We start from the raw sequence: 161,698 nt of genomic DNA on the forward strand, positions 1-161,698 counted from the left end.
CGCGCAAATGCTTAAATTGGAAAACCCCATACGAGGTTTATCATTCAGTAGAGTTGCATTTGACTTGACAATTCAAGAGGCAAAAAAACAGGTGTATTATTCACTTTAGTTTACAATATAAGTAATAAAACGAATGAAAAAGGACTGAGCACAATCTTGTGTTCAGTCCTTTTTTGCAGTGTAATATATCTACTAAGTCTATATTATCATCACAATATTTATGTAGACTATCTTATTTTAGACAACTAGATTACAATAGTCTGCTGATAATACGTTGGTAGCCTATATTGTATAGAGTTGTACTATAAAATATTACGAGTATACTCTGCATATAATACTTCTAATTCAATCACTTTTTCATTCATTTCTACTTGTAATGTAGATGCTGTATCATAATCACCTTTTGCTAATGCATCAGTAATACGTGTAAATAAAGATTTGCTATCTACACTATCTTTTGCCAAGTATAAACGCAATGTATTGACTTTATTCCAGTTTGCACTATCAAATGCATCTGCTGTATCATGAACAGCTTGTAAAGAACGCACTAATTGAATATTAGCTGGCACAATGCGGTTTGCTAGTTCCAATGTCCAACGTTTTAAAATACCCGCCATAAAGGAATCCATTAAATCTTGTTCAAAAGCACCACCCAAAGTTAAAGATGCTACTTTTTCTGGATTGTTTGTATAGCCTTGGATATTTTCCCATACAGTAGCAGGGGCTTTACCAAATTTACGATCACGCTCTTCTGCTGTGAAATCATCAAATACGTCCACTTCTGAGCGATATTCACGGGATGTTTCTAGATAGTCAGCTACTTCCCCTTCTTTTTTGGATAATTCCGCCAAAATCGCTTCTGGTGCTTTACCCGATGTAATAACATATTTCATGCCATCGAAAGCAGATAAATAAATCAATGCTAATGCAGTATATGTATTCGTATATGGGTTTGGTGAACGCAATTCAAAACGAGTTGCCATCGGTGTATCCACATCGCGAATCAAGCCACAAAGGATCGTACGATTACGACTTGGCAATGCAGGATCTGTACCCAAGGATGTAACGATACATACAGGTGCTTCAAAGCCTGGTTTTAAGCGATTCAAGGAGTCTGTTGTGGAGGAAATAAATGGGTTGATAGCTTCGTAGTGTTTTAATAGACCCATAATAGCACCATATGCCAATGGGCTAGCATGTTCTTTGCGTAAATCCGCTGGGGAGAACAAGTTGTACACTTTGCCATTTTTCATTTTCACCATTACACCAAAATGTGTATGCTCCCCAGAACCTGCTACACCGATGATTGGTTTCGCGTTAAAAGTAACATCTAAACCATTTTCACGGAACACTTCACGAACAATGATACGGGCTTGTAATTCATTATCTGCTGTTTGCAATGGATTATTTGTATATTTCCAGTCAATTTCTAATTGTTCTAATACCCAGTCCACATTACCTTCGTCATCAAGTTTTGCTTTTACGCCACCTACTTCTTTATGGCCCATTTCTGCATGTAAACCATATTTATCTAGTAAGGATACGGCTTTTTCTAAGGCTGTGCGAACAGAACCATGTGTACGTTGCCAGTATTGCTCTTGTAATTTTTGAGATACGGATAATGCTTTCGCATCTACATTTTTAGATGGTGTTTTAACCCAGAATTCTAATTCTGTGGCGGATGTAAAAATAACATCTGCAATTTCATTAGCATCGATGAATTCCAAGCCTTTTACTTGGTTCGCTTGTAATAATTTCATCAATTCTGTTTTTACGTACTCACAACTACGTTTTAAGATAGAGCGAGAATCTACGTAGCGATCACAGTGCTTTAAGAATGCTGGAATACGAAGTGTACCTGTTGGTTTACCTGTAGCTTCATCAATGTGTTCATAGTTGTAGTCCACAAACCAGTTTACACTTGGGTCACCCCACATATCTACACGTGCATTGTTCAATGTTGCAATATTTGTCAATACAACAGAAGAACCATCTGTTTGTACTGCACGACCTTCAAAGAAAGATTCATAATCATCAAAGAATTGCTCCATTGGAATTTTTTCGTCAGTATCATTACCCGCTAAATCAACACCGACTAAAGATACAAAACGAATTTCTGGATGTTGTTCTAGTAAGGCAAGAACACCTTCTTTACCATATTGGCCTGCTGGAATGTAATATAATAATTCTTTGCTCATGATAAACCTCCTCATAATAAACAAAAAGACTCCAAGAAACTATGTTTCTTAGAGTCCTCATTGACTTAGTATTATATTATGCGATTATAGTAACATAATCAATTAAGTCTGTCAACACATTAGTTGACTTTTGCAAGTTCATCTTTGACAATCGCATTGACTAACTTGCCATCTGCACAACCCTTAGTCTTTGGCATAACCAACGGCATAAGGTCACCCATCTTAATTGGTGCAGTTAGGGTGGAAATCGCTTCTACCACAATGTGACGAATCTCATCTTCACTTAATTGGGCAGGCAAATATTTTGCTAATACTTCCATCTCAGCTTTTACTTGAGCAATTAGGTCATCACGATGACCTTTCTCAAATTCAGCTAACGAATCTTGACGAATTTTCATCTCTTTCGCTAAAATAGCGATAACATCTGAATCTTCTAATTCAATTTTCTTATCGATTTCTGTATTTTTTATGGCGCTATTTACCATGCGAATGACTGAAAGAGCAACTTTACCCGCTTCGCGAGCTTTCATAGCTTCTTTCATATCTGTTTTAAGCTGATCTTTTAAGGACATGTTGTACCTCCAAGATTGACTTACGCTTTGAATTTGCGTTTTCTTGCTGCTTCAGATTTTTTCTTTCTTTTTACGCTTGGTTTTTCGTAATGTTCGCGTTTGCGTACTTCAGATAAAACACCTGCTTTTTGGCAGGAGCGTTTAAAACGACGAAGTGCACTTTCAAGCGATTCATTTTTACCGACTTTAATTTCTGACATCTATATCCCCCCCTCCAAAACGTATAATGGAAGTGCAGGTAATTTATATACGCACATACAGATATTATAAGCAGTTGACATATATTTGTCAAGCCTAGTCCCCTATAGTTTCTAGGATTTTATCTTATAATTTCATTTCCATGCCAATTCGATACATACGACCATCAATATATAAATCATGTACTTCACGGTTTAATAGATTATCAATTCCTACATAGGCAGATAATCCATTATTCCATTTTTTATTGACACTGAAATTCAATGTATTAAAAGAGTATTCATTATAACTACTAGCACCGCGATTTCGCGCTTCTTCAAAACCATATTTATGTGTAAAACTATTCCATAATACAGCACTATATCCATTGGATTTATGGTCATCATAAATTAGCTGTAACGTACTAATAGAACGCGGACGATTACTTAAGCGTTCATGAGTACTCATATCTTTGGCATCCACTAAATTATAAGTACCTTTTACTATCAATCGATCGGTTAATTTATGACCTAAAGTGACTTCAAAACCTTGTATTTTTGCTTTACCTACATTGTAATATTGATGACGTTGTGATACACCTGGCACATCAGATTGTATCCGATGACTATCAATTAGATTACTTACACGTGTATGGTAATAGGATGCTTTACCAAATGTTTTACCCCGTTCTGCTTCCAATGCAATATCAAAAGAGGTAGAAGTTTCAGGTTTCAAATTTGGATTTCCAATAATATTCAATACTCCAATTGGTGTTGTATGGAACATATTTAAGTATAATTCTGAAATACTTGGGGCTTTGTATCCTTTACCAAAGTTAATTTTCATTCGTGTATGTGTATCTATTCCATAGACAACACCCACTTTTGGTGTTACATTATGTCCAAATTGACTATTGTGTTCATAACGAATAGCTGGTGTAAAAGAAAGTTTTGCATTGACTTGCCACAAATCTTCTAAGTATGTTGCCCAAGAATCATAATGAAACTTTTTAGTTTGTTTCATTTTATGTGCATCCAACCCACCTAGACGAGTTCCTTCATAGATAACACGTCGGTACTCACCACCGAAAGTTACATTATGATGATCCCCTACATACATAGTGTTCTTTCCTTCGAGGACAATATTTTTGTACTTAGCCGCATCATAATCACTAGCAGGATATAAAGATTGATAATCAAACTTCAATGATGTTGGTGGTGTTGGTGGTTTACTTGGCATCATCACATTGATAACACCTTCAGGTAAGGTCCGACTATCTGTCATACGGTAAGATTTGTCTAATTGACTATAATAAGTAGAAATTTCATAGGCATTTCTTGCTGTCTTACCTGTATAGGTAATTCCAGTTTGAATACTTTTATTATCAAACTGTTCTTGCTTATTTAAATTCACAGGAATCATTTTTGCCCCTGCCATAAATACCATTCCACTTTTATGGAATACAGTCGCATACTTATCAGCATTATCAGTTTGTAGTTTTTCTTTAAAATAACTGAAATCCACTTTAATTTTATTTTGGTTAGCATTTTTTAAATCATAAACAACACTACTATTATAGGATTGCTTATGTCCATACATGATACGACGATATCCTTCTGTATAGCCTGTTAATTGTTTTGTTCTTTCATTGAAAGTCTGATCTGACATATGTCGATTAATAGGTCTTTCTTTCGTCACATTCACATTGAAACTTGTATTCCAACGATCTTGAGTCCCACTATTAAACGTATAATGTGCTTGCTCATGTTTAGTACCGCTAGATATACCAAAAGATTGTGACATATCGGTAGGCTGCTTCGTAATAATGTTAATGATACCGCCCATGGCATCTGAGCCATATAAAGCAGAGGATGATCCACGGACAATTTCAATGCGATCCACTTGGTCTAAATTAATACGGCGCAAAGTGTACACATTCGTCGTATTGGATGCATCTTCACCAGCTAAACGACGACCATTGACAAGCACAAGGGAATGGCGTGATTCCATACCACGAATCATCACCTGATTACCAGTCATCCCTGCTTCTGATAAATTAATATTATCAGCTAATTGTAATGCACTTTCTACTGTATCTGCCCCTAACCGTTTCATATCTGCTTGTGTAATAACTTGCACCGCAGCAGGACTATTTTTAATAGTTTCTGCTCGTTTTGATGCCGTAACAACTACTATATTATTTTCACTGGCATCCATTGCATGTGTTACATATGTAGGTGCTAATAAAGTACTGAAAATAGCTCCATATAAGGATACTTTTACTAGTTTATTCATGATACAACCTCCTAAAAATTATTCATATAATGCGTTATACATTAATTCCAATGTTTTTGTTATTCTTGTGCCAGGGTTCAAAGCAAACAAACCACCCGGTACATAGTGAATCTGCCCCGTTTCTACGGCTTTGATATGTTGCCAAGCTGGATTCGATTGCATTTCTTTCAAAAAGGATTCCTTAATCGATGGATCTGGATACATAACTACAAAAATAATTCGCTCAGGATTTTGTTCCTGTATAAATTCTAAACTCAGTGGCATATAAGGCGCTTCACTCTTCATATATTTACCAATGTTGTCGGCACCTAATGTATCTAATAATTTACCGCTGAAAGAATGATTTGTACTGACGTTTAGATTACCTGGTGTACCCAGTAACAACAATGTTTTAGGATGTGGCTTATCCTTTATTTTCCCTTGATAGTCTGCAAATACAGTATTGATTTTCTCTATTTGCATCTTGCTTATGTCTGGATGATTCGTTAGCTCACCGAATAGTTGCAAGGATCTATTCACATCTTCAAAGGAGTCCAAATCATTAATGTATAAAGGAATATTGGCAGCCTGTAAAGCCTCTCTTAGTTTTATATGATTGGCTATATTCATACCAATAACCAAATCAGGATGTAAACTAATAATCTTTTCCACATCTGGATTATATGTATTCCCTACAGAAGGGATATCCTTCACCTTATCTTTTAATTCTCCCGATAAGGAAGCCGCATCCATACGGCCCACAATGGTTCCTTCTACGGCCAAATACATATCAATATTGGCTGTATTTAAGATCACAACCCGTTTGGGATGACTTGGCATGGTCACAGAAGTTCCCGTCCTGTCAATTTCCGTTCTTGTTGCCGCCTCTTGTGTTACTGCTGTTGGCGTATCAGTAGTCCAAGAACACCCTGATAGTGCCATCAAACCACATAGAACAGAGGTACAAGCTACTGCATTCCACAATCGCATTAGTTTCCTCCTAATAAAAAAATCCATTTTCCCTATGGAAAATGAAACTTATCCGAACACTATATATTGAGCACTTGCTCACTTGTTACTTAAATTTACAAACTGTTAAATCAATTTATTCTATAGTAATATAAATGAAAATTTTTGTCAATTAAAAGAGAGGCCATAGAGACCTCTCTTTTATTTCAAATATACATAGCTAATTAAAATTAACTTCGGACAAGCTAGACTAGTTTTATCTAATCGATTCATATCTATTGATAATACTATACGTTAGATCTTATAGTGTATACTAATTGCTTTTACCAACAAATACTTGTATAGACTCATACTTTGGCTCAATAATAGTGTTTCCTGTAAAATCTAAAACACCATATTTACCATGTTGTTTATAAACTACGCTTTCTAAAGTAGCAGTATCCACCTTAGATGTGTCCGATGGTAATTGCAATAGACTTTCCCCTGTTAATGGATTGACAAGGTATGTATTATTTCCTCGTTTACCAATTAATCCACTATACACACCATAGAATGGTTTAGGCGCCGTGATGGAATCATAACTTTCACCAATTTCACGGAATGTATCTAAGGAAATCATTCGATAAGAGGATCCAGATTTACCAACCAAAACCGTAGGAGCTACTACTTCTAATTTTGAATACGCAAATGGAAGCACAGTACTATTATCTTGACGTTTTACACCCCAACGCCCTTCTTCATCTTGTAAGAGAAAGGCTCCTAGTTCTGGCATATATGTAATATTTTTATAGACCATTGGGAATACTTCAATCCCCTCTTTGGTATACAACCCAAAACGACCATCTTTGTAGGTCATAATCCCGGCTTCAGTTAATGGACTAACCATCTGATTTTTAGAAGAAATAACTTCTTTACCTGTTTTGTCAATATACCCTCGTTTTAATTTAGAGGTTGTCCAAGCATAGTCAGTTTCACCATAGGTTGCCTGATGATAGAATGCACCTTTCACCAAAGCAGCCGCCAATGTATTAAAAATTCCACCAAAATTTAACCCATGAGCTTTTCGTGTTACACGAGCTATCCCATTTAGGTAGGGTTCAATTTCATCATACTCTTTCACAGAAAATAGTATTTTTCCACTTTCATCAATAGCTACCTTTTGTTTATTGCCTAATAATACAAAGGCAATTCCTTCACTGAAAGGAGCTAATACGCGTTGAATCCGCTCACCCTCAACTTGTTGTGGCATTTGTATTTTACGGGGTTGAGTACCTTCCGTTTGTGAGATAATTTTCAAAGCTGTAGCTGACTCTACATGATTACCTTCATCATCAAAATATAAAATAGATCCATCTCTTTGATAACCGGAAATAAGACCTGTATTTTGATTCCAACTTAGAGAGGTAAATATCTCATCCGATTTATATTCTCCAGTTCGAGCATTGAATATAGCTACTAATTTATTCGTTGTGCCTACGCTATGCAAGTCACCATACAATTCGTTATCAAGTTTAAATGGTTTATGATGTAACATTTGCCCTTGCAGATTATAATAGGTGGTTGCCTCTCCTTTCATGGAATAGATTAATCCAGTAGAGGATACCTCAACATGCTTTGTTGGCATCACAATGGAAGAACCAGTGTTCACTGTTTCTAATACTGTTTTACCTGCCTCTTCATACAGTACAACGTCTAACTTTCCTGTAGTATCTAGTCTACCTATATGTAACTCTTTTTTAGGCCCCATGACAGGTTTCCCATCCGATGATAGGATCACATTACCCTCTTTGGATTTACCAATGTAATAGTATGGCGCATGGCTAAGTTGTTTCATTTGCGATTGTACATGACTTACACTGTTTGCTTGTTCTGCCACTGTATACGTTTTGTCAGGATACTCAATATGCTTGCTGAAAGCGCCTAATACAAAGCCCCTTCCTTCATAGTATCCACGCATATATTCCATCCCCCGATAGTAGCCTACCCCGTGATAACCAACACCTCCAGATACATGCGTTTCTGCTTGTACTATAAACGGTGTCATCATAGTAGATACACTTGCTAAAGCAAGTCCTAGTGCTATTTTCTTACATACTTTCATTAGAGCACCTACTACGCTTGAAATACAGCTTGTGCCTGTGCAATTTCATAACGCAATTTTTCTTCATCAATGGTTAGTAGTTCCTTATCTTTCATTACTACTTTACCACCCACAATAACAGTGTTTGCATCTGATGAATTAGCCGCATACACTAGGGATGCTACATCATTATACCGCGGTTGCCAATGTAATCCTGATGTATCATAGAGCACAATATCTGCACGATATCCCACATCTAATACACCCAAATCATGATAATCTAATGCTTTAGCACCCATAACGGTACCTAGTTCCCAAGCTGTTTGAGCAGGTATAGCTAATGGATCATATAGACGAGCTTTATGTAACATAGCTGCCAAACGCACTTCTTCTAACATATCTGCATTATTGTTGCTAGCAGAACCATCTGTACCTAAACCTACCACAATTCCTTTAGCAAGCATTTCTGGCACTGGTGCAATGCCACTAGCTAACTTTAAGTTAGATTGTGGATTATGTGCCACGCGAACGGATTTTTCTTTCATAATATCCATATCTTCATCTGTTATATGCACACAATGGGCGGCTAAACAACCTAAATCAAATAAACCTAAGTCATTCATATGTGCAATTGGAGTTTTACCAGTAGCTTTTATAACATTTTCTACTTCTCCTTTGGTTTCGCTTAAATGCATATGAACTTGCGCCCCTAAATCATGACCTAATTGAATTACTCGTTCTAAATACGCATCAGGGCATGTATATGGTGCATGAGGTCCTAGCATCACCTTGATTTGATCTTGGTTGTAACCGTGATACGCTTCAAACAATTCTTTACTTTCTACTAACGCTTGTTCTGCCGTAGGCGCCACACCAGCCATACCACGAGATAAAACGGCACGAATACCTGTTTCTTTAATAGCTTCAGCAGTTTGATCCATAAAGAAATACATATCACTAAAACAAGTGGTACCTGAACGGAACATTTCTGCAATGCCTAACTGTGTACCCCAATAAACTAAGTGATTATTCAATTTAGCTTCTGCTGGCCAAATAGCAGTTTGTAACCAATCCATTAACTCTAAATCATCTGCGTAATTACGTAATAATCCCATAGCAATGTGAGTATGCGTATTTACCATTCCTGGTGCTGCCAGCATACCTTTACCATCAATAACTTCTTTTGCTTGAGGTACAGCATCATTGGAAACAAATTCTTTAATGTATCCATTTTCAACAACAATAGCAGTATCTTTTAGAATTGTATTTCCTTGTAACACATCTACATGTGCAATAACAACATCAACCATGTTCAACTCCTATTTCATTTTCTTTTCTTGTAAATCACGAATACTATTTTTGAAAGGAGGTCGTAAAACCCCTTCTTCTGTAATGATAGCTGTCACTAAATCATGAGGTGTGACATCAAAAGCTGGATTCAATACTTCAATATCTTGTGGTGCAGAAGGTACACCTTGGAATTGCAATACCTCTAGGGGATTACGCATTTCAATAGGAATATGTGCTCCTTCTTCCATGGAGAAATCAAAAGTACTATACGGCGCTGCTACATAGAAAGGAATATTATGATGTTTTGCCAATACGGCTACACTATAGGTGCCGATTTTATTCGCCACATCACCTGCTAGGGTAATACGGTCAGCTCCTACAATGACTGCATCAATAAGGCCTTGTTGCATAGCGTAACCAGCCATATTGTCAGTTTGCAATGTCACAGGAATACCGTCTTCATGTAGTTCAAAGGCCGTTAACCGAGAGCCTTGCAATAATGGTCTTGTTTCATCTGCATAGACACGATCTAGCTTACCTTGTGCGTGAACTTCACGGATCACGCCTAAGGCAGTACCTATTCCTGCTGTAGCCAAAGCTCCTGCATTACAATGTGTCAAAATGCGATAGGATTCTTTATCTTGGAATAAGGTAGCCCCATGTTTTGCCATACTTTCATTTAAGGCTACATCTTCTGTATCGATGGCGATAGCTTCCTTTACAAGCACCGCATCTAATTCGCTAATATCGCCTTTGAAAGTATCTACCACACGTAATACTCGATCGATAGCCCACATTAAATTAACAGCTGTCGGTCTAGTTTGACGTAACGTTTCCGCAAAGGCTCTAAATTCAGACAAAATCTCTGCACTAGCACCACCACGATGATAGCTTTCACGGAAGGCAAGAATTAATCCATAGGCAGCGGATACACCGATCGCAGGGGCCCCACGAACACGAAGCATTTTAATAGCTTCAGCCACTTGACGCCAATCAGTACAACGTACATATTCCACAGATGTAGGTAATTTCGTTTGATCTAAGATAATAACTTCTGATCCATTCCATTCAATACTTTTCATACCGCTCCCTCCATAGAAACAAGTAGTATTAATGTGTTTCTTCGATTAATAAAGTTTGCATATCTTCCTTAGAAAAATGATAATTCTCATTGCAATAATGACAGGTTAATTCTGTCACTTCATCTTGGGCTAGTTCTTGTTTATCATGCATTGGTAAACTTGCTAAGCGATCAAAAAAACGTTCTCGACTACAAGGACATGCAAAATGAATACGCTCACTATAGACCTCTTGTACAGTAAATCCATCCAAAATACGTTCCATCAAGTGTTCCGCATTAGGATTTGCTTTCAAGTAATTAGTCACAGGTCCAATGGTTTTCAGATTTGCTTCAATTTTATCAAATGCATCATTCGTTACATCTGGCAAAGCTTGCACTAAAAAACCACCTGCTACTATGGTGTGGTAACCAGGATCTACTAGTACCCCCAAACTAAGAACGGAACCTACTTGTTCAGACATAGCTAGATAATACGCTAAGTCTTCCGCTACTTCGCCTGTTTGGATAGGACTTTGAGAGGTATAGTTCTGACGAAGTTTCGTAAACCGTGTCACTTGTACTTCCCCATTACGACCTACTGCGGCCCCTACATCGAGTTTCCCTTCTCGCAATAGAGGTACATCTACATGCGGATGATCCACATAGCCACGTACAGTATTATTACTAAATGCATCCACATGAACTATACCTAACGGTCCATCGCCACGCAATCGGATACTTACATTTTCATCATTTTTAAAATCACTAGCCATTAACATAGCCCCAGTCATAGTGCGACCAAGAGCAGCTGTTGCTACGGGCCACAAATCATGGCGAACTCTCGCCTCTTCTACGGTATCAGTGGTTACGGCAATAGATAGACGCAACCCTTCTGCTGTTGTATAACGTTTAATAAAATCCACGGATATCCTTCTTTCTACATAGATTCCAATAGATTAATCATTTCGATAGCACCCATAGCACAATCAAAGCCTTTATTACCAGCTTTTGTACCAGCACGTTCGATAGCTTGTTCAATGTTTTCTGTTGTTACTACACCGAACATAACAGGTACGCCAGAATCTAAAGACACATGAGCAATACCTTTTGCTACTTCATTACACACATAATCATAATGGGTTGTGGCACCACGAATAACAGCACCTAAACAAATAACAGCATCATATTTGCCACTTTTTGCCGCTTTTTGAGCAATCAAAGGAATTTCAAACGCACCTGGTACCCAAATAGTAGTAATGTCGCTATCTTGTACATCATGACGTAATAATGCATCTTTTGCACCGCTAATTAATTTAGATGTGATAAACTCATTAAAACGGGAACCAATAATAGCAAATTTCTTACCTGTACCTATTAATTTACCTTCTTGAATCATTGTAATTCTCCTCTATTTATAGTAGACATATTTAGACCTGAGCGCTCCATACGCTAAGTATTACTTTCATACATTATATTACAGCATATGACGCATTTTTTCTTTTTTTGTATTTAAATATTTTGCATTAATGCTATTTGCTTTGATAACGATAGGAACACGCTTAGATACAGTAATGCCCCAACGTTCTAAATCCTCTTTCTTTTCAGGATTGTTTGTTAATAGCTTAACACTTTTTACATCTAATTCGCGCAACATTTGTGCTGCTAAAGAGTATTCACGCATATCAGGAGGGAATCCTAACTTCACATTAGCTTCTACTGTATCATAGCCTTGATCCTGTAGTGTATAGGCTTTAATTTTATTCGTTAATCCAATACCACGGCCTTCTTGACGCATGTAGATAACGATGCCTTCTCCTTGCTCTTCAATGCATCGCAACGCATTTTCCAATTGTTCCCCACAGTCACAACGATGAGAACCGAACACATCGCCGGTCAAACATTCAGAGTGAATGCGCATTAACACGTCAGATTTACCACGCACATCACCTTTTACAATCATAAGATGTTCTTTATGGTCCACTTCATTTTTAAATATAATGATGCGGAAATCACCGTATTTCGTAGGCAATTTTGTTTCTGCTGCAATACTCACCAATTTATCATGACGTTTTCTGTATTCTATCAAGGATTCCACAGAGGCAATCTTTAAATTATGTTTTTTACTGAAAGCCAATAAATCATCCATACGTGACATGTATCCTTCATCATTGGTGATTTCACAGATAGCTGCCGCAGGATATAATCCAGCTAGTTTACAAAGGTCAATAGACGCTTCTGTATGGCCTTGGCGCACTAATACTCCACCCTCTTTATAACGCAATGGAAATACGTGTCCAGGACGTCTAAAATCTTCTGGTTTTGACTTTGGATCAATAAGTTTTTGCATTGTTACAGCACGTTCTTCTGGAGAAATACCTGTGGTAGTATCCACATGGTCTACTGACACAGTGAACGCTGTTTCATGATTATCCGTATTTTTTTCTACCATTTGAGAAATGCCAAGTCGTAGCAAATCACGCTCCAACATCGGTGTACACAATAAACCTCGAGCCTCTTTGATAATAAAATTAATGCTTTCACGAGTAGCAAATTCAGCCGCCAATACTAAATCACCTTCGTTTTCGCGACTTTCATCATCTACAATAATCACAGGCTTACCTGCTTTTAAGTCTTCAATTACTTCTTCAATAGAGTTTAATGTATAGGACATGAGTATCATCCTTTCTATAAAAAGCCGTTACGCACCAAAGTATCCATCGTTACTGTACTAGTATTACTAGATTCCTGATGAGTTCCTTTCATAAAGTGCTCTATATAACGACCAAAAATATCTGTTTCTAAGTTCACTGTAGTGCCAATCGTAGCATATTGCAAAATAGTGTTTCCAATTGTATGAGGAATAATTGAAATTTCAAACCATCCAGTTCCCACCTTGGAAACAGTCAAACTAGCTCCATCCACAGTGATAGATCCTTTGTATATGACATAGTGTAGAATAGCATCATCTGTAGCAATACGAAACACAATGGAGTTACCCACATGATCCTTACCGATAATCTTACCTTGACCGTCTACATGGCCTGCCACTACGTGGCCACCGAAACGACCATTGGCAGCCATAGCTCGTTCTAAGTTGACTTTACTTCCTGTCGAAAGATTGAGCAATGTTGTCATTTTCACAGACTCTGGCATCACATCAGCTGTGAACCGTTCAGCTCCAATGGTAGTTGCTGTTAAGCACACACCATTGACTGCTACAGAATCACCAATTCTTAAGTCATCGAAAATGACAGTTCCTGCAATTTCAAGGGTAAGTGAGCTTTGGGAACGTTTTACACTCTGTATGGTCCCTATTTCTTCAATGATCCCCGTAAACATAAACGCCTTCTCTTCCTTTTCGATAACTAATTATCTTCATATTATCACCAACAGCCATCACTTCATCAATGTCTAGTTGCACTGCTTCGTCCAAGCTAGAGAAACCTAAGCCACCCACAGCTGGTGTGGCGCCAATACCACCAATAATACGATTTCCAATATAGGTTACCAGTTTATCAAAAGATTTTGTCTCTACAAAACTAGCCACCACTTGGCTACCGCCCTCAATAAGCAAGCTCATACATTGACGAGCTCCTAGTTCTTCTAAAATAAAAGAAATAGCTAAGCCTCTTTCATTTGATGGTGTCACAATGACTTCTGCGCCTTTATCACTGAAAGCGCCCATTTGTTCTAGTCCACACTCTTCGCCAACAAATATTGTTATATTGCGATTAGGTACTGTCCAAATAGTCGCATCTAATGGCGTTCGACCTTGAGAATCTAGAATAAATAGATGTGGTTGCTTTTCTATTGTTTCTTGTGGAAGACGACAACTAAGCAATGGGTCATCCGCTATTATTGTGCCTACTCCCACTAACATACCATCTACTTCTTTGCGAATGCGATGACCGTCGATTCTCGCTTCCTCGTTGGTAATCCATTTTGATTCGCCACTAGCGGTAGCAATCTTTCCATCCATAGACATGGCGGATTTTAAAATAACGAAAGGCTTACTTGTTTTGATGTATGTAATAAATGCTTCATTCATTTCCACACATTGCCGTTCTAAGACGCCAATCTCCACTTCTATACCAGCTTCTCGTAGCATCTCTAATCCTTTACCCGCTACTAATGGATTGGGATCAATCATACCGATGACAACACGAGTAATACCAGCGGCAATAACCCGCTTCGCACAGGGCGGTGTCTTTCCATAATGTGAACATGGTTCAAGCGTTACATACAAGGTAGCTCCTCTGGCATCCATGCCAGCCTGATGCAAAGCATATACCTCTGCATGAGGTTCCCCTGCTTTTTGATGATATCCTTCACCAATGATGCGACCATCTTTTACAATGATAGCCCCTACCATCGGATTCGGAGATGTATATCCTCTTGCTTTTTCTGCTAATTCAATCGCTTTTGCCATATATTTTTCATCAGTTGTCATATGTGTCATGGCTCACCTCTACACAAAAAAGGGACTATATACATAGTCCCTTTAGCATTCCAAATATTTGATAGCATACACAATAGCTATCAATATACTGTCTTTTCCCATCCAGACTTTACTGTCGGTTCCGGAATATTACCGGATCTGCTCTCAAGAGCTTGCGGACTATTATACCGCCGGTCAGGAATTGAGGTTCCCCTCGCACCTTGCCTCAAAGACTTATGTATTTAATTGTAGTTCTTATCTCTATAAGATGAGTTTATTGTATCATAGATTACTTGATATAGCAATGAAAGTTGCCATTCACCCTAACTATATTACAGATTTTCGATGATAGCTAGTCACATCAGTGCCAATTTTTTCGTACAATTCTTTTTCAGTAATCTTTCGGTTCCTAATCGCTTGTAACTCTTTTTTTGTAATACCAATCAGTGCAATAAAGTCAACTCGACCATATGGTGTGTCAAGAGATTGTAAGTCCTTATCGGGAACTGTAATAAATGCAACAATGTTAGATCTACCTGCAATATCTATACCGGTATTTTTACTTGAATGAATACCTTTTACTAAATAAGTATCCTCATAAGGCTCTACTTTACTATTTTCTTGTATAATATATTTTGCAAAATTCTGCAAAAGCTTAATTATATTAAACTGTTCTCTTCTTTCCTCAGCTTGATCTTTATACTCTCCAGTTTTTAATTTAAATGTTAATTCCATACCAAATCCACTTTTAGTTTGGTCTTTACTTTCTTTATTATACAGTTCTGTTAATCCATATGTGATGAAGTGAAAATAATCTTCTTCTTTATGTATGCTAATTTGCTCTAAAGGTTCAGTTCCACCTGATTCCCAAGCTATTTTCGGTGTGTAGTATCTTGCATTCTCCCACAAGGGATGTATACGTTTCACTTCGTTTTCTATAGCATCCATCCCATAGCGGTGCGTTTCTTTTGCAACAGGAGTTCCTTCATCCTCTTTTTGTTCCCTAGGGGCAATATTAGCAAATTTGCTATTAGGATAGTTTGACTTAAAATCAAAGAAAGAAAGTCTACTTACACCAGCATTGAGTGTTTCTTCTCCCTCTTCAGTACCATATGCACTAACAGAAGAACTTGTACCTGTAGCACTATGAACTGTTTCAGATGCTATATCATCCATAGCAAAAGTCCATAAGCAGATTTGTCCCATCACAGCTGCTGATACAAATATTTTTGTACTTATTTTCATAGTATCTCCTTTTTTAATATTTTAGAAAAACCTTCTATTTATCTAATATATAGCTATTACGATCTTCTCACACTATCGTCTAATCATTCTATTCGTTGCAGTAAAACTTCTTCGATTGCTTTCATACGTTCTGATGTGACTAACTCATATTGTGAGTATACTTTATAAATTAATTCTAACCCATTTTTGTGTATTAATACATGTTATTTCTCTATCCTAATATTCTTCTATATCTTCTGTCATTTTTAACTTAAGTATACGTTGTTTACTAGAAAAAATCTATCTATTTCATATATATCTACAACTAGAAATGACTTTTATCACATTTTAGAATTCTATGTATTACAATTTGGTATAATAAGTGTTTGTATATTTATGTCTTTTATCTATACGGACATTTACAACGTTATCATTATACCTTCATTAATTGATAAAAACTTGACATTTTAGGTATACTTTAACTATTTCGTATATTTCGCCCTGTTTACCGAATATAAATTCAAAAATACTTAATTAAGTATCTTATAAACCACGATAAAATGATTAATTGATATGCGTAATACCTAAGGATATATGCTATGATGAGCATATAGTAAAGGTCTACTATCAACATCATTGTGAAAGGAGTGTATTTTTATGAACACCAGTCCAACTATTGGTAGTAACAACAGTTTTTGGGATCGTAAATGTAATGTAACGGAGCGCGGTTCCACCATTAAGCGAGAAATCTTTGCAGGTATTACAAGTTTTCTCTGTGTCTCTTATGTATTAGCAGTTAATCCTATCATTTTAGGTGCTAGCGGTATGAATGAGGGAGCTGTGTTTACAGCTACTGCTATCTGCGGTATTATCATTACTTTATTATTAGGTTTTTACACGAATATGCCCTATATTGGCATTTCAGGGATGGGGATTAATGCGTATTTTTCCTACACCGTCGTTATCCAAATGCACCACTCATTTATGTTTGCTTTGACTGCTGAACTAATTGCGGGTCTATTGATTTTACTCATTGCACTTACACCTATTAAGGATTACATTTTTGAGGCTATTCCCCACAATTTAAAATTAGCAGTAACCGCCGGTATCGGTTTATTCATCGCCTTAATCGGTCTTAGTAGCGTTGGCATTGTTGTTGCGAATCAAGGCACGATTGTGGGATTAGGTAGCTTTACAGATTCAAATGTCATCATCGCCATGATTGGTGTCATTTTAATTACAGCAATGACCGCTCGTGGCATAAAAGGAACCATGTTCATCGCTATCATTGTCTGTGCCATTTTAGGTGTTTTTTTAGGTATCACTAAGATTCCAGATAGTATTCTATCATTGCCACCTAGTATGGCTCCTGTTTTTATGAAGTTTGACTTTTCTGAATTAGTAACAGCAGACATGTTCTTCGTGGTTTTCACCTTCTTATTTGTTAACTTATTTAACATCGTAGGTGTATTGATTGGTCTCAGTGAACAAGCTGAAGTTCCAGAAGCAAATCGTCAACGAGTGAATGGTAATTGCATGAAAGTAGCTGCTTTAGGTACAACTATTGCTGGTATGTTTGGAGCCTCTCCACATATTGTAGCTGTAGAATCTGCCGCTGGTATTGCTGAAGGTGGACGTACTGGTATTGCTGCCATTACCTCTGCTATCTTATTTGTAATTGCTTTATTCTTTGCTCCTTTATTAATGGTAATTCCAGCAGCAGCCACTGCACCAGTCTTAATTGTTGTAGGCTTATTCATGCTTATGTGTATTAAAACAATTAATTTTGAAGATATCACAGAAGGGATTCCCGCATTTCTAACGATTATCATGATGCCTTTCACCTACTCCATCGGTGTTGGTATTGAATGGGGTCTTGTAAGTTATGTGGTGGTTAAATTACTAGCAGGTCAACAAAAAGATATTTCCGCCATTATGTATGTACTAGCACTTATTTTTATCGTAAAAGAAGTTATGCCATTTATTATTTAGTGGGTAAAGGAGCCTTTTTATGATTAACTATAATTCTTACAGTCAAATGTCCAGTGTAGCATTGGGCAAAGAAAAAGCAAGTTTAGTATTAAAGCATGGCACAGTGTTAGATGTATTTAGCGAAAAGTGGGTTCAAACAGATGTGGCTATTGAAAATGGTGTCATTGTTGGTCTTGGATCCTATGAAGGTAAAGAAGAATTAGACTTACAAGGAAAATATATCGTACCAGGCTTCGTAGACAGTCATCTTCATTTAGAATCCACACTAGTTAATCCATCTGAGTTAATTCATCAAGCTGTACAATTTGGTACTACTACTTTCATTGTAGACCCACATGAGGCTGGTAATGTAGCTGGGCTTGAAGGGATTCAATTTATCATTGATGAAACTAACGATGTAGAGGGACATGTGTATGTAATGGCACCATCTTGTGTTCCTGCCATCGATGGTGAAGAAACTGGTTGCATATTAGAAGCGCCAAAATTGAGCGAGCTTAAACAAAACCCTCGCATCTTAGGATTAGGTGAAGTGATGGATATTCCTCGTGTCATCAATGGAAATATTCCTATGCTGAAAAAGTTAGAAGTCTATGAGGACCGTGTTATCGATGGTCATATCATTGGTGTAAGTGACAAGGAACTACAAGCCTTTGTATTGGCAGGTGTACGTACGAATCATGAAGCCGGATCTTATGAAGAAGCAAAAGCTCAAGTCATGGCTGGTGTGCAAGTGTTAATCCGTGAAGGTAGCGCTGCTCATAATCTAGAAGCCATCGTAAAAGGCATCATTGAAGATGGTGTTTGTTGTGATAAATACTCTTTCTGTACTGACGATAAACATATTGAGGATATTATTGCTAAAGGACATATTAGTTACAATGTAAAACGCTCCATAGAACTTGGTCTAGACCCAATTCAAACTTATAAAATGGCCTCTTATAATTCCTGTGTAGCCTATCACCTTCGTGATCAAGGCGCCATTGCTCCTGGTTATAAAGCTGACCTTATTATACTAGATGACTATAAGGAAGTAACAATTCACGATATATTAATAGGTGGTAAAAAAATTTCTCGTACCTATACACATGAGAAGAAAACACCTACTCACCTATTACATACTATTAACATTGGTGAATTTAAACCATCTCAACTAGATTTACCTGTCACTGGTCCAATGCCAATCATTAATTTAATTCCTGGCACGTTGTTAACCAAGATGACACACGAAGAAGTTCCTGTATCCAATGACCTTTTCATAGAAAATGGCACATTTAATAAGATCACATGCATTGAACGTCATCATGCAACAGGACACAATGGTGTAGGGATTATCAAAGGCTATGATATTAAAAATGGTGCTATTGGTACTTCAGTAGCGCACGATGCACATAATGTCATCGTAGTTGGAGACAATGACCACGATATGCTAGTTGTTATTGAGCGTTTGAAAGAAATTGGTGGTGGCTATGTCATTGCTAGTGAAGGTAAAGTGATCGCTGAGCTTCCACTAGAAATTATGGGGCTGATTACGAATGAAAGCCATGAAGTTGTGGATGCAAAAGTTGCGGAAATGAAAGAAATTGCCTATTCTATGGGGGTAAACCGTGGATTAGATCCTTTTATTAATTTAAGCTTCCTATGCTTAACAGTGATTCCAGAGATTAAAATCACTACAAGAGGAATTGCTATTTTTGGTGAGTAATACATATTTTTATATACACCCCTTATACCTAGGAGGGACTTCGGTCCCTCCTTCCTTTTTTACAGTATCTACTTGTACAGCAGTAATCCACATACTTATTATAGAAACAATATGTTTCCCATGGTATTTAATCGTTCAATATATTATGATATGCAGAAAAGCAGCCCCCAAAAGGGCTGCTTTTTTCATTGTATACGGTTGTAATAGATAGTTATTTAGAACATGCATCTAATAGGTAAGCAATACCAATAAATGGAATACCTGCACGTTCGCCTAAGCCGATTTCACATGTGGAGCTGGAGCTTACTCCTAGTGTTGCACCATACTCTTTCACTTCATCTCCCAAATCGCGTGTAGCGGAATGGTTCAATTCTGGTGTGAAGAAACCTTTTTGCCCTGCGAAACCACAGCATGCAAAGGATTTAATATTGAATACTTCATCAGTACATGCTCGTGCAATAAGTTCAATATATTTTTCCTTACCAGCTTTTTTGATTTTACATTGTTTATGAACGATAACTCGTTCTTTGCATTTCACAATATCTAATTTAGGCACGATATGAGTATATAAAAATTCAGATACATCAAGAATCGTAACAGATTTGATATGTTTAAAAGCATGAGAGAAACATGCAGAATGGTCAATCACAACTGGATATACACCACCACAGCTTGCTTCTAATAAAGCATTTTCTAAATCCCGCAACGCCCGTTTATCAATGTCTTCATAGTTTTCAAAGCTCAAACCACAACATAAGTTTTCAATATGGCGTGGATAGATCACATTATACCCTGCTTTTTTACATAAGTTTTCCATTACTTGTTGTAAGCTACGTGTATCTTTTTGTCCTTGATTTGGTTTGAATGCACGATTTACACAAGTACTGAAGTACACAACATTATCATTGCCTACAGTATTACGTTGGCTTTTCAATGTGTGGCGGTTAGCTTTTGGCAATGTAGTTGGAGCATATGGTGTCACACCTGTTAGTTTGTGAGCACCTTTTGTAATTTTAGAGATTAACTTATTCGTAATTACTTTACCTGCTGCACCACCTAATGTTACACCCATGCGAGCTGCTGCTAAAGTAGCTGGGAAGTTATCATAAATCGCTTCTGCAATGCCATGACCTTTTGCCGTCACTTTACGAACAGATAAGGCAATTTGTGCAGTATCAATACCTAACGGACATAGCATGGAACACATGGAACATGCTGCACATGTATCCACACCATAATACTGGTATCCCTCAGCTAATGCATCAGCTTCAGCATGTTTACCTTCTTGGCGAAGACGAGTCTCTTCACGCACTAAAGAAATACGTTGGCGAGGTGTTAATGTTAAGTTTTTAGATGGACAGTTCTTTTCACAGAAACCACATTCAATACACATATTGAACAATGGATCGATAGCTGCCATGGCTTTTAAATTCTTTTTATATACATCTGGATCATCAGTAATGATAACATCCGGATTGATCAAATACGTAGGGTCAAATAATTCTTTGATGCGGCGGTTAACTTGGTAAGCTTTAACACCCCACTCTAGTTCTACAAATGGCGCTACCATACGACCTGTACCATGTTCAGCTTTAATACTACCTTCTACAGCTGCTACACGCTCTGCCATTTCTTTCACAAGACCACTGAAATTATCACGTTCTCTAGGGTCATTCAAATCTGGGGTGATAATAAAGTGAACATTACCACTTAAGGCATGTCCAAAGATAATGCCGTTATCCATAAAGTCATAGGTACGGAATAATTCTGTAATAATTCCAATACCTTTAACGAAATCTTCAATTTTTAAGCATACGTCCTCTGTGATTACAGTAGAACCAGATTTACGTTGTCCTGCAGCAATTGGTAATAAGCCTTTGCGGATATACCACCATGAATTATATTCTGCTGGATCTGTAGAATATAAGCTTGGAATAATCGTAGGAATATCTTTTAATTGGTCTTTAATATATTCCACTTGTTCCGCCAATTCTTGTTCGTTATTACTTTCAGATTGGAATAGAATACAGCTAGTACCCTCTGGTACACCACGTACAAAATCAGGTACTTGCTCTAATTTTTGTACACTTTTTAAGCTTAGATAGTCCATCATTTCAGCAGATACTACATATTTACGTCCCATATTCGCTAATGTTACAACAGCTCTAGATGCATCAGATAACTCTTTATAGAACACTAGGCCACAGGCTTTGAATTTTTTATCTTCTACTGTGTTGTACACCACTTCAGATACAAAACCTAATGTGCCTTCAGAACCGATAAAGATATGATTTAAAATATCCACAATATCTTCAAAGTCAACTAAGGTATTAATGGAATAGCCTGTTGTATTTTTAATTTTAAATTTACGTTGAATTAACTCTACTAATTCTGGATCATCAAAAATCCATTTACGTAAATCCAATAATCCTTTCACAAGATCAGCACGAGAGGTCATGAAAGCTTGTACACTAGCTGGATCGCTAGTATCTAAAATCGTACCATCCACCAATACAACACGAACAGATTTTACTGTTTGATAAGAGTTTTCTACAGTCCCACAGCACATACCAGAAGAGTTATTATTGAAAATCCCCCCTACTAAAGCACTCGCAATAGTAGCTGGATCTGGACCAATTTTGCGTCCATAAGGAGCTAACTTTTCATTCGCATCGGCCCCAATAACGCCACAATCGCAACGTAATGCTTTGCCTCCGTCTAATACTTCCATTCGTTTAAAGCCATCATTAGCAACCACTAATACATGTTCACTAGAACATTGTCCAGATAAAGATGTACCTGCTGCTCTAAAAGTAACCGGTGTACCATATTGATTTGCTAAAGCTAAAATACGAATCACTTCTGATTCATTATTAACTTTCACTACCACTTGTGGTACATAGGAATAACAAGAAGCATCTACACCATAGGCATAGCGGTGTAAAAAATCTGTAAATACTCGTTCAGGGCATACAGCCTGCGCTTCCGTAGAAAAAGAAGCAAAATCGTAACGTAACGGTGCTTTCATAATAGGACCTCCTAGCATTACCTTATGTAGTATCATTTACAAATTTGAACAACTCGTTCAAAAGGGCATAGCTCTCTATGTCTTATCTATAGCTTACCATAGTAGTAGAGTTTAGTAAATTCTATAATTAATTTTTATAATTAGTGCTATTACAAAAAAGTATAACAAATTTACAAAATTAAAATAATCTTATATAATAGACTATGAATGAAAGTAGGTGAAAACATGCACGTTTTAGGTGAGCACGTATTAATTGATTTATATTCTTGTATTGATGAAAAAATAGAATCTCCTGCTGTCTTACAAGATGCTATTGTAAATGCCTTAGCAATTACTAATCAATGTGTTGAGGAAATTGATTGCCAAATATTAGAAGATGAAATCTTCTTGGTAGCCGTATCTCATCATTGCCATGTAATTCTTCATGCGTATCCACAATTAGGCTATGTAGCAGCAGATGTATATACATTTGAAAAATCTGTAGAACCAAAAGTAATTATGAAAGAATTGCAACGATCTGTGGGTTCTGAAAAAGTAAAAGCCACAAGTATTCGTCGTGGTGACTTCGGTAATGAAAGAGATATGAAGCCTCGTAAACAGTCTTCTCTAACTGCTATGGGTAGAGTAACACGTACTCGTACACGATTGACAAAAACTGGTAAAAACATTACTTCCAAGGGCGTAAAAGCCATCAAAAAAGTAATGGGTAATAACAATTAAACATCGAACATATAAACGGCTAGTCCCTAATAGGAGCTAGCCGTTCTTTTGTTCGATATTATACTAAACACATATAAAAAGCTGAACCTAGGAATCAATTCCACAAGTTCAGCCTTATTATATACATATGTAGTCAAATTAATTACAGTTGTAAGGATAATTGTCTACCGCTTGGTTCATAAGCCGTAATCGTTACTCCCGCAGTTTGAAACAATCGCTTTGATGCTTGCACTTCTCGGGTATCTTTATAATCATCACGCCAATAAATGACTTCTTTAATCCCACTTTGAATAATGGCTTTGGCACATTCATTACAAGGGAATAAAGTGACATAGATTTTACTTCCCTCTAAAGAACCACCACGATAATTTAATATGGCATTCAATTCACTATGAACAATATAAAAGTATTTATTGTCTTCTTCTCGATTGCGATTCCAAGAGAAATCATCATCATCACAACCTAAGGGCATACCATTGTATCCGATAGATAAAATTTTATTATCATCACTTACAATGCAAGCTCCTACTTGGGTATTAGGATCTTTAGAGCGTTGCCCTGCTAACATGGCAACACCCATAAAGTATTCATCCCAGCTAATATAGTCCTTACGTTTTTCCATAGGAACCTCGTTTTATTTGACTACAATATTAATTAATTTTTTAGGTACTACAATTACTTTCACAACAGTTTTACCTTCTGTAAACTCTTGTACACGTGGTAATGCTTTTGCAGCGGCTTCTAGTTCTTCTTTAGATAAAGAAACGGATACTGTCAATTTATCGCGTACTTTACCATTTACTTGCACTGCCACTTCTACCTCATCTACTACCAAAGCAGATTCTTCATACGTCGGCCAAGATGCAGCATGTACAGAACCTTCAAATCCACATTCATGCCAGATTTCTTCTGTAATATGTGGTACAAATGGAGCAAGCAATAATGTTAACTTTTCAACTAGTTCTTTCGCTAACTCACTTTGTACTGTATCATGACTATCTTTAAATTGGTACATTGCATTTACCAATTCCATAACAGTACTGATGGCAGTGTTAAAATTGAATTTACCATCTAAGTCTTCTGTTACTTTTTTGATGGCACGGTGCAATTCACGGCGTAATGCAGTTTCATCTTTAGATAAGCTATCATGATGTCCAGATGCACCTAATTGTTGGTATGTATCGATAATGCGCCATACACGACCTAAGAAACGATAGGAACCTTCTACCCCTTGGTCGCTCCAGTCAAGGTCACGATCCACTGGTGCGGCGAATAAAATGAATAAACGAGCTGTATCTGCACCGTATTTGGCAATGATTTCTTCTGGAGATACTACATTGCCTTTGGATTTAGACATTTTAGAACCTTCTTTTAACACCATACCTTGTGTTAACAAAGCTTTGAAAGGTTCATTTACTTCTACTAATCCAATATCATGTAATACTTTAACAAAGAAACGTGCATATAATAAGTGCAAGATGGCATGTTCAATACCGCCGATGTATTGGTCAACATTCATCCAGTATTTCGCGATTTCTTTGTTGAACACTTCTTTGTCATTGCGAGCGTCAGTATAGCGTAAGAAATACCAAGAAGAATCAATAAATGTATCCATCGTATCGATTTCACGACGAGCAGGACCACCACAGCATGGGCAAGTAGTGTTTAAGAAACTTTCAGAAGTTGCCAATGGAGAAATAGCACCACCATCAAAGGATACATCTTCTGGAAGTTTTACAGGCAATTGATCCTCTGGTACTAGCTGTTCTCCACATTTTTCACAGTACACAACTGGAATTGGACATCCCCAGTAACGTTGACGAGAAATCAACCAGTCACGAAGACGGAAGTTTACAGTCTTACGACCAGTGCCTTGTTCTGTAAAGTAATCTCCCAATGCTTGGCGTGCTTCTTCTGATGTTTTACCACTGAAGTCACCAGAGTTCACCAATACACCATCTTCTGTAAAGGCTTCGTCTAATGTTTGGAAATCTAAATCTTGGGCATTATTTTGAATTACCCAATTCACAGGTAAATCATATTTTTTTGCAAATGCATAGTCTCTTTCATCATGAGCCGGTACGCCCATAACAGCGCCTGTACCATAATCTGCAAGTACATAGTTAGCAATCCAAATTGGCACTTCTTTGCCCGTAATAGAATGTGTTGCATAAGAACCTGTGAACATACCTACTTTTTCTGCTTCTGTAGAAGTACGTTCAATATCACTTTGGTTGCGTAATGTTTCGATGAAAGCTTCTAATTCTGCTTTATTAGCAGCATCTTGAATCAATTCTTTTACATATGGATGCTCAGGTGCCAATACCACATAAGACACACCAAACAAAGTATCCACACGTGTTGTATACACTTCAAAAGTTTTATCAATTTTAGGCACATGGAATGCAAATTGTGTACCTTCACTACGACCAATCCAGTTGCGTTGCATTGCTTTTACACGGTCTGGCCATTGATCTAATGTATCTAAATCTTCTAGTAAGCGATCTGCATAATCAGTGATTTTTAAGAACCATTGTTTCAAGTCCTTTTTTACCACATCATTGTCACAGCGCCAACATTTCCCATCGATAACTTGTTCATTCGCCAATACTGTATGGTCATGTTCACACCAGTTTACTTTCGCTTCTTTTTTATAAGCTAAGCCTTGTTTATAGAATTGTTGGAATAACCATTGTGTCCAGCGATAGTAATCTTCTTTACAAGTCGCAACTTCACGTCCCCAATCATAGGATAAGCCCAACTCTTTTTGTTGACGTGTCATATTGGCAATATTATCCAATGTCCAATCTTTTGGAGACACACCATGTTTAATCGCTGCATTTTCCGCAGGCATACCGAAAGCATCCCATCCCATTGGATGTAATACGTTAAATCCACGCATCTTTTTGAAACGCGCCACTACATCACCGATAGAATAGTTACGCACATGCCCCATATGTAAGTTACCAGATGGGTATGGGAACATTTCTAATACATAATATTTTTCTTTACTTGGGTCATATTCTGTTTTAAATACTCCAGACTCTTCCCAATATGTTTGCCATTTCTTTTCAATATCTTGCGCCACGTATTTTTCGTACATGCTATGCCTCCTCATTCGTATGTATTAATACTTTTAAGTATACTCCAAACTTTACTCTTTAGGCAAAGACTTTTTTTCTTTCGTAACCTTTACAATGCCTGTTTCATCAGACTGTTTATGTGGTTTCTTAAATTTTAACACCACTTCTTTACCATCTTTAGAAATTTTTGTCACTTCTGAAGTATCTATATGTTTAGACTTTTTCTTCTTATCTTTCTTTTTTTCTTGTTTTTTTACTTCTTTTTTATGATCTTTTTTATCTGAATCCGCTTTCCCTTTTTCAGTGCTATTTGTAGTAGCACTATCTAGAGCAAAACTCAACACTGGCCACACATCACTAGCTTCAAAACCTTTACGCCACGCCGCTACTCCTGCAAGTTGTAATTCTTTTACAAGACCTACTTTATAGCTTAAAGACTGTGGATCTTCAAACCAAATTTTTGTGAGTGTTCCCTTATATGGTTTCTTTTCATCATAGATACCATAGACGCCATTTTTATTCGTTAATGTTAAATAATTACCTTTTAAACGATCATCCCAACGCAACGCATCTCTGTATTCACGTTCTAAATCTAGAGCCTTGGTCATAGCAAGGGTTTTACTTTTTGCTTTTCCTTCCCAAGAACCTTTCACTGGTACAGACCATTCACGCATATAAAATGGAATACCCAGTACGAGTTTTGACGCTGGCACTTCTGAAAGCATTTGCTCTGTATGCTTTCTCACCCATGGATAAGAGGCGACTGGTCCCGCTGTAACACTGGATGCCCACGTTTCATCGTATGCCATAAGCACCACATAATCCACTGCATCAGCATAGGCCTTACGGTCATACACTAAGGACCAGTTTTCACTATTGGAATATCCCGTTACATCAATAGAGCTATGGATATTATACGTTCGTAATCCTTTCGCTAAAAAATCTACAAACTTAGTTAGCTGTGCTTTATCTTTGTAATGAACATTTTCAAAATCAAAATTATATCCATCATAACCATACTCTGTAGCATAATTAATAAGACCTTGTTTGTATCGTTCCCACATCGATTCACTCGCAAGGATTTTACTAGTCATGTCTGGATCGAATTGGTTGGTGATTAAAGGCCACACACGATAGCCCTTTTCCTTATAATGATTCACATAGTCATAAGATAGTTTAGGACTTGCTTTTAGACCAGTCGTAGTCAATTCAAACCAACTTGGAGATATGATTGACGTGCCATTCTGCACATACTTTGTATCATACGCCGTTTCTGATACGATGGGATCAAATACCATAGTAATCGGCAATGTAACTTCTTGTTTCTCTGGGACATGTAACATAGGACCTACGTATTGTGTAGGTGCTACTGCTGTTGTTGTATTGGAAAGTGCTGGAAAAGGAATATGGATTGTTGCCTCTGCCACTTGATAGGAAGCAAACAAACTCAAGGTTGATATTCCTAGCACCATATGTTTCATAAATTGTAAGTGTTTCATAAGCGCTCCTTTAATCTTTATATTATACCACATTCAGTCTATATATTGGGAACACTATACTATTTCTCTAAAATTTATGGTACACTACAAAGGTAGGAATATTAAAAATATATTTAGTAAAATATCAGGAGGTACTATGTATCAATATTTATTTTTCATCGGAGGCTTTCCTGTCAGAGCCTACGGATTACTACTTGCTTTAGGTATTATTAGTGCTGCTATTGTGGGCTACTTTATTATGAAAAAAGATGGCCGTGGTTGGGAAAAGCATATGGTGGATTTCACCATTACTGTCGCTATCGCTGGCATCATTGGTGCTCGACTATGGGATGTATTCTTCTTCGACTGGGGATACTACCACAATCACTTATTGGAAATCCCTTATGTGTGGCAAGGTGGTATGGCTATCCAAGGTGGCGTATTGTTAGGAGCTATTGCAGGGATTTATTATTTAAAGAAACAACAGGTAGATCCTTGGGCATTTGCTGATTTATTTGCACCAGCCCTTATGGTAGGTCAATCTGTAGGACGTATGGCGAATGTTATGAATGGTGATGCCTTTGGTCACCCTACTGGAGGGAACTTCGGTATTCTCTATCCAGAAACAACTTTGGCATACCGTACCTATGGTAATCAGCCATTATGGCCTGCTGAAATTTGGGAAGGTCAAGTAGATATTATTTTGTTTGTTATCCTACTATTGGCTAACGTGTTCCCTCATAAAAAAGGGCAAATCTTCTGCTTATATGCATTCTTGTATTCTAGCTTACGATTCTTCTTAGAATTTTTACGTGGAGATTATGTAAATCTAACATTAGGATTTAAATCTGCACAAGTTACCAGCTTAATAGTAATGGCTGTATCCTTTGGTATCTGGCTATACCTTCATTATAAAGGAACAACAGATACACATGTATTCCCTACTGAAAAAAGCAAAAAAGTAAAATAATAGATTCTATTATCTTCCAACACGTCGTGATAGACGCAACATCAATATAATAACATATCTATTATAAATACAAAGAGGAAAGAATGTCATGACGACTTCTTTCCTCTTTTTCATATTTATAAGACTTCAATTATTACAAGGTTCTATTTCCTTTGTACATCTATAGTACTATACCTATTGGGTACCAATTCATGAATTAAGATAGTAACTCTTCTTCTACAATTAATGCATCTAATTCATCTAAAGCACGTTGCGCAATTAATGCATTTTTTTCTTTTTTCTTACGTACTTTAGCTCCCCAAGGTTCCATGATACCGAAATTTATATTCATTGGTTGGAAGTTAGAACCTTCATAGGCACTGATATAATGACTTAACCCACCAAGAGCCGTTGTTTTCGGGAATGTAACAAATTCTTTATCCTGTAACATACGTGCCACTTGGATGGCTGCCATCATACCCGCAGCTGCTGATTCTAAATAACCTTCCACACCTGTCATTTGACCAGCAAAGAATAATCGTGGATTAGACTTTAGTTGGAATGCTTGGTTTAACAGTTCTGGAGAGTTAATATACGTGTTACGATGCATCACGCCATAGCGAATAAATTCTGCATTCTCTAAACCTGGAATCATTTGGAATACTCGCTTTTGTTCGCCCCATTTTAAATGTGTTTGAAAGCCCACCAAATTGTACATAGTAGCTTCTTTGTTTTCCTTGCGTAACTGCACTACTGCATGCCACTCAATATTGTTCCGAGGATCTACGAGACCAACTGGTTTTAAAGGTCCATAACGCAATGTATCTACCCCACGGGATGCCATAATTTCTACAGGCATACAACCTTCAAAATAAATTTCTTTTTCAAAATCTTTGGGTTGTACCACATCAGCTGTAGTCAGAGCTTCATAGAAAGCATCGTATTCTTCTTTCGTCATAGGGCAGTTTAAATAGTCTGCATCCCCTTTATCATACCGTGAGGCAGCAAATACTTTATCGTAATTCAAAGAATCTGCTGTTACTATAGGGGCTGCTGCATCATAGAAATAAAAATCTTTAGAGCCAGTTAACTCCTTAATCTTAGTTCCTAATGCTTCTGATGTAAGTGGACCACTTGCAAAAATAACAATACCTTCTGCCGGAATCTCAGTCACTTCTTCATGAATCACCGTAATTAAGGGGTGTTCTTTAATACGTTCTGTGACCCTTTTGCTAAAAGCATGACGATCTACGGCCAAGGCACCACCTGCTGGAACTTGAGTAGCATCGGCAGATTCCATAATTAAGGAATCTAAGCGACGCATTTCTTCTTTCAAAAGACCCACTGCATTTTCTATGGTATTTGCACGCAAAGAGTTAGAGCATACTAACTCCGCAAATTGATCTGTATGATGAGCCGGTGAAGACACCTTTGGGCGCATTTCATATAGGTGTACAGGAATACCACGTTTAGCCAATTGATAGGCTGCCTCAGAGCCAGCAAGACCAGCTCCAATAATAGTTACAAACTCTTTCATTCTTTATCTTCTTTCTTTGTTCTAGGTTTACGTTTTGGCCTTGTTTCACAATCAGGATTGGAACAAAACTCTTTCTTATTGCCGTTTTTATATACTTTTTCAGCCATTAAGCTGCCACAAACGGGACAGGTTTTATCAATAGGTTTATCCCACATAGTAAAATCACAAGATGGATACCCTTCGCAACCATAAAAGATACGACCTCTCTTAGATTTACGTTCTAAAATTTCATGAGATTTACATTTCGGACAGGTTACCCCTGTGCTAACTGTAATGGACTTAATATTTCGACAATCTGGAAAGTTAGAGCATGCTAAATATTTACCATAAGGCCCTAGTTTATAGACCATATCATGTCCACATTTTTCACAAAGGATACCACTCTTCTCTGCCTCCAGTTCTATCTTCTCAGCCGATTCAGCTGTGTGTAATTCCTTCTCAAAACTATCATAAAATGAATGGATAACAGCTTCGTAGAAATTAGTCCCTTGTGCAATATGGTCTAAATCTTCCTCCATAGAGGCAGTAAATTTCATATTAATAAACTTTTCAAAATGAGTTGTTAAAAATTCCACCACAGCAAATCCTAAATCAGTAGGAATAAATTGTTTATCCTTACGTTCCACATAATTCCGTTTTAAGATCGTATCAATAGTAGCTGCATACGTACTTGGTCGACCAATTCCCTGTTCTTCTAATACCTTGATAAGACCTGCCTCAGAATAACGGCTTGGAGGTTGCGTAAAATGCTGTATACCATCCATAGAGATAGGCATAATAGCTTGCCCTTCTTCTAGGGCTGGCAAAATATGGTCATCTTCTTTTTTTGCGTCTTCATAGACTTCTGTAAAGCCTTTAAATACTACACGATTCCCAGAAGCCTTCAATGTATACTCATCTACATGAAAGTGCATAGTTACTGTTTCACTTTTCTGTGGAGCCATTTGACTCGCTAAAAATCGATTCCAAATCAAGGTATATAATTTTAGCTCATCACTAGTTAAATAGGACGCTACTGCTTTAGGTGGTAATTCCAACATAGTAGGGCGAATTGCTTCATGCGCATCTTGTGCGTTCGCCTTCGCTCCAAATACATTTGGTTTACTCGGATAAAACTCCTTTCCAAAATTCTTAAGAATATAGGCTTTAGCCGCTTCTTGCATTTCCTTCGATATTCGAGTGGAATCCGTACGCATATAGGTAATCAAACCTACATGACCATAGCCACCAATTTCTTTACCTTCATATAAATGTTGCGCAGCAGACATAATACGCTTTGCATTCATGTTCAGTTTGCGTACACCTTCTTGTTGCATCGTAGACGTCGTAAAAGGAGCAGGTGCTTTACGACTACGTTGCCGTGATTCTACAGAACTAACTACACTTTCACGGCCACGAATAACGCTTAATACGGCATCACTTTCTGTTTCATTAGAAATCGTTAACTTTTCATTATCTTTGTGAGTCACTACCACATCAAATTGTTCATTCTTAGCGGTTTGATACACACCTTCGATAGTCCAGTATTCTTCTGGAATAAAGGCTTGGATCTCACGTTCCCGATCACAGATAATGCGTACGGCTACGGATTGAACACGTCCAGCACTAAGGCCTTTGCAAATCTTTTTCCAAAGCAAAGGGCTTAATTTATAACCTACAATACGGTCCAATACACGACGAGCCTGCTGAGCATCTACCATATGCATATCAATCGGTCTAGGTGTTGAAATCGCCTCTTGAATAGCATGCTTAGTAATCTCATTGAAAGTCACCCGACATGGCGTAGTACCATCTATATTTAAAATATGAGCTAAATGCCAAGAGATGGCCTCTCCTTCACGGTCAGGGTCAGTTGCCAAATACACAGCTTTTGCCTTATCTGCTTCTTTACGTAACTCTTCGATAACAGCCTTTCTACCTGGTACATTCAAATATCTAGGTAAAAATCCATTAGTAATGGATACACCCATTTGCATTTTAGGTAAATCTCTCAAATGTCCCATGCTAGCTTTTACCACATAGTCATCTCCTAAAAATTTTTCAATAGTCTTTGACTTTGCTGGAGATTCCACGATGATTAAAGTTTTTCCATCTTTTTTGAAAGTCCGTTTATGTTCCATTGTAATCGGTTCTGGACGCATAACCAAAGGTCTAGACTCTGGTGCTTTGGCGCTTGATTTGACAGCTTCTTTTGTTTCTTTGTCTTTTTTTTTCTCCCCTGTAACGAAGGATCTAGTAATGGCCAAAAATCTTCCTCCTCTAAGTATGTAGTACATACCCCTGAGAGGTATGTGTAATCATTTGTTTTAGTTCTAATTGTAACAGCAGTGTATGAAGATTTGTTAACGGCAATTGAGTAGTATGTACTAATTCTTCTATCGTCGTATTTCCACCAGGATTCATAGCCTCTAGTACACGTTGTTCCTCTTCATTCACTGTGTTTACTTGTTCACTATTCATGTTACTATACTTTGCGACTTTTTGCCAACCATATTCATGCAATACTTGTTCAGGATCTGTTAAGACAGTAGCCCCTTGCTGAATAAGCCAATGATTTCCATCACAAGTATGTGTCAATACATTCCCTGGTATAGTAAACACATCTCTTCCTTCATTTATCGCCATATCAGCAGTAATCAAAGAACCACTGCTAGCTTTTGCCTCCACAACAATGGTGCCTCTCGTCATACCACTAATAATTCGATTTCGAGAAGGAAAGTGATGGCTCTTAGCTTGCATATGCGGTCCATATTCAGATAGTAATAATCCATCTTTTTCTAAAATTTCTAAAAATAAATTCCGATTTGTTCTTGGATAGGTTACATTTAAACCACAGCCCATGACGGCAATCGTTGGAGTTTGTCCTTGCAAAGCTCCTTCATGGCTAGCACGATCGATGCCCATAGCGCCGCCACTAACAACGATAATACCTAAGTTAGATAAAGCACGGCCAAAGTATCTAGCTACTTGTACACCATAAGAAGAGCATTTTCTAGCGCCTACCATTGCTAACGAACGATCCATATGCTGCAACACTTCTATATTTCCACGCCCATACAACACTCGAGGACTATTATAAATCTCTAGTAACGATTTAGGATAGTAAGGAGATTCCCAAGTAATCACATGCATATGAAAGCGCTCTAAATCTTCTTCTAATTGTAATAGAAAGCTTTCATTGATAGGTCGACGAATTTCATCAAACAATTCATATTTACAACCTAACGATGGTTCTACATTATGATGTAACACATGATGCCAAGCTTCCTTTGCACTTTCGTAATAAGTAAATAAATTACCTAAACTAGCATTACCTAATCCTACCACATGTTGGAGAGCACTCGCATAGATTTCCTCTTTCATTTACAATCCCTCCTGTACTTGCCGATAACTTAAGGCCTCTGCCACATGCTCTGCCAAAATCTCTTCAGATTCTGCCAAATCAGCAATCGTTCTTGCTACCTTGATGATGCGGTCATAACTACGTAAACTCAAATGCAACGTGGTAAAAGCTGAATCTAGTAAATTTTTAGCTTCTTCAGAAAGTTTCGCATAGATTTCAATATCACTATGACTTAAATGTGAGTTCACACTGATATTCGTACCCTTGTACCTTTTAGTTTGCATAGCTCTCGCACGAATTACACGGTTCCGTACTTGTTTCGTACTAACTTCATCCTTTGGTGCATATATCTCTGTTAACGTAGGCCGTTCTACGGGAACTACTAAATCAATTCTATCCAAAATAGGACCCGATAAAACCCGTTGATACCGTTGAATTTGCGTAGCTGTACATGTGCATCGATGGTCTTCTTCCGTCCCAAACCATCCACATGGACATGGGTTCATAGCCATGACAACAATACAATCACTGGGATAGGTCGTTGCCATACCAATGCGTGCAATATGTACTTGTCGTTCTTCTAAGGGTTGTCGCAATACCTCTATAACAGGTCTACGAAACTCTGGTGCTTCATCCAAAAATAACACACCTTTATGAGCCAACGTGATTTCCCCTGGTTTCGGTGGTTGTCCCCCTCCTGCCATGGCCACTAAGGTACTCGTATGATGAGGACTCCGAAATGGTCGCTCTTCCATTAATCGACCACTTTTTAATAACCCCATCACACTATAAATACGGCTTACCTCTAGTTGTTCCTCTCGTGAAAGAGGTGGCAATAAAAACGGCAATCGTTTAGCTAACATAGTCTTTCCCGACCCAGGAGGTCCGGTCATCAACAAATGATGCCCACCCGCCGCTGCTATTTCTAAGGCTCGCTTAGCCATCACTTGTCCTTTTACATCTTGTAAATCTAATATTTCCACTCTACGTTTTGACGGCACTATCGATGTCTGTACACACAGCTTTGCTTTCTTTTCAGGATGCTCTACTAATTCTACAACTTCAGATAAAGTAGACAAACCATATACAGGCATAGAGGAACCACTAGTAGCCTCTTCATGATTTCCCAGTGGCACAATAATATCTTCTACCATAGAAGTATAACTATGTTCATTTCCTAACTCCTGATTTGTCACCCCCATCACCATAGATAACATACCCATTACAGGTTGCAAAGAACCATCCAATGATAACTCTCCTATAAATACATGGTGATTCCATTGTATAGACTGTTTTTTCTTATGTTTACCTTCCTCTAGGGCTGCTAAAATACCCATGGCAATGGCTAAATCTAAGGATGATCCATCTTTCCGAATATGTGCAGGCGCCAAATTGACCACGATTCGTTTCATAGGAAACTCAAAGCCCCCATTTTTGATAGCCGATCGGACTCGCTCTTTTGCCTCTTTCACAGAGGTAGCTGGTAAGCCAACAATATCAAAACTTGGTAAGCCTGGGCTAATATCTACTTCTACGGTCACCACATAGCCATCAATACCACTTACACATACTCCATAGGTTTTTGCATACATGGTTCTCCTCCTATCTTATAAATGACATGCTTTCATATGCCGTAATTCAGAATCTCCTGCTTGAGGTACATATACTTCTATCACATCAAATCGTATAGATTCATACTCTATATCACGAGTTGCCAAAAACATAGATATAACATGACGTATGTGTTGTTTCTTTTTCCAATGCACCGCCTCGCAGGGCATTCCATAGGTTTGGGTACGTCTCGTTTTCACTTCTACTACAATAAGTATATTTTCTTTTTTAGCGATAATATCTACTTCACCAAATCGATAGCGTATATTTCGTTCCAGTACATCATACCCTTGTTCTTTCAAATAATTCGTAGCTAGGTCTTCTCCGTATCTTCCTAATTCAATATGGTTCATAGGCACCTCCTTAGCTCTACATTACTTTCATAATGAAAGAATGTAAACCGTAGAACCCACACTGTTAGGAGTGTGCTCCTCTAAGAGTGTTATAATCCATATACAATTATCGATATGCAAAAAGCATTCTCATAGAATCATCTATAAGAATGCTTTTATAAAACGATATACTATTATTTATCACCAATAGAGATGACAGATACGATATTACCTGTAAGCCTATACTAGGCTAATACTCTACCGTTTATATCTCTTCCACAGGCTTACCTGCTACAATGGATTTTATAGGTTCAAAACTATGCCGATGCAATGGAGTAATACCTAAGTCTTTGATAGCCTGCTTGTGTACATCTGTATAGTATCCTTTATGAATAGCAAAACCAAACCCTGGATACTCTTCTTCCATGGATTCCATGAAGCGGTCCCGTGTTACCTTTGCTACAATGGAAGCAGCCGCAATAGATGCACTTTTAGAGTCTCCTTTAATCAAAGATTCTACAGGTACCTCTAAATCTGGTAATTTCATCGCATCCGATAATACAGCCTCTGCCTGTACTGGCAAATTACGAATCGCCTCATACATAGCTTGTCGTGTAGCTTCATAAATATTGAGTGTATCAATGACTTCTGCCTCATAGGACACACAGTGTACCGCCACTGCTACCTCCATGATTTGATCAAATAAGATATCTCGTTTTTCTGGCGTTAGTTTTTTTGAATCGTTCAACCCTACTAGCTTGCAATGAGGTGGTAAAATAACAGCTGCTACTGTTACAGGACCTGCAATAGGACCTCTACCTACTTCATCTACACCAGCGATTAGGTATTTGCCTTCCTCATAAAAGCTTTCTTCATAGGTGTACATAGCTTCCAAACGCTGTTGCTCTTCTAAGACTTTTTTCTGCTTCCGTAAATACACACCAGCTGCGTGTTTCACGGATTCACGAGAATCTTCTAACGCCCATTGTACATAATCAAAAGGGCATTCACCTTGCAGTAGATTTTTAATATCTTTAACTTTAAGTTCCTGAAACTCACTCTTCGTCAACATAGTACGGCTCCTCATCGACGCCATCAAAGGTAATGTATCCTAATTTATTATTTCGGTAATCTGTTAAAATTACACGGCGTACCTTGTCATAATCTACGACACCACCGCTTACCAGACAACCACGACGACGACCAATAGCCTCTAACATAGCATCTACGGATGTACGCTCCTCTTCTGTCAATTTATAGCGTTCATGCAATAATGTCGGTTCATGCTCTTCTAAATATGCCAACAATTGCTTGATAACAGAATCTAAATCATATACATCGTCGGAAATAGCTCCTGTCATAGCTAACCGAGCTGCCGCTCGTTGGTCTTCAAATTTAGGCCATAATACACCAGGCGTATCTAATAATTCTAGATTCTTACCTACTTTAACCCATTGTTGCCCCCGTGTATGACCTGGTTTATTGGCGGTACGTGTAGCAGCAGAACCAGCTAATTTATTAATTAATGTAGATTTTCCTACATTAGGAATACCTAAAATCATAGTGCGCACGGTGCGACCTTTGATACCTTTTTTTAGCCAACGATCGATGATGGGCTGTGCTAAGGATTCTACAGTTTTCACCAACTGTTTATTACCTTTCCCATTTTTGGAATCAATAGCTATGGCATGAATACCTTCGTTTTTGAAAAATTCAATCCATTCTTTTGTAGCTTTTGGATTCGCCAAATCACATTTATTTAAAATCACTACATGTGGCTTATCGCCGATCAATTCACGAATCACTGGGTTAGCACTACTCCGAGGAATACGTGCATCCAGTAATTCGATAACCACATCTACTTTCTTTTTATGTTCCGTAATCATACGAGTGGCTTTTGCCATATGGCCTGGAAACCACTGCACTACGGGAAAAATTTCTTGACTCATACTTCACCTATTCGTCTATTATATGCATTATACAAGTATTGATTCACTATCTTCCTATGCAATTCTTTTATCTATCATGACACTACTATCAAATTACATGATTAATCTGAAAGTATATGACTGATACCATGACAGGATTTGCAAGTAGTAATTACAATGTATGGTTATTGCCATAGGAAATAAAAAAAGGCTAGCCATAGACTTACGTCTCATGGCTAACCCTTTTAAATTAGCGTTTTTCGCGAATACGAGCAGCTTTACCAGTAAGGTTACGTAAGTAGTACAATTTAGCACGACGAACGATACCGCGACGAGTTACTTCGATTTTAGCTAGACGTGGGCTGTGAAGTGGGAATACACGTTCAACACCAACGCCAGAAGCGATACGACGAACTGTGAAAGTTTCACGAACGGAACCACCTTGACGGTTGATTACCAAACCTTCAAAAACCTGAATACGCTCACGGCTACCTTCCACAACTTTAACGTGTACTTTTACAGTATCACCAGCGCGGAACTCAGGAATGTCAGAGCGAAGCTGTTCTTTTTCTAATACATCAATAATATTCACGATTTTTTCCTCCTATTTTGCAGACGTTCATTACTTACACCTTATAAGCAGAGGACCATCTCAAATTAACAGTATTATTCTATCATAAATGAAAGTTTTTATGCAAGAGGGAATTTTAAGAATATAAAAAAGCACTCAGGTCTATTTAGAATTTAATAAATTCAGTTTTCATAGTAAATTTCTCCTTATCTCTTCCACCAAGACTTCTTTTTCTTCTTTTCATAAGAAATCTTTAGTGTGTCCTGATCAGGAAGAGCAACACCTTTACTCCGTGTGATTTGATGGATATCATCTGCAGAAAGTCCTATTGTTTCTCCATCCTTAAATTCCACATCATCTTGCAATACATATGATGAAATTGAAGATATAAACGATAGCAATTTTCCTGCTTCTTCATCGACATCTAAGATTTCAAGCTCTAATTTTCCAAAAGTTTTCATTCCGTAAGTGTAGGTAGATAGCCCATTTTCAGTCCTATATAAGCCGAACCATACCCAGTTAAAAATTGGAAGATCCCCATCTCTAATCATCTCAGCGGATTTCATATAATAACTAGGCTCAAATACTACACCACATGTGAATACGCCAATTGCGTTTTCTTGCTTGCAGCAAGTAGCCATGATTTTCGTATAAAGTATGCCCCTAGCTATTACATCTTCTTCATCCCCCAAAATAGCTACAAAAATGTGAGCCTTATGAGTCTTTGTAACCTCTACAGCCTCTTCCCACATCCAATTATTTTCTGCGTTTATTTCAGCTTCTTCATTTGGTACAGGTGCAGGGAATTTAGTGATTATAATGCTACATTTATCAAAATAGGTGACGATTGTATCTTCATCTTCCGTATCTCCTTTTGATAGTTCAATTTCCCAATCCGCTTTTAAATCGCTGATTAATTTTTCTTTATCCCATGCATCTTCTGAAAGTAAAACACTTCCACAAAACGAGCCTACAGCTTCCTCTTCTGATGTAGAACCTTCTTCATTAGCATAGTCAGAATGTATATTGTTTTTCTCATCTTCTTTTAATGAATTAAATTCGTTATTCGTTACTTCTTTGTTCATAAGTAGGTATCCTCTCTTACACATAACATTCTATTTTTCATTTCTTTTACATATGTTATCTCGATGTCATAGCCCAAAGCTTCCAACATAGAAATGCAAGTGGAAAAATACAAAATTAACTCATAATATCCACCAAGATAAACTATAAATATTTATGTAAGTTCTTCTCTTTGATTAGCTTAATAGCCTCTATTTCTTCAGTTGATAATTCATTCTTATCACTTAAACTATTATCCCATGACTTAAATGTTTTAAGCACTTCATCAATAATTCTTATATTGCGCTCTCTAATTTCTTCTAATTTCCAATCTTTTATATTACCATTACTCATTAGTTTAGTAATTTCTATATTAGATTTTGCATACTGTTCTTGTTTTTTTGAAAAGTATCCATTACTTGCAATAATATTTAATCTCTTTTCAAAAGGAATTTTATTGCCAATTGTCTCTATTAATTCATTTACTTCATCTTCATTTGACTTAAAATAACTTTGTTGCCATTTTACTGGTAGTATATGTTCAATCTCCCAATTATAAGGTAATAATTCTTTTTGTTCTTTTGTATTATACGCAAGTAATTTTAATAACATTCTAACTGCATTTCTATGTAGATGTTTTATGCCATTTTGCAACTCATCATCTGTTACATTTCTAAATTCAAACTTTACCACTCCATCATGTAAAATAGACGAATTTAAGTTCAAAATACTTGTTTTAACTGAGTTAATTGTTGGAGATACTAGATACACTTTAAATAAATTTATAAATAATTTTCTCAAAAAAATCAAAAATATTTCTTCAAATTTTTCTGTATTCTTATTTTTTAAATAGTAAATTATTACTGGGTATTTCCAAAACTCATTTGGATATGAGCTAAGAACATCTAAAATACTTAATATAGAAAAATTTGTTGTCCATGTTGCTTCTTTTGATTCTCTACAATTAACAACTTCCCAAAATTCTAGAATATCTTTAAGATTTTGTAATAAATTATCCTTAAAAAGTCTAGAAAAACTATCTTGTGCAAAATATTTTCTAAGTCCAGGAGTAGTTGTTATTTTGTCATTCTCCATAGCCCTCAGGTAAAACATGTAATAGTAAAACAATTTTTGGATACTTTCACCTGCAATTTCTGATCTTAATGTAAGTTTTTTCCATTCTTCCACAAATTTTGTTTTATTCTCTTCATTAAGTTTATTATATATTTGAACTTTGAAAATATCAGCATCTGATAAAGGTAGTCCTCTATCATTTAAAGTAGAGAATATTGTTAATGCGGTTTCTTGAGTGTCAGCTTTAATTGGTAATACAATTGTCTTATTTAATACATTATTTATGAATCTATAGAAATTTAAAGGTTCATTATTTGCATATTCATCTAATAATTTTATCAGTAAATTGTAATTTTTCGAATATCTATCCTTATTTTTATCTTCAGCTTTTCCAGTTTTTAAAATATTTTCTAGAATCTGATTATATTCTACTTCTAGTACTTTTGACTCAATAAGAACTGAACTATAGTCAGCAACGCTTGTCAATTCATCTATTTTCCATATTGCTGGCTCAATCTGTCTAATAAAATTATCCTTTTCCTTACTATCACTCATTTTTTGAAGTTTTCTATGAATTGCTCTCAATAGCAAAAATAATGTAGTTATTCGTTGCTGACCATCTATTATTTCTTGTTCCTTATTTTCATTACTAAAGGAAACAATACAGCCTAAAAAATATGATGATTCATTTTGATTATTTGTGTATTCCACTAAATCTGAAAAGAGTGTTAAAACTTGATCCTCAGTCCAAGCATAAGGTCTTTGATATTCAGGAATCAAGAATTTTTCTTTTATTCCCGTCATTAATAAGTCTTTAACACTACTTTTATTTACCTCGATTGTAGTTGCCACATTCCCATCTCCTAATTTACATATGGTCAAGCCTATAACGAATTTGAACATTGTAATATAAAGTAAAATTAACTTTTAAGCCATAATCCACAAAAAAGTTAAATTCGTCTAAATGTCCATTAATCATGCTCGTTTACCCTTTAACTGGATAGGCACCTATGAATTAATATATACTATCTATACTTCCCCTCCACATATTGTCGTAATCGTTCGATACGTTTTTCTGTGGCTGGGTGTGTGCTATAGAGTTTACTCATGAGTCCACTTTCACCAGTTTCAACTGTATAATTACGTAACGTAATCAATGCATCATGGAGTTCAGCCCCTAAGCCGATTTCATAAGCATATTTATCAGCACGGTACTCCGCTCGTCTACCTGTGAATAAGTCAATAATGACCAAAGGCGCCTTAATGACCCACTGCATAAATAGAATTTGTAAAACTACGAGAAGATAAAAAATCTGTACAATGAATGTAATTACCGGCAGTCGTAAATATTGAATCCATAATATAACACGTGCAAAGAGTTCGTACACACGAATGCACATTTGTCCTAAATAGTTCATATAGAAACAAGAAAATCCATAGGCCCCATCTTTATGATGAATATGTCCCATTTCATGAGCCACTATGCCCAATAATTCATCATAAGGCAACTGTATGATAGCCCCCGTATTAATACAAATTCGATTATGCCCCATTGCAAAAGCATTGATAGAATCATCATTTTTGATAAACCAATCGAATTGCGACATATCGATACCCGTATGATTTTGTATATCCTTCTGAATCATCTGCAGAATCTCTATCTCTTGCCCTAGAGGACGACGTCCCCCATAGAGCCACATAGTAATGCGATGAAACCAAGGAATTTGCGCTAGTGCCGCCACAAGTAAGACAGAGGTACCTGCTACGGCATAGCTAATATTTTCCAAATTGATACGCACATGAAAGAGGTCCATCGCTTTCATTAAAAAAGGATGATTAATAGGTCCAAAGATGACTTGATACATATATACAATGCTACCAATGATGAATAGATTGGCAAAAAATGTTAATACCGTAACAATCATAAGAACCTACTTCAATTTGCCTAAGTTACTTACTTCATAAGTCATACGCAATAATTGAAGACGATTTTGTTTCACAGCTTCGTCTTTATCCATAACCATAACATGTTCGAAGAATGTTTCAATATATGGCACCAAGGATTCAGCTAAACTCACTGCTTTCACATAGTCCCCAGCTTCCAAGGCATTACGATTTGTTGTATACACAGGTAATGCCGCTTTGTACAAGGCTTGTTCAGAATCTTCTTTCAATAAGGATTCGTCCACACCTGTGAAAATTACATCTTTCACCATGTTAAAGATACGTGTGTAAGCTTGCATTAATGGTTCGTTTTCGTCCAAACGATTCGCTGTTAAAGCTTGTCCTAAACCTTCTGCTAAAGCTACTGTTACAGTATCTTGACTCAATACGATATCGACCACTTGATATGGCATACCTTGTTCTAACAAGATATTTTTCAATCGAAGAATAAAGAAGTTTTCTAGTTGACCTAGTAATTCTTCATGTTTTTCACAATCTACACCCAATAGTTCCATCGCTTTCACCCAGATTGGACGCATGGACAAGGACCATTTGCTATCCATCAAGATGTTGATAATACCGATAGTTTGACGACGCAATGCATATGGATCTTGAGAACCTGTAGGGATTAAACCACGGCTGAAAGTAGCCACAATAGTGTCTACTTTGTCAACGATACTCAAGATACGCCCTGCATCGGTAGTTGGCAAGATATCTCCTGCAAAACGAGGTAAATATTGTTCAAAAATCGCTTCTGCTACCGCAGGTGTTTCACCATCTAGTAAGGCATATTCTTTACCCATAACACCTTGTAATTCAGTAAATTCACTTACCATACCTGTCGTTAAGTCTGTTTTTGCCAAATGTGTAGCACATTCTAACGTAGCTGCATCCGTGAAACCTACTTCTTTAGCCAATACAGAACCTAATTCCACAAGACGTTCAGTTTTATCTTTCAAATTGCCCAAACCTTCTTGGAAGACAATTTTTGTCAATGCTTCATACCGACCAGCTAATGGCGTTTTACGGTCTTCATTAAAGAAGAATTTTGCATCGTCTAAACGAGCACGAAGTACACGTTCATTACCAGCTGCCACTACTTCCAAGGATTTACTATCCCCATTACGAACTGTCAAGAACATAGGAAGTAATTTTCCTTTGCCATCCACCATTGGGAAATAGCGTTGATGGTCTTTCATTGGTGTAATAATACAGTCTGATGGTAACGCTAAGTAGCTTTCATCAAAAGTACCACAAAGTGCTGTTGGATATTCTACTAGGAATGTAACTTCATCTAATAAATCTTCATCCCATACCACAGTAGCCCCTTTAGTGGCTGCCAATTCTGTTAATTGTTTATGAATTGTCTCACTGCGTACATCTTGGTTGATCATAATGAAGTTTTTAGTTAGTGTATCTACATAGTCTTTTGGTTCTCCAATAGTCAACTCAGATTCACCTAAGAAACGATGTCCACGACTTACATTTGTACTTGTTACATTGGCAAATGTCACTGGTACTACGTCTTGACCAAATAATGCCACCAACCAACGTACTGGACGAACAAAACGTTCTTCTAAATCGCCCCAATGCATGGATTTAGGGAAACTTAAACCTGTAATCAAGGATGGCAATACGTCAGATAAGACTTCTTTTGTATCTAAACCAGCTGTCGTTGTATCAGCAAAGATGTAACCATCTACTACTTTTAATTCAGATACATCTAATCCTTTACCACGAGCAAAACCGATGGCTGCTTTAGTAGCATTTCCATCAGCATCATAGGCAATAGATACAGATGGGCCTTTATGTGTTTCGTGAACATCTTCACCACGTTCTGCTACATCATTGATAAGCAATGCAACACGACGAGGTGTAGCATATACTTTCACAGCCCCATGTGGAATATGACGTTCTGCCAAGGCAGCTGTTGCTAATTCACCTAATTGTTTGATAATATTTGGCAAAAATCCTGCTGGAATTTCTTCTGCCCCAATTTCAAAGAGTAAATCCTTAGCCATCTTATTTATCTCCTTTCAACAATGGGAAACCAAGTTCTTCTCGTTTCGCCAAATAGTTTTGTGCACAAATACGAGCCATGTTACGAACACGACCGATGAAAGCTGTTCTTTCAGAAATAGAAATGGCACCGCGTGCATCTAACAAGTTAAATGTATGGGAACATTTCAATACATAATCGTAAGCCGGCAATACAAAGCCCAATTGACATACACGTGTCGCCTCTGCTTCGTACATGTCGAACAATTTGAACAACATATCTGTATCTGCTAATTCAAAGCTGTACGTAGATTGTTCTACTTCGTTTGCATGCCATACATCGCCGTATGTATATTGTTCATTCCATTGTAAGTCATACACATTTTCTACGCCTTGAATGTACATAGCCAAACGTTCTAAGCCGTATGTAATCTCAACGGATACAGGTTTTACGTCGATAGATCCCACTTGTTGGAAATAGGTAAACTGCGTTACTTCCATGCCGTCTAACCAAACTTCCCAACCAAGACCCCAAGCGCCTAATGTTGGAGATTCCCAGTTATCTTCTACAAAACGGATATCGTGATCTTCTGCATGAATACCAAGAGCCGCCAAACTTTGTAGATATAATTCTTGAATATTGTCTGGAGATGGTTTGATGATAACTTGGAATTGATGATGTTGGAACAAACGATTCGGATTATCACCATAGCGACCATCTGCAGGACGGCGGGATGGTTCTACATAGCATACAGACCAAGGTTCAGGTCCCAAAGCATGCAAGAAGGTAGCTGGGTTCATGGTACCCGCCCCTTTTTCAATGTCATATGGTTGTTGCAAAATGCAACCTTGTTCACCCCAGAAATTTTGGAGTGTAAAAATCATCTCTTGAAATGTCATTTCCATTCCTCCTTATGTTTTACAGGGAATAAAAAAAGTCCCTGCAACGAAAATCGCTACAGGGACGAGATATACCCGCGGTTCCACCCTAATTGGCTAATGCCCTCTTTTAAAAAATAGCCTTTACTAATTGTCCATACCTAGTATGGTACAACGTTCCTGCTCATGCTCCACAGCGCCTTCTACTCCATTGTGAGCTTTCACCATCCTCACTCGCTAAGGGGAGTATACTCCTCTGCTTCATCGCCTATGTATATATACTATTGTATGGATAAAAGTGGTTAGTGTCAAGGGATGAACCCATGTAATATACGAAATAAGCAGATAATGTTCTGCTATCTATTTCTCCAAAAACATCTTACACCATTCCATGTTCTCTATCCACATGGCCGTTTCATACTCGATATCTTCCATTTCCGTAATAGCAGAGATGACCGCAATACCGTCTACTGGTTCCGCTAAGACATCATCAAAGTTATCTCGATTAATGCCACCAATAGCCACCATGGGAATAGTTGGATTATGAGCACGTAAAGCTAAAATTAATTCTGGTCCTCGTACAGTTTTGGCATCTTTTTTTGTGCTTGTCGCATACATAGGGCCTACACCGATGTAATCCACATAGTCTAGCTTCGTATGTTCTAACTCTTCCACAGAATTAATAGACGTACCTACAAGAGCATATGGTAAACGTTTGCGCACTTCTTCAAGGTCCATATCATCTTGTCCTACATGAACACCATCAGCACCAATACGTTCTGCTAGTTCCACATCATCATTAACGATGAAAGGCACACCATATTCTTTACAAATGTGCTGTAACTCTCGTGCCATTTGTTCTTTTTGTTCTCCTACTAGAGCACCTTCCCCTTTTTCACGAAATTGAAAGCACGTAATACCGCCTTTACAAGCTTCTGTCAACGTTGTATGTATATCCTTAGTATTAGGTGTTCCACAAATGAAATACAAGCCCATCATAGACTGTACCGTTTCTATATCATAGCGTTTCAAAATAATCCTCATTTCTTATATAACAACGATAAAAGATTACCTATAGTATACCACGACATCAAAACTATTCGATATGACTTGCATCATACCTATATAACTGGGCAGATTATTCTGAATACTCATCCCCATAAGCCATATGGTTCACTGGTCCATTGCCTGTACCCAACCCTGGATTATGTAAGATAGCTAACCGGATATATTCTTTACCAATGGTGATGGCTTCTTCTAAGGATTTACCTTTTGCTAATTCTGCTGTGATCACCGCCGAGAATGTGCAGCCTGTACCGTGAGTATGTACTGTGTCGTATTTAGGACTGGTCCAAGACCGGCGCATGGACATAGTATCTTTTGTAAACAAGTAATCTGTCGCTTCATCTCCGATGTGACCGCCTTTGATGATGACCGCTTGAGGGCCCAATTCTTGTAATATACGAATCCCTGCTGTATGCAAAGCTTCTACCGTATCGATTTTCATATCTGCCAACACTTCCGCTTCACTACGGTTAGGCGTAATCAATGTAGCCTTAGGAATTAATGTACTTTGCAAGGCTTTCACAGCCTCATCGGAGATAAGACGGTCCCCGCTGGTGGCAATCATCACTGGGTCTAATACATAGGGTACCTTAGGATCAATATACGTACCGATGAGTTCCATCATTTCTGCTGTGGCTAACATGCCTGTTTTTACTGCTTCTGGCACGATATCAGTATACACCGATTGTAACTGTGCTTCAATCATAGATACATCCATATGAGCAATCTGTGTCACACCTTTCGTATTTTGCGCTACTACAGATGTAATGACAGCCATACCATAGACGTGACGACTTTGAAAGCTTTTCAAGTCCGCCATCACCCCTGCACCACCTGTTGGATCTGTTCCTGCAATCGTTAACGCTCTATGTAATTTCATAGGTATCTCCTTTACTAGTAACAAAAAAGAACCAATCCTTGGGACGGTTCTTGTACAATTCCTAGTATTCGATACCATCCACTTTCCTACGCCAGCATTATCTGGTTCAGGTCTAGGGTTTTGATACTCATCAATCTCAGCATAAGCACCCCTAGTGGTTCTTATATTAATTTAGTTATAACATGAAATAGTACCCAATGCAATACAATAAATAACAGTTGAGCTATTTTCACTATTAAGATATTTTTTCTCAATATAGATATTCATATAGTCTATGTATTTCATATACTACATTACATTCACCTATACATCCTATTGACGTAGTATCATTCAATTCGTATAATACACCTATAAGGGGTGCTCACGGAAGTGGGCTGAGAAGTCGCTATGTGCGACTAACCCATAACCTGATTTGGATAATGCCAACGTAGGGATATACATATATATTCTTTTGTAGTGCCTATACAAAAACATAGTTAACTCTCACTTATGATGTGCTTACTATAGAGAATATATATCATCTACAGGCTAATCGATTTGGATTAGCTTTTTTGTTCCCGCTGGCATGGATAGGAGTATTCATGACTGATTCAAAACTTTCATCATCGCGGTTGTCCCTCATTTGGTTCGGCGCCGCTCTTTCCATTGCGGAAATTATGACGGGCACCTATTTTGCGCCCTTAGGATTTTCCGACGGTCTATTAGCTATCATCATCGGGCACGTCATCGGTTGTCTGCTATTGTTTGGCGCTGGGCTCATCGGTGCTCGTGAACACATGAGCTCCATGCAAACTGTATCCACGGTCTTTGGCAATGGGGGCATGAAATTATTTTCCATTTTAAACGTATTACAACTCATCGGCTGGACCGGCATTATGATCTATGACGGTGCACTTGGCGCCGTAGAATTGTGGAATCTACCATTCACTGCGTGGACTGTCATCATCGGCGCTTTAATCATTGTGTGGCTCTTCATCGGCATTCGCAACATGGGCTACATCAACAGTATTATGGGCTACGGTCTAGGTATCCTCTGCATCTATTTATTGATTAGCTTGTTACAAGAAAGTTCTATTCACAGCCAAGGCATCATCACTGATGAACTGACTTTTACAGCGGCCTTAGAATTATCTATTGCTATGCCATTATCTTGGCTGCCGCTAATCAGCGATTACACTCGTTTATCTAAAAATCCTGTGGCAGGTACTGCGGCTAGTGCCATTGTGTATGGTGTAACTAGCTCCATTATGTATGTGTTAGGCCTTGCGGCTGCTCTTTATACAAATGAAAGCAACATTGCGAAGGTACTTCTTCATGCTGGTTTAGGATTTGGTGGTTTAATCATCATTGTATTCTCTACTGTGACCACAACTTTCATGGACGCCCTATCTGCTGGTATTTCCTCTGAAAGTTTGCAATCTAAATATTCTGGTCGTACCATCGGTATTATCGTTACCATCATCGGCACCATAGGCGCATCCATCTATCCAATGGATAATATCATCCCATTCTTATATACCATCGGATCTGTATTTGTTCCTATGATTGCTATTTTATTAACTCATTATTTCTTCTTACGTCATTGTCCGCGCCTTGACCATGGTCCAACACTATACATCATTTGCTGGGCATCCGGCACTGTTATGTACCATCGTTTCCTCGATAGCAATCCATTCTTAGGAGCTAGCTTGTCTACCATCGTAGGAACATCCTTGGCAACTATTGCAACGGCGTATATTATTAGTAAATTGAGCAAAAGTTAAGATACAGGTACCCATACAGATTTATTAAATATCTAATGCTGTATTAAATATCATTTATATTAATATCTTATTAACAAAAAACGCGGTCACATGACCGCGTTTTTTGTTATTTCATATTTACTTAGGTGTATAAACCATCTTTACATGTGGAGTTCCTTCATGAATAAATGATTCTCCTTCAGTTTTGAAACCAAATTTTTCATATAATCCAACCACTTGTTCTTGCGCTTCAATAGCCACATTTTTTCCATTCCAGTGTTCATGTATATAGTTCATAATATGTTGTACCAACTGACGTCCCATACCTAATCCACGTGTGGAATGACGTGTCACAACTCGTCCAAAAACAATAATCCCATTTTCTTCAAATATGCGGGCATAGGCATCTACTTGATTAGTTTTTTCATTCCAATACAATACGTGCGCTGCTTTAAGATCCACATCATCGCATTCATGATACACTCGATTTTGTTCAACAACAAATGTGTCTACTCTAAGCCTAAATATTTCAAATAACTCTAATGGTGACAACTCATGTAATTTAGTTATTTTCCACATATATATCAATCCCATCTATAAAAATACATTAAAATTAGACAATACAACATTATAAAAAATTGTGATATAGATTTTTATATCATTGTCTCTAAAAATTCTATACTATGCAATGTATATCCTAATTGATATGTCAAAATCTTTCTCAAAAGAACTTCTAATTGATCCCATTGATTTCCGTTAAGTCGCAATGGTTTCGTAGGAATCCAATCATAGTTCAAAAGCATTGTTATCCCTTGTTGTAGCTCTCTATTCACTACATATTGACAAGTTTCATAGATTTCATCACAAAGACTTGCCATTGCCTCGGGATCTTCACAATGTTGTCCTTGGGGAACAAATCCAGCAATGCTTAACATATGCCAACCTAATACAATAGATCCTAATCGAATTGGTTTATCTTGTATAGCTTGTAAAAATCGACTCATATTCGTATACACACCGCGGTCTAATTTACCTTTTTCAAATAAGGCACTCACCAGTTCACCGCTAAAGGTAGCATAGGAAATATCTTCTAAGCTTTCATAATCACGTGTAGAAATCCCATCCATCTGAATAATATCGTACATATCTCCATTAGGAGCTACTGTCAAATATAAACGGCTTAAAGGTTGCAAATACGCCCCTTCTTTATAGTTAGCTTTACGTTTATGGGATACAGAACAAAGTATAATGCCTTCTAATTTTGTGAGGAACGCATAGATACTATAGTATTTTCGTTTTTTACGCCATAATACAATGGCTTCACTAGTAAACGTATTTGCTTTCATCTATATGTCCTCTCCATACAGGATACCTCAATGCTATTAACATTTATCTTATGACCCTAAGATATTTACATACTATTCTTAAATTGCTTCAAAGATATGTTAACATATACATCAACTTTAATTACACTTTTACAAGAAGTGCTAATTATTTTATTTCCTCAGCATCTTCAGCATCAGTTGGTACTGGTACAGCATAGACACGTTCAATACGATAGCCTTGCATTTCCGTCACCGTGAAAGTATATCCATCTACGGTGATGGCATCACCAACCGCTGGGGTCCGTTCTAAGATACCAAAGATAACGCCACCAATAGTATCTTCGTCCACATCACCGAATGAAATATCCAATACATCTTCCACTTCATCTACGAGCACTTTTCCGGCAAAGTTATAGGTTCCATTTGGATTTTCCACAATGGCTGGTAGATCTCGTTCATGCTCGTCTTGAATATCCCCAACTAGTTCCTCTAGGATATCCTCCAAACCTACTAAGCCCACCATACCACCGTATTCATCCACCACAACAGCTTGATAAATACGACGTGTCCTCATATGTTGTAATAGAACAGATAATTTCATTACTTCTGGAATGACAAGAATATTACGACGAATGGAGCGTAAATCTTTACTTGCCTCTTCACGGCGTTCCATTAAATCCTTAATATGCACAAGGCCGATAATATGATCTTTATCTTCTAAACACAATGGATATCTCGTATGACTTGTGGAAGATACAATATGCATAGTCTCTTCAAAGCTATCTTGCGTGTATACGCACACCACATCTTGCCGAGGAATCATAACTTCTTTTGCAATGCGGTCCACAAAATCGAATACATTGTCGATGAGCTCACCTTCCACATGGTCAATTTCACCTTGCTGATGGCTTCGGCTCACCAAAGCACGGATTTCCTCTTCTGTGTGCACTAGGTCTATTTCTGTACGATAGGGTGCTTTGAAAGCTTTCAACACTGTATTACCAATGCGTTCTGCTAAGTACACAAAAGGAATCACTATCTTTCCAGCTAAGCGCACAATGGTCACGGTTGTTCCTACATAGCGTTCAGGAAAGGATAATGCCAATCCTTTAGGGATAATTTCCCCAAATATGAGTACCACTACTGCAAATAATGCTAGTATAATCCATTCCACTACAATGGCATATGTGGCATCATAAACGCCTAAATAATGTAATACCAAATCACTCCCATCTTCTAAATAGCGTCCTACATAGACTGCCAAAACGACAATAAAGAAGAGAATAAAGAAGGTGGACGTATTCATAAACCGTTCAGGCCGTTTGTATAATTCACGTAATTCGTCTTTTTTGCTCTCGCTCAATGTATCCATATCTTCTAAATGTTCTTCTCGAAGACGGGCAAAAGAGAATTTACTAATCACAAATACACTAATAATTAAAATACAAAAGATGGCAAATAGAATCATGCCACCCGTGACGGGGGTATCGATATAAATCAGTCCTTTCTATATACACTATTTTGACAATGCCATACTCTATCTCAAGATATGTTATTTTTCATACGTAATGCTGTCTACACTATGACCTAAAAGATTAACAGCGTGCCATAAAATAACCGGCCTTAAGTATTAATTCCGATATGCCAATTCAGACAACATAACTATTTTATTGCACTAGTACTAATTCCGGTATCCCAATTCAGACAACATACCAGATTTATTACGCCAGTCTTTTTTCACTTTTACCCATACATCTAGGAATACCTTGGTAGCTAATAATCGCTCAATATCGGCACGAGCTTGTTTGCCAATCAGTTTTAACATAGACCCTTGTTTACCGATGATGATCCCTTTTTGGGAGTCTCGCTCTACGTAGATAGTAGCACGTATATAGGTGGTGCCGTCATCTCGAGTTTTCATTTCATCCACATCGACAGCGATGGCATGAGGGATTTCATCATGGGTCTGCAACAGGATTTTTTCACGTACAATATCAGAAATAATCAACCGCTCTGGTTGGTCGGTAATCATATCATCTGGGAAGTATTTTGGACCTTCTGGCAAATGTTTTTCCAACAAATTGACCACTTCTTCAATATTATCTTTTTCCTTCGCAGAAATCGGTACCACAGCCTCAAAAGGATAGCTATTTTCATAGGATACAATAGCCTCTAACAAGTCTTGCTTTTCCATAGTATCAATTTTATTCACAATGAGGAATACTGGAACATTAACCTTTTTTAACTGTTCCATGACAAAATTGTCACCAGGACCACGTTTTTCATTAGCTGCCACCACAAATAAAACAGCCTCTACTTCACGCAAAGAGTCTACCGCTTGATCCACCATAAATTCACCTAACTTATGTTTTGGCTTATGAATCCCTGGTGTATCCATGAATACAATTTGTTTCTTTTCATCTGTATAGACACAAACAATACGATTCCGTGTAGTTTGTGCTTTATCAGAAACGATGACAATTTTATCATCAATTAAGGCATTAATTAATGTAGACTTCCCTACATTCGGACGTCCTACAACAGCTACAAAGCCTGATTTAAATCCTTTTCCACTATTCATTATATGGCATATCCTCTCGTACATAACCTAAATTACCAAGCACAAATTCTTCTTCTGTGCGCATTTCTTTCTTATCGTCCTCTGTCATATGGTCATAGCCTAAAATATGCAAACAGCTATGAACAGTTAGATAGGCAAGCTCACGTATGAAATCATGGTTATACTCTTTCGCTTGTTCTGCTGCACGCTCTAAAGAGATAACAATATCTCCTAATAATTGTCCTTCTTCCTCAATAGAGGCTTCATCCCCTTCATTGAGGGCAAAGGATAACACATCAGTAGGCATATCCTTACCACGGTATTGACGGTTTAACTCCTGAATTTTTCCGTTGTTACAGAGGAGTACACTATACTCATCTTCCTCGTGCAATCCATACACACGAGCCACTTCATTACAGCACCGTTGAATGACTTCCTCATACGTACTATTCTGTTCTATTCCCTCATCATAGGAAATGCTAACAATCATTCTTGTTTCCCTTTCTCTCTGAAAGTTGATATTCTTCATAGGCTTTCACAATACGACCTACCAAGTCATGACGCACCACATCTTGGTCGGAGAAATAAATAGATCGAATCCCTTTGATGCGTTGCAACACCTGTTCTGCCTCAATCAAACCAGATGTTATCTTCGGTGGCAAGTCAATTTGCGTAGGGTCTCCATTAACCACCATTTTTGATTGATACCCTAAGCGGGTTAAGAACATTTTCATCTGCTCTGGTGTCGTGTTTTGCCCTTCATCAAGGATGACAAAAGACCGCTCCAAGGTGCGACCACGCATGTAAGCCAATGGTGCTACCTCGATAGTCCCTTGTAACAGCATCTTCTGCACTCGTTCTACACCGAACATATCATGTAAGGCATCATAGAGAGGGCGTAAATAGGGATCTACTTTTTCTTGCAAATCTCCTGGTAAATAGCCCAGTTTTTCCCCTGCCTCTACAGCAGGTCTCGTCAAAATAATACGATCCACTTCACGATTTTTCAGGTAAAATGCAGCTAATGCTACCGCTAAATAGGTCTTACCTGTTCCGGCAGGACCAATACCAAAGGTGATAGTATTGCGACGGATACTGTCTACATACTGTTTTTGCCTCAATGTTTTAGGGATGATAGGATTCCCCTTTACAGTCACATTGATAGTATCTTCATAAAGCTGAAAAAGAGCCTCTTTTTCGCCTTTCAAAATCATCGTAGTAGCGTTTCGTACATGATGATCAGTGATTTTAATGTGATTTTTAAATAAATATAACAAAACATCAAGGACTTCTATCGCCACTTGTACAGATGTTTCAGAGCCTGTCACATCTATGGTCGTATCTCGATGTAATATATCAACTGTCAATAGTTCTTCTAATACTTTTATGTGAGAACCTTGGGGTCCCACGATCGGTCCTACCATGTCATAAGTAGGTATGGTAAATCTCTGATTAGCCATATGCTCCCTTTCACAGAAATTTTTGTACTGCAGTGCCATGTAAATAATCATAGCCACTGCCTTGAGAAATATGTTCGTCTTCCATAATTTGATCAATCAAATCTTGCACGCGCCACCAGCCCATAGACCAATTCGTAAAAATCGTATTTTCCTCTGGCGCACGTCCCACCAATCGTTGTAATACAATCTTTGGATCTAGGTAACGTAAAAATTCCACCACACGACGGGCGTACTCTTCAGCGCTGATTAAAGTAAACTCTCCGGCTTCATAATCACGTGCCATTTTTGTATTCTTTACTAAGTATAATGCATGAAGCTTCACTTGGTCTACTTGTAAGGCTGATAAAGTTTTCGCTCCTTCAATGACATCGTCCATCGTATCCCAAGGAAGGTTGAGTATCATATGAGTACACACTTCAAATCCATAGCGCTTAATCCGCAGTACAGCGTCGATAAATTCAGCCATCGTATGTCCTCGATTCACCTTTTGTAATGTGTGATAGTTCACCGATTGCAAGCCAAGTTCTACATAAATATCAACACCGTATTTATGCTGTATTTCTTTTAAAATATCTAAATACGCATCATGTACACAGTCCGGACGTGTGGCAATGGCAATACCTACCACATGTTCTAAGCAAGCTTCCTCCACATACTGGCGAAACTTCTCTGGTGGTAAATAAGTATTACTAAAATTCTGAAAATACGGTATATATTTATAAGCCTTATATTTTTTTGCAATATGTATCACAGTCTCATCAATTTGTTGTTTCACCGTCATAGAGGCTGGTCGATTTTCATAGCCTGCTCCAATTTCACCGCAGAAGGTACATCCACCTACACCGGCAGAGCCATCACGATTAGGACATGTCAACGGTAATGCCACAGGAATTTTATACGCCTTCTCCCCATATCGCTCTTTGTAAAACACAGATATCATACGATACCGCTTTGGCTTTGTCGTATCACTCATGTCACACCTCCTCCCTAATAGTTGGACTCATATATTGTTCATGATGAGTTAGATAAGTATTTCCACATTGTTGAGGGCGTATAAAAGGTTTCATCTCACCTTTTACGTCAATAATGATAGTGTATCTATTATCTGCTATAACATTGTCAGTCATAGCCTCATCACAACGTATATTACTTTGTTTAACTGCACTAATTTCTTGTGTATAGCATTCCTTAGCACTATGTACAGAACTTGTGGTAGAACAATTGTATTCCTCATTTTGGGATGCTACAACTTCTATAGCATCATAGAAACTTCTTGGAATCCCTAAATATGACAATGATTCACTACAGACCTCAATCGTATGATAATCCTGTCGGATTCTCCGCCATTCTACAAAAGAATAGTTAGGGATATATCGTTGTACCAGTTCTTCCTCACGCCAAAATATCTCGGCATCCTGCATTTCTTGCTTTCTATCTTTGGATAAGCCAAATCGTTCATCCCGTATTTTACCATTGAAAGAAGTCAACACATCGTAGCGCAGTAAATCACAGGCCACTCGGTCCCCTTTCAACGAAAAGAACTCATAGAGGAATGCAATTTGATCAGCATCGTTTAGTTTGCGGTCTTGATTCCCTTTTTCTAACCATAATTTGGTCATGTCTTCAAAATAGGCAAAGGCCGATCCCTCTTGGATTAAGCTTTCACTAATGTACCCAAAGACTGTACGATACCGTTCACTATTATAGAACCGTTCGAACACATCTTCAAAATGTTTTAGCATCCGCACATCATCGTAAGGCAATACATGAGTTTGTAATACTTCGTAAGGAGCTTTCGGATTCGCAATGTATTTATACTCGGCCATAGAACGTACGCCAGAGCCTTTTAATAACTTTAAAAATCCAATCTGCAACGCATGAGGTTGTAAACTGAACAAATCATTAAAGGACTTCTCGAAAATAGTTTTGCTTTCATAAGGCAAACCTACAATTAAGTCCATATGCACATGGGTGCGCCCGGCCTTTATAATCGGAGGGATAACGGACTGAATGCGGCCCCAATCATTGCGCCGATGGATGGCCTCCAAAGTTTTATCATGGGTACTTTGAACGCCTACCTCAATCTGTATTTGTCCTTGGCGAGTAGAACTTAGAATATCTACTTCTTTTTCTGTCATCAATATAGATTCCATTTCCAAGTGAAAGTTCGTCTGTCCCCCATGATCACGCATCCACTCCATCAATGGAATGTGATGATGAGTCGCACAGTTAAATGTACGATCCACAAACTTCACCTGTTTCACATTGTGCGCCACGAACCAAGCTAACTCTTCGATTACCCGTTCTTGGGGAAAGAATCGTACAGTGTTGCGATTTCCAGATAAACAATACTGGCAACTAAAGGGACAACCACGAGAAGATTCATAATAGACAATTTTATTCCCTAAGGTAAGCATATCTTCCTCTGTGTACGGGAATGGTATCGTGCTTAGGTCTTTCACCTCAACGGCCTCTTCAGACCCTTGAATCTCACCATGTTCTCTACCTAAGATACCAGGGATGACGGGATTCACAGGAGATTGCCCTGTACGGATTGCTTTCACAAAAGAAGTGAAAGCCTCCTCAGCTTCCCCTTGCACAATATAGTCAATATACGGGTGGTCATCTAATAATTCCCTAGCAGTATAACTCACCTCTGGACCACCTAATATAATTTTCGTGTTAGGATGAACCGCTTTGATCATAGAACAAAGATGCAATGTCATATCGATATTCCAAATATAACAAGCAAACCCTATTACATCTGCCTCTAAAGTAGTCACATTGTTTAAGATATCTAAAATAGGCATATTAATAGTGTACTCCACTATCTCATATGCCTCATCCTTAGTTCTTCCATAGGCCTGCAAATAGCGCAATGCCAAAGAAGAGTGTATATATTTTGAATTCAACGTTGAAATAATAACTTTCATTTGTACCTCACTCATCGAATGAACCTAGTTCATCGGCTATTGCTCTATTATACCATACAATGCAAATACCTCACTACTGGAGACCCAATAGTGAGGTATTACGATTAGAATCGATGTCTAAATCCTGCATTAATTTGCCAATTTTGTTTTACCTTATGTTTCGTTGACCCTTGTGCTTCAAAATAAAATTGTTTATTTTCATCTTTACTTATATAGGTTGCACCAAATCCATAAGTAAACCAACTATCTTGTTTCGATGGTTTTTCCACAGCCACTTCATTAAAGGTATGTGTTGTATCTCCCCATAATTCTCGTTCATGCATAATCTTAATATATGGATTAATATGCCCTGGTGTGATACTGTCTATACCAATTCTGGCACCGATACGCAGAACTAAACCTTTAAAATCATCTGTCACTGATGTTAATCCATGTTTCATGTGCATAGGATAACCACCAATGCTTTGATACGTCAATTGTGCTTCTGGTTCTATATAATACTTGCGTGTATCATTTTTCTTGAAATAGAAGCGTCTACCTAATTCAACTGATCCGAGATACGATACAGTGTGCATAGTATCAGAAGATACATCTGTATGAGAACGGTTTATCATGTCGAACCCACCACGGTAATTAGCGATACGTCCCACAATATCAACATACATATTTGTTTTTGGATGCACCCAAGAGGAATACCCACCTATTGCAGCTTGTGTGAGTTTAATAGAGCCACTGAATTCATCTAGTGTGCCACGAGCCTGTAACATACCTACATTAAGTCCATGATAGGCAATCCATCCTCCATGCTTTCTTTGCCAATCAAACCCACCTTGTATACCGTAATAGTTATTGCTATATGTACCTACCTTTACATCTCCATCGCTACTATATTTACCACCAATTAACTTTACCCAAATGTCATTAGAGTTGCGCACCTTTTTATCTAGGTGTGTTTCCCCTAATCGTTGTACTAGTGTACCCATGGTAGCTAAATTACTTTGGTATATCATATTATGTAGTACTTCAACAGCCTGAGCTCCAGAACTCAATCGACCATTAGGGTTTAAATAAAAATCATTTTTTCCATCTGGCTCAATTTTGGCTATCTTTGAAGTTTCAGAATTAGATACAATGAACTCATAGGCCCCTTGATCTGTAGTACCATACAGTAATTTATACTTGGCCTTATTGTCTGTCAAATCCCCTAAGTTTTCTACAAGTTTTAAATGCTCATGTCCCTTCGTTTTAGCTGCTCCATCGTCTTTATAGTCAATGTTATGAACCCCATCACTGCCTTTTCGAGTCACCAATCTATCAGTATCACCACTGATAATATTCCCGTTCATTTTCAGTGTTTCTGTATCCCCCATTAAATGTTTTACAGATACATTAACATACTTTTTATCGTTTCCAAATTCTACAATGGCACCTTTGGTTAAATCCAAATCTTTTACCATGGAATCATTCGTAACTTTCCAGTGAGCGCCATTGCTCATAGTAAGATTAATCGCATTATTTGTGGTATCAATAGCATCATTTTTTATAATACCATGTTCATCAAAATAGAATTTGCTTTTCGCGATAGAAGCTTCTGCATCTGCAATTTTTTTCTTATAATTTTCTCTTCCTTTAGCAGTTAGGGTAGGTTTCTCTAGTATTTTTTTCCAGGTCGCAATCTGCTTCTCAACTTTTTTAATATCCTGTTCCCGTAGGATGACATTGTCATCAGCATCGACAGTTTCATCAAATAAATTCTGCTTGGATGTAAACTTTTCTTTGCCTATATGAGCCTCGCCTTCAAAATAAGAGTCTTTATTGCCTAAATTCAAATTAACGATACCACTATTATAGGCATGTATATCCCCTTTGATTTGAATCACTTTATCTGGTCCACCAACAATATCAACTTTGCTATTTTTTCCGTTCACATTAATAGCGTCTCCAATGCTTTTAGGATTACCCTGAGCGTCATATACAGGTGTTACATCTACCTTGAGATTGCCCCTAAATATAGCTTCTAATTTAGAAGCATCGGGAATTGTATCCCGATTTCTTTTACTCCCCCTGGAAAAGAGACCAATCCCATAATTTTCTGCCTCTTCTTGACCATGTCTATCTATTTTTACATTCACATCACCATCAAACTCCATCACCGTCACAGTGGGGGTTTCTTTTTTTATAGCCGTTGAACCCATTGTATTATTATAATGATTCACCGCTATACCACGACCACGACTAGAAGCTGACGTAACATTCACATTCAATGTAGACCCTACTTCTGAATGTATATGATAGTTTCCTACAGTTGTACCATTATTGAACAATTGAATACCATTTGACTTTTTACTAGCATAATTATCTAGATTTGGATCATCTAATAAGGTGTTGATGGTATTCACCCCTTTAAATGTAATCGACGCAGCTGCAAGTCCATTTTTTCCCTTACTATGCACACTCATTTGATCCATTGTCTGAATCCCAGATGACACGGTATGATTGTCAACGGTAACATCCTCAAATACAATATTATTCTTTCCAGTAACACCACCATCGATATCATGATACTTGATGGTGGCGCATTATTTTTCTCAGAATCAAGTGTAAAACGATAGTCCCCTTCACGAAGTTCCGCAACTGATGTATTGGTATCAAACGTACTAGATGGTCCATTGGAATCTCCTAATTTACCTTTAATCGTGATATTATTAGTGCCGCCCAATGCAGAAATTACTAAAAAATTCAACGGTTTATTTTCCTTAGTTGCATCATACGTATAAGACGTTTCCTTTCCAGGATTTGAATACACCACAGTATACTTGTCTCTTGTTATCACCTCTGCAGATACAGTCCACACATTTGTCAATAATGAAAGAGTAATACAAGATAGCAATACGTCATATCGTTTCATAATACACCCCATATACATATACACACATAACCATACAGTCCAACCTAAACCTTATATAGAAGGCTTGAACACTTTTTTCCTGTGCTTACTAACATAATCATAAGTATACATCTACATAATATCATTGGTATTAAGCAATTTCAATCATTTTATGGATTTTTTCCCTTGTATACTTCCCTCCCCGATTTTTACACGAATTGCATATTATAAGTGTGCCCATAACAACAACATACACTTCAGTTATACTATAAAAGGAGCATCTGTATAGCAGATAAACATTATATCCACACTAAGAACGCCATTAGAGACGTAGTAGCCTTCGTGTCGGATCTTTATTGACCAAATCATACAAACACAAAAAGAGCACGGTGTGCCCCCGAACAAACATTATGAAATACCGTTTGAGAGGGGTATACCGTGCTCTAACAACACTCTAAGGAACGCAGTTAGGCGTAGCAGCCTTTGTGGCGGGTCTTACTAACTAAATTACACAAATGCAAGAAGCCCATGGCGTGCTCCTGAACAAACATTATGAAATACCGTTTGAGAAGGAGTATGCCATGGGCTTCCCTTTATGATATTTAGTTAAACCCGCCACAGGCTGCATAGCCTCACAAGTAACGACCCACGAGGCTGCATAGTCTAATTAGTGACGTTTAAAGCCTAGTTTTTCCATAATGATGAACAGCATAGGAATGATTACCACTCCAAAGAATGTAGCTGTAATCATACCAAATACTACGGTCACACCCAAGGATGCACGGGCACCAGCACCAGCTCCACTTGCCAACATCAATGGCAAACATCCAATGATGAATGCAAAGGACGTCATCAAGATAGGACGTAAACGAATCTTCGCTGCTTCAATAGCGGCATCTACATAGTTCATACCTCTTTCATCGACACGAATCTTAGCATATTCGATGATCAAGATCGCATTCTTCGCTGCCAAGCCCACTAATGTAAGCAAGCCGATTTGGAAGTAAATATCCAAGGCAAAGAAATGTGTAGATTTCATCATGGCACCAATCATATTGAATAACCATGGGGCAAGTACAGCACCAAAGATACCTGTTGGAACAGATAATAGTACTGCAAATGGTACTTTCCAAGATTCATACAAGGCAGCCAACACAAGGAATACAAAGACAATACCGAATCCAAAGATAATCAACACTTGGGATCCCGCTTTGATTTCCTCACGAGTTTGTCCACCCCAATCATAGGTATATCCTTGTGGCAATGTATTTTTCGCCACTTCTTCTAATGCTTTGATAGCATCACCAGAGCTAACACCTTGGTTAGTATTACCACCAATGCTCACTGCTGGGAAGTTGTTATATCGTGTTACCACAAAGGCAGAGGTTGTCTTCTGTGGTGTAATATATGTGTCAACTGGTACCATTTGACCTGCTGCATTACGTACTGTCAACAGATGATTCATACTTGGGTCTGTACGGAACTGATTGTCCGCTTGTAACATAACTTTATAGTTTTTACCAAACTTAGTAAAGTCATTTAACTGCATGCCACCATAATACCCTTGTAAAGCCATATAAATATCTGTCACAGCTACGCCATCACGAGCTGCTCTATCACGATTCACATCAAAATTATAGGATGGTGTAGCCGTATTGAAAGTCGTGTAAATGGTGCTGAACTCAGGACGCTTTCTAGCCTCTGCTAGGAACTGTTCTACTACCGCATTCATTTGTTCTGTATTATGACCCGCTTTATTGATGAGGTACATGGAGAAACCACCCGTCTTACCAAGACCTGGGATGGATGGTGGATTCAACGGAATAATCGTTCCTCGTGGGTCCTTAGAACCATAGATGAAAGTATTTCTAATCTTCGAACCAAGCTGTTGATCTGGTTGCGTTCTTTCATCCCAATCAATTAAGGATGTAAAGATGGCACCACCACTAGTTTGTGCCGTTCCTGACAAGACATCAAAACCTGGCACTGTGATCGTACCATTCATATCTTTATCTTCATTCAAGAAGTGACCTAAATCAGTTAACACATCTTTTGTACGGCTAGAAGTAGCCCCTGGCGGCAAGGATACCGCAACCAGAAAATAGCCACTATCTTCAGCAGGTACGAATCCACTTGGCACCATACGCATCATACCAAAAGCTGCACCTAAGAAGATAGCCAATGCCAACCATGTGGCCCATAGACGATTGGACCAACGAGCTAAAAGAATACCATATTGATCGATTCTTCGATCCAAAAATCCATTAAACCACTCCAAGAAACGACCCACTATATTAGTAGTCTCTTTTGGCTTATGTGGTTTTAACATAATACCACACAATGCAGGCGTCAATGTCAATGCTACAAAGGCAGAAATAATAACAGAAATAGCTACTGTTAAAGCGAATTGTTTATACAATACCCCCGTTAAACCACCCATGAAGGACACTGGAACGAATACGGAAATCAATACAAAGGCAATACCAATAACAGGGCCTTGTACTTTTTCCATGGCTGCTACGGTAGCCGCCTTTGGTTTCAACCCATTGTAGCGCATTTCATATTCTACAGCTTCGATTACGACGATCGCATCATCCACGACGAGACCGATCGCTAACACCATAGCTAGCAAGGTCAATGTATTAACAGTAAAGCCCATTACTTGGAACGCCGCAAAAGTACCAATCAAAGATGCTGGCACTGCAATCATTGAAATCACTGTGGACTGCCATGTTTGCAAGAACAAGTACACAATTATCGCTACGAGAATCAAGGCTTCTGCAAAAGTTTTTACTACTTCTTTCATAGAAGCTTTTACGAATTTTGTATTATCTACAATAATCTTCGCTTGCATATCTGGTGGGAATGCTTCTTCTTGTTGGTGAATAATCTCTTTTACAGCATTGATTGTTTCTAATGCATTCGCATCATTCGTTAAAGAAACAGCAAATACAGCTACTGGTTTATCATTACCCGTTTCTTTTGAAAAGCTTGTAGGCTCTACAGAATAACTTTGTGCCCCTAATTCAACACGAGCTACATCTTTTAAATGCAATAAATTATTCTTTTTATCTTTTTTAATTACGATATTTTCAAATTCTGAAATTTCAGCCAAACGACCTTGTACTTTTACAGATGTATTGAAAGCTTGATCTTTGTCAATTGGATCGGAACCTAATGCACCTGCTGCAGCCTGTTTGTTTTGACTGCGAATCGCATTGCTTACATCCGTTATCGTAACGCCATACTTAGACATTTTCGTAGGATCTAGCCAAATACGCATGGCATAGTCAGCACCGAACTCCTGCACCGTACCCACACCGTTCACAGATTGGATAGCATCCATCATATAGTTCGTAGCATAGTTTTTTAAGAAAGTTCTATCATAACTACCATTTGGAGATACCAAGGAGAATACCATAGCCATATCCCCAGATGATTTCGTAGTGGTCACGCCCACCGTTTGTACTTCGGATGGCAAGGATGCCAAGGCACGGGCTACACGGTTTTGTACGTTTACCGTATCCATATCGGCATCAGTTCCTTGCTCAAATTGAACTGTCAAGTTATAGGAACCATCCCCTGTACTCGTGGATTGCATATAATCCATATTTTGGACGCCAACGATTTGTTTTTCGATGACTGCCGCTACCGATTCGCTTACAACCTCAGCATTGGCCCCCATGTAGGCAGTACGTACCTGTACTTGCGGTGGAGAAATCTGTGGATATCTGTCGATCGGCAGTTTTGATAAGGAAATCAACCCTAGCAATGTAATGATAATAGAGATTACGATGGCAAAGATAGGGCGATTAATAAAGAATTTTGACACAATATCACCCTAATTACCTTTCTCAATATCTTCTTTGCTTAATAAAGTTGCTTTTACTTCTGCGCCATTTTTCGCTTTTGTTAAGCCATCTACAACGATTTCATCGCCTACTGTTAAACCTTTACCATCTTTGGAAGGACGAATGATGGTGTATTTACCACTGGTACCACTTGTTGTGACAGGCACTTGTTCTACTTTACCATCTCGGATGACCATCACAAATGTTTTATCCAATACTTGTAATAAAGCACGAGATGGCACTAAGATAGCGCCTTGAATAGTTTCACCGCTAGTAATAACGGATGCATACATATTTGGTAACAACATATGATTTGGATTTGGGAATGCTGCTTTTAAAATCAGCTGACCTGTACCGCTATCTAAGTTTTTGGCAGCTTCCACAATGCGACCTTTAATTGTGCTTACAATTTTGTGATTATCATCATAGGTACCATAGATTTCACCATTGGACAATTTCAATTCTACTTCGCCATCTACAGAACGATGTGCTTTTTTATATTCTAAGTACTCTGCTTCACTCATACTAAATTGTACATATACTGGATCGGTAGAGTTCAATGTGACAAGTGCTGTTTGTCCAGCTGTAACGAATGTACCTAAATCTACATCATCCATTTCCAATGTACCATCAAATGGCGCATATACAACCGTATCTTGTAAATTATTTTCCGCTAAGCGGATTTGTGCTTCCATAGCTTCTAAGGCTGCGCGATTTTGTGCAGCCACACTAGCTTGTGTATCCAGTGTTTGGCGGGCAATGGCATCTTCATTTGCTAATGTTTGATAGCGCTGTAAATCGACTTGAGAGTTTTGGTACGCTGCGCTAGATCGTGCTGCATTGGCTTGTGCACTAGCTAGGTTCGCTTCGTATTGACGTCCATCGAGACGATACAATGCTTGACCGGCTTTTACCGTGTCGCCCCCTTTTACATATTTTTCAACAACTCGACCGGATACATTCGCTCGAATCACAATAGAATTTTGTGCCAATACAGTACCATTGAAAGATTCTTGTACATTTGTATCAGTAGCTGTGATTTTATAGGAGTTAACCTCCGTTGGACCTTGCCCCGGAGCTTGTCCACCACAACCAGATACAAGTACAAGGGCTGCCAAGCTAGCTGCCACTAAACCATTATACGCTTGTTTTTTCATTCATTTCACCCTTATTTGTAATACCCTGTAATATAACTGAAATAACCTTTGGCATATATTTATAAATATCCTCATGATGATTGGAGCTTTCAAACACAATGCGTCGTACAGCACCTTGCAACATCATAATGATAATATCAACATCCACATAGCGAGCAATAGTTCCTTGCTCTTGTTGGTGTAGTAAATAGTGTTTAAGTAAGTCCCAATCTTTCTTGAACAAAGTTTTCAACGTTTCTTGTAGTTGCGGTATATAAGAAGATTTCTATGAAAGATTCTCCACTGAAAGCCGCATACAAATTTGATCGTACTCTAAAATACCTATTTAATACTTCTTCTACAGTAAGACTTTTATTGTTCACAATATTCTCATGCTGTCTGTAAAAGTCTTCTGCCCCATGGACTAAAATGGTTTCTACAATTTCATGTTTAGAACGAAATTGTTCATACAACGTACGTTTACTAATAGTCAATGCTTTTGCTAAATCATCCATGCGGAATGATATGCCTTGCTCTTCAATCATTATGGCCGCCGCTGCTAAAATTTTCTCCTTAACGGTAACCAATATAGCCCTCCTTTCATACTCTCTTTTATATCTATTAAAACTCAAAGTATACTACTCAGTACCACTCTTTAGTTTACTTAAAATAAGAACAAATGTCAAACTAAGAAAGTAACCAATCGACTAGACTAATTACATGTATACCCTCATAATCATCGTCTAAAGCTAAGTCCATAGAAAGCACTATTTTTTTATAGTTATTAGGAATTTTTTGTAACGGTTTTAACTCTCTTTGTCTCACTGTTTCATCTTTCATTGTTTCAGTGACTTGAATATATAGCTTTTCCGTTGCGGTTGTCGCTATAAAGTCCACTTCTAATGTATCTACCTTACCGATAGCTACATCATATCCTCTTCGCAACAGTTCAAGATACACTACATTTTCTAATGCATGTCCTCTATCCCTATCACGGACACCTAATAAATAGTTTCGTAATCCCATATCAACAATGTAGTACTTCCCCAATGTACGCAGATATTCTTTTCCTTTTATATCAAATCGTTTGACATCATAAAACAGATAGGTTTCTTTCAGCGCACCTATATAGGCAGCAATCGTTTGATTGGCTGGTTTTCCTTGTTTTTCACGATTAACGATCATCTGTTCCGATACAAGAGTATTACTAATAGAGTTAAATGATGTTGTATTCCCAATATTATCTGCTAAAAATAAAATTATTTTTCTAAGCAGTTCTGCATCTGTAATTTGTCTTCCTTTTCGGTTTCTTTCACGCTCTAAAATATCCCGTACCACTACAGTAGAATATACACCATCTAACAATATGAAAGCCTTGTCCTGTTCTAATCCTACATCAGCAATCCCTGGCATGCCCCCATACCGCATATAGGCATCGAACAAATCACCTAGTTCTACAATATCTTGTTGCGCATTGACAGCACGTTTCTTACTATGTCCCATAGGAGTTTTATATTCTGTAACTCTATATCCGTGAAAGTCAATAAATTCGCTAAAAGATAAAGGATACATTTTGATTTCCACATATCTGCCAGATAAATATGTAGAATATTCCGATGATAACAAATAGGAATTGGAGCCCGTAATATAAATATCACAATTAAAATCTACTCGGAATGAATTAATAGCTAGTTCCCATTGATCTATCTTTTGAAGTTCATCAAAAAATAAATAGTATGTATGGTCTGTAGTAATTTTATCTTTTACATAATTGTATAAATCCTTATAGGTCATTTCTTGAAATGTTAAGGACTCAAAATTAATCGCTATAATTTGTTCTTCTGGGATTCCTTGCTGTATTAAATATTCCTGCATTAAAAGCAGTAAGCTAGATTTTCCACAACGTCTAATTCCAGTGATGACTTTGACAGGTTCTATATCTTTAAACGAAATAAGCTGATCTAAATAATTTTGACGTACTTTTAATGGTTTTCTGTGGTTCATAAGTCACCCTCCTTTTTACTTATTATACCCCAAACTTCCATTTTTATAAAGTTTAGGTTATCAATACCCCAAACTTTTAATTTTTCAGAGTTTAGGGTATTGATAGCCCAAATTTGTAAACAAAAAAATGCCACGTCATAGCGCAGCATTTTTTGTAAAACTAGGTTAGTTATCCCATACTTTCGGTATATAGTATTCTGTAAATAATTTGATCGCATAGTTGTCCGTCAAACCCGCCACATAGTCTACGATATCTTGGTCTGTGATGGGATTGTCATGGTGGATTTCATGGCGGATCGCCTCAGGGTGTTCCTTATAGTACATGAATAGATGTTTCACTACATAATCACCTTTATTCCGATCTGGAATTAACGAAGGAGCTCGATAAACCCGTTCAAACATGAAACGACGGAAAATATTCATAGTTTCCACGCCACGGTCAGACATAGATATAACTGGTTGATCCATAGAGGATGTCACCATATCTGTGACCATAGCAGTAATCATTTTAGAATGGGTATCTCCAAAGACTTGCACTACTTCTTTCGGTAAATCATCAACCCTGAGCATATGTGCCCGTAAGGCATCATCAAAGTCATGACATAAATAAGCGATACGATCTGCAGTACGTATAATTTGCCCTTCTAGGGTAACAGGTATATGAGAACCTGTATGCCCTAAAATACCATCACGAACCGCAGTAGTTAAGTTTAACCCTTGACCGTTCTTTTCAATACTTTCCACCATGCGCAAGCTTTGCTCATTATGATTAAAGTGACCTACCATATCACGAAGAGCATATTCCCCTACATGTCCAAATGGTGTATGCCCCACATCATGGCCCATTGCAATAGCTTCTGTCAAATCTTCATTCAAACGTAAGGCTCGAGCGATAGTACGTCCAATTTGACCTACTTCTAAGGTATGTGTCATACGAGTCCGATAATGGTCTCCTGGAGCAATATATACTTGCGTTTTATGTTTTAATCGACGGAAACATTTGCTGTGCAAAATACGATCTCGGTCTCGTTGAAAGTCCGTTCGATATGGATCAGGCTCTTCCTCACGATCACGCACTGCTTCTCTACTCTTAGCCGCATAAGGGCTTAAGATAGCATATTCCCGCTCTTCCAACATCTCTCGAATACTCATATGACACCTCCCACCTTAACGTGTATCCATGACACGATTTTTCTGAATAATTTGCATCACCATGCCTGCGGTTTCCTCGATAGATTTATTTGTTACATCAAGCACAGGGCAATGCAAGCGTCTCATCACAGTTTTAGCGTAATTTAATTCTTCTTCGATACGGCTTACATTAGCATAATTAGCATCAGAATGCAATCCCATCGTACGAAGACGTTCTTCACGGATATTATTCAATTTGAAAGGATCAATAATTAATCCTACAATTTTACGGCCTGGTATTTGAAATAATTCCTCTGGCAAGGGCACTTCTGGTACTAGCGGTAAATTGGCAGCTTTAATTTTTTTATAGGCTAAGAACATAGATAATGGCGTTTTACTTGTACGAGAAATACCAATAATGACAATATCTGCTTTTTCAAAGCCTTTTGGATTTTTACCATCGTCATATTTCACGGCAAATTCAATGGCCTCTACCTTTTTGAAATATTCTTGATCTAGCTTATGAATCATACCAGGGGCCAATCTAGGCTCTGTATCTGTCATAGTTCCTACTGCATTCATGACCGGTCCCATAATATCTACGGCTTGTACCCCTTGTGCTTTGCAAGCTGTATCTAAATAAGACCGCAATGTTGGTGATACAATAGTATGGCAGATGACATGTCCGCCTGTAGCGGCTTCTTTCACCACTTCATTGATTTGTAATTCATCATTAATATAAGGCACGCGAACGATATCAATCGTTTCTTTATCATATTGACTTGCCGTAGCACGTGCTACCGATTCAGCTGTTTCCCCTAGGGAGTCAGAAATTGCATAAATAATTTTAGCCATAATTACTCCTATCGTTTTCCACAGTCCCAAAATAAACGTGTTACTGTTGTTTTAGAAATACGACCTACTACACGATATTCTTTGCTTGTCTCTAATAATACCTTATCTACCACAGGGACGCAATCTATTTCAAAATCAATCATCCGTTCTACGGCTTCCACAACAGGCATATCTGGATATGCTACTACGACTTTACTAGTGGGTGTCATAATCATAGAAATAGGCATAGTATTTAAATCAGATCCGCCAAGAGAGGCACGCAATAAATCTTTACGAGAAACCACTCCTTTTAATATACCATCATCGCAGATTAAGATAGTTCCTACATCTTCTGTGAACATAGTAACAATTGTGTCATATACGGATGCTGTAGAGCTGACTGCTACCACACTGGACATAACTTGTGCTACTGTAAAACTATTAATCTCAGCAGCTAAAGGATTATTTGCCACTTTACCAACATAGTAATACCCTACCTTTGGCCGTGCATCTAAAATGCCCATCATCGTCAAGACTGTTAAGTCCGATCGCAATGCAGACCTTGTTAAGTCTAATTTCGTAGCGATAGCTTTTCCTGTGATAGGCCCTTCTTGTTGTACAATCGATTCTTGTCGTTTTGAAAGATTCATATTGTTACCTTTCTATGAAAAAGGAGGCTCTCCCCAGAGCCTCCTCATCTATTACCAATCTAAAGCTTCTGTATTTTGACGACCTTTGCCTGTCAAAGCATCTAACATAATACGTTGTTCTAATTGTGCCACCATTTTCTTCGTAGACACCACAGCATCTGGATTTACAGAAATAGAATCAATACCATGTTTTACTAAGAACTCACAGAACTCTGGATATACACTTGGTGCTTGTCCACAGATGGATACTGTTTTACCATCTTTGTGTGCTGTTTCAATTAAATGTTTAATCGCACGTTTTACAGCCAAGTTTCTTTCATCATAAATATGTTGTACAGTTTCATTATCCCGATCACAACCTAATACAAGCATAGTTAAATCGTTGGATCCGATAGAGTAACCATCCACATATTGATTAAATTGATCCGCCAAAATAATATTAGCAGGAATTTCAGCCATCAACCATACTTTGAAATCTGCATTACGTTGTAAGCCGTGCTCTGCCATAATACGAGTGACTTCTGCTGCTTCATTCACAGTACGGCAGAATGGAATCATAACTTGTAAATTTTTAAAACCAAATTCATTGCGTACTTTTTTGATAGCTTCTAATTCTAATAAGAAAGCTGGCGCATAGCGTTCATCATAATAGCGAGAAGCCCCACGGAATCCAAGTAGCGCGCTAGATTCTTCTGGCTCGTACTTTTCACCACCATTTAAATCACGGTATTCACTGGATTTAAAGTCACTCAAACGCAATACAACTTGTCGAGGCGCTAGGGCTGCACATACTTTACGCATACCTTCGGCTAAAGTATCGATAGCAAAATCACGACGACCCGTTTCGATTAAATGCATTGGGTGTTCATGAATAAAAGTAGTCCAAATAAATTCTTCACGCATTAAGCCGATACCATCACAAGGTAATACGCCATATTTTTCGGCTAAATCTGGATCTCCTAAGTTCATATAGATTTTAGTACCAGTAATCGGCGTTGGCTCTACATAGCGAGTTTCTGCAACAGGCTCAGCTTTTTTGGTAGCTTCTTCTAAAATACCATCATAGACAATACCATTGGTAGCATCTACGGTAATCATTTGACCATCAGTAATCGTTTTTGTCGCCTCTTCACTGCGAGATTTAGTACCTACAATACAAGGGATCCCCAACTCACGACTTACGATAGACGCATGACAAGTCATACCACCAGCATCGGTAACGATAGCTTTTGCTTTTTTCATCGCTGGTACCCAGTCAGGTGCAGTCATAGTAGTAACAAGGATTTCTCCTTCTTTGAAATCGTCGATATCTTCTGGATTTTCGATAACATGAGCACGACCTGCAGCTTTACCAGGGCTCGCTGGAAGACCTTTTACAACAATCTTTCGTTCTGTTGTAGTCGCTTCCACTACAGTTTCTTCTTTTTCTTTCTTTTGAGAGAATACAGTTTCTGGACGAGCTTGTAAGATCCATACTTTACCATCACGCTCATCAATGCCCCATTCCATATCCATGTAGCAACCATAATGTTTTTCAATTGCTTTTGCATACGTAGCCAGTTCGATGACTTGCGCATCTGTAATCACTTGTGCACGAGCTTGCTCATCAGGGATATGAATTTCTTCACAATCTCCATCAGGTTTACGAACTAACGCCACGTTTTTATCATTAATCATACGATCTGTAATTTGTAAGGTAGCTTTATCTACGGTGAAATTATCAGGTGTCACAGTCCCTTGAACTACATATTCACCAAGGCCCCAAGAACCTTCAATGATGATCGATTTATCATCGCCATTCATAATGTTCACAGAGAACATAACACCTGCTGCTTTGGAATATACCATCATTTGGATAGCAGCAGACAAGGCTACTGTCATATGATCGAACCCTTGTTTTACACGATAGTACGTAGCACGGTCTGTAAAAGTAGATGCATAGCATTCTTTAACTTTTGCAATAATCATATCTGCGCCACGAACATTTAAATATGTATCTTGTTGACCTGCAAAGCTAGCATCTGGCAAATCTTCCGCAGTAGCACTAGAACGTACTGCCACGAATGGATTTTCTTCTCCTACTTTACGAGCTAACTCTTCATAACCTTCACGAATCGCCTTAGCTAATGGAGCTGGCATTTCTTCATCCATAATCATTTGACGCACTTCTGCAGTGACCTTACGTAACAACGCAGAGTTCTCTACATCATGTAATTCTTCTAATTTAGCTTTAATACGTTCTACTAAACCAGTCTCTTCCATGAAATAGCGATAGCCATGGGCTGTCGTAGCATAACCATAAGGAACAGGCACATTCGTAGAGGAAGTCATTTCTCCTAAAGAAGAAGACTTACCACCAACAATATCCACATCCTCACGATGCAATTCATCAAACCAAAGAACATATGCAGTATCACGACTCATGATTATCCCTCCATTAGAAATAGTATTCATAATTTAAGTATATAGTACAACATATATACTAAATAGTCAAGCATAATTCTATATGTATACCTAATTGATTCAGCAGACTAACGCTGTTTTTGAAATATAGAAGAATATATGTTGCTATACTAGGCCTAATCTTTTTAAAATATCTCTAAGCATTATAAATGCTATCATAAAAGTATACAGAAATGACAATATAAGGATGTAGCACTAATAAAAAAGCACCCTATACGGGTGCTATCATAGATTGACTAGGTGGGAGTCGAACCACACGCTCCCCCCCAGAGGAACGCAGTTAGGCGTAGTAGCCTTGTGGCGATCTATTACTAATAGAATTACACAAATGCAAGAAGAGCACGGTGTGCCCCCGAACAAACATTATGAAATACCGTTTGAGAGGGGGTATACCGTGCTCTTCCCTTTTCCCTATTCAGTTAAAACGCCACAGGCTACATAAACTAACAAGAAACGATTTTGATGAATTTCCGTTTCCCAACTTGCAAGACCATACCATCTTTCAATACGATATGCTCTTCGTTGCACTTTTCACCATCAATTTTAAAGGCCCCCGCTTTAATGGATCGTCTTGCTTCCCCATTACTTGCTGTTAATCCTGCATCAGATAATAATTGTGGTACGAAAACAGGTTCTTCTGTAATAGCCACTTTATATTCTGAAATATCTGTTGGCATCGCATGTTTTTGGAACACACGAACAAACTCATCTTGACCAAAGTTGGCTGCCTCTTCACCATGGTATAAACGAACAATGGTATGAGCCAACTTCATTTTTACATCTCTTGGATGGGCTGCACCAGACTCTAAATCCTTGCTAAGTTGTTCTTGTTCTTCAATAGACATATCGGTAACAAGCATAAAGTAACGCATCATTAACTCATCTGGAATCGACATCGCTTTACCATACATTTCAGATGGAGCTTCGCTAATACCGATGTAATTGCCAAGAGATTTACTCATTTTTTGGACACCATCAAGGCCTTCCAAAATCGGCATCGTGATGATTGTTTGTTCTGGCATTCCTTCTTCGCCTTGTAGATGACGACCCATTAACAGGTTAAATGTTTGGTCAGTACCACCAAATTCTACATCTGCTTTCAAAGCAATAGAGTCATAACCTTGCATCAATGGATACATGAACTCATGAATGCTAATTGGCCGACCTTCTGTATATCGTTTATGAAAGTCATCACGTTCTAACATACGAGCTACGGTGTACTTAGATGCTAGTTTCAACACATCAGCAAAGTCTAATTTGCTCAACCATTCGCTATTAAAGCGCACTTCTGTTTTTTCAGGATCTAAGACTTTAAAGATTTGCTCTTGGTATGTTTTTGCATTGGTGATAACTTGTTCTTCTGTCAATGGTGGACGAGTTACACTTTTACCAGTAGGGTCACCGATACGAGCTGTAAAGTCGCCAATTAAGATGATAACTTTATGTCCAAAGTCTTGGAACAATTTTAACTTACGCAAGACTACAGTATGACCCAAGTGGATATCTGGAGCTGTAGGGTCCAAACCTAATTTAACAATCAATGGCGTATTGGTTGCTACGGACTTTTCAAGTTTCTTCTTAAATTCATCTTCTGGTAAAAGATCAGCTACCCCATGGGAAATGAGGCGAAACTGTTCTGCTGCACTAATCATGATTATCTCCTATATTACTGTGAACTTTTAGAGGATTTAGGGGCAATAACGGGATCTTTCCCTTTATTACTTTTTGATTTAGAGGGGCTTTCATCATTTGATGTTGTACCATCATCATTATCTAAATCTCCATCTCCATCTTTCTTGTCTTTATCGTCTTTTTTCTTGTCTTTATCATCTTTTTTCTTATCTGGATTTGTATTACCTGCATATGCCTCAGGACCTACACCATCTGGTACTGTAAAGTTAGAGGCTGGTGTATCTGCCAAAGCTGCTTGCATGTATTGTCTCCAAATTACGGCTGGTGTTTGACCACCTGTAGTCCCGTGTAATGTTTCAGAACCACTGTCATCACCCATCCAAACTACTGTCACTAAATCAGGTGTATATCCAGCAAACCAAGCATCTTTTTCTTCATCTGTGGTACCCGTTTTGCCAGCTGCAGGACGACCGAAGTAAGCGTTTCCACCTGTACCGTATTTAATAACAGATTCCAACATATTTGTCATCATATACGCATACTTTGGTTCCACCACCCGGGTTTCATCAATAGATGATTCTTCAACGATATTGCCATTACGATCTACAATTTTTGTAATGGATACAGGTTTTACTTTCACACCATTATTAGCAAGCACGCCATAGGCTACTGCCATATCTATTGGTGTAACGCCTTTCGTCAAACCACCTAAGGCTACAGCTAAGTTGTCATCACCTTTTTTATCCAATGTGGTAATACCCATTTTTTCTGCTAAATCTAGCACATTGGACATACCTACTTTATCGGCGGCCAATACAGCTACCACATTATTAGAATGTGCTACCGCATTACGCATCGTCATGGCACCTGAGTGTTTACGTGAATAGTTTTGCGGTTTCCAACCATGGAACTCCGACGGTTTATCCACATACACAGTACCTGGGTTATCGCCATGTTTTAAGGCTGCCAAATATACAAACGGTTTAAAGGATGAACCTGGTTGACGTACTGCCATAGTAGCACGGTTAAAGGAATCTGTTCCTCTACCACCCACCATGGCTACAATATGTCCATTATGAGGATTTATAGAAATCAAAGCCCCTTGTGGCTGTCGCAAACCATTTTCATCAGTATAATAATCTGGCAAGTTTTCCATCGCTTTTTCTGCAGCACGTTGGGCTTTCATGTCGATGGTGGTATAAATTTTCATACCTTCTTTATAAATTGCATTATCACCATAGCGTTCCGACACTTCATTGATGACATAGTTAACAAAGTATCCCATGCTACCATAACTATTAGTGGATTGCGGTTTATCCAACAGGTGGATATCTGCTTGTTTTGCCTCTTCTGCATCAGCTTGGGACAAGTAATCATATTTTACCATCTGCCCCAATACAACGGCTTGTCGAGCTTTTGCTGCTTTTAAATTATTAAATGGAGAGTAATAGTTAGGACTTTGTGGCAAGCCTGCTAGAATCGACATTTGTGCTAAAGATAAATCTTGTACGTCCTTACCAAAATAGACATGAGATGCTGTTTGCACACCATACGCACCTTGACCAAAGTAAATTTGGTTCATGTACATTTCTAGGATTTCTTTTTTTGTATAATGCTGTTCAATGCGCAATGCCAATAATGCTTCCATAATCTTACGCTTAAACGTACGATCTTGTGTTAAGAAAGCATTACGAGCTAGCTGTTGAGTAATGGTAGAGCCACCCTCTGCCACTCCATCATGAACAATATTTACCCATACAGCACGTAAAATACCGATAGGGTCGATGCCGTGATGACTGTAGAATCGATTATCTTCCGTAGCAATAAACGCATCTTGGAACTTTTGAGGAATATCCGCCAATTTTACTGGCAAGCGATTTTCCTCTGAATGAACGGTAGTAATCAAATCTCCATTAGCATCATAAATCTGAGATGACGCCGCAGGTTTTACATTGCCTACATCTGGTAAGGAAGACATGGTAGCGCCTAAAAAGCCACAGCCTGCTCCTGCTACAATTAATATAAATAAGATGAAGAACAACCAAAAGGAACGTTTCCATGATGATTTCTTCTTCACTGGTTTCTTTTTCACAACTCGTCTCCGAGGAGGAATGGGTCTTGATGAACTAGGATTCATATGTCACCTCTCTAAAGCTCATTATTTCCTATAGAACACCCTTAATTATACTCTATTTGCTAATGTTTGTACAAATCGAATTGCTCTCAGCGATTCTATAGGATGACTGTGGTAGCGCCAGCACCACCCTCATCTAGACTTGCTAGGTCATAACTTTTAATGCCTGGCAAGGTTCGTAAATAGTCATGAACACCCGCTCGGAGCGCACCTGTTCCTTTACCATGAACAATACGCACCGAATTTAAACCAGCTAGTATAGCTTGATCTATAAATCGTCCCACTTCTACAACGGCTTCATCTACTGTTCTACCAATAATATTTAACTCCGTAGAGGCTTGTTGTTGACGAATAACCGCCATACCAGATCGCTTCCGCTGACGATTGGACATAGGTGCAGGGTTTTCTTTACGCAATAAGGCACTAGCTTCCTCACGAGTGGCTGCCAGTAAATCTTTCTCTTTAACAGTGACCGTCAATCCATTCATATCCACTTGAATCCGCTTTCCTTGGATATCCAATATCGTCCCTAAGGATTGTAAGTTATCTAAGAACACTACATCCCCTACTTTTACCTTCGTCACATCTAAACGTTCTCGTTTTTCTATAACACCTGTAGGAACAGCTACATTGGAAACGCCTTTTCTAGCCTTAGAAATAGCATCTTGTCGCTTTTGTTTATCCGTTTCATTGAAAGAACCTTTTAACTCTTTAATGATTTGTTCACTTTCAATACGAACGGAGCGCTTCATATTTTGCGCTTCTTCACGAGCTTTTTCCAAGATTACTTTTTTCTTATCTTGTAATGCTTTTTTATCTCGCATCACTTGCGTACGCATGCGACGAACTTCTTCTTGTTCTTTTTTCAAAGCACGTTCACGCTCTTGTGTTTTTCTAAGCTCTTGATTTAACTCACGAAGCATATCTTCCATAGCACTGCGTCCATTCAACTCCCATTGTGTTCGTGCTAAGTCTACCACTTCTTGTGGTAATCCTAAACGAGCCGCAATGCTAAGTGCATGCGAACTACCTGCTACGCCAATATGTAAACGGTATGTAGGGCGTAAAGTCCTTTCATCAAACTCTACATGACCATTTTCTACGCCTTCTGTTTGGTATGCATATGTTTTTAGCTCATTATAGTGGGTACTCACCATCATGAGTGCTCCCTTTTTCCGGAAGTATTCAATAATGGCAATCCCTAAGGCACTTCCTTCTTCTGGATCCGTACCAGAACCTAATTCATCTAGTAACACTAAATCATTTGGTCCTACCTTTTTCAGTATCCGAATTACCTGCGACATATGGGCAGAGAATGTACTCAAGCTGGCTTCAATACTTTGTTCATCTCCAATATCTGCATAGATATGATGAAAGATTGGTAAGGTAGATCCGCTGTCAGCTGGAATACATAATCCACTTTGGTTCATTAACGCCAACAACCCCAATGTTTTTAGAGACACTGTTTTACCACCTGTATTGGAACCTGTAATCAACAAAATACGATACTTCGTCCCTAAAGTGATGGTAGTAGGAACTACCACATTCGGAGCTAGCATAGGATGACGCGCTTGTAGTAAATTCACTTCTCGACCTTGACTGATGATGGCACGGACGGCTTTCATCCGTATGGCTAATTCTGCTTTTCCATAGACAAATTCTACATGGGATACACGTTTACATGCATCTAATAATGTATCTGCATGAGCTCGTACCAACTCTGTTAATTCTTTGTAAATACGAAGTACTTCCTGTTCCTCTGCTAAGGTAGCCTCTTGTAATTCATTGTTTAAATCCACCAATCGCATAGGCTCGATATATAAGGTCGCACCTGTAGCAGATCTGTCATGGATAAGACCAGGAAATGCTCCTCGGTATTCTTGTTTTACAGGAATGACGTATCGATTGTTACGCATAGTAACAATGGCTTCTTGGAAATATTTTTGATTGTCCTTATCTTGCAAAATTCGTTGTAGATCATTTTTAATAGCATTCTTTGTACGACTCATAGTTATACGTAACTGTTGTAATTTTGGTGTAGCACTATCCAATAATACACCGTACGCATCAAAAGTTCTTTCAAAGCGTTTTGTCAACTTGTCATGACTTGGTAAATCCTGCACCCACAAAGATAGTAATGGGTAAAGCAAATATTTTTCTTTAAAAAAACGATGCATCCGATTATACGCTAAAATCGTAGTGTGTAAATCCCATAGCTCTTCACGAGTCAAAATAATTTCTTTACGACTCTTGGAGCAAGTGGTGCGAATATCCTTCGTGCCACTGATGGGTTGCTCCACTTCTTGCTCTAAGGAACGTATAGCTTCCACTGTTTCATCTAGAGCATCTTCAATTTTTTGACGGTTGTGCATAGGTTGCAGATTAAGTGCATATTCTTTAGCGATAGCAGAGGAACACACATCCGCTAACTTTTGCCGTATATGTTGAAAGTCTAAGACTTGTTCACTATTCATTATGATTCCCCTAAAATTCCTTTAAAAAAGTGTCCCCGTGTAATATGTGTAGCTCCTTCTTTGCTCGGTGCTTTCACAGACCCCTCCAGTAATTGGTGATACATACTCATCTCTTTAGCAATCCATTTAGGAGTTCGTTGTCTTCCATCAATCACTAAGCGCTGCAATCCAGAACGTCGTAAGTCATCAATATAGCTTTTCATATCTAATTCTCGACTATTCATAATATGGGTACGGCAAAATGGATCTGTATAGATAGGAAATAACTCACCTTTTCTATCCTGTAAGGCATAGTCTTTTTTCGTGCACACCAATGGACACCCCCGTTTATACCCAGTGCCTGCAAAGCTACTGATTGGACAATACTCTGAAATCATCAATTCTACACGGCCCTGTACAATAGCACCAATAGGCATAATCCCTTTATTTGCCATCGTATTCATTTGACGTAATGTAGCCTCTAAGGATACATTGACAGTACTAAATCCTAAATCATTTAGTATACCTAATGTGTGAGAGTTAAACGTTTGCAATCCCGTATCACCTTCCACTACACCTGTATATCCCAATTGATGTAACACTTCCAAAGCGCCTAAGAAATGCACTCGAATTCCATCTGGCTTGGCTTGTACCATGTGAGCTACCATTTCCTTAAATGCTGTACTTTCATTATCCTTAATTACCCTCGGCGTACTAAAGATAATTCTTTTATTAGCATCTCGGCAAAGCTGTACAATCTCCTCATAGGCCGTCTGTGCCACAGGGATTCTATGTAATGGATCTCCAAATACAATGCGGTCTACTGGTGTCTTGACTGCCTGCTGAACGCCTTCTATAGAATCCACTAGGATTTCTAATTGTTTCGTATCAGATTCTAGGGTATGAACCTGCGTAAATCCTAACACCTGTCCTACAGATTGAGTCATATCCCCTAATAATTCCATCCCTCTTGGCAAGTTCGCTTTACGATCTTCCCATGATGCCACATATTGTTCTATTAGCAATTCTTCCATAGCCTCTACAGCATTTCTACGAAGACTATTTAAGACACTGCTAGGCCACATGAAAGGACCTTCTGGAACTGTTACATGATCTAAGTCAAATAAGGTATTCCCTAAACGGCCTAATTGTTCTGTAATTTTCTCCGTCGATGTCGGTTTATTATTAGCCATTTGTAATATATATTCATCAGTAACCGTTACCGTTTGACCAGACTCTAACATCATAGTCAAAGAAACAGTGCTACCTTCTTCGCCATGTAAGAACATATAGGATTTGTATTTACGAGTAAAATCTTTTAATCCCCGTTGTTTCGTATATCCCCCTTGACTGGCACGGTATACCTTGCCAGAATTCATGCTTTCATTAAGTGGAATCTTATATACCGAATGATGACCTGTCATATCTTCGGCAACTGTAATGTAGTGTACATCACCTGTATGGGCAATGACCTTCAGTAAATCTCCTACAGCAATTGTTTCTGTAGTTTCTATCGTCAAACTACGTCCTTTAACATATCCATCCCCAAGGTATTTCCCTAAATGGTTAGGTGCACTGATGGTCATCATGGACTTGGAACCATTATTTTCTAAATAGGCAGTCGAAAAGCCACGATTAAATCCCTCTTCCAAACGAGCAAAATCTTCTGCAGTAGCCTGTCCGGTACGATCGATAATGGTCCGATAGGTACCAATCACTTCATGTACATAGGATACCTTTTTCATGCGACCTTCTACTTTGAAAGAGGCCACACCAGCTTCTATGAGTTCTTTCATATACGCACTATAGTTCAAATCCTTAGGGCTCATAATATAGGTTTCTTTATCATGGGTGATCTGCTCACCATCTACTGTAACCAGTTGATACGGCAATCGACACGGCTGTGCACAAGAACCCCTATTCCCACTGCGCCCACCGATAAAACTACTCATCAAACATTGTCCGGAATAAGAAATACAAAGAGCTCCATGAATAAAGACTTCAATTTCCGCTTTTGCATGTTTACAAATATGACGGATCTCATCTAAACTTAATTCCCTAGATAAAACAACTCTAGTAAATCCCAATCGTTCTAAAAATTGTACAGTCTCCAAATTAGTAGCTGTCATTTGTGTACTACCGTGTAACTCTAAGGTAGGTGCTACTTGTCGTGCTATTCTTGCAACACCAAGATCTTGCACAATAATGCCATCTACACCAATGCGTTCTAACTCCCGTAGATGCTCTGCCAAAGCTTTGCTTTCACGGTCACCTACTAGAATATTCACAGTTACATAAATACCCACTTGTAATATATGTGCTAGGCGCAAAGCCTCTCGCAACTCATCATAGTCAAAATTTCCTGCATGAGAGCGCGCATTAAAGACCTTACCGCCTAAATAAATGGCATCAGCCCCTGCTTCAAGGGCGGCCATAAAGTTTTCCATTGTCCCTGCTGGGGCTAATAATTCCATCACAACTCCTTATAATAAATCGGTCATCCCATAAGAGAGATGACCGATTGTTACATCCCGTAGGATTTACGTATTATCGTAAAGTGCAACCTTTGTCTGCTAATTTTGCTAACATCGCTTGGATTCTATCTTCAATATCAGCATCTACTAATGTACCTTCATGAGAACGGAAAGACAAGGTATACGCCAAGCTACGATATCCTTCTTGGATATGTTCCCCTTCGTATACATCAAAGATACGAACACTCTCAAGATATTCGCCGCCTTCTTGTTTCATCACTTCTAACACATCAATAGCTTGCACTTCTTTTGGCGCTACAATCGCTAAGTCACGACTAGTGCCAGGGAATTTAGAAATTGCTCTAAACGAAATTCCTTTACGGTTCACTTGTAACAATGCTTCTAAATCCATTTCAAATAAATATGCTTTACCACTAATGTCATAATGACTTGCTACTTGTGGATGTAATTCACCAAAGCGTACAATTTCAACACCCTCTACAGAGATACTAGCACTCACACCTGGGTGTAAATAATACTCTTTACTACGGCTAATTGTATAATTTTCAACACCAAGATTAGCCAGTACAGATTCAATAATACCTTTTAGATCATAGAAATCTACATTTCTAGCCGGTACATTCCATTCTTGGCGATCCCATTTGCCTAGGATAACCCCTGCTGCCATCATGCGTTCATTTGGCAATTCTGTAAGCGGCAATGCCTTAGGTTCGTACACAGCAGCCACTTCAAAAACGGCTAAATCTAAATTCTTTTGAGCTACATTGCGTTTTGCTGTTTCTAATACGCTAGGTACTAAAGTAGTACGCATCACAGGGAACTCTTCGGAAATTGGGTTTAGAATAGGAATCGCTTGATGTCTGCTATCTGTTTCAGGAATTAACAAATCTTGCAAACTATCTTTATGCATGAAACTAAAAGTAATAATTTCATCTAAACCAGCTTCAGCCAAAGCATGTTTTACATCATGTACTAACGCATGCATAGGAGATACTGTTCCCGTTTGGATTCGTGCCAATGGTGTAGTAGGCACGATATTATCATAGTTGTGAATACGTGCTACTTCTTCTGCAATATCTGGCATTCCTGTTACATCATCACGCCAAGATGGGATAGTAGCCACTAATGCCTCACCATCAACTTTCACGTCGAAGGATAAAGTTGTTAGGATAGTAATCATCTCTTCTTCTGCAATATTAGTACCTAAATACGAATTCACAGCTTCACTCGTGAAAGACACTGTACGCACTTCTTTTGGCGCTGCATATACATCAATCACACCTTTTGCTACAGTAGCGCCTGGTGTGATTTCCAATAACAATTGTGCTGCCCGATCTAACGCTAGTGGTGTCACTTCGCTATTCACACCACGTTCAAAACGACCAGATGCTTCAGAGCGCAAGCCTAATGCACGAGAGGTACGGCGAATAGATGCTCCATTAAATACAGCAGCTTCCAATACAACCGTTGTTGTTTCATTGGACACTTCACTATCAGCACCACCCATCACACCAGCTACCCCTACAGGACGGTCAGTATCAGCAATAACTAGCATCGTATTTGCTAATGTACGATCATTGCTATCCAAGGTTTGAATCACTTCTCCCTCTGTAGCTTTACGAGCCACTAAACTATGTCCATGAAGATGATCATAGTCGTAAGCATGCATTGGTTGACCTAATTCTAACATCACATAATTCGTTACGTCCACCACATTATTGATAGGACGAATACCGCAATTACGCAAACGATTTTGTAACCATAATGGAGATTTTTGAACTTTTACATTTTCAATCAAACGTCCCATGAAACGAGAACATAACTCTGTATCAGCAATAGAAATATTCAAACGACCTTCTATAGATGGTCCCTCTTCTTGCACTGTTACCTCTGGGAATGTAGCTTCTGTTTTATCTAATACGGCAAATTCACGGCTTAAACCAACCATGGAGAAACAATCGGCACGGTTTGGCGTCAACTCAAATTCATAGACTACATCATTAAGACCTAGCACTTCTTTTACATCTTGTCCAATAGCTGTACCTTCAGGGAAGATATAAATACCAGTTGCTTCTTCTGGTAACACTACATCTGTAGATAAGCCAAATTCTGCTACAGAACAGAACATGCCTTCTGATGTTTGTCCACGAAGTTTACCTTTTTTAATTTCTGTACCATCTGCTAAACGAGATTTATGGTACGCTACAGGAACGATTTGTCCCACTGCCACATTCGTAGCTGCTGTTACGATTTGTTTCGTAACCGGCTCACCTTCTTCTGTTAAGCATTCTACTTGGCACACTTGTAATTTATCTGCATCAGGATGTTTTGTAATTTCTACAATTTTTCCTGTATAGATTTTTTTAATACCTGTATCACAGTTAATCACTTCTTCTACTGGGATCCCAGCTTGTGTTAAGGCATCTGCAAATTCTTGAGGGTTCTCGCCAAGATTCACAGATACATAGTCTTTCATCCATTGTAAACTAGCTTTCACGGTAACCTCCTAGAATTGCGTTAAGAAACGTTTATCATTTTCATAGAATAAACGTAAATCATTAATACCATATTTCAACATTGCAATACGTTCTACGCCCATGCCGAAGGCAAAGCCTTGTACTTCATTTGGATCATAGCCATTCAATTTCAATACATTAGGATGGACCATACCACAACCAAGAATTTCTAACCACCCTGTATGAGAGCATACACGGCATCCTTCACCGTGGCACATGCAACAAGAAATATCTACTTCTGCACTTGGTTCTGTGAAAGGGAAGAAACTTGTACGGAAACGTACAGCTGTATCTTCACCAAACATGTGTTTCAAGAACAACTCCAAGGTTCCTTTCAAGTCAGAGAAGGTAATATGTTTATCAATAACAAGACCTTCTACTTGATGGAATACTGGAGAATGTGTAGCATCATAGTCCCAACGATATACTTTTCCCGGTGCGATCATGCGGATAGGTGCATTTTTTTCGCTACCTTGCAATGTTCTCGCTTGCACTGGAGATGTATGGGTACGAAGTAATACGGAATCGGTAATATAGAAAGAATCTTGCATATCACGAGCTGGATGATCTGCCGCTAAATTCAAGCATTCAAAGTTAAAATAGTCTGACTCAATTTCAGGACCTTCTTCTACAGCATAGCCCATAGACACAAAAAACTGTTCAATTTCTTCGTTGATTTGTGTTAATGGATGTAAATGGCCTTTACGAACAGGACGACCTGGTAATGTAATATCAATGGTTTCTTGTTCTAATTTAGCTGCCAATACAGCAGCTTCCATTTCTTGTTGTACTGTATCTAAAGCTTCTTCCAACACTACACGCACTGTATTTACCAAGGCACCCATAGCAGGACGCTCTTCTGGAGATAGTTTACCCAATCCTTTTAATAAGGATGTCACTTCTCCCTTTTTACCTAAATAGGTAACACGAATATCTTGTAATTCCTGCAAGTTCGCAGCCCCTTGAATTTGGGCGATTGCTTTCTCTTGCAATGCTTGCAATTGTTCTTTCATTGATTCCTATCCTCCAACTATTCTTCATCTAACAACGACCATGGCAATTCTGGTAATACCAAATCGTCAAGAACCATAAACGTTCCACTTCCCATATAGACAAGTTCTCCCATATCATTATACAAACGGCAGGATGTAACCATCGTACTTTGACCTTTGTGCTCCACATTGGATACACCACGGATTCTTGCATTCTTCGGCAATGATTTCACAAAATTACCATTAATTTGAGCCGTTGTCACTTGCTTTCCTAGTGTAATACAAGCCAATCCCATGAGATAATCTGATAGACTCAAATGTACCCCACCATACACATCGCCTCGCGGATTACTGTGCAATGCTTCTTCACTATGAAAGTCTAGTTCCACATGTCCTGGTGACACATTCTTAAGTGTGACATGATGTAGCACCTCAAAAGGATGTGAACTTGTATGCTCTTGAAAGTATTCTAATAATGTTCTATGTTCCATATAGTTAACCTTTCTAAGCTCATCTTTTTATTATAGAGGAAAGTCTACCTCATTATCAATAGATAGCTTAGAAATCCTTGATTAAATCTAATAATCCTTGTTCATCCATCACAGGGATCCCCAATTGTTCTGCTTTTGTTAATTTACTACCTGCATCGTCACCGGCAATGACCAAAGTAGTTTTTTTACTGACAGAACCTGTTACCTTCGCTCCATGAGCTTCTAAAATTGCCGCTGCTTCAGAACGTCCCATGGAAATAAGCTTACCAGTCAATACAATGATCTGTCCTTCCAGTTCATTGCCCGCGGCTTCTTGCACTTCCTCTTCTAACCGTACTCCCGCATGACGTAGCCCTTCAATCAATTGGCGATTTCGTTCATTTCCAAAATATTCTACCAAACTTTTCGCCATGGTAGGTCCTATTTCATCAATATTAGTCAACTCATCTATGGTGGCATTCATTAAGCTATCAATGGAAGTAAAGTATTTCGCAATGGTTTGCCCCGCTTTTGCACCAATTAAACGTATACCCAGTCCAAATAAAACTCGACCTAAGCCACGTTCTTTAGAGTCATCAATCGCTTTTAGTAGGTTTTGCGCCGACTTTTTGCCCATTCGCTCTAAGGATGTAATATCCTCTTCCTTCAAATGATATAAGTCTACTACCGTTTCAATACAATGATTTGTCACTAGCGCTTCTACAATACTAGGACCTAATCCATCAATGTTCATGGCATCACGGGATGCAAAGTGAATGATACCTTCCTTCTCTACCGCTGGGCAATGTTCATTACTACAATAAATGGCCACTTCTCCTTCACGGCGCACCGTAGGAGATTCACATACCGGACAAGCATTGGGCATTTCATAAGGCACAGAATCCGATTTTCGTTTATCTACCACTACAGAAATTACCTCTGGAATAATTTCCGCCGCCTTATGAATACGCACCGTATCACCAATACGGATGTCTTTTTCTTTGATAAAGTCCTCATTATGCAATGTGGCTCGTGACACATTCGTACCAGACACAAAAACAGATTCTAATTCTGCAGTTGGCGTCAACACCCCTGTACGCCCTACATTGATTGTAATGTCCTTCACAATCGTTTCCACTTCTTCTGGTGGATACTTGAATGCGGTCGCCCATTTCGGGTCCTTCGCTGTGGTCCCCAATGTCTCTTGGTCTTCAAAGTCATTTATTTTTATCACCATACCATCTGTATCATAAGGCAAGTTATGTCGCTCTACCTCCCAGTAATGAATATGCTCCACAACCTCTGCTATGGATTGACACACTTTATAGTGAGGATTGACATGAAATTTAAAAGCTTCGAGTTGCTCTAATAATTCCTGTTGTGTATGTATGTTAGATCCTTCTGATGAACCAATCGCATAGGCAAAAAAATCTAAGTTTCGGCTTGCCGTAATAGCTGGATCTTGTTGGCGCAACGACCCTGCTGCCGCATTACGAGGATTCACAAAGGTTTGCAAACCTGCTTCTTCTCGTTCTTCATTGATTCGTTTGAACTCCTTATGCGGCATATAGGCTTCTCCACGAATTTCAATAAAAGGAGGCGCATTGTCAATGACTAATGGAATAGACTGAATGGTTTTTACATTCGCTGTCACATCTTCCCCTACACGACCGTCACCACGTGTGACCGCACGTACAAAGAGACCATTTTCATAATGTAAGTTAACCGCTAAGCCATCAATCTTCAATTCCACTACATATTGTGGTGCATGACCTAGCTCCTTTTCACAGCGTGCCCCAAATTGTTCTACTTCAGCATCATTAAACACATTGCCCAAGCTGAGCATTCGTTGTCCATGTACTACTTTTTCAAAGCTTCCTTCCACCTTGGCTCCCACACGTTGTGTAGGAGAGGTCGGCACAATATACTCTGGATGTGCTGTTTCTAACTCTACTAATTTTCGATATAATACATCATAGTCATAGTCAGAAATAATGGGAGCATCTTTCACATAATATAAATACGCATGATGGGCTAATTCTTTTTGTAATTGTTGAATGTCTTCTTGAATACTCATTGTATGATTTCCTTATTTTTTTCGTATAGGAGCGAACTTAGCCATAATTTGTCGTAATCCCTGTGTAGGGAACTCAATTTTTAGTTTTACATTGGCACCTTCACCAACTACATCCACTACAGTTCCTTCGCCCCATTTAGCATGGATAGCAGTATCTCCCACAGTCCAATCTACTACCTGTGGATTACGAATCATAGGTTTTGTAACAGGTCGATTCGCTACAGATTGATGGAATGGTACATTTCGTTGTAATTCTTCCTTCACAGTTCGTTTTGGACGTACTTCCTCTACAAGCTCACTCGGAATTTCTTTTAAGAAACGAGATGGTAAATACCCTGTAGTTTTACCAAATACAGTCCGTGTAGTGGCATTGGATACATATAGCTCTTCTTCGGCTCTCGTAATCCCTACGTAGGCAATACGGCGTTCTTCTTCTACTTCCTCAGGATTCATCAACGTACGGCTATGCGGAAATAATCCTTCTTCTAAACCAGCTAAGAATACCACGGGGAACTCTAGTCCTTTTGCAGCATGCAATGTCATTAATGTCACTTTGGATTCCTCTTGTTCAAAGGAATCTACATCATTCACTAACGCCACTTGCTCAAGAAAGTCTTGTAAAGTACCTTCTGGATTTGTATCCATAAACTCTTTGGCTACCGACACCAACTCACCAATATTTTCCAACCGAGCTTGGTCTTGTGGGTCTGTACTATTCTCTAGTTCCACTACATATCCAGTCCGATCTAATACGGCCTCAATAATACCTTGTACAGAAAGCTCTGTGGCCTCGTTGACTAAGGTAAAAATTAACCCCATAAACTCTTCTAACTTTTCTTTCGTTTTACCTTTTATCGTAGGAATTTGGTTCAATTGACTCAATGTCATAAATAGTGAATTATTCGTTTCTCTTGCAAAATCTTGCAATTTTCCTACTGTAGTTAATCCAATACTACGTTTTGGTACATTAATAATGCGTTGTAAGCAGATATCATCAAATGGATTGATTAAAATACGCAAGTACGCCAAAATATCTTTGATTTCTTTACGATCGTAGAACTTGGTGCCTCCTACCATTGTATAAGGAATACCGCGTTTAATCATGGATTCTTCTAGCACACGAGACTGTGCATTAGTACGATATAAAATAGCCATCTCTCCATAACTTCGATTATGAATTTCTCTTTGCTTTTTAATCGTATCTCCTATGAAAGCTCCTTCTTCTTGCTCCGACTGGGCTTCAAAATGACGGATTTTGGCACCTTCTCCTTTATCTGTCCACAACACTTTTTCAGGGCGCCCCTCATTGTAATCAATGACCGCATTAGCCGCCTCTAAAATTGTTTTCGTAGACCGGTAGTTTTGCTCTAATTTAATAAGCTTTGCCTTAGGATAATCTTTTTCAAAGTCCAAGATATTTTGAATATCAGCACCACGCCATGCATAGATACTTTGATCCACATCACCTACCACGCATAGATTATTCCATTTAGAAGCTAATAAAGATGCTAATGTATACTGTGCATGGTTTGTATCTTGATACTCATCGATCATAATATAACGGAAACGATGACTGTACTTTTCTAGTACGACTGGATTTTCTTGTAATAATTTAACAGCTACTAGCAATAAATCATCAAAATCTAAAGCATTATTTTTTCGCAATTCGGCTTCATAATAATCGTACACCTTAGACACTTGTTGTGAATAAAAGTCACGAGCTTCACTGCGGAAATCCTTAGCTAATTTCATTCTATTTTTTGCATCGCTAATCTGTGATTGCATAGCCCCTACAGGGTAATATTTATCATCTAAATTTAGTGCTTTAATTGCTTGTTTTATAACTGCTTGAGAATCACTAGAATCGTAGATGGAAAAGTTTTTACTATATCCCATGAAGGAATCTAGTTCAAAGCGCAAAAATTTAGCACAAAAAGAATGGAATGTACTAAGCCAAATACGGTGTGCTGTATCCCCTACTAAGGTTTCCACACGTTCTTTCATTTCTTTTGCTGCTTTATTAGTAAATGTGATGGCTAAAATTTCATAGGGGCTTACCCCTTGTGTCAACAAATAGGCGATACGATATGTTAACACTCGTGTTTTACCTGATCCAGCACCAGCCAATATAAGAAGAGGCCCTTCAGTTGCGTATACTGCCTCTTGTTGCTCTTTATTTAAACCGTCAAATATCATAATACCTCTCTTGCATATAACAAGGGTGCGCTGTGTTTCACTACAACGCACCCCCTATTATAGATTAGCCTTTCATAGCGCCCACGATTGGTGGTACTACTTGTTTTTTACGGGATAATGTATGTTCTAAATATACTTCATTGTCCACAGGTTGTGCATTAAATGCAGCTGCTACCACATCATTCGCATCACCAACAAATATTAAATTAGTAGCTTCTGTTAAAATGTTTGTAATCATTAAGTAAGAAGCACTGTAATTATTAGCACTGCGCAATTCTTCCATCGCTTTTAACAAGCAACCTTTGCGACCTAAAATATCTGTCGTATCCATCACTTGGATTTGCCCAATACTGATGATTTTACCATTTGCTTCAAACTCTTTTAAATCAGTGCGAACAATTTTTTCATCAGAATAGTCAGACACATCAGAGCCGGCTTTTAATAATTCCATGCCATACTCTTCTAAGTTAACACCAGCGATGTCTGCTAATTTTCTTGCTGTTTCTTTATCTTTTTCAGTACAAGTAGGAGAACGGAACAATACTGTATCAGAGATAATCGCAGATAACATCAACCCTGCAATATTTTTAGGAATCTCTTGACCATATTGCCAGTATAAATTAGCAAGAATTGTACAAGTACATCCTACAGTTTCATAATGAATGAAAATAGGATTATCCGTCACTAAACCACCAATACGATGGTGATCGATATTTTCGATTAATTCTGCTTCTTCGATATCGTCAATAATTTGTACTTTTTCATTGTGGTCCACAAGAACAACTTTTGTTTTTTGCTTTGGAGCTTCCACATTAGAACGAATGATACCTAAGTATGTACCATTGTCTACTACTGGATAGCCACCGATGTGAGAATTCGCTTTGAAGTCACGTAATTTAGTTTCTTTGCTAATCACTTGGCAAGAAGTTTTTGTACAAATTTCACCAGCTGTCACATTCGCATTGTCACTGATAGCGCCTTCTAACGCATCAATTAAGCGTTGTGCCGTAATCGTACCTACATACGTAGTGCCATTTTCTACCACTGGAATGCGGTTCATTTCATATTGTTTACGCCATGCTAACACATCTTGTAACGTTGCTTTTGCATCGACTGCGGGAATTGTTTCTAGTACATCTTCTACTGTTACAGCAAAAGAAGTTACGATTTCTGGATGTTCAAAGCCAAAATACTTTAACGCAAAAGATGTTTCTTTATTGGCTTGACCTGCACAAATTGGTTGTGCTGAAAAGCCCATTTGATTTTTTAAATTTGCATAAGAAATTGCAGAGCAAATAGAATCTGTATCTGGACTCTTATGTCCTGTTACTAAAATTGTATCTCTTAACATAATGTCACCTCGTATAATCATCACTTGAGTTATATATCAATGTTTCTTTATTATACCATAATTAACCATAAAATGCATACAAAAAAGACCTCGTAAACAACAGTTTACAAGGCCTTCTTATTCGTTTCTATTACGCATTTTTAGAAACTACTTGTTCTCCTTTGTAAGAACCACATGTTGGGCAAACGCGATGCGGCATCATTGGTTCGTGACATTGTGGACAAGCTACATAACCAGGTACTTCTAATTTCCAGTTAGCACGACGACGATCGCGACGGCATTTGGAAAGTCTACGCTTTGGTACTGCCATTATCTGCACCTCCTTAACATAATCACTAGGTATTAATCATCATTTTCTTCCTTCAGCAATGTTCTTAGCACTGCTAATCGAGGATCTACCACAAAGGATTCACAAGAGCATGGTGAAACATTTTGATCTGCTCCACACTGAACACACAATCCTTTGCAATCATCCTGACATAACACTTGAGAGGGCTCATTGATGATTAATGTTTCCCGAATGGTCTCCGTTAGATCAATTTCTTCCCCATCGAAAGAAATTATATCATCGTCTCCATTGTTGGAATGTGTAACACCAAAAGTCTCTTCAAATGGAACAGTATGGGTATAATTAGTATCGGTTAAGCATCTTGAGCACTCATATTGTCCATTTGTTGTTATGGTACCATTCACCACATAATGTTGACCATCATAACGAAGCTCACCACTAATGGTTATATCATGACGGCTCCAAGGAAAAGCAGATACGTCACCAAGATCATTACCTGATGTCGTACATAGAAAAGGGACAACACGTCCAATCTGTTCTTTTGCTTGCTCTACTTGCAGTTTCATAATTTTACCTCGACTATACTATTATAGCTACCTATACTATCTTTGTCAAATGCTAGCCCCTATATGTTGTTAAGTTTTCATAAAACTCATACAAGACATAGCACTCAACGCTCATGTGAAAAAGAGCTCTCCTTATGGAGAGCCCTTATGTATGTGGATTAATTTATCGAAAAATTAATTACATTTCTTCGAATTGGTCTTTACCAACCCCACAAACTGGGCAAAGGTAATCAGCTGGTTGATCTTCGAATTTAACGCCTTCAACAGCTTCGTCGTAAACCCAACCGCATACTACGCAAACGTATTTTTTATCCATTATGTGCACCACCTTTCGTACTAAAAGATTTGTCTCAGATACTTCATCTGTAAACAGTATACCACCACAATCGAAAACTTTCAATATATTCTCAATCATTTTCTATGTTATTTTTAGATACCTATTTGCAAACTATGCATAGCAAATCAATGGTACAACACAGGGAATATTATCAACGAATACATATCTGTCACCATCTACGACTGGCTCCTCCACCTCCAGAGGAGCCACCGCCAAATCCACCGAATCCGCCGCCACCGGAACGGCCAGATCCACCTCCACGACCAGAGGCCAATATCCAAAGGATAGATTGAGTAATTGCTCCGCCCAAAAATGTCATATCCACTATGATTAAGGCCAAGATACCTACACCAATCAACAATAATTGGAAAGGACTTAGTTCAATAGAATCTTGCTTTGCATGGATTCGACTGCCATCAATACTCACTCCATACTCTTTGCTGACCTCACCTACTAGCACTTTATAGGTTTCCATGACGCCAGGTCCAAACTTTCCTTTTTGAAAGTACGGTATAGCATATTGATCTAGGATTTCTCCAGCTTTCCCATCATTGATAGCACCTTCTAATCCATAGCCTACTTCAATGCGCATTTGCTTGTCCTTTAGGGCAATTAAAAAAAGTACTCCATTATTTTTTTCTTTGTCACCAATTCCCCAAGCACGAAAGACACGGTTCGCGTAATCTGATACATCCTCACCATCTAAGGTCGGAATCAATAAGACTGCAATTTGCGCTTTTGTTTTCTTTTGAAGTTCTAAGCCCATATGGTTCATGGTATATATTTCTTCTTTTGTCAGAGTTTGTGTTTGATCTAATACATATCCATTCTTAGGCGGATTGGGCACATCTAAGGCAAGCACAGATAGACTGCAAAAAAACAACAGCGTCGTTACAAATACAGCACTAAGAATCGTAGACCATGCAAATTTTCTCCTCATCCAACCTCCTCATCATAAGTAACCTCTGTCATACACCCTATGATTTATAAGCGATTCTACACTGAGCCCTCAACTAAAACTGTACTTTAGGTGCACTTTGCGCCCCTTGATCTGCTTCAAAATATGGTTTTACTTGGAATCCCATTGGACTAGCAATTAATGATGTCGGCAATGTACGAATTTTCATATTATAGGCTTGTACACTTCCATTATAATCCTTACGTGCCACGGCAATACGATTTTCCGTTCCCGCTAATTCATCTTGCAAGGCTCTAAAATTAGCATCAGCTTTTAAATTTGGGTAATTTTCCACTACCACCAACAAACGGCTCAAAGCACTACTCAACTCTTGATTGGCTTTCGCTGTTTCTTCCACTGTTTTGGCACCACCTAGTTTAGCTCTTGCATCGGCTACAGCTTGAATTGTATCCTTTTCATGTGTTGCATAGCCTTTTACTGTATTTACCAAATTCGGAATTAAATCAGAACGACGTTGCAATTGTGTTTGTACTTGTGCCCATTGTCCATTCACTTGTTCTTCTGTTTGTACTAAACCATTATAAGAACTGAATATCCAAATTAAAATAACTCCCACAATGCCTAAACCAATTAACCACGACTTTTTCATAAGTCCTCCTTTACAATGTATATTCCTTTTGTATGTACCTCTATTATACATCGTTTTTATCATCTTTTATAGCACCTATATTTTTTCATTCTATTGAGCTATAATGAAAGCATGTTGAAAGTCCCAGTGATTCTGATAGATGAATCGCTACTCTATATAGGAGGTATTATGAAAACTAGCTTAACAGAATTATTAGGTATCCGATACCCTATTATCCAAGGTGCTATGGCTTGGACATCAGAACATACCTTAGCAGCATCTGTGGCTAATGCAGGTGGTACAGGAGTCATTGCCACGGGCGGTCGTGACACGGAATGGGTACGGCAAGAAATCCGTCAATGCAAATCTTTAACTGATAAACCATTCGGTGTCAACTTAATGTTAATGGCGCCTAACTTAGATGATATCCTAGCTGTTATCGTAGAAGAGAAACCGGCTTTCGTTACATTAGGTGCAGGGAATCCAGTTCCTTTTATCGAACCATTACATGCGGCAGGCATCAAAGTCATCCCTGTGGTGCCAAATGTAAAATTAGCTAAACGCGTAGCAGCTGCTGGAGCTGATGCTATCATCATCGAGGGTCAAGAAGCTGGTGGCCACATTGGTACACAAACAACGATGGCATTGCTAGAAAACGTTGTACCAGAAGTAACTATCCCTGTGGTCATCGCTGGCGGTATCGTTGATGGCCGTGGACTTGCTGCTGGTCTTACTATGGGAGCTGCTGGCGTTCAAATGGGATCTCGCTTTATCTTAGCGGAAGAATGCAAAATGCATCAAAACTGTAAAGAGGCTATTATCAATGCTACTGATACAGACTCCACAGTGACAGGCCTTACTTTCAATCACGGTGTACGTGGCCTTAAAAGTGAATTCACAGCTCGTTATTTAGAAGCTGAATACAGTTGCGCTCCTAAAAGTGAGTTAACTGCTATGGCTATCGGTACGAATAAAAAAGCTGCCGTTGATGGAGATACTGTAAATGGTGTTGTACAAGTTGGACAAGGCTTAAACCGTTTAACACACGTGGAACCTGCAAAAGCTATCGTGGAATCCGTTGTGGCAGAAGCTAAAGAGGCTATCAAGCAGGCTCAACGCTTTATCTAATCGTTTGTAGTTACTAATTAGTACAATTATATTTTTATGTATATACATTTCATTGCCTTACCGTGTAAGTTGTGATAGGCATTAACACTAATTCTATACATACATTATACAGGAGGATAGTATGTTACCATTTAAAGGAAAATATCCAAAATTAGATCCAAAAAGTCACGCTATGCCAGGCGCTGAACTAGCAGGTGACGTAGAATTAAAGGAATATGCCTCTGTATGGCAAAATGTATCCGCTCGCGGAGATGTGAATAAAATTGTTGTCGGTCGTTACTCCAATGTGCAAGACAATTCTGTACTCCATGTAGACGATGATCACGCTTGTATCCTTGGCGACTTTGTAACCATCGGTCACAGTGCCATCATCCACGCATCCACTTTGGAAGACCACGTATTAGTCGGCATGGGAGCTATCGTTCTTAGCCGTTGTCACATCGGTCGTGGTTCCATCATCGGTGCAGGCGCTCTTGTGTTAGAAGGTACAGAAATTCCTCCCTACTCCTTAGTCGTAGGTAGCCCTGCCAAAGTGATTCGCACAGACGAAAAAATGATTGAAAAAATCCATAACCAAGCTGTGAAATACAAAACATTGTGGACCAAAGAATATGGATTCTTGCCAGATGCAGATGGCGAAGTATGGGATCCTAGTCAAACTATTGTGTAAATATATATAATCAAATACTAAAAAAGAGCTCTATGACAATTGCCATACAGCTCTTTTTTTATTTACACTTTATATCTCATTATCTTGTAATTGTGCATACCTATTATCTTATAGCAGAAAATACGTTATTAAACGTATCCTCGCCTTTTATAAAACACTTGTTATCATTATTTTACTCTCATACACATTTAATTTCAATATCAGTCAATATAAAAACGGATATTTGACATGACAGTTCAAATATCCGTTATTTTATGATATTAACTTAGGTAGCGTGTATTACTCCATATACAAAACTACTTCCCCACGTTGTAGAGATTGTCGTATATCAATAATTCGCTGATTACTACTCCCTCTAAAGGCTAAGCCTGGATCTCTTAGAGCATCCACAAATTTCCCATCAACTAAAATATGGCATCGTTCTAATAAGGCTCGTTTATTAGGACACCCTATGAGTTCTTCATAAGTATAACCCGAGTAGACCCAAATTGGTTTCTGCGGCGCAACTGTTAGCACTCTATCAACTAGAGGTAGTAATCCATCTACATTTTGAAAAGGCTCTCCCCCTAATAAGGTTAATCCACTACAAGCAGGAGCACTGACATAGGAAAGTAATCTTTCAGTATCTGATTCTTTCCACTCCTCACCAGCAGAAAAATCTTGATATTCTTCATTAAAGCAATTATAGCAACAATGGGTGCAACCCGTAACAAATAAGGATGTACGAATGCCTTCACCATTAGCAATATCATATTGTCTAAGCTGTCCATATCGCATAGTACATCCTTCTTTCATACTAGTCTTAAATGTGCATCACACGATCTTTAATTTCTTTTGTACGACCTTCATTCCAGAAGTTTTCCCCTAAGTAACCGCAGGTTCTACGAATCACCGTCAAAGTATCACGATTCGTATTGTGGCATCGTGGGCATTCCCATTGCACGTCATCATTCACAATAATCTCACCGTCAAAGCCACATTCATGGCAATAGTCAGATTTTGTATTAAACTCTGCATAGGAAATCGTATCATAAATATACTGCATCATCGTCAATAAAGCAGGAATATTATTGTTCATATTAGGAATTTCAGCATAGGAAATGCATCCACCTGTGGAGAGACGTTGAAACTCTGATTCAAAAGCAAATTTATCAAATACATTGATTTCTTCACGTACATTCACATGATAACTATTGGTGTAATATCCTTTATCAGTAATATCCGGAATCTCACCAAAACGAGCTCTATCAATGGAAGAGAAACGGTTAGTTAAACTTTCAGCTGGCGTACCATATAAAGCAAATCCGATATTGTGTTTGCTGCGCCATTCTTCTGTAGCATTGTGCAATCGTTCCATCACTTTTCTAGCAAAACGATGACCCTCCTCCGACGTATTTGATGTACCTACAATGAGCTTTGTCGCTTCATATAAGCCAATATAACCCAAAGATATCGTCGCATATCCACCTTCTAATAAAGGTCGAATAGGCGCCCCTTTAGGAAGACGTGCAATGGCACCATATTGCCAGTGAATAGGAGATACATCGCTTGTGACATCTTTCAATAGTTCATAACGGAACAACAATGCTTTTTCAGCTAAGCCCAAGCGCTTTTCTAAAATATCAAAGAAAACATCTTCCTTACCTTGCGACAAAATACCAATTTGAGGCAAGTTAAGGCTCACCACACCTATATTAAAACGACCATTGAATACATATTCTCCTCGGTCATTTTTCCAAGGAGATAAGAAGGAACGGCATCCCATAGGGGCAAATACATTGCCTTCATAAATTTCTTTCATCTTTTTCGCAGAAATATAGTCCGGATACATTCGTTTTGCTGTACATTGTGCAGCTAACTCAGTTAAATAATAGTATTCACTATGAGGGTGAACATTATGCTCATCCAATACATAAATCAGCTTAGGAAAGGCCGGTGTAATATATACATCTGCCTCATTTTTAATACCCTGTATGCGTTGCATTAAAATCTCTTCATCAATTAAAGCAGCCTCTTTTGCTAACTCACTGGATGGATCAAAATGCATAAACAATGTCACAAAAGGAGCTTGCCCATTGGTCGTCATTAATGTATTAATTTGATACTGAATGGTTTGAATCCCATCTTTCACTTCTTTTTTCGTCCGTTGCCAAGCAATTTCTTCTGCTTTTGCTACATCTGGAGCCATACCATACACTTCGACCTGTTCTTGTAAAGTTAACTCTAAATATTTATCATAGGATTTTCTTACATAAGGCGCCAAAATGCGGTCAATCCCATTAATACTTTGACCACCATATTGACCAGAAGCAACCTGTGCAATAATTTGTGTCGTCACCGTACATGCTACTTGGAATGACTTCGGTGTATCAATGCGTTTACCATTGATAACTGTTCCATTGGTTAGCATATCTTCTAAATTCACTAAACAACAATTGAACATAGGCTGGATGATATAATCCATATCATGAAAATGAATAGCCCCGCTATCATGCGCTTGTACAATATCTGTAGGAATTAACTTTCTGCGAGCAATATCTTTACTTACTTCTCCAGCGATTAAATCACGTTGTGTGGATACAATAGAAGCATCTTTATTGGAATTTTCATCAAGAACTGCCACATTTGATTTATTCAATAAACCAAATACATCTTTATCCGTTGTGTTTTCTACACGTTTGAAAGCTTGCACTGCTTTATAATTTTCATAGGCCCGTGCTGTTGCAGGATTATTATTCTCTAGGAGTTTATAGTACACTTGCTCTTCGATAGCATAGATTGTAATATTACGCCCCATTTTTTCTGCATAGGTTTCAATTTCATCAGAAATTTTCAAAGCTAATCCAGGTGTATATACTCCTGTACTACTATGCATAGCCTTTTCGATAGCCACAATAATTTTTTCTTTATCGAAATCAGCAATCGTGCCATCTCTTTTTATCACGTGTATCATAATATAGCCTCCTATTTACTCGCTGCATCGCTCAAATAATCACAACGGAGCAGTATCGATTTAGTATGAATCATACATACAATGTATAAACAAAGATATACATACTATGTAGATGTTGATCAATATTTGGACATATAAAAAGAGCACTCTATGCTCCTATCCAACTTCTGTCTACACATGTAGATAATTCTTACTTAACCTGTAGTGCCTAGGCATTTTATAAGTTCCAAAAAATATCTCGCTTCTTCGGAGCACCTATGTAAAGTGTCTTAAATCTACATTTATAACATAAGATTGCCACTATTGGTTACCCTTATGGGATTCGTTATAATTAGTTTACTATATATTGTAGTTCATTTCAATAAAAACCACTATATCATGTATATCAATTAGATATAACATTGATGTAAAAATTAGTAGAATCACACTTTTATAGAGAACTATATTCCATTATTCTTTGAAAATTGCCTAGGATAAAGACTTTCGAATAATGACAAATAGATATAGAACATTGGTTGACATCTTCCAAATAATAAAAGCGACCAAATCCAAAAAGATTTGATCGCCATTTCACACAGATAATTAGAATTTAATTTTTGTAGCAATCCATGCAGATAAAATTGCTTTTATAATATCACCAATAACAAATGGATAGAACAAAATACCCAAAGCTTTTTGCAATCCATCAGCAGTGAATGGTATGCTTGCAACAGACATGAAGTACGGCACTGCCGCTACATAGGTAATCACAATACTTACTACCGTAGCTACTACAGCATATCTAAGGAAACTTTTTTCTGTTCCCTTTAAACAACTAACCGCAGTATAAGCGATAGGCCAAATCAAAATAAATCCGCCTGTAGGACCAAGTATTTTTCCCATGCCACCAGTAAATCCAGTAAATACAGGTAATCCAACTGCTCCTAACAGTACATAGACTAATAATGTCAAAAACGCTTGTTTTGGTGGCAAAAGTAAACCAATCAAACACAAGGCAATGGTAATTAAAGAAATCATTCCCACACCCATAGGGTTTGGAATCGATAATTGTGCCATTACACAGGCTAGTGCCACTAATAACGCCATTTTTGTCAAATCTCTAGTCTGTAACATTCGCTAACTCCTCTTCATAAATCCATTTACAGCGGGCACGCCCACCATGAGTGCCGACTAATTCACACTCACCAATTTGCGTATGCTTTTCCGAATGGATCATAAGTTTTTCTACAGAAATAACATCTCCACCATAAAATGGTGCAGAAAAAGTAATATCTAATTGAAGTAACATTGCTTCATCTAATACATGATGTGCCATATGTGATAAAACCATTAGTTCCGGTACTACAGGAATTTCTTCTCGATAGATAGGATTATCATCCTGAATAGCATCAGCAAATTCAAGAATGGATTCCGGTGTAAACACAAACTTTGTTCTTGTTTTATCTTTTAATTCACCTGGCCAAACCTTTGGCATTTCTCCCAATGAAACTTCATCATGGTGATTCCCTTCGGAATCGAACCGTTCTAACATCGTGGACACCAAAGTGCCTTTCGAATTACAAACAGTCACTATATGTTCTTGCTTTCTTGGGGTATAGTTAATTTGTAACTGTGGTGATCTTGTAGTTCGTTTGAATTGTACATTACGTACAATCACGGTATTAGGAATTTCCCTTACACTTGTCAAGCCCTTACATAGTGTATGCATAGTGCCTCCTCCCCATAGCATGGGTTATACTGGATCTTACAAGCTTACATGATTCTTACATTCTGTTACACCTTTATTATAATTAATCAAGCTCAATATAGTCAACCTATTTTTCAAATTAATTGTTTACATACAGTGATTGCTTATTCATATGTATCACATAATAAAATCAAAAGGACTGTAATGCAGAGTTTACACTCTTACACTACAGTCCTCATATGATGCAAACTAGTACAACTGATAGGGTACTTTCAAATTAGAAAGAATAACCTACACCCGCATGCAAGCCTTTTACATCAGTTTTATTTTGATTCATATTATATTGGTCATATTGATAATACACATTCAAATCAATATCTGGACGCAAGCCATAGGAAGCTCCTACTTGGTATGTTCCCTTGATATCATTACCAAAACCTACCTTAGCAAAGCCTTCAATTTTATCAGCTAATTGAGTATGTCCAATTACACCTGCTTGATAACCAAACCCATTTTGTTTTGGTCCCATATCTACGTAGGTACCAGCACCATAGACATTGATATTAGGATGTACCGCATAGGCACCGGCTAATTGATGATCTTTGATATCTGTTCCAGTACGATGCACTTTATTAAAGGAATATTGTGCAGCTAAATTATTGGACACACCTTGTTGTGCAGATACACCAAAACCATCTTTACGTTTTGTGTCTTGTGCTGTTTTTTTAGATAGAGAATATTCAACGGCTACTTTTGTTTCACCAGCATTGATATTTGTCACAGGAACAGCTGCTGCAAATGCAGACGCACTAAAGGCAGCTAACACTGCTGTGGCTACTATGATTTTCTTCATAATATCCTCCTTGTATGATAGTTTTATCGTTTCATGAAAGCTGGTACATCTGGAGAGTTTCCTGTAGCACCAAATGGGCTTTTACGAGCAAAACCATTAGAAGAACCTTGGTCACCAAAACCAGTAGCAACAACAGTAATGAATACTTTGTCACCAACATTTTCATCGATAACAGAACCGAAAATAATATTTGCTTCTGGATCCGCAGCTTCAGAAATAATTTCAGCTGCTTCATTGATTTCAAATAGGCTTAATTCTTCGCTACCAGTAATGTTTAACAAGATACCTTTTGCGCCGTCAATGGAAGTTTCCAATAATGGGCTATTGATTGCTTGTTTCGCAGCATCTACAGCACGATTTTCACCTTCGCCTACGCCGATACCCATCAAGGCTTCACCTTGGTTCGTCATGATAGTTTTTACGTCAGCAAAGTCTAGGTTGATTAAACCTGGTTTTGTAATTAAGTCAGAAATACCTTTGATGCCTTGACGCAATACTTCATCAGCAGTCAAGAAGGCATCTTTCAAAGATGTTTTACGGTCAATAATACCCAATAAACGATCATTTGGAATTGTGATGATTGTATCAACTTTACCAGTTAATGCTTCAATACCACGTTCAGCTTGTTCCTTACGTTTTTTACCTTCAAAGCCGAATGGTTTTGTTACAACACCTACTGTTAATGCGCCAGCTTCGCGAGCACATTCTGCTACTACAGGAGCTGCACCAGTACCAGTACCACCGCCCATACCAGCAGTTACGAATACCATATCAGCGCCTTGCAATGCTTTTAGAATATCTTCACGACTTTCTTCAGCTGCTTCACGGCCTACTTCTGGATTAGCACCAGCGCCTAAGCCTTTAGTAGCTTTCTCACCGATTTGGATACGAACAGGTACATTAGTACCATCTAAGGCTTGTGTTTCTGTGTTAGCCACTAGGAAATCTACATTTTCCAAGTCGCTGCCAATCATACGAGATACGGCATTTCCGCCGCCACCACCAACACCAATAACTTTAATTTTTGCAAACTCTGACATCGAATGCTCCTCCTCTTTACTAGAGATATGTTTCATATACTTTTACAATGACATTATACTACTAGTCTATCTTATCATTTATAATTTGCTTTTATTTTACAATATATTTTATATTTTTTCAATGAAAGTCAATCATTGTCTTTATTTTTTCTATCTATGTAGTCTTTTTGTTAATAATAGTCTACGAATAGCCGCTGTATTTTGAAATAGCCGCAACCCAAATGAGATCAGTGCCACATAATATAAATCTATGCCAACCTCATTCCCTAAAAACACCAATAAAGCTGCTAATAAGGAGTTGGAAAAGAACCCTGTGATAAATATAGACAATCCAAACGTTCTTTCTATGGCAGCTCTTGTACCGCCAAAAACAGAATCCAAAGCAGCTAAGAGTGCCACTGAAGTATATTTAGCATAGGCTACTGGTATATCAAAAGGTGTCATAATACCAATGACAATCCCTAGTATCAAACCGCCTATAACCCATACGTATACCATCATTGACCTCCCTTCACTTTGATGTAATTTTGTTTTATCGTTCCATCATAAGCTGGGACTATTACATGATCTTCATCTTGAATTTTCACTTCAATCCCCCAATATTTAAGAGACTCCACGACTCCACCTCTCATAGTAAGGGCAGAATGCAATGTTTTTGTGTCTCCAATAGCCTTGATTATAAATGGTGGGGCGAAAATTTTTCCGTTGACTGTAACGGTAGGGCCGGAGCAACGAATTTCCGAAGTTCCTATTAAACGCTGGTCATTAATAGAGATAGCCTCCGCTCCAGCCGCTCTTAATTCATTGACAATACGAAGCATATCTTCATCGTGAATTAAATATAAATTGGGATTTTCCCCATCTTTTACTGGCGTTTTGCTATCCGTTATGGTTAAGACCACACCTGGACCTTCTACATCGACTAAGGAAGCCTTAAGGGATAATAGTCGATTTTCTTCTTTCATCCCTTCTAGACTTCCTTCTTCTTTCATAGTAGCAATCTGTTTTTTAAGGCCCGCCCGTTCTTCTTGAAGAGAATTAATCTTTAGTGCCAATTCTCCACTTCTTTGTAAGTTTATATTGCCCTCTGCAATAGTTTGTGTCATTCTGTACTGCGTAACAAGCATGACCCCTACAATCATGCTTACTACGGCTATGGCGATACGCCCTTGTTTCAACTTTGTACTCCTTTATTGTGTTTTAATAAAAGGGGATTTAATATTTACGTCGATAAACTCAGCAGATACATGACGTTGTGCAATATCTACAAGCATATCTGTAGTTATCTTTGCTTTTTCTTCTAAATTATTGCGGTCTCCAATGTGAATTGGTAAACCCTCTACTGTATAGGCAATCATTTTGTCGGCATCACCTACATTAATTTCACCGATTTTCTTTCGTCCCTCTTCAGTGAAAGCTTCCATATACTCAATAGCCCCACGGATTCCCTCAGCTTCAATAGTATCGCCTAATAATGCATTTCCTAATCGCACTCCAGAAATAATAGGTACCGTTGTGTCAGGAATCGTAGCACTACTAGCAATAACCATACCGTTTCGATCTAAAGAAACAAATCCAAATTGAGAAGGAACTACAACCAACGCTTTTCGTTCTTTTACATCTACCTGCAAAGTAAGTGGTAATGCATAGGATACATGCGCCGTATCAACACGTATATCCTTTTGTAAACGTTCTTCTAAAGCGCCTGTTCTAACTCTTAAGATATTAACAGGATATCCTAAATCGCCTATGTGCACCACATCTTCTGACGTTAATTGACTAGACCCTGTCACTTGAATTTGACCAATTGGTAAAGGTAATGTGAAAAGGCCAATCAAAATGCATGCACCAATGACTACCTTCCAAACAGTTGGTTTTGATTGTTTACGTCGTTTTACCTTTCGTCTGCGACGTACACGTTTAGTTCCTTCTGGTGTATCTATGGTCACAACTTCCCAGCCATCTTCTTCTATGGGATGCCTTACTCTTTCATTCGTTGGTTGTTCCTCAAATGGAGGAATATTCTGCTCCTCCTGGTTTTGAAACCCATGTACCTTCATAACCACTCCTAAAATTTATGCAGCCCAGCAGACTGAAGAATTTGTTCGCACAATTCAGGAAATTCAATACCCACTGCCCTTGCTGCTTTCGGCACTAATGAGGTAGCTGTCATACCAGGTACCGTATTATATTCCAATACAAACATATCATCTGTACTATTCATCATAATATCCACACGAATTACACCTGCACATTGCATTTGTTGATAAACAGATTCGCCAATACGTTGCATGGCAGCAGCTTGTTCTTCTGTAATCGGTGCTGGCACCAAATAATCAGTAGCACCTGTTGTGTATTTAGAAGCATAATCATATTCCCCTGAATGTGGTCGAATTTCAATCACTGGCAAAGCTTTACCATCTAATACAGATACAGTAAATTCTCTACCATCTACAAATTCTTCTACTACGATAACATGGTCTATGTCTAATACTTCTTTGACTTCCGTATCAACAGTTGCTTCATCTTTAATAATAGCGACACCAATACTAGATCCTTGACTAGCTGCTTTCACAACAAATGGCACTTTGAAATTAGCATGAATATCTTCTAAGATTTTATCCACAGATTCTAATTGGCTATCATAGGATTTTGAATTTGCTGTGGGGATGTGAGCTCCTAAAAATACATGTTTACTCATTTTTTTGTTCATACCTACCGCATGAGCCATAACACCAGATCCCGTGTAAGGAATACCTGCCATTTCAAGAGCCCCTTGTAAAGCTCCGTCTTCGCCATATTTGCCATGGATGGCATTAAATACGATGTCGCATTGTAAAGCTTGTAAATCTTGTACTACTGTACTAGGATTACATTCTAATGTGGTAGCCTCATAGCCTTTGCTTTGTAATGCTTCTGCAATAGCTGCCGCTGTTCTTCTAGATACATCAGCTTCTTTTGATGGTCCTCCCATGAGGACGATAATACGTTTATCCTTCACTTTATTTATCCTCCAATAAAGCTAATAGTTTAGGTCCAAATTGATTAATATTACCAGCTCCCATAGTGATAACTAAGTCATTAGGTTGAATATATTCTAATACAGTTTCTGGCAAAGTATTTACATCTGCCACATAATGAATTTCTTTACCCGTCAATTCTTTAATCATCAATGGAATAGACATACCATCAATTCCAGCTTCAGGCTTTTCGCCAGCACTATAAATATCTGTAATAAAAACTAGATCAGCTTCTTTGAAAGCCGTGCCAAATTCACGTAGTAACAATTTGGTACGACTATATCGATGCGGTTGAAATAGAATTACCACTCGATGATCTTCCAGAGATTTTGCCGCTTTAATTGTGGCTGCAATTTCTGTAGGGTGATGTGCATAATCATCTACCACCCAAACATCTTTTACATGGCCTTTCGTTTCAAAGCGACGTTTTGCCCCAATAAATTTACGCAACGCTTGAGCAACTACTTCAAAGGAGATTCCTTCTCCCAAGGCCACTACAAGTGCTCCTAGTGCATTCAACGCATTATGTTGACCTGGTACAGCTAAACGTAATGTACCTAGCACAGTATCGTTATGAACCACTTCAAAGGTAGTAATCCCTTGTTCAATGCGCAAGTTCTCAATACGATAATCGTTGCCTGACCCTAAACCATACGTAATGCATTGACGTTTAATATCTGGCATAATCTGTCGAATTGATGGATTATCGCCACATACCACAGCAATACCATCTTCCGGTAACTTCATAGAAAACTCTGTGAAAGCTCGTAATAAGTTTTCCACCGTCCGATAATGGTCCATGTGGTCATTTTCAATATTCGTGATTACAATACGCTTAGGATTTAAGTGCAAAAAAGAACCATCACTTTCATCAGCTTCAGCAATACTATATTTACCTTTACCTACATGGCTACTACCATTTAAATAATCCACTTCTCCACCGATGATGATAGTTGGATCTTGGTTTGCTTCCATGAAAATTTGTCCGATCATAGACGTAGTTGTAGTCTTACCATGTGCACCAGCAACAGCAATACCATAGGTTTCATCTAACACTGCTTTCACCACGTCCGAACGGTGTAAAATTGGAATATTTCGTTCTCTAGCTCCGACAATTTCAGGATTATCATCATGGATGGCAGTAGAGCGAATAACCACATCTACTCCTTCTACATGAGCAGCATCATGTCCCATAAAAATGGTAGCCCCTGCATTTCTAAATTTTTCTGTTATGGCAGATTCTTGAATATCAGAACCAGATACAATAAATCCTTTTTCAATCAATACATGCGCAATGGCACGCATGCCGGAACCGGCAATGCCGATTAAATGTATACGTTGATAGGTATCTAACATAGAGATACTCCCTCCTATGATTTCTTAATAGATAGAGCCAACTTAGCAATTTCTATAGCTGCCTCAGGCTTTCCTAATTGTAATGTGGCTTGTGCCATACGTTCGCGACATCCCCGATCCGCTAACATTGCATCTACCGCTTGTAGTAATCTTGTGCCATCTAATTCTTTATCTACAATCATCGTAGACGCACCTGCCTCTACGAATGCTTTTGCATTAAATGTTTGATGGTCAGCAGCTGCATAGGGATAAGGAATTAGGATAGATGGTATGCCACGTACAGCTAATTCTGCTAGCCCTATGGCTCCAGATCGGAATATGGCCATATCTGATGCAGCCATAGCCATATCCATATTATCTAAGTAAGGAACAATATGTGATGTTGGACTGTAAACCTCTCCTTCATGTATGCCTAATCTTTCACAAACCCGACTGTATTCATCAGTACCTGTAGCATGGATAATTTTAATATCCTCTCTACCTTTGTATTGTTCATGAACGGCTTGCATCGCTGTATTAATACTCCGTGCACCACGGGATCCACCAGCCACTAAGATAGCTGTTTGATTATCTTGTAAGCCAAAGTACGCTCTAGCCTCTTCTCGATTTGCGGTCACTACACTAGGGCGCACCGGATTACCCGTATATACAACTTGCTTTGCACTTGGAAAATGTCGAGCTGCTTCTTCATATCCTACAGCTACCACATCTACAAATCGGCTCAAAATTTTATTTGTTATTCCTGGCACTACATTTTGTTCTTGAATCAATGTAGGAATCCCACGTAAGGCAGCTGCTAATAGTAAAGGACCACATACATAGCCACCCGTACCAATAACAATATCTGGTTTAAACTCGGAAATCAACTGATTTGCTTTCCATAAGGAGGACAGTGTTTTACCTGCTGTTACCAATGTATCTAAGGATAGTTTACGTTGCAATCCTTGCACAGGTAAAGTAATAAATGGTATCCCTTCTTTAGGAACAATACGTGACTCAAGTCCTCTTTCAGTCCCCACATAAAGAAAGTTAGCATCTACCATTGTGTCTAATGTTTTATAAATTGTGAGGGCTGGATAAATATGACCACCAGTACCTCCACCTGAAATCATGATATTCATGTATGACCCCTTACAATCGTTCTACTAATCTTCGGAAATGATCGCCTCTATCTTCAAATCGTGCATACCAATCAAAACTTGCACATGCTGGAGACAATAATACTACATCACCTTCTTCTGCAATACGAGCACTTAAGGATACAGCTTCTTCCATAGATTCACAGCGATGAATATGAGGTACCCCTACTTTTACTGCAGCCTCAGCAAAGCGCTGCGCTGCTTCACCGATAAGAATTAGTTCTTTTACATTGGTTTTTACTAGTTCCATCATATCTTCTAAGTCGGTCATTTTATCCTTACCACCTGCGATCAACACAAGGGGAGAAGTAAATGACTCTAAGGCTTTAATAGTAGAGTCCGTATTGGTTGCTTTAGAATCGTTATAATACGTAACACCATTTAGAGTACGAATCCTTTCTAGGCGATGTGCCACACCATGGAATTTTGCAATAGCTTGATAGATATCTTCTACAGGCACACCCAATGCGTAGGTTAGGGCAATAACACTCAAAATATTTTCAATATTGTGAGACCCTGGAATGTGGATATCTTTTGTCGTAATCACTGGCACTGAGTTACCATGCATCACTGCATAGCATGTATTGTTTTCAAAATACGCTCCATCTGTGACAGGTCTCTCTTGACTAATTCCTAACACATGTCCTTTTACTCGTTTTGCCATATCCGCCACGATAGGAGAATCAAAGTTTAATACTGTCCAATCTCCTAATTCTTGATTACGGAAAATGTTTTCTTTCGTTTCTTGGTATCGTTCCATTGTTTTATGACGTAACAAGTGGTCTGGAGTCACATTTAGCAAGATAGCCCCTTTCGTACGGAACTTATCAATACTCTCCAATTGATACGATGAAAGTTCAGCCACTAACACACCTGTTTCAGGCACTGCCAAGGCTTGCTCACTAAGAGAATAACCAATATTACCACCTACATAGACATCCCATTTAGCTTCTTTCAGTACTTCTGCCAATAAAGAGGTGGTAGTAGTTTTACCATTCGTACCTGTCACACCTAAAATAGGAGCTTTTGATACTTCATACGCAATCTCCACTTCTCCTACTACAGGAATATTTCTTTTTTTCGCCTCTTGAATGATGGGTATCTCTAAAGAAATACCAGGTGATACAACCACTTTCGTAGCCGTATCAAGTAACACAAAATCTTGTTGCCCTGTAATCACTTCTATATGATTCTCTGCCAAACGCTGGCTTTCAGCTGGATCAAAATCAATTTTTTTATAATCATTAAGCGTCACTGTAGCACCTAATTTAGCCAATGTGTGGGCCACGCCAATACCACTAAGACCGGCACCCAATACCAATACATGCGAACCTGAATAATCCATTCTAACCACCTAACCCTATATGCAAGAATAACGGCCCTTACTAGTAGAGCCGTAATCTATATTATTTCATACTTAACAGTGCAATGCCTAACAAAGCCGTTATTAAAGAAACAGCCCAGAATACATATACCACTTTTCGCTCACTCCAGCCACCTAATTCAAAGTGATGGTGAATTGGGCTCATACGGAAAATACGAACCCCTCTAGTTTTAAAAGAGGCTACCTGTAAAATTACAGATAATGCTTCTACTACAAATACAAAGCCTATCACAATTAATAGAAGTTCTGTTTTTGTAGCAATGGCCATCCCCGCAAAAGCACCACCTAATGCTAGGGAGCCTGTATCACCCATAAATACTTTCGCCGGATTTGCATTGAAATATAAGAATCCCAAGCAAACTGCACTCACAATGATACCAAAGAAAGTGACACTTAAGGAACCTACTAATAATCCTACCACTGCAAAAGCCGCTCCTGCAATAGCAGAAATACCAGTTGCCAATCCATCTAAGCCATCTGTTAAGTTAACAGCATTCGTTGTCCCCAAAATAATGATAAACGCCAACACATAATAGGCGTAACCAAGATCTACAGTGATATCCACTAGAGGAATCCACAAAGTAGTTGGCAACGCTGCATAGGCAATAGAGATATAACAAAATACGATAGCTAGCACCGCTTGACCTAGTAACTTTTGTTTTGCTGTTAACCCTAAATTACGGCGTTTCACAGCTTTAATGAAATCATCACTAAATCCTAATGCACCATGACCTAATGTTAAAAATAATAGCATCCACAATGTTACAGAATAAGGTGGCACTATGCAAACTGTTATGACTAAAGCTAGCATCATAAATAAACCACCCATCGTAGGTGTACCCGCTTTAGCTAAATGCGCCTGAGGTCCATCTTCACGAATCGATTGTTGCGCTTTCAGTCGCTGCAACAGAGGAATCCCTATTTTACCGAATACTAATGTACTTATCAGGGCTAAGCCAAAGGCTACTGCATAGTCCATATTCATGTCACATGTCTCCTTACTTATTCATGTCGTTCTTTAAAATCTTCTATAATACGTTCCATTTTAAGACCACGAGACCCTTTCACTAGAATCACATCGCCGTCTTGTTTTACATCATAGTAGGTATTGGCAATATCAAGATGACTCTTTCCTACATAGACATAAGGAACACCTGCTTGTTTCGCCACAGAAGCAGTTATCTTCATCATATCACCAAAGGTAAATACCATATCATACTGTTCTTCGCCGAGAATCTTGCCAATCTCCTTATGAGCTGCTTTAGAATGGTCACCTAACTCTAACATATCTCCTAGCATAGCAATTTTACGAGTCCCTTGCAACTGTCCCATAGCACGAATGGACTCTGCCATACTACTGGGATTGGCATTATAGGCATCGTTCAAAACTGTGAAAGTTGGAAATGCTACAATCTCTTGTCGCATAGGAATCCCTGGAAACTCCTTAAAAGCCTCCACAATTTCTACATTTGGTACACCTAAAATAGTACCCACTGCAATAGCAGATAATGCATCATATACATTGTGAATCCCAATCATGGGCAAAAAGACATTCCAATCACCTGATGTATCATGAACAGTAAAATTAATCCCTTTTGAGGTATATTCTAATTGAGTCCCTTGTACGTGAGAACCAGCTTGCATACCATAAGTCATAACCTTTGCATCCGTTACCCCTTGCATAGGCAATACAAAAGGATCATCATGATTTAATACACCTGCTCCCGTACTTGGTAAGGCTTCAATCAATTCTTGCTTTGCCTTTCCAATATTTTCTTGAGACCCTAATAGTTCAATATGGCTAGTGCCTACATTGGTAATAACACCAATTGTAGGTTCCGCAATCTCCGCTAATTCAGCAATTTGACCAAGTCCACGCATCCCCATTTCAAGAACGCATACATCATGGTCCTCTGTTAATTGTAATAACATTTTCGGAACGCCGATTTCGTTATTATAGTTCTTCTCTGTTTTGAGCACTGTAAAAGCTTTTTCTAACACAGCGCTAATCATTTCTTTTGTTGTTGTTTTCCCCGAGGAACCAGTAATGCCAATTACAGGGATGGGAAAGCGTCTACGATGATAGGTTGCCAGTTGTTGATACGCTCGTAACGTATCTTCTACTTCAATACAAATTAATCCATCAATGGCTTTTCCACATTTCACCACAGCACCTGTAGCACCACGTTCTTTGGCAACTGTTAAGAAGTCGTGACCATCAAATGTCATCCCTTCCAATGCCACAAATAAACCATTTTTTCCAATCGTCCTTGTATCTGTCGATACATCAGCAAAGGTGCAAGCACTTATTTCTCTACAAGTTCCTTGTGTTGCCTCTAATACTTCTTGCACTGTAAATTGTGCCATATTATCTCTCCTTCAAGGCTTCTCTTGCCACTTCACGATCATCAAAGTGGATCGTTTCCTCTTTTAAAATTTGATAATCTTCATGACCTTTACCAGCAATGATAACTACATCTCCTGTAGTTGCCTCTTTGATTGCCTTATGAATCGCTTCACGACGGTCTACGATGACTTCATAAGTGACACCATCATGTAAACCTTCTTTCACACCTACCTCTACATCTTTTACGATTTGTACAGGATCTTCTGTACGAGGATTATCGGATGTCACAAATACGCGATCTCCAAGTTGCGCTGCAATACGTCCCATAATTGGGCGTTTTGTAGCATCTCGATCTCCACCACAGCCAAAGACCACTAAGATGCGATTTTCTACAATTTTCTTCGCTGTTTGTAGTATATTTTCTAATCCATCTGGTGTATGAGCATAATCTACAACGACTGCAAAATCTTGCCCTTCTTCGATTAATTCAAATCGACCTGGCACAGCTGTAAAAGTAGATAATGCTTTTACAATCTGATCCATTGTCAATCCTTCATACAAGGCAGCTCCTACGGCAGCCAAGGTATTATACACATTAAACATACCTGCAATTTTCGTAGAAATTGGGTACATTTTTCCATCATAGGATAAAGTGAATTGCGATGATTTAGCAGTAATTGCTAAATCGGAAGCATTCATTGTACCTTTGCCTTCTGTACTGTATGTAATCATAGGTGCTGTTGTCACATCTACAATGGCTTGACCATAGGCATCATCTACATTAATAACAGCACCTTTACCTTCTTTCATCTGATAGGAGGCACTGACTTGTTTAAATAGCTTAGCTTTTGCCGCTAAATAATTATCGAATGTCTTATGAAAATCCAAATGATCTTGCGTTAAATTAGTAAATACAGCCGTATCATATTCTACACCTGCAGTACGTCCTAGTGCTAGGGCATGAGATGACACTTCCATAATACAATGTGTTACACCAGCATCCACCATTTGTTGCAAAATTTGCTGCAAATCTGCTACGTCTGGTGTGGTATTGTGAATTGGGTACGATTGGTCATCAATCAAAATATGTACAGTCCCAATTATCCCCACTGTGTAGCCTTGGGAGCGCAACATATGACCAATAATATGAGTCGTTGTAGTTTTACCATTTGTTCCTGTTACACCAATCATACGCATTTTAGAAGCTGGATAATCATAGAAAAATGGTACAGCATCTTGCAAGGCTTGTCTTGTATCATCCACATAGAGAACTGCTACATGTTCTGGCACGGTCACAGGTTTCGATGCAATAATCGCTACCGCACCATCTTCCACTGCTTTTTCAACAAAGTTATGCGCATCCACTGTGGCGCCAACTAAACAGATAAATAAACTACCTTCTTGTACTGTTCTAGAGTCAGCTGTAATATGGCTAACAACGGATGTCAAAGGGCCTTCTACCTTCGTAGGAGATACAACTTTTACAATTTCTTCCACTTGTTTCATAATGATTCCTCCAATCATAGAGAAAGCAGCCCAAAAGGACTGCCTTCATCATTCTCTAATATCCTTTTTCATCGTCACATTGCGTTCTTCTACTGTATTTTTAGTAGTGTAAACGAAATTATCTGGTAACACCATGCCAAGTTTTTGTTGCGCTATTTTTTGAATGCGCGTAGGAGATCTTAATTCTGCTAAGCCTAAATTATATTCATAATTAGTACGATTTTCTAATACGATTTGTTCCTGTAAATTGACTGTTTCTTTCCGTGCATTTTCAGTGACACCTGTTAAGAGCAAGCAAGTCATACCTAACACCATCGCCACTAGTACAGTTAACAAACACTGACGCATATCTGGGGTCAAATCCCAAATGAACGCTTGTGTTTTTACTTTCTTTCTTCTGACGGGCTCTACATAAGGCGCTGATTGCTCCCAATACGCAGCCTTTCGTACTAACATAACGATTCCTCCCAACTATAATTTCACGGCTACCCTCAACTTGGCACTACGGGACCGTGGATTCTCTTCTACTTCTTTTTTACTTGGCTCTATAGCCTTATTTTTCGCTTTTACAACGGGTACATGATGGCACACACACACCGGTAAATTCGGTGGACATGTACATCCCTGTGCTAACTCTTTGAAAGTTTGCTTTGTAATTCTATCCTCTAAGGAATGGAACGTAATCACTGCAATTCTTCCACCTGGCTGTAACATAGATACAGCATCCACAAACGCATCATGCAATATTTGAAGTTCCTGATTCACTTCTATACGAAGTGCTTGGAATGTTCGTTTTGCTGGATGTGGTCCATCTTGTCTAGCCTTTGCAGGAATGGCACGTTTAATGATATCCACCAACTGAAAGGTGCTAACTATAGGTGCTTTTTCTCTAGCTTCTAGAATGAATTGAACAATTCGTTTAGCCCATCGTTCTTCACCATAGTCCCAGATAATACGATATAAGTCTTCACTAGAATAGGTATTCACGATAGTTTCTGCCGTTAAAGCTCCTGTTTGATTCATACGCATATCCAAGGGACCATCTTGCATATAGGAAAAGCCTCGATCTGCTGTATCCAGTTGATGACTCGATACACCTAAGTCAAAAACGAATCCATCGACTTCAAAAATACCTGCCTCGTGTAATGCTTGTTTTAAGTTAGAAAAATTAGTTTTGATGACTTTCACCTGGCAAGTTAAATCAGATAATCGCTGAGATGCTGCCTCTAATGCCGCTACGTCTTGATCTAAACCAATCATCATACCTTCTGAAGATAATCGTTCACCGATAGCATGGGAATGTCCCCCACCACCTAATGTACAGTCCACATAGGTTCCATTTGGTTTAATCGCCAATCCGTCTAGCGTTTCATTGAGTAATACACTCACATGATGAAAGTTCATAATTCCTCACTTAAAATCCAATATCATCCAAATCAAGTTCTTCTGCCATAGCCTCAATATTGCCGTAAATTTCGTTGTTATAAGCTTCCCAACGAGTTTTACTCCAAATCTCGATGCGTTCACCATTACCAACTACAACCACGTCTTTTTTCAACTCACCGTGGGCACGAAGATTACTCGGTATCAACACACGGCCTTGTTTATCAAACTCAAGGTCTGCTGCACCACCTACAAAAAACCGTACTAAACTACGTTGGTTCGCTTTATTGGAGCTTTTAGAACTTAATTTTTTTGCTAGCTCTTCAAACTTTTCTTGGGTATAAATGGCTAAGGTATTGTCAAAATATCGTGTTACAACACAGCTGTCCCCCAGTTGTTCACGCATTTTGGCAGGAATGATCATGCGCCCTTTACTATCGATTGTATGTGAAAATTCACCTTTAAACATAGCAAGGACACCTCCTTTTCTCTCACCTATTTGCCCTATTTACCACTATATGGTAAATTTTACCACAATTCCCCACTTTTCACAACAAAATAACCACCCATTTTATAGATATTTATACACTTTTTTCCTACAATTTGTTAATAGCGAACACTTATTTAAATATTTATGTATATGTTCGTATATTAAGCGTAAAATCGAATATTTTTAGCTGTACAGAATAGTGGGAAAAAGTGGGGAAGTTTTTCTATTTTTCCTCATTTTTAACTTTACCAACAATATCACGAGGCATCTATATCCTAAATAAATGAGACTATGAACACCATTAAAACATATATAAACACCAAGTGGAAAATAAAAAAGATAGCCGAATCATAGATTCAGCTATCTTTTTTTCACCGCTATAATAACTATTCAATTGTCTCTATCTTTTCTCTGTTTTTATAATTGACCCACTCGTTTCATTGCATCATAAATTCTCTGTGCCAATCCAGTAATTTGTCGTTTTGGAATCGAGCATACAGCAATACGAACACCACCAGATACAGGAATTAAAAACACATTTTCTTTCTTCAATTCATCTGCCAAGGCCTTTGGATTATCGCTTGGAATTGTTGCAAAGAAACCACCCATATATGGCAACATTGGTAAGCCGATTGCTTTCCCTTCACATTCCAAGATACCTGCCCGTTCTTCTACAAGACGAGAGTAACAATTACGTTCTTCTTCATAGCATTTTAATTTTTCAGGATCAAGCACAATATTGGCCACTGTACGCATCGCCGGTCGATTAATATTAGACCAAGTACCACGGGATGTCATTTGATTAATATCAAAAAACTCTTGTGCCACTTCTTTATCAGAAGTAATACCCAACATACAGCCAACACGTTGACCGTACATAGTAAAACCTTTAGAGATACTATAACATACTACTGTCAAAATATCTTTTGACAAATGTTCAAATTTTTTAAAGAATCGGCGCACCTCTTCTTTAGGTCCAGAGAAATCAATATACGCAGCATCAACTCCAATAATCACTTTGTTTCTTCCTGCACTTACTAAACGATTCGCAAGCTCTAATACTTTATCCCAATCGCTGTCACATAGAGAGAAACCTGTTGGATTATTACCAGGTGTATTAAAAATAACTAAAATATTCTCTTGTTTCTTAGCTATATCTAATACTAGGGATTCTAACGCCTCAAAGTTGAACTCATAGTTCTCATTGAATAGAGAGTAAGTAAGTAAATCGCGTCCATTATCATGGCATATTTGTTTGTACGCACCCCAATACCAATCTGCAGTGATTACCGTATCACCCAACTCTGTATAATTGTGAACTAAATGATGAATCCCACCGGTACCACCAGCTGTGGCTATTCCTTCAATATAGGCATCAGGTCTAGATTGTCCGAAGCATTCTTGTTTACATGCTTCCACAAACTCTTTTAATCCCTCAATCGGTGCATATGCAACATATTCATTACGTGGCAAATTACGGAACTCATCTTCTACCACTTTTAAGAAAACAATATCACCATTTTCATCTAGGATAGATCCGACAGTTCCATTTAACACGTTTTCTTTGCCATATTGTCTTACTGCCTCTTGGGCTTGTGAGTTAGTTGCAAAGATCACATCATTTGCTTTTTTCCCACGCGCTTGTTTTGCTGCCATACTCATAGTAAACACCTTCCTATAGTAGTTATATATTTATACTTATATTATTAGTTTACAAGAAAAATGGTTCTCCTACAAGACATGCAGCTTATGTATACACAATAGTTTTTTCTACTATTCAACTTCTTTATATTTTGATAAATATCTCCTGTCCCCACATCTAGTATATAACGGTGTATATATGCGTTTATATAACTTTTTCTGTATATTTTTATGATATCATATACGCTGATTTCTCTTTGTAACAACTATGCATTCAAAATAGAGAAAACAAAAAGCAGATACACAACCACAATGGATTGTATATCTGCTATCTTTATATACTTACCTGTTAAAGGCAATGCACCTATGTTAAATTCTATATATATCTATATATATTTCTCTAGAATATTCAAGATAAAAATTAGGAAATTATTCCACTTTACCACCTAAATACGCTTCCATCACTCTAGGATCGTGACGAATCTCTTCGGCTGGTCCAGAAAGAACGATTTTACCCGTTTCCAGTACATATGCATAGTCAGCAATTTTCAATGCTTGTCGTACGTTTTGTTCTACCAACAACACTGTCGTTCCTTCAGCACTGATTTCCTTGATAACCTCGAAGATTTCATTTACCACTAACGGTGCCAAACCCATGGATGGTTCATCTAGCAACAATAATTTAGGACGAGCCATTAAAGCACGACCGATGGCAAGCATCTGCTGTTGCCCACCAGACAAAGTGCCACCTAATTGGTAACTACGTTCATCAAGAATAGGGAATCGCTTGAATACTTTTTTAATATCATCGTTGATTTCAGCATCCTTACGAATATAAGCGCCCATTTCAAGATTTTCATAAACACTCATATCTTGTAAAATTTGGCGTCCTTCTGGAACGAGGGAAATACCAGCTTTCACAATATCATGAGTTTTCATAGACGTAATATCCTTACCTTCAAAGGTAATGCGACCTTCTGTTGGTTTAACCAAGCCCATGATGGAACGCATAGTTGTAGATTTACCAGCACCATTGGCACCGATCAAAGATACAATGGACCCTTGAGGAACTTCTAAGTTAATAAATTTTAAGGCTGTAATATGACCATATCCAGCCACTACATTTTCAATTTTTAACATATTATTCCTCCTTTCCTAAGTATGCTTCAATTACATCTGGATGATTTTGAATCTCCTGAGGTGTACCTTCTGCAATTTTTTTACCGAAGTTTAATACCGCCAAGCGATCACAAATATTCATCATCAATGCCATATCATGTTCTATAACCACAACCGTAATGCCTAAATCACGAATTTTACCGATCAATTGGCGCAACACTTCTGTTTCGCTGTCGTTCATGCCAGCTGCTGGTTCATCTAACAGAATCAATTGTGGATGTGTTGCTAAGGCACGAGCAATTTCCAAACGACGTTGTTTACCATATGGCAAGGATGTGGCTACTTCTTCTGCATCTTCTTCTAAGCCAACCAGCTTTAAAAACTCATAAGCGATACCACGACAACGCTCTTCTTCAACTCGTTGACGTTTTGTACGGAAGAAACTAGATAACACACCAGAACCCGTGCGACAATGCATACCTGTCAGCACAGTCTCCAAGGCCGTCATATTACCGAACAAACGAATATTTTGGAATGTTCTAGCAATCCCCATTTCCACTGTACGATGCGGCTTAATACCCACCACATTCATACCATCGAACACAATATTGCCAGTGCTCACTGGGAACACGCCTGTAATTAAATTAAACAGCGTCGTTTTGCCGGCACCATTCGGTCCAATTACACCAAAAACTTCCCCTTGGTTCACTTGGAAGGTAACCCCTGTCAAGGCAGCCACACCGCCAAAGCTTTTACTTACATCATCTAATTGTAATAGCATGGGTACCTCCTATTCTTGACCAGACTTACTTTGCGCCTTATAAGCTTCAAAGCGTTCTGTTAACACTTGCGTTTCTGGAATATATACTTTCTTTTTCACGCCTAATTTACGGTAAATTTTGTCCATCAAATCTTCTGTCAAAATACCATCTGGGCGAACAGCCATCAAAATAACTAGTAATGCGCCATAAATAATATCCCTATAATCTGCTAAGAAACGCAATACTTCTGGTAACAAGGTCAAAATGAAAGAGCCTAGTACAGAGCCCCATACTACATTGGAACCACCAAATACAGGGAACAATAAGATTTGTACTACCTTGTGATAGCTAAAATCTGTAGGGTTAATGAAGTTTGTAATATGTGCATACAAACCACCGCCAATACCAGCAATGAAAGCACCGATTACAAAGGCTAACATTTTGTAATACACCACATTGATACCCATCAATTCTGCTGCATGGTCATCGGCTTTGATAGCTTGGAACGCACGCCCTACACGACTATTGTGGATACGTAAACAGAACAATATCACTAGCGCTAGAATCACTAATAAGATTATGATGGTCAACAAGTTACCCCATGTTAATGCATCGATATCTAGTAAACCGTCCATATCGAACTCATAGACGTAGTTTGTCAATTCCTGTGCAATCGCTGGAATGCCTGAAAGGCCCAAGGCTCCATTGGTCACTTCTAAATTCAAAAAGATAACACGTACTACTTCACCAAAGCCTAGTGTAGCAATGGCAAGGTATAAACCTTTCAAGCGTGTAGTTGGTAAACCAATCACAACAGCTACTAAGGCCGCCACAATACCACCAATGAAGATAGCAATCGGAATCGGTAACTCAGCTTTCAGAGTGAGCAAAGCACCCACGTAGGCACCTACACTCATGAAACCTGCCGCACCCAACGTCAACTGTCCTGTAGAAAGGGTGAAGAAAATGGAAATACCCATGATAGCATTGATGATGAAGAACATCACAATTTGTAGATAATATGGATTTAAAATTTCACTCATGGTCGTCCCCCCTTATCTTTGGATCCGAATAACCCTTGTGGTCTCCAGAATAATAAGAGAATGATTAAACCGAAGGCTACAGCATCACGGTACGAAGATGCTCCATAAGCAACAGAGAATACTTCAGAAACACCTAAGATGAATCCACCTACCATAGCACCGGTAATATTACCAAGTCCGCCAAGGATTAACACCGCTAACCCTTTAAATCCGATAACAACACCCATCATAGGCTCTACGGCATCGAAGGATAAGCCAACCAATACACCAGCGGCAGAACCTAAGGCGGAGGCAAGCATCACTGTTACGGAAATAACTAGAGTTGGATTAACCCCCAACAAGGATGCTGTTTCTGTGCTCAAAGATACAGCACGAATAGCTTTACCGATTTTAGTCTTTTTAATGAGTACATTTAAAATCAACATTAACACAATGGATACACCAAGGCCAATGATTTGAACCATGGAGATTTTGAACATACCAAAATCGATAAGTCCACCGATAAAATCTGGTGGGAATGAGCGTGTTTGTGGGCCCCATACAAGCAAGGCTACACTTTCAATAAAAATAGAGACACCAATTGTAGAAATCAATGGCGCCAAATGGGATACGTTTTTCTTGCGAAGTGGACGAAGTGCCACAAATTCTAATAGATATCCAAGAATTGCCCCTACGACCATAGCCACAAGGATGGCTACGAAGATATTAGCTTCAAAGACTGTCACCATAAATAAACCCACGAAGGCACCTATCATAAAGATGCCTCCGTGAGCCATGTTGATGATGTTCAACACACCAAACACGAGTGTCAATCCGATGGCTAATACCGCATAGAGACTGCCTAAAGTAAGGCCATTCACTAATTGCTGTAAAAACATCGTGTTACTCCTATTTTTGTAATGCGTCAAACTGACCGTTTTTAATTTGTAAAACTTGAACTTCCATAGATGGGTCACGTTTTTCGTTGAATTGGAATTTACCAGTTACCCCTACGAAGTCTGTAATACCTTTTAAGGCATTACGGAATTTTTCGCGATCTGTCGTAGAACCTGCTGCTTTCAAAGCTGCTTCATACAAGAATACTGCATCATAAGCTTGTGCTGCAAATTGATCTGGTTCATGACCATATTTTTCTACATAAGCTTTGCGGAAGTCGCGAACTTTTTGGTCATCTTTGTTAGGGAACCAAGGTGTACCTACAATCGCACCATCAGCAGCGGCACCTGCATTTTTAATGAACGCTGGGCTGTTGAAACCATTGGAACCTACTACTGGTTGGTTCATGCCAAGTTCACGCATTTTTTTCATAATCAATGCACCTTCTTGGTACAAGGAAGCAACGATGATGATATCAGGTTTTGCTTGTTGGATTTTAGTCAACTGTGCAGAGAAATCTGTATCTTTGTCAGCAAATGTTTCTGTCGCTACAATTTGGACTCCTTCAGATTCCAACGCTTTTTTAGCAGTATTGTTTACAGATACCATTTGGTCATTGTTGTTGGAGTACATAATCGCTGCTGTTTTGAAGCCTAATACTTTGTGAGATTGACGAATTGCTGCGTCTACTGCTAAAGATTCTGGTACGGCATTACGGAAAATGTAATCTCCGATATCAGTGATGCCTTCTGCAGTTGTAGAAGTACCTAATGCTACCACTTTATTTTTGTTAGCAATTGGGCCTGCTGCCATCATTTCACCAGATAACATAGGTCCAATGACAGCTACGACTTTATCTTTTGCAATGACTTTGTTCATCGCATTGATCGCTTCGTTTTTGTCACCTTTTGTATCTTCCACTAACAAATTGATTTTTACATTGTTAGCATCGCCGTTAATTTGCGCTACTGCTAACTCTGCACCATTCTTAATGGATTCGCCATAGGCAGCTGCTGCGCCAGACGTCGTAGTCAATAAAGCTACTTTTGCTTCATTTGCATTGTTTGTTGATGAACTATTGCCACCGCAACCAGCGATCGCCGCAGCTAGAATAGCCGTAGCACCCAATGCTAGTGCACGTTTGAACATGGATTTTTTCATGTTACAACCTTCCTCCTTAAAACTCTATCTTACGGATTTTCTGTTTCTGAAAGCCACCTCAATCTTTTTCTCTTTATCAGATTAAAACACAAATGACAATTCTATAGAAACCCTATTCTTATTTATTATGAATGTAACATGAGTAGTTTGTCAAATATAATTATAAGAATTTATATATGAGTTTATTTAGTAAACTACTCACGTATATTTTCCTCATTTTTGTATTTATTTAGAGGACAAATATCTTTTTTGAAAATTAAATAATAGAAATAGATACGTTCCGTTACCAAGTATGTCCTTTTTTTAAGTATTCCCCGATCTACTACGTAAGCATATTAAAACTGGCGATGAAAGTGATCACTCTCATCGCCAGTTTAACACAGTTGCAATTTTATTTACTATGTATCAATAAAATTTTATCATTATTAGTTTACAGTATATAAATAATCATATTGTTCTTGTGTCAATGCATCTAAATCGTAGCCCATGGATTGCAATTTCAATTTCGCAATTTCTGCATCCACTTCATATGGCAATACATGTACATCATGTTCCATATCTGCTCCATGGTGCAAGATATATTCTGCTGCTAAGGCTTGCATTGCAAAGGACAAGTCCATGATTTCTGCTGGATGTCCATCACCTGCTGCTAGGTTTACAAGGCGGCCTTCTGCTAGTACATACAATTGACGACCATCTTGCATATGGTAGGCTTCGATATTTTGACGAACACGTTCATGAGACACTGCCATGGCAGCTAAATCTTTCACATTGACTTCGCAATCAAAATGGCCCGCATTACAAAGGACAGCGCGGTCTTTCATCACTGCATAATGTTCTTTTGTAATAACATCCTTACAACCTGTGACAGTACAGAAAATGTCACCGATTTTAGCTGCTTCCACCATTGGCAACACTTTGAAGCCATCAAATACAGCCTCGATTGCCTTAATTGGATCTACTTCTGTTACATACACGTGAGCGCCTAAGCCTTTAGCACGAAGTGCCACACCTTTACCGCACCAGCCATAACCAGCAACGACTACATTTTTACCTGTTACCGTCAAGTTCGTAGTACGCATAATACCGTCCCAAACAGATTGGCCTGTACCATAGCGATTGTCGAACAAGTATTTACAGTTAGAATCGTTAACTGCAATCATTGGGAATGTCAACTGCTCCGCTTCAGCTAGGGCTTTCAAACGGTGTACGCCTGTAGTTGTTTCTTCACTACCGCCCAACAAACGTTCTTTTGCATCTTGGCGTGTTGTGTGAAGTAAGCTTACTAAATCGCCACCGTCATCGATGATGATATGCGGTTTATGATCCAACGCTTTGTTCAAGAACATCGTATACTCTTCGTCTGTACAATTGTACCAAGCATAGACAGTTAGACCCATGTCCACAAGTCCTGCTGCCACATCATCTTGGGTAGATAATGGATTGGACCCTGTAACGATAACATCGGCACCACCACGTTTTAACACGGTAGATAAATACGCAGTTTTTGCTTCTAAATGAACAGATACAACGATAGTTTGACCCTTGAAAGTTTGTTCTTTTTCAAAACGGTCTCCTAATGTGTTCAAAGTAGGCATAAAATTAGCTACCCAGTCGATTTTTTTACGACCTTCTTCTGCTAAAGAAATATCTCGAATTAAAGATTGCATTGGTGTTCTCCTTTTAGATTCTTCATGATAGATTATAATTGAAAGCCACCATACTCAGCCATACGATGATGCGCAGGATAGTCTGCATTCACATCGATTCCTTTGATGACTTCTTTCACTAACGATTGTAATTGTTCTGCCATTTGTTGCATCATATCTACTACTTCACCATGAGTCAAAGCAGATTCAGAAATGCCTGCAGCATAATTAGTAATCATAGAAATTGTCATATATGCCATTTCCGCTTCATTCGCTAAGGTTACCTCTGGTACATTTGTCATCCCTACCGTTTGACCACCTAACATAGCATACATGCGGATTTCAGCAGGAGACTCAAAACGAGGGCCCTCTGTACATACGTAGGTGCCGCCATTGTGAACCGTTAAACCTAATGATTTCGCAGCACTTTCAACAATAGAACGCAACTCAGGACTATATGGTTCCGTTACATCCACATGAGCCACAGGACGGTCCCCACCTTCGTAGAATGTATTCACACGATTTTTCGTAAAATCTAAAAATTGGTCAGTCAACACAAAATGACCTGGTCCAAATTTTTGATCCAAAGAACCTACCGCTGTGGTAGATACGATGAACTTAACACCTAACTTTTTTAACCCCCAAATGTTGGCACGATAATTAATCTTGTGCGGTGGAATGGAATGATCACGGCCATGACGGGCTAAGAAGTACACCGTCTTACCTTCATAAGTGCCACATACATAATGAATCTCACCATAAGGTGTCATCAAAGACGATTCCGTCATAGTTTCAAACATATTTGGATCGTACACACCGGTACCACCAATAATAGCAATGGCTGACATATCGTTCCTCCTTGTGAAAGATAGAAAAAATCTGTATGAATTTATTATAGCATGGAATAGGGTATTTGATGATAATTATCTCAATAAATAGTTTTATTCAGTAGTTAAATAAGAAATATAATCTGATCGCTTCATATTATTTTCTTTAAGTGCTTGTCTTACATCCGTCACATCTAATATGTCATCAAAGTATTGAAAAATACGTAATGACTCAATTTGCTTTTTACTTATATCTCCAATTCCACATAAGGTTAGCGTAACTGCACTCACGTTCTTTTTTCTATTCAGAGATTTTTTTATGTCAGCAACAAATTTTCTAGGGTGAACTGTTACTGTGGATAGTTTTGCTTCATTGACTAAAATGATGCCATGATATTCATTATTCTGAGTATAGAGTACATCAACTCTTTCATCCCTAAATTTATCATCAATGGTGTATCCTTTTTTTCGATAAATAGCTTTTAAAATTTCAGCCATATTATCTATGTCATACATCTCTAACATATCCTTATTTTCACTTGTTTCAACATAACTAGTGGATTGCGTGTAATCCTTACTAAATAGAGAATTATACAACGACGCTCCATCTGTTTCACTAGCACTATTAGGTACAATAACTGATCTACTCAACTTACGTTTTCTTGTTAATAGTTCATGTTGTAATTCATCAAAACTAGGGTGATTAAAATGTTTTAATGTTGCAACAGGATAATATACATATACATCTTTTGTCTGACCAATTCTATAAGCTCTGTCCGTGGATTGATCTTCTTTTGCTGGATTCCACTCTCTACTTAAATGAATCACATGATTGGCCGACGTTATATTTAAACCTACTCCACCAGCTTCTGGTGAAAGTATCAACACATTAAATCCACAAGTCCGATTAAATTCGTTAACTGTTGCTTGTCTGCGTTCTCCTTTCATGTCCCCATTAATAGGTTGTAAAATTTCTACTCCATATCTTTCTTTACAAAGTTTTCTAATTAACTCTTGTAACTTTTTATATCTAATAAAAATTAGAGCTTTTTCACCCTTCATCTTTATATCATCTAAGGTTTCAAACAAAAATTGTAATTTATCGGAAACTTTTAAATGCTCTTCAAAGGGTAATTCTAAAAATTTTTTCTTTGAAAACATCAAGTATGGGTGTATAGAAACATTACGCAGCTGCATGAGTTGTTCAAAAGCTCCTTTATTGGCACGTCCTGCTTGATTCACTACATCCATATATGCAGTCTCTTGATAATCTGACATATATCGTGGTACCACCAACTCATGTTTAACCGGTAACTCAGATAATACATCTTGCTTCATTCGTCTTAATAATAAGGGTTTTATCTTTTCTTTAAGTTCAAGTCCCTTTTTTTCTAACACCAATATATCTCCTTCGGCTTTAGAAACTGGTGCAATATATTCCTTATTAAAGGCCTGTAATGTTCCAAATCTATCAGAACTACAGAAGTCCATAATGGTCCACAAATCGACCCAAGAATTTTCCACTGGCGTACCTGTTAATGCTAGCCCAAAATCATAATTCATACCACGTACTGCATGACTGACCCTACTGGAAGGATTCTTTATATTTTGCGCCTCATCTAAAATCAGCATATTCCATTTGATGACACCTAGTGAAAGTTGGTATTTTCTCACCGTTTCATAATTTGTAATAACTAGCGAATATTTACAAATTCTATCTGTATTTAAAAAGGCATTGCCTTTTAGTTCATCATCAGATAACTGCCCATACTTTCTCAATAGAGATGGAGGTGGTGTATTAAGTTTAAACAGTTCTAGTGTATTACCATGTAAAATTAAAGGCTCTCCAATACCACAAGAGGTATCAATAAATTTACAGCACTCCTCTTTCCAATTTTGCAACAAACTTACTGGTGCAACAATCAAAATAGGGTGCTTTTCTTTATACTGATCATGTTTTATTCGCCACGATAAAAAAGCCAATGTTTGTAGCGTTTTCCCTAGCCCCATATCGTCTGCTAATAGCGCCCCTTTATAACCCTTTATCCATAATTCTTGCAAATAGGATACACCTTTTTTCTGATATGATTTTAATGTAATATCTGGTTTCAGAATATCAATTGTCATATCATCTTTATCTCGTGGATGCGGGGTTTCCGTAATAAAAACATCTGAATCATCTAGATTATCCTTAATAAGTAATACTTTTTCATTATTTTCTCTAGATTCTAAACCACCAGTTTTTTCAACCCCGGATAATCCTTCAGGTACCCATTCGGTATGCATCATATCTGTTGGAATAAATCGACCCTTGAACTCGCCAATACCAACAACACGTTCTGATAGTCCATCAATACCTTCAATATCTACACTTGGTCCTTCAAATGGGAAATAGGTATCAGCCTGCTTAATAATACGTTGAGCTTTCTCTTTATCAAATTTTTTACTGATTGATTCTATAGTTTTTAATGCTTCTCTTTGTTCTGGATCAAAGGCATAACGTTTCTGAGGATCTCCCCAACCTCTTTTATGTAGATTTTTATTGATTTCTTCGTTGATATCTTTGTTTTCAAAGTCTATCCTAAAGCTGTATGTCTCATCTTCATTAGGCGCTATATTAATAGACATTTTTCCTGGAGAAATAACAGGCTTACTACCTATAGTTTCGCTTACACCTATAGATAAATCATTGGAAAACTCTTGTATTTCAGATATCGATATATAGTTCTGGTATATTTTTTCATCTTTATCTTGTTTTGCTCTAATTTCTCTATCATAATGTTCGACGATTTCAAACACTCTATAGTGCGGTGCAGATAAAATGTATTCTTTACCGTCACGAAACCGAATATAGGATCCCTTTCTCAAATATTCAGAAGTTTCATGTCCAGTCATATCCTGTAGACACACTTTGAACCCCATTTCTCTAATAATACTTCCAGTATTAGTGAGGTTTAAATTAAAACTATATCTAAGTGGTAGTTGTAAAGTTGCTTGATCTTCGTAAGAAAGGTTAACCGCTATATCATGCGGTAATAAATAGATATTCTGTCCATTTTCACCATGTTTTGAATATAAAAAATATTCATCTACTAACTGTTTACCATAATCAGAAAGCTTTGAGCTGTCAATTTCATATGCTTCCTCTGTAACTGTCCACATAGCGTACTCCTATAAACGATAACTTTGCGTTGGAATTAAATTAAATTTATCTTCTAATATAGTTTCTACTTTACGTTGCCAACTGTATGTATCTGGTGAGGAATGTGCTATCTCATCTACTACATTATTCCATGCATAATAATATCCAGGCTTTTTCATATTTTCTTCCCGCATACTCATAGATGAAAAAATAGCTTCTACTTGATACTTATTTAAATCTGTTAAAATTAAAAGTTTACCACTATGGCTCCATTCAACAATATAAAAGTCATCAAACTCTAAAAGAATCATCGATTTATCTCTTGAAATTTCTCCATAATACAATTGCTTATTAGGGTTATCTAGCATATAACGACGAGCTTCATATGCCCCTTCATCAGTTAAGAATACTCTAGTCCTTCTCACATATTTTAAATAGGCATTCCAAAATTTTTCACGATATTTCCAGTTTGTATCACTATGACATTTATCTAAAATCATAAGAAACAAATCTAAATCTGATTTTGCAAATATAAATCTCAAATAACTTAACAGTTGATTATCAAGAAATCTCCACCCATTCTCATTAAAGTTTGATTGTCTTGGATCTCCCCATTTTTCTACCAAAAAGTTAATCAATTGATTCATATATGTATCTTCTGTGGGAAGTTCTTTTTTTATTATATTATTTTTTATAATATGATCTTGGCATATCGCAGTAACACATTCTGGCAAAATCTCTCGATACCGTTCACCTTTAAAAATATCCTGCAACATCAAAATTTTAGTATTTCCTATGAATATGCTACTGTTGAAAATCAACCTAATGGCATTCAAAAGAATTGGAGACTGTAACTGTATTTCATTAGAAAATGGTAATTCTCTCAATACTTCATCAAACTTTTGATTCTCAAAAAATTTATCTGCTATAATTTGACTTGCATTTGGACTAAATATAAAATTAGCTTCTCGCCAAGGCCGAATTAGTTCTTGTGTATTAACATTAAGACATTCTACTATAAGATTTCCAAATCGTTGTACATACTCTCGACTATAATCACGTATTTGAATATACAAATTGATTGCATAGGATAATACTTTATGCAGATGCTCTTTTATATAGTTCCACAAAAATTCATCAAAATTTTTATGAAAGTAATCTTTTTTAACAGAACGCAATACATGTCTATTAACATATAAATTACAAAGTTTCTTTATATCACTACGTGGCAATTCATAATCTAAAAGACCACATGTATATGCCCTTTGAAATGTTACAAATGTATCATATAGTTCATCTTTTTCAGCTTCTGACTCTAAAAGAATCTCAGATACCTCCTCAAATTGATGGGTGGCTAGTATGATTTCTTCAGGTCTACGAAAATTATATTTAAACTTAGGTTTTGCTATATCAAGTGAAAATAGCTTTTTCATTTTAAATCCTTTATCTTATGATGTTTCAGTAAAAATCTAAACTCAATGCGACGGTTTTCAGCACTATTAGGAGCTGCCTTATTAATTAAACGACTTTCACCATATCCAGCGACAGAAAATATAAACTGATCATCAGCATTCTTCCATTTTTTTACAACATTACTGTTAGTATTATTGGCTATATCTTGGTTTGGATTCTCTGGATTTAAAGATAAAGCGCTTAAAGTAACCTTATAAGTAGCGATCGCTCTATCTACAGATAATTTCAAGTTATTTTTATCGGAACTAGGATCATTATACTGCACATTATCTGTATGTCCTTCAATGATAATCGTATCAATGGATTCCCATGCTTCTTTTTTCTTATTTCTGCTGTCATCAATTTTTGCGGCTATAGCCCTAATTAACTTCTCCCCTTCCGGCGTTAACCTTGACTCTCCAGATTCAAAAATAGGTGTTTTCTCGTGATTGTTTCCACCTGAATCATTTGTGGTTATAAGGATAACTCCATTTTCCGCATCAATCGTAATCTTACCTGACTTCGCTTCCGGCAAATCTTGCATGAACTCTAATATTTCTTTCCGTTGTTCCACTTGATGATTATTGCGTTCATTCTCACTTTTATTAATAAAAAACATGGAAATCAAAGCCAAAATAAAAATCATCAAAATGCCAGCCATCAAATCACTTATAGATATACTAAAAGGATCATTACGCTTACTAGATTTACTTCGTTTTATGAATTTCATGAATGATACCTCAATTTATTAGTGTTTTAATCGCTTATCTAAATACTCTTTTAAGGTTTCTTTACTTTCAGATAAGTCTGCAATAGATGTTTTCAACCCTTCAACACCTTTACCCATAGCCAAATCGAAGTCTCGTAATGTGGTGTTTAAATTAGTATGTAACTCATTATACGTCCCATTTATATTTTCATTCATAAGAGTAAATACATCTTGTAATTGTGCTGTAAAATTACTATAGGTTTGCTCATGTTCTTGCCAAAGTTCTTCCAGCTCATTAATGGTTGATCGCATTTCTTCTGCACCTACTGTTGTTTCAGAAGTCACGCGTTCTAATCCTTCTAGCAATGGTGTCAGTGTACTTTGTAAACTTTGTTGATAATTCATTAACGTGGCTTCCATTGCCTGTATGGATGTTTTCATTTTTTCTTCGTAGGTAATTAAATTACCATTTAATGTAGTTAAGCCCTGAATATTACGAGTAATTAATCCACTTGAATCTTTTACTTCCGTAAGCACATTTTTAGTTTCTTTCATAGCATCATTCATGCCATCTAAAATGACTTCAGAGTCTTTCATCACGCTTTCAACAATACCCGATAATCCTTTGATAGACTCTGTAGATTCTTTTTGTTGTGCAATAAATCCTTTACTAATATGCAAGGAATCTGACAGTACACTATTTAATCCCTCTATAATATCAGTTATTCCTTCATGCGTAACCTTATGTATATCTTCGGTCATTTGTTTTGCCGTAGTTTGTAACTCTGTTGCATTTTTAGATATTGCGTTGATCATAATAGTGATAAAATGATCCAGCTCTTCTCTTTGGCTTTGACCAATTTTTTCATATTCATCTATAGAGAGTTGAATTTTATTTTCCATTATTTGAGATGTATGCTCATACTGTTGTTTCATAGATTCAAAGATACTGTTCGATACTCCTTCTGTATTTTTCATCATAGTATCCATCGATGATTGTAACCCTTCTAAAGTCGCTTTTCTTTCGTTCTCATGAGCAATTAATCCTTCTGAGAATTGTTGTAACGTATGACCTAAGGTTTCTATCTCTGACCCGACACCACTCACTAAGGCTTCTCCTACACTATTAGAAGTTATTTTATGGAACTCTGAGAAGTTTGTAGACAAATCTTCCATTTTTTGATTTAGACCCAATAAATTTTCATTTAATGTATCATATTTAGGAATTAATTTTTCTTCAATCACATCACCAATATTAGATGATAAGCTTGCTCCCAATGTAGTTGCATACAGTTCTAATGAATCATTAATTGAGTTTGTTTGACCGTGTAAAGTATTCACTGAATCAATCAATAATTGAGACTCTGATAGATACGGTAATTTTGAATACAGATAATTAATAACTTCAGCATAATAAGTAAAAAAAGTATCCTTAAAGGAACTTAGCTTCCAAGAATACGCCAAAGAAAACAAGATGCCAAATAACGATGTTATAAATGCAGTCCCCGATGAACTAATCAAATTATTAATTTGAGTCTGCAAGCCATCAGCACCAGTACTATTTAAGTTTAACGTATATAATCCTAATGTTAAGCCTACAAATGTACCCAAAATACCTAATCCAGTCATAATAGCAGGCATATTATTTCTTAAATCATTAAACTTGATACTGTCATAGGCTGAATCGACATCAAATATTTCTCTAATATCAACAGTAAAATATAGTCGTGAAGAACCTTCTATTCCCGTTTTACTATATTGTAATAAATACTTCTCATTTCTTATAGTCGCTTCCCAATCTTTACCTAAAATAGAATCACCTAGTATTTGATTTAATCGATCTTCATTATATAAATCGAACTCAGAAAAGCTATACTGTTCTGTTTCGAATAGGTTCACTAATTCTTTTTTTAATTGTTCTAAAGCAGTTTCATTTTCTTTCAATATACTATAATCGCAAATACCTCTATAGAATCCAACAAACAAAATAAATCCTATAAAAACTACCGTCACCCAAGCATTAAGTCCCTTTGGAACCCCTGTTAATGATATGTAGATACCTTCTATAATCACTGTTAGAAATATTGCTCGTACATATGCATTATATTCACTTTTCAAATTTTCTTGCACCGTTACGCCTCCTACTGCTTTTACCCTCTTTAATCATACTTTGAATTTCTTTTATTATACAATATTTGCTGATATAAAACGAGTATATAGAACAATGCCCAACGTAGTAAGCACGCACTGCTCACATACGTTAGGCATAATAACTATCTAGTCGTTTTATTCTTCATTCTCAAATGACATAGAAACTACAGCGGGGAATAGACTGCAATAAAAATCTGCTAATATCTTTAGTTTTTCTATAAAATCTAAAGCTGCTTGTTTTTTTGACTCATCTATATCTTCGTGATATGCCATCCACTGTTGTGCATGGCGTATAAATCTCCTTATTGCCTCATCAACAGGTCGTGCATACTCTACAGATAGTTCCTCCATACTACAAGCTTGTATTTCACTGTTTCTAAACTTCATAAAGGTACGTGTTAATATTTTTTCCAACCGTAAAAAGCAAATGGGGTATTCATTTGTTTTAGGTGAACTATAATCTAGGTTTTCTAGCATTTTAAAAGCAAACCGTTTTATGATATATTGCCAAAACATTAGCATTTGAGTATTACTATCTTTATCATCACTAAAAATAATGCTTTTTAATACCTGATTATTGTCTTCATTTTCTACTACTTCATCCTTTATATATGCATAGGAAAACATGGTAGGTACTGTCTGTACACTTTCATATATAGTTTCCAGCTCTAGGGTAATTCCAGTAAGTTCATTTTCATCAATATCTGGAAATTTACTCAAAAATTTTAAAACTGCCATTTTCAAAGGATGTAAATACTCCACAACCTCTTTCTTTTTTTGCAGGATATCCTCCTTATTATCTAATGGTATCCATTTATCTTGATCCTCTATCATCCCTAATACTATATCTTTAACAATATCTCGAAACTTGCTACCACCTGCCGCATGCAACTTTTCTAGTTCCCATCTAATATCGGTAAACATGATGTACATGCCTTCAATCCATATTCTAAATAAAGCATCTACCGTTCTATCTTTAGACATACGTTTTACTCCTAACACTATTACATTTGATACGCTTCTATTTCCAACACTACCGGATATATCGCCATAAAGCATCGCACCATACGTTCAAGGCCAGCTTGGCTACCTTCATAGGCATGGAAAATAGCATTATACGAATCATATTCATCATCCGTCAGATCATCTGTATCGTTCAACAATTGATATTTCAAGTTAATGCAGTACGTAGATGGCTCTTCCCACTCATATTTAATATATGTGTATAATTCTCTTAATGTACTCCAACTTTCAAGCGTTCCTTCCATAGCATTTTGAATATACGCTTCTATTTTCTTTAATGGATGATATGCATCAATTTTACTCTTAAGATTAGAAAACCACCTTTCTTCTGTTAAAGGAGTCCGATAACTCCCAAAAGCATATAAGGCTAAATATAACGTATACAGTAAGTCTTCCGTACTTGTGTCTTCAGGTATTTCGATGTACATATCATACCCTTCATCTAATACACTATTCACATCGGATTGTACCATCAATATAAACATTGGATACATTAATTTTGCCAAGCCCATAACGCCCGCAAGAATTTGTTCATCTATTGTTTTCTCTTCTAAAGAATCTTTTAAATCTTCTAGATATTTAGGCTTTAAGTTTCCTACTAAATTCATCAAGATAGTGCCTATATTTTCAAACATCTTTTTGTAGACTTTTAGATTGATTTCAACTGGACTTTTAGCTCTCCAGCCTTTGTTTCCTACACGCCTCCACTCTTTCCGTATCAATTCCCTTGCTTTACGTATCAAATCCCCATCTATATATATATCCTCAAACGATGATAAAGCATATTCAATCATATCTTTCATAATAGAATAGATAAAATCATAACTTACACGATACAGATAGATTTTTTCACTCTCTTTGATACGAGCTCTTATAGGTTCACCATTTTCTTCTTCCGTCTTCCAATCCGCATCAAAATTAACAGGGTCATTTTGATCACGTACATACACTCTACCGTAGTTATAATAGGTATTATAATAATCTCCATCAATTTCCACTTTAAAATAGGAGGTGACATCTGAACCACCTACATATTCAAATTGTTTAATGTAAGCACCATCCATGATAAAAGTATCAAAATTAGATGATTTATAATTCATATTCCTAGATTCTTGATACTCTTCATACAGGTCCATAAAATAATCCCGTGTACTTTCTACTGTGTCAGAGTCTAACAAGTCTACGACCTTTTCCTCTTCTTCATGATCAAAGTTATCCATCAGATCATCGTAATCATTGCACTCAGCATCACTATTAGAATCGGTATCATTTTCGGTGTAATCAACTATATCATCAACCTCTTTTTGAGACGGTTGATACGTCCCCAGTATGATACTTTCAAATAGGTCACCTACATGAAGTGCCTCTTTCTCTTCATCTTGTAGATCACGAATGACCTTCCAATCTTCCTCTTTATCATCACCACCTGCTAAAATATGTTCTGTCAACATATCTGCTGGATATTTCATGGAAAAGAATAGCACTTGCTCTAGGAATAGTTCAAGCACTTGGAACATTCTAAGATATAATGTCTCATCTTGTCTTGACTGTAGGTACTTCAAGGTTTCTTCAATCGATAGGCAGTACGGTATCTGCCCCGCATCTAAGATTGCTTCACTCATGTCAGGAGTGTTTATGATAAGCCGTTTTCCTAGAAGTTCTGCTAATCTGTTAGAAATAAGTGTTTTCTGTTGGCTATGAAACCAATCCTTTGCCTCCTCCTTTTCAAGGGTGATCAAACATTCTAGGTATTCTAAGTCCTCTATCTTTTCAGCTACTAGGTCATCGATATATATATCTACACCACCAATATGTGCTTTTAATAAATTCGGTAGACTATGATAGACATACTGCATACCTCGCACGATGCTAAGTGGTTGAATATGGCGACACATAATGGCTAACCGTCTAATCGCCTCCGAATTGAATTCATACTCGGTATCTTCTAGCCAACGTAATCCTTTCCACGTCTCTTTTTGAACATCCAGAAAGTCTTCCGGATATTCACTTTCACCATAGAACTTCTCTTTCATCGCCTCTAAATAACAACGCATCAACAAACCAGATGCTAGCACGGTAACTGTTACATCATATTCCTCTAAATCTAAAGACAATGTACTGCTATATGTATCTTGCTCAAGTAACTCTACAATCTGGGAAAATCTAGAATATACATCTTCACAAATATCTATAAAGCTTAATTCAATGACATCCTGACAATTAGAGATTCCAATTTCTATAAATCCATTAATAGTTTCATCAGATGTAAACTCACTAGCAATTGCCACTAAATCTACTCGGTCTTGATCAGCACGTGCAATCTCCTCTAGATCATTTGCTAAAAGAGACCTATGCCATATATCCCCTAAATAGTTTGATAGAGAACCCGCTAAACATTTGTCTTTCTTACCTTTCGTAGCCTCCTCTACTTCCTCTATTAATGCATTACATAGTGCATCAAAGGCACATAGAGTTGCTATATACTCTAACACATGGTCAGGCAATGTTTGTTTAGTTTCTACTTCTGTTTCCATCACATACTCCTCTTATCGATGATTATCAAGATATACTATTACCATTGCAGTACGGAATAGCTCATACTATCCTACAATTACTTTTTTTGTTAATTACATATTCGACATACTTTCAAAAAATCCTTTTTCATTAATTCCAAGAACATTTTGATAAAACCATCCCCACATTAGAATCGATTCCATGTGGGGATGTTATTACATAAGTATTAAATTTTATAGTAGAGACTCTACTTTTTCTTTACTTTGAAAGCCTAATAATCTCGCGCTCTTGTCATCAATGCATATCTCATTAATAGTCTGATATAGATAATCCCAATTATACTCTGGATTAATTTTATGTACTAACTCCATAATAATTAATAAAATTATAGCAAACCTATTTGTTGCTTTCTTCGATCCAGTAAATTCATGATAGTAGATTATATCGTACCAAGAAGTTCTAATTTTGGGTTTAGTTTTAAACTGTATGTCAATTAAATTATCATTATGCGCACATATATTCCGAACAAAATAAATACACTTTAACCATGACAACAGTTCACTATTATTACAGCCATATATCCTAGAAATAGATAATAAACTCTTCTCATTCAATATGTCTAACATTTTTACAACTGCACCAAAGGTCAAGCAATCTATCGCTATCCATACTGTAGGAAAACCATCTTCATCAAAATTATTTCCATGATAATTATCTTTATGCTCAAGTCGTCTTAGAGACTTTTGCAATTCTTCCTTCACTCGATATTGTAATCTTTCAACTGTGTATCGAGTCATTTTTCGCCTATTATACCATTTGTTAAAATCTAAATAACCAAATGCACCATACCTTTCACCTAAAATATGTGAGAAGTTTGCTTTAATAGACACTTCAATAAGTTCAATAGCATGCATCATAAAATATCTTAAATTTTTATCCTGATAATACCGTTTTAGTATATCGGAAAAGATTAAATTTTTATAATATAATTCTTCATTATCATCATAATTAGCAAATGGGGTTGCAAAGTCTTTTAATTTATAATAGTTTATGTGTTGAATAATAGAATTATTTACTCCAGAAATACCCATACCACGCTTGGAAAATAACTCTAGCAATTCATCATAAGATAACGATCTAGGTTCTTTCATAGCATTTCCTCTCAAGTACAAAAAAAAGCCCCACGTCAGAATGTATCTGTCCTTGCGGATGTGGGGGGTTTGTCTCACCTATAGAATAAACCTATTTTCACAAATTGTCAACACTTATTCTATCTTTTATTCATAATCAATCATAACTTGACGAGGTGTTTGATATTCTATTTTTCCAGTACTATTATTCCAATCTAATGGATACCAAAACTCTTCTTTATGATGTTCCATATCCGAGAATATTAACATAAAGTCAGCGTGTTTAAACCCTAAATCTTCAGCGAATCTTGTATAGATATTTTGCACTGTATACGGACTATAATAGTTAGCAGAGTCTAATAGTTTCTCCCATATTTTTGCTTGTCGATTATATCGATATATAAAAGTACGGGTCGATGTACCTCTATTACCATTTTTTATGCCTGCATCAATCACATATAAAGTAATATCACGATTAACATCATAATAGGATCTAATCCGAAAAGTATCTTCTCCTAAAGTAGTCGGCACCTGTGTTTTCTTTCCTTTGGCTCTCAATTCAAGCTTGCCATCATTTGGGTACATATACACTTCATCTGCATCGTTATTAAACCATATCTTATAATTGTGATCATAGTTTTTAAAATCAATTGTTGCTGAATCCACATTACTAAACTTAGCTTCAGAGGAAAATCCCCCTAGAAAAGCCACGCCTAACCCTACGCATATTGTCGCTTTTATTAATTTATTCATATATATACGTCCTCTCTCAAACCAAAACTATATGAGCTCATTATACTTAATCTTTCAATTAAAAACTAGTATACATCCCATAATTTCACGTCATGCCAATCTACAATCTTTCATTCAAATACACCTTATATACACTATCTCCTCAATAACAATATCACACACGACATACATTAATGTTTCTTTATTATACGCTCCCCACTACAAATCCCCTATAAAATGCTATAATATACTCAACAACTATCAACACGTTAATCTATACAACAAAGGAGTTCTCCATGATTCGTATTGCTTTTGGTCAAATTCAGGTGCACCCTGGTGAGCCTGCTACAAACTTTCAATCTATGATGCATGCCATCGACTATGCCAAGGCGGTAAGCACGGATATCCTTATCTTTCCAGAATTGTGCCTCAGCGGTTACATGGTGGGCGACTTGTGGGACCAAGTGCCTTTTGTGAAGGATTGTCTCTATTACGGTGAGGAACTAGTAAAAGCCACTGAAAACACCAATCTTACAATTATCTTTGGTAATGTAGGCATTGATGAAAGTCTCCGCAATCTAGACGGCAGTCTTCGCAAGTATAATGCTCTTTATGTAGCATCCAAAGGTAAATTAGTATCTAATCCGTCACAACCGTATCCGTTTACCATAAAAACATTATTGCCATGTTATCGATACTTTAACGAGCCACGGTATTTCACTAGCGCTAATGTGGTGGCGAAAGAGCGCAATCTTCCTTTATCGGATATCAATCAGCCTCTTACTATTTCCACTCGACAAGGAGCTTTCACTATTGCTCCTGTTATCTGTGAAGATAGCTGGGATACGCACTACCCAGATTGTCCCACAAGTCTTATGTTGGAATCTGCTAAAACGAAAGATCTGCACATTGATCTAGTGGTCAATTGTTCTTCATCTCCTTACACCGTACACAAACAAGAACAACGTCGTGCCTTATTTAGCGACCAAGCCAAACGATACAACACACCGATTGCCTATGCAAATCATGTAGGCATTCAAAACAATGGCAAAAATATCTGCATTTATGATGGATGTTCTACTTTGTATGATGTGAACGGTTCTATTGTAGAAGAAGTACCAGCTTTTGAAAATACAGTACGCCCTACATTATTAAAAGATACCTTGTGGCAACCACTTTCAAATGCTAACTCTGAACAACAAGATACTTCTGAAGATAGTACAGCACTTCAACTGTCCCTAGAACATAATAGATGTGATAAAAATGATACATATCATACACAGGATTTAAATCATATACAGGATGCAACTCCTACCTATATCCCTACTCTATTCAAAGCCCTTCAATACGGTATTCGTCAATTCTTAGCACAAACTGGTATCAAGAACATCGTCATTGGTGCTTCAGGTGGTATCGACTCTGCTCTTAATGCTGCTTTATACAGCACTGTATTGCCAACGGAGAACTTATACTTAGTCAACATGCCAAGCCGTTACAACTCTCATATGACAAAAGATTTGGCTTACCAATTAGCACAAAATATTGGTTGTCATTACGGCGTATTCCCTATTGAAGAAGGTGTCAGTGCCACCATTGAGCAATTAGAGAATACTAGCTTTACAAAGTATAACACTTATGTCATCCCAGAATTACATCACCATGGTAATGTGCATGCAACAACTATGCAAGATGTGCAGGAAAATACTGTATCTTCTGAAGAAGATGTGAGCCAAACTGTGCTATACAGTTCTGACCAAACAATTGCAAACTATGACGAGCAACGCCATATTGAAAGTGACTCCAACACTACATCATTCTTGCAGTTATCTACATTAGCCAAGGAAAACATCCAAGCTCGTGATCGCTCGTCTCGCATTTTAGCTGGTATAGCATCCGCTGTGAATGGGGCTTTCACGTGCAATGGGAATAAAACGGAGTTCACTGTTGGCTATGCTACGATGTATGGCGATTCGGCTGGTTTTCTCGCTGTGACGGGAGATGTGTGGAAAACGGACGTCTATGCTCTGGCTCGTTACATGAATGAAACAATCTTTCAACGTGAGGTAATTCCACAAGGTTCTATCGATGTGGTGCCGAGCGCTGAGTTATCTGATGCACAGGATGTAACCCAAGGCCTAGGCGACCCATTACAGTACGAATATCATGACCTTTTATTCCGTGCCTTTGTAGAGGGTACACCACATACACTGTCTCATCAACGCTTGACTCCTGAGGATATCTTGCGAGCCTATGAGAACGGCACGCTGGAACACCTATTAGGATTGCCACGCCCTATGTCTCACTATTTCACATCCACAGAGCAGTTTATTAACGACCTGGAACGCTGGTGGAAATCATTCAATGGCTTAGCCGTTGCAAAACGCATCCAGTCACCACCACTTTTCCTCATCAGCGAACGTGCCTTTGGCAGTGACCTAAGTGAAAGTCAATTAAAACCATATTTTTCACGTGGCTACGAGGATTGTAAATCTCGATTGTTACACAAACAATAATATACAAATGCAAAAGAGCTATCTATCCGATGATGTTTGTCATCGGTAGATAGCTCTTTTATGTATCGAAATAAGAATGTTAATAGGTATGCAATTATTTACGGTTCAACAACTGCGCTGTGATTTGTTGCAATGCTTGAATTTGTTCATTTTGCGCTTTCACTTGCTCAGCCAACACTTGCACTTGTCCTTTCAACGCGCCGTTTTCTTGTACCAATGCTTTGATTTCAGTTTTCATCACTGGCACGATAGAAATTGGTCCGTAATGTGTATGTTTCAACGCTTTTTGTTCTTTTTCTGAAAGTGTATCCACATTCACATTGAATGTATCTGTGTCTTGATTATACAAAGTAGATTGGTATGCATCGGATTTGGAACGAGAACCAACTTTGAGGCTCAAACCCACATTGTACATTTTTTCAGAGTTTCCTACTGCCATACCTCCATGAAGTAATACATCTTCATTCGGATAATATCCAAGACCTAATGCTGTACCTGTGGAACCTTTGAAATGTCCTACACCAGCCATAATTTGGAATTTGTCATCTGCATCAAAGGATAGTGGTTTTAGAGCAGACAAAGCTGCATTTAAAGCACCGGATGTATTCACTCTGTGGCCTAGTTGATCTAACTTAGTTTCTACAGAGTCCATACGTGTATGCACTTCTTTTACTAATGCTTCATCTACACCACCTTTAGGTCCTTGTGGGCCTGCTACTCCTGGGTCACCTTTTTCACCCTTTTCACCTTGAGCACCAGTTGCACCTTGTGGGCCTGCTGGGCCAGCTACTCCTGGGTCACCTTTTTCGCCCTTTTCACCTTGGGCACCTGTTGCACCTTGTGGACCTGCTGGACCCGCTACTCCTGGGTCACCTTTAGGTCCTTGCTCTCCTTTTGGTCCTACAGCTCCATCTTGTCCATTTTCACCTTTTGGTCCTTGTGGGCCTGCTGGACCCGCTACTCCTGGGTCACCTTTTTCTCCCTTTTCACCTTGGGCACCTGTTGCACCTTGTGGACCTGCTGGGCCCGCTACTCCTGGGTCACCTTTTTCGCCTTTTTCACCTTGAGCACCAGCTGCGCCTTGTCGACCTGCTGGACCCGCTACACCCTGATCACCTTTTGGTCCTGCTACTCCTTGCTCACCAGTTTCCCCTTTATCCCCTTTCGGTCCTTTAAAGTCTGGATCTTGTTTTAATGCCTCACGGTTCAATTCGATGGTTACGTATTTTTTATTGTCGGCTGTTGTTTTTTCTACAACTTTGAAGTCGCTAGATTTAAAATCTAATCCTTCAATCGTTCCTGCGTTTACTTTGTTTCCTGGTGTAAATGCACCTGTATCTCCAGAACCACCTGTGTAGATATTCCAGTTATTTCCGCCAGTGATATTAGCCAATTTATTGTTGATTTCACTTGCTACACTATATAATTGGCTACCATTGATGGCATCTGTACTTGTGGCACTAATTAAACCTGGTGCAACATGTTGGATACGGCGAGCCTGATCAGATTTACCAACGCTGATTACACCTGTTACCGTATCACCGCCAGCAAAGCTCAATGTATACGTTTTAGCAGAAGAGCCTATGCCTAGGTTTAGTGTATCACCTGTATAGGCATTATCAGTACCTTTCGTACTAGTACCTGCTGCAGCTACCGTCTCCGCTTCACTACCAAGAGCCACGCTTTTCGCCACATTGGCGATGGCTTTATAGCCCAAAGCAAGACTAGATTCTTCTTTTGCTTCACTTTCATTACCAAAGGCAGCGGCATTGGCTTTCAGTGCTTTCGTACTTTTACCAATAGCAATCGTTTCACTCGCTGTTAAACCACCATCAACGGTGTTAGCTTTTTTACCAATTACAATATTATCATTACCAGTAATAGAGTTCCCTGCTTCGTGGCCCATAGTAATGTTATCATCACCAGTAATTTTGTTACCCGCTTTATAGCCCGCTGCGTAGTTATTACTACCTGTTACTTCGGTACCTGCTTCCGCACCTGCTACATAGTTACTGTTACCTTTGACTTTATTACCGCTATAATAGCCAAGTGCAGTATTGAAGTTACCCGTTACTTCTTTACCAGATTCTTTACCTAATACGACGTTACTTTCACCAGCTACCCAGCTACCTGCATTGACGCCTGCTGCAAAGTTATCTTGACCTGCAATCCATCGACCTGCACTATAACCAAAGGCAATGTTGTGTTCCGCACCGTCTACAGTGCCTCCATCAGTAGTTTCCACCTCACCTTTTGCATTAATGGTATTCGTCCATCGATGACCTACATAGTTACCAGCATTTTCCGCAAAAGCAATGTTAAAGTTACCAGCTACATGAGAACCTGCCGCTTTACCAAATGCCATATTATTGGATCCTTTGGATTGACCGTATCGATCTTCTGCTGTAGTGGCGGCTGCATTCACAACGTGTCCATCTACATCTTGACCTGCGTTCAGACCTAAGGCAATGTTATACACACCTTTTACATTAACCCCAGAGTTTTGTCCAATAGCGATGTTGCGGCTACCAGACATATTTGTACCCGCATCTTGACCGTAGATAAAGTTATGGTCACCAGTCACATTGTTACCTGCATGATGTCCTAAAGCGAAGTTATCGGATCCCGTCATTCCTTCGCCAGCATGGAAGCCAAAACTTACATTTCGACTACCTTTGTTATTGTAGGCAGCGTTTTCACCAAAGCTGAAATTATAGTTACCTGTAGATGCGGCGTCTTGAGAGTAGGCATTTTCACCAAAACTGAAGTTATAATTACCAGCGGCACGACGTCCTGCTTTCTTGCCGAATATATAGGCATATGTGCCACTACCAGCCCATCCCGCTCCATCACCAAGAATAAATTTATGAGTATTGGTTCCCCATATAGCTTCCCCAGCATTGTCTCCCATTAGCATAAGGTATTTAGAAGTACCTGAGTCATTGCTTGCATCATAGCCAGCATGATCGCCTAAGACCAAACTGTAGGACGCACCAAACAATTTTGTCCCTGTAGTATTCATAATATTATTCTTCGCATTCGAATAAAAACTAACACCATCCCCTACAGTAAGGTTATTCGTATTGGACGCATTACCTGTCTGCGCTCCACCTACTGCCATATTATCCGTATCTGCTGCCAATCCCATTGCAGAAATACTTGTCAATACTAATGCTGTTAATAGTGTCGATCGTTTGTGTTGCATAACTCTCCCTTTTTCCTTCATTGTCACACACATCATATACACAATTGTTCTTATGTAAAAGATACTCATAATTTTACCCAATCTATACTAGTAAATCAATGGGACAATACTCATAGCTTATGCTGATATTGCATACTTCCATCATAGCATTTACATCATGTTTAATCGTTTACTCATATACTACTTTCAAATGTTTGACCATTTACTCATACACCACTTTCAAAAATGATATAACCTCCAATAAAAATTATATTGTAATGATAATCGTTATAGATTACAATAAAGTTAACCCTATGGGTTGCGTTTTAATGTGTATTTGGAGGTATATTATGCAACAAGCATGGAAAGACTTCAATACAGGTGTATGGGATAAATCCGTGGACGTACGCGATTTTATCCAACGAAACTATGTGCCTTATGTAGGCGATGATTCTTTTCTAGTAGGTCCAACAGAACGAACTACTAGACTTTGGCAACGGGTATTAGATTTATATGAGGAAGAACGACAAAAAGGTTCTGTCATCGATGCAGATACTGATGTAGCAACTCATATTACGGCGCATGCCCCTGGATATATTATTAAAGAAGATGAACAAATCGTTGGTCTTCAAACTGATTATCCTTTAAAACGTGCCATGTTCCCTTATGGTGGTTTACGAACTGCTAAAAGTGCTATCGAAGAGTATGGTTACAAAATGGATCCAACTCTTGAGGCTTTCTTTAAAACTCATCGTAAGACACACAATGACGGTGTATTTGATGTATATACACCTGAGATGAGAGCTGCTCGCTCCGCTCACATTATTACGGGCCTACCTGACGCGTATAGTCGCGGCCGAATTATCGGTGATTATCGCCGTGTAGCCTTATATGGTATCGATTATTTGATTAAGGACAAAGAAGATCAATTCAACATTACCATGGGCGATATGATGCCAGATGTCATTCGTGACCGCGAAGAAATTCGAGATCAAATCCGTTCTTTAAAAGAATTAAAAGAAATGGCAGCGTCCTACGGATTTGACATCTCTAAACCTGCTACCGATGTAAAAGAAGCTATCCAATGGCTATACTTTGGCTATTTAGGTGCTATCAAAGAACAAAACGGGGCAGCTATGTCCATCGGACGTAACTCCACTTTCTTAGACATCTATGCAGAACGTGATTTGAAATCTGGTAAATATACAGAAGAACAAATCCAAGAAATGGTGGATCACTTCATTATGAAATTGCGCATGGTACGTTTCGCACGTATCCATGAATACAACAATTTATTTACTGGTGATCCTGTATGGACAACAGAGTCTATCGGTGGTATGGGTACTGACGGACGTACATTAGTGTCTAAAACGGCATTCCGTGTCCTACATACATTGCAAAACCTTGGTCCTGCTCCTGAACCAAACTTAACAGTACTTTGGTCTCCTTCCCTTCCTGAAGGTTTCAAAAAGTTCTGTGCGAAGCTCTCTATTGCAACATCTTCCATTCAATATGAGAACGACGAAATCATGCGCCCTAACTCCGGTGATGATTACGCGATTGCTTGCTGCGTATCCCCTATGCGTATCGGTAAAGAAATGCAATTCTTTGGCGCTCGCTGTAACTTGGCGAAAGCCTTACTATATGCTATCAATGGTGGCGTAGATGAAAAGCTTAAAAAACAAGTAGGTCCAAAATTCCGTCCTATTACTTCAGAATACCTTGACTTCGACGAAGTGATGGAACGTTTTGAAGATATGACGGAATGGTTAGCCGGTGTGTATGTGAATGCTTTAAACATTATTCATTACATGCATGATAAATACGCCTATGAAAAATTAGAAATGGCATTGCATGACCGTAAAGTCACCCGTTGGTTTGCCACAGGTATTGCTGGACTTTCCGTAGTAGCCGATTCTCTATCTGCTATTAAATATGCGAAAGTAAAACCAATTCGTGATGAAAATGGTATTGCTATTGATTTTGAAATTGAAGGCGAATTCCCTAAATATGGTAATGATGATGATCGTGTAGATGATTTGGCGGCTACGGTAGTATCTGGCTTTATGAATAAAATTCGTAAACATCCAACCTATCGTCAATCCGTGCCAACTATGTCACTATTAACCATTACATCTAATGTGGTATATGGTAATGCTACTGGTGCAACTCCTGACGGACGTAAAGCAGGTATTCCATTTGCTCCAGGTGCGAACCCTATGCATGGTCGTGACGAACACGGTGCTATTTCTTCCCTAGCATCTGTTGCTAAAATGCCATGGCGTGATTGTTGCGATGGTATTTCTAATACATTCTCTATTATTCCAGATTCTCTAGGTAAATCCGGAGAGTCTATGGTGACACTAGGCGACTTAGATTTAGACTTAGACCTAGGCAACATTGAACATGCCTTAGCCGATGGTTGTGAAAATCTAGCTTGCCGTGAGCCAAATGTTACTTTCTCTGAAGAAAAGGAGTAAATATGACTAACGAACAACAAGTAGATAATTTAGTACAATTGTTAGATGGGTACAGCAAAAAAGGCGGCCACCATTTAAACGTAAACGTATTCAATCGTGAAACATTATTAGATGCTCAAAAACATCCTGAGTTGTATCCACAATTGACGATCCGTGTTTCTGGTTACGCTGTTCATTTCAACAAGTTGACAAAAGCTCAACAAGACGAAGTGATCTCCCGTACATTCCATCAATCCATGTAATGCACTATGGTAGGTCGCATTCATTCCATTGAGACCATGGGTACTGTTGATGGCCCAGGCATGCGATTTGTCTTGTTCCTCCAAGGTTGCCCATTGCGATGTGCCTATTGCCATAATCCAGATACTTGGGATCCCTCTACGTATGCCCAAGAGATGACTGTGGCAGATGTGTGGACACAATTTGAAAGGAATCGTGACTTTTATATCACTGGTGGCATTACTGTCACTGGTGGCGAAGCATTGTTGCAACTCCCTTTTATTATCGAACTCTTTACTTTCTTTCATGGAAAAGGAATTCATACTTGTTTAGATACAAGCGGGATTTGCTACACACAAGAACAGGCTAGAGAGTACAAACTGCTTCTTGACGTAACGGATTTAGTCATTCTTGATGTGAAAGAGATCGATTCCTCTATACACGAAACACTAACCGGCAAACCTAATGATGCGGTCCTTGCATTCGCTCAATTTGTAGATGATCATGGTACCGATTTTTGGGTACGCCACGTGGTAGTCCCAACCATCACAGATAATCGCGATCGCTGGTATCGGCTTGGTTTCTTTCTAGGTGCCTTCAAACATTTGAAAGCCGTAGATTGCTTACCTTACCACGTCATGGGGGTTAATAAATATGAAAGTCTTGGCATTTCCTATCGCTTAGATGGAATCCCGCCCCTCTCAAAAGCTGACGCACAGCGTGCACTCCGCGTTGTCCTTTCTGGAATACGCGACTACCGCCGAGGTTTATGGTGTCCTCTTAAAACACCTGAAAGTTAAACTCATAACAATACTTTCCTGCTCTTTCATAAAAGCGCACTATCCTTCGTGGACGGTGCGCTTTTTCAGTATGTCCTTATGTATCTTTTTATGCATCTGATACACTAGCATTTCTTATTCATATATTGATATTTATTTCTTATGGATAACTTTTACATATTAAGTGAATCGTTGTATAATAGGAAGGTATTATTTCAGACTATAACGCTATGATTTATGGTTCAAGTGAATCCTATGTGTACCATTGCATCATCATAGTCTTTTGTATCTAAAGTTAGGAGGCATTTCATGGCATCGTCGTACATGCTACAACTACATCTTGGCGCCGTAGAAACGGTCATACTCTCACTCTTTTCTTTTTTACTGGGCACCTTCATGCACAAGCACATCAATATCTTGCATCGTTGGGCTATACCAGTCCCTGCTATTGGCGGTTTAACCGTAGCAGTGCTTGTATTTCTATTACAAATTTCTGGCCTTATCCTAATCACTTTGGACAAAGCTGTTCTTGTTCCCGCCATGGTAGCATTCTTTGCCACAATGGGGCTAGTGGCACCGGTACAAATTTGTACCTCTTCTCTAAAAGCTATTCCTCGCTACTGGGGTATGAGTACTTTACTTGTGATTATGCAAATTAGCATTGGCTTAGGGCTAGCGAGTCTATTCGGATTGGACAAACACTACGCAATTTTATTAGGTTCTTTATCTCTTGAAAGCAGTTACAATTTTGTTTCTGCCTTAGGTCATGATTTAGGGAATGCTTTAAATGGTGAGACTGTAGCACATGGTATCATTGCATTCACTACCATTATTGGTGTATTCATCGGCGGTCCCATGGGACAATATTTAATCGAAAAGTTCAATCGCTATGAAACTGCCCCTCCTCCACCAGATTCACCATCACCCACACCAATTGGCATTATCGTCAACTTATTGTTGGTCCTTATTTGTGTGAGCATCGGCATCGGTGGTTCCCATTACTTATTAGATACTTTTGGATTGCATATTCCTACGTTTATCGTATCTATGTTATTGGCAATCCTCATCCGTAATGGTGGTGATGCCATGGGCCAAACTTTCATCAATTCCAAAGCTATTGCCTTATTCAGCCAAATTAGCATTACTATTTTCTTAACTACTGTATTTATGAGCATCCCTGTAATCGCATTACGATCTCTTACAGGACCAATGCTTGTGATTCTAGTTGTACAAGTGATTGCGATTATTTTATTCACACGTTTTATCGTATTCCCTGTACTCTGTAAAGATTACGATGGCGTTGTCATCGGAGCCGCTCTCCTTGGTCACGGCTTAGGCATCACACCAAACACAGTAGCCACCATTGCTACCCTTGGTGGTCGATACAGAAAATCTGTGAAAGCGTTCCTTGTAGTGCCAATTACAGCTACTGTATTAATCAATGTGTTCGGTATTCCTATCTTGCATTGGATCATGCAGTTCTATTGGTAAACGCATATAACAAAATCCCCAATCCATATACTGGACTGGGGATGTTTTATTATAAGAATAAATTAATAATTTCTACACCAATTAATCCACATACGGCAATCACTGTTTCCACCATACACCAAGAACGTAATGTTTGTTTTACAGACAATCCGAAGAATTCTTTGAATAACCAGAATCCTGGGTCATTTGGTGGGCTAAAGAATACTGAACCAGCACCGACTGCGATTACCATCAATTCAGGGCTTACACCTGTTAATGGAATCAATGGGGCTACGATACCACCAGCTGTCATGGCTGCTACTGTAGCAGAGCCAACAGCTATACGAATCACCACAGCAATTAACCAAGCTAATACTAGTGGAGATACATTCACTTGCATTACAAGTTCACCAATATAGGTACCCACACCACTATCGATTAATACTTGTTTTAAGGCTCCACCAGCACCTACAACGAATAAAATCATAGCTACTGTTAAAATTGCTTTTTCAGAAGTAGCCATAATCTCTTTCATAGATTTGCCACGAGCGAAGCCAAATGTATAGAAGGCAATGATCAAGGAAATTGTTAATGCCACAGATGGATCACCAACGAAATTAAGGATGACCATCACCGGAGATGCTTTTGGTAAATTTATCATTTTACCAATGGCTGTAGCTGCCATCAAGATAACTGGCACTAAGGCAGTAAAGATAGATACTCCAAAGGATGGCATTTCTTCTTCTGTAAATTCCTTATCATTATGAAGGCCTTCAGGGATATCTGTTTTGATATCTTTCACAGTATTATACAATAATGGACCTGCCAAAATAACTGTAGGAATACCAATTAAGATACCGTATACCAACGTTAATCCAATATCTGCATTAAATAATACAGAAATTGCTGTTGGACCTGGATGTGGCGGCAAGAAACCATGTGTTACTGATAAAGCTGCAACCATTGGCATACCAACCTCTAACAATGGAATATCCGCGGATTTAGCAATGGTAAAGATTAAAGGAATCAATAAGACAAAGCCGATTTCATAGAATAAAGCAATCCCTACAATGAATCCAGTTAAACATACAGCCCATCTTACATTGTTACGACCAAACATATTAATCAAGGTAGTCGCAATACGTTGTGCTCCACCGCTATCGGCCATCAATTTGCCTAAAATAGCACCAAAACCTACTACAATGGTTAAGCCCCCTAAGGTAGCTCCTAAGCCTTTTTGAATAGTTGGGAAAATCTTATCGATAGGTAATCCCTCTCCAAAGGCTAATAATACACAGACTAATAGCAATGATAAAAAGCTATTCATCTTTACTTTTACAATTAGGAAAAATAGTAAAATAATTCCTAATGCTAGAATAATTAATGGCATGTAAGTCTCCTTTCTAATTATAAACGACTAAACGGATGTTCCTTTTGGAACTGAACAAGACGTGCCAAATCGTCTTTCATATGAATATACAAACTTTCATAAATAGAGAAAAGTTCGTCATATACCGCTTGATTCTGTTCCTTAGGGTGATAGATACATTCAGGCTGCACTAACTCAGCTGTATCTTTAATATCTGATAAGGTTCCATCAGAAATAAACCCTAACACAGCGGCACCAAAGGAGGCGCCTTCACTATTATTTGGTAAGGTAATATGTTCACCGAATATATCACTCATAATTTGTACCCACAATTCAGATTTAGTGAAAGAACCACTAATACGGATATCTTTCACATCTTCAAACTCACGTAATGCATCAAGAACAAAACGTAAGCTATAACAAATGCCTTCCATTGTGGCACGAATCATATAAGAACGACTATGATTTAAGGATAAGCCTACGAATGCACCACGCAAATCTGAATTCCAGTACGGAGCTCGTTCACCAGTAAAATATGGCATTAATAGCAATCCACCAGATCCAGCTGGTACATGTCTTGCTTTCATAGTCATTAAATCATAAGGGTCCACCGATAATTGTTCCATTTGAGAGCCATGATAATGTAGGATCCGATCACGCATCCAACGCAAAATCATACCTCCATTGTTGATAGCTCCACCAGCCACCCACATGGTATCTGTTAAATTATAGCACCAAGTGCGACCTTTGGGATCCATTTGAGGCTTTTCTGTGAGCATGCGTATCGCACCAGATGTACCTATGGTAGCACTTAATTGCCCTTTAGAAACAGCGCCAATACCTACATTCACCAGTACTCCATCAGTAGCACCGATAACAACAGGCGTATTCACAGGTAAACCCAATCGTTCTGCTACGTTGGCTACTAACTTCCCACTATATGTAGTGGATACCACCTTGGGCAGTTGCTCTTCTTGAATCCCTACATAGTCTAAAATCTCAGAGTCCCAAGTTTCTGTAAAGGCATTAAATAGGCCAGAACTGGAGGCTACAGACTTATCTGTGACCCATTCTCCTGTCATCAATCGGAACATGTAATCTTTAATAGATCCAATATGAGCCATGCGATCAAAGATTTCAGGTTGATTTTCTTTGACCCATATGATTTTAGCTAATGGATAGGATGCATGTAAAGGACATCCTGTTCTAAAGTAGAATTGTTTGCACGCTTCGTCTTGTTCCATGCGGTGTACAATGTTGGAACTTCTGCTATCCGCCCAGGTAATCATATTCCCTAATAAGTCAAACTGTTCATCTTGAGGGATAAAACTATGCATGACTGAGCTCAAAGCAATTCCGGATATGGTAACTAGTTTATATTGTAAATCTTTTACCACTCCAGCAATGACTTCTTCTGCTGCATCATATATTTGTTGAGGATTCTGTTCTGCTCGATCATATTGTGGCGTTTCTAATGGATAAAAAGCATCTCGTACAGCTACCGATTTACCTTGTGCAGTATATGCCATAGCACGTACACCTGTGGTACCCACATCAACGCCTATCCATACTGCTTCTCTAACTTCTGACATATATAACTCCTATCATCCAAACAAACTCATTTGCTCATCTTCTGGTAAGTCGCCTAAACAACCTAATTCCACCATACGATTGGCAATGGTTTGAGACATTTTTGTACGTCTTCGCAAATCTTTAATAGACAAAAATTCTGCTTGCTCTCGTTCTTCTACGATGGCATCAGCTACTTTTTCACCCAAGCTAGTCACAGCTACAAATGGCGGCAATAAAGATGTTTCATCTTTAATCATAAACCGTCTTGCTTGTGATTTGTATAATTCTACATTGGCGAAAGAGTAACCTCGCTGTTTCATTTCCAAAGATACCTCTAAGGCGGACATTAAGTCTTTTTCCTTTTGTGATGCCTCGTACTTAGCGGCTAACGATTTCAACCGTTTAAATTCTTGTTGCTGCTCTTCTAGAGAGCCCATCATAATTTTCAAGTCAAAAGCTTTCGCCCGAATAGAAAAATATGATGCATAGAAAGCCAATGGATAATTAATCTTGTACCAGGCAATGCGGAACGCCATCATAACGTAAGCCACCGCATGGGCCCGAGGGAATAGATAGGAAATCTTTTTACAAGATGCAATAAACCACTCTGGCACTTGAGCTGCTCGCATTTGATCTTCATAATCTGTTTGAGCAATCCCCTCTTTGTTACGCTTTTCGATACCCTTCCCTTTACGCACATTTTCCATGACAGAAAAGGCTACATTATCTGCCACACCATGGTTGCGCAAAAAGTTCATAATATCGTCACGAGTAGAGATAGCTTCATTCAATTTACAAGTTCCTGTTTTAATCAAGGTTTGTGCATTATCTACCCATACATTGGTCCCATGGGAGAAACCAGAAATCCGCACTAAGTCGGAAAAGGTTTGTGGTTTCGAATCTTCCAGCATAGCCCGTACGAACCCAGTACCTGATTCAGGTACTGCCAAGGTCGCCACTTTATCCCCTTGCAGTTGGGCTGGTGTCAAGCCTAATGCTTTTGTTGAAGAGAATAGGCTTAATGTAGCTGGATCATCAAAAGGAATACTAGTAGACGGAATACCCGTCATATCTTCCAACATACGAATGATGGTAGGATCATCATGGCCCAGTATATCTAGCTTGGTCATACGACCTTCAATAGAGTGATAGTCAAAGTGTGTAGTAATAATACCACTTTCTTTTTTATTGGCTGGATATTGGACTGGCGTAAAATGATGCACATCCATATCTCGTGGGCAAACCATAATGCCTCCCGGATGCTGACCAGTAGTATTCTTTACTTTTGTAAAGCCAGTAGATAACTTTTCAATAAAGCCTCGTCGTTTTTGTAAGTCATTGACATCCGCATATTTGTAGGCATAGCCAATAGCCGTTTTATCCGCAATGGTACCGATTGTTCCTGCTCTAAATACATTATCTCGTCCAAACAATTCTTCCGTATATTTATGGGCACGACCTTGGTAATCACCAGAGAAGTTCAAGTCAATATCTGGCACCTTATCCCCATGGAATCCCATAAAGATGGCAAATGGGATATCGTGTCCATTGGCGATAAGTGGGGCCCCACACTCAGGGCAATTACGACGTGGTAAGTCAAAGCCCCCTGCATATTCCCCTTTTAAGTAGAACTCACTCCACTTACACTGTGGACACACATAATGCGGTTCCAGTGGATTAACTTCGGTAATATCTGCCATAGTGGCTACGAAGGAAGACCCTACGGAACCACGGGAGCCTACTAAATACCCATCATCTAAAGATTTTTTTACTAATTTATGAGCGATATAGTACAACACGCCGAAACCATTGCCGATAATACTTTTAAGCTCATAATCTAAGCGGTCTTGCACTGTTTTGGGCAAGGGATCTCCATAGATAGACTTCGCTTTGGCATAACACATATCTTCCAAGGCTTTGTCGGCCCCTTCGATTTTCGGAGAATAGGTACCATTCGGAATAGGTATGATATAATCTATACTTTGTTCCAATGCTCTGGTATTGGTGACTACCACTTGGTAAGCAATGTCTTCTCCTAAGTAGGCAAACTCTTCCAACATTTCATCAGTAGTACGCATATGCTGATCCGCTTTGTCTTTGGCATCTTTCTCACCGCTTGCTGTGAGCATGATTTCACGATACATCTTGTCTTTAGGGTCCATATAATGCACATTCCCTGTAGCTACGACTGGCATTTGCAATGTCTCCCCTAAAGCAACGATACGACGATTTATGTTTTTTAAGTCTTCCTCATGTTTTAACAAGCCTTCTTTAATAAAGCTCTTATAATTATCATGAGGTTGAATTTCTAAATAATCATAAAATCTAGCAATTTCCTGCAATTCTTCATCGGTAGCACCGTGAGCCATGGCTTGAATCAATTCTCCAGATTTACAAGCCGTTCCTATAAGAATCCCTTCACGGTGGTCTTCAATCACAGCTCTTGGCAATCTTGGGTACTCATCAAAATAATTCAAATGGCTAATAGAAATCATCTTGTACAGATTACGTAAACCTACCATATTTTTTGCAAACATAATAATATGATGTGGTATTGATTGGTCCTCTTTTTCAATTAAATAAGCCTCTACGCCATAGAGAATCTTCACACCTTTTTCCAAAGAATAGGCCTGAGCTTCTGGAAATGCTTGTACCACCCCATGGTCGGTAATCGCTACCGCTGGATGTCCCCACTCTTTCACACGATTTACAATGTCTTTCACCGCCACTAAGGCATTTTTCTCGGACATTTTCGTGTGCAAATGAAGTTCTACCCTTGTTTCCTCATGCGTATCCGTGCGTTTTGCATTATCCGTATCTTCCACAGGACGGATGGAATCCATATTTAACACATAGTCACGTACAAATTGCTCATCATAGATGACTTCCCCTTTGATTTGCACCTTACCAACAGATTTTAAAATTTTTAACAACTTCGGTCCATCTTCAGAAGGGCTGGTGAATCGTTTAATAGCCAAACTATTATGGTCATCCACTAGATGCCCTGTAATAATATACCGTTTTTTAGGCTCCTCACCTTTTTCGCGAGCTTTTTGTACAGCTTTGCTATCTTCTTTAGGACGTATTTCTCGTATATCTAAACTGTGAAAGTACCCAGAGATAACAACATTTTCTCCGGTTCTCACAAAGAAATCATCAGTTCGATGCGAATCTGGTTCATCAAAAGCAGGGCCTAATAGCATGCCATCTTCGGTAGTGAGTTTTCGTCTTCGCATAGGATAAGGAGAACTCCCCATCACCGTTGGAGTTGGTGTATTAGGTCGATCAATGACTACTGGTGCATCGTATAACTCATCATAATCCGATGACGTCTTGATAGTCCCATCTCGGCCCACATAGAGTTCCATTTCATCGAACCTGTTCTCCTCATCCATATCCCAATAGATATCGTAATCTGACAGTTCGTTGGCATGTTGTAAGAAAAGATACGCATCATCGTCTATCACACTAGGCTCTTGAATGTAACCAGTATAATCACACTCTTGACTATAAGGCATCCGTGTGAGAACAAGCTGGTTCATAAAATCACCCGTATCCACAAATTCATAGGTGCAGCCAATAGCATGACAAATTTCTTCGATACGATTTTGCACGATTGGATCAAGTTCGCCCTTAGAGGCAGACCCCCAAATATGTAGTTTTCCATCTTGTATGTAAAAGTAAAAATCTGTTTTAGATTCTCCTCTTCGTACCAAATGATAGTATTTCATCGTACTACTCCCTTATTGATTCAACTATCCATTCTTTTCACTAGAATCCTCTTGGCGTTTTTTTACCACATTAGGTCCTGTTACTAGAACTGTATCCACTGGTTCATAATAAGAGTTAAAAGTATACGTAGAAGAGCGACCATCGCCATATACTATGGTTCGAGTCGTATCTACAGAAATTCCCTCATGACCTGCTTCCTCAACAGTTTCTTCTTTCACAGTGTCATCAATTTTTTCTATCTTTTTATTAGGAATTTTTTGTTCCTTGCCTTTCGTGATACTAACGGATTGTGGTACATCTTCTTTCGCTCCTAGAATAGTGATGGTCACATAGCCAGCGCCCTCTTCGGCAATCACATAGATAGGATGGGCATAAGGATTTTTAAATTGAAAGTCTATATAGCCCCACGCCACAGTAGCATCTAACCCAACTGAAATATAGGACACTGGTGCAAAATGCGTATCACGTTCTACAATATCCATACCAGATAATAATGCCGTATTGAACAAGGTAGAGCTTACTTGACATATGCCGCCACCAATACCTGGCACTAATCGCCCGCCCATAAATACAGGCGCATCATCATAGCCCGCTTCAGGAGTACGTTCTCCTACCACTTGATTGAAGGAGAAAATACCACCTGCAGGAATCAAGGTTTGATGAATTTTTTGAGATGCTAAATGAATATTATGAGCTCGACTTGTATTAGATCCATCAAAATACGTCGTGAAAGACCCTAATATGGACGTAATAGACACTAAATCTTTATCCGTTATCGTAGGCTGTGCAGACTCATTGATAACAAGTTCTAGGGTCTCTATCTTCCCTTCTTGTAGCTGTTCTTGCAAACGTCTCATCGTAGCTGTCACATCCAATTTACGTCCTACCTTAGCTGGCTGATGTACCACTGTGTTACCTTCTAAAGTAACAGTGGCATTGGCCCCTACTTGTCCCATAGCCTTAGCATAATTCATAAAGTAGGACTCAGCCATAGGTCCATCTACTTTATAGCGAATGTTCATCTCCTTTCCATGGAGCAACGCATCCACTCGGTGCATGACATAAGTCATGACATCACTTTCATAGCCATAAGCCATTACATCAGTGACAGTTCCTATTCTATCTATGGTAATTCCTAAATCCGCTAGATAAATAGTTGTTTCTTTTCCCTTAGGATCCACTATACGAATCGATTGTGATTGTGTATTCCGCTCTTGTAGGTAGCTATCTACTTCATCCATGCTTTGATGGGATAGACTATGACCGTCTAAGGTTAATCCATAAATAGTCTTTCCTGTAGGCCATGCAAGCCCTGTTACAGCTCCCCCCACGACAGCTACGAAGGCTGCCACAGTGGCAATATACTTTCCTTTCATACTTCTCCTAGTTTGCACAATAGGCTAAACAAATATCTTGAAATTGACTCATATCTGCTATACCTTGACGGCTTTGTAAAATTAAATGATACAGCTGGCTAATCAACTTTGCCACCGCTGGAATTTGAATTTTTCGGCGCGCTTCAAAGGCTAATTTAATGGTATAAGGATTGGCTTTCATCCCCTTTTCCTTAAATAAACTTTGAATCTCAGGTAATGTCATCCCATAATAGGCACATTCACTAACCATGAGCTGCAAATGCATTTGATTATGCACATAGGCCATCGCCATATCTACACTTTTATTCTTAAGCATAGATGGAAATAAATCTAGCAACGTTCGTGCATCTTTAGCCAATAAAGCATCTTTAAAGCGGAAAATATTTTTCTCTCCAAAGTCTGTCATATGCTCTTTCAAAAATGACGCTGTTATGGATTCTCCTTTATTGAGTAAGAGGAACAATCGATCAAATTCTGTGCGCAAAAATGCTAAGGGCACATCTTTCCACAAATCTACCAAGTCACGTACATATGCCATGCCATCAGGATCTATCTTTTGCTTATGCGCCTTACAATATTGTTGTATCCACTGAAAGAGAGCTTCTCCATCTACTTTTTCAAACTTAAAGGATTCTACAGCTCCCAAAAACGCTTTATTTCCTTGTAGCCGTCCATCAATAGTTTCGGTATACACTAGAATAATAGGGTCTTCTCCACTATAACTTTGTAAATAATCTCGCAAACCTTGCCATTCTGGAGCCATCTTTTTCTTCGGTTTATCAAAGATAGGCAAATGGACAAGCAAAAATACTCGTGGTTCACCAAAGAGGGATACTTCTTGTAATTGTCCTAAAATAGAACCGGGACCTTGCTCCTCACGCAAGGTAAGCAAGGTCCGATCTGTATATTGATGTAAGAGATTCTGTTTTTTTTCTTCTAATAATTGTGGTTCATCTCCATAGAGTAATGTAACCATCTGTCACCTCTTATAATGTTACTACATTGTCTTCATCACTGCCTACAATATACACGCCTTCCTCTACATCAAATTGACTATGCAAGGTACTCCATACGATAAACTGCGTTATCCCTTGTTCTTGATAGTGCAACAATTGATTACTAGCTGTGAGGCCATATATTGTATTCATTTCTCTCTTAGTATTATACACTATTTCTTGAACTTTTTCTCCTTCTTTTCTAGGGTGAAAATGAAACTTTCTCTGTCCTGTTACGATAATTTCATAGCCTGCTTTGGTATGAAGTTGTACAGATAGCCAATCTAGTGTTAGCTCTTTACCAGCTTGTCCTTTACTGTATAGATGTTCTAAGGTATCAACATGCGTATATCCCTTCTGATACCCCTCTATAAAAACACCATTCCACTGACTAAATCCACGATGATGCAAGGCATCTACACATTGTTTCATAGCTCGCGGTGAAATATCGCCATTCTTAGCATCTATATAGAGGTATGCCTCCCTATGAAAGCCTGTTTTGCAGATCATGAAAGCTGGTCCTGAAGAGATAGCGATAGGCACCACTTGTACCGTTGGTTTCACATAGGATAGTCCTAAGGGCAACATACCTAGTACTAATAGTGCAATGCTAGCAATCCTATTCCATGCTACTTGAATAGGCGCTTTCAGTGCCAATAGCCAATATACATACCCTACGCCCATATACCATACTACCACTAACCACAACTGCATGGGCGGTGACCACAATAATCCTAGATTACGGATAGCAAATAAAAGAGACATGCTGGCTTTCAAAATAAAACCTAAGAGGGACCACCCTAATGTAAAGGTAAATACTACATTAAGCAAAGATAGGCACAGTCCTACAATGATGGCTATATCTAACAAGGGACCTACAATCAGATTAGACAAGATACTAAGAAAGCTGAGAATATGAAAATAATACAATTCTATAGGAAAGATGAGAACTTGTGCGGATATACATAGGGCGATACCTTTTGAGATAGGATTCGGCGGAAACAATCGATACACATAGGGATACAATCCAATGATGCCCAAGGTGGACCCAAAGGATAAAACAAAACTAATATCTACCGCGAACAATGGTTTCCACAACAGCAAACATAAGGCAGATAATAAGAGCGCATGTAACGCCCGATACGTACCGCCATGCATAACTACGTATCCGCTTAATAGCCCCATCATGGCAGAGCGTAATACTGGTGGGCTCCAGCCCACAATCGTACAGTACAGTAAAATCAAAGTACAGGTGATGGAAAATTCTATACCTTTACGTAACTGCAATCGTTGTAGCAAGGTCGAAATAATGAGAAATAACAAAGCAATATGTGAGCCCGATACCGACAAAATATGGATAAGCCCTGTTTCACTGAATAACTTCACCATTGTTTCTGGCAACATAGTATATTGACCACCCAATACTAAGGAAGAGCCTAAGATAGATATGGATGGATCCAAATTCTCTTCAAATTGTTGCGCCACCCAATGATGAACCTTATCTAAGTAAGCACCGATAGTATACCCCGCATCAACTAGCCGTATACTTAGGGTTTTCTCTACTGTATAGGTACCTTCTATAGTTCCTTGGTACAAATTGCCTTGTAGCCCATCATTGATATGTCTCGTTTTCATAGACAACGCACCACTTTGCTCATAATACGTAAAGCCTTTCACGGTACCACGAATGATGTAGCGGTCTCCCATATGAATTGTTGGCTCTCCTGGTACATACACTCGAATACTGCCCTTTGCTGGAACATGCTCTGTAGTGCCATTTTTATCGACATCCATTCCTTCCACAGTAGCATCTACCATGGTCATAATCCCATCTAAAGTCACAGTAGACTGTGGATTGCTAGTGAACTGTACATAATAAGCACCATCGGCACCATAATAGAAAGGTCTATCTTCAAAATAGTGTGTAATGACTCGATCTGTATGTATATATCCTATGCTTGCAAACGTACACATAATGCCTACCATGGCTACTACATATCGTAACGATGTATAGGTAGGTTTATTTCGTTGTTCATACCCACGTAATCCTACTATCCCAAAGATACCAAATATAGTAATAATACTTAACCAATGCATGAGGTAGGTATGTAATTCATTTTGATATAATCCAATACAAATGCCTAATAGTATTCCCAATATGCTAGTAATACCTAAGTCTATTGGCTTTGGTAACCATTTCATAATCGCACTTTCTCCACAATTTTTTTATACAATGCTGGACCTATGCCCTTCACATGTCGTAATTCTTCTAAACTCTTAAAGGGACCATGCTCTTGACGATAGTCCACAATCTTCTTAGCCATCTTCGGTCCTATACCAGATACTTTTTGTAACTCTGCTTCCGATCCATCATTAATGGATATGTTTTGTTTCCGTAATAATTCTTCTGGGCTACCGTGAAAATTAAAGTCTACATGAATATGTGTACTTTCTTCTAAGGTATCCTGTAGCTGTAGATGATTGACATCTGCGTAAGGCAATAGTCCTTTACTCGTCTCAATAGCCGCTTTCACTGTTGCAGGGCTTTGTAGTTCATACAACCCCGGTTCTTCTACAGCGCCTGTAACATACACCAAAATTGTAGTTGCTTTCGTTTCCTTCTCCACTGGGCCACCTCGGTCCCCTTTTTCTGATTGTTTCACAATCTTTGGAGTACCTGATGGTAATTCATCGCCTTTCATGGGTGTATCTGCTATAATAAGATAGTATCCACATACACACAGTAGGAATAGGAATAGACATAGGATGATGCCAATTCGTTTTTGATTTGTTACTTTCATTCTATCACATCCTTTCAAGCAAAAGGTTCGTCATAGATGAGTCATATCCTTTAAAATTTACTACCAGTATATATTCGGAGGTATTATGAAAGAAGATTTACAACAATATGCCCGTCTTTTACTACAAGAAGGTGTCAATTTACAACAAGACCAACTGTTGGTCATCAACGGAGATGTTGAAAATAAAGATTTTGTATATATCGTTGTGGACGAAGCCTATGCACTTGGCGCCAAAGATGTGCACATTAATTGGCGTAGCACTATCACAGCTAAGTCTCGTTTATCCAATGTAAAAGATGAGGTCTTATCTAATCCCGCGCCTTGGATTAAAGATATGTATCACTATATCCTTGATTCCAACGCCTGTATTTTATCCTTAATCAGTGCGAATCCATTTGCTTATGAAGGTGTGCCCTCTGAAAAAATCGCTCTCGCCTCTCGTAGCATGGGCAAGTTAACTAAATTTTACCACGAGGCCATTATGGATTCTACCCTTACTTGGTGTGTAGCCTCAGTAGCCACTCTCACATGGGCTGATTTGCTTGGTTATGAGGGCACAGAAGAAGAAAAAATCAACCACTTATGGAATACTATCTTTACCTTATGTCGTATGAAACACGTACCAGAAGAAGAATCCTTCCCCAACCATTTAGATCGCCTTGCTAAGCGCACCAAAACACTGAATGATTTACAGTTGGTATCCTTACATTATACCTGTCCAAACGGCACAGACTTAACTTTACAAATGCCAGAAGGGCACTTATGGTTAGGTGGTAAAGAATCGTCTAAAAAAGGAATTATCTTTGATGCCAACATTCCAACAGAAGAAGTATTTTCTGCACCGCACTATACAGGTGCCAATGGCATCGTGTATTCTACGAAACCATTAATCTATGATGGAAACCGTATCGAAGATTTCCACATCACATTCAAAGACGGAAAAGTCGTTGACTACGATGCCAAGCTAGGACGAGAGTATTTAACAAATCTGATTGAGACAGATGAAAATTCTTGCTATTTAGGAGAAGTAGCTCTTGTAGACCACTACTCCCCTATTAGCCAATCCAATATGATTTTCTTTGAAACCTTGTACGATGAAAATGCATCTTGTCACTTGGCATTAGGTGCTGCCTATCCAACTTGTTTGGAACATAGCGATGGATTATCTCAAGAAGAGTTACGTGCTCGTGGACTAAATACATCCTTAGTTCATACGGACTTTATGATTGGTCACGAAAACATGAACATCATGGGCACTACAAAAGATGGGAAAACAGTTCCTATTATGATTGAAGGAAGATTGCAGGTATAGGAAAACTCTATTTACATAATACTATACTTTTTCCCTTGCAATCATCAGAACTTCCCCACTTATTGGAGTCTGTAAGGACTAACATATAGTAATATAAAAAAGAGGTACATTGCATCACAGCAATGCGCCTCTTTTTGTTTGCCTAAGTTTCATATGTACGTATCTAGTATCAACTAACGTCCTTATGAGCATCTCATAGTAAATTAATGTGTAGAGCTTATAACAATGTATCCACAGCAATATTCACTATTATATCTGATGGGCTTTCACAGATGTAATCAGCACCAGCAGTTTCTAGCTCTTCTACTGAACCATAGCCATAGGATACCCCCATAGCCACACAGTTTAATTCTTTGGCAGCTTCCATATCGTATTTACGATCTCCCACCATATACCAACGAGAGATTTTATATTTTAGTTCAGTTACCTTTTTCATATCTTGTAAGGCTTCTTGCAAGATATCTTTTTTATGTACTAACCCAATGTCTCGATTAGCTCCGCGAATGACTTCAAAGTATTGATCCAGTTTGAAATGCTTAATAATATCCTTCGCTTGTTCTTCTGGTTTTGCCGTAGCAATCCCAACATAAGCACCCGTCTTACGGAGTGCTTTTAAGGCTTCTTCAATTTGGGGATACACTGCATTTTCATATTTTCCTACGGAATCATACCGTTCTTTGAAAAAATTGTAGGCTTGCTCCACCTCTTCATCTATCATATGGCAATGTTCTTTAAAAGAATCTGCCAAGGGTGGACCAATAAACAATTGTAATGTCTTTTCATCAGGAATGGGATAGTTCATACTCGTTAAGGCATGACGTATAGATTTTAAAATCCCTTCATGAGAATCAGTTAATGTTCCATCTAAATCAAAAATAACACAAATCATATTAACTCCTATATAGTATCTAACATATCATTTTGTATGTGCATATACACACTATTACCTAGTTTACCATCAACTCAACTATATCATTACTTATGATAATATCTAAGCTCGTATATGCTCTTTCCAATTCTAATCCATCTCCCAAAAATATTCTATATAAAACACAGAATCATCCACCTTATATACTATAAAAGCTTTATGAACATCCTTTACAATACAAGAATTGCAGAGTATACTATATATAGAAAAGTTTCTATATATAGGAGGACAGTATGGAAGATAATCAAATTCCTACGGCCATTTTAGATAAATTAACAAAAGTTTGTACTTGCCGTAGTATTACAAGAAAAGCAATTAAGGAAGCCATCTTAGATGGTTGTGATACATTCCCTAAAATTAGAGAGCGCACTAGTGCTGGTACCGGTGCATGCGGTGGCAAAGGTTGTGGCCCAAGAGTGGTAAAACTATTAAAAGAACACCAAGAAGGGCAATGGTAATCTACCAACGTAAGAACCATAAGATAGGTGATATAATCGCCTATCTTTTTTTATATACCTTGAATTGTCAAGTCAAATGCAACTCTACTGAATGATAAACCTCGTATGGGGTTTTCCAATTTAAGCATTTGCGCG

Annotated in this window: 125 protein-coding genes and 3 riboswitches; of the genes, 14 read left to right on the forward strand and 111 right to left on the reverse strand. The window is 38.2% G+C overall.

Going from position 1 to position 161,698, the window contains the following annotated elements; translation table 11 throughout:
- Positions 1–302: 302 nt before the first annotated feature.
- The 14 genes from EO118_RS03795 to EO118_RS03860 form a co-directional block, all read right to left on the reverse strand.
- The gene (locus tag EO118_RS03795) at positions 303–2,198 is read right to left on the reverse strand and encodes a glutamine synthetase (RefSeq protein WP_127068713.1); all 1,896 of its coding nucleotides are present in this window, start codon (positions 2,196–2,198) and stop codon (positions 303–305) included.
- A 119-nt stretch (positions 2,199–2,317) separates the two neighbouring features.
- Positions 2,318–2,770 (reverse strand): GatB/YqeY domain-containing protein, encoded by a 453-nt coding sequence (locus tag EO118_RS03800; protein ID WP_127068714.1) that lies wholly within the window; start codon positions 2,768–2,770, stop codon positions 2,318–2,320.
- 20 nt (positions 2,771–2,790) lie between these two features.
- Complete coding sequence (gene rpsU, locus EO118_RS03805) at positions 2,791–2,970, reverse strand: 30S ribosomal protein S21 (RefSeq protein WP_009353131.1); 180 nt, start codon at positions 2,968–2,970, stop codon at positions 2,791–2,793.
- Positions 2,971–3,094: 124 nt separating this feature from the next.
- Complete coding sequence (locus EO118_RS03810) at positions 3,095–5,242, reverse strand: TonB-dependent siderophore receptor (protein ID WP_127068715.1); 2,148 nt, start codon at positions 5,240–5,242, stop codon at positions 3,095–3,097.
- Positions 5,243–5,260: 18 nt separating this feature from the next.
- On the reverse strand, positions 5,261–6,211 hold the full coding sequence (locus EO118_RS03815) for an ABC transporter substrate-binding protein (protein ID WP_164723875.1): 951 nt from the start codon (positions 6,209–6,211) through the stop codon (positions 5,261–5,263).
- 292 nt (positions 6,212–6,503) lie between these two features.
- Positions 6,504–8,291 carry a WG repeat-containing protein gene (locus tag EO118_RS03820; protein WP_127068816.1) on the reverse strand — a complete coding sequence of 596 codons (1,788 nt, stop codon included), beginning with the start codon at positions 8,289–8,291 and terminating at the stop codon, positions 6,504–6,506.
- Positions 8,292–8,302: 11 nt separating this feature from the next.
- A complete protein-coding gene (locus EO118_RS03825; protein ID WP_127068717.1) occupies positions 8,303–9,580 on the reverse strand; it encodes an amidohydrolase in 1,278 nt (425 codons plus the stop codon).
- A 9-nt stretch (positions 9,581–9,589) separates the two neighbouring features.
- Positions 9,590–10,642, reverse strand: coding sequence for an S-methyl-5-thioribose-1-phosphate isomerase (gene mtnA / locus EO118_RS03830; RefSeq protein WP_127068718.1), 1,053 nt, complete (start codon positions 10,640–10,642; stop codon positions 9,590–9,592).
- 28 nt (positions 10,643–10,670) lie between these two features.
- Positions 10,671–11,543 (reverse strand): Hsp33 family molecular chaperone HslO, encoded by an 873-nt coding sequence (gene hslO, locus EO118_RS03835; RefSeq protein ID WP_127068719.1) that lies wholly within the window; start codon positions 11,541–11,543, stop codon positions 10,671–10,673.
- Between the two features lie 14 nt (positions 11,544–11,557).
- Complete coding sequence (ribE, locus tag EO118_RS03840; RefSeq protein ID WP_126939143.1) at positions 11,558–12,016, reverse strand: 6,7-dimethyl-8-ribityllumazine synthase; 459 nt, start codon at positions 12,014–12,016, stop codon at positions 11,558–11,560.
- Between the two features lie 78 nt (positions 12,017–12,094).
- Positions 12,095–13,291 (reverse strand): bifunctional 3,4-dihydroxy-2-butanone-4-phosphate synthase/GTP cyclohydrolase II, encoded by a 1,197-nt coding sequence (locus tag EO118_RS03845; protein WP_127068720.1) that lies wholly within the window; start codon positions 13,289–13,291, stop codon positions 12,095–12,097.
- Positions 13,292–13,305: 14 nt separating this feature from the next.
- A complete protein-coding gene (locus tag EO118_RS03850; RefSeq protein WP_127068721.1) occupies positions 13,306–13,959 on the reverse strand; it encodes a riboflavin synthase in 654 nt (217 codons plus the stop codon).
- On the reverse strand, positions 13,940–15,070 hold the full coding sequence (gene ribD / locus EO118_RS03855) for a bifunctional diaminohydroxyphosphoribosylaminopyrimidine deaminase/5-amino-6-(5-phosphoribosylamino)uracil reductase RibD (protein WP_164723878.1): 1,131 nt from the start codon (positions 15,068–15,070) through the stop codon (positions 13,940–13,942). The genes EO118_RS03850 and ribD overlap by 20 nt, the downstream gene beginning before the upstream one ends.
- 95 nt (positions 15,071–15,165) lie before the next feature.
- Positions 15,166–15,296: riboswitch (FMN riboswitch) on the reverse strand.
- A gap of 89 nt (positions 15,297–15,385) precedes the next feature.
- A complete protein-coding gene (locus EO118_RS03860; RefSeq protein WP_127068723.1) occupies positions 15,386–16,303 on the reverse strand; it encodes a suppressor of fused domain protein in 918 nt (305 codons plus the stop codon).
- Between the two features lie 636 nt (positions 16,304–16,939).
- On the opposite strand from EO118_RS03860, the gene EO118_RS03865 reads away from it, so the two are divergent.
- A complete protein-coding gene (locus EO118_RS03865; protein WP_127068724.1) occupies positions 16,940–18,274 on the forward strand; it encodes an NCS2 family permease in 1,335 nt (444 codons plus the stop codon).
- 19 nt (positions 18,275–18,293) lie between these two features.
- A complete protein-coding gene (ade, locus tag EO118_RS03870) occupies positions 18,294–19,976 on the forward strand; it encodes an adenine deaminase (RefSeq protein ID WP_127068725.1) in 1,683 nt (560 codons plus the stop codon).
- Between the two features lie 211 nt (positions 19,977–20,187).
- On the opposite strand, the gene EO118_RS03875 is transcribed toward ade, so the two are convergent.
- Complete coding sequence (locus tag EO118_RS03875) at positions 20,188–23,004, reverse strand: FAD-binding and (Fe-S)-binding domain-containing protein (protein ID WP_127068726.1); 2,817 nt, start codon at positions 23,002–23,004, stop codon at positions 20,188–20,190.
- 225 nt (positions 23,005–23,229) lie between these two features.
- On the opposite strand from EO118_RS03875, the gene EO118_RS03880 reads away from it, so the two are divergent.
- Positions 23,230–23,724, forward strand: a complete 495-nt coding sequence (locus tag EO118_RS03880; protein ID WP_127068727.1) for an S-adenosylmethionine decarboxylase family protein — start codon at positions 23,230–23,232, stop codon at positions 23,722–23,724.
- Between the two features lie 142 nt (positions 23,725–23,866).
- Here the strand turns inward: EO118_RS03880 and EO118_RS03885 are convergent, their stop codons facing one another.
- From EO118_RS03885 to EO118_RS03895, 3 genes are read right to left on the reverse strand one after another with little or no spacing between them, the layout of a single operon-like run.
- Positions 23,867–24,346 carry a dCMP deaminase family protein gene (locus tag EO118_RS03885; RefSeq protein WP_009354146.1) on the reverse strand — a complete coding sequence of 160 codons (480 nt, stop codon included), beginning with the start codon at positions 24,344–24,346 and terminating at the stop codon, positions 23,867–23,869.
- Between the two features lie 12 nt (positions 24,347–24,358).
- Positions 24,359–26,827: a leucine--tRNA ligase gene (gene leuS, locus EO118_RS03890; protein WP_127068728.1), complete on the reverse strand. Its 2,469-nt coding sequence runs from the start codon at positions 26,825–26,827 to the stop codon at positions 24,359–24,361.
- Positions 26,828–26,878: 51 nt separating this feature from the next.
- Complete coding sequence (locus EO118_RS03895; RefSeq protein WP_240626920.1) at positions 26,879–28,306, reverse strand: glycosyl hydrolase family 18 protein; 1,428 nt, start codon at positions 28,304–28,306, stop codon at positions 26,879–26,881.
- Between the two features lie 136 nt (positions 28,307–28,442).
- On the opposite strand from EO118_RS03895, the gene lgt reads away from it, so the two are divergent.
- Positions 28,443–29,255: a prolipoprotein diacylglyceryl transferase gene (lgt, locus tag EO118_RS03900; protein WP_127068729.1), complete on the forward strand. Its 813-nt coding sequence runs from the start codon at positions 28,443–28,445 to the stop codon at positions 29,253–29,255.
- A gap of 196 nt (positions 29,256–29,451) precedes the next feature.
- Here lgt and trmFO read toward each other — a convergent pair whose 3' ends face one another.
- The 15 genes from trmFO to thiD all read right to left on the reverse strand — a co-directional run bounded on the left by trmFO (position 29,452) and on the right by thiD (position 47,458).
- Complete coding sequence (trmFO, locus tag EO118_RS03905) at positions 29,452–30,771, reverse strand: methylenetetrahydrofolate--tRNA-(uracil(54)-C(5))-methyltransferase (FADH(2)-oxidizing) TrmFO (RefSeq protein ID WP_127068730.1); 1,320 nt, start codon at positions 30,769–30,771, stop codon at positions 29,452–29,454.
- A complete protein-coding gene (gene topA, locus EO118_RS03910) occupies positions 30,768–33,017 on the reverse strand; it encodes a type I DNA topoisomerase (RefSeq protein WP_127068731.1) in 2,250 nt (749 codons plus the stop codon). Before topA ends, trmFO begins: the two co-directional genes overlap by 4 nt.
- Positions 33,018–33,030: 13 nt before the next feature.
- Entirely contained in the window at positions 33,031–34,134 is a 1,104-nt protein-coding gene (gene dprA, locus EO118_RS03915; RefSeq protein ID WP_127068732.1) for a DNA-processing protein DprA, read from the reverse strand.
- Positions 34,135–35,706, reverse strand: a complete 1,572-nt coding sequence (locus EO118_RS03920; RefSeq protein ID WP_127068733.1) for a YifB family Mg chelatase-like AAA ATPase — start codon at positions 35,704–35,706, stop codon at positions 34,135–34,137.
- Positions 35,707–35,721: 15 nt separating this feature from the next.
- Positions 35,722–36,078, reverse strand: coding sequence for a YraN family protein (locus EO118_RS03925; RefSeq protein ID WP_127068734.1), 357 nt, complete (start codon positions 36,076–36,078; stop codon positions 35,722–35,724).
- A gap of 244 nt (positions 36,079–36,322) precedes the next feature.
- Positions 36,323–37,126 (reverse strand): ribonuclease HII, encoded by an 804-nt coding sequence (locus tag EO118_RS03930; RefSeq protein WP_127068817.1) that lies wholly within the window; start codon positions 37,124–37,126, stop codon positions 36,323–36,325.
- Positions 37,113–38,006 (reverse strand): ribosome biogenesis GTPase YlqF, encoded by an 894-nt coding sequence (gene ylqF, locus EO118_RS03935; RefSeq protein WP_127068735.1) that lies wholly within the window; start codon positions 38,004–38,006, stop codon positions 37,113–37,115. The genes EO118_RS03930 and ylqF overlap by 14 nt, the downstream gene beginning before the upstream one ends.
- 229 nt (positions 38,007–38,235) lie before the next feature.
- Positions 38,236–38,577, reverse strand: coding sequence for a 50S ribosomal protein L19 (gene rplS / locus EO118_RS03940; protein WP_009354025.1), 342 nt, complete (start codon positions 38,575–38,577; stop codon positions 38,236–38,238).
- 185 nt (positions 38,578–38,762) lie between these two features.
- A complete protein-coding gene (locus tag EO118_RS03945; protein ID WP_206168275.1) occupies positions 38,763–39,641 on the reverse strand; it encodes a DUF4261 domain-containing protein in 879 nt (292 codons plus the stop codon).
- A gap of 142 nt (positions 39,642–39,783) precedes the next feature.
- Positions 39,784–41,544: a DUF262 domain-containing protein gene (locus EO118_RS03950; protein ID WP_127068737.1), complete on the reverse strand. Its 1,761-nt coding sequence runs from the start codon at positions 41,542–41,544 to the stop codon at positions 39,784–39,786.
- Between the two features lie 173 nt (positions 41,545–41,717).
- Positions 41,718–42,617 (reverse strand): zinc metalloprotease HtpX, encoded by a 900-nt coding sequence (locus tag EO118_RS03955; RefSeq protein ID WP_127068738.1) that lies wholly within the window; start codon positions 42,615–42,617, stop codon positions 41,718–41,720.
- A 6-nt stretch (positions 42,618–42,623) separates the two neighbouring features.
- Positions 42,624–44,657 carry a glycine--tRNA ligase subunit beta gene (gene glyS / locus EO118_RS03960; RefSeq protein ID WP_127068739.1) on the reverse strand — a complete coding sequence of 678 codons (2,034 nt, stop codon included), beginning with the start codon at positions 44,655–44,657 and terminating at the stop codon, positions 42,624–42,626.
- 1 nt (position 44,658) lies between these two features.
- Positions 44,659–45,534, reverse strand: coding sequence for a glycine--tRNA ligase subunit alpha (glyQ, locus tag EO118_RS03965; protein WP_009354040.1), 876 nt, complete (start codon positions 45,532–45,534; stop codon positions 44,659–44,661).
- A gap of 339 nt (positions 45,535–45,873) precedes the next feature.
- Positions 45,874–46,545: a thiamine phosphate synthase gene (thiE, locus tag EO118_RS03970; protein WP_127068740.1), complete on the reverse strand. Its 672-nt coding sequence runs from the start codon at positions 46,543–46,545 to the stop codon at positions 45,874–45,876.
- Positions 46,546–46,651: 106 nt separating this feature from the next.
- Positions 46,652–47,458, reverse strand: coding sequence for a bifunctional hydroxymethylpyrimidine kinase/phosphomethylpyrimidine kinase (gene thiD, locus EO118_RS03975; RefSeq protein WP_127068741.1), 807 nt, complete (start codon positions 47,456–47,458; stop codon positions 46,652–46,654).
- A 66-nt stretch (positions 47,459–47,524) separates the two neighbouring features.
- Positions 47,525–47,621, reverse strand: a riboswitch (TPP riboswitch).
- Between the two features lie 180 nt (positions 47,622–47,801).
- A riboswitch (TPP riboswitch) is annotated at positions 47,802–47,909 on the forward strand.
- Between the two features lie 130 nt (positions 47,910–48,039).
- Between thiD and cytX the strand changes: the two genes are divergently transcribed.
- Positions 48,040–49,221: a putative hydroxymethylpyrimidine transporter CytX gene (cytX, locus tag EO118_RS03980; RefSeq protein ID WP_127068742.1), complete on the forward strand. Its 1,182-nt coding sequence runs from the start codon at positions 48,040–48,042 to the stop codon at positions 49,219–49,221.
- A gap of 117 nt (positions 49,222–49,338) precedes the next feature.
- On the opposite strand, the gene EO118_RS03985 is transcribed toward cytX, so the two are convergent.
- The 34 genes from EO118_RS03985 to EO118_RS04150 form a co-directional block, all read right to left on the reverse strand.
- Positions 49,339–49,779: a GNAT family N-acetyltransferase gene (locus EO118_RS03985; RefSeq protein WP_127068743.1), complete on the reverse strand. Its 441-nt coding sequence runs from the start codon at positions 49,777–49,779 to the stop codon at positions 49,339–49,341.
- A 74-nt stretch (positions 49,780–49,853) separates the two neighbouring features.
- Positions 49,854–50,546 (reverse strand): DNA repair protein RecO, encoded by a 693-nt coding sequence (locus EO118_RS03990; RefSeq protein ID WP_127068744.1) that lies wholly within the window; start codon positions 50,544–50,546, stop codon positions 49,854–49,856.
- 145 nt (positions 50,547–50,691) lie between these two features.
- Positions 50,692–51,993 (reverse strand): hemolysin family protein, encoded by a 1,302-nt coding sequence (locus EO118_RS03995; protein WP_127068745.1) that lies wholly within the window; start codon positions 51,991–51,993, stop codon positions 50,692–50,694.
- A gap of 213 nt (positions 51,994–52,206) precedes the next feature.
- Positions 52,207–53,106 carry a GTPase Era gene (era, locus tag EO118_RS04000; RefSeq protein ID WP_127068746.1) on the reverse strand — a complete coding sequence of 300 codons (900 nt, stop codon included), beginning with the start codon at positions 53,104–53,106 and terminating at the stop codon, positions 52,207–52,209.
- Positions 53,099–53,575, reverse strand: coding sequence for an rRNA maturation RNase YbeY (gene ybeY, locus EO118_RS04005; protein WP_127068747.1), 477 nt, complete (start codon positions 53,573–53,575; stop codon positions 53,099–53,101). Before ybeY ends, era begins: the two co-directional genes overlap by 8 nt.
- Positions 53,565–54,545, reverse strand: coding sequence for a PhoH family protein (locus tag EO118_RS04010; protein WP_127068748.1), 981 nt, complete (start codon positions 54,543–54,545; stop codon positions 53,565–53,567). Before EO118_RS04010 ends, ybeY begins: the two co-directional genes overlap by 11 nt.
- Before the next feature lie 10 nt (positions 54,546–54,555).
- A complete protein-coding gene (locus tag EO118_RS04015; RefSeq protein ID WP_127068749.1) occupies positions 54,556–55,518 on the reverse strand; it encodes a TIGR01212 family radical SAM protein in 963 nt (320 codons plus the stop codon).
- Between the two features lies 1 nt (position 55,519).
- The gene (locus tag EO118_RS04020) at positions 55,520–57,478 is read right to left on the reverse strand and encodes a B12-binding domain-containing radical SAM protein (protein WP_240626902.1); all 1,959 of its coding nucleotides are present in this window, start codon (positions 57,476–57,478) and stop codon (positions 55,520–55,522) included.
- A 104-nt stretch (positions 57,479–57,582) separates the two neighbouring features.
- The gene (locus EO118_RS04025; RefSeq protein WP_127068750.1) at positions 57,583–59,946 is read right to left on the reverse strand and encodes an autotransporter outer membrane beta-barrel domain-containing protein; all 2,364 of its coding nucleotides are present in this window, start codon (positions 59,944–59,946) and stop codon (positions 57,583–57,585) included.
- Positions 59,934–60,386 (reverse strand): hypothetical protein, encoded by a 453-nt coding sequence (locus EO118_RS04030; RefSeq protein ID WP_127068751.1) that lies wholly within the window; start codon positions 60,384–60,386, stop codon positions 59,934–59,936. Before EO118_RS04030 ends, EO118_RS04025 begins: the two co-directional genes overlap by 13 nt.
- 646 nt (positions 60,387–61,032) lie before the next feature.
- The gene (locus EO118_RS04035) at positions 61,033–64,197 is read right to left on the reverse strand and encodes an efflux RND transporter permease subunit (protein ID WP_127068752.1); all 3,165 of its coding nucleotides are present in this window, start codon (positions 64,195–64,197) and stop codon (positions 61,033–61,035) included.
- A 9-nt stretch (positions 64,198–64,206) separates the two neighbouring features.
- Complete coding sequence (locus EO118_RS04040; protein ID WP_009354038.1) at positions 64,207–65,373, reverse strand: efflux RND transporter periplasmic adaptor subunit; 1,167 nt, start codon at positions 65,371–65,373, stop codon at positions 64,207–64,209.
- Positions 65,354–65,596, reverse strand: coding sequence for a hypothetical protein (locus EO118_RS04045; protein WP_127009420.1), 243 nt, complete (start codon positions 65,594–65,596; stop codon positions 65,354–65,356). The genes EO118_RS04040 and EO118_RS04045 overlap by 20 nt, the downstream gene beginning before the upstream one ends.
- Positions 65,568–65,939: a TetR/AcrR family transcriptional regulator gene (locus tag EO118_RS04050; protein WP_127009421.1), complete on the reverse strand. Its 372-nt coding sequence runs from the start codon at positions 65,937–65,939 to the stop codon at positions 65,568–65,570. The genes EO118_RS04045 and EO118_RS04050 overlap by 29 nt, the downstream gene beginning before the upstream one ends.
- A 100-nt stretch (positions 65,940–66,039) precedes the next feature.
- Positions 66,040–67,356, reverse strand: coding sequence for an ATP-binding protein (locus EO118_RS04055; protein WP_127068753.1), 1,317 nt, complete (start codon positions 67,354–67,356; stop codon positions 66,040–66,042).
- 165 nt (positions 67,357–67,521) lie between these two features.
- Complete coding sequence (locus EO118_RS04060; protein ID WP_127068754.1) at positions 67,522–68,508, reverse strand: deoxyguanosinetriphosphate triphosphohydrolase; 987 nt, start codon at positions 68,506–68,508, stop codon at positions 67,522–67,524.
- Positions 68,509–68,523: 15 nt separating this feature from the next.
- Positions 68,524–69,342, reverse strand: a complete 819-nt coding sequence (locus EO118_RS04065) for a pyruvate, water dikinase regulatory protein (RefSeq protein WP_164723850.1) — start codon at positions 69,340–69,342, stop codon at positions 68,524–68,526.
- An 8-nt stretch (positions 69,343–69,350) separates the two neighbouring features.
- A complete protein-coding gene (locus EO118_RS04070; protein WP_127068755.1) occupies positions 69,351–69,971 on the reverse strand; it encodes a CBS domain-containing protein in 621 nt (206 codons plus the stop codon).
- Between the two features lie 51 nt (positions 69,972–70,022).
- Positions 70,023–72,395, reverse strand: a complete 2,373-nt coding sequence (gene ppsA, locus EO118_RS04075; protein WP_127068756.1) for a phosphoenolpyruvate synthase — start codon at positions 72,393–72,395, stop codon at positions 70,023–70,025.
- A 482-nt stretch (positions 72,396–72,877) separates the two neighbouring features.
- Positions 72,878–74,086 (reverse strand): tyrosine--tRNA ligase, encoded by a 1,209-nt coding sequence (gene tyrS, locus EO118_RS04080; protein ID WP_127068757.1) that lies wholly within the window; start codon positions 74,084–74,086, stop codon positions 72,878–72,880.
- 14 nt (positions 74,087–74,100) lie between these two features.
- Positions 74,101–76,203 carry a transglycosylase domain-containing protein gene (locus EO118_RS04085; RefSeq protein WP_127068758.1) on the reverse strand — a complete coding sequence of 701 codons (2,103 nt, stop codon included), beginning with the start codon at positions 76,201–76,203 and terminating at the stop codon, positions 74,101–74,103.
- Between the two features lie 95 nt (positions 76,204–76,298).
- On the reverse strand, positions 76,299–78,674 hold the full coding sequence (locus EO118_RS04090) for an endonuclease MutS2 (RefSeq protein WP_127068759.1): 2,376 nt from the start codon (positions 78,672–78,674) through the stop codon (positions 76,299–76,301).
- Positions 78,674–81,127: a DUF3656 domain-containing protein gene (locus EO118_RS04095; protein WP_127068760.1), complete on the reverse strand. Its 2,454-nt coding sequence runs from the start codon at positions 81,125–81,127 to the stop codon at positions 78,674–78,676. The genes EO118_RS04090 and EO118_RS04095 overlap by 1 nt, the downstream gene beginning before the upstream one ends.
- A 73-nt stretch (positions 81,128–81,200) precedes the next feature.
- Positions 81,201–83,645, reverse strand: coding sequence for a phenylalanine--tRNA ligase subunit beta (pheT, locus tag EO118_RS04100; protein WP_127068761.1), 2,445 nt, complete (start codon positions 83,643–83,645; stop codon positions 81,201–81,203).
- A 9-nt stretch (positions 83,646–83,654) separates the two neighbouring features.
- Positions 83,655–84,677 (reverse strand): phenylalanine--tRNA ligase subunit alpha, encoded by a 1,023-nt coding sequence (pheS, locus tag EO118_RS04105; RefSeq protein WP_127068762.1) that lies wholly within the window; start codon positions 84,675–84,677, stop codon positions 83,655–83,657.
- Positions 84,678–84,694: 17 nt separating this feature from the next.
- Positions 84,695–85,147: a PaaI family thioesterase gene (locus tag EO118_RS04110; protein ID WP_127068763.1), complete on the reverse strand. Its 453-nt coding sequence runs from the start codon at positions 85,145–85,147 to the stop codon at positions 84,695–84,697.
- A 67-nt stretch (positions 85,148–85,214) separates the two neighbouring features.
- Positions 85,215–87,203 carry an NAD-dependent DNA ligase LigA gene (gene ligA / locus EO118_RS04115; RefSeq protein ID WP_127068764.1) on the reverse strand — a complete coding sequence of 663 codons (1,989 nt, stop codon included), beginning with the start codon at positions 87,201–87,203 and terminating at the stop codon, positions 85,215–85,217.
- Positions 87,204–87,215: 12 nt separating this feature from the next.
- Complete coding sequence (gene pcrA, locus EO118_RS04120) at positions 87,216–89,399, reverse strand: DNA helicase PcrA (protein WP_127068765.1); 2,184 nt, start codon at positions 89,397–89,399, stop codon at positions 87,216–87,218.
- A 64-nt stretch (positions 89,400–89,463) separates the two neighbouring features.
- The gene (locus EO118_RS04125; RefSeq protein ID WP_127068766.1) at positions 89,464–90,750 is read right to left on the reverse strand and encodes a manganese-dependent inorganic pyrophosphatase; all 1,287 of its coding nucleotides are present in this window, start codon (positions 90,748–90,750) and stop codon (positions 89,464–89,466) included.
- Between the two features lie 130 nt (positions 90,751–90,880).
- Positions 90,881–91,060 (reverse strand): 50S ribosomal protein L32, encoded by a 180-nt coding sequence (rpmF, locus tag EO118_RS04130; RefSeq protein ID WP_009354192.1) that lies wholly within the window; start codon positions 91,058–91,060, stop codon positions 90,881–90,883.
- A 32-nt stretch (positions 91,061–91,092) separates the two neighbouring features.
- A complete protein-coding gene (locus EO118_RS04135) occupies positions 91,093–91,605 on the reverse strand; it encodes a DUF177 domain-containing protein (protein ID WP_127068767.1) in 513 nt (170 codons plus the stop codon).
- Positions 91,606–91,783: 178 nt separating this feature from the next.
- Positions 91,784–91,921: a rubredoxin gene (locus EO118_RS04140; protein ID WP_009354175.1), complete on the reverse strand. Its 138-nt coding sequence runs from the start codon at positions 91,919–91,921 to the stop codon at positions 91,784–91,786.
- Between the two features lie 190 nt (positions 91,922–92,111).
- Positions 92,112–92,882, reverse strand: coding sequence for a YgcG family protein (locus EO118_RS08610; protein WP_164723849.1), 771 nt, complete (start codon positions 92,880–92,882; stop codon positions 92,112–92,114).
- 73 nt (positions 92,883–92,955) lie between these two features.
- Positions 92,956–93,510 (reverse strand): LemA family protein, encoded by a 555-nt coding sequence (locus EO118_RS04150; RefSeq protein ID WP_127068768.1) that lies wholly within the window; start codon positions 93,508–93,510, stop codon positions 92,956–92,958.
- Between the two features lie 168 nt (positions 93,511–93,678).
- Here EO118_RS04150 and EO118_RS04155 point away from each other — a divergent pair, with 168 nt between their 5' ends.
- Both EO118_RS04155 and EO118_RS04160 read left to right on the forward strand, forming a co-directional pair.
- Entirely contained in the window at positions 93,679–94,617 is a 939-nt protein-coding gene (locus tag EO118_RS04155; RefSeq protein ID WP_127068769.1) for a nitronate monooxygenase, read from the forward strand.
- A 121-nt stretch (positions 94,618–94,738) separates the two neighbouring features.
- Complete coding sequence (locus EO118_RS04160; RefSeq protein ID WP_126940236.1) at positions 94,739–95,287, forward strand: gamma carbonic anhydrase family protein; 549 nt, start codon at positions 94,739–94,741, stop codon at positions 95,285–95,287.
- A 279-nt stretch (positions 95,288–95,566) separates the two neighbouring features.
- Here the strand turns inward: EO118_RS04160 and nrdG are convergent, their stop codons facing one another.
- The 35 genes from nrdG to EO118_RS04335 form a co-directional block, all read right to left on the reverse strand.
- On the reverse strand, positions 95,567–96,064 hold the full coding sequence (nrdG, locus tag EO118_RS04165; RefSeq protein WP_127068819.1) for an anaerobic ribonucleoside-triphosphate reductase activating protein: 498 nt from the start codon (positions 96,062–96,064) through the stop codon (positions 95,567–95,569).
- A gap of 25 nt (positions 96,065–96,089) precedes the next feature.
- Positions 96,090–98,240: an anaerobic ribonucleoside-triphosphate reductase gene (gene nrdD / locus EO118_RS04170; protein WP_127068770.1), complete on the reverse strand. Its 2,151-nt coding sequence runs from the start codon at positions 98,238–98,240 to the stop codon at positions 96,090–96,092.
- Between the two features lie 582 nt (positions 98,241–98,822).
- Positions 98,823–99,353 (reverse strand): biotin transporter BioY, encoded by a 531-nt coding sequence (locus EO118_RS04175; protein ID WP_127068771.1) that lies wholly within the window; start codon positions 99,351–99,353, stop codon positions 98,823–98,825.
- Positions 99,340–99,948 carry a hypothetical protein gene (locus EO118_RS04180; protein WP_127068772.1) on the reverse strand — a complete coding sequence of 203 codons (609 nt, stop codon included), beginning with the start codon at positions 99,946–99,948 and terminating at the stop codon, positions 99,340–99,342. The genes EO118_RS04175 and EO118_RS04180 overlap by 14 nt, the downstream gene beginning before the upstream one ends.
- A 256-nt stretch (positions 99,949–100,204) precedes the next feature.
- Positions 100,205–100,780: an outer membrane beta-barrel protein gene (locus EO118_RS04185; protein WP_127068773.1), complete on the reverse strand. Its 576-nt coding sequence runs from the start codon at positions 100,778–100,780 to the stop codon at positions 100,205–100,207.
- Positions 100,781–100,803: 23 nt separating this feature from the next.
- A complete protein-coding gene (gene ftsZ, locus EO118_RS04190) occupies positions 100,804–101,820 on the reverse strand; it encodes a cell division protein FtsZ (protein WP_240626901.1) in 1,017 nt (338 codons plus the stop codon).
- A gap of 150 nt (positions 101,821–101,970) precedes the next feature.
- A complete protein-coding gene (locus tag EO118_RS04195) occupies positions 101,971–102,321 on the reverse strand; it encodes a small basic family protein (protein WP_127068775.1) in 351 nt (116 codons plus the stop codon).
- Positions 102,318–102,998: a DUF881 domain-containing protein gene (locus tag EO118_RS04200; RefSeq protein WP_127068776.1), complete on the reverse strand. Its 681-nt coding sequence runs from the start codon at positions 102,996–102,998 to the stop codon at positions 102,318–102,320. The genes EO118_RS04195 and EO118_RS04200 overlap by 4 nt, the downstream gene beginning before the upstream one ends.
- A 12-nt stretch (positions 102,999–103,010) precedes the next feature.
- Entirely contained in the window at positions 103,011–103,880 is an 870-nt protein-coding gene (locus EO118_RS04205; protein WP_127068777.1) for a cell division protein FtsQ/DivIB, read from the reverse strand.
- An 8-nt stretch (positions 103,881–103,888) separates the two neighbouring features.
- Positions 103,889–104,821: a D-alanine--D-alanine ligase gene (locus EO118_RS04210; protein ID WP_127068778.1), complete on the reverse strand. Its 933-nt coding sequence runs from the start codon at positions 104,819–104,821 to the stop codon at positions 103,889–103,891.
- A 1-nt stretch (position 104,822) separates the two neighbouring features.
- Complete coding sequence (murC, locus tag EO118_RS04215) at positions 104,823–106,196, reverse strand: UDP-N-acetylmuramate--L-alanine ligase (RefSeq protein ID WP_127068779.1); 1,374 nt, start codon at positions 106,194–106,196, stop codon at positions 104,823–104,825.
- A gap of 14 nt (positions 106,197–106,210) precedes the next feature.
- Positions 106,211–107,317 carry an undecaprenyldiphospho-muramoylpentapeptide beta-N-acetylglucosaminyltransferase gene (murG, locus tag EO118_RS04220; RefSeq protein WP_127068780.1) on the reverse strand — a complete coding sequence of 369 codons (1,107 nt, stop codon included), beginning with the start codon at positions 107,315–107,317 and terminating at the stop codon, positions 106,211–106,213.
- Positions 107,318–107,327: 10 nt separating this feature from the next.
- A complete protein-coding gene (gene murD / locus EO118_RS04225) occupies positions 107,328–108,680 on the reverse strand; it encodes a UDP-N-acetylmuramoyl-L-alanine--D-glutamate ligase (protein ID WP_127068781.1) in 1,353 nt (450 codons plus the stop codon).
- A gap of 61 nt (positions 108,681–108,741) precedes the next feature.
- Positions 108,742–109,704, reverse strand: coding sequence for a phospho-N-acetylmuramoyl-pentapeptide-transferase (gene mraY, locus EO118_RS04230; RefSeq protein ID WP_127068782.1), 963 nt, complete (start codon positions 109,702–109,704; stop codon positions 108,742–108,744).
- Between the two features lie 17 nt (positions 109,705–109,721).
- Entirely contained in the window at positions 109,722–111,086 is a 1,365-nt protein-coding gene (murF, locus tag EO118_RS04235) for a UDP-N-acetylmuramoyl-tripeptide--D-alanyl-D-alanine ligase (RefSeq protein WP_127068783.1), read from the reverse strand.
- Position 111,087: 1 nt separating this feature from the next.
- Complete coding sequence (locus EO118_RS04240; protein WP_127068784.1) at positions 111,088–112,572, reverse strand: UDP-N-acetylmuramoyl-L-alanyl-D-glutamate--2,6-diaminopimelate ligase; 1,485 nt, start codon at positions 112,570–112,572, stop codon at positions 111,088–111,090.
- A 48-nt stretch (positions 112,573–112,620) separates the two neighbouring features.
- Positions 112,621–113,028, reverse strand: coding sequence for a cell division protein FtsL (locus tag EO118_RS04245; protein ID WP_127068785.1), 408 nt, complete (start codon positions 113,026–113,028; stop codon positions 112,621–112,623).
- Positions 113,029–113,043: 15 nt separating this feature from the next.
- Positions 113,044–113,976 carry a 16S rRNA (cytosine(1402)-N(4))-methyltransferase RsmH gene (rsmH, locus tag EO118_RS04250; protein ID WP_127068786.1) on the reverse strand — a complete coding sequence of 311 codons (933 nt, stop codon included), beginning with the start codon at positions 113,974–113,976 and terminating at the stop codon, positions 113,044–113,046.
- A gap of 10 nt (positions 113,977–113,986) precedes the next feature.
- Positions 113,987–114,424 carry a division/cell wall cluster transcriptional repressor MraZ gene (gene mraZ / locus EO118_RS04255; protein ID WP_127068787.1) on the reverse strand — a complete coding sequence of 146 codons (438 nt, stop codon included), beginning with the start codon at positions 114,422–114,424 and terminating at the stop codon, positions 113,987–113,989.
- A gap of 438 nt (positions 114,425–114,862) precedes the next feature.
- On the reverse strand, positions 114,863–116,107 hold the full coding sequence (locus tag EO118_RS04260; RefSeq protein ID WP_127068788.1) for a pyridoxal phosphate-dependent aminotransferase: 1,245 nt from the start codon (positions 116,105–116,107) through the stop codon (positions 114,863–114,865).
- A 408-nt stretch (positions 116,108–116,515) separates the two neighbouring features.
- Positions 116,516–117,226: an ABC transporter ATP-binding protein gene (locus EO118_RS04265; RefSeq protein ID WP_127068789.1), complete on the reverse strand. Its 711-nt coding sequence runs from the start codon at positions 117,224–117,226 to the stop codon at positions 116,516–116,518.
- A 1-nt stretch (position 117,227) separates the two neighbouring features.
- Positions 117,228–117,986, reverse strand: coding sequence for an ABC transporter ATP-binding protein (locus tag EO118_RS04270; protein WP_127068790.1), 759 nt, complete (start codon positions 117,984–117,986; stop codon positions 117,228–117,230).
- Positions 117,987–117,995: 9 nt separating this feature from the next.
- Positions 117,996–119,009 (reverse strand): branched-chain amino acid ABC transporter permease, encoded by a 1,014-nt coding sequence (locus EO118_RS04275; protein ID WP_127068791.1) that lies wholly within the window; start codon positions 119,007–119,009, stop codon positions 117,996–117,998.
- Positions 119,006–119,887 carry a branched-chain amino acid ABC transporter permease gene (locus tag EO118_RS04280; protein ID WP_127068792.1) on the reverse strand — a complete coding sequence of 294 codons (882 nt, stop codon included), beginning with the start codon at positions 119,885–119,887 and terminating at the stop codon, positions 119,006–119,008. Before EO118_RS04280 ends, EO118_RS04275 begins: the two co-directional genes overlap by 4 nt.
- Before the next feature lie 10 nt (positions 119,888–119,897).
- Positions 119,898–121,046 (reverse strand): ABC transporter substrate-binding protein, encoded by a 1,149-nt coding sequence (locus tag EO118_RS04285; protein ID WP_127009454.1) that lies wholly within the window; start codon positions 121,044–121,046, stop codon positions 119,898–119,900.
- 425 nt (positions 121,047–121,471) lie between these two features.
- Positions 121,472–122,716 carry an adenosylhomocysteinase gene (locus tag EO118_RS04290; RefSeq protein WP_127068793.1) on the reverse strand — a complete coding sequence of 415 codons (1,245 nt, stop codon included), beginning with the start codon at positions 122,714–122,716 and terminating at the stop codon, positions 121,472–121,474.
- A 32-nt stretch (positions 122,717–122,748) separates the two neighbouring features.
- Complete coding sequence (gene mtnP, locus EO118_RS04295; RefSeq protein WP_127068794.1) at positions 122,749–123,543, reverse strand: S-methyl-5'-thioadenosine phosphorylase; 795 nt, start codon at positions 123,541–123,543, stop codon at positions 122,749–122,751.
- A 93-nt stretch (positions 123,544–123,636) separates the two neighbouring features.
- Entirely contained in the window at positions 123,637–126,684 is a 3,048-nt protein-coding gene (locus EO118_RS04300) for a DEAD/DEAH box helicase (protein WP_127068795.1), read from the reverse strand.
- Between the two features lie 9 nt (positions 126,685–126,693).
- The gene (locus EO118_RS04305; protein ID WP_127068796.1) at positions 126,694–128,097 is read right to left on the reverse strand and encodes an EH signature domain-containing protein; all 1,404 of its coding nucleotides are present in this window, start codon (positions 128,095–128,097) and stop codon (positions 126,694–126,696) included.
- Positions 128,094–128,846, reverse strand: a complete 753-nt coding sequence (locus EO118_RS04310) for an OmpA family protein (RefSeq protein ID WP_127068797.1) — start codon at positions 128,844–128,846, stop codon at positions 128,094–128,096. The genes EO118_RS04305 and EO118_RS04310 overlap by 4 nt, the downstream gene beginning before the upstream one ends.
- An 18-nt stretch (positions 128,847–128,864) precedes the next feature.
- Positions 128,865–130,955 carry a hypothetical protein gene (locus tag EO118_RS04315; protein WP_127068798.1) on the reverse strand — a complete coding sequence of 697 codons (2,091 nt, stop codon included), beginning with the start codon at positions 130,953–130,955 and terminating at the stop codon, positions 128,865–128,867.
- Positions 130,956–131,111: 156 nt separating this feature from the next.
- The gene (locus tag EO118_RS04320; protein WP_127068799.1) at positions 131,112–131,960 is read right to left on the reverse strand and encodes a hypothetical protein; all 849 of its coding nucleotides are present in this window, start codon (positions 131,958–131,960) and stop codon (positions 131,112–131,114) included.
- 20 nt (positions 131,961–131,980) lie between these two features.
- A complete protein-coding gene (locus tag EO118_RS04325) occupies positions 131,981–134,533 on the reverse strand; it encodes a hypothetical protein (RefSeq protein ID WP_127068800.1) in 2,553 nt (850 codons plus the stop codon).
- 213 nt (positions 134,534–134,746) lie between these two features.
- A complete protein-coding gene (locus EO118_RS04330; RefSeq protein WP_127068801.1) occupies positions 134,747–135,664 on the reverse strand; it encodes an Abi family protein in 918 nt (305 codons plus the stop codon).
- Positions 135,665–135,790: 126 nt separating this feature from the next.
- The gene (locus EO118_RS04335; protein WP_127068802.1) at positions 135,791–136,396 is read right to left on the reverse strand and encodes a hypothetical protein; all 606 of its coding nucleotides are present in this window, start codon (positions 136,394–136,396) and stop codon (positions 135,791–135,793) included.
- Positions 136,397–136,671: 275 nt separating this feature from the next.
- On the opposite strand from EO118_RS04335, the gene EO118_RS04340 reads away from it, so the two are divergent.
- Complete coding sequence (locus tag EO118_RS04340) at positions 136,672–138,888, forward strand: nitrilase-related carbon-nitrogen hydrolase (RefSeq protein ID WP_127068803.1); 2,217 nt, start codon at positions 136,672–136,674, stop codon at positions 138,886–138,888.
- A 94-nt stretch (positions 138,889–138,982) separates the two neighbouring features.
- Here the strand turns inward: EO118_RS04340 and EO118_RS04345 are convergent, their stop codons facing one another.
- Positions 138,983–142,093 carry a YadA-like family protein gene (locus EO118_RS04345; protein ID WP_164726244.1) on the reverse strand — a complete coding sequence of 1,037 codons (3,111 nt, stop codon included), beginning with the start codon at positions 142,091–142,093 and terminating at the stop codon, positions 138,983–138,985.
- Positions 142,094–142,422: 329 nt separating this feature from the next.
- Between EO118_RS04345 and pflB the strand changes: the two genes are divergently transcribed.
- The 4 genes from pflB to EO118_RS04365 all read left to right on the forward strand — a co-directional run bounded on the left by pflB (position 142,423) and on the right by EO118_RS04365 (position 147,041).
- Positions 142,423–144,552, forward strand: a complete 2,130-nt coding sequence (gene pflB, locus EO118_RS04350) for a formate C-acetyltransferase (RefSeq protein ID WP_164723895.1) — start codon at positions 142,423–142,425, stop codon at positions 144,550–144,552.
- Positions 144,553–144,554: 2 nt separating this feature from the next.
- Positions 144,555–144,794: an autonomous glycyl radical cofactor GrcA3 gene (gene grcA3, locus EO118_RS08780; protein WP_126938357.1), complete on the forward strand. Its 240-nt coding sequence runs from the start codon at positions 144,555–144,557 to the stop codon at positions 144,792–144,794.
- 6 nt (positions 144,795–144,800) lie between these two features.
- A complete protein-coding gene (gene pflA / locus EO118_RS04360) occupies positions 144,801–145,571 on the forward strand; it encodes a pyruvate formate-lyase-activating protein (RefSeq protein ID WP_127068805.1) in 771 nt (256 codons plus the stop codon).
- A gap of 288 nt (positions 145,572–145,859) precedes the next feature.
- On the forward strand, positions 145,860–147,041 hold the full coding sequence (locus tag EO118_RS04365; protein WP_127068806.1) for a sodium/glutamate symporter: 1,182 nt from the start codon (positions 145,860–145,862) through the stop codon (positions 147,039–147,041).
- Positions 147,042–147,090: 49 nt separating this feature from the next.
- Here the strand turns inward: EO118_RS04365 and EO118_RS04370 are convergent, their stop codons facing one another.
- Genes EO118_RS04370 through EO118_RS04400 form a run of 7 tightly spaced genes read right to left on the reverse strand, consistent with a single transcriptional unit; the run spans position 147,091 to position 158,865 of the window.
- Positions 147,091–148,410 (reverse strand): gluconate:H+ symporter, encoded by a 1,320-nt coding sequence (locus EO118_RS04370; RefSeq protein WP_127068807.1) that lies wholly within the window; start codon positions 148,408–148,410, stop codon positions 147,091–147,093.
- Between the two features lie 17 nt (positions 148,411–148,427).
- Positions 148,428–149,981: a gluconokinase gene (locus EO118_RS04375; protein WP_127068808.1), complete on the reverse strand. Its 1,554-nt coding sequence runs from the start codon at positions 149,979–149,981 to the stop codon at positions 148,428–148,430.
- A gap of 12 nt (positions 149,982–149,993) precedes the next feature.
- Positions 149,994–153,692: a PolC-type DNA polymerase III gene (locus tag EO118_RS04380; RefSeq protein ID WP_127068809.1), complete on the reverse strand. Its 3,699-nt coding sequence runs from the start codon at positions 153,690–153,692 to the stop codon at positions 149,994–149,996.
- A gap of 24 nt (positions 153,693–153,716) precedes the next feature.
- Positions 153,717–155,069, reverse strand: a complete 1,353-nt coding sequence (locus EO118_RS04385) for a VanW family protein (protein ID WP_127068810.1) — start codon at positions 155,067–155,069, stop codon at positions 153,717–153,719.
- A gap of 7 nt (positions 155,070–155,076) precedes the next feature.
- Positions 155,077–156,045, reverse strand: a complete 969-nt coding sequence (holA, locus tag EO118_RS04390) for a DNA polymerase III subunit delta (protein WP_127068811.1) — start codon at positions 156,043–156,045, stop codon at positions 155,077–155,079.
- Between the two features lie 10 nt (positions 156,046–156,055).
- On the reverse strand, positions 156,056–158,266 hold the full coding sequence (locus EO118_RS04395) for a ComEC/Rec2 family competence protein (protein WP_127068812.1): 2,211 nt from the start codon (positions 158,264–158,266) through the stop codon (positions 156,056–156,058).
- On the reverse strand, positions 158,263–158,865 hold the full coding sequence (locus EO118_RS04400) for a helix-hairpin-helix domain-containing protein (protein ID WP_127068813.1): 603 nt from the start codon (positions 158,863–158,865) through the stop codon (positions 158,263–158,265). The genes EO118_RS04395 and EO118_RS04400 overlap by 4 nt, the downstream gene beginning before the upstream one ends.
- Before the next feature lie 85 nt (positions 158,866–158,950).
- Here EO118_RS04400 and EO118_RS04405 point away from each other — a divergent pair, with 85 nt between their 5' ends.
- Positions 158,951–160,177 carry an aminopeptidase gene (locus tag EO118_RS04405; RefSeq protein WP_127068814.1) on the forward strand — a complete coding sequence of 409 codons (1,227 nt, stop codon included), beginning with the start codon at positions 158,951–158,953 and terminating at the stop codon, positions 160,175–160,177.
- A 217-nt stretch (positions 160,178–160,394) separates the two neighbouring features.
- On the opposite strand, the gene EO118_RS04410 is transcribed toward EO118_RS04405, so the two are convergent.
- The gene (locus EO118_RS04410; protein WP_127068815.1) at positions 160,395–161,066 is read right to left on the reverse strand and encodes an HAD hydrolase-like protein; all 672 of its coding nucleotides are present in this window, start codon (positions 161,064–161,066) and stop codon (positions 160,395–160,397) included.
- 272 nt (positions 161,067–161,338) lie between these two features.
- Between EO118_RS04410 and EO118_RS04415 the strand changes: the two genes are divergently transcribed.
- Entirely contained in the window at positions 161,339–161,563 is a 225-nt protein-coding gene (locus EO118_RS04415; RefSeq protein ID WP_009353629.1) for a (2Fe-2S)-binding protein, read from the forward strand.
- Positions 161,564–161,698: the final 135 nt, after the last annotated feature.

It is taken from the genome of Veillonella sp. 3891, assembly GCF_003992315.1.
Lineage (GTDB): Bacteria > Bacillota > Negativicutes > Veillonellales > Veillonellaceae > F0422.

Coding starts and splice junctions, on each gene's coding strand:
- cytX (WP_127068742.1), top strand. CDS start 48,040: ATGACTGATTCAAAACTTTCATCATCGCGGTTGTCCCTCATTTGGTTC.
- EO118_RS03920 (WP_127068733.1), bottom strand. CDS start 35,706: ATGTATGCAAAAACCTATGGAGTATGTGTAAGTGGTATTGATGGCTAT.
- EO118_RS04090 (WP_127068759.1), bottom strand. CDS start 78,674: ATGAATAGTGAACAAGTCTTAGACTTTCAACATATACGGCAAAAGTTA.
- EO118_RS03985 (WP_127068743.1), bottom strand. CDS start 49,779: ATGTGGAAAATAACTAAATTACATGAGTTGTCACCATTAGAGTTATTT.
- EO118_RS04265 (WP_127068789.1), bottom strand. CDS start 117,226: ATGTTAAAAATTGAAAATGTAGTGGCTGGATATGGTCATATTACAGCC.
- nrdD (WP_127068770.1), bottom strand. CDS start 98,240: ATGATACACGTGATAAAAAGAGATGGCACGATTGCTGATTTCGATAAA.
- EO118_RS04095 (WP_127068760.1), bottom strand. CDS start 81,127: ATGGAATTATTAGCCCCAGCAGGGACAATGGAAAACTTTATGGCCGCC.
- EO118_RS04020 (WP_240626902.1), bottom strand. CDS start 57,478: ATGAAAGTTATTATTTCAACGTTGAATTCAAAATATATACACTCTTCT.
- pflB (WP_164723895.1), top strand. CDS start 142,423: ATGCAACAAGCATGGAAAGACTTCAATACAGGTGTATGGGATAAATCC.
- EO118_RS04060 (WP_127068754.1), bottom strand. CDS start 68,508: ATGAGTATTCGAGAGATGTTGGAAGAGCGGGAATATGCTATCTTAAGC.
- EO118_RS04185 (WP_127068773.1), bottom strand. CDS start 100,780: ATGAAGAAAATCATAGTAGCCACAGCAGTGTTAGCTGCCTTTAGTGCG.
- EO118_RS03995 (WP_127068745.1), bottom strand. CDS start 51,993: ATGATTCTATTTGCCATCTTTTGTATTTTAATTATTAGTGTATTTGTG.
- EO118_RS03800 (WP_127068714.1), bottom strand. CDS start 2,770: ATGTCCTTAAAAGATCAGCTTAAAACAGATATGAAAGAAGCTATGAAA.
- EO118_RS04270 (WP_127068790.1), bottom strand. CDS start 117,986: ATGCTATTACAATTAGATGATGTAAGTAAAAGCTTTGGCGGTGTGGCT.
- EO118_RS04415 (WP_009353629.1), top strand. CDS start 161,339: ATGGAAGATAATCAAATTCCTACGGCCATTTTAGATAAATTAACAAAA.
- EO118_RS04160 (WP_126940236.1), top strand. CDS start 94,739: ATGTTACCATTTAAAGGAAAATATCCAAAATTAGATCCAAAAAGTCAC.
- EO118_RS04320 (WP_127068799.1), bottom strand. CDS start 131,960: ATGTCTAAAGATAGAACGGTAGATGCTTTATTTAGAATATGGATTGAA.
- EO118_RS04205 (WP_127068777.1), bottom strand. CDS start 103,880: ATGAAGGTACATGGGTTTCAAAACCAGGAGGAGCAGAATATTCCTCCA.
- EO118_RS04285 (WP_127009454.1), bottom strand. CDS start 121,046: ATGAAAAAATCCATGTTCAAACGTGCACTAGCATTGGGTGCTACGGCT.
- EO118_RS04375 (WP_127068808.1), bottom strand. CDS start 149,981: ATGTCAGAAGTTAGAGAAGCAGTATGGATAGGCGTTGATGTGGGTACC.
- ade (WP_127068725.1), top strand. CDS start 18,294: ATGATTAACTATAATTCTTACAGTCAAATGTCCAGTGTAGCATTGGGC.
- EO118_RS04240 (WP_127068784.1), bottom strand. CDS start 112,572: ATGAAACAAGTGGAAGAAATTGTAAAAGTTGTATCTCCTACGAAGGTA.
- glyQ (WP_009354040.1), bottom strand. CDS start 45,534: ATGACATTTCAAGAGATGATTTTTACACTCCAAAATTTCTGGGGTGAA.
- EO118_RS04025 (WP_127068750.1), bottom strand. CDS start 59,946: ATGGATCAAATGAGTGTGCATAGTAAGGGAAAAAATGGACTTGCAGCT.
- EO118_RS04065 (WP_164723850.1), bottom strand. CDS start 69,342: ATGGCTAAAATTATTTATGCAATTTCTGACTCCCTAGGGGAAACAGCT.
- leuS (WP_127068728.1), bottom strand. CDS start 26,827: ATGTACGAAAAATACGTGGCGCAAGATATTGAAAAGAAATGGCAAACA.
- EO118_RS04070 (WP_127068755.1), bottom strand. CDS start 69,971: ATGAATCTTTCAAAACGACAAGAATCGATTGTACAACAAGAAGGGCCT.
- EO118_RS03865 (WP_127068724.1), top strand. CDS start 16,940: ATGAACACCAGTCCAACTATTGGTAGTAACAACAGTTTTTGGGATCGT.
- EO118_RS04195 (WP_127068775.1), bottom strand. CDS start 102,321: ATGATGGTATACGTATGGGTTATAGGCGGTTTGATACTAGGGATTGTC.
- EO118_RS03810 (WP_127068715.1), bottom strand. CDS start 5,242: ATGAATAAACTAGTAAAAGTATCCTTATATGGAGCTATTTTCAGTACT.
- EO118_RS04055 (WP_127068753.1), bottom strand. CDS start 67,356: ATGAACCACAGAAAACCATTAAAAGTACGTCAAAATTATTTAGATCAG.
- EO118_RS04040 (WP_009354038.1), bottom strand. CDS start 65,373: ATGAAAAAACAAGCGTATAATGGTTTAGTGGCAGCTAGCTTGGCAGCC.
- EO118_RS04300 (WP_127068795.1), bottom strand. CDS start 126,684: ATGTGGACAGTTACAGAGGAAGCATATGAAATTGACAGCTCAAAGCTT.
- EO118_RS04010 (WP_127068748.1), bottom strand. CDS start 54,545: ATGGCTAATCAGAGATTTACCATACCTACTTATGACATGGTAGGACCG.
- pcrA (WP_127068765.1), bottom strand. CDS start 89,399: ATGATATTTGACGGTTTAAATAAAGAGCAACAAGAGGCAGTATACGCA.
- murF (WP_127068783.1), bottom strand. CDS start 111,086: ATGGCACAATTTACAGTGCAAGAAGTATTAGAGGCAACACAAGGAACT.
- murC (WP_127068779.1), bottom strand. CDS start 106,196: ATGTTAGATACCTATCAACGTATACATTTAATCGGCATTGCCGGTTCC.
- EO118_RS04410 (WP_127068815.1), bottom strand. CDS start 161,066: ATGATTTGTGTTATTTTTGATTTAGATGGAACATTAACTGATTCTCAT.
- EO118_RS03850 (WP_127068721.1), bottom strand. CDS start 13,959: ATGTTTACGGGGATCATTGAAGAAATAGGGACCATACAGAGTGTAAAA.
- mtnP (WP_127068794.1), bottom strand. CDS start 123,543: ATGTCAGCCATTGCTATTATTGGTGGTACCGGTGTGTACGATCCAAAT.
- EO118_RS04345 (WP_164726244.1), bottom strand. CDS start 142,093: ATGCAACACAAACGATCGACACTATTAACAGCATTAGTATTGACAAGT.
- EO118_RS04380 (WP_127068809.1), bottom strand. CDS start 153,692: ATGAAATACTATCATTTGGTACGAAGAGGAGAATCTAAAACAGATTTT.
- EO118_RS03925 (WP_127068734.1), bottom strand. CDS start 36,078: ATGAACCATATTGAATTAGGAAGATACGGAGAAGACCTAGCTACGAAT.
- EO118_RS04305 (WP_127068796.1), bottom strand. CDS start 128,097: ATGAAAAAGCTATTTTCACTTGATATAGCAAAACCTAAGTTTAAATAT.
- EO118_RS04150 (WP_127068768.1), bottom strand. CDS start 93,510: ATGAAAAAGTCGTGGTTAATTGGTTTAGGCATTGTGGGAGTTATTTTA.
- grcA3 (WP_126938357.1), top strand. CDS start 144,555: ATGACTAACGAACAACAAGTAGATAATTTAGTACAATTGTTAGATGGG.
- EO118_RS03820 (WP_127068816.1), bottom strand. CDS start 8,291: ATGAAAGTATGTAAGAAAATAGCACTAGGACTTGCTTTAGCAAGTGTA.
- EO118_RS03880 (WP_127068727.1), top strand. CDS start 23,230: ATGCACGTTTTAGGTGAGCACGTATTAATTGATTTATATTCTTGTATT.
- EO118_RS03795 (WP_127068713.1), bottom strand. CDS start 2,198: ATGAGCAAAGAATTATTATATTACATTCCAGCAGGCCAATATGGTAAA.
- EO118_RS08610 (WP_164723849.1), bottom strand. CDS start 92,882: ATGAGGAGAAAATTTGCATGGTCTACGATTCTTAGTGCTGTATTTGTA.
- EO118_RS04275 (WP_127068791.1), bottom strand. CDS start 119,009: ATGAGTGAAATTTTAAATCCATATTATCTACAAATTGTGATGTTCTTC.
- EO118_RS04310 (WP_127068797.1), bottom strand. CDS start 128,846: ATGAAATTCATAAAACGAAGTAAATCTAGTAAGCGTAATGATCCTTTT.
- ylqF (WP_127068735.1), bottom strand. CDS start 38,006: ATGAGTCAAGAAATTTTTCCCGTAGTGCAGTGGTTTCCAGGCCATATG.
- rsmH (WP_127068786.1), bottom strand. CDS start 113,976: ATGAACTTTCATCATGTGAGTGTATTACTCAATGAAACGCTAGACGGA.
- ybeY (WP_127068747.1), bottom strand. CDS start 53,575: ATGATTGTTAGCATTTCCTATGATGAGGGAATAGAACAGAATAGTACG.
- EO118_RS04155 (WP_127068769.1), top strand. CDS start 93,679: ATGAAAACTAGCTTAACAGAATTATTAGGTATCCGATACCCTATTATC.
- EO118_RS04385 (WP_127068810.1), bottom strand. CDS start 155,069: ATGAAAGGAAAGTATATTGCCACTGTGGCAGCCTTCGTAGCTGTCGTG.
- EO118_RS04180 (WP_127068772.1), bottom strand. CDS start 99,948: ATGCATACACTATGTAAGGGCTTGACAAGTGTAAGGGAAATTCCTAAT.
- murG (WP_127068780.1), bottom strand. CDS start 107,317: ATGAATATCATGATTTCAGGTGGAGGTACTGGTGGTCATATTTATCCA.
- EO118_RS04370 (WP_127068807.1), bottom strand. CDS start 148,410: ATGCCATTAATTATTCTAGCATTAGGAATTATTTTACTATTTTTCCTA.
- EO118_RS04140 (WP_009354175.1), bottom strand. CDS start 91,921: ATGGATAAAAAATACGTTTGCGTAGTATGCGGTTGGGTTTACGACGAA.
- EO118_RS04330 (WP_127068801.1), bottom strand. CDS start 135,664: ATGAAAGAACCTAGATCGTTATCTTATGATGAATTGCTAGAGTTATTT.
- EO118_RS04290 (WP_127068793.1), bottom strand. CDS start 122,716: ATGCAATCTTTAATTCGAGATATTTCTTTAGCAGAAGAAGGTCGTAAA.
- EO118_RS04245 (WP_127068785.1), bottom strand. CDS start 113,028: ATGTTAGTACGAAAGGCTGCGTATTGGGAGCAATCAGCGCCTTATGTA.
- EO118_RS04405 (WP_127068814.1), top strand. CDS start 158,951: ATGAAAGAAGATTTACAACAATATGCCCGTCTTTTACTACAAGAAGGT.
- EO118_RS04015 (WP_127068749.1), bottom strand. CDS start 55,518: ATGAGTGATACGACAAAGCCAAAGCGGTATCGTATGATATCTGTGTTT.
- mtnA (WP_127068718.1), bottom strand. CDS start 10,642: ATGAAAAGTATTGAATGGAATGGATCAGAAGTTATTATCTTAGATCAA.
- ftsZ (WP_240626901.1), bottom strand. CDS start 101,820: ATGTCAGAGTTTGCAAAAATTAAAGTTATTGGTGTTGGTGGTGGCGGC.
- pheS (WP_127068762.1), bottom strand. CDS start 84,677: ATGAAAGAACAATTGCAAGCATTGCAAGAGAAAGCAATCGCCCAAATT.
- EO118_RS04125 (WP_127068766.1), bottom strand. CDS start 90,750: ATGTTAAGAGATACAATTTTAGTAACAGGACATAAGAGTCCAGATACA.
- EO118_RS04395 (WP_127068812.1), bottom strand. CDS start 158,266: ATGAAATGGTTACCAAAGCCAATAGACTTAGGTATTACTAGCATATTG.
- EO118_RS04340 (WP_127068803.1), top strand. CDS start 136,672: ATGATTCGTATTGCTTTTGGTCAAATTCAGGTGCACCCTGGTGAGCCT.
- EO118_RS04400 (WP_127068813.1), bottom strand. CDS start 158,865: ATGAAAGTAACAAATCAAAAACGAATTGGCATCATCCTATGTCTATTC.
- ligA (WP_127068764.1), bottom strand. CDS start 87,203: ATGAGTATTCAAGAAGACATTCAACAATTACAAAAAGAATTAGCCCAT.
- trmFO (WP_127068730.1), bottom strand. CDS start 30,771: ATGAAAGAGTTTGTAACTATTATTGGAGCTGGTCTTGCTGGCTCTGAG.
- glyS (WP_127068739.1), bottom strand. CDS start 44,657: ATGGCTAAGGATTTACTCTTTGAAATTGGGGCAGAAGAAATTCCAGCA.
- EO118_RS04085 (WP_127068758.1), bottom strand. CDS start 76,203: ATGAATCCTAGTTCATCAAGACCCATTCCTCCTCGGAGACGAGTTGTG.
- ribE (WP_126939143.1), bottom strand. CDS start 12,016: ATGATTCAAGAAGGTAAATTAATAGGTACAGGTAAGAAATTTGCTATT.
- EO118_RS03825 (WP_127068717.1), bottom strand. CDS start 9,580: ATGGTTGATGTTGTTATTGCACATGTAGATGTGTTACAAGGAAATACA.
- EO118_RS03885 (WP_009354146.1), bottom strand. CDS start 24,346: ATGGAAAAACGTAAGGACTATATTAGCTGGGATGAATACTTTATGGGT.
- EO118_RS04280 (WP_127068792.1), bottom strand. CDS start 119,887: ATGTTTTTACAGCAATTAGTGAATGGCCTTACTTTAGGCAGTCTCTAT.
- rpmF (WP_009354192.1), bottom strand. CDS start 91,060: ATGGCAGTACCAAAGCGTAGACTTTCCAAATGCCGTCGCGATCGTCGT.
- dprA (WP_127068732.1), bottom strand. CDS start 34,134: ATGAAAGAGGAAATCTATGCGAGTGCTCTCCAACATGTGGTAGGATTA.
- EO118_RS03815 (WP_164723875.1), bottom strand. CDS start 6,211: ATGCGATTGTGGAATGCAGTAGCTTGTACCTCTGTTCTATGTGGTTTG.
- EO118_RS04365 (WP_127068806.1), top strand. CDS start 145,860: ATGGCATCGTCGTACATGCTACAACTACATCTTGGCGCCGTAGAAACG.
- mraY (WP_127068782.1), bottom strand. CDS start 109,704: ATGAATATGGACTATGCAGTAGCCTTTGGCTTAGCCCTGATAAGTACA.
- thiD (WP_127068741.1), bottom strand. CDS start 47,458: ATGAAATTACATAGAGCGTTAACGATTGCAGGAACAGATCCAACAGGT.
- mraZ (WP_127068787.1), bottom strand. CDS start 114,424: ATGTTTAAAGGTGAATTTTCACATACAATCGATAGTAAAGGGCGCATG.
- EO118_RS03860 (WP_127068723.1), bottom strand. CDS start 16,303: ATGAAAATAAGTACAAAAATATTTGTATCAGCAGCTGTGATGGGACAA.
- EO118_RS03875 (WP_127068726.1), bottom strand. CDS start 23,004: ATGAAAGCACCGTTACGTTACGATTTTGCTTCTTTTTCTACGGAAGCG.
- murD (WP_127068781.1), bottom strand. CDS start 108,680: ATGGATTATTCAGGTTCGCATGTATTGGTATTGGGTGCCGGTCTTAGT.
- EO118_RS03955 (WP_127068738.1), bottom strand. CDS start 42,617: ATGATTGTTACGGTATTAACATTTTTTGCCAATCTATTCATCATTGGT.
- era (WP_127068746.1), bottom strand. CDS start 53,106: ATGAATAGTGGAAAAGGATTTAAATCAGGCTTTGTAGCTGTTGTAGGA.
- pflA (WP_127068805.1), top strand. CDS start 144,801: ATGGTAGGTCGCATTCATTCCATTGAGACCATGGGTACTGTTGATGGC.
- EO118_RS03990 (WP_127068744.1), bottom strand. CDS start 50,546: ATGAAAGCAAATACGTTTACTAGTGAAGCCATTGTATTATGGCGTAAA.
- EO118_RS03945 (WP_206168275.1), bottom strand. CDS start 39,641: ATGAACAAAGAAGTAACGAATAACGAATTTAATTCATTAAAAGAAGAT.
- EO118_RS04325 (WP_127068800.1), bottom strand. CDS start 134,533: ATGGAAACAGAAGTAGAAACTAAACAAACATTGCCTGACCATGTGTTA.
- EO118_RS04335 (WP_127068802.1), bottom strand. CDS start 136,396: ATGAATAAATTAATAAAAGCGACAATATGCGTAGGGTTAGGCGTGGCT.
- ribD (WP_164723878.1), bottom strand. CDS start 15,070: ATGACAACTGATGAAAAATATATGGCAAAAGCGATTGAATTAGCAGAA.
- EO118_RS04110 (WP_127068763.1), bottom strand. CDS start 85,147: ATGGAACATAGAACATTATTAGAATACTTTCAAGAGCATACAAGTTCA.
- tyrS (WP_127068757.1), bottom strand. CDS start 74,086: ATGATTAGTGCAGCAGAACAGTTTCGCCTCATTTCCCATGGGGTAGCT.
- EO118_RS04260 (WP_127068788.1), bottom strand. CDS start 116,107: ATGAGTATGGCAGCAAAACAAGCGCGTGGGAAAAAAGCAAATGATGTG.
- EO118_RS03845 (WP_127068720.1), bottom strand. CDS start 13,291: ATGTCCTATACATTAAACTCTATTGAAGAAGTAATTGAAGACTTAAAA.
- EO118_RS04030 (WP_127068751.1), bottom strand. CDS start 60,386: ATGAAACGATATGACGTATTGCTATCTTGTATTACTCTTTCATTATTG.
- lgt (WP_127068729.1), top strand. CDS start 28,443: ATGTATCAATATTTATTTTTCATCGGAGGCTTTCCTGTCAGAGCCTAC.
- EO118_RS03895 (WP_240626920.1), bottom strand. CDS start 28,306: ATGAAACACTTACAATTTATGAAACATATGGTGCTAGGAATATCAACC.
- rpsU (WP_009353131.1), bottom strand. CDS start 2,970: ATGTCAGAAATTAAAGTCGGTAAAAATGAATCGCTTGAAAGTGCACTT.
- nrdG (WP_127068819.1), bottom strand. CDS start 96,064: ATGCGATATGGACAGCTTAGACAATATGATATTGCTAATGGTGAAGGC.
- EO118_RS04175 (WP_127068771.1), bottom strand. CDS start 99,353: ATGTTACAGACTAGAGATTTGACAAAAATGGCGTTATTAGTGGCACTA.
- ppsA (WP_127068756.1), bottom strand. CDS start 72,395: ATGAGTCGTGATACTGCATATGTTCTTTGGTTTGATGAATTGCATCGT.
- EO118_RS04135 (WP_127068767.1), bottom strand. CDS start 91,605: ATGAAACTGCAAGTAGAGCAAGCAAAAGAACAGATTGGACGTGTTGTC.
- holA (WP_127068811.1), bottom strand. CDS start 156,045: ATGGTTACATTACTCTATGGAGATGAACCACAATTATTAGAAGAAAAA.